The 229,142-nt window shown below is 69.6% G+C and carries 208 protein-coding genes, 1 tRNA gene and 1 riboswitch (1 of these 210 running past the window's edge); of the genes, 96 read left to right on the plus strand and 113 right to left on the minus strand.

Annotation, left to right across the window (positions count from 1 at the left end; genetic code table 11):
- Positions 1–84: 84 nt before the first annotated feature.
- From AB6V31_RS11295 to rfbA, 5 genes are all read right to left on the minus strand, one after another.
- Complete coding sequence (locus tag AB6V31_RS11295; RefSeq protein ID WP_369366237.1) at positions 85–1,281, minus strand: ABC transporter ATP-binding protein; 1,197 nt, start codon at positions 1,279–1,281, stop codon at positions 85–87.
- A gap of 8 nt (positions 1,282–1,289) precedes the next feature.
- Complete coding sequence (locus tag AB6V31_RS11300; RefSeq protein ID WP_369366238.1) at positions 1,290–2,135, minus strand: ABC transporter permease; 846 nt, start codon at positions 2,133–2,135, stop codon at positions 1,290–1,292.
- A 109-nt stretch (positions 2,136–2,244) separates the two neighbouring features.
- Complete coding sequence (locus AB6V31_RS11305; RefSeq protein ID WP_369365729.1) at positions 2,245–4,152, minus strand: rhamnan synthesis F family protein; 1,908 nt, start codon at positions 4,150–4,152, stop codon at positions 2,245–2,247.
- A gap of 1 nt (position 4,153) precedes the next feature.
- Positions 4,154–6,031: a rhamnan synthesis F family protein gene (locus tag AB6V31_RS11310; protein ID WP_369365730.1), complete on the minus strand. Its 1,878-nt coding sequence runs from the start codon at positions 6,029–6,031 to the stop codon at positions 4,154–4,156.
- Positions 6,028–6,900, minus strand: coding sequence for a glucose-1-phosphate thymidylyltransferase RfbA (gene rfbA / locus AB6V31_RS11315; RefSeq protein ID WP_369365732.1), 873 nt, complete (start codon positions 6,898–6,900; stop codon positions 6,028–6,030). The genes AB6V31_RS11310 and rfbA overlap by 4 nt, the downstream gene beginning before the upstream one ends.
- An 83-nt stretch (positions 6,901–6,983) precedes the next feature.
- On the opposite strand from rfbA, the gene rfbB reads away from it, so the two are divergent.
- Positions 6,984–7,982 (plus strand): dTDP-glucose 4,6-dehydratase, encoded by a 999-nt coding sequence (gene rfbB, locus AB6V31_RS11320; RefSeq protein ID WP_369365733.1) that lies wholly within the window; start codon positions 6,984–6,986, stop codon positions 7,980–7,982.
- A 5-nt stretch (positions 7,983–7,987) separates the two neighbouring features.
- Complete coding sequence (locus AB6V31_RS11325; RefSeq protein ID WP_369365734.1) at positions 7,988–9,406, plus strand: sugar nucleotide-binding protein; 1,419 nt, start codon at positions 7,988–7,990, stop codon at positions 9,404–9,406.
- 59 nt (positions 9,407–9,465) lie between these two features.
- Here the strand turns inward: AB6V31_RS11325 and AB6V31_RS11330 are convergent, their stop codons facing one another.
- From AB6V31_RS11330 to AB6V31_RS11375, 10 genes are all read right to left on the minus strand, one after another.
- Complete coding sequence (locus AB6V31_RS11330; RefSeq protein WP_369365735.1) at positions 9,466–11,892, minus strand: hypothetical protein; 2,427 nt, start codon at positions 11,890–11,892, stop codon at positions 9,466–9,468.
- The gene (locus AB6V31_RS11335; RefSeq protein WP_369365736.1) at positions 11,889–12,419 is read right to left on the minus strand and encodes a hypothetical protein; all 531 of its coding nucleotides are present in this window, start codon (positions 12,417–12,419) and stop codon (positions 11,889–11,891) included. Before AB6V31_RS11335 ends, AB6V31_RS11330 begins: the two co-directional genes overlap by 4 nt.
- Positions 12,420–12,481: 62 nt before the next feature.
- The gene (locus AB6V31_RS11340; RefSeq protein ID WP_369365737.1) at positions 12,482–13,423 is read right to left on the minus strand and encodes a glycosyltransferase family A protein; all 942 of its coding nucleotides are present in this window, start codon (positions 13,421–13,423) and stop codon (positions 12,482–12,484) included.
- A 38-nt stretch (positions 13,424–13,461) separates the two neighbouring features.
- Positions 13,462–15,717 (minus strand): glycosyltransferase, encoded by a 2,256-nt coding sequence (locus AB6V31_RS11345; protein WP_369365738.1) that lies wholly within the window; start codon positions 15,715–15,717, stop codon positions 13,462–13,464.
- Positions 15,718–15,745: 28 nt separating this feature from the next.
- On the minus strand, positions 15,746–16,849 hold the full coding sequence (locus tag AB6V31_RS11350) for a glycosyl transferase (protein ID WP_369365740.1): 1,104 nt from the start codon (positions 16,847–16,849) through the stop codon (positions 15,746–15,748).
- Entirely contained in the window at positions 16,846–18,309 is a 1,464-nt protein-coding gene (locus AB6V31_RS11355; protein WP_369365741.1) for an LCP family protein, read from the minus strand. Before AB6V31_RS11355 ends, AB6V31_RS11350 begins: the two co-directional genes overlap by 4 nt.
- Entirely contained in the window at positions 18,306–18,773 is a 468-nt protein-coding gene (gene purE / locus AB6V31_RS11360) for a 5-(carboxyamino)imidazole ribonucleotide mutase (protein ID WP_074694385.1), read from the minus strand. The genes AB6V31_RS11355 and purE overlap by 4 nt, the downstream gene beginning before the upstream one ends.
- Before the next feature lie 94 nt (positions 18,774–18,867).
- Positions 18,868–20,001: a 5-(carboxyamino)imidazole ribonucleotide synthase gene (locus tag AB6V31_RS11365; RefSeq protein ID WP_369365743.1), complete on the minus strand. Its 1,134-nt coding sequence runs from the start codon at positions 19,999–20,001 to the stop codon at positions 18,868–18,870.
- A 153-nt stretch (positions 20,002–20,154) separates the two neighbouring features.
- A complete protein-coding gene (locus tag AB6V31_RS11370; RefSeq protein WP_056226781.1) occupies positions 20,155–20,712 on the minus strand; it encodes a PH domain-containing protein in 558 nt (185 codons plus the stop codon).
- Positions 20,713–20,771: 59 nt separating this feature from the next.
- Entirely contained in the window at positions 20,772–21,554 is a 783-nt protein-coding gene (locus AB6V31_RS11375) for a biotin--[acetyl-CoA-carboxylase] ligase (protein ID WP_369365745.1), read from the minus strand.
- Between the two features lie 149 nt (positions 21,555–21,703).
- Between AB6V31_RS11375 and AB6V31_RS11380 the strand changes: the two genes are divergently transcribed.
- Complete coding sequence (locus AB6V31_RS11380) at positions 21,704–23,302, plus strand: acyl-CoA carboxylase subunit beta (protein ID WP_056226779.1); 1,599 nt, start codon at positions 21,704–21,706, stop codon at positions 23,300–23,302.
- Complete coding sequence (locus tag AB6V31_RS11385) at positions 23,299–23,535, plus strand: acyl-CoA carboxylase subunit epsilon (RefSeq protein WP_144782390.1); 237 nt, start codon at positions 23,299–23,301, stop codon at positions 23,533–23,535. Before AB6V31_RS11380 ends, AB6V31_RS11385 begins: the two co-directional genes overlap by 4 nt.
- A gap of 322 nt (positions 23,536–23,857) precedes the next feature.
- Here AB6V31_RS11385 and AB6V31_RS11390 read toward each other — a convergent pair whose 3' ends face one another.
- Genes AB6V31_RS11390 through AB6V31_RS11405 form a run of 4 tightly spaced genes read right to left on the minus strand, consistent with a single transcriptional unit; the run spans position 23,858 to position 28,125 of the window.
- Positions 23,858–24,892, minus strand: coding sequence for a hypothetical protein (locus AB6V31_RS11390; RefSeq protein WP_369365748.1), 1,035 nt, complete (start codon positions 24,890–24,892; stop codon positions 23,858–23,860).
- Positions 24,889–26,124: an ATP-binding protein gene (locus AB6V31_RS11395; protein ID WP_235556948.1), complete on the minus strand. Its 1,236-nt coding sequence runs from the start codon at positions 26,122–26,124 to the stop codon at positions 24,889–24,891. The genes AB6V31_RS11390 and AB6V31_RS11395 overlap by 4 nt, the downstream gene beginning before the upstream one ends.
- 13 nt (positions 26,125–26,137) lie before the next feature.
- Positions 26,138–26,806, minus strand: coding sequence for a response regulator transcription factor (locus AB6V31_RS11400; RefSeq protein ID WP_056226776.1), 669 nt, complete (start codon positions 26,804–26,806; stop codon positions 26,138–26,140).
- 59 nt (positions 26,807–26,865) lie between these two features.
- Positions 26,866–28,125: a class I SAM-dependent RNA methyltransferase gene (locus AB6V31_RS11405; protein ID WP_369365750.1), complete on the minus strand. Its 1,260-nt coding sequence runs from the start codon at positions 28,123–28,125 to the stop codon at positions 26,866–26,868.
- Positions 28,126–28,269: 144 nt separating this feature from the next.
- Between AB6V31_RS11405 and AB6V31_RS11410 the strand changes: the two genes are divergently transcribed.
- Both AB6V31_RS11410 and AB6V31_RS11415 read left to right on the plus strand, forming a co-directional pair.
- The gene (locus tag AB6V31_RS11410; protein WP_369365752.1) at positions 28,270–28,917 is read left to right on the plus strand and encodes a nucleoside triphosphate pyrophosphatase; all 648 of its coding nucleotides are present in this window, start codon (positions 28,270–28,272) and stop codon (positions 28,915–28,917) included.
- Between the two features lie 77 nt (positions 28,918–28,994).
- Positions 28,995–30,761 carry a biotin carboxylase N-terminal domain-containing protein gene (locus AB6V31_RS11415; RefSeq protein WP_056226771.1) on the plus strand — a complete coding sequence of 589 codons (1,767 nt, stop codon included), beginning with the start codon at positions 28,995–28,997 and terminating at the stop codon, positions 30,759–30,761.
- A gap of 202 nt (positions 30,762–30,963) precedes the next feature.
- On the opposite strand, the gene AB6V31_RS11420 is transcribed toward AB6V31_RS11415, so the two are convergent.
- Positions 30,964–32,424: an NAD(P)H-quinone dehydrogenase gene (locus AB6V31_RS11420; protein WP_056226769.1), complete on the minus strand. Its 1,461-nt coding sequence runs from the start codon at positions 32,422–32,424 to the stop codon at positions 30,964–30,966.
- 108 nt (positions 32,425–32,532) lie between these two features.
- Here AB6V31_RS11420 and AB6V31_RS11425 point away from each other — a divergent pair, with 108 nt between their 5' ends.
- The 3 genes from AB6V31_RS11425 (at position 32,533) to AB6V31_RS11435 (ending at position 36,225) form a co-directional block, all read left to right on the plus strand.
- Positions 32,533–33,366 (plus strand): purine-nucleoside phosphorylase, encoded by an 834-nt coding sequence (locus tag AB6V31_RS11425; RefSeq protein ID WP_056226767.1) that lies wholly within the window; start codon positions 32,533–32,535, stop codon positions 33,364–33,366.
- Positions 33,367–33,395: 29 nt separating this feature from the next.
- Positions 33,396–35,060: a phospho-sugar mutase gene (locus tag AB6V31_RS11430; protein WP_369366240.1), complete on the plus strand. Its 1,665-nt coding sequence runs from the start codon at positions 33,396–33,398 to the stop codon at positions 35,058–35,060.
- 304 nt (positions 35,061–35,364) lie between these two features.
- The gene (locus AB6V31_RS11435) at positions 35,365–36,225 is read left to right on the plus strand and encodes a hypothetical protein (protein ID WP_369365754.1); all 861 of its coding nucleotides are present in this window, start codon (positions 35,365–35,367) and stop codon (positions 36,223–36,225) included.
- A 301-nt stretch (positions 36,226–36,526) separates the two neighbouring features.
- On the opposite strand, the gene AB6V31_RS11440 is transcribed toward AB6V31_RS11435, so the two are convergent.
- Positions 36,527–38,455: a transcription antiterminator gene (locus AB6V31_RS11440; protein WP_369365756.1), complete on the minus strand. Its 1,929-nt coding sequence runs from the start codon at positions 38,453–38,455 to the stop codon at positions 36,527–36,529.
- Positions 38,456–38,644: 189 nt separating this feature from the next.
- Between AB6V31_RS11440 and AB6V31_RS11445 the strand changes: the two genes are divergently transcribed.
- From AB6V31_RS11445 to AB6V31_RS11480, 8 genes are all read left to right on the plus strand, one after another.
- Entirely contained in the window at positions 38,645–38,971 is a 327-nt protein-coding gene (locus AB6V31_RS11445; RefSeq protein WP_369365758.1) for a PTS sugar transporter subunit IIB, read from the plus strand.
- 20 nt (positions 38,972–38,991) lie between these two features.
- Positions 38,992–39,267, plus strand: a complete 276-nt coding sequence (locus tag AB6V31_RS11450; RefSeq protein WP_056226762.1) for an HPr family phosphocarrier protein — start codon at positions 38,992–38,994, stop codon at positions 39,265–39,267.
- Between the two features lie 15 nt (positions 39,268–39,282).
- Complete coding sequence (gene ptsP, locus AB6V31_RS11455; protein ID WP_369365760.1) at positions 39,283–40,968, plus strand: phosphoenolpyruvate--protein phosphotransferase; 1,686 nt, start codon at positions 39,283–39,285, stop codon at positions 40,966–40,968.
- A 94-nt stretch (positions 40,969–41,062) separates the two neighbouring features.
- Positions 41,063–42,727: a PTS mannitol transporter subunit IICB gene (locus AB6V31_RS11460; protein WP_056226760.1), complete on the plus strand. Its 1,665-nt coding sequence runs from the start codon at positions 41,063–41,065 to the stop codon at positions 42,725–42,727.
- 104 nt (positions 42,728–42,831) lie between these two features.
- Complete coding sequence (locus AB6V31_RS11465; RefSeq protein WP_056226758.1) at positions 42,832–43,269, plus strand: PTS sugar transporter subunit IIA; 438 nt, start codon at positions 42,832–42,834, stop codon at positions 43,267–43,269.
- Positions 43,266–44,417 (plus strand): mannitol-1-phosphate 5-dehydrogenase, encoded by a 1,152-nt coding sequence (locus AB6V31_RS11470; RefSeq protein ID WP_369365761.1) that lies wholly within the window; start codon positions 43,266–43,268, stop codon positions 44,415–44,417. Before AB6V31_RS11465 ends, AB6V31_RS11470 begins: the two co-directional genes overlap by 4 nt.
- Positions 44,418–44,438: 21 nt before the next feature.
- Positions 44,439–45,221, plus strand: a complete 783-nt coding sequence (locus tag AB6V31_RS11475) for an alpha/beta hydrolase (protein WP_369365763.1) — start codon at positions 44,439–44,441, stop codon at positions 45,219–45,221.
- Between the two features lie 231 nt (positions 45,222–45,452).
- Positions 45,453–46,301 (plus strand): hypothetical protein, encoded by an 849-nt coding sequence (locus tag AB6V31_RS11480; RefSeq protein WP_369365765.1) that lies wholly within the window; start codon positions 45,453–45,455, stop codon positions 46,299–46,301.
- A gap of 316 nt (positions 46,302–46,617) precedes the next feature.
- Here AB6V31_RS11480 and AB6V31_RS11485 read toward each other — a convergent pair whose 3' ends face one another.
- The 8 genes from AB6V31_RS11485 to AB6V31_RS11520 all read right to left on the minus strand — a co-directional run bounded on the left by AB6V31_RS11485 (position 46,618) and on the right by AB6V31_RS11520 (position 56,274).
- On the minus strand, positions 46,618–47,724 hold the full coding sequence (locus AB6V31_RS11485; protein WP_056226753.1) for an adenosine deaminase: 1,107 nt from the start codon (positions 47,722–47,724) through the stop codon (positions 46,618–46,620).
- Positions 47,725–47,747: 23 nt separating this feature from the next.
- Complete coding sequence (locus AB6V31_RS11490) at positions 47,748–49,037, minus strand: thymidine phosphorylase (RefSeq protein ID WP_369365767.1); 1,290 nt, start codon at positions 49,035–49,037, stop codon at positions 47,748–47,750.
- Complete coding sequence (locus AB6V31_RS11495) at positions 49,034–49,435, minus strand: cytidine deaminase (RefSeq protein ID WP_013583709.1); 402 nt, start codon at positions 49,433–49,435, stop codon at positions 49,034–49,036. The genes AB6V31_RS11490 and AB6V31_RS11495 overlap by 4 nt, the downstream gene beginning before the upstream one ends.
- Before the next feature lie 36 nt (positions 49,436–49,471).
- Positions 49,472–50,749: an ABC transporter permease gene (locus AB6V31_RS11500; RefSeq protein ID WP_056226749.1), complete on the minus strand. Its 1,278-nt coding sequence runs from the start codon at positions 50,747–50,749 to the stop codon at positions 49,472–49,474.
- Positions 50,746–52,074 carry an ABC transporter permease gene (locus AB6V31_RS11505; protein ID WP_074694074.1) on the minus strand — a complete coding sequence of 443 codons (1,329 nt, stop codon included), beginning with the start codon at positions 52,072–52,074 and terminating at the stop codon, positions 50,746–50,748. Before AB6V31_RS11505 ends, AB6V31_RS11500 begins: the two co-directional genes overlap by 4 nt.
- Positions 52,071–53,588: an ABC transporter ATP-binding protein gene (locus AB6V31_RS11510; RefSeq protein ID WP_295842185.1), complete on the minus strand. Its 1,518-nt coding sequence runs from the start codon at positions 53,586–53,588 to the stop codon at positions 52,071–52,073. The genes AB6V31_RS11505 and AB6V31_RS11510 overlap by 4 nt, the downstream gene beginning before the upstream one ends.
- A gap of 235 nt (positions 53,589–53,823) precedes the next feature.
- Positions 53,824–54,897 (minus strand): BMP family protein, encoded by a 1,074-nt coding sequence (locus AB6V31_RS11515; RefSeq protein WP_056228365.1) that lies wholly within the window; start codon positions 54,895–54,897, stop codon positions 53,824–53,826.
- Between the two features lie 258 nt (positions 54,898–55,155).
- Positions 55,156–56,274, minus strand: coding sequence for a mannose-1-phosphate guanylyltransferase (locus AB6V31_RS11520; RefSeq protein ID WP_144782427.1), 1,119 nt, complete (start codon positions 56,272–56,274; stop codon positions 55,156–55,158).
- Between the two features lie 215 nt (positions 56,275–56,489).
- Between AB6V31_RS11520 and sdhC the strand changes: the two genes are divergently transcribed.
- The 7 genes from sdhC to trpS all read left to right on the plus strand — a co-directional run bounded on the left by sdhC (position 56,490) and on the right by trpS (position 63,737).
- Positions 56,490–56,924, plus strand: a complete 435-nt coding sequence (gene sdhC, locus AB6V31_RS11525) for a succinate dehydrogenase, cytochrome b556 subunit (RefSeq protein ID WP_013583715.1) — start codon at positions 56,490–56,492, stop codon at positions 56,922–56,924.
- Positions 56,924–57,382, plus strand: coding sequence for a succinate dehydrogenase hydrophobic membrane anchor subunit (locus AB6V31_RS11530; RefSeq protein ID WP_056226744.1), 459 nt, complete (start codon positions 56,924–56,926; stop codon positions 57,380–57,382). The genes sdhC and AB6V31_RS11530 overlap by 1 nt, the downstream gene beginning before the upstream one ends.
- Before the next feature lie 46 nt (positions 57,383–57,428).
- Positions 57,429–59,258, plus strand: coding sequence for a succinate dehydrogenase flavoprotein subunit (gene sdhA, locus AB6V31_RS11535; protein ID WP_074694072.1), 1,830 nt, complete (start codon positions 57,429–57,431; stop codon positions 59,256–59,258).
- 1 nt (position 59,259) lies between these two features.
- Positions 59,260–60,045, plus strand: coding sequence for a succinate dehydrogenase iron-sulfur subunit (locus AB6V31_RS11540; protein WP_144782429.1), 786 nt, complete (start codon positions 59,260–59,262; stop codon positions 60,043–60,045).
- A gap of 234 nt (positions 60,046–60,279) precedes the next feature.
- On the plus strand, positions 60,280–61,479 hold the full coding sequence (locus tag AB6V31_RS11545) for a YihY/virulence factor BrkB family protein (protein WP_369365771.1): 1,200 nt from the start codon (positions 60,280–60,282) through the stop codon (positions 61,477–61,479).
- A gap of 175 nt (positions 61,480–61,654) precedes the next feature.
- Positions 61,655–62,503, plus strand: a complete 849-nt coding sequence (locus tag AB6V31_RS11550; protein ID WP_369365772.1) for an exodeoxyribonuclease III — start codon at positions 61,655–61,657, stop codon at positions 62,501–62,503.
- A 229-nt stretch (positions 62,504–62,732) separates the two neighbouring features.
- Complete coding sequence (gene trpS, locus AB6V31_RS11555; protein ID WP_369365775.1) at positions 62,733–63,737, plus strand: tryptophan--tRNA ligase; 1,005 nt, start codon at positions 62,733–62,735, stop codon at positions 63,735–63,737.
- 173 nt (positions 63,738–63,910) lie between these two features.
- Here the strand turns inward: trpS and AB6V31_RS11560 are convergent, their stop codons facing one another.
- Positions 63,911–64,183, minus strand: coding sequence for a DUF559 domain-containing protein (locus AB6V31_RS11560; protein WP_235556944.1), 273 nt, complete (start codon positions 64,181–64,183; stop codon positions 63,911–63,913).
- A 710-nt stretch (positions 64,184–64,893) separates the two neighbouring features.
- On the opposite strand from AB6V31_RS11560, the gene AB6V31_RS11565 reads away from it, so the two are divergent.
- The 9 genes from AB6V31_RS11565 (at position 64,894) to AB6V31_RS11605 (ending at position 74,503) form a co-directional block, all read left to right on the plus strand.
- Positions 64,894–65,457, plus strand: coding sequence for a GNAT family N-acetyltransferase (locus AB6V31_RS11565; protein ID WP_369365777.1), 564 nt, complete (start codon positions 64,894–64,896; stop codon positions 65,455–65,457).
- 46 nt (positions 65,458–65,503) lie between these two features.
- A complete protein-coding gene (locus AB6V31_RS11570) occupies positions 65,504–66,367 on the plus strand; it encodes an Fpg/Nei family DNA glycosylase (RefSeq protein WP_369365779.1) in 864 nt (287 codons plus the stop codon).
- A 331-nt stretch (positions 66,368–66,698) separates the two neighbouring features.
- Positions 66,699–67,772 (plus strand): bifunctional diaminohydroxyphosphoribosylaminopyrimidine deaminase/5-amino-6-(5-phosphoribosylamino)uracil reductase RibD, encoded by a 1,074-nt coding sequence (gene ribD / locus AB6V31_RS11575; protein ID WP_369365780.1) that lies wholly within the window; start codon positions 66,699–66,701, stop codon positions 67,770–67,772.
- Positions 67,772–68,428 carry a riboflavin synthase gene (locus AB6V31_RS11580; RefSeq protein WP_369365781.1) on the plus strand — a complete coding sequence of 219 codons (657 nt, stop codon included), beginning with the start codon at positions 67,772–67,774 and terminating at the stop codon, positions 68,426–68,428. Before ribD ends, AB6V31_RS11580 begins: the two co-directional genes overlap by 1 nt.
- Positions 68,425–69,693, plus strand: a complete 1,269-nt coding sequence (locus AB6V31_RS11585) for a bifunctional 3,4-dihydroxy-2-butanone-4-phosphate synthase/GTP cyclohydrolase II (RefSeq protein WP_074694067.1) — start codon at positions 68,425–68,427, stop codon at positions 69,691–69,693. The genes AB6V31_RS11580 and AB6V31_RS11585 overlap by 4 nt, the downstream gene beginning before the upstream one ends.
- Entirely contained in the window at positions 69,693–70,166 is a 474-nt protein-coding gene (gene ribH / locus AB6V31_RS11590) for a 6,7-dimethyl-8-ribityllumazine synthase (protein ID WP_056226723.1), read from the plus strand. Before AB6V31_RS11585 ends, ribH begins: the two co-directional genes overlap by 1 nt.
- 230 nt (positions 70,167–70,396) lie before the next feature.
- Positions 70,397–70,750 (plus strand): Fe-S protein, encoded by a 354-nt coding sequence (locus AB6V31_RS11595; protein ID WP_295844491.1) that lies wholly within the window; start codon positions 70,397–70,399, stop codon positions 70,748–70,750.
- A 179-nt stretch (positions 70,751–70,929) separates the two neighbouring features.
- On the plus strand, positions 70,930–72,381 hold the full coding sequence (locus tag AB6V31_RS11600; RefSeq protein WP_056226719.1) for an MFS transporter: 1,452 nt from the start codon (positions 70,930–70,932) through the stop codon (positions 72,379–72,381).
- Positions 72,382–72,625: 244 nt separating this feature from the next.
- A complete protein-coding gene (locus AB6V31_RS11605) occupies positions 72,626–74,503 on the plus strand; it encodes an ABC transporter ATP-binding protein (RefSeq protein WP_369365784.1) in 1,878 nt (625 codons plus the stop codon).
- A gap of 131 nt (positions 74,504–74,634) precedes the next feature.
- On the opposite strand, the gene AB6V31_RS11610 is transcribed toward AB6V31_RS11605, so the two are convergent.
- The gene (locus tag AB6V31_RS11610) at positions 74,635–76,527 is read right to left on the minus strand and encodes a phosphoenolpyruvate carboxykinase (GTP) (protein ID WP_369365786.1); all 1,893 of its coding nucleotides are present in this window, start codon (positions 76,525–76,527) and stop codon (positions 74,635–74,637) included.
- Positions 76,528–76,644: 117 nt separating this feature from the next.
- On the opposite strand from AB6V31_RS11610, the gene AB6V31_RS11615 reads away from it, so the two are divergent.
- Positions 76,645–78,084 (plus strand): XRE family transcriptional regulator, encoded by a 1,440-nt coding sequence (locus tag AB6V31_RS11615; RefSeq protein ID WP_056226709.1) that lies wholly within the window; start codon positions 76,645–76,647, stop codon positions 78,082–78,084.
- Between the two features lie 306 nt (positions 78,085–78,390).
- Here the strand turns inward: AB6V31_RS11615 and AB6V31_RS11620 are convergent, their stop codons facing one another.
- Complete coding sequence (locus tag AB6V31_RS11620) at positions 78,391–79,863, minus strand: NAD-dependent succinate-semialdehyde dehydrogenase (RefSeq protein ID WP_369365788.1); 1,473 nt, start codon at positions 79,861–79,863, stop codon at positions 78,391–78,393.
- A gap of 137 nt (positions 79,864–80,000) precedes the next feature.
- Positions 80,001–81,851 carry an FAD-dependent monooxygenase gene (locus AB6V31_RS11625; protein ID WP_369365790.1) on the minus strand — a complete coding sequence of 617 codons (1,851 nt, stop codon included), beginning with the start codon at positions 81,849–81,851 and terminating at the stop codon, positions 80,001–80,003.
- Between the two features lie 97 nt (positions 81,852–81,948).
- Between AB6V31_RS11625 and AB6V31_RS11630 the strand changes: the two genes are divergently transcribed.
- The 4 genes from AB6V31_RS11630 (at position 81,949) to AB6V31_RS11645 (ending at position 87,258) form a co-directional block, all read left to right on the plus strand.
- Positions 81,949–82,653, plus strand: a complete 705-nt coding sequence (locus AB6V31_RS11630; protein WP_369365792.1) for an IclR family transcriptional regulator — start codon at positions 81,949–81,951, stop codon at positions 82,651–82,653.
- A gap of 141 nt (positions 82,654–82,794) precedes the next feature.
- A complete protein-coding gene (locus tag AB6V31_RS11635; RefSeq protein WP_369365794.1) occupies positions 82,795–84,447 on the plus strand; it encodes a thiamine pyrophosphate-binding protein in 1,653 nt (550 codons plus the stop codon).
- A complete protein-coding gene (locus tag AB6V31_RS11640) occupies positions 84,444–85,883 on the plus strand; it encodes an FAD-binding oxidoreductase (protein ID WP_369365795.1) in 1,440 nt (479 codons plus the stop codon). Before AB6V31_RS11635 ends, AB6V31_RS11640 begins: the two co-directional genes overlap by 4 nt.
- 604 nt (positions 85,884–86,487) lie before the next feature.
- Positions 86,488–87,258, plus strand: coding sequence for an endonuclease domain-containing protein (locus AB6V31_RS11645; RefSeq protein WP_074694061.1), 771 nt, complete (start codon positions 86,488–86,490; stop codon positions 87,256–87,258).
- Between the two features lie 505 nt (positions 87,259–87,763).
- Here AB6V31_RS11645 and AB6V31_RS11650 read toward each other — a convergent pair.
- Complete coding sequence (locus AB6V31_RS11650) at positions 87,764–89,146, minus strand: MFS transporter (protein ID WP_369365797.1); 1,383 nt, start codon at positions 89,144–89,146, stop codon at positions 87,764–87,766.
- A 118-nt stretch (positions 89,147–89,264) separates the two neighbouring features.
- Here AB6V31_RS11650 and AB6V31_RS11655 point away from each other — a divergent pair, with 118 nt between their 5' ends.
- From AB6V31_RS11655 to AB6V31_RS11680, 6 genes are all read left to right on the plus strand, one after another.
- Entirely contained in the window at positions 89,265–90,728 is a 1,464-nt protein-coding gene (locus AB6V31_RS11655; protein WP_369365799.1) for a fumarylacetoacetate hydrolase family protein, read from the plus strand.
- Positions 90,725–91,411, plus strand: coding sequence for a GntR family transcriptional regulator (locus tag AB6V31_RS11660; protein ID WP_369365800.1), 687 nt, complete (start codon positions 90,725–90,727; stop codon positions 91,409–91,411). Before AB6V31_RS11655 ends, AB6V31_RS11660 begins: the two co-directional genes overlap by 4 nt.
- Before the next feature lie 104 nt (positions 91,412–91,515).
- Positions 91,516–93,036, plus strand: a complete 1,521-nt coding sequence (hpaE, locus tag AB6V31_RS11665; RefSeq protein ID WP_369365801.1) for a 5-carboxymethyl-2-hydroxymuconate semialdehyde dehydrogenase — start codon at positions 91,516–91,518, stop codon at positions 93,034–93,036.
- A gap of 47 nt (positions 93,037–93,083) precedes the next feature.
- Entirely contained in the window at positions 93,084–94,232 is a 1,149-nt protein-coding gene (hpaD, locus tag AB6V31_RS11670; RefSeq protein ID WP_369365803.1) for a 3,4-dihydroxyphenylacetate 2,3-dioxygenase, read from the plus strand.
- Between the two features lie 264 nt (positions 94,233–94,496).
- Positions 94,497–95,282, plus strand: coding sequence for a fumarylacetoacetate hydrolase family protein (locus AB6V31_RS11675; RefSeq protein ID WP_074694057.1), 786 nt, complete (start codon positions 94,497–94,499; stop codon positions 95,280–95,282).
- The gene (locus AB6V31_RS11680; RefSeq protein ID WP_369365804.1) at positions 95,267–96,067 is read left to right on the plus strand and encodes an HpcH/HpaI aldolase/citrate lyase family protein; all 801 of its coding nucleotides are present in this window, start codon (positions 95,267–95,269) and stop codon (positions 96,065–96,067) included. The genes AB6V31_RS11675 and AB6V31_RS11680 overlap by 16 nt, the downstream gene beginning before the upstream one ends.
- Here the strand turns inward: AB6V31_RS11680 and AB6V31_RS11685 are convergent.
- On the minus strand, positions 96,061–96,900 hold the full coding sequence (locus AB6V31_RS11685; RefSeq protein WP_369365806.1) for a LuxR C-terminal-related transcriptional regulator: 840 nt from the start codon (positions 96,898–96,900) through the stop codon (positions 96,061–96,063). The two genes, AB6V31_RS11680 and AB6V31_RS11685, sit on opposite strands and share 7 nt — an antisense overlap.
- Positions 96,901–97,001: 101 nt before the next feature.
- Between AB6V31_RS11685 and hxlB the strand changes: the two genes are divergently transcribed.
- From hxlB to AB6V31_RS11700, 3 genes are all read left to right on the plus strand, one after another.
- Entirely contained in the window at positions 97,002–97,574 is a 573-nt protein-coding gene (gene hxlB / locus AB6V31_RS11690) for a 6-phospho-3-hexuloisomerase (RefSeq protein ID WP_369365809.1), read from the plus strand.
- Between the two features lie 29 nt (positions 97,575–97,603).
- Complete coding sequence (gene hxlA, locus AB6V31_RS11695) at positions 97,604–98,227, plus strand: 3-hexulose-6-phosphate synthase (protein WP_056226679.1); 624 nt, start codon at positions 97,604–97,606, stop codon at positions 98,225–98,227.
- A gap of 122 nt (positions 98,228–98,349) precedes the next feature.
- A complete protein-coding gene (locus tag AB6V31_RS11700) occupies positions 98,350–99,081 on the plus strand; it encodes a DUF6882 domain-containing protein (protein ID WP_369365811.1) in 732 nt (243 codons plus the stop codon).
- Between the two features lie 48 nt (positions 99,082–99,129).
- On the opposite strand, the gene AB6V31_RS11705 is transcribed toward AB6V31_RS11700, so the two are convergent.
- From AB6V31_RS11705 to glyA, 3 genes are all read right to left on the minus strand, one after another.
- Positions 99,130–99,621: a cytochrome C5 gene (locus AB6V31_RS11705; RefSeq protein ID WP_369365813.1), complete on the minus strand. Its 492-nt coding sequence runs from the start codon at positions 99,619–99,621 to the stop codon at positions 99,130–99,132.
- 90 nt (positions 99,622–99,711) lie between these two features.
- On the minus strand, positions 99,712–100,596 hold the full coding sequence (locus AB6V31_RS11710; protein ID WP_369365814.1) for a bifunctional methylenetetrahydrofolate dehydrogenase/methenyltetrahydrofolate cyclohydrolase: 885 nt from the start codon (positions 100,594–100,596) through the stop codon (positions 99,712–99,714).
- Positions 100,597–100,863: 267 nt separating this feature from the next.
- Positions 100,864–102,138, minus strand: coding sequence for a serine hydroxymethyltransferase (glyA, locus tag AB6V31_RS11715; protein ID WP_369365816.1), 1,275 nt, complete (start codon positions 102,136–102,138; stop codon positions 100,864–100,866).
- Between the two features lie 57 nt (positions 102,139–102,195).
- A riboswitch (ZMP/ZTP riboswitch) is annotated at positions 102,196–102,281 on the minus strand.
- Positions 102,282–102,452: 171 nt separating this feature from the next.
- Between glyA and AB6V31_RS11720 the strand changes: the two genes are divergently transcribed.
- The 3 genes from AB6V31_RS11720 (at position 102,453) to AB6V31_RS11730 (ending at position 105,779) form a co-directional block, all read left to right on the plus strand.
- On the plus strand, positions 102,453–102,839 hold the full coding sequence (locus tag AB6V31_RS11720) for a YrdB family protein (protein WP_235556943.1): 387 nt from the start codon (positions 102,453–102,455) through the stop codon (positions 102,837–102,839).
- Positions 102,836–104,251: an FAD-binding oxidoreductase gene (locus AB6V31_RS11725; protein WP_369365818.1), complete on the plus strand. Its 1,416-nt coding sequence runs from the start codon at positions 102,836–102,838 to the stop codon at positions 104,249–104,251. The genes AB6V31_RS11720 and AB6V31_RS11725 overlap by 4 nt, the downstream gene beginning before the upstream one ends.
- Before the next feature lie 127 nt (positions 104,252–104,378).
- Positions 104,379–105,779 (plus strand): L,D-transpeptidase family protein, encoded by a 1,401-nt coding sequence (locus AB6V31_RS11730; protein ID WP_369365819.1) that lies wholly within the window; start codon positions 104,379–104,381, stop codon positions 105,777–105,779.
- Positions 105,780–106,322: 543 nt separating this feature from the next.
- On the opposite strand, the gene AB6V31_RS11735 is transcribed toward AB6V31_RS11730, so the two are convergent.
- Positions 106,323–108,542, minus strand: a complete 2,220-nt coding sequence (locus AB6V31_RS11735; RefSeq protein WP_369365821.1) for an NADP-dependent isocitrate dehydrogenase — start codon at positions 108,540–108,542, stop codon at positions 106,323–106,325.
- A 114-nt stretch (positions 108,543–108,656) separates the two neighbouring features.
- Entirely contained in the window at positions 108,657–109,190 is a 534-nt protein-coding gene (locus tag AB6V31_RS11740) for a hypothetical protein (RefSeq protein ID WP_369365823.1), read from the minus strand.
- Between the two features lie 87 nt (positions 109,191–109,277).
- Between AB6V31_RS11740 and AB6V31_RS11745 the strand changes: the two genes are divergently transcribed.
- Positions 109,278–109,730 carry a GNAT family N-acetyltransferase gene (locus tag AB6V31_RS11745; protein WP_074694046.1) on the plus strand — a complete coding sequence of 151 codons (453 nt, stop codon included), beginning with the start codon at positions 109,278–109,280 and terminating at the stop codon, positions 109,728–109,730.
- 183 nt (positions 109,731–109,913) lie between these two features.
- Here AB6V31_RS11745 and AB6V31_RS11750 read toward each other — a convergent pair whose 3' ends face one another.
- From AB6V31_RS11750 to AB6V31_RS11765, 4 genes are all read right to left on the minus strand, one after another.
- The gene (locus AB6V31_RS11750; RefSeq protein WP_369365825.1) at positions 109,914–111,731 is read right to left on the minus strand and encodes an ABC transporter ATP-binding protein; all 1,818 of its coding nucleotides are present in this window, start codon (positions 111,729–111,731) and stop codon (positions 109,914–109,916) included.
- Positions 111,728–113,593, minus strand: a complete 1,866-nt coding sequence (locus AB6V31_RS11755; RefSeq protein ID WP_056226659.1) for an ABC transporter ATP-binding protein — start codon at positions 113,591–113,593, stop codon at positions 111,728–111,730. Before AB6V31_RS11755 ends, AB6V31_RS11750 begins: the two co-directional genes overlap by 4 nt.
- Positions 113,594–113,888: 295 nt before the next feature.
- Positions 113,889–114,386, minus strand: a complete 498-nt coding sequence (locus AB6V31_RS11760) for a methylated-DNA--[protein]-cysteine S-methyltransferase (protein ID WP_268103394.1) — start codon at positions 114,384–114,386, stop codon at positions 113,889–113,891.
- Complete coding sequence (locus AB6V31_RS11765) at positions 114,383–115,990, minus strand: AlkA N-terminal domain-containing protein (protein WP_369365827.1); 1,608 nt, start codon at positions 115,988–115,990, stop codon at positions 114,383–114,385. Before AB6V31_RS11765 ends, AB6V31_RS11760 begins: the two co-directional genes overlap by 4 nt.
- 142 nt (positions 115,991–116,132) lie before the next feature.
- Here AB6V31_RS11765 and AB6V31_RS11770 point away from each other — a divergent pair, with 142 nt between their 5' ends.
- Both AB6V31_RS11770 and AB6V31_RS11775 read left to right on the plus strand, forming a co-directional pair.
- Entirely contained in the window at positions 116,133–117,560 is a 1,428-nt protein-coding gene (locus tag AB6V31_RS11770) for an NAD(P)/FAD-dependent oxidoreductase (protein WP_369365829.1), read from the plus strand.
- A 116-nt stretch (positions 117,561–117,676) separates the two neighbouring features.
- Positions 117,677–118,195: a DUF1697 domain-containing protein gene (locus tag AB6V31_RS11775; protein ID WP_369365831.1), complete on the plus strand. Its 519-nt coding sequence runs from the start codon at positions 117,677–117,679 to the stop codon at positions 118,193–118,195.
- On the opposite strand, the gene AB6V31_RS11780 is transcribed toward AB6V31_RS11775, so the two are convergent.
- The 15 genes from AB6V31_RS11780 to AB6V31_RS11850 all read right to left on the minus strand — a co-directional run bounded on the left by AB6V31_RS11780 (position 118,176) and on the right by AB6V31_RS11850 (position 136,774).
- The gene (locus tag AB6V31_RS11780; protein ID WP_369365833.1) at positions 118,176–119,129 is read right to left on the minus strand and encodes a DMT family transporter; all 954 of its coding nucleotides are present in this window, start codon (positions 119,127–119,129) and stop codon (positions 118,176–118,178) included. The two genes, AB6V31_RS11775 and AB6V31_RS11780, sit on opposite strands and share 20 nt — an antisense overlap.
- Positions 119,130–119,513: 384 nt before the next feature.
- Positions 119,514–121,124, minus strand: a complete 1,611-nt coding sequence (gene purH, locus AB6V31_RS11785; protein WP_056226652.1) for a bifunctional phosphoribosylaminoimidazolecarboxamide formyltransferase/IMP cyclohydrolase — start codon at positions 121,122–121,124, stop codon at positions 119,514–119,516.
- A gap of 65 nt (positions 121,125–121,189) precedes the next feature.
- The gene (gene purN, locus AB6V31_RS11790; RefSeq protein ID WP_369365835.1) at positions 121,190–121,789 is read right to left on the minus strand and encodes a phosphoribosylglycinamide formyltransferase; all 600 of its coding nucleotides are present in this window, start codon (positions 121,787–121,789) and stop codon (positions 121,190–121,192) included.
- Positions 121,790–121,929: 140 nt separating this feature from the next.
- Positions 121,930–123,555, minus strand: a complete 1,626-nt coding sequence (locus AB6V31_RS11795) for a DUF6350 family protein (RefSeq protein ID WP_256335501.1) — start codon at positions 123,553–123,555, stop codon at positions 121,930–121,932.
- A gap of 126 nt (positions 123,556–123,681) precedes the next feature.
- Complete coding sequence (locus AB6V31_RS11800) at positions 123,682–125,193, minus strand: alpha-N-arabinofuranosidase (RefSeq protein WP_369365837.1); 1,512 nt, start codon at positions 125,191–125,193, stop codon at positions 123,682–123,684.
- A gap of 53 nt (positions 125,194–125,246) precedes the next feature.
- Entirely contained in the window at positions 125,247–126,203 is a 957-nt protein-coding gene (locus AB6V31_RS11805; RefSeq protein WP_369365839.1) for a carbohydrate ABC transporter permease, read from the minus strand.
- Positions 126,203–127,123, minus strand: a complete 921-nt coding sequence (locus AB6V31_RS11810; protein ID WP_056226644.1) for a carbohydrate ABC transporter permease — start codon at positions 127,121–127,123, stop codon at positions 126,203–126,205. Before AB6V31_RS11810 ends, AB6V31_RS11805 begins: the two co-directional genes overlap by 1 nt.
- A 76-nt stretch (positions 127,124–127,199) precedes the next feature.
- Positions 127,200–128,537: an ABC transporter substrate-binding protein gene (locus tag AB6V31_RS11815; protein WP_074694037.1), complete on the minus strand. Its 1,338-nt coding sequence runs from the start codon at positions 128,535–128,537 to the stop codon at positions 127,200–127,202.
- A gap of 169 nt (positions 128,538–128,706) precedes the next feature.
- Positions 128,707–129,723, minus strand: coding sequence for a LacI family DNA-binding transcriptional regulator (locus AB6V31_RS11820; RefSeq protein ID WP_056226640.1), 1,017 nt, complete (start codon positions 129,721–129,723; stop codon positions 128,707–128,709).
- A 60-nt stretch (positions 129,724–129,783) separates the two neighbouring features.
- Positions 129,784–130,497 (minus strand): sirohydrochlorin chelatase, encoded by a 714-nt coding sequence (locus tag AB6V31_RS11825; protein WP_369365841.1) that lies wholly within the window; start codon positions 130,495–130,497, stop codon positions 129,784–129,786.
- A complete protein-coding gene (locus AB6V31_RS11830; protein WP_369365842.1) occupies positions 130,494–131,633 on the minus strand; it encodes a uroporphyrinogen-III synthase in 1,140 nt (379 codons plus the stop codon). Before AB6V31_RS11830 ends, AB6V31_RS11825 begins: the two co-directional genes overlap by 4 nt.
- A complete protein-coding gene (cobA, locus tag AB6V31_RS11835; RefSeq protein WP_369365844.1) occupies positions 131,630–132,952 on the minus strand; it encodes a uroporphyrinogen-III C-methyltransferase in 1,323 nt (440 codons plus the stop codon). Before cobA ends, AB6V31_RS11830 begins: the two co-directional genes overlap by 4 nt.
- The gene (gene nirD / locus AB6V31_RS11840; protein WP_369365845.1) at positions 132,949–133,452 is read right to left on the minus strand and encodes a nitrite reductase small subunit NirD; all 504 of its coding nucleotides are present in this window, start codon (positions 133,450–133,452) and stop codon (positions 132,949–132,951) included. The genes cobA and nirD overlap by 4 nt, the downstream gene beginning before the upstream one ends.
- Positions 133,449–136,028, minus strand: a complete 2,580-nt coding sequence (nirB, locus tag AB6V31_RS11845) for a nitrite reductase large subunit NirB (RefSeq protein WP_369366243.1) — start codon at positions 136,026–136,028, stop codon at positions 133,449–133,451. Before nirB ends, nirD begins: the two co-directional genes overlap by 4 nt.
- A gap of 308 nt (positions 136,029–136,336) precedes the next feature.
- Entirely contained in the window at positions 136,337–136,774 is a 438-nt protein-coding gene (locus AB6V31_RS11850; RefSeq protein WP_056226632.1) for a nitroreductase family deazaflavin-dependent oxidoreductase, read from the minus strand.
- 66 nt (positions 136,775–136,840) lie between these two features.
- Here AB6V31_RS11850 and AB6V31_RS11855 point away from each other — a divergent pair, with 66 nt between their 5' ends.
- Positions 136,841–138,292, plus strand: coding sequence for an NCS2 family permease (locus AB6V31_RS11855; protein WP_369365848.1), 1,452 nt, complete (start codon positions 136,841–136,843; stop codon positions 138,290–138,292).
- Positions 138,293–138,753: 461 nt separating this feature from the next.
- Here AB6V31_RS11855 and sucD read toward each other — a convergent pair whose 3' ends face one another.
- Positions 138,754–139,656 (minus strand): succinate--CoA ligase subunit alpha, encoded by a 903-nt coding sequence (sucD, locus tag AB6V31_RS11860; RefSeq protein ID WP_369365850.1) that lies wholly within the window; start codon positions 139,654–139,656, stop codon positions 138,754–138,756.
- A gap of 17 nt (positions 139,657–139,673) precedes the next feature.
- Entirely contained in the window at positions 139,674–140,837 is a 1,164-nt protein-coding gene (gene sucC / locus AB6V31_RS11865) for an ADP-forming succinate--CoA ligase subunit beta (protein ID WP_369365852.1), read from the minus strand.
- Between the two features lie 291 nt (positions 140,838–141,128).
- Between sucC and AB6V31_RS11870 the strand changes: the two genes are divergently transcribed.
- Positions 141,129–141,662, plus strand: coding sequence for a hypothetical protein (locus AB6V31_RS11870; RefSeq protein WP_369365854.1), 534 nt, complete (start codon positions 141,129–141,131; stop codon positions 141,660–141,662).
- 26 nt (positions 141,663–141,688) lie between these two features.
- A complete protein-coding gene (locus AB6V31_RS11875) occupies positions 141,689–142,096 on the plus strand; it encodes a RidA family protein (protein WP_369365855.1) in 408 nt (135 codons plus the stop codon).
- A 104-nt stretch (positions 142,097–142,200) separates the two neighbouring features.
- Here AB6V31_RS11875 and AB6V31_RS11880 read toward each other — a convergent pair whose 3' ends face one another.
- From AB6V31_RS11880 to AB6V31_RS11965, 18 genes are all read right to left on the minus strand, one after another.
- Complete coding sequence (locus AB6V31_RS11880) at positions 142,201–144,234, minus strand: N-acetyltransferase family protein (RefSeq protein WP_369365857.1); 2,034 nt, start codon at positions 144,232–144,234, stop codon at positions 142,201–142,203.
- 5 nt (positions 144,235–144,239) lie between these two features.
- A complete protein-coding gene (locus AB6V31_RS11885) occupies positions 144,240–145,118 on the minus strand; it encodes an ABC transporter permease (protein ID WP_369365859.1) in 879 nt (292 codons plus the stop codon).
- Complete coding sequence (locus AB6V31_RS11890; RefSeq protein WP_369365861.1) at positions 145,115–146,014, minus strand: ATP-binding cassette domain-containing protein; 900 nt, start codon at positions 146,012–146,014, stop codon at positions 145,115–145,117. The genes AB6V31_RS11885 and AB6V31_RS11890 overlap by 4 nt, the downstream gene beginning before the upstream one ends.
- Positions 146,005–147,450 carry a carotenoid oxygenase family protein gene (locus AB6V31_RS11895; protein WP_369365862.1) on the minus strand — a complete coding sequence of 482 codons (1,446 nt, stop codon included), beginning with the start codon at positions 147,448–147,450 and terminating at the stop codon, positions 146,005–146,007. Before AB6V31_RS11895 ends, AB6V31_RS11890 begins: the two co-directional genes overlap by 10 nt.
- A gap of 10 nt (positions 147,451–147,460) precedes the next feature.
- Positions 147,461–148,735 carry an ABC transporter permease gene (locus tag AB6V31_RS11900; RefSeq protein WP_369365865.1) on the minus strand — a complete coding sequence of 425 codons (1,275 nt, stop codon included), beginning with the start codon at positions 148,733–148,735 and terminating at the stop codon, positions 147,461–147,463.
- A complete protein-coding gene (locus tag AB6V31_RS11905; RefSeq protein ID WP_369365867.1) occupies positions 148,719–149,429 on the minus strand; it encodes a flavodoxin family protein in 711 nt (236 codons plus the stop codon). The genes AB6V31_RS11900 and AB6V31_RS11905 overlap by 17 nt, the downstream gene beginning before the upstream one ends.
- The gene (locus AB6V31_RS11910) at positions 149,426–150,121 is read right to left on the minus strand and encodes an ABC transporter ATP-binding protein (protein WP_369365869.1); all 696 of its coding nucleotides are present in this window, start codon (positions 150,119–150,121) and stop codon (positions 149,426–149,428) included. The genes AB6V31_RS11905 and AB6V31_RS11910 overlap by 4 nt, the downstream gene beginning before the upstream one ends.
- The gene (gene fabZ, locus AB6V31_RS11915; RefSeq protein ID WP_369365870.1) at positions 150,118–150,540 is read right to left on the minus strand and encodes a 3-hydroxyacyl-ACP dehydratase FabZ; all 423 of its coding nucleotides are present in this window, start codon (positions 150,538–150,540) and stop codon (positions 150,118–150,120) included. The genes AB6V31_RS11910 and fabZ overlap by 4 nt, the downstream gene beginning before the upstream one ends.
- Before the next feature lie 29 nt (positions 150,541–150,569).
- Positions 150,570–151,310, minus strand: a complete 741-nt coding sequence (gene fabG, locus AB6V31_RS11920; protein WP_369365872.1) for a 3-oxoacyl-ACP reductase FabG — start codon at positions 151,308–151,310, stop codon at positions 150,570–150,572.
- 5 nt (positions 151,311–151,315) lie between these two features.
- Positions 151,316–152,404, minus strand: a complete 1,089-nt coding sequence (locus AB6V31_RS11925; protein ID WP_369365874.1) for a beta-ketoacyl synthase N-terminal-like domain-containing protein — start codon at positions 152,402–152,404, stop codon at positions 151,316–151,318.
- On the minus strand, positions 152,401–153,843 hold the full coding sequence (locus AB6V31_RS11930) for a phytoene desaturase family protein (protein ID WP_369365875.1): 1,443 nt from the start codon (positions 153,841–153,843) through the stop codon (positions 152,401–152,403). The genes AB6V31_RS11925 and AB6V31_RS11930 overlap by 4 nt, the downstream gene beginning before the upstream one ends.
- Positions 153,830–154,246 carry an acyl-CoA thioesterase gene (locus AB6V31_RS11935; protein WP_369365877.1) on the minus strand — a complete coding sequence of 139 codons (417 nt, stop codon included), beginning with the start codon at positions 154,244–154,246 and terminating at the stop codon, positions 153,830–153,832. Before AB6V31_RS11935 ends, AB6V31_RS11930 begins: the two co-directional genes overlap by 14 nt.
- 62 nt (positions 154,247–154,308) lie before the next feature.
- A complete protein-coding gene (locus AB6V31_RS11940; protein ID WP_369365879.1) occupies positions 154,309–155,268 on the minus strand; it encodes an ABC transporter permease in 960 nt (319 codons plus the stop codon).
- A gap of 224 nt (positions 155,269–155,492) precedes the next feature.
- Complete coding sequence (locus tag AB6V31_RS11945) at positions 155,493–156,017, minus strand: 4'-phosphopantetheinyl transferase superfamily protein (RefSeq protein ID WP_369365880.1); 525 nt, start codon at positions 156,015–156,017, stop codon at positions 155,493–155,495.
- A 74-nt stretch (positions 156,018–156,091) separates the two neighbouring features.
- Positions 156,092–157,150: a DUF4872 domain-containing protein gene (locus tag AB6V31_RS11950; protein WP_369365881.1), complete on the minus strand. Its 1,059-nt coding sequence runs from the start codon at positions 157,148–157,150 to the stop codon at positions 156,092–156,094.
- Positions 157,147–157,977 (minus strand): hypothetical protein, encoded by an 831-nt coding sequence (locus AB6V31_RS11955; RefSeq protein ID WP_369365884.1) that lies wholly within the window; start codon positions 157,975–157,977, stop codon positions 157,147–157,149. The genes AB6V31_RS11950 and AB6V31_RS11955 overlap by 4 nt, the downstream gene beginning before the upstream one ends.
- Before the next feature lie 56 nt (positions 157,978–158,033).
- Positions 158,034–159,254, minus strand: a complete 1,221-nt coding sequence (locus tag AB6V31_RS11960) for a beta-ketoacyl-[acyl-carrier-protein] synthase family protein (protein WP_369365886.1) — start codon at positions 159,252–159,254, stop codon at positions 158,034–158,036.
- 41 nt (positions 159,255–159,295) lie between these two features.
- Positions 159,296–159,586 (minus strand): phosphopantetheine-binding protein, encoded by a 291-nt coding sequence (locus AB6V31_RS11965; protein WP_369365887.1) that lies wholly within the window; start codon positions 159,584–159,586, stop codon positions 159,296–159,298.
- A gap of 584 nt (positions 159,587–160,170) precedes the next feature.
- On the opposite strand from AB6V31_RS11965, the gene AB6V31_RS11970 reads away from it, so the two are divergent.
- Entirely contained in the window at positions 160,171–160,443 is a 273-nt protein-coding gene (locus tag AB6V31_RS11970) for a hypothetical protein (RefSeq protein ID WP_369365889.1), read from the plus strand.
- 10 nt (positions 160,444–160,453) lie between these two features.
- Positions 160,454–160,891, plus strand: a complete 438-nt coding sequence (locus tag AB6V31_RS11975) for an ImmA/IrrE family metallo-endopeptidase (RefSeq protein WP_369365890.1) — start codon at positions 160,454–160,456, stop codon at positions 160,889–160,891.
- A 112-nt stretch (positions 160,892–161,003) separates the two neighbouring features.
- Here AB6V31_RS11975 and AB6V31_RS11980 read toward each other — a convergent pair whose 3' ends face one another.
- The 4 genes from AB6V31_RS11980 to AB6V31_RS11995 form a co-directional block, all read right to left on the minus strand.
- Positions 161,004–161,411 (minus strand): ASCH domain-containing protein, encoded by a 408-nt coding sequence (locus tag AB6V31_RS11980; protein WP_369365892.1) that lies wholly within the window; start codon positions 161,409–161,411, stop codon positions 161,004–161,006.
- Positions 161,411–162,013 (minus strand): DNA-binding response regulator, encoded by a 603-nt coding sequence (locus tag AB6V31_RS11985; protein ID WP_369365894.1) that lies wholly within the window; start codon positions 162,011–162,013, stop codon positions 161,411–161,413. Before AB6V31_RS11985 ends, AB6V31_RS11980 begins: the two co-directional genes overlap by 1 nt.
- On the minus strand, positions 162,010–163,197 hold the full coding sequence (locus AB6V31_RS11990; RefSeq protein ID WP_369365896.1) for a sensor histidine kinase: 1,188 nt from the start codon (positions 163,195–163,197) through the stop codon (positions 162,010–162,012). Before AB6V31_RS11990 ends, AB6V31_RS11985 begins: the two co-directional genes overlap by 4 nt.
- 75 nt (positions 163,198–163,272) lie before the next feature.
- Positions 163,273–163,554 (minus strand): hypothetical protein, encoded by a 282-nt coding sequence (locus AB6V31_RS11995; protein WP_369365898.1) that lies wholly within the window; start codon positions 163,552–163,554, stop codon positions 163,273–163,275.
- A gap of 214 nt (positions 163,555–163,768) precedes the next feature.
- On the opposite strand from AB6V31_RS11995, the gene AB6V31_RS12000 reads away from it, so the two are divergent.
- Entirely contained in the window at positions 163,769–164,269 is a 501-nt protein-coding gene (locus AB6V31_RS12000) for a small multidrug efflux protein (protein ID WP_074694023.1), read from the plus strand.
- Between the two features lie 177 nt (positions 164,270–164,446).
- Here AB6V31_RS12000 and AB6V31_RS12005 read toward each other — a convergent pair whose 3' ends face one another.
- Positions 164,447–164,992, minus strand: coding sequence for a hypothetical protein (locus AB6V31_RS12005; protein ID WP_369365900.1), 546 nt, complete (start codon positions 164,990–164,992; stop codon positions 164,447–164,449).
- 679 nt (positions 164,993–165,671) lie between these two features.
- Between AB6V31_RS12005 and AB6V31_RS12010 the strand changes: the two genes are divergently transcribed.
- The 8 genes from AB6V31_RS12010 (at position 165,672) to AB6V31_RS12045 (ending at position 171,067) form a co-directional block, all read left to right on the plus strand.
- A complete protein-coding gene (locus AB6V31_RS12010) occupies positions 165,672–166,394 on the plus strand; it encodes a hypothetical protein (protein WP_369365902.1) in 723 nt (240 codons plus the stop codon).
- 274 nt (positions 166,395–166,668) lie between these two features.
- Complete coding sequence (locus AB6V31_RS12015) at positions 166,669–167,139, plus strand: hypothetical protein (RefSeq protein WP_369365904.1); 471 nt, start codon at positions 166,669–166,671, stop codon at positions 167,137–167,139.
- A gap of 176 nt (positions 167,140–167,315) precedes the next feature.
- Positions 167,316–168,410, plus strand: a complete 1,095-nt coding sequence (locus AB6V31_RS12020; protein ID WP_144782602.1) for a type I restriction enzyme HsdR N-terminal domain-containing protein — start codon at positions 167,316–167,318, stop codon at positions 168,408–168,410.
- Between the two features lie 303 nt (positions 168,411–168,713).
- Complete coding sequence (locus tag AB6V31_RS12025) at positions 168,714–169,025, plus strand: hypothetical protein (protein WP_369365905.1); 312 nt, start codon at positions 168,714–168,716, stop codon at positions 169,023–169,025.
- Positions 169,026–169,080: 55 nt separating this feature from the next.
- A complete protein-coding gene (locus AB6V31_RS12030) occupies positions 169,081–169,422 on the plus strand; it encodes a hypothetical protein (RefSeq protein ID WP_369365907.1) in 342 nt (113 codons plus the stop codon).
- Positions 169,419–169,646, plus strand: coding sequence for a DUF1653 domain-containing protein (locus AB6V31_RS12035; RefSeq protein WP_369365909.1), 228 nt, complete (start codon positions 169,419–169,421; stop codon positions 169,644–169,646). Before AB6V31_RS12030 ends, AB6V31_RS12035 begins: the two co-directional genes overlap by 4 nt.
- 453 nt (positions 169,647–170,099) lie before the next feature.
- The gene (locus AB6V31_RS12040; protein WP_369365910.1) at positions 170,100–170,549 is read left to right on the plus strand and encodes a hypothetical protein; all 450 of its coding nucleotides are present in this window, start codon (positions 170,100–170,102) and stop codon (positions 170,547–170,549) included.
- Between the two features lie 116 nt (positions 170,550–170,665).
- The gene (locus AB6V31_RS12045) at positions 170,666–171,067 is read left to right on the plus strand and encodes an aldehyde dehydrogenase (protein ID WP_369365912.1); all 402 of its coding nucleotides are present in this window, start codon (positions 170,666–170,668) and stop codon (positions 171,065–171,067) included.
- A gap of 47 nt (positions 171,068–171,114) precedes the next feature.
- On the opposite strand, the gene AB6V31_RS12050 is transcribed toward AB6V31_RS12045, so the two are convergent.
- The 4 genes from AB6V31_RS12050 to AB6V31_RS12065 all read right to left on the minus strand — a co-directional run bounded on the left by AB6V31_RS12050 (position 171,115) and on the right by AB6V31_RS12065 (position 173,871).
- The gene (locus AB6V31_RS12050) at positions 171,115–171,327 is read right to left on the minus strand and encodes a nuclease (RefSeq protein WP_369365914.1); all 213 of its coding nucleotides are present in this window, start codon (positions 171,325–171,327) and stop codon (positions 171,115–171,117) included.
- 275 nt (positions 171,328–171,602) lie between these two features.
- Positions 171,603–172,334, minus strand: a complete 732-nt coding sequence (locus tag AB6V31_RS12055) for an adenylate/guanylate cyclase domain-containing protein (protein WP_369365915.1) — start codon at positions 172,332–172,334, stop codon at positions 171,603–171,605.
- A gap of 8 nt (positions 172,335–172,342) precedes the next feature.
- Positions 172,343–172,933, minus strand: coding sequence for a Pycsar system effector family protein (locus AB6V31_RS12060; RefSeq protein WP_268103351.1), 591 nt, complete (start codon positions 172,931–172,933; stop codon positions 172,343–172,345).
- Positions 172,930–173,871, minus strand: coding sequence for a hypothetical protein (locus AB6V31_RS12065; protein WP_369365917.1), 942 nt, complete (start codon positions 173,869–173,871; stop codon positions 172,930–172,932). The genes AB6V31_RS12060 and AB6V31_RS12065 overlap by 4 nt, the downstream gene beginning before the upstream one ends.
- Before the next feature lie 452 nt (positions 173,872–174,323).
- Here AB6V31_RS12065 and AB6V31_RS12070 point away from each other — a divergent pair, with 452 nt between their 5' ends.
- The 4 genes from AB6V31_RS12070 (at position 174,324) to AB6V31_RS12085 (ending at position 180,696) form a co-directional block, all read left to right on the plus strand.
- The gene (locus AB6V31_RS12070; protein WP_369365919.1) at positions 174,324–175,703 is read left to right on the plus strand and encodes an MFS transporter; all 1,380 of its coding nucleotides are present in this window, start codon (positions 174,324–174,326) and stop codon (positions 175,701–175,703) included.
- Positions 175,704–175,707: 4 nt separating this feature from the next.
- Entirely contained in the window at positions 175,708–177,981 is a 2,274-nt protein-coding gene (locus tag AB6V31_RS12075; RefSeq protein WP_369365921.1) for a molybdopterin oxidoreductase family protein, read from the plus strand.
- On the plus strand, positions 177,974–179,539 hold the full coding sequence (locus AB6V31_RS12080) for an FAD-dependent oxidoreductase (RefSeq protein WP_369365922.1): 1,566 nt from the start codon (positions 177,974–177,976) through the stop codon (positions 179,537–179,539). Before AB6V31_RS12075 ends, AB6V31_RS12080 begins: the two co-directional genes overlap by 8 nt.
- A 524-nt stretch (positions 179,540–180,063) precedes the next feature.
- Complete coding sequence (locus AB6V31_RS12085) at positions 180,064–180,696, plus strand: LysE family translocator (RefSeq protein ID WP_369365924.1); 633 nt, start codon at positions 180,064–180,066, stop codon at positions 180,694–180,696.
- A gap of 103 nt (positions 180,697–180,799) precedes the next feature.
- Here AB6V31_RS12085 and AB6V31_RS12090 read toward each other — a convergent pair whose 3' ends face one another.
- Positions 180,800–182,281 carry an FAD-dependent oxidoreductase gene (locus AB6V31_RS12090; RefSeq protein ID WP_369365926.1) on the minus strand — a complete coding sequence of 494 codons (1,482 nt, stop codon included), beginning with the start codon at positions 182,279–182,281 and terminating at the stop codon, positions 180,800–180,802.
- A 165-nt stretch (positions 182,282–182,446) separates the two neighbouring features.
- On the opposite strand from AB6V31_RS12090, the gene AB6V31_RS12095 reads away from it, so the two are divergent.
- The 4 genes from AB6V31_RS12095 to AB6V31_RS12110 all read left to right on the plus strand — a co-directional run bounded on the left by AB6V31_RS12095 (position 182,447) and on the right by AB6V31_RS12110 (position 186,970).
- Positions 182,447–183,115 carry a TetR/AcrR family transcriptional regulator gene (locus AB6V31_RS12095; RefSeq protein ID WP_056226574.1) on the plus strand — a complete coding sequence of 223 codons (669 nt, stop codon included), beginning with the start codon at positions 182,447–182,449 and terminating at the stop codon, positions 183,113–183,115.
- A gap of 187 nt (positions 183,116–183,302) precedes the next feature.
- Positions 183,303–184,544, plus strand: coding sequence for an acyl-CoA dehydrogenase family protein (locus AB6V31_RS12100; RefSeq protein ID WP_369365928.1), 1,242 nt, complete (start codon positions 183,303–183,305; stop codon positions 184,542–184,544).
- 204 nt (positions 184,545–184,748) lie between these two features.
- Positions 184,749–185,921: an AI-2E family transporter gene (locus tag AB6V31_RS12105; RefSeq protein ID WP_056226570.1), complete on the plus strand. Its 1,173-nt coding sequence runs from the start codon at positions 184,749–184,751 to the stop codon at positions 185,919–185,921.
- A gap of 5 nt (positions 185,922–185,926) precedes the next feature.
- On the plus strand, positions 185,927–186,970 hold the full coding sequence (locus AB6V31_RS12110) for an ATP-dependent DNA ligase (RefSeq protein ID WP_369365930.1): 1,044 nt from the start codon (positions 185,927–185,929) through the stop codon (positions 186,968–186,970).
- A 171-nt stretch (positions 186,971–187,141) separates the two neighbouring features.
- On the opposite strand, the gene AB6V31_RS12115 is transcribed toward AB6V31_RS12110, so the two are convergent.
- Complete coding sequence (locus AB6V31_RS12115; RefSeq protein WP_162234495.1) at positions 187,142–188,413, minus strand: MFS transporter; 1,272 nt, start codon at positions 188,411–188,413, stop codon at positions 187,142–187,144.
- Between the two features lie 55 nt (positions 188,414–188,468).
- Between AB6V31_RS12115 and AB6V31_RS12120 the strand changes: the two genes are divergently transcribed.
- Positions 188,469–189,419 carry a DUF5937 family protein gene (locus tag AB6V31_RS12120; RefSeq protein WP_074696547.1) on the plus strand — a complete coding sequence of 317 codons (951 nt, stop codon included), beginning with the start codon at positions 188,469–188,471 and terminating at the stop codon, positions 189,417–189,419.
- Here the strand turns inward: AB6V31_RS12120 and ligD (AB6V31_RS12125) are convergent.
- Positions 189,416–190,441, minus strand: a complete 1,026-nt coding sequence (ligD, locus tag AB6V31_RS12125; protein ID WP_074696545.1) for a non-homologous end-joining DNA ligase — start codon at positions 190,439–190,441, stop codon at positions 189,416–189,418. The two genes, AB6V31_RS12120 and ligD (AB6V31_RS12125), sit on opposite strands and share 4 nt — an antisense overlap.
- A gap of 250 nt (positions 190,442–190,691) precedes the next feature.
- Between ligD (AB6V31_RS12125) and AB6V31_RS12130 the strand changes: the two genes are divergently transcribed.
- Positions 190,692–191,318: a DUF1684 domain-containing protein gene (locus AB6V31_RS12130; protein WP_369365932.1), complete on the plus strand. Its 627-nt coding sequence runs from the start codon at positions 190,692–190,694 to the stop codon at positions 191,316–191,318.
- A gap of 53 nt (positions 191,319–191,371) precedes the next feature.
- On the opposite strand, the gene AB6V31_RS12135 is transcribed toward AB6V31_RS12130, so the two are convergent.
- From AB6V31_RS12135 to AB6V31_RS12145, 3 genes are all read right to left on the minus strand, one after another.
- Positions 191,372–192,466: an SseB family protein gene (locus tag AB6V31_RS12135; protein WP_074696543.1), complete on the minus strand. Its 1,095-nt coding sequence runs from the start codon at positions 192,464–192,466 to the stop codon at positions 191,372–191,374.
- Positions 192,467–192,926: 460 nt separating this feature from the next.
- Positions 192,927–195,362, minus strand: coding sequence for an ATP-dependent helicase (locus AB6V31_RS12140; RefSeq protein ID WP_369365933.1), 2,436 nt, complete (start codon positions 195,360–195,362; stop codon positions 192,927–192,929).
- Positions 195,363–195,536: 174 nt separating this feature from the next.
- Positions 195,537–196,013 carry a general stress protein gene (locus tag AB6V31_RS12145; RefSeq protein ID WP_074696539.1) on the minus strand — a complete coding sequence of 159 codons (477 nt, stop codon included), beginning with the start codon at positions 196,011–196,013 and terminating at the stop codon, positions 195,537–195,539.
- Positions 196,014–196,153: 140 nt separating this feature from the next.
- On the opposite strand from AB6V31_RS12145, the gene AB6V31_RS12150 reads away from it, so the two are divergent.
- Positions 196,154–196,561 carry a YccF domain-containing protein gene (locus AB6V31_RS12150; RefSeq protein ID WP_056226553.1) on the plus strand — a complete coding sequence of 136 codons (408 nt, stop codon included), beginning with the start codon at positions 196,154–196,156 and terminating at the stop codon, positions 196,559–196,561.
- A gap of 3 nt (positions 196,562–196,564) precedes the next feature.
- Here the strand turns inward: AB6V31_RS12150 and AB6V31_RS12155 are convergent, their stop codons facing one another.
- The gene (locus AB6V31_RS12155) at positions 196,565–197,503 is read right to left on the minus strand and encodes a hypothetical protein (protein ID WP_369365935.1); all 939 of its coding nucleotides are present in this window, start codon (positions 197,501–197,503) and stop codon (positions 196,565–196,567) included.
- Positions 197,504–197,650: 147 nt separating this feature from the next.
- Positions 197,651–198,019 (minus strand): VOC family protein, encoded by a 369-nt coding sequence (locus AB6V31_RS12160; RefSeq protein WP_056226549.1) that lies wholly within the window; start codon positions 198,017–198,019, stop codon positions 197,651–197,653.
- Positions 198,020–198,074: 55 nt separating this feature from the next.
- Here AB6V31_RS12160 and AB6V31_RS12165 point away from each other — a divergent pair, with 55 nt between their 5' ends.
- The 9 genes from AB6V31_RS12165 (at position 198,075) to AB6V31_RS12205 (ending at position 202,567) form a co-directional block, all read left to right on the plus strand.
- The gene (locus AB6V31_RS12165) at positions 198,075–198,512 is read left to right on the plus strand and encodes a MarR family winged helix-turn-helix transcriptional regulator (protein ID WP_369365937.1); all 438 of its coding nucleotides are present in this window, start codon (positions 198,075–198,077) and stop codon (positions 198,510–198,512) included.
- A gap of 35 nt (positions 198,513–198,547) precedes the next feature.
- A complete protein-coding gene (locus AB6V31_RS12170; RefSeq protein WP_369365939.1) occupies positions 198,548–199,453 on the plus strand; it encodes a DMT family transporter in 906 nt (301 codons plus the stop codon).
- Positions 199,434–200,138: a GntR family transcriptional regulator gene (locus AB6V31_RS12175; RefSeq protein WP_369365940.1), complete on the plus strand. Its 705-nt coding sequence runs from the start codon at positions 199,434–199,436 to the stop codon at positions 200,136–200,138. Before AB6V31_RS12170 ends, AB6V31_RS12175 begins: the two co-directional genes overlap by 20 nt.
- A gap of 92 nt (positions 200,139–200,230) precedes the next feature.
- Positions 200,231–200,303: transfer RNA gene (locus tag AB6V31_RS12180), tRNA-Met, on the plus strand.
- Between the two features lie 54 nt (positions 200,304–200,357).
- Complete coding sequence (locus AB6V31_RS12185; protein WP_056226543.1) at positions 200,358–200,828, plus strand: helix-turn-helix domain-containing protein; 471 nt, start codon at positions 200,358–200,360, stop codon at positions 200,826–200,828.
- Positions 200,829–201,013: 185 nt separating this feature from the next.
- Positions 201,014–201,241: a hypothetical protein gene (locus AB6V31_RS12190; RefSeq protein WP_056226541.1), complete on the plus strand. Its 228-nt coding sequence runs from the start codon at positions 201,014–201,016 to the stop codon at positions 201,239–201,241.
- Positions 201,205–201,846, plus strand: a complete 642-nt coding sequence (locus AB6V31_RS12195) for a hypothetical protein (protein ID WP_369365943.1) — start codon at positions 201,205–201,207, stop codon at positions 201,844–201,846. The genes AB6V31_RS12190 and AB6V31_RS12195 overlap by 37 nt, the downstream gene beginning before the upstream one ends.
- A complete protein-coding gene (locus AB6V31_RS12200) occupies positions 201,843–202,067 on the plus strand; it encodes an RNA-binding S4 domain-containing protein (protein WP_279367743.1) in 225 nt (74 codons plus the stop codon). Before AB6V31_RS12195 ends, AB6V31_RS12200 begins: the two co-directional genes overlap by 4 nt.
- 107 nt (positions 202,068–202,174) lie before the next feature.
- Positions 202,175–202,567, plus strand: coding sequence for a nuclear transport factor 2 family protein (locus AB6V31_RS12205; protein WP_369365945.1), 393 nt, complete (start codon positions 202,175–202,177; stop codon positions 202,565–202,567).
- A gap of 149 nt (positions 202,568–202,716) precedes the next feature.
- Here the strand turns inward: AB6V31_RS12205 and AB6V31_RS12210 are convergent, their stop codons facing one another.
- From AB6V31_RS12210 to ykgO, 3 genes are all read right to left on the minus strand, one after another.
- Positions 202,717–203,013, minus strand: coding sequence for a hypothetical protein (locus tag AB6V31_RS12210; RefSeq protein WP_056226530.1), 297 nt, complete (start codon positions 203,011–203,013; stop codon positions 202,717–202,719).
- On the minus strand, positions 203,010–203,318 hold the full coding sequence (locus AB6V31_RS12215) for a helix-turn-helix transcriptional regulator (protein WP_056226528.1): 309 nt from the start codon (positions 203,316–203,318) through the stop codon (positions 203,010–203,012). Before AB6V31_RS12215 ends, AB6V31_RS12210 begins: the two co-directional genes overlap by 4 nt.
- Positions 203,319–203,409: 91 nt before the next feature.
- Complete coding sequence (gene ykgO, locus AB6V31_RS12220; protein WP_056226526.1) at positions 203,410–203,532, minus strand: type B 50S ribosomal protein L36; 123 nt, start codon at positions 203,530–203,532, stop codon at positions 203,410–203,412.
- A gap of 79 nt (positions 203,533–203,611) precedes the next feature.
- Between ykgO and AB6V31_RS12225 the strand changes: the two genes are divergently transcribed.
- Together AB6V31_RS12225 and AB6V31_RS12230 are read left to right on the plus strand one after the other, a co-directional pair.
- Positions 203,612–204,607 carry a GTP-binding protein gene (locus tag AB6V31_RS12225; RefSeq protein ID WP_369365947.1) on the plus strand — a complete coding sequence of 332 codons (996 nt, stop codon included), beginning with the start codon at positions 203,612–203,614 and terminating at the stop codon, positions 204,605–204,607.
- Positions 204,608–204,656: 49 nt separating this feature from the next.
- Positions 204,657–204,866 (plus strand): hypothetical protein, encoded by a 210-nt coding sequence (locus AB6V31_RS12230; RefSeq protein WP_056226521.1) that lies wholly within the window; start codon positions 204,657–204,659, stop codon positions 204,864–204,866.
- 85 nt (positions 204,867–204,951) lie between these two features.
- Here the strand turns inward: AB6V31_RS12230 and AB6V31_RS12235 are convergent, their stop codons facing one another.
- From AB6V31_RS12235 to AB6V31_RS12250, 4 genes are all read right to left on the minus strand, one after another.
- Positions 204,952–206,040 carry an ABC transporter permease gene (locus AB6V31_RS12235; RefSeq protein ID WP_369365949.1) on the minus strand — a complete coding sequence of 363 codons (1,089 nt, stop codon included), beginning with the start codon at positions 206,038–206,040 and terminating at the stop codon, positions 204,952–204,954.
- The gene (locus AB6V31_RS12240; RefSeq protein WP_369365952.1) at positions 206,037–207,101 is read right to left on the minus strand and encodes an ABC transporter ATP-binding protein; all 1,065 of its coding nucleotides are present in this window, start codon (positions 207,099–207,101) and stop codon (positions 206,037–206,039) included. The genes AB6V31_RS12235 and AB6V31_RS12240 overlap by 4 nt, the downstream gene beginning before the upstream one ends.
- Positions 207,102–207,232: 131 nt before the next feature.
- Complete coding sequence (locus tag AB6V31_RS12245) at positions 207,233–208,162, minus strand: NAD(P)/FAD-dependent oxidoreductase (RefSeq protein ID WP_369365954.1); 930 nt, start codon at positions 208,160–208,162, stop codon at positions 207,233–207,235.
- A 119-nt stretch (positions 208,163–208,281) separates the two neighbouring features.
- Entirely contained in the window at positions 208,282–209,274 is a 993-nt protein-coding gene (locus AB6V31_RS12250; protein WP_369365955.1) for a glycerophosphodiester phosphodiesterase family protein, read from the minus strand.
- A gap of 142 nt (positions 209,275–209,416) precedes the next feature.
- Between AB6V31_RS12250 and AB6V31_RS12255 the strand changes: the two genes are divergently transcribed.
- Entirely contained in the window at positions 209,417–210,286 is an 870-nt protein-coding gene (locus AB6V31_RS12255; protein ID WP_074696521.1) for a Bax inhibitor-1/YccA family protein, read from the plus strand.
- 122 nt (positions 210,287–210,408) lie between these two features.
- On the plus strand, positions 210,409–211,638 hold the full coding sequence (gene ligD, locus AB6V31_RS12260; protein ID WP_369365957.1) for a non-homologous end-joining DNA ligase: 1,230 nt from the start codon (positions 210,409–210,411) through the stop codon (positions 211,636–211,638).
- On the opposite strand, the gene AB6V31_RS12265 is transcribed toward ligD (AB6V31_RS12260), so the two are convergent.
- Positions 211,605–212,162 carry a TetR/AcrR family transcriptional regulator gene (locus AB6V31_RS12265; RefSeq protein ID WP_369365958.1) on the minus strand — a complete coding sequence of 186 codons (558 nt, stop codon included), beginning with the start codon at positions 212,160–212,162 and terminating at the stop codon, positions 211,605–211,607. The genes ligD (AB6V31_RS12260) and AB6V31_RS12265 overlap by 34 nt on opposite strands.
- A 69-nt stretch (positions 212,163–212,231) precedes the next feature.
- Between AB6V31_RS12265 and AB6V31_RS12270 the strand changes: the two genes are divergently transcribed.
- Positions 212,232–212,945, plus strand: a complete 714-nt coding sequence (locus AB6V31_RS12270) for an MBL fold metallo-hydrolase (protein ID WP_369365960.1) — start codon at positions 212,232–212,234, stop codon at positions 212,943–212,945.
- A gap of 187 nt (positions 212,946–213,132) precedes the next feature.
- On the opposite strand, the gene AB6V31_RS12275 is transcribed toward AB6V31_RS12270, so the two are convergent.
- From AB6V31_RS12275 to guaB, 8 genes are all read right to left on the minus strand, one after another.
- Positions 213,133–214,500 (minus strand): glycosyltransferase, encoded by a 1,368-nt coding sequence (locus tag AB6V31_RS12275; RefSeq protein ID WP_369365962.1) that lies wholly within the window; start codon positions 214,498–214,500, stop codon positions 213,133–213,135.
- Positions 214,501–215,044: 544 nt separating this feature from the next.
- Entirely contained in the window at positions 215,045–216,625 is a 1,581-nt protein-coding gene (gene guaA, locus AB6V31_RS12280) for a glutamine-hydrolyzing GMP synthase (RefSeq protein ID WP_056226495.1), read from the minus strand.
- The gene (locus tag AB6V31_RS12285) at positions 216,622–217,143 is read right to left on the minus strand and encodes a DUF3817 domain-containing protein (protein ID WP_056226492.1); all 522 of its coding nucleotides are present in this window, start codon (positions 217,141–217,143) and stop codon (positions 216,622–216,624) included. The genes guaA and AB6V31_RS12285 overlap by 4 nt, the downstream gene beginning before the upstream one ends.
- Before the next feature lie 10 nt (positions 217,144–217,153).
- A complete protein-coding gene (locus AB6V31_RS12290; protein WP_369365964.1) occupies positions 217,154–218,047 on the minus strand; it encodes an SURF1 family protein in 894 nt (297 codons plus the stop codon).
- A gap of 13 nt (positions 218,048–218,060) precedes the next feature.
- Entirely contained in the window at positions 218,061–219,176 is a 1,116-nt protein-coding gene (locus AB6V31_RS12295) for a GuaB3 family IMP dehydrogenase-related protein (protein WP_056226486.1), read from the minus strand.
- Between the two features lie 15 nt (positions 219,177–219,191).
- A complete protein-coding gene (locus AB6V31_RS12300; RefSeq protein ID WP_369365967.1) occupies positions 219,192–219,878 on the minus strand; it encodes a TMEM175 family protein in 687 nt (228 codons plus the stop codon).
- Positions 219,879–219,909: 31 nt separating this feature from the next.
- Positions 219,910–221,598, minus strand: a complete 1,689-nt coding sequence (locus AB6V31_RS12305) for an ABC-F family ATP-binding cassette domain-containing protein (protein WP_369365969.1) — start codon at positions 221,596–221,598, stop codon at positions 219,910–219,912.
- 217 nt (positions 221,599–221,815) lie between these two features.
- Entirely contained in the window at positions 221,816–223,318 is a 1,503-nt protein-coding gene (gene guaB / locus AB6V31_RS12310; protein ID WP_074696505.1) for an IMP dehydrogenase, read from the minus strand.
- Between the two features lie 346 nt (positions 223,319–223,664).
- Between guaB and AB6V31_RS12315 the strand changes: the two genes are divergently transcribed.
- The 4 genes from AB6V31_RS12315 to AB6V31_RS12330 are packed head-to-tail and all read left to right on the plus strand — an operon-like array spanning position 223,665 to position 227,652.
- Positions 223,665–224,954: a branched-chain amino acid ABC transporter permease gene (locus AB6V31_RS12315; RefSeq protein WP_081349859.1), complete on the plus strand. Its 1,290-nt coding sequence runs from the start codon at positions 223,665–223,667 to the stop codon at positions 224,952–224,954.
- Positions 224,955–224,961: 7 nt separating this feature from the next.
- On the plus strand, positions 224,962–225,945 hold the full coding sequence (locus AB6V31_RS12320; RefSeq protein ID WP_056226471.1) for a branched-chain amino acid ABC transporter permease: 984 nt from the start codon (positions 224,962–224,964) through the stop codon (positions 225,943–225,945).
- A 37-nt stretch (positions 225,946–225,982) separates the two neighbouring features.
- Positions 225,983–226,933 carry an ABC transporter ATP-binding protein gene (locus AB6V31_RS12325; protein WP_235556969.1) on the plus strand — a complete coding sequence of 317 codons (951 nt, stop codon included), beginning with the start codon at positions 225,983–225,985 and terminating at the stop codon, positions 226,931–226,933.
- Positions 226,930–227,652, plus strand: a complete 723-nt coding sequence (locus AB6V31_RS12330) for an ABC transporter ATP-binding protein (protein WP_141375095.1) — start codon at positions 226,930–226,932, stop codon at positions 227,650–227,652. Before AB6V31_RS12325 ends, AB6V31_RS12330 begins: the two co-directional genes overlap by 4 nt.
- 541 nt (positions 227,653–228,193) lie before the next feature.
- On the opposite strand, the gene AB6V31_RS12335 is transcribed toward AB6V31_RS12330, so the two are convergent.
- Positions 228,194–229,142, minus strand: the 3' portion of a protein-coding gene (locus AB6V31_RS12335; RefSeq protein WP_056226462.1) for an ABC transporter substrate-binding protein. 401 nt of this gene lie beyond the right edge of the window; 949 of the gene's 1,350 nt are visible here — the last part of the coding sequence; its start codon lies off the right edge, out of view — the gene reads right to left on this strand; it ends in the stop codon at positions 228,194–228,196.

A 229,142-nucleotide genomic window follows, 5' to 3' on the forward strand; every position in this document is an offset into this window, starting at 1 on the left:
TGTGACCTCGGACGTGTGACCTCGGACGTGTGACCTCGGACGTGTGACCTCGGACGTGTGACCTCGGACGTGTGACCGCCGACGTCAGTCTCGGGGTCCGCGGACCCCGACGGTGACGTCGGCGGTCGTCGATCCGAGGGTCGGTACGGCCGTCTCGACGGAGAAAGTCGCACCGTGCGCTATCCCATGCACGCCACCCTCGTCCGGCGCGACGGCGTTCGCGTGCACGTGATACGTGCCCGACCCCAGGTGCAACGCATCGACTCGGAAATCGAGCACTGTCTCTCCCTCGATCGGGGCAAGATCCGCTCGGAGGAGATCGGTGTTAGATGCGAAAACGGTGTGCCCCAACGGCGTGTTGACGCTGAACCCGGCGGCCCATTTGTCGATGCGGTGGCCGGAGAGAAGGGTCAGTCGGATGTCGATCATCTGACCCGAGGAGAAGGTGCGGCGACGCTCGCCCTCTTCGTCGAGAATGTCGATCGACGTCACGGCGATGGGCGCCGATGTGGCCGACGCCGTAGCGGTGGCTTCATCACGCCCTTCCAGAACGTCTCGCAGGACGCCGATGGCCTCATCGACGTCGCCGTCGTGCACGATCTCGCCCTTGCGCAGGACGATTCCGCGGTCGCAGAGCTCTGCGACCTGCTGAGCGGAATGGCTCACGAGGATGATGGTGCACCCCGCCGCGCGGAACTGGGCGATGCGGTCCATGCACTTGCGCTGGAATGCCTCATCTCCGACAGCGAGAACCTCGTCGACCAGGAGGACGTCGGGGTTGGTGTGGATGGCGACGGAGAACGCCAGCCGGACGTACATTCCCGAGGAGTAGAACTTCACGGCCGTATCGATGAAGTCACTGATGCCGCTGAACTCGACGATGTCGTCGAACCGGTCGTCGATCTCGGAACGCGTCAGCCCCAGGATGGACGCGTTCAGGTAGATGTTCTCACGACCGCTGAGATCCGGGTGGAACCCCGCACCGAGTTCGAGGAGGGCCGCCATGCGGCCTCTCGTCTGCACGCTGCCTGAGGACGGCGAAACGATTCCACCGATCAACTTCAACAGTGTGCTCTTGCCCGAACCGTTGGCACCCATGAGAGCCACAGTCGTGCCGGCCTCGATGTCGATGGACACGTCTTTCACGGCGACGAAATCCTCGCGATGCCGTTTGCCCTGCCGCCCGAGATGAACGATCCGGTCTTTCAGGCTGTTGTCGCGGCGGACTTTGAAGCGCTTGCGGACGTCCGTGAGTCGGACGACCACGGGGGCCTTTGTCATCGTCACGGTCACAGCTCCTGCGCGAAGTTGCCCTGAAGGCGGGTGAACACACGGTGAGCGACCACCAGGAAGATGAGACCCACGACACCCGCGATCAGCATGCGCAACTCCAGATTCGGCGGGTAGTCGGACGGGGAACCCGCCCCCCAGAATGTCTTGTGGAACCCCAGGATGGCGAGCGTCAACGGGTTCGCGAGATAGATCTCCAACATCCACGACGGCAGCGAGAATCGGGCGATCACATCGCTCACCATCCGCCAGGAGTATACGATCGGCGACGCCCACATGGCGAGCATCAAAACGACCTCAGTCAGGTACTGAACGTCGCGAAGATAGACGTTCACCGCGCTCAAGAGCAGACCGATGGCCGTGCCGTACAGCAGCACGAGACCCAGCGACGGGAAGAACCACAGCATCTGCGCGGGCTCGGGGAGGGCACCGAAGATGAGGGCGGCCACGACGAGGACGGCGAGCTGCACCAGGAACATGAACCCTGCGCCTCCCACGCTGGCGAAGGGGAAGATCTCACGGGGGAGGTAGATCTTCTTGACCAGCCCGCCGTTCATCAGGATCGATCCCGTCGCGCCCGCCACCGTGTCGTTGAAGAATTGATACAGCGTGAGGCCGGCGAAGAGGTAGATGGCGAAGTTCGGAATGCCCTCGGCCGCGCGCAGGAACTGCCCCAGCACGATGAAGTACATGAGGAATTGAATCAATGGACGGATGACAGTCCAGAGGAATCCCAGGAAGCTGTCCCGGTACCGCGCTTGAAGGTCACGCCGGATCAGCAGGAAAAGGAGGTCCCGGCGAGCGAAGAGCTCACGGATCTTCCCCCCGCGACCGGGCAGTGTCATTCCACGCGCATCGACGGTCGCGAACGGCAACGCCTCGAGGACCGCGAATCTTTGTGTTTTTTCCAAGCCTGACCATCGTCTTTCGGGAGAGCAGAATTCTATCTGCGGCTCATGTGGACGGCGTGCTGGAAACTCCCAGGAGACGCTTCACTCGATCGACGGCCCGACCGGGAGCCCCGGCGATCCGCCGGACCTTCTCGGCCTGCGGCAGCTTGTCGGGACGGTTGACGCGCAGATACATGAAGAAGAAGTCCACGGCGCGCCCGGTGCCGATCCACCCCGCGCGTTGCAGGAAGAGGGCCTTGTCACGAAGGGTTCCGGGGATGGTCGCGGCGAGTTCGTCGAGCTTGAACTCGAGCGCCGTGTGGCTCAACGCGGCGTACTCAGCGGTCAGGACTGTACGCGTGTGAAAACCGCTCTCGGCCGCCGCATAAGACGGCATCCGCTCCAGGACGTGTGCGAGCCCGCCGTCCTTGTACGCCTCTTTGCCGCCGAACTCGCTGTAGCGCCAACGCTCTTCGGCGAGCAGTCGAAGGGCGCGCGGACGCGCGACGTACATCGACCCGAAGGGCGCCAGTGGAGACACCGAATCGATTGGGACCTCGATGCCCAGCTGGTCGGCTACCTGCTCGAAGCGTGGGCGATTGCCCCACCAGGCGTGGCCGAGCGTTCCCTGCCCGATATGGATCATCGGGGGGTAGGCGAGGCCGAGACCTTCCTCTTTCTGGAACAGAGCGACGAGGTTGGCGGCGTACCCCGCGTTGGGAAGGAGGTTGTCGAGCTGCTGGGACTTGAAGTGCTGCCCGACCGTGAATCCCTGCTGCGGCGTGCGTTTCGTGTGCACCTTGACGATGAGGTCGTAGTCGTCGCCCAGGATGATGTCGCGGCACTCGATCAGGAATGCGCTCTGATCGCGTCCGTCGTTGGACGGAAGGACGCGAACCTCCGTCCGACGCCCCGCGCGCGCGCGCGCCGACAGGATCTCTTCGATGGCCTTCGCGCGATGCGCGTCGGGAGTCGTCACGACAAGGTCGTAGTCGCACGGGAGGAGATCGCCTCGATCGAGGATCTCGTCGGTCATGTCCACATAGAAGATGTGAGCGACGACCACGACCCGGAGCGGACGCGTCGGGTCGTACGACACATCGATGTCGGGGAGGATATCGGTCATCCCGAGGTCGGTCGTCAGGTCGCGCGGCGGCGACGTCCGCGCAGCCGACGACAAGACGAGCCGGCGCGGGTAACCGTACGACTCGACCTTGTCGAGGAGCCACTTTCCGATGGACGCCTCGTGGTCCATGGTGATCGGCCAGAAGAAAAACGGCTTGCGCTTGACGATCGGGTTGCCAGCGTCGAGCATCTGCGCCGCGTTGAAGATCGACGGATTCTCGGTGTCGTAGTCCTGATGCGGGAAGACGACACCGTGACGGTAACCGAGAGCGGCGAAACGGTCGGTGAAGGTGACCTCATGCCGTGTCACCGCTTCGGTCCAGTCCTGGAGAACAGGCAATCCCGCCCAGTAGTCCTTCCACTGCGCGGAGGAGAACATGCGCCGACGCACGGCGATCCAGAAGGACTGCAGGTGATAGGGGATGATCTCACCGGTCCACGACGATTCGAGCTCCACTCGCGGGTGGTCGGTGAGCCCCCAGAAGTCGACGTCTTCGGCGTCCATCCGCTCGAAGATCGGGCCGAACGGTCGCACGGGTCCGTACCAGGTGTCGTTGGTGAGAAGCACCTCGTCGTACGACTCGATCTCGTCGCCGAGAGCCTCCAGGCCCGCCTTCTGCCCCCAGATGTCCATACCGGTGTTCTCACGCTGCAGCACATCGTCGGCGACGAGCTCGAGTTCAGCACGAGCGTCGTCGATCAGACGCCCGTTCACGACGGCGACGATCCGTCGCGCGAAGGGCCGAAGCCCGCGCAGGGCGTAGAGCACGCTTTCGTCGACGCGGCCGCGCTTGTCGTAGATCACGTAGACGATGGCTCGACTCATGGTGTCGTAAGGAGTTTCCACGTCAGGCTCTCTTTCGGAGTCGTCGTCGAACGGACCGGCCGACCGCGCGCGTCGCGCGCGCCACTCGACCCAGTCGCGACAGCACGCCCCACCAGTGGGGACGTCGATATCGCACCCACATGCGCGCGAAATCCACGCCATGGCCCGCGCCGACGGGGCCGGCGCGGTGCAGGAGCGCGGTGTATCCCGCCGGATACCCGTAGGAGGTCCGTGACATGAAATCGGTCGTGTACTCGAGTGAGCCGTGGCTGAGGCCTGCGTGCTCTGCGGTGGCGACCGTGCGGGCGTGGTAGCCGAGTTCCCCCGCCGCGTACGCGTGCAACCGCGAGTGAACGAGGCTCGTCTTCTCGCCGACGGGCCACTCCTGCCCTCCCAGCAACCGCAGTGCCTCGGGGCGACCGAGCCACATCCCCCCGACGGGAGCGTGGGGACTGGCCCAGTCGAGGGGGACGTCTATCCCCAACCGCTTCATCGTTTTGGAGACGGCATCCGCCTGCCCCAACCATCCCTCGCCGAGCGTGGACATGCCGATATGAGGAGTCGGTGGGAAGACGATGCCGAGCGACGTGCGATCGCGGAAGAGCTGGATCACGTTGGCCGTGTAGCCCGGGCTGTGCAGAAGGCAGTCGTATTGCTGCTTCTCGAAATAAGAACGGGCGTTCCTCGTCACTGACGGCGCGGCCCCGGTGTGGACGGCGAGGACGAGATCGACCTCGTCGCTGAACGTGAGGTCGCGGCACTCGTCGAAGACGACGGCGGTGTCGGGGGTGTTTCTGCCCAGCGCCTCTCGAATTTCGACCGCGATCCCCTCGACGTGGCCCGTCGCCTCCCATGCCGCCTGGATAGCACCGCGATGACGCGCATCCGCCATTGTGAACACGATCCGCTCGATCCCCGGCACGAGCACGGTGCGGGCGATCAGATCAGGGAGGGGCTCGAGGTCGACGACGTGGACGATACCCAGGATGCGCAGGGGCACATGCCCCGTCGCGAGCTCGCGGTCGGGAAGCACCTCGAGCATGGCGCCGTTGGTGTGGAGGCGCTTGGGCGCCACCGTCGCGGCGAGATCGCTCCACAACAGATCGACGGGGTAGCCGTGCTCCGCCATGGCCGCGGCGATGCGTCGACCGACGATCGCGTGCTGATCGTAGAAGAGTGGGTAGCCGTTGAATATCTCGCGTTTAACGGCCGGGCAGCCGTCGGCCAGGAGCAGGTCGACATTGAACATGTCGGGGTGCTCCGCCGGATAGTTCTCGCTGGGGAATGCGGCGGCCAGACGGAAACCCGCCGCCGAGAGCTGTTCGCTGAGCGCCACCTCTGCTCCGTTCGCGTGGCGACGCTCCGACGGGGTCGCGCTGATCCCCCGCCACAGGCGCTCCCACGCGTCCGACTGCCACACCCTCTGCCGCACGGCCAGCCAGTATCCGCTGAGCTGGACGCGACCGTCGCCGCCTTCCGTCCGGGAACCCGGCACGCCCGCGCGCCGATCGGTGAGGGACCAGACGTCGAGGTAACGATCTTCCATACGCTCGACGACCGGCTGGAGGGGCCCGACGGGACCGAACCACTGATCGTTCGTGAGGACCACTTCGTCGAAGACGCTCATCCGCTCGGCCTGCGACCGGACGAAGGGCCCGTGCGCGTGCAATCCCTCTCCGGCGTCGCCTTGCGAGACGATCTCGTCGGTGATCTGCCCCAAACGGGAGCGCTCCTCCGCCGACAGGGCACCGGTCACGACGACCAGGTGATCGGCGAGCTCTCGAAGACCGGTCAGCGCGTGATGGACGGCGCCCGACAATCGCCCCTTACGGGCGGTCGCCGCGTAAACGACGGCCCGTCGGCCCCCGAGGGGGAAACGGCCGGGGTTCTCGTCGATCATTCGTGCCCCTGCGCGAGTGCCTTCAGCAGGTAGTTGCCGTACCCGCTCTTGACCAGCGGCTCGGCCCGATCCCGCAGTTCGTCGTCGGTCAAGAAGCCCATGCGCCACGCCACTTCCTCGGGGCAACCGATCGACAGGCCCTGACGCTTCTCGACCGTGCGGATGAACTCCGTCGCCTCACTGAGGGAGTCGAAAGTGCCGGTGTCGAGCCATGCCGTGCCCCGCGGGAGCAACTCGACGCGGAGGCGCCCCTGCTCGAGGTAGGTGCGGTTGACGTCCGTGATCTCCAGTTCGCCGCGGGGCGAGGGCTTCAGTTCACGTGCGATGTCGATGACGTCGTTGTCGTAGAAGTACAGGCCGGGGACGGCGTAATCGCTCTTTGGAACGGCGGGCTTCTCCTCGAGAGACACGACGCGTCCCTCTCCGTCGAACTCGACGACACCGTACGCCGTCGGGTCGGCGACGCGGTAGCCGAAGACGACGCCACCGTCGAGCTCTGTGTACTGGCGCAGGCGTGTGCCCATCCCCTGCCCGTAGAAGATGTTGTCTCCGAGGACGAGGGCGACCGAATCGGACCCGATGTGCTCTTCGCCCAGGATGAATGCCTGCGCGAGGCCGTCAGGCGATGGCTGCACCCGGTACGTCAGCGAGATGCCGAAGCGAGAACCGTCACCGAGGAGCCGTTGGAATTGCTCGGAGTCCTGGGGCGTCGTGATGATGAGAATGTCGCGGATACCGGCCAGGATGAGAGTCGACAGCGGGTAGTAGATCATCGGCTTGTCGTAGACGGGGACGAGCTGCTTGGAGATGCCCAACGTGATGGGGTGGAGTCGCGAGCCCGTGCCGCCCGCCAGAATGATTCCGCGCATGAGGTCAAGTCTGGCTCATCCCGCAAGGACCGCCAATCCGGGATCACCAGGCGAGGACGCGCCTCCCCGCTAACCTGGACGGCATGAGTCGTCTTCTCGTGACCGGTGGCGCCGGTTTCATCGGTTCCAACTTCGTGCACCACGTCGTCGCGCACACCGACCACACGGTGACTGTGCTCGACAAGCTGACCTACGCCGGCAACCGCGCGTCGCTGGAGGGGCTGCCCGCCGACCGCGTCCGATTGGTCGTCGGAGACATCGCCGACGCGGCCGTCGTCGACCCGCTCGTCGCCGACGCCGACGCCGTCGTGCACTACGCCGCGGAGTCACACAACGACAACTCCCTGCACGATCCGCGGCCGTTCCTCGATACGAACATCATCGGCACCTACACCTTGCTGGAGGCCGCACGTCGCCACGATGTGCGTTTCCACCACATCTCCACCGACGAGGTCTACGGCGACCTAGAGCTCGACGACCCGGCGCGCTTCACCGAGCAGACGCCGTACAACCCCTCCTCCCCGTACTCGTCCACGAAGGCGGGTTCCGACCTGCTCGTGCGGGCGTGGGTGCGCTCGTTCGGTGTCCGCGCCACTATCAGCAACTGCTCGAACAACTACGGGCCCTATCAGCACGTGGAGAAGTTCATCCCCCGGCAGATCACCAACGTACTGCGAGGGATTCGCCCGAAGCTTTACGGGACCGGAGAGAACGTCCGCGACTGGATTCACGCCGACGATCACTCCTCCGCCGTCCTCACCATCCTCGACAAGGGCGAGATCGGCGAGACGTACCTCATCGGCGCCGACGGCGAGAAGGACAATAAGAGCGTCGTCGAAATGATCCTGCAGATCAACGGTCAGCCGGCGGACGCGTACGACCTCGTCACCGACCGTCCCGGCCACGACCTCCGTTACGCGATCGACTCGAGCAAACTGCGGACCGAGCTCGGCTGGACCCCCGCCTATGGCGACTTCGAATCCGGACTCGCCGCGACCATTGACTGGTATCGCGACAACGAGGCCTGGTGGGCGCCCACCAAAGACGGCGTCGAGGCGTTCTACGCGAGCAAGGGTCAGTGACTGCGATGTCGATCGCCTTCGGTAAGACCCTGTCCGTGCGCGAGACACCCATCCCGGGTCTCGTCGTCCTCGACCTCCCGGTGCACGGAGATGCACGCGGATGGTTCAAGGAGAACTGGCAACGCGAGAAGATGACCGCCGCCGGCGTCGATCTGCCGGACTTCGGCCCGGTCCAGAACAACATCTCGTTCAACGACGCCGTCGGCACCACTCGCGGCATTCACGCGGAACCCTGGGACAAGTACGTCTCCGTCGCCACGGGACGTATCTTCGGTGCCTGGGTCGACCTTCGCGAGGGAGAGAGTTTCGGCGCCGTCTTCACGACCGAACTCGACCCGTCGACCGCGATCTTCGTTCCCCGCGGAGTCGGCAATTCCTATCAGACCCTCGAAGCCGACACGGCCTACACCTACCTGGTGAACGACCACTGGTCTCCCGACGCGACGTACACGTTCCTCAACCTCGCCGATGAGACAGCCGCGATCGAGTGGCCCATCCCCCTGTCCCAGGTCGAGATCAGCGCGAAAGACAAGGCGCACCCGCGACTGTCCGACGTGATCCCGATGCCGCCGCAGAAGATCCTCGTCACCGGTGCGAACGGCCAGCTCGGCCGGGCCCTCCGTGCGGAATTCGGAGAGCATCCCTGGATCGAGTACGCGACGCGCGACGACCTCGACCTCACGTCCCCCGATCTGGATGGCGCGCGCCGCTGGCGCGACTACGGCACCATCATCAACGCCGCCGCGTACACGAAGGTCGACGCGGCCGAGACCCCCGAGGGACGGGTCGCGGCCTGGGCGTCGAATGTCACGGCTGTGGCGAGCCTCGCGCGCGTCGCTGCCGCGAACGGGGTCACCCTCGTCCATGTGTCGAGCGACTACGTCTTCGATGGACGCGAAGAGGGGGGATACACCGAGGAAGCGCCGTTCTCGCCGCTGGGTGTATACGGCCAGACGAAAGCTGCGGGGGATGCGATCGTGTCGGGTGTTCCCCGCCATTACATTCTCCGGACGAGCTGGGTCATCGGAGACGGTCCCAACTTCGTCCGAACCATGGCGTCGCTCGCCGAGCGTGGGATCAGTCCGCGGGTGGTCGACGACCAGCGTGGTCGGCTGAGCTTCACAGACGAGATCGCGGCCGCCGTGCGGCATCTACTCGACACGAGGGCACCCTTCGGGACGTACAACGTGACGAGCGAAGGTGCCGATATGACCTGGGCGGATATCGCGCGACGCGTCTTCGAGTTGACCGGGCACGACCCGATGAAGGTCACGGGCGTGGCCACCGAGGAGTACTTCTCTTCCGCGAGCGCGCCGGTCGCCCCGCGACCGCTGTCCAGCACTCTCGCGCTCGATCGACTGCGCGAATCCGGCTTCGTTCCGCGGGTGGGAGACGATTCCCTCGTCCGCTATCTCGAGGGCTGACCGCCCAATACATGACGAAGGCCGCCGCCCCTCGGGGTGGCGGCCTTCGTCATGGCGCTTCAGGGGATCGTGACCGTGCGGCATCCCAGGAAGGTGTTCGGTCCCGTCACGTCGTTGATCGGATAGACGCACACCGTGTGAGCGCCGCTCGTCGATGCGATCGTGCTCGAGAAACCGTGTTGAGAGCCCACACCGGGATACACCGCTGCCACGTCCGCACGCGCCGCGTCGGCGCGGATGGCCCGACCGATACCGTCGACGTAGACGTGCACGTCGATCGGGGCGGTGGTGTCCGGATCGAACGCCCATCCGGCGACCACGATGGAACGCCCGGAGACTCCTACGTATTCGAGGTTGCCGACCGGCGGACGGGAGTGGTCCGGCACATCGATCGTCCGACATCCGATGAGCGAATTGCCACCCGCTCCGTTGTTGATCGCGTAGACGCAGACCGACGAGGTTCCGGCCGGCACGGCGACCGACTCGGTGTACCCGTGGTTCGCCCCCTGGAGCGGATAAGCAGCCCCGACGTCGGGGCGACTCTTGTTCGCGACGTACGCCGCGCTGCGGTTGTTGACGTAGATGTGGATGGACAAGGGATCGACCGTGTCGAGATCGAGTGCCCAGCCGCTGACCGTGGCCGTCATCCCGGACACCGACACCGCATCGACGACTCCGATCGGAGCGCGACCGAGATCGGGCACGGCTACGGTGACGGTCCGGCATCCGAGAGTGGTGTCGGAGCCGGAGCCCGTGTTGAGCGCCGTCAGGCAGACGTTGTAGGTTCCGCCCGAGAGCGTCAACCGGGCGGTGAATCCGTGAGCAGCCCCGTACCCGGGAAACGCCGCATCCACATCGGGGCGGAGGGCGTCTGCGACTGTCGTGCTCTGCGCACCTCCTGCATCCATCCGGACCCTGATCGGAAGCGCGGTATCGGGATCGATCGCCCATCCGCTCGCGGTGATAGTCGGCCCATCGACGGTGATCGCGTCGAGCGCCCCCATCGGAGGAAGTCCCCTGTCGACCGGTGTGGCGACGTTCACCGTGCGGCACGCCAACTGGACGTTGTCACCCAGCCCGACGTTGATCGCGTAGACGCAGACCTGACGGTTTCCCGGAGACGCGGGGATGGTCCTGCTGAAACCATGCGCATTCCCGTAAGGCGGGTATCCGTTGGCGATGTCGTCGCGGCGGAGGTTCGCGGGAACGATCGTTCCGACGCCGTCCACGTAGACGTGGACGTCGATGGACTGCGTGCTGTCGGGGTCGAGGGCCCAGCCTGCGACCGTGATTCCGCCGGCGGCGGATACCGCCGCCTCGAGATTTCCGATGGGCGAGCCCGCCATCGCCGTGACCGTCATGCACCCGAGGCGATTGTCCCCGCCCGCGCCCACGTTAATTCCCGTGACGCAGACCGTGTTGCTCCCCGTCTTCGCAACCGGCACGAGAACGGAGTAGCCGTGATTCGGGCCTTGCGCGGGATAGGCGGCACCCACATCCGGTCGGTTGGCGTCGGCACGGACGGTCTTCGATGTGCCCTCGACCGAGATCTGGATGTTGATCGGGTCGGCCGTGTCGGGGTCCGCCGTCCACCCCGAGACTTCGAAGCCCCCGGGAACCGCGGTCACCGCGTCGACGGCGCCGAAGGGTCCGCTCGGGTTCGTTCCTCGTGTGGTCCCGAACCAGTCGACGAAAGTGCGCCAGAAGTTGCGATTGCCGTAAGCGGAGCAGCCATCCCCGGTGCCGTAGAGGTTGTTCAGTGCCGCCTGGTTCGGCACGTAGGGCGTGTAGATGTAGAGCCCCGCAGTTGCCTGGTTCTCGATGTAGACACGCTGCGTCCCGCAGCCGCCGTTGGGGTTGTACAGGATATTGTTCCAACGCCCTGACTGGTAACCCCACCATGTCGGGTTGAGGCGGTAGACCTCGAACTGGCGCGCCGCGTAGTACACCTGGTAGAAGAACCCAGCGGTTGCGGCATCGCACGGCGCGGTATCAGGGCAGCCTTGGCCCGTTGCAGCCGAGTAATTCCACGACGACGGTGCCGTCGAGGTGATGAGCCCCTGTTCCTTCTGCAGAAGGACGAGCAGGGCTTTCTGGCTGATGCCGCACGAGCGAGCGACCTTATCGATGATCGTCGACGCGCTTTCGTTCGGCGCGCCGGCGTACCCGTTGCAGTACTTGTCGACCGGGCGGTTGTCGGTGTTCTGCCGATAGTCCTTGACGCAGGTGTAACCCGACTGACAATTGCGGACCTGACGCTCCATGAACGCCTGAATCTCGGGCGAACCCAGTGCGTTGCCGTCGTAGAAGACGGCGTCGTCGATGATGTTGCCGGGGTTCCAATCAGCAGCGTTGGCGGCCGCGGCGGGTTCTACCGGAGCGATGGTGGCGGGCAACGCGATCGGTGCCGCGACGAGCAGAGCGAGTCCACAGGCCCATGCCGCGACGACCGCCGCCAGACGACGGCGACCGGTGGGACGGATCACGAGGTCGGCTCGACAGTCGTCACCGCGGACTTCGCCGAGGTGGTGCGGGAGGAATACGCGACCTGAAAGGCAGGGTCAGCCGATGAGTCTCCGACGGCGATCGACATCAGACCGCAGTAGGTGACGTCCTTACCCTCATTCGCGGTGGACTCGACCTTGGCCCCTGTCGACACCAAGGTGAGGGTGCACGTGCCACCGGACTCGGATACCCCCGGGACCATTGCGGAGACCTGCAGGGCCCCGTCACGCACCTCGGAGGTGATGATGAGGATCTCACCGTTGAACGGCGCGTCAGTCGCCTCCGAGCTCCCCTCGCTCGCGGTGGGGGTCGGGGATGAGGATTCACCGGGGGTCGGCGAACCCGTCGGCGTGGCGCTGGTCTCCGCGCCGGTCGGAGTGGGCGTGGTGGAGCCCGGCGTGCTTCCGCACCCGGAGAAGGTCAGTGCGCCGACGGCGAGCAGAAGGGGCAGCACGAAGCGCGCGCGCCGGAAGGATGACGGAACGGCCGCGTCGATAGCATTCTTCACGCGATCATTATGCGTGCGACGCCCTGAACACGCTGCCGCCCACGCCGCAGGACACCAGGACGTTACCGACGACCCAGCCGGCGTCGGAGGCTGCGCAGCCGCGACCACAGCGGCTGATGCGAATCGAGTTCGTGGCGAAGATCGTCCCGGATCTGCGCGCGCAAGCGGTCGGCCCCGTCTTCTATGCGCCTGTCGACGTGCGCCTTCAGCTCCGCATGCAGACTCGCCATGTACAGCGGCAGACCCGGCCCCTCGCGACGCACCCACTCCGCGAGGGCTCTGTCGCGGACGCGCGCATCGTCGACGGCGTGCGCCTCGGTGAGAGCGAACATGCTGTTGGCGTCGAGGCCCGTGGCATCCGGTCTCTGCGTCCAGAAGGCCAGCGCCTCGCCGGGGAGGAAACCGATCTCGCCGGCGCGGAGGATGCGGAGGTACAAGTCCCAGTCCTCGACCGCGTCGAGGGATTCGTCGTACCAGCCGATCTCGTCGTGGATCGAGCGGCGGTACAGTACCGAGATCGGGACCGCCCGGTTGACGCTCATCATCTCGCCGAGCGAGATGCGCTGCATCCCCGCCCAGAAGGGGGCCCGGCCGACCTCGGTCCAGGTGCCGCCGCGCCGCTCCTCGTAGACGATCTCGGTCGGGACGGCGACGGCGGGGGCTCCGGGATGACCCTCGAGCCACGCCGTGGTGCGAGAAAGGAATTCCGGATGCCAGCGGTCGTCGTCGTCGTGGAGCACGACGAGGTCCGTCCCGGCGTCGCGCACGCCGGCGTTCGCGGCGATGCACCGGCCGCCCTCACCCTCCGCGATGTGGCGGACCTGAACGGCGTCTCGTACGTCGGAGGCAGCGACTATTGCTTCGACCTCGTCGGGGACTCCCCCGTCGTTCACGACCACGATGCGGTAGTCGTGGAAGGTCTGCGCCGCGACATCCGCCAGCGCGCGGCGGAGGAAGTCGGGGCGCCTGCGGGTTCGGACGACGATTCCCACGCGAGAAGGCATGGGTCCGAGCATAGGGGTGAGGTAGAGTCCGACCGGTGTCAGCGGCGGCGAGCGGCGATCTCGCGCGCCGCCTGGTCGAGAACGGCGGCTCGCGCGTCGAACGAGTGCTCTTCACGCACGCGCGCGGCGATCTGCCGGAGCCGCTCGGCGTCGGGGAAGAGGTCGTCGGCGGGGGCCGAGAGCATCTCGACGAGGTGCGCGGTGTCGCGATAGGTGACCACGGCTCCGTCGAACAGATCCTCGAGGCCCTCGACCGGCTCGGAAACGAGACGACCCTCGACCGCGACGACGTCGAACGGACGCAGGGTCATGAATCCTTCCCGCTGCATGTCGGGCCATTGATCGTTCAGGACGATGGATGCCGTTTCGTAGCGCTCTGCAAGACGTTCGTGCGGGATGGACTTCGCGGCGATCGATGACGCGGGCACGAAGTGCGCCCAGTCGGGCCCGTAGACGCGCACGGGAATGCCTGCCTTCACGGGCTCGACCACGCTCGGGCGGACCGCCCCGCGCGTCTTCCCGACGAAGACGATGTCCTCGTCCCGCGGTAGACCGCGCGGGTGGAACACGTCGGTGTCGGTGCACGGCAGCAGCGTCGCGATGTCGAGACCCCATCGACGGCCCGCCCGCTCGGCCCAGCCGTGCGACGCGGCGAAGACGCGGTCAAATCCCGCCACCTCTTCGCGGGTCAGGGAGTCGGGGTGGCTGATGATCCACTCGAGGTTCACTCCCGTCGACGTCGACTCGAACGCATACGGCCCGCGGATCGCGACAGAGACGTCGTCGACCGAGCTCGTCGAACGCGCCCGCGCGTCGTAGGCGTCCACGACCACGGTGTGGCCGAGTCGGCGCAGAGCGTTGGCGAGCCCGCGAGCGAAGTGCGCATCGCCCCAGACGGCGCCCTGCTTACCGGCGGGTGCGCACATCTTGATCGCCCACCGCCGAGCGTCGGGGTGCGGCCTGACCCAGGTCAGGACGGGCTCGATGCGCCCCGCTTCCGCCTCGCTCCAGCTCTCGACGCGGAACCCGGCGGTCGCAAGCACGGCCTCCGCGCCCGAGCGATCGTCCGCGCCATGCCGACGAACGCCGCGGCGGGCGGCGGGCCTCGCCGAGAAGGCGAAAGCGGGTTCGTCCAGCACCGGGTTCACGCGGGGCAGCGCTCGAAGGGGGAGTTCGTCGCGAACGGTCCGCGAGATCGCGGAGAGGGCGTCGGGTTCTCCGTCGTCGAGGGTGTCGAGCGAGCGGCGCAAAATCGCGGCGGGCATGGAGAACGTGCGGCCGGACAGGAGGGGCACATCGACCGACTCGGGCAGTCCCGCCAGGTCATCGCCGGGCAAGCCGGACAACAGGGCGTACGGCCTATCCCCACCGACATCGGCGGCTCCCACGGCGTCGATCGTGCCGTCGGGGGCGCGATGAGCCGCGCACACGGCCGCCCCCGCCGATGCCTGCGCGACCAGGGCGTCGAGCTGGGCGTCGTCGAACTCCGCTCGGGGATCGAGGACCGCCACGACGGGTGCCGACGTGCTGCGAACCGCGGCGGCGACCACCGAGAGCCACCTCGTCCCCCGCCGATGACCGCTCACGCGCAGCCCGGGCACGAGATCCGCGAGCAGAGCAGTGGACACCCATTGACTGGCATCCACGTCCACGAGGGGAACGAGCACGTCCCACCCGTCGACGCGCTGCGCCGCCTGCACGAGCTTGCGCACGTAACGTCGATCGTGGGCCTGGACGATACGGATCAGGGCGACGTCGCGAGGAGGGGCCGCCTGGCCCTTCCGGGTTCCCCGGCGCCACTGGCGAGCGGCGGAGATCGCACGGCGACGGATCTCCGCGACGGTCAGGGTCCACTCGTGGCCCGCCACGCGCACCTGCAGACCGCTTTCGCGACGCCCCCATGCCGCCTCGAGCCCGGGCCCGCCGTGCTGCGCTCCGTAGGCCACCGCATCCCACCATGGGTGGATCGAGATCGTCTCGCGCTCGTTCACGAGGTAGGCGTACAACGCGGGGACGCGCGTGACCTCGGGCAGTTCCCAGCCCGCGACGACATCGTCGAACAGGGGGTTCAAGCTCATGCCCCGCCGGAAACCGCGTATGACGTAGTGCGCGATGGCGACGGATGCCGGCAGCCGACGAAGACCCAGCTGAGCGGCGTAGTACTCCGGGTCGACGAGAGGCGAGGCCGAGATGACGCGGTACCACCACACCCGATCGGCGGCACGCACCAGCGCCCCCGCCCCACGGGCTTCGCGTAGGCGCCGGATCAGACCTCGAAGGCGCGAACGCTGCATGGCTCCATAGTAGAAGCCGGCGCCCGCCTCACAGCTCCGCGTGCAGCGCCCACACCCGGTCGGCCGAGGCTCCCCAGGCGAATCCCTTGGCGCGGTCGCCGGCCAGCACGCGCAAGCGCTCGGCGTCCTCCCCCAGGGCTCGCGAGAGCGCGGCACCGAGTTCGTCGGCCGGGGCGAAGGCGGCGGCGTCGGCGAGGACCTCGTGGAGGACGGGGCTGTCGACCGCCGCGACGGGGATGCCCACGGCGAGGGCGTCGACCGCGCGCCACGGCCAGTCCGCGCGCGCGGACGAGGCCACGAACGCCACCGCGTGCGAGAGCATGGCCGCCCGGTCCCAGCGGTCGAGCGCGCCACGGGCGTGCACGCGCCCCTCGGCCAGCCCCGCGGCGGCGGCGAGGTCGATCACGGCGGGCTCGTCGCCCTCGGGCACGTCGAGGACGACGACGTCGCCCTCCCACCCCGAGGCGACGACGGCGGCGAACGCGCTCCCGAGGGCGTCGGAGGCCGCGCTCCCCCCGGCTGCCGCGACGAAGGTCTGCGGCAGGTCGAGGGCGCGCAGGCGCCCGACGGCGTCGGAGGGCACGCGCAGTCCCGCGGCGGGAGCGCCGCCGATGACGCGCAGCTTCTTGACGAGCTTGGGCTTGGCCACCTCGGCGAGGCGCTCGGCCATCGCGTGCGTGGGCACGATCACGGCGTCCGCGTGCTTGGTCGCGCGCGAGAGCAGAGCTCGGCCGGCGAGGACCTCGGCCTTGGGCAGTTCCTCGGGGGTCTCCCACGCGCGCAGGTCCCACAGGGTCACCACGATCTGGTGCGTCTCGTTGACGCGGTCGTGGCGCACGAGCGGGGCGAGCGGGGTCGGCGAGTGGATGAGCCCCTTGCCGATTCCGGGGGCGACGCCGAGCTGCCAGGATGCCGCGAGCTCGCGGCGGCGCATCGACAGACGGGTCTCGGAGCTCAGGCCGGCGATGGCCTCGCTGTCGGGTATTCCGGGCGAGGGGACGATCGCGCCGACATCGCACCCGCGGGGGGCGGTGGCGATGAGGGCCTCGGTCAACGAGGCGGACGCTTCGGCGAGGTCGAGGGAGGTCGGGGCGACGAGCTGGTCCAGCACGACGCGCAGGGTCACGGTCACGAGGAGGGCGCCTCCGTCTCGGTCGGCGGGTGCAGTTTGTCGTGCACCATCTGCTGCACCTGGGCGTAGTCGGGATCGAACTCGTCGACCCCACCCGCCGGGGTTAGCTCGAGCGTTCCGACCGGCTGGCCCTTCGCCTCGAGGGCGAGGTTCACGAGGGTAGGGGCGATGAGCCCCTGCGGCAGGTCGGTCTCGACGATGTTGGTTCCGGCGGTGGCCACGTCCTGGAAGTGCGCGAGCACGTTCTGCGGGGTGGTCTGCGCGAGGATCGCCTCCTGCAGCTCGCGCTGGCGGCGCATGCGGTCGAAATCGCTCGTCGTGTACCGCGAGCGGGCGTACCACTGGGCGGTGTCGCCGTTCATGTGCTGCTGCCCGGGCTCGATCCAGCCGAAGGCCCAGTCGTCGACCGGCTGACCGTCGTAGGCGGGGCCGCCCTTGGGCAGGCGTTCCTTGACGTCGATGTCGACACCGCCGAGCGCGTCGACGAGGTCGGCGAAGCCTTTCATGTCGATCAGCACGTAGTACGGGATCTGGATGCCCATGATCCCCTCGGCGGCGTCCTTCGTCGCCTCGATGCCGGGCTCGGATCCCCGCGAGACCGCGTCAGGGTAGAGCTTGTTGCCGTCCTGGCACACCTCGACCTCGGTGCGGAGCTGGTTGATACCGCTGCCCCAGCCGCACGTCGCGTTGGCGTATCCGGTGTGCCCGTCGGGGTACTTGTCCTGCATCGGCCCCGGCGCGAAGGGGAAGTGCGGCATGTCGCGCGGAATGCCAGTGATCGTGGTCGCGCCCGTGTCGGCGTTGATCGAGACGACCGAGATGCTGTCGAAGCGCATGGAGTCGCGCCCCTCGCCGGAGTCGGCGCCCAGAAGGAGGATGTTGTAGTAGCCGTCGGACGGCGGGACGACGGGGGCGGACTGCGCGAACAGCTCCGAGAAGGTGTCGCGGGTCGTTCCCGCCGCCTGCGCCGCCCACGCCGCGCCCGAGCCGGACACGACGAGCAGCGCCACCGAGACGACGGCGATGGCCACGCGGGACAGAGGCCCGACCTTGACCAGTCGGACCAACCGCAGCGTGTCGATGGTCAGCACGATCCAGAGCACGGCGTACGCGATGAGCGCGATCTGCACCAGCGTCAGCGGCAGCGGCCGGAACCACGACAGGAAGTCGGGGATGAACGATCCGGTCGCCAGGGCGAACAGTCCGCTGGGCATGAGCAGGGCTCCGAGACCGGCGAGCACCAGGATCGTCCACATCGCAAGGGTGGCGCCGAGGCCGATCCGGCCGAGCCGCCTGTTGCCCGCCAGAACCTGAGCGGAACCGGGAAGGAGGAAGTTGAGCGCGACGAGCCACCACCCGCGACGGGTCATGACCGCCCGCGAGTTCGCGTCGGGGTGACGCATCGGACGCTGCTCGACGACGTGCGTCCGAGAGCGGGGCCGGGCGGCGGCGAGCGTCATAGGGAGTCCTTCAGGCGACGGTTCTTCTCTTCGACCTGCGCCTCGAGATCGCGCGCGTAGTCCTCGACGCGCTCGGCGAGCGCGGTGTCGGCGCTGCCGAGGATCCGCGCGGCGAGGAGGCCAGCGTTCTTCGCCCCGTTGATCGAGACGGTGGCCACGGGGATGCCCGCGGGCATCTGGACGATCGAGAGCAGCGAGTCGAGGCCGTCGAGCGTCGCCAGCTGCACGGGGACGCCAATGACGGGGAGGGCGGTGACGGATGCCAACATGCCCGGCAGGTGCGCGGCTCCCCCGGCCCCCGCGATGATGGCGCGCAGCCCGCGCCCACGCGCCTCGCGCCCGTAACGGACGAGTTTGTCGGGGGTGCGGTGGGCGGAGACCACCTCGACCTCATGCGGGATGCCGAACTCGGTCAACACCTCGCTGGCGGCGTTCATCACGCGCCAGTCGGAGTCGGAGCCCATGACGACGCCGACCACGGGCGTCTCGGAAGAATGCAGCGGCCGGGTCACCGGTCCAGGGTAGGGCGGCTCGCTGGAAGATCTCGGAACGGCGCGCTCAGTCGAAGAACGCGGCGGCCGCGCGACCCTCGTAGACGACGTCGTCGAGGTCCTCCCCGATGACGTTGACGTGGCCCACCTTGCGGCCCGGGCGCGGGGCCTTGCCGTAGGTGTGGATCTTCGCGGCGGGGTGCGCGGCCATGGCGGCGGCGAACCGCTCGTCGAGGCCGCCCTCGGCGGGGCCGCCCAGGACGTTGATCATGACCGTCCACGGGGCCACGGCATCCGTCGATCCGAGGGGCAGGTCGAGGACCGCGCGCAGGTGCTGCTCGAACTGGCTCGTGATCGCACCGTCCTGCGTCCAGTGACCGCTGTTGTGCGGACGCATGGCGAGCTCGTTGATCAGGATGCGCTGGTCGCTCGTCTCGAACAGCTCGACGGCGAGCATGCCGGTCACGCCCAGTCCCTCCGCGACCGCGACGCCGATCTCGGCGGCGACGCGCTGGACGCGGGCGTCGGCGCGGGGCGCCGGGGCCACGACCTCGGCGCAGACCCCGCCGCGCTGCACGGTCTCGACGACGGGGTACGCGCGCACCTCGCCGGAGGGGCGTCGGGCGACCTGCTGGGCCAGTTCTCGGGTGAAGTCGACCAGTTCTTCAGCGAGGAGGGCACCGCCGTTGCCGTCCTCGGCGAGCGCGGCGAACCAGTCGTCCGCCTCGGTGGCGGCGGAGACCACCCGGACGCCCTTGCCGTCGTACCCGCCGCGCGGCGTCTTCACGACCGCTCGCCCACCGTGCGCGTCGAGGAATTCCTGCAGGTCGGATGCCGTGGACACGGCGGCCCAGTCGGGCTGAGGAAGCCCGAGCTCGGCCATCTTCGCGCGCATGACGAGCTTGTCCTGAGCGACGCCGAGGGGTGCGGGTCCGGGGTGGACGGCGACGCCGGCGTCGACCAGGGCGGCCAGCACGTCCTGCGGCACGTGCTCGTGGTCGAAGGTGATGACGTCGACGTCACGGGCGAAGGCGAGCACCGTTGCGGCGTCGCGGTAGTCGCCGACGGCGGTCGCGGCGAGTGCCGCCGACATGCCCTCGTCCTCCGCGAGGACGCGGATCCCGACCCCCATCTCCACGGCGGGCGCGATCATCATCCGCGCCAGCTGTCCGCCACCGACCACTCCGACTCGCAGCGCCATGCCGCTCCTTCCGTCGGCATCCATTCTGTCGGGCCGCCCGCGGGGGCGCGAGCCGGGCCCGGCGGGCCGCCGCGATCAAGATGGCAGCCGATCGGCGGAGCGCCGGGCGGAGGCCACGACGCACCCCAAGGGCGGACGGTGTCCGCGGTGCGGTCAGAGACCGCCGACGGCGCCCGAGCCGAAGGTCTGCGCGTCGCGGTGGGCGAGGATCTGGTTGACCTCGACCTGGTCGACGAGCGTCTCGTGGACGAGCACCGCGTGCGGGATGTTCTTCAGGCGCAGCGGAGGCTCGACGCCGTTCGAGAGCGAGAGCGTGCCCGCGCCCCACATCCGCTGCAGGATGCCGCGCCGCATCTCGATGGCGTACCCGCGCACGTGGGAGACTTCGCGCCGGTTGGCCCCGAACGGGCCGGAGCGCTCGATCACGCGGCGCGTCGTGATGGTCCAGGTGTGCGAGAGCCATACGAGGTAGGGGACGACCACGAGCAGCAGGACGAGCACGCCCGCCGCGGTCAGCAGCATCCAGTTCTCGTAGGGCGCGGGAAGGTTGTCGTAGAAGAAGGCCGTCGCCCCCGCGACGCCGATCAGGACGAGCGCCGACCAGAACAGGCGCCGCGCGTGCGAGCGCAGTCGAGCGATGCGCAACTCGGGCGCGGCCGTCCCCGGCGCCGGCATCCGCGGGCGCCCGATCGAGTTCGACGGCTGGGTCACGGTCTCATTGTGCGACGCGCGGGCCCCGGCGGGCCGGTGCCACGCGGGGCGCCCCGCCGTCAGCGGACGTGGACCACGTCTCCGGCCGAGACGACGGTCTCGATGGTGCCGGCCTCGACGACGAGGCGCCCGTCCCGGTCGAGGCGAGTGGCCGTGCCCTGGAGGGTGGAGCCGTCGGGCATTGCGACGGTCACCTCTTTGCCGACGGTGACGCAGAGTTTCTCGATCTCGGAGTGCACGCGCTCGACGTCGTCGTGCGCGAGGCGCGAGAGCATCTTGCCGAGATCCTCGAGGTAGTCGGCGAGGAGGCGGTCGTCGTCGCACTCCGCGCCGATCGCGGCGAACGAGGTCGCGGTGGTGACCGGAAGATCGGCGCGGCTCATGCGCGTGTTGACGCCCGCCCCGACCACGACCGTGTCGGCCGCGCCGGGTACGACCTCGGCCAGGATGCCGCAGATCTTGCCCCCGTCGACGAGCACGTCGTTCGGCCACTTCAGCTCGGCCGACCCGCCGTGACCGGTGAGCTGAGCGCGCACCGCACGCGTCATGGCGGCCCCCGCGACCAGCGGGATCCACCCGCGCTGGGCGATCGGGATCATCGCCGCGTCGACGACGACCGAGACGGCGAGCGCGGTTCCCGCCGGCGCCGTCCAGCTTCGGTCGAGCCGCCCGCGCCCGGCGCGCTGGTCGCCGGTCACCAGCAGCGACAGGTGCGGCCACCCCTCGGGATCGGCGGTGACCGCCGCGATTACGTCGGCGTTCGTGGAGTCGGTCGTCTCGACGACCTGCACGCGCGGGCTGCGGGCGGCGGCGAGCGGGTATCCGGCGGCGGGGATCGGCATGAGCACACCCTAGAGAACGCACCGGTCTCGCGGCATCCTCTTGCGCTCGTCCCGGCGTCCCGACACGGGAGGACATGGGCGGATGCCACAGTGCCTCGCGCATTCGCTTGTGCGCACCCTCCAACGCGGGCGCCGACGCTGTCGCTAGGGTGGAAAGCGTGACCGACCAGCCCGATCTCTTCACCACCGCCGGCAAGATCGCGGACCTGCGCAACAGGTTCCAGGAGGCGGTCGTCGACGCCGAAGCCGCCGCCCGCGACAAGCAGCACGCGAAGGGCAAGCTCACCGCCCGCGAGCGTCTCGAGATGCTTGTCGACCCCGGCTCCTTCGTCGAGCTCGACGAGTACGTGCGCCACCGCACCTCCGCGTTCGGCATGGACAAGTCGCGCCCCTACGGCGACTCGGTCGTCACCGGCACCGGCACGATCCACGGCCGCACGGTCGCGGTGTACGCGCAGGACTTCTCGACCTTCGGCGGGTCGCTCGGCGAGGTCGCCGGCGACAAGATCATCAAGGTGATGGAGCTGGCGCTGCGTAGCGGCATCCCGATCATCGGCATCCTCGACTCGGGCGGAGCCCGCATCCAGGAGGGCGTCGTCGCCCTCGGCAAGTACGGCGAGATCTTCCGCCTGAACACCGCGGCATCCGGGGTCATCCCCCAGATCTCGATCATCATGGGACCCGCCGCCGGTGGAGCGGTGTACTCCCCCGCCCTCACCGACTTCGTCATCATGGTCGACAAGACCAGTCAGATGTTCGTCACGGGCCCCGACGTCATCAAGACCGTCACCGGCGAAGACGTGGGGATGGAAGAGCTCGGCGGAGCCCACACCCACAACACCCGCTCGGGCGTCGCGCACTACCTCGCCGACGACGAGGACGACGCGATCGACTACGCGCGCGGCCTCATCAGCTACCTGCCGGACAACAACCTCGCCGAGATCCCGGTCTACGACACGCCCTTCGAATTCGAGACGACGGATGCCGACCGCTCGCTGAACACCGTCATCCCCGACTCCCCGAACCAGCCGTACGACATCCACACCGTGATCGACGGCATCGTGGACGCGGCGGAGTTCCTCGAGGTGCAGCCGCTGTTCGCGCCCAACATCGTGATCGGCTTCGGCCGGATCGAGGGCCGCACCGTCGGCATCATCGCCAACCAGCCCTCGCAGATGGCCGGAACCCTCAACATCGACGCGGGAGAGAAGGCCAGCCGCTTCGTGCGCTTCTGCGACGCGTTCTCGGTGCCGATCGTCACCCTCGTCGACGTGCCCGGATACCTCCCCGGCACCGACCAGGAGTGGACCGGCGTCATCCGCCGCGGCGCGAAGCTGCTGTACGCCTACGCCGAGGCCACCGTGCCCCTGGTGACGGTGATCCTGCGCAAGGCCTACGGCGGCGCGTACATCGTCATGGGCTCCAAGCAGTTGGGCGCCGACATCAACCTCGCGTGGCCCACGGCCGAGATCGCCGTCATGGGCGGCCAGGGCGCGGTCAACATCCTCTACCGCGGTGAGATCAAGCGCGCCGAAGAGGCCGGCGAAGACGTCGCGGCCGTGCGCACGCGCCTGGCGAACGAGTACACGTACAACGTGGCATCCCCCTTCCTCGCCGCCGAGCGCGGTGAGCTCGACGGGATCATCGAGCCGGCGCAGACGCGTGTCTCGATCGCCAAGGCCCTGCGGGCGCTGCGCAACAAGCGCGCGAGCCTGCCCGCGAAGAAGCACGGGAACATCCCGCTGTGAGCGACACCGTCGACGCCGACGCCTCCCGACCCATCGTCGCGGAGGTCGTACGCGGCACACCCACCGAAGAGGAACTGGCCGCGGCGATCGTCGTGGTGAGCGAGTCATACGTGCGCGAGGTGGCCGACGCCACGGTTCCCGACGAGACGCCGCGCTCCCGCTGGGAGCTGTCGGCTCGCGGCCTGCGCACCCCGCTGAACCGCACCGCCGGATGGCACGGTTTCACCGGCTGACACGTGTTCGAAATGTCCCCCGAAATACCTACAGACGGGCGAGGGACACTGCCGAATACTGGAGGAGCTGGAACGCATCACGCGTTCGGTCGGACCGCTCCTTAGAGCCGGATTCGACCGCGCGGACGGTTTTCGGGTAACCGTTCGCACGGGTGAGGGGCAGGCGCATTCGCCGCTCCTCACCCCCATCCTCTTCCCCCGCGGAGGGCATGGCAGCGTCGACGGACCCCCCTCACGTCGTCGCCGCCGGCCGCGGGGGCGCGCACACGCGGGGCTCGATCACAGCCGAGATCACGGTCGCGGCACTGCTTCCGCCTGCGGGTCAGCGCGGGCGACGGATCTCGCGCCAGAGGTCGACCTGATCGTCGTCTCCCCCGGCGCTCTCACCACTCGAGCGCCCGACGATCGTGACGGCGATCTCGTGGTGCGGAGAGGTGCGGATGATCACGCGCTCCGACACGGACTCCCGCAGGATGCCCGCCAGCTCGGATCGGATGCCCTTCAGATCCGCGGCGCCGAGTCCCTCGAGACCGCCCTCGTCGAACAGACTCACCGCGGACCCCCGGCGGCGCGCGGCGTCGATCTCGGCCCGCACGTCGTCGTCGAGCAGGCGGTTGCCCCGCAGCTCATCGCGCAGGCTGGCCTCGGCACGTCGAGCGGCCTGCTTGTCGGCCGCGCGCAGGTTGCCGCCGTTCTCGATGGTGCGGGCGAGGATGGGGCCCGCCGCCTGCAGCGCGCGCTGAACGTGAAGTCGACGCTCTCGTTGCCGGCCGCTCTGCGAGGCCTGCCACGCGGATGCCGCTTGCTGGAGCTCGGCGAGACGCTCGGCGTCCCGCGCCGCGCGGTCGAGGGCGATGGTCACGAGCTGCGCCGCGGTCACCCACACGATCGAGCCGACCAGGCCCAGGCTGAGCGCCTGCAGCGGCCCCAACCAGAACGACGTCGACACGGCGAGGATCAGCATCCCGACCCATGCGACGATGGGCCGGCGCCGCACCATGACGATGGTCATGAGCGCGCCGACACCGCCGATCACCCACGTGACGAAAGGCTGCGTGCGACCGGCCTCGGTGACCGCGAGGAACGTCGCGTTCGACACCACGATCGCCACCACGAGAGCGAGCACGACCCCCCAGGCGGGCAGTCGCGCACCCGCGGTCGGCGCCGGCTGTCCCCGCCGACCGCGCGCGCCGATCGCGAAGATCCACAGCCACGTCACCGGGAGGTAGAGCACCAGGGCCGCCACGATGAGCCACCCGCGCTCGACGGTCTCGGGAGAGGTCCAGATGAGGCCGCGCGCCGCGAGGTAGGCGCTGAAGGCCAGTCCGATGACCGACAGGATGGCGCGAACGGTCACCAGCGGTCTCCGCTCTCCCACTCGAGCGTCACCGTCGTGCCACCGGCGTGCGAGTCGATCTCGCTGCGACCGCCCACGGCCGCCAGTCGCGCGTCGATCGAACCGCGGATGCCGAGTCTGTCGGCCGGGATGGCGGTGACGTCGAAGCCGGGGCCCGTGTCGCGCACCCGGACCGACACGCTTCCCGGGGAGGCGTAGCCCGTCAACTGCACCGTGAGGCCCTGCGCATCGGCGTGCTGTACGGCGTTGGCGACGGCCTGCATCGCCGCGAGGACGAGAGCGCGGGCGATTCGCCCGGGGACATGCGGTGTGCCCTCGTCGACGTGGCGGACGACGGTCAGGTCGACCCCGAGCTCGCGAGCGGCGGCCTCGATGTCGTCGGCCAGGCGCAGCGCGGGGACCGGCTCGTCGCTTCCTTCGAGGGAGTCCTTCTCGGCGTTCGCCAACCGGGTCAGCGCCTCGCGCGCCATGCTGACGGCGAGAGTGCGCTCGCGCGGGGTCGTGGCGCGGTCCGCCGCGAGCAGGGCGCCCAGGACGCTGTCGTGCATGAGAGCCGCCACCGCGACCCGCTCGTGCTCGGTCGCGGCCGTCGCGGCCGCGGCCGCGTAGCTCGACACGGCCGACGCGCGGGCCTGGTCGACGTTCGCGGCGATCGAGCGGTACATCCAGCCGAGGGTCACCAGGACGCTACCGAGGATCAGCGCGAACGAGACGTCGAGCGAGATCGGCAGGATGAACTCTCCCCGCCCGCCGGCCTGCAGCAGGCGCACCACCCCGAACAGCAGCGGTGCGGCGACGGTCCAGACGATCTGCAGCGAGAGGGGGAACGCGACCACGGTGGCGACCGTGGCGACGTTGATGAGGTAGAAGATCCAGGGGTTCTCGGTGGGGACCGGCGTGGGTCCGCCGGCCGTGGCAACGGGCCAGAACGCGAGGGCGAGCATGAAGACGACCGCGAAGACACCCGAGAACACCCGCGCGAAGCGTCCCACGGTGCAGGCGACGATCATCGCCACCAGCGGCACGAAGACGGCGAGGACGAGAGGCATGTGCCACCCGGCCGCCTCATCTCCCGGGCCGAACGCGGCGACGAAGGCCTGCAGCCCCAGCACGAGAGAGCCCGGGCCCACGATCAGGGTGATGACGCGCTCGATCCGCGTCTGCGTGAACGACCCCTGCTCCGCCTGCCCCTCGCGGGTGTGGGGGATCCGCCCCCAGGCTTCGTCGAGCACGGACCGATGGTTCTCAGCCATGGCGGGGAGCATCATCGGGTGCGTCCTGCAGGATGCCGTCCTCCATGGCGCGCCGCAGCAGGTCGACCTTCGTCGGTGCCGGGCGCCCCACCTCGACGTACTTCACGCGGACGCGGGTGATGTTCTCCTTGGCGGTGGAATAGGCGACGCCGAGGCGGTCGGCGACGGCCTTGAGCGGAAGGCCCGCGGCGTACAGGCGCAGGACCTCGCGCTCTCGAGCGGACAACTGCGCGTCGGCGAACTCCCGATCGCCTTCGACCGCGCTCGCCCACTCGACGTTGTCGAGCACCTCGCCCCGGGCGACGGTGCTGATGGCGCCGAGCACCTCGTGCGTCGGCGACGACTTGCTGACGATCCCCGCGGCGCCCGCGGCGAGTGCCTCGCGCACCGCGGCGGCGCGGTCGGCGACGCTGTGGATGATGACGCTGGAGCCGTCGCGGACGACGCGGTCGACGTTCTCGGAGACCGTCGTGCCGTCACCGAGCGTCAGGTCGAGCACCACGACGTCGGCGGGGTTCGCGGCCGCCGCTTGACGCCAGGACAGGTACGAGGCGACGTTCGCGCCCGAGAAGACGACCTCGGTGGCCTCGGTGCGCGCGAGGGCGGCCTCCAGCCCGAGTCGGACCGACTCGTGGTCATCGATGAGGGCGACGCGCGTCATCCCCACATCGTATCGGCGCGGGGGCCGCCGCGCGGGTGAAGGTCGCGCGACCCGGCGCGTCAGCGGCGCAGCACCGTGACGGCCTCGACGTGGTGCGAGTTCGGGAAGAGGTCGACACCCCGGATGCCGCGCTCGGCGCGGTACCCGAGTTCGGCGAACAGCGCCAGGTCGCGGGCGAGGGCCACGGGGTCGCACGCGACGTAGACGACGGCGGACGGGGACAGCGCGGCGATGCCCTCGACGGCGACCCGGCCCGCACCCGCCCGCGGCGGGTCCAGCAGCACGACACCGCGCTCCAGACGCTCGCGTTCCCGCTCGGAAGCGCCGGCGGCGAGGTTCTGGACGTAGCGATCGACCCGTGCCGTCTCGGCCCGCGCACCGACCCACTCGGCGAGGTTCTCACCGGCGTGCTCCGTCGCCCGGGGGTCGGATTCCACGCTCACCACGCGCGTCGACGACCCGCCCAGCTCGGCGAGCGCGGCGGCGAAGAGGCCGACGCCGCCGTAGAGGTCGAGGTGCATCGCCTCGGGGTCGAGGGCCCCGACCGAAGCGGTGAGCTCCGCCGTGACGAGAGAGGTCAGCGTGGACGCGGCGAGGCGGTGCACCTGCCAGAACCCGCCCGCATCGACGCGGAAGACGCGCTCACCGACGATCTCGTCGACGACCTCGGGGGCAGCGGTCGAGCGCTCGCCCTCGGGCCGCGGCAGGACGCGCACGCGTCCGTCGGCCGGCTGGACGAGGTCGACGCGCCCGGGGCGCGCTCCCCCGCGCGCCTCGGCGGCCGCGCGCGCGACGGCCTCGGTCGCGAGGGGGAAGTCGGGGGTCTCGACGACGTGGTGCGACCGCGCGGCGTAGGCGCCCACCCGGCCCCGGTCATCGACGTGGAGGCTCACCCGCGTCCGCCAGCCCGTTCCGTCGACGGACTCGGGGTGATCGGCGTCGCCGGCGGGGCGCACGTCGACCGGCAGCTCGAGCCGGCCCACGCGCTCCATGGCCTCGCGGATCACGCGCTCCTTGAGGGCGCGCTGGTGCGCGAGGTCGATGTGACCGAACTCGGCCCCGCCCACGCGTTCCGCGGGATCCACATCGATATCGGCCGAACGCCAGACGTGCGGACGGCGCTGGGGAGCGGCATCCATCACCTCGACGGCCTCGGCCCGCCAGAACGCCTTCTTGCGAGTGTCGGTCAACCGCGCGCGGACGCGTTCGCCCGGCAGCGTGTCCGAGACGAAGACGACCCGCCCCTCGTGCCGTCCGACAAAGACGCCGCCGTGGGCGATGCCGGTGATGTCGAGTTCGATGAGGTCGCCGTCGTGCATCCTCCGAGCCTGTCATACGCGGCCGGGAGACCGCCGGGGGCGGGCGCGGCGACGCCCGACCGCCCCGGTAGGAGGTCCCTGAGCTCGTCGAGGGGTCCGGGCGGCGCGGAGACCGCCGCCCCCGCGCGTGGGTAGCGTTGTCGCATGCGCGTGTGCTTGGCATCCACTTCTCCCGCTCGTCTCATGCTGCTGCGCCAGGCGGGCATCGAGCCCGAGGCGCGGGCACCCCAGGTCGACGAGGAAGCCGTGATCGCCGAGGTCGAGGCGGCCGAGGCCCGGCGCCTGCCCGCCCCCGAGCACGTCCTGCTGCTCGCGCGACGCAAGGCCGCCGACGTCGCGCATCGCCTGCGCGCCGAGGAGCCCGACTTCGACGGCTTCGTCATCGGGGGCGACTCGATGTTCGCCCTCGGCGACGAGATCCTCGGAAAGCCGCATACCCCGGATGCCGCGACTGCACGCTGGCACGGGATGCGAGGGCGCACCGGGGTGCTGCACTCCGGGCACAGCGTCTTCCGCCTCTCCCCCGGCTCCGAGCCGCGCGAGGCCTTCGCCGTCGCCGAAGCCTCGGTGACCTTCGCCGCCGACGTCGACGACGCCGAGATCGCCGCGTACGTGGCCACCGGCGAGCCCCTGCTGGTGGCGGGGGCGTTCACCGTCGACAGCCTCGGCGGGGCGTTCATCGAGCGGGTCGACGGGGACCCCTCGACGGTGGTGGGCATGTCGCTCTCGACGGTCCGCCGACTTGTGCGCGAACTGGGCGGTTCGTGGACCGACCTGTGGAACCGTTCGTAGACTCCCTCACACGTTTTTCGGCGTTTCTTATCGAGGGGGGTCAAAAGGCCGGGGTAACCCCTCGCTAGGCTGGGAGGATGCCGAAGATCGCCAAGGTCCTTGTCGCCAACCGCGGCGAGATCGCCGTCCGAGTCATCCGCGCCGCCCGTGATTCGGGGAAGGCCTCCGTCGCCGTCTACGCCGATCAGGATCGCGACGCCCTGCACACCCGCCTCGCCGACGAGGCCTACGCCCTCGACGGTGCGACCAGCGCCGACACCTACCTGTCGATCGAGAAGATCCTCTCGGTCGCCCGCCGCTCCGGCGCCGACGCCGTGCACCCCGGCTACGGCTTCCTCGCCGAGAACGCCGACTTCGCCCGCGCCGTGATCGGTGCCGGCCTCATCTGGATCGGCCCCTCGCCCGACGCCATCGAGGCCCTGGGCGACAAGGTCACCGCGCGCCATGTCGCCGAGAAGGTCGGCGCACCCCTGGCCCCTGGAACCCCCGGCCCCGTCTCGGGTGCCGACGAGGTCATCGCCTTCGCCAACGAGGTCGGTCTGCCGATCGCCATCAAGGCCGCGTACGGCGGCGGCGGACGCGGGCTCAAGGTCGCGCGTGAGCTCGACGAGGTCGCCGAGATGTTCGAGTCGGCCACGCGCGAGGCGGTCGCCGCCTTCGGCCGCGGCGAGTGCTTCGTCGAGAAGTACCTCGACAAGCCGCGTCACGTCGAGACGCAGTGCCTGGCCGATGCCGCCGGCAACGTCGTGGTCGTCTCCACGCGCGACTGCTCGCTGCAGCGCCGCCACCAGAAGCTCGTCGAAGAGGCCCCCGCGCCGTTCCTGACCGACGAGCAGAACGCCATCCTCTACTCGGCGTCGAAGGCCATCCTCAAGGAGGTCGGCTACGTCGGCGCCGGAACCTGCGAGTTCCTCATCGGCGCCGACGGCACGATCTCGTTCCTCGAGGTCAACACCCGCCTGCAGGTCGAGCACCCCGTCTCCGAAGAGGTCACCGGCATCGACCTCGTGCGCGAGCAGTTCCGCGTCGCCGAGGGCGAAGAGCTCGGCTACGACGACCCGGCCCCGGTCGGTCACTCGATCGAGTTCCGCATCAACGGCGAGGACCCGGGTCGTGGGTTCCTCCCCCAGCCGGGCCCGATCCACGTCTTCAAGACCTTCGGCGGCCCCGGCATCCGCCTCGACTCCGGCGTGACCGCGGGCGACAGCGTCTCGGGCGCCTTCGACTCGCTGCTCGCGAAGATCATCGTGACCGGCCGCGACCGCGCCGAGGCCCTCGAGCGCTCGCGCCGCGCCCTCGACGAGTTCGAGGTCGCCGGCATGCCGACCGTCATCCCGTTCCACCGCAAGGTCGTCCGCGACCCCGCCTTCACCGCCGAGAACGGCGCGTTCGGCGTGTTCACGCGCTGGATCGAGACGGAGTTCGTCAACGACATCCCCGCGTGGGACGGCGAGCTCGAAGCCCCCGCCGCAGCCCCCGGCCGCCACACGGTGGTCGTCGAGGTCGGCGGCAAGCGCCTCGAGGTGAGCCTGCCCGACCGCATCACGGCCGCGGCTCCCTCGGTCGGTCGTCCGGCCGCCGCTCCCCCGTCCCGCCGCGCGCACGGTGCCTCGCCCACGGCCGGCGCCACCGGCGACGCGGTGAAGTCGCCGATGCAGGCCACCGTCGTCAAGGTGGCCGTCGAAGAGGGCCAGCAGGTCGTCAAGGGCGACCTGGTCGTGGTTCTCGAGGCGATGAAGATGGAGCAGCCCATCCAGGCCCACAAGGACGGCACCGTCGCGAGCATCGACGCCTCGGCCGGCACCACGGTCGCCGCGGGGCACCAGCTGCTGCTGATCAGCTGACGCGCCCCTCCGTTCGACACGGCGCCGCGCTCCTTCGGGGGCGCGGCGCCGTCGTTCGTGCGGGGCGCATTCATGAGCGCGCGCTGCACCGGCAAACGCACGCCGAAAGCGTTTCTCCGTGCAGGCAGCGTTTATCGACGACCCCGCCCCGCCGGGGCACCGACGGGTGACGGATGCCGCGAGGCCGCGGCATCCGGAGGGCTCAGTCCTCGCCGGGGTCGTCGCGGTCGACGATGTGCATGGCGCGCGCAGCGTCGGTGATGCTCGAGGTCAGCGAGGGGTACACCGCGAACACGCGCGCGACCTGGTCGACGGTGAGGCGGCGCTCGACGGCGATCGCGATCGGGTAGATGAGCTCCGACGCCTTCGGGCCGACGATCACGCCGCCCATCACGGTGCCGCTGCCCTCGCGGGCGATCAGCTTGACGAAGCCGTCGGTGATGCCCTGCATCTTCGCGCGGGGGTTCGCCGAGAGCGGGAGCTTGCGCACCTTGCCGGCGATCCGCCCCTCGGTGATGTCCTGCTCGCTGAAGCCGACCGTGGCGATCTCGGGCGCGGTGAAGATGTTGGCCGTGATGCGGCGCGTCTCGAGCGGGATCACGATGTCGCCGAGGGCGTGGAAGATCGCCTGACGCCCCTGCATCGAGGCGACGGACGCCAGGGGGTAGAAGTTCGTGCAGTCGCCCGCCGCGTAGATGTTGGGCACCGAGGTGCGCGCGACGCGGTTGACGCGGATGTGACCGGATGCCGTCATCTGCACCCCCGCCTGCTCGAGCCCGATGCCGGCAGTGTTGGGGATCGACCCGACCGCCATCAGGCAGTGGCTGCCCTCGATGGTGCGGCCGTCGGAGAGGGTGACGGTGACGCCATCGCCGGTGTTGACGACCGAATCGGCCCGCGCCTTCGCCAACAGGGTCATGCCGCCGCGCTGGAACACGCGCTCGAGCACGGCCGCGGCATCCTGATCCTCACCCGGGAGCACCTGGTCGCGGCTCGAGACGAGCGTGACCTTGGCACCGAGGTTCATGTACGCCGAGGCGAACTCGGCGCCGGTCACGCCGGAGCCCACGACGATGAGGTGCGAGGGCACCGACTTCATGTTGTAGAGCTGCGTCCACGTGAGGATGCGCTCGCCGTCGGGCTTGGCCGAGGGGAGCTCGCGGGGAGACGCACCGACCGAGACGACGAGGGTCTCGGCCTCGACACGGTCGAAGTCGGTTCCGCCGGCCTCGGTCGAGACCACCACGGCGCCGTTGCCGTCGAGACGTCCGTGGCCCGAGATGATGCGGACACCCGCCTCGAGCAACGAGGCGCGCATGTCGTCGGACTGCTGCCGCGCGAGCGAGAGCAGGCGCTGGTTGACCGCGGCGAGGTTGATCGCCACCTCGGGGGTCAGCGGCTTGCCGCGGTCGTCCTTGGCGAACAGCTGCACGCCGAGGCTGCTGGCATTGCGGATCGCGACGGCCGCGTCGGCGGTGGCGATGAGGGTCTTCGAGGGGACCACGTCGGTGATGACGGCCGAACCGCCGACTCCCGCGCGCTCGACGAGGGTGACGTCGGCGCCGAGCTGCGCGGCGGAGAGAGCCGCCTCGTATCCGCCGGGGCCGCCGCCGACGATCGCGACGGACTGCTTGCGCTCGAAGCTCTGCACCATGGCATCCATTCTGTCAGCGCTGGGCGGATGCCGATGCGCCACACAGCTGCGCCCGACACGATGATCCGAGGTGTGTGCCGTCTGGCCCGCAGGCCCCGCAGTTTCTAGAGTGGGGGAATGTCCAACAGCACCTCACACCCGCTCGACGACCCCGCGGTCGACCCGTTCGAGATCGCCGCCGCCGCGGCTGCCGACATCGCCCGCCTCTCGGGCGTCGAGCACCACGACATCGCCGTGACCCTCGGGTCCGGCTGGGGACGCGCCGCCGAGCTCATCGGCGAGGAGACGGCGTCGTTCCCCGCGACCGAGGTCGTCGGTTTCTCCAAGCCCGCCCTCGAGGGGCACGTCGGAACGCTCCGCAGCGTCCGCACCCCCGGCGGCAAGAACGTCCTCGTCATCGGCGCCCGCACGCACTACTACGAGAACCACGGCGTGCGCCGGGTCGTGCACAGCGTGCGCACCGCGGCCGCGACGGGTGCGAAAACGATGATCCTCACGAACGGCGCCGGCGGCATCCGCGAGACGTGGAAGCCCGGCCAGCCCGTGCTCATCAGCGACCACATCAACCTCACGGCCGACTCGCCCCTCGAGGGCGCGACCTTCATCGACCTCACCGACCTGTACTCGAAGCGCCTGCGCGACATCGCCCGCTCGATCGACCCGTCGCTGGACGAGGGCGTGTACACGCAGTTCCGCGGGCCGCACTACGAGACGCCCGCCGAGGTGCAGATGGCCAAGACCATCGGCGGCCACATCGTCGGCATGTCGACCGCCCTCGAGGCCATCGCCGCGCGTCAGGCCGGCATGGAGATCTTGGGCTTCTCGCTCATCACGAACCTGGCCGCCGGCATCCAGCAGACGCCCCTCAGCCACGAAGAGGTGCTCGAAGCCGGCCGCGAGGCCGAGCCCGTGATCTCGGCGCTGCTCGCCCGCGTGATCGGCGCGTTGTGAGCGCGTACGTCGACGCGGCCCGCGCCTGGATGGCGCAGGATCCGGATGCCGTGACACGAGAAGAACTGTCGGAGCTGCTCGCGCGCGTCGAGGACGGCGATACGGAGGCTGCGGCCGACCTCGAGGATCGTTTCTCGACGCGGCTGGCCTTCGGCACCGCGGGCCTGCGCGGAACGCTCGGTGCCGGCTCCAACCGCATGAACCGCGTGCTCGTCGCCCAGGCAGCGGCCGGGTTCGCGGCGTACCTGCTCGAGCGCTCGGGCGGCGAGGCGCCGACCGTCGTGGTCGGGTACGACGGACGCCGCAACTCCGACGTGTTCGCGCGCGACTCGGTCGAGATCTTCGCCGGCGCGGGCCTGAACGCGATCCTGCTCCCCCGCCTGCTGCCCACGCCCGTGCTCGCCTTCGCCGTGCGCCACCTCGGTGCCGACGCGGGCGTCATGGTCACCGCCAGCCACAACCCGCCCGACGACAACGGCTACAAGGTCTACCTCGGCGGCGCCGACGAGGGCGCGCAGATCGTCTCGCCGGCGGATGCCGAGATCGCCGCCCACATCCAGCGGATCGCTGACGAGGGCAACATCACCACCCTCCCTCGCTCGGTCGGCTACGCCAACGCCCCCGAGTCGGTCGTCGAGGCGTACGTCTCCGCCACCGCCGCGGTGGCACCCGCACCCGCCGCAGCCGAAGGCCTCAACTGGGTCTACACCGCCATGCACGGCGTCGGGTGGGAGACCGTCTCGCGCGTGTTGACCGAAGCGGGCTACCCCCAGCCCACCGTCGTCGAGGCGCAGATCCACCCCGACGGGCGCTTCCCGACCGTCGCGTTCCCCAACCCCGAAGAGCCCGGGGCCATGGACCTCTCGTTCGAGACGGCCCGCGCCGTCGACGCCGAGCTCGTCATCGCCAACGATCCGGATGCCGACCGCCTGGCCGTCGCGATCCCCGACGCCGACTCCGAGGACGGGTGGCGACGGCTGACCGGCAACGAGATCGGGCTGCTGCTGGGGTGGCGCGCGGCGCGGCTCGCGGCGGAGGGTGCGGGTTCGGGCATCGGCGGAGACGCCGGGGCGCCGGCATCCCTCGCCTGCTCTCTGGTCTCGTCGCCCGGACTCCAGGCCGTCGCCGAGCACTACGGTCTCGAGTTCCACTCCACCCTCACCGGGTTCAAGTGGATCTCGCGGGCGCCCGGCATCGTGTTCGGCTTTGAGGAGGCCCTCGGCTACCTCGTCAACCCGATGACCGTGCGCGACAAGGACGGGATCTCGGCCGCCGTGGCTCTTCTGGGCATGGCATCCGAGGCTCGCGCTCAGGGCCGCACCGTGGCCGACCTGCTGCAGGAGTTCCGCGACACGTTCGGCGCCTTCGCGAGCGACCAGATCTCGGTGCGCGTGAGCGACGTCAGCGAGATCGCCGGGATCATGGCTGCGCTGCGCGCCCAGCCCCCCGGCGCGGTGGGCGAGATCGCCGTGTCGCGCATCGACGACCTATTGCTCGGCGTCGACGGACTGCCCCCGGGCGACGTGCTGCGCCTGTGGCTCGACGACGGCTCCCGCCTGATCGTTCGCCCCAGCGGCACCGAGCCCAAGCTGAAGCTGTACCTCGACGTGCGCGGCTCGTCGGCCAAGAAGGCGCGCCGGCGGATCGAGGCCCTGCGCGCCGGGGCCGAGGAGCTGCTGGCGTCGCTGCGCTGACGGGCGTCGGCGGCCCGCGAGGGTTTTCCCGGTTTGGGGCGCATTCTGTCGTTTGGGGCGTATCTTTGTCGCCCAGAGCGACGGGATTCGCCCCAAACCGCGTTGGGGGCTATTCGGCAGCAATTCCTCCACAAGCACGATCGTCCGACGACTGTCCCCAGAAGGGGCCGACAGACGGATGCCGTCGCCCGGCGATGCGCACACTCGGATCATGCTCGCGCTCCCTCCTCTTCTGTCATGGGAGGACCTGCGGGCTGAAGGCCTCGGACCGGTACGGACGAACCGGTTGATCAAGCAGGGCGACATGGTTCGACTCCGGCCCGGCGTCTACACCCGAATCGACCCTGCGCAGCCGCCCACTGCGGAGGAGTGGATCGTCTTACGGGCTCGAGCCCTCGCCCAGACCACCTCGGAGCCTCCGCTTTTCTCTCACCTCACCGCGGCCGCCCTACACGGGCTCCCGGTTCGGGCGCCGGCCTCGACGAAGGTCCACATCACCCTGCCGCCCGAGCGGCCCGGCGCGCAGTCGCTCGTGGTCAGGCACCGCGGCGAGGTGCCTGACGACGAGCAGGTGGAGCGCCACGGTGTCCGATTCACGAGCCTCGAGCGCACGATGGCCGACGTCGCGCGCACCGCGTCGTTCGAGACCGCGGTCTGCGCACTCGACGCTGCGTTCCGGCCGGTGACCGCCCCGGAACCCGGCGTGAACGACATCGCTGCGGCCGGCGAGCTGCGTGCGAGGGTGCTCGAGATCACGTCGCGCTCGGCCCATGGTCGCGCTCGTGCGCTCCGCGCCCTCGCCTTCGCCGATGGACGCGCCCAGCTGCCGGGAGAGAGCATCAGTCGCATCCGCCTCACGGAGCTGGGGTTCACCCGGATCGACCTCCAAGTGCCCGTCGCCGGCTCTTCCGGCCAGAACTACTACGTGGACTTCGGCCTCGACGACGCGAGGGCCTGGGGCGAGTTCGATGGTGAGAAGAAGTACCGCGACGAAGCGATGCGATCGGGTCTTTCTCTCGAAGACGTCGTGCTGCGCGAGAAGCAGCGCGAGGACTGGATCCGAGGGACCACCCAGCGGCCGTTCGCTCGGTGGAAATGGGCCCACCTCCGCTCGGCAGAGACCCTCGCCCAGCGGCTCAAGAGCTTCGGGATCCGCGCGCGCTGAGGCGGGCCCCCGTGCCCCCAGTTTGGGGCGGATCTCGCTGTTTGGGGCGAGATTTGCCCGCCCCAAAGTGCGGATCCCGCCCCACACCGAGGTTATCGGCCGTTCCCCGGCATGGCGCCGACATTCCGCACCCGGGCGTGATCACGCCGCCGGGCGTGACGGAGAAGGGTGGCGGCCGGGTTTGGGGCGAGATTTGTCAGCTGGGGCGTGAATATCACGCCCCGAGGTGCGAAATCCGCCCCAAACCGAGGAGGGCGACCCGTGCCGGGCCAGCCCCGCGTCAGCTCGGGGAGGCCGAGCGTCAGCCGTCGATCACCGCGACCAGTTCGTCCAGGAACGCGGGGAACGACACCGCGCGGCGGACGATGCGCTGCACGCTGTCGCGCTCGCTGAACACCTCGACGAACTGCTCGAACACCGTCTGGAAGGCCTCGCGGTCGGTCTCGCTGAAGGCCACGAGCGCCACGACCTGCACGCGACCCTCGCCCCATGCGATCGAGGGGTCGGCGATGCCGATGGCGATGCGGGTCTGGGTCGCCGTCATGCCCATCGCGTGAGGCACGGCGAGCGCGTCGGTGAACGCGGTGGACGAGATGGCCTCGCGCTCCACGGCCCGAGCCACGTAGGCGTCGTCGATCACGCTCTGTTCCACGAGCATCCCGCCGAGGCGTCGGATGACGCCGGCCTCGCCGTCGGCGGCATCCAGCCCCCGCACGAACGCCTCGGGCGCGAAGTACCGCTCGAGCTCGGCCCGCAGGCGCGCCAGCCGTCGACCGCGGCGGATGCGCCCGGCGGCGGCCTGGACGCGCTCGACGTCGGCGTCGGTGAGGAACGGCTGAATCCGCACGAACCGGTCGCCCGGCCGCGGCGGGTCGATGGTCGTGAGCACGAGGTCGGTCTCGATCGAATCCCACGCCGGGTCGATGCGCGTCTCGACGCCCACGACCTCGATCGCCTGGCCGAGCGAGCGGTCGACGCTCGAGCGCAGGAGCTCGTGCAGCTCGTAGTACCCGGGGCACACGATCGTCGCCGTCAGCAGTTGGTCGGCGCGGCGGCTGCGCTCGAGGCGGCCGCCGACGTGCATCGCGATGTAGGCGATCTCGTCGTCGAGGATCGGGATGCCCAGGCCGTCCTGCAGCCCCTTGGCGATGAAGACCGCGACCTCGAAGATCATCGGGTACGTCGACTTCAGCGACCGCGTCAGCGGATTGCGCGACCACGCCTGCTCACGCGAGCGGTGCAGAAGGTTCTGAACGTGCAGCGCCAGGCGCAGGATGAAGTCGTCGTGGGCGATGTCGACGAGGAACTCGGATACCGCGTTCTCGACGACCCGCCGGACGGCCACCTCGACCGCCGGGTCGAGGCGGGAGCGCACGTCGTCACCGGCCGGGGAGCCGGGTGCGACGATGCGGGTCAGCACGAGGGTCGCGAGGTGGCGCAGGTCGCCCGAGCCGAGTTGCACGCCGATGTGCTTGACCGTCAGTCGGTCGAGCAGGGCGACGACGGCGGCCGCGGCATCCGACGAATCCCCGCCCGGGGAGCCGAGGGCCCGATCGCGCGTGGTGCGGTCGGCGGCGATCGCGATGTGCATCACCACGTCGCCGATGCCGATCTCGTTGACGTAGTAGCCGAGGGCGCCGAGTTCGGCGACGAGTTCGGCTTTGAACGGGCCGAACGCGCGGGCGCCAACCGACTGCTCGCCGAGCGTGCGCCGCAGGGCGTCGAGGTCGAAGAGCCCGGCGTCCATTTCGTCGTGCGCCAGTTTCGACAGGAGCCGGCGTTGGGCGACCTCGGTTCCGCGCAGGCGGGCGGTGGATGCCGAGCGCTCGAGCGTCAGCTCCGTTCCGCCGAGCAGTCCCCGCACGCGTGAGAGATCCGCCTCGAGGGTCGCGGCGCTCACGTGCAGGGCGTCCGCCGTGTCGAAGACGTCGATGCCGTCGGCGGAATCTAGGAGTCGCCGGACGAGGGTGTGCAGGCGGTCGCGGGGGGTGCCGGCATCCGTTCCGGTCAACGCCCGAAGGGCTGCGGCGGCGTCGGACCCGGCGCGATAGCCGAGGGGCCCTGACTCGATCGCCGCTCCGCCGGGGACACGGGCGTTGATCGCCGTGACATAGGACCGGACACTGCGCGGGGTCACCCCGAGCGCGTCGGCGAGAGACGCCGCGGTCGACCATTCCCCGTCCCGCAGCAACAGGGCCAGCAGGCGGTCTTGGCGAGCCTTCGTCGTCACGATCCGTCCTCCGCACCGCCCCGGTTGGCAGCGTTCCATCCATCCTTTCACGCCCGTCCGCACCGGGCGCGGCTCGGGACGGCGCGCGCAGGAGGCGGCTGCGGCATCCGCGTTCCGGGGGGTGGGAAACGAACCTGGTTGTCCGCTGTGAGACAGGTGCGGACAATCGAGAGGAAGAAAGGCCGGTCGATGAGGATCCTCGTGGTGTGTGGAGCGGGTGCGTCGAGCACGTTCGTCGCGCAACGCGTCCGTCGTGCTGCGCACGAGAAGGGCCTGGACTACTCCGCCTCGGCGGGAACCCCGCGGTCCCTCCCGATCGACCTCGACGCCGCCGACCTCGTGCTCGTGGGTCCGCACCTCGCCCCCGAACTCGAGCGCATCCGCCTCGAGGCCGCCCCGCGCGGCGTGACCGTCGTCCTGCTGCCCGACGACGTCTTCGCCGACCAGAGCGGCACCCGAACCCTCGCCCTGGTCGAGGACGCCCTGCGTTCCGCCCAGCCCGCGGACACGATCTGAACTCGACGGAGAGGACACCCATGCCCCACCTGACACGCACCGTCCGCATCGGATCGTCGCACGGCCTGCACGCGCGCCCCGCGAAGCTCTTCGCGCAGGCGGCGAAGGACTCCGGCATCCCGGTGACCCTCGCCAAGGACGCGGGGAAGCCGATCAACGCCGCGAGCATCCTGGGGATCATCGCGCTCGGACTCGAGCAGGGCGACTACGTGACCCTCACCGCCGACGGCGACAACGCCGAGGCGACGCTGGAGCGCCTCGCGGAGCTCCTCACCACCGACCACGACGCCGAGTAAAGGAAACACAGCACCATGACGGAACTCCGTGGAGTCGGAATCGGACTGGGCGTGGCCCAGGGACCCATCGCGCGCATGGCCGAGCCCCTGCCCGCCCCGAAGGACGCCAAGAGCGAGCTGAGCGTCGACGAAGAGACGGCGCGCGTGCGCGAGGCCATCGGCGCCGTCGCCCGCGAGCTCGAAGCCCGCGGCACCCAGGCCGGCGGCGCCGCCCGCGACGTGCTCGAGGCGCAGGCGATGATCGCCGAAGACCCGACCCTCGAAGCCGAGGTCGACTCGCGCCTGGCCGCCGGCAAGACCGGCGAGTTCGCCGTGCACGACGCCTTCGCCTCGTTCCGCGAGCAGCTCGTGGCCCTCGGCGGCTACCTCGGCGAGCGCGCGGCCGACCTCGACGACGTCGCCCAGCGCGTGATCGCGCGCCTGCGCGGGGTCGCGGCCCCCGGCATCCCCGACCCCGGTCACCCCTTCGTGCTGGTCGCGAAAGATCTCGCCCCCGCCGACACCGCCCTGCTCGACCTCGACAAGGTGCTGGCCCTGGTCACGACCGAGGGCGGCCCGACCTCGCACACCGCGATCCTCGCCCGCGAGAAATCGATCGTCGCGGTCGTCGGTGCCGCCGGCGCGAAGGACCTCGTCGACGGGCAGTCGGTCATCGTCGATGCCGCCGCCGGCGTCGTGACCGTCGACCCGACCGACGACGAGAGGGCGCGGGCCGCCAACCGTGCCGAGGCGCGAGCCGCCGCGGCATCCGCCCCCCTCACCGACGGCGCCCTCGCCGACGGCACGAAGGTTCCGCTGCTGGCCAACCTCGGCAAGCCCGGTGGAGCGGACGAGGCCGTCGAGCTCGGCGCCGAGGGCGTGGGCCTCTTCCGCACCGAGTTCCTCTTCCTCAGCTCCAGCTCGGCCCCCACCGTCGAGGAGCAGCGCGCGGCATACATCGAGCTGCTCAGCGCCTTCCCCGGCAAGAAGGTCGTCGTGCGCGTACTCGACGCCGGCGCCGACAAGCCCCTGCCGTTCCTCAACGACGCGCACGAGGAGAACCCCGCGCTGGGTCTGCGAGGCCTGCGCGCCCTCCGTGCCAGCGAGGACATCCTGCGCGAGCAGCTGACGGCTCTCGCCGAAGCGGATGCCGCGACCCGGGCGTCCGAGGCCGGCCCCGCCGACCTGTGGGTCATGGCGCCCATGGTCTCGACCGTGGAGGAGACCCGGTACTTCACCGCGCTGGCGAAGGACTACGGCCTGAAGACCACCGGCGTCATGGTCGAGGTCCCCTCGTCGGCCCTCCTGGCCGACCGCATCCTCGAGATCGCCGACTTCGCCTCGATCGGCACGAACGACCTGACGCAGTACACGCTCGCCGCCGACCGCCTGCTCGGCTCGGTCGCGTCGTTCCAGGACCCGTGGCATCCGGCCGTCCTCCGCCTCATCCGCGAGGTCGGCGCCGCGGGCCGCACGCACGGCAAGCCCGTCGGCATCTGCGGCGAGGCCGCGGCCGACCCGATGCTCGCCGTCGTGCTCGTCGGGCTCGGCGCCACCACGCTGTCGATGGCCCCCACGGCTCTCGCCGACGTGCGCGCGATGCTGCTCACCCACACTCTCGACGATGCCCGCCGCATCGCCGAGGCCGCCCTGGCCGCGGATGACGCGGCCTCCGCCCGCGAGGCAGCGCAGGCCGCCTCCACCCTCGTCCACACCCCGTAAACCCCGGGGCGGTTCCGGCCGCCCCGTCGACACCGCGGCGTCAGCCGCACCCCCATACGGCCCCGGCCGTGCAGTCAGTCAAGGAGACACAGCAATGACGACGACGTCACCCACCAAGAAGCCGGGAGGGGCTCGGATCGCGGTTCAGCGATTCGGCACGTTCCTCTCCGGCATGATCATGCCGAACATCGCGGCATTCATCGCATGGGGCTTCATCACCATGCTCTTCATCCCCGCCGGATTCTTCGGTGCCAACAGCCCCTTCGGCTGGCACTGGGCCCCCGTCGCCGAGATCCTCGGCGGAGGCGGAAACGCCGCGACCATCAACTGGCCCGGGGCGATGACCGCGCTCACGGCCAATGAAGACGGCAGCACCTACCAGGGCTACGTCGGCCTGGTCAGCGTCATGATCACCTATCTGCTGCCGCTGCTGATCGCCAACACCGGTGGACGCATCGTCTACGGCGCCCGCGGTGGCGTCGTGGCGACCATCGCCGTGATGGGTGTCATCGTCGGCACCAACATCCCGATGTTCCTCGGCGCGATGATCATGGGCCCGCTCGCGGCCTGGGTCACCAAGCAGATGGACAAGCTGTGGGACGGCAAGATCCGCCCCGGCTTCGAGATGCTCGTGAACAACTTCTCCGCGGGCATCCTGGGCATGATCCTCGCGATCATCGGCTTCTTCGCCTTCGGTCCCGTGTTCCTCGGCATCAGCGCGGTCCTCGGCAGCATCGTCGCGTTCCTCGTGCAGTTCAACCTGCTGCCGGTGCTGTCGATCATCGTCGAGCCGGCCAAGGTGTTGTTCCTCAACAACGCCATCAACCACGGCGTCTTCACCCCGCTCGGCATCGAGCAGGCGGCGGAGTCGGGCAAGTCGATCCTGTTCCTCATCGAGGCGAACCCCGGCCCCGGCCTGGGTCTGCTGCTCGCCTTCACCTTCTTCGGTGTCGGTGCGGCCAAGGCCTCGGCTCCCGGCGCGATCATCATTCAGTTCCTCGGTGGCATCCACGAGATCTACTTCCCGTACGCCCTCGCGAAGCCGATGACGATCCTCGCGCTGATCGCCGGTGGCGCCTCGGGTGTCGCGACGAACATGATCTTCCAGGGCGGACTGGCCTTCCCGGCCGCACCCGGCAGCATCATCGCCGTCACCGTCGCCGCCATCGGCGCCGGTCCCGCCAACCTCCTCGTGGTCTACCTGTCGGTCGTCGTGGCCGCCGCGGTGACCTTCCTGGTGGCCGGCGTCATCCTCCGCGCCTCGCGCAAGCGCGACCAGGAGGCCGAGGGCGACAGCTTCGCCGCCGCGATCGACCAGACCGCGGCCAACAAGGGCAAGGAGTCCTCCGCCCTCGGTGCCCTCCGCACCCGTGCCGCCGGAACGACCGGCTCGGGCACGACCGAGGCGGCCGACCGCGACGTCGACGCCGCCCTCGGCGGTGCCGCCGGTGCCGTGGCGACCAAGCAGCTGAACAACATCGTGTTCGCCTGCGACGCCGGCATGGGCTCGTCTGCCATGGGCGCCAGCGTCCTGCGCAACAAGATCAAGAAGGCCGGCATCGACGGCGTCACGGTCACCAACCAGGCGATCGCGAACCTCGACGGCTCGGCCGACCTGGTCATCACCCAGAACCAGCTCACCGACCGCGCGAAGGCGCAGTCGCCTGACTCGCTCCACGTGTCGGTCGACAACTTCATGAACTCGCCGAAGTACGACGAGGTCGTGGAGATGGTGCGCGCTCAGCACGAAGCCAAGTAATCCCCTAGCACGCCAGGGGTCGGTGCGTCAGCCCGGCCCCTGGCGTCTTCCCGTCCGGCCCGCGGTTTGCGAGGCTGGACAGCACGACGAGAAAGGCGAGAACCATGTCGAACGTCCTCCGTAGCGAATCCGTCCGCATCCACCCCGGCAGCGCCACCCGCGAGGAGGCGATGAAGGAGGCCGCCGACCTGCTCCAGGCCACCGGCGCCGTCACCGCCGACTATTTCGCCGCCATGCAGCAGCGCGAAGAGACCGTGTCGACCTACATGGGCAACGAGCTCGCGATCCCGCACGGCACGAACGAGACCAAGCAGGCAATCCTCGAGTCCGGCCTGTCAGTGGTGCGGTACGACGGCGGCGTCGACTGGGGCGGGGAGCCCGTCACCTTCGTCATCGGCATCGCCGGCAAGGGTGACGAGCACCTCGAGATCCTGTCGCAGATCGCGATCCTGTTCTCCGAGGAGGACGACGTCGCGCGCTTGAAGGCCGCCTCCTCGCCCGAGGAGCTCTTCCAGGCCCTCTCGGGCTCCGTCAACGCATGAAGGCCGTCCACTTCGGCGCCGGCAACATCGGCCGGGGCTTCGTCGGTCTGCTCCTGCACGAGGGCGGGTACGACCTCGTCTTCTCCGACGTCTCGGCGGCCCTCGTCGAGGCGATCAACTCCGCGTCGTCGTACACCGTCCACGAGGTGGGCGAGGGTGGCGTCGACAAGGAGGTGACCGGCTTCCGCGCGATCGACAGCTCCGTGGATGCCGAGGCGCTCGTCGACGAGATCGCCACCGCCGACGTGGTGACCACCGCCGTCGGCCCGACGATCCTGAAGTTCGTCGCCCCGCACATCGTCGCGGGTCTCGCGCTTCGCGACCCCTCGCTCCCGCCGCTGCAGATCATGGCGTGCGAGAACGCGATCGGGGCGACCGACCAGCTGCGCGAGCACGTGGTCGAGCTCGCCGGTGAGTCCTGGGATGCCTTGGCATCCCGTTCGGTCTTCGCCAACACCGCGGTCGACCGCATCGTCCCGGCCCAGTCCGGCGGCGGCGTCGACGTCACCGTCGAGCCCTTCTACGAGTGGGCGATCGAGCGGCCGCCCTTCGGCGACAACCCCCCGCACATCCCCGGGGCGCACTTCGTCGACGACCTCGAGCCCTACATCGAGCGCAAGCTCTTCACGGTGAACACCGGGCACGCCACCACCGCGTACTTTGGTGCGCAGGCGGGCATCGAGCGCATCTCGGACGCCCTGGCGGACCCCGAGATCGCGGCGAAGGTCGAGGCCGCGCTGGAGGAGACCAGCGCCCTGCTGGTCGAGAAGCACGAGCTGGATGCCGGCGTGCAGGGCGAGTACCGCGCAACGATCCTGCGCCGCTTCCGCAACGCCGCCCTGCCCGACACCGTGTGGCGCGTGGGCCGTCAGCCGCTGCGCAAGCTCTCGCGTCACGAGCGTTTCATCGGACCCGCCGCCGAGGCCGTGGAGCGGGGGCTGCCGGTCGACGCCCTGGTCGCCGCCATGGCCGCCGCCCTCGAATTCTCGGATGCCGAGGACGCCCAGGCCGTCGACCTGCAGCGCATGCTGCGCGAGCTCGACGCCGAGGCGTTCACGGCGAAGGTCACCGACCTCGATCCGGAGCACCCGCTGTACGCGCGCATCGTCGAGATCGTCGCGGCCCGCAAGGCGGCACTGCCCGCCTGAGCCCCGCGTTACCCTCGAGAGGTGACCGACACGACCCCGTCCGACGCCGGCGGAGCGCCCCGAGCGCCCCGCCGGCGTCGTCGTCTTCTGCGCTGGATCCTCGGTGGCCTGGGCGCGATCGTGGTGCTGGTGGTGGGCGGCATCCTGATCTACAGCCAGGTGGGCGTCATGGGCGCCGAACCCGGGCCGCTGTCTGAAGCGCAGGCGAACCCCGGGCTCACCATCACCGACGACGGGTCCGGCATCGTCCTCTCCCCCACCTCGGGCGCGACCGGGCAGGGGCTCGTGTTCATCCCGGGGGCGAAGGTCGAGGCCGAGGGCTACATTGCGACCTTCGCCGACACGGTCGTCGACGACGGCGTCACCGTCGTCATCACGAAGCCCTGGCTGAACCTCGCGTTCTTCGACCCGCGTCCGCTGTCGACCTTCACGGAGCTCGCGCCCGACGTGTCGACCTGGGCGGTCGGCGGTCACTCGCTCGGCGGCGTGCGGGCCTGCCAGTTGGCATCCGACGCCGATGCCCTCGTGCTGTTCGCCTCGTACTGCGCGAACGACCTCTCGGCATCCGGTCTGCCCGTTCTGAGTCTGTCGGGTTCGGAGGACGGCCTGTCCACACCGCAGAAGATCGCGGATGCCAAGGGCGAACTCCCCGCGAACGCGACGTTCGTGGAGATCCCCGGCGCCTCGCACGCCTCGTTCGGCGCGTACGGCCCGCAGCCGGGCGACGGCACCCCGACGGCGGACCCGGCCGAGGTCGACCGCGTGATCGCCGCGCAGCTCGCCGGTTTCCTCCCCCGTCCCTGACGTGCGGGCCCGGCGGCGAGCAGTCGCGGGGCAGGCGGAGGGCGGCGCGAGCGAAACTCCTGAGAATCTCTCCGCTCAATCACCGTCGGCGGGGCAGCAGGCCCGTCTGGCGCGAACAGTCAGGAGTCTGGCACGAGCGAGGGCTGAGGCACCGGTTCCTCCCCAGCATCCGTTATCCACAGCTCGGGCCCTCGCCGCCCTGGGGCCGACCAGACCGACCAGTGTGAGCGGATGACGTCCCTTGATCCTTGGCGCGACGAGAACCGGGAGTCCGTCTGGACGACCCACGAACTTCACGCTGCCGGGTGGACGCGGCGCGCTCTCAACCGCGCCGTCGCAGACGGCGTTCTGACGCGCGTGCGGCAAGGGCGGTTCGTCGCGGCGGGCGCGCACGACGACATCGTCGCAGCGGCGCGTCTGGGTGGGCGACTGGACTGCGTCACCCTCCTGGCCCTGCGCGGGGTGTTCGTCCATCATCACTCGCACCGCCATGTGCAGCAGGACCCGCTGGCGAGCCGCCGACCTCCGGCACCCCGCGACGTCATTTACCACTGGCGTCCGTCGTCAGCGCCACGGGACCGCGCCGCGGTCGACGTCGTCGAAGCGCTCGCGCAGGCCATACGGTGCCAACCGCCACGGTCTGCGGTCGCCACGCTCGACAACGCCTGGCACCTCGGGCTCGTCGATGAAGCGGACGTCAGCGAGGTCTTCGCACGTGTCCCCCATCGATTCCACGCCCTGCGCCCACTGCTGGACTCGCGTGCCGAAGCGGGGACAGAGTCGCTGGCTCGCCTTCTTCTGCGTCAGCTCGGCTGCCGTGTCGAACTACAGGTTCAGATCGGCGGCGTGGGGCGTGTCGACCTGCTGGTCGATGGATGGCTCATCGTCGAGTGCGACAGCGAGCAGTTCCACAGCGCCTGGCTCGTTCACAAGAAGGATCGTCGCCGCGATATGGAGGCTTTGGAGCGCGGCTATGCGACGTTGCGGCTGCTCGCCGAGGACATCCTGTACCGTCCGGACCGTGTCCGCGCCGCACTCGGGCGCATCCTGGCGCACGGCGCCCCCGGGCCGAACTCCTGAGTCTTCGACCCCCACAGGACTGAGACCCGCCCGTGTGACCGCGATCACGCGCAACCGTCAGGAGTTTCGCGCGCCGCTCACTCGTGCGCCCCGCTCCTGCGTCCGACCGACGGCCACCCCGCCCGCACCGACAGCGGCGGACCCGGCGGGCAGAAACTCCTGAGAGGCGGGGCAGCCGAGGCCGACTACAGGGCCCCGGGGCCGTGTAAGAGCGCAGATCTCAGGAGTTTCGCGCGCCGTGCGCCGCTGCCACCGCGCCCTCACACGACGGCGGCGCCCACCGGACCGGTGAGCGCCGCCGAAACGAATCCGCGCGTCAGCGCTGGAAACCCTCCGAGATGATCTCGATGAGCTCCTCGCGCTCCTCCACCGGCAGGAAGGCCCCGGCGGCCGCGTTGAGCTGGAAGGCCTCGAGGTCATCGAGGTCGTACTCGAAGGCCTGAGCGAGCAGACCCAGCTCGCGCGTGAGCGTCGTCGCGCTCATCAGGCGGTTGTCGACGTTCACGGTGACCGAGAAGTCGAGCTGGTACAGCAGGTCGAACGGGTGGGCGTCCATCGTGTCGCCCCAGGCCGTGACGGCCCCGCTCTGCAAATTCGACGTCGGCGATAGCTCAAGCGTGATCTCGCGGTCGCGGACCCAGCGGGCGAGGTCGCCGAAGGTGACCTGCACCTCCTCGCCCTCGCGCGAGACGACGTCGAGATCGTTGGCGATGCGCACGCCGTGACCGAGGCGGAGCGCCCGTCCATCGAGCAGAGCGGAGCGGATGGATGCCAGTCCCGCCCCCTCCCCCGCGTGCACGGTGGTGGGGAAGAACTGCTCGGCGAGGTAGTCGAACGCCTCGCGGTGCCGCTGCGGCAGGAACCCGTCCTCGGGCCCGGCCAGATCGAAACCGACCACGCCGCGCCCCCGCCACGACACGGCCAGCTCGGCGATGTCGCGGGCGTTGTCGTTGTGCCGCAGGGCGGTGAGCAACTGCCCCACGCGAATGTCGCGACCGCGCGCGTCCGCGGCATCCTCTCCCGCTTCGATGCCCTCCTGCACGGCATCCACGACCTCGTCGAGGCTGAGCCCGCGCGTGAGGTGCTGCTCGGGCGCCCAGCGGACCTCGCCGTAGACGACGCCGTCCGCGGCGAGGTCTTCGACGAACTCCTTCGCCGTGCGCACGAGGCCCTCGCGCGTCTGCATCACGCCAACGGTGACCGAGAACTTCTCGAGGTAGTCCTCGAGAGAGCCGCCGTCGATGTGGTCCGAGAACCAGGCCTCGAGACCCTTCGCGTCGTCCGCGGGGAGGTCGAGATCGACCTCGTCGGCCAGCTCGAGGACGGTCTGCGGGCGCAGACCGCCGTCGAGGTGATCGTGCAGCGAGACCTTCGGAAGATCGCGCAGTTTCCGGCCGCCGATGCGGAGGTCGTCGGATGCCATGGTGTTCCTCTTTCCGGATGCCATCACGCGGTGATGCGCTCGCGCACAATCGGGGACGCCACGGGCGCGGTGTCACCGATCTCGAGGGCGCCCTCGACGGCGCCGAGGGCGCGTTCGAAGCGCGACTCATCGTCGGCCGACAGGGTGAACAACGGCTGACCGGCGGCGACCGTCTGACCGACGGTCACGTGCAGGTCGATACCCGCGGCGTGCACGACGGCGTCCTCGGCACGGGCGCGGCCCGCACCCAGACGCCAGGCTCCGATGCCGAAGGGCAGCGCCTCGACGCGCGTGACGACGCCCGAGCGCTCGGCCACCACCGTGTGCGTCTCGCGCGGCGTCGGGAGGGCGGCATCCGGGTCTCCGTCCTGCGCGCGGATCATGCGCTTCCAGACGTCCATCGCGCGCCCGTCCGACAGGGCCGCCTCGACGTCGGCGTCCGGCTGCCCCGCGAGGCTGAGCATCTCGCGCGCCAGAGCGACCGTGAGCTCCACGACATCGGCGGGGCCGCCACCGGCGAGCACCTCGACCGATTCGCGCACCTCGTTGGCGTTGCCGATCGCACGTCCCAACGGGGTGTTCATGTCGGTGAGCAGGGCCGTGGTGTTCACCCCCGAGTCGGTGCCGAGGGCCACCATCGTCTCGGCGAGCTCACGCGCACGGTCGATGTCCTGCATGAAGGCGCCGGAGCCGAACTTCACGTCGAGCACGAGCGAGTCGGTGCCCTCGGCGATCTTCTTCGACATGATGCTCGACGCGATCAGGGGGATCGCCTCGACGGTGCCCGTGACGTCGCGCAGCGCGTACAGCTTCTTGTCCGCGGGAGCCAGGCCCGTGCCCGCGGCGCAGATGACCGCACCCACGTCGCGCAGCTGCGCCATGATCTCGTCGTTCGACAGCGCCGCGCGCCAGCCGGGGATCGACTCGAGCTTGTCGAGCGTTCCGCCGGTGTGACCGAGACCGCGGCCCGAGAGCTGCGGGACGGCGACGCCGAACGCGGCGACGAGCGGAGCCAGCGGGAGGGTGATCTTGTCGCCCACGCCCCCGGTGGAGTGCTTGTCGACGGTGACCTTGCCGAGCGAGCCGAAGTCCATGCGCTCGCCCGAGGCGATCATCGCGTCGGTGAGCACGCGAATCTGGTCGCGGCCGAGGCCGTTCAGCAGGACCGCCATGGTGAACGCCGACATCTGCGCGTCCATGACGTACCCACGCGTGTAGGCGTCGACCAGCCAGCGGATCTCGCCCTCGGTGATGGCCCGCCCGTCGCGCTGGGCGCGGATGATGTCGACGGCGTCGTACTGCTCGGCGCTCATCGTGCCGCCTCCTCGAGGTCGCGGGGTCCGAAGGCGTCGGGGAGCACTTCGTCGATGGTCCGGATGCCGCTGACGGTCTCGAGCAGCATGCCCGGGATCGCGTGCTCGAAGAGCAGCTGACGGCAGCGACCGCACGGCATGAGCGTGCGACCTTCACCGTCGACGCAGACGAAGGCCACCAGCTGGCCGCCCCCGCTCATGTGCAGGTCGGACACCAGTCCGCACTCGGCGCACAGCGTCACGCCGTAGGAGGCGTTCTCGACGTTGCACCCCGAGACGATCCGTCCGTCGGCGACGAGCGCGGCGGCTCCCACCTTGAATCGGGAGTAGGGCGCGTAAGCGCGGTGCATGGCATCCGTGGCGGCCGAACGGAGTTCGTCCCAGTCGATGTCGGTCATCGTGGAGTGGTGGATCCTCTCGTGAAGGGAAGGGGGTCAGCCCTTGATGTAGGGCTTTCCGGCGGCCGCGGGCCCCCGGATCTGGCCGGCGAAACCCGCCACCGCGATGATCGTCACGATGTAGGGCAGCATGAGCATGAACTCGCTGGGGATCGGGGTGCGCAGCACGGTCAGCAGGTTCTGCAGGTTGGTCGCGAAGCCGAACAGCAGCGCCGCGAGCGTCGCGCGGATCGGGTCCCAGCGACCGAAGATGACGGCGGCGAGGGCGATGAAGCCCAGGCCGGCGGTCATCTCTTTGGTGAACTGCCCGACCGAGACGAGGGTGAAGTACGCCCCGCCGATGCCGGCGATGGCGCCCGCGAGCGAGACGTTCCAGAAGCGGCTCGAGTTGACCTTGATGCCGACGGTGTCGGCGGCCTGGGGGTGCTCGCCGACCGCGCGCAGACGCAGGCCCCAGCGCGTGCGGTACAGGCCCCACGCGACCACGGCGACGACGGCGTACATCAGGTAGACGATGAAGGTCTGGTTGAACAGCACCGGTCCGATGATCGGGATGTCGCCCAGCAGCGGGATCTCGATGCGGGGGAAACGCTCGGGGCGGTTCAGCACGTCTTCGTTCGGGACGAGCAGCGCACCGTAGAGGAAGCCGGTCAGACCCGTGACGAGCACGTTCAGCACGACACCGACGATCACCTGGTCGACGAGGTACTTGATCGAGAACGCCGCGAGGACGAACGCGACGAGCACGCCGCCGACCATGGCCGCGACGAGCCCGAGGAAGGGATTGCGGGTGAGGGATGCCACGAGCGCGGCGCTGAACGCTCCGAACAGGAACTGCCCCTCGATCGCGACGTTCACGACACCGACGCGCTCGCCGATCACGCCGCCCAGGGCGCCGAAGATGAGCGGGACCGAGAGCGAGAGCGCTCCGAAGAGCAGACCGGTCACGGGGACCAGTCCGTCGGCCGCGGCCCACACCAGGAACGCGAAGACGGCCAGCGCGCCGAAGGCGATCGGCAGCCAGAGCGGGGTGCGGCGGTAGCCCACGGCATCCCAGACCGACCACGCGGTGAGCAGGACCAGCAGGACGAGCACGCTCCAGCTGGTGACCGCGGTGGGAACCGCGACGCTGCCGAGGTCGATGTCGGAGGCCGGGTCGCCGAGGCGGAAGGTGCTCTGTCCGTCGCGCGGGACGAGGGCGAACAGCAGGGCGAGCAGCACGGTCACGACGGCGAGGCTCACCGCCAGCTTGATGTGGCGCACACGCACCGTGGTCAACTGGATCGCGTCATCCGCGAGATGCGTCGCGGTCATGCCGCCACCGCCTTCTTGGCCGCCTTGGCCCGGTCTTTGGCCGCGCGCTCGGCCTCGCTCTTGGGGAGGAAGAAGATCGTGCGCACCAGCGGCGGCGCCGCGATGAAGAGCACGATGAGGGCCTGCACGACGAGCACGATGTCGACCGGGATGCCCTGCGACGCCTGCATGGTGAACGAGCCCGACTTGAGGGCACCGAACAGGATGCCGGCGGCGAACACGCCCCACGGACGGCTGCGGCCGAGCAGGGCCACGGTGATGGCGTCGAAGCCGATGCCGGAGTCGATGAGACCGTCGAAGCCCGTGGTCACCGCACCCTGGATCTGGTTCATGCCGGCGAGGCCCGCGAGTCCACCGGCGAAGAGCATCGCGTAGACGTACATGCGGGGCACCGAGATGCCCGCGGCGCGCGCGGCGTGGGGGTTCTCGCCCACCGCGCGGAGGCGGAAGCCCAGGCTCGAGCGCTCCATGAGCCACCAGACGAAGACCGTCGCGGCGATCACGAAGACGAAACCGAGGTCGAGCAGCGGGAACTGGGGACCGAACAGCTCGGGGAACTGCGCGTTCGCGGGGGTGGCCGACGAGATCGGCTGGTCACCGGCCGGGCGCTGCAGCAGGCCCGGGGTGCGCACCATCCACGTCACCAGGTAGTAGGCGACGTAGTTCAGCATGATCGTGAGGATGACCTCGTGCGCGCCGGTGCGCGCCTTCAGCAGACCCACGATCCCGCCCCAGAGCGCTCCACCGGCGATACCGACGATGAGCGTCAGCGGCAGCTGGATGATCATCGGCAGGTCGAGGTTGAACGTGACGAGTCCGGCGAACGCGCACGCGATGAGGATCTGACCGCGCCCACCGATGTTGAACAGGCCGACGCGGAACGCCAGCGCGACGCCGAGACCGGCCGCGATCAGCGGAGCCGCGAACCCGAGGGTGTTCGTGAGGGGGCGGATCTGCGCACCGAAGTCGGCGACACGGGAGTTGAACACGGCACCGCGGAACAACGCCTCGTACCCGCCGTACACCGAGTTCCAGATCGCGGCCAGCATGTCGCCGGGACGCGCGAAGAAGTACGCGGACGTCGTGCGCACCTGGTCGTTGGTGGCGGCCATCAGGATGCCGCCGACGATCATCGCCGCGACGACCGCGAGCACCGTGGTGATCCACGACGAACGCAGCAGCTCGGTGAGGAACTGGTTCGTGCGGGGCGGTGCCGGCGTCTCGGCCGGGGTGTGACCGGTCAGGGGACCGGATGCGGTCGGCAGCTGCTCGGGCGGGAGACCGGGGTCCCCGTTCGCGCCCGTGCTCGGGATGTGGCCGCTCACGCTGTCTCCTCCGCGGGCTGCTCGCCCGCCATCATGAGCCCGAGGACCTCGCGCGGGGTGTTCCCCGGCACGATGCCCACGATGCCGCCGCGGTACATCACCGCGATGCGGTCGCCGAGGGCGGCGATCTCGTCGAGCTCCGTCGACACGACGATCACGGGCACGCCCGCATCGCGCGCGGCGACGATCTGCTTGTGAATGAATTCGATCGAGCCGACATCCACGCCGCGGGTGGGCTGGGCGGCGACGAACAGCTTCAGCGGACGGCTCATCTCGCGGGCGATGACGACCTTCTGCTGGTTGCCGCCCGAGAGGGTGCCGACCGGGGTGGATGCCGACTGCGTCCGGATGTCGTACTCCGCGATGCGGTCGCGGGCGAACGAGCTGAGCGCCGCGCGCTTGATCGTCCCCCCGGAAACGAAGGCCGCGTCGGAGGAGCGGTCGAGGATGAGGTTCTCGGCGACCGAGAACCCGCCGACCAGTCCGTCTTCTTTGCGGTCCTCGGGCACGAAGCCGACGCCCGCGTCGAGGATCGCGCGGACGCTCTTGCCGACGAGGTCCGTGCCGTCGAGATCGACGGTGCCGGTCACGCCGTCGGCGAGCCCGACGATGGCCTCGACGAGTTCGGTCTGGCCATTGCCCTGGACGCCCGCGATCGCGACGATCTCGCCGGGACGCACGTCGAGGTCGACGTCGTCGACGACCACGGTCCCCTCGGCGGTGACGACGCGCAGGTTCCGGATGGAAAGACCCCCGGATGCCGCCGCCTTCGGTGCGTCCTTGACCACGGTGAGCTCGACGGCACGACCGACCATGAGGGATGCCAGCTCGCCGTTGCTGGCGGTGGGCTCGGCCTCGCCGACGATCTTGCCGAGACGGACGACGGTGATGCGGTCGGCGACCTCGCGCACCTCGCGGAGCTTGTGCGTGATGAACACGATCGAGGTGCCCTCGTCGCGCAGCTGCCGCATGATGCCCATGAGCTCGTCGGTCTCCTGCGGCGTGAGGACGGCGGTGGGCTCGTCGAACACGAGCACCTTGGCATCTCGAGAGAGGGCCTTGATGATCTCGACGCGCTGCTGCACGCCCACGGGCAGGTCGCCGACGAGGGCGTCGGGGTCGACCTCGAAGCCGAAGCGCTGCGCGACGTCGCGCACGTGCTTGCGGGCCGCGTTCAGATCGAGAGCGCCGAGGGCCTTGGTGTTCTCGTGGCCGAGCATGACGTTCTCGGCCACGGTGAAGACGGGGATGAGCATGAAGTGCTGGTGCACCATGCCGATTCCCGCGGCCATGGCGTCGCCCGGGCCGCGGAAACGTTGGACGACGTCGTCCAGGAGGATCTCGCCCTCATCGGCCTGGTACAGGCCGTAGAGGACGTTCATGAGTGTGGATTTACCGGCACCGTTCTCTCCGAGGAGAGCGTGGATCTCACCAGGCTGAACGACCAGATCGATGTGGTCGTTCGCAACCAGGGACCCGAACCGCTTGGTGATGCCGCGGAGCTCGAGCTTCATGCTGTGCACCCTATTCGAAGACGTTAAGAAGACGGAAAGAAACCGCGGTCGCTCGGACTCCTGGTCCGAGCGACCGCGGTTGTGATCTCAAAGGCCCTCAGGCCCGGGGGCCGCTCGGACTCCTGGTCCGAGCGACCGCGGTTGTGATCTCAAAGGGCCTCAGGCCCGGGGGCCGCTCGGACTCCTGGTCCGAGCGACCGCGGTTGTGATCTCAAAGGGCCTCAGGCCCGGCGCCTTACGGCGAGCTGGGCGAGGTGACCTTCAGCGAACCCGAGACGATCTGCTCGCGCAGCGCCGACAGCTCGTCGGTGAGGCCGGCGGGCAGCGTGAACTTCGAGTTGAAGTCGGCCAGGCCGACGCCGTCGTTCTCGAGCGTGCCGACGTAGGGGGTCACGTCGAAGTCACCCTTGGCCGCCTGCGTGACCGAGTCGTACACGGCGGTGTCGATGCGCTTGAGGATCGAGGTCAGCACCAGGTCCGACACGTTCGGGTCGGCCTTGGCGAGGTCGGAGTCCACACCGAGCATGACGCTCTTCGAGCCGCTGTCGCGGATCGCGTCGGCGGCGCTGCTGTAGATCGGGCCACCGACGGGCAGGAGCACGTCGACACCCTGGTCGAGCAGACCCTGAGCAGCCTGCTTGGCCGCGTCGTTGGCGGCGAAGCCACCGGTGAACGAGCCGTTCTGCGCGGCGACGTCCCAGCCGAAGGTCTGGACGCTGGCGCTCTTGTCCTCGTCGTACTTCTTGACGCCGTCGACGAAGCCGTCCATGAAGATGGTGACGGGCGGGATCGGGATGCCACCGACGGTGCCGACCTTGTTCACGCCGTTCTCAGCCGAGTAGGCGGCGGCGGCGTAGCCACCGAGGTAGGCGGCCTGGACGGTGTCGAACAGCAGCGGCTTGATGTTCGGGGCGTCGGTCTTGCCGTCGTTGTCGGTGTCGGCACGGTCGTCGATGATCGCGTACTGCAGGTTCGGGTTGGCCTTGGCCGAAGCGACGGTGTCGGCACTGAGCTTGAAGCCCACCGCGACGATGAACGTGCAACCCTCGGCGACGAGGTTCTCGAGGTTCGGGGCGTAGTCGTTCGCCGAGCTGGACTCGACCTCGATCGCCTTGACGCCGAGCTCGCTCGCCGCCTTGTCGATGCCTTCCTTGGCCGACTGGTTGAACGAGCGGTCGTTCCACCCACCGTCATCCGAGATGATGCAGGGGGTGAAGCCCTCGACGATGTCTCCCCCGGCAGCAGCGGTCGAGCCGTTGCTTTCGGGCGCAGCGCCGCAACCGGCGAGCAGCACGGCGGCGCCGAGCATGGCGAGACCGCTGACGACGGCCTTCTTCGTGGTCTTCACGAATGGTCCTCCAAGACGGATGCCCCCAACGGGTTTGAGGGACGATCCCGTCACGTTACCTACTGTGTCGCCGCGCTTGTGCGCCGGGAGCCCCCGCGCGCGGCAATGGTTACAAAGACGCAATCTCGCGTCACGCCACCGCCACACACCCGGACACGCACGAGACCGGATACCACGAGGTGTGGCATCCGGTCTCAGAGGCGATCAGGGGGCGGGCGCCTAGAGGACGTCCCCGCGACCGGTCAGCTTGAGCGCGTCGACGACGCCCTTCACCCGCTGGGCGTTCTCGCTCGTGGTGACCAGCAGCGCGTCGGGGGTGTCGACAACGACGATGTCGCGCACGCCGATGAGGCTGATCACGCGCTTGGTCTGCGAGACGACGATGCCGCTGGAAGCGTCGGAGAGGACGCGGGCGTCCTCACCCAGGATCGCGAGCTCATTGCGCCCCCCGGAGGAGTTGAGCTTCGACAGGCTCGCGAAGTCGCCCACGTCGTCCCAGTCGAAGTGGCCGGGGATGACCGCGAGGCGTCCCTTCTCTGCGGCGGGCTCTGCGACGGAGTAGTCGATGGCGATCTTCTTCAGACCCGGCCAGATGCGGTCGACGGCGGGGCCGCGACGGTCGCGGTCGTCCCAGGCCTCGGCCAGTTCGAGCAGGCCCGCGTGCAGCTCGGGCTCGTTGACGGCGAGTTCGGCGAGGAGCACGTCGGCACGCGTGATGAACATGCCCGCGTTCCAGAGGTAGGCGCGGTCGGCGAAGTACTCCTTCGCGGTGTCCAGGTCGGGCTTCTCGACGAAGCGCTCCACCATGTACGCCTCGGGAGCACCGTCGACGATGAGCTCGCCCGCCTGCTTGATGTAGCCGAACCCGACCGACGCTTCGGCGGGCTGGATGCCGATCGTGCAGATGTACCCCTCGCGGGCGACCGCGACGGCCTGACGCACGGCGAACTCGAACTGCCGGGTCTGACGGATGACGTGGTCGGCTGCGAACGAACCGATGATGACGTCGGGCTCTCGGCGGACGAGGATCGCCGCGGCGAGGCCGATGGCCGCCGAAGAGTCACGGGGCTCCGACTCGAGGAACACGTTGTGGTCGGGGACCCCCGGGAGTTCCCGCTCGACGGCCGCCCGGTGCGCGCGGCCGGTGACGACCGCGATGCGCCCCTCGCCGGACAGTGGGGCGAGCCGGTCCCACGTGTCGCGCAGCAACGTCTGGCCCGAACCGGTCAGATCGTGGAGGAATTTGGGAGCGTCGGCACGGGAGAGAGGCCAGAGGCGGCTGCCGATCCCTCCGGCGGGGATCACGGCGTAGAAGTCGTCGATAGCGGGGTCTGCCATGGCTCCGACCCTAGCGGTCGCGCCTGCGAACGCACGGGAGGTCGAGGCGGCGTCCACGGAGGGGTGAACGGCATCCGATTTATCTCGATGTCGAGAGAGTGTTAGGCGACCCTCATCCCCGCCGTTCATAGCCCGGCCGTAGTATTCAAGGGCGCCCGTGTGACGCTCGGGGCCCGTGCGAGGCCCCACACCGTGTTCGATCAGGGAGGACGACCGTGTCAGCACCAGCACGTGCCACGCCGTCGGTGAAAGAGACCACTTCGAAGAGGCCCCGCGGCACTCTGTACCGGGGCCGCGAAGGAATGTGGTCGTGGGTGCTTCACCGCATCACCGGTGTCGCCATCTTCTTCTTCCTCCTGGTGCACATCCTCGACACGGCGCTCATCCGCGTCTCGCCCGAGGCCTACGACGCCGTCATCGGCACCTACAAGAACCCGATCATGGGTCTCGGCGAGGTGGCCCTGGTCGGCGCGATCGCGTACCACGCGTTCAACGGCCTGCGCATCATCCTCGTGGACTTCTGGCCCTGGGCCACGCGCCACCAGCGTCAGCTGTGGTGGGGCGTTCTGGGCCTGTGGGTCGTCACGATGCTCGGGTTCACCCCGCGCCACCTGATCAACGTCTTCAGCGCCGTCACCGGGAGCCACTGATGTCCGTCGCCCAAGAAGCCGCCACGATCCCCGCCCCCCGCACGCCCAGCGTGCGCAAGAAGGGCTCCAACCTCGAGAAGTGGGGTTGGATCTACATGCGCGCCTCCGGCGTGCTGCTGATCGTCCTGATCTTCGGCCACCTCTTCGTCAACCTGATGACGGGCGAGGGCATCCACCAGATCGACTTCGCGTTCGTCGCCGGCAAGCTCGCCTCGCCGTTCTGGCAGTGGTGGGACGTGCTGATGCTCTGGCTCGCCCTCATCCACGGCGCCAACGGCATGCGCACGATCGTCAACGACTACGTCGGCAACGCCACCGTCCGCAAGATCCTCGTCGGATCGCTGTGGGTGTCGGCCGGATTTCTCATCCTGCTCGGCACGCTCGTCGTCTTCACCTTCGACCCCTGCCTCGGTGTGACCGAGAGCAGCTCCCTGTGGGACGTGTGCCAGGCGGCGTGAGCCGGCGGCATCCCTTCTCTCCCCTGACAGCAGAGGTATTGCACACGTGAGCACTCAGACCAGTTCGGACTCGATCGTCAAGGACGGCGTCCACTACCACCAGTTCGACGTCGTCATCGTCGGCGCCGGCGGCGCGGGCATGCGCGCGGCCATCGAGGCCGGACCCGGCGCGAAGACCGCCGTCATCTCGAAGCTCTACCCCACGCGATCGCACACCGGTGCGGCGCAGGGTGGCATGGCCGCCGCGCTGGCCAACGTCGAAGAGGACTCCTGGGAGTGGCACACCTTCGACACCATCAAGGGCGGCGACTACCTCGTCGACCAGGATGCCGCGGAGATCCTCGCCAAAGAGGCCATCGACGCCGTCATCGACCTCGAGAACATGGGCCTGCCGTTCAACCGCACGCCCGAGGGCAAGATCGACCAGCGTCGCTTCGGCGGGCACACCGCCGACCACGGCAAGACGCCCGTGCGCCGCGCCTGCTACGCCGCTGACCGCACCGGCCACATGATCCTGCAGACGCTGTTCCAGAACTGCGTCAAGCTCGGCATCAACTTCTTCAACGAGTTCTACGTGCTCGACCTCATCACGGTGAAGGACGCCGCCGGCAAGACCCAGGTCGCCGGTGTCGTCGCCTACGACCTGGCCACCGGCGAACTGCACGTCTTCCAGTCCAAGGCCGTCGTCTTCGCGACCGGTGGATTCGGCAAGATCTTCAAGACCACCTCCAACGCCCACACCCTCACCGGTGACGGCGTCGGCATCGTGTGGCGCAAGGGTCTGCCTCTCGAGGACATGGAGTTCTTCCAGTTCCACCCGACCGGTCTCGCCGGTCTCGGCATCCTCCTCACCGAGGGTGCCCGCGGTGAGGGCGCGATCTTGCGCAACGCGAGCGGTGAGCGCTTCATGGAGCGCTACGCCCCCACCATCAAGGACCTCGCTCCTCGCGACATCGTCGCCCGCTGCATGGTGCAAGAGGTGGCCGAGGGCCGAGGCGCCGGTCCCCACCGCGACTACGTGCTGCTGGACTGCACGCACCTGGGCGCCGAGGTCCTCGAGACCAAGCTCCCCGACATTACCGAGTTCGCCCGCACGTACCTGGGCGTCGACCCGGTGGTCGAGCCGGTGCCGGTCATGCCGACCGCGCACTACGCGATGGGCGGCATCCCCACCAACATCAAGGCCGAGGTCCTCGCCGACAACGACACCGTCGTCCCGGGCCTGTACGCCGCCGGTGAGTGCGCGTGCGTCTCGGTGCACGGCTCGAACCGCCTCGGCACCAACTCGCTGCTCGACATCAACGTGTTCGGCAAGCGCGCCGGCCGCAACGCCGTCGAGTACGTCAAGACCGCCGACTTCGTGCCGCTTCCCGAAGACCCCGCCGCCGAGGTGCGCGGGCTCATCGAGGGTCTGCGCAACAACAGCGGCACCGAGCGCATCGCGGTGCTCCGCAAGACGCTGCAGGACGAGATGGACAAGGGCGCGCAGGTCTTCCGCACGCACGAGTCGCTGGCCCACGTCATGGACGTGATCGCCGACCTGCGCGAGCGCTACAAGAACATCCACGTCGACGACAAGGGCAAGCGCTTCAACACCGACCTGCTCGAGGCCGTGGAGCTGGGCTTCCTGCTCGACCTCGCCGAGGTCGTCGTCTACTCCGCGCAGAACCGCGAAGAGAGCCGTGGCGGTCACATGCGCGACGACTTCCCCACGCGCGACGACGAGAACTACATGCAGCACACCATGGCGTACCTGTCGGGCGACCCCCACTCGTCGCACCCCGCCGATCACATCGAACTCGGCTGGAAGCCCGTGGTGTTCACCAAGAACGAGGCCGGGGAGCTGCGCTACCCGCCGCTGGAGAGGAAGTACTGAGATGGCATCCACCGTCATCGAACAGGTCGACACCTCGGACGAGGTCGCGGAGACCCCCGAAGACACCGGGATCCAGTCGTTCCTGGTCACCTTCAACATCCGCCGCTTCGACCCCGAGGTCGACGACGAGCCGCGTTGGGTCGATTACGACGTGGAGCTCTACTCCACCGACCGCGTGCTCGACGCGCTGCACAAGATCAAGTGGGAGGTCGACGGCTCGCTGTCGTTCCGCCGCTCCTGCGCGCACGGCATCTGCGGGTCCGATGCCATGCGCATCAACGGCCGCAACCGCCTCGCCTGCAAGACGCTGATCAAGGATCTCGACATCTCGCAGCCGATCTACGTCGAGGCCATCAAGGGTCTGCCCCTCGAGAAGGACCTCATCGTCGACATGGAGCCGTTCTTCGCCTCCTACCGCGAGGTTCAGCCCTTCCTCATCTCGAACTCGAAGCCCGAGGCCGGCAAGGAGCGCGTGCAGTCGATCGTCGACCGCGAGGTGTTCGACGACACCACCAAGTGCATCCTGTGCGCCGCGTGCACCTCGTCGTGCCCCGTGTTCTGGACCGACGGTCAGTACTTCGGCCCCGCCGCGATCGTCAACGCGCACCGTTTCATCTTCGACTCGCGCGACGACGCGGGCGATGTGCGCCTCGACATCCTCAACGACAAAGAGGGCGTGTGGCGCTGCCGCACCACCTTCAACTGCACCGAGGCGTGCCCCCGCGGCATCGAGGTCACCAAGGCCATCGCCGAGGTCAAGCAGGCCGTCCTCCGCGGCGGTCGCTGACCCTCAGCCTCTCGAACGGCGGGTGCGCCCGATCCCTGAGCTCGTCTCATGGGGTCGGCGCCCCGCCGTTCGGCGTTTCCGCCCACGTTGCGCGCGCAAGTCGCCGAGATCCCGTCGCTTCGGGCATGGCCGAGGCGACATTCTCCGGCGACCCACGCGCGGGTAGAAAGGGGCCGGATGCCGTGGCTCCACGGAACGGCCGGGGCCGCGGCATCCATTCATTAGGCTTTTCCGGTGACCGATCACCGCCACGACCCGCGGCCGCTGCCCGCGGTGCGCGACGACGACACCTCGCTACGGGAACGTCTCGAGGCGGCGCAGACGGCCGTGCGCGAGCGGTTGGACGAACCCATCGCGCGTGCCGCGAAGATCGCGGAGTGGTTCCCGATCCGCGTCTGGCGGCACTTTCTACGCCACAACGGCTTCCTGCTCGCCGCCGGCATGAGCTACCAGGCGCTCTTCGCCGTGTTCTCGGCGCTGTACCTCGCGTTCGCCGGGGTCGGGATCTGGCTGGGCGGAAGCAAGACGGCGATCGACGGGCTCATCCACATCGTCAACAGCTACATCCCCGGGATCATCAGCGAGAACGGGCTGGTCAAACGCGAGCAAGTCGAAGCCGTCGCCCAGGAGAGCGGTCGACTGCTCACCATCACGGGCATCGTGGCCGTCGTCGTGGTCGTGTGGACGGCGATCGGCTTCGTCACCTTCACCCGCCGCGCCGTGCGCGACACGTTCGGACTGCCCTTCGACCTGCGCAACTACGTGCTTCTGAAAGCCCGCGACCTGGTCGCGTCGATCCTCTTCGGCATCGCCCTGCTCGTGGGCGCACTGCTCGGCTCGATCACCACCGGCGCCGTCGATCTCGTGTTCGGGCTGATCGGGTGGGATCGAGAGACCCTCGGCTGGTCGATCGGCGCACGGATCGTGTCGCTCGTCGTGGCCTTCGGCGTGAACACCGTCGCGCTCGCGTCGCTCTTCCGGTTCCTCACCGGCACGACCCTCACCTGGCGCCGCGCCTGGCCGGGGGCGCTCGTGGGGGCGACCGGGATGGTGGTGCTGCAGGTCGCCGCGGGCTTCCTCTTCGTCTACACACCCTCGAACCCGCTGCTGGCCACCTTCACCGTGCTGATCGGATTCCTGCTGTGGTTCCGCTTCATCGGCATCGTGATCCTCGTCTCGGCCGCCTGGATCGCCGTCGCCGCGGGAGACCGCGACGTGCCGCTCCGTTCTCCCGAGGACCGACTCGCGATGGAACAGGCCGCCCTCGTCATCGCCGCCCAGGTGGGGGTGCGTGAGGCGCAGAAGGAACTCGCTCTCTCGCACTGGCCGTGGCGGTGGCGGGCCCAGCGCAGGCTGAACGCGGCGGAGAAGCAGCTGGCACAGGCTCGGGCCGACGTCCCGGCACCGCGTCGGGTGTCCCTCATTCCGGACTAATCCGGCGGCAGGCGCCGTTGGTGGACGCGCTGTCTCGGCTGGCCGCCTGTCGATGGTCTCTCTCGGCGGGTGCTCCCTCGGTAGGCCCTCCCCCACCGGCCCTCTCTCGGTGGCGTTCGCTCTGCAGGCCCCTCTCGGCGGGCCCGATGTCGGAGGTCGTCGATAGGCTCGTCGGGTGGCTCGTTCCGTGCGTATCGTCTCCGTCAACGTCAATGGCATCCGTGCCGCCGTCCGCAAGGGCATGGTCGAGTGGCTCGACGCCTCGGGCGCCGACATCGTCACTCTGCAAGAGGTGCGGGCCACCGCCGACCAGCTCGCCGAGGCCCTCCCCGGGTGGGAGATCGTCAACGACGAAGCCCTCGCGAAGGGGCGGGCGGGAGTCGCCATCATCAGCCGTCTGCCCGGCGTCGAGACGCGCACGCACCTCGGCCCCGAGCCGCTCGACGCGTCGGGCCGCTGGATCGAGACCGACTTCGACATCGATGGCGAGACCATCACCATCGTCAGCGCCTACGTGCACAGCGGCGAGGTCGACACCCCCAAGCAAGACGCGAAGTGGCTCTTCCTCGACGCGATGGAGCGTCGCCTCGCCGAGCTGAAGACCGAGCGCAAGCTGGCCCTCGTGACAGGCGACCTCAACGTGGGTCACCGCGAGCTCGACATCAAGAACTGGCGCGGCAACCGCAAGAACGCCGGGTTCCTCCCGCGCGAGCGTGCGTACTTCGACCGCTTCTTCGGCCCCGCGGGCGAGCAGGTCGAGGGCGTCGACGGCTCCACCGGCACGGGCCTCGGCTGGATCGACGTCGGCCGCCGCGCCATGGGCGAGGTCGACGGTCCGTACACGTTCTGGTCGATGCGCGGAAAGGCGTACGACACCGACAGCGGCTGGCGAATCGACTACCACGTCGCCACGCCCGCCCTGGCCGAGCGCGTCACCTCGTACCGCGTCGATCGCGCCCCCTCGTACGACACCCGGTGGAGCGACCACTCCCCCGTCATCGTGGACTACACGCTCGGGCGCTGACGCCGAGGGCTTCCCCGGGGACGCGGGGCGCCCGCGGCCCGGGGCGCGGGGGTGTCCGGCCCGGGGCGTCGGGGGGTCCGGCCCGGGGCGCGTCAGGCCCGGGACACCGGCATCCGGGTCGTCCTGCGCCGAGGGCGGTGTCCCAGATCGCCTGGCGGGCCGGGTGTCGGCATCCGGGAAACCGCTTCGACGGCAGGAACGTCCCGCGCACGCCGCCTAGGATCGTACGGTGACCACCGAGCGCCTCTACTCCGGAATGCAGCCCTCCGCCGACAGCCTTCAGATCGGCAACTACATCGGGGCTCTCCTGCAGTGGCGCGACCTCCAGGACCAGTACGACGCCTTCTTCTCGGTCGTCGACCTGCACGCCCTGACGCAGCCCGGCGACCCCGCCGAGCGCCGCGAGAAGACCCGCCGCACCGCCGCCCAGTACATCGCCGCCGGCATCGAGCCCTCGCGCTCGACGCTGTACGTGCAGTCGCACGTGCCCGCGCACGCCGAGCTGCAGTGGGTGCTGTCGACCCTCACGGGCTTCGGCGAGGCCGGGCGCATGACGCAGTTCAAGGACAAGTCGGCCCGCTACGGGACGGACGCCACCAACGTCGGACTCTTCACCTACCCGGTGCTGATGGCCGCCGACATCCTGCTGTATCAGACCGACGTCGTGCCCGTCGGCGACGACCAGAAGCAGCACATCGAGCTCACCCGCGACCTCGCCGAGCGCTTCAACCAGCGCTTCGGCGAGACCTTCACGGTTCCCAAGCCCGTGATCCAGCGCGAGACCGCCCGCATCTACGACCTGCAGAACCCCACGGCCAAGATGTCGAAGTCGGCCGAGTCCGACGCGGGCGTCCTGTGGTTGCTCGACGACCCCAAGGTCAGCGCGAAGAAGATCATGCGCGCCATGACCGACTCCGAGGGGTCAGTGCGCTTCGACCGCGAGACCAAGCCCGGCGTCTCGAACCTGCTGGTCATCTACTCGGCCCTCACCGGCCGCGAGATCACCTCGATCGAAGACGAGTACGCCGGTCTCGGCTACGGCGACTTTAAGAAGGGCCTCGCCGAGGTCGTCGTGAACGAGTTCGAGCCGGTGCGCGCGCGGGCGATGGAACTGCTCGACGACCCCGCCGAGCTCGACCGCGCGCTGGCCGTGAACGCCGGCAAGGCGGCATCCGTCGCCGAGAAGACCCTCACCGACGTCTACGACCGCATCGGTCTGCTCCGCCGCGGCTGATCCTGCGTCTGTCCGACGCCCGCACGACTCTCCGAGTCGTGCGGGCGTTGCCGTTTCGGGGGGGGGCTCGACGCGCGCGGCACAACTCCTGCAGATCCCGCCTCATCCACACCCTTCGCCCGCTTGAAGCCACGATGTGCAGGAGTTGTGCGCGCGACAACGGGCTCCCCGGATCACCGCCGATGACGGGACGCGAGGCCCGCGATCGCCGCCCGCACCATGTCCGGTTGGTACAGGATCTCCTCCGCGAGGAGGCGGAGAGTCGCGTAGCCTGCCGCGGCAGCGGCTCGATCGCGCCGGCGGTCCTCACGCTGGGCGTCCCAAGAGGAGTGGTGGGCCTTGCTGTCGCATTCGATGATGAGCCACCTCTCCACGACGAAGTCGACGCGACCGACGAGGGGAATTCGGACCTGGGTCTCCCACCTCAGGCCAAGGCTGCGGAGCATGAGCCGCACGATCGTTTCAGGCCCGGATTCTGCTGTGGGGTCGACGAGCCGCTGGAGCGATCGGAATCTGCGCGGCAGCCGACTGAAGACATCCGCCACCTCGCGCTCCCCGATCAGACCGGAGCTCCACGCGCTGTCCAGCGAAGCCACAAGGCTCCGCGGCGGCTGACACTGGGCGGACTGTACGAGTGCCTCTGGGAGCGGCGCATGTACCTCTCGCGGTGCCGCGGAGCTCGATCGCCAATGCGCGCGGAGGTCCGGGCCCCGGTGTGGCAGACGACTGGCCTCCCGATCGAATTGCACGTGCAGCCGCTGAGCGTCGTGGGCGAAAACGCCTCGCTCTCGGAGGAGGGAGAGGCAGTCGAGACGACCTCCGTGCTCCACCGCGCGCAGCACGTCTCGTGAACACTCGGCCGGCAGGTAGGCGTCGCGACGCGGACGAAGAAGCCGACCGTCGTCGATCGCGCGGGCGATCTCGGCACGGGTCAGGCCTCTGGCACGGAGGTCGCGATAGGAGGCGGAGACGAGGGACATGCGTCCGAGAATTCCGTCTCGCGACGGGCCGGAACGGCCCAGGCAGACATCTGGGGATAAGTCGTACGGAGCGCGCGACACAACTCCTGCAGATCCGGTCCCCGCAGAAGCGGTATGGCCCTCAGCGGCCGATCTGCAGGAGCTATGCCATGAACACCCCCCGGTAGCGTGGCCGGATGGAACCGGAGATCCTGCGCACCGCACGCCTCGAGCTTTCGGCGCCGCGCGTGAACGACGTCGAGGCGATCCACGCGGAATGCCAGGATGCCGCGATCCAGAGGTTCACGACGGTGCCTGCGCCGTACCTCCCTGAGGACGCGGAGACGTTCGTCGAGTTGACGCGCGGGTGGTGGGCCGAGGGGTCGGAGGCGACCTGGGCGATCCGCCTTGAGGGGCGACTCGTCGGCATGGTGGGCCTGGCGAAGCTGCCCTCGGGCGGTCCCGAGATCGGCTACTGGGTGTCGCCGAGCGTGCGTGGGCGGGGGCTGGCGACCGAGGCCGCGCGCGCGGTCGTCGACTGGGGCTTCGCGCTCGAGCGTCCGGCGATAGAGCGCATCGAGTGGCGCGCGGTCGTCGGCAATGCCGGCTCGGCACGTGTCGCGCGGGCGCTGGGATTCCGCTACGAGGGGCTTCTGCGGCACGCGCACGTGAACTCCCTCGGTCGTTCCGACCTCTGGGTCGGAGGGCTGCTGCGCGACGACGACCGCGCGCCCCAGCCCTGGCGGGTGCTCGAACCCTGACGCAAGGCCCCGTGCCGATGTCGGAGGTCGGTGGCACGATGGGCGCATGCCGGAGATGCCAGAGGTCGAGGGGCTCGTCGAATACCTGCGCGGGCGGGTGCCGGGGCTGCGCGTCGACAAGGCCACCGTGTCGGCGATCAACGCGCTCAAGACGTACGACCCGCCGTTGACGGCCCTCGTCGGCGCGCGCATCACGGGCGTCGATCGCCACGGCAAGTTCGTCGACGTGGCGTCCGACGCCGGCATCCATCTCGTGTTCCATCTCGCCAAGGCGGGGTGGCTGCGCTGGTACGACGCCCTGCCCACGACGATCATCAAGCCGGGCAAGACGCCGATCGCGCTGCGCGTGGGCTTCGACGACGGCTCGGGTTTCGACCTCACCGAGGCTGGCACGAAGAAGTCGCTCGCCGTGTACGCCGTGCGCTCCCCCGCCGAGGTGCCGGGCATCGCGCGGCTGGGTCCCGATCCGCTGAGCGAGGGCTTCGACCGGGCGACGTTCGGCTCGCTGCTCGAGGGCCGTCGCACGCAGATCAAGGGCGTGCTGCGCGATCAGTCGATCGTCGCGGGGGTCGGCAACGCCTATTCCGACGAGATCCTGCACGCGGCCAAGATGTCGCCGTACGCCCTGGCCGCGAACCTGTCGGAGGCCGAGGTCGACCATCTCTACAGCGCGATGACGACGACGCTGGCCGAGGCGATCGACGCGGCACGAGGTAAGCCCCCGGCCGAGTTGAAGGACGCCAAGCGTCGCGGCATGCGCGTGCACGGACGCCGCGGCGAGGCGTGCCCGGTGTGCGGCGACGAGGTGCGCAGCGTGTTCTTCGCCGACAACTCCCTCGAGTACTGCCCCACCTGCCAGACCGGCGGCAAGCTGCTCGCCGACCGTCGACTGTCGCGACTGCTCAAGTGACCGCATCGCGAGACGCGGGGTGCGAGACGCAGCGCAGCGGGGGCCGGAGAGAACTACCACGAAACGTCGCCGTATGACCGGGAATGAAACCGCGAGAGGCACGTTGAGTAGGATCAGAAGTGCAAAAACGTGCTCCGGGGTCGGTGAGAATCCGAACCGGCGGTGACAGTCCGCGAACCCCTCCGCTCAGGCGGTGGGGCCGATCCGGTGGAATTCCGGGACCGACGGTGATGCGAGGGTGAGCCCTCGCTAGTCCGGATAGGAGGCAGCACGGACGGCGCGACGCGCCTTCCCGCTGGCCCTGCCCCGACTCCGCGGGAAGGACAAGGAAATGGCATCCGCCGTCGAGATCGACGCCATGCGGCGAGCTCTGCAGCTCGCCCGGCGCGGCCCGCGCGGGCTCAACCCCCAGGTGGGCGCCGTGATCCTGTCGCCTGCGGGTGAGGTTCTCGCCGAGGGATTCCATCGCGGCGCCGGCACCGCCCACGCCGAGGTCGACGCGCTGTCGAAGCTCTCCCCCGGTGCCGCACAAGGCGCCACCGCCGTGGTCACCCTCGAGCCGTGCAATCACACCGGTCGCACCGGCCCGTGCGCTGTCGCGCTCATCGAGGCGGGCATCGCGCGCGTTGTCTACGCGCTCGACGACCCCACCGACGCGGCGGCCGGCGGAGCCGACCGCCTGCGCGCAGCCGGGGTCGACGTCGAGGCGGGACCCGAGGCGGATGCCGCCAAGGCGCTCGTCGCCGACTGGACGCACCTGCAACGCAGCGGCCGCCCGCACGTCACCGTGAAGTGGGCGCAGAGCCTCGACGGTCGCGCCGCGGCCGATGACGGCACGAGCCAGTGGATCACCGGACCCGACGCCCGCCGCGACGTGCACGCGCGCCGCGCGCAGGCGGACGCGATCGTCGCCGGCACCGGCACGGTGCGCTCCGACGATCCGGCGCTGACCGCGCGAGCGGATGACGGGACCCTGCTCGAGGACCAGCCGATGCCGGTCATCATCGGCGAGAGCGAAACGGCTCCGGATGCCGCGGTGCGCCGCCACCCGCGCGACCCCCTGTTCTGCTCGACGCGCGACCTGCGCGCGGTGCTCGCCGATCTCGCCGAGCAGGGCGTGCAGCGCGTGTTCGTCGAGGGCGGGCCGACCCTCGCGAGCGCCTTCGTGCGCGAAGGCCTCGCCGACGAGTTGCTCGTCTACGTCGCCCCCGTGCTGCTGGGTGGTTCGCGTCTCGCACTCGGAGACGTCGGCGTGCCGAGCATCGACGCCGCGAAACGCCTGGCGGTGGCATCCGTCACCTCCCTCGGCGACGACCTGCTGATCGTCGCCCGCCCAGCCGAGACCGCACCCGGAAGCACCGAGACTGTGCCCGCGACCGCGGGCGAGAACGAAGGAGACGCCTGATGTTCACCGGAATCGTCGAAGAGATCGGGGCCGTCACGGCCGTCGAGCCCTCGGGCGACGGCGTGCGCCTGACGCTGCGCGCCCCCCTGTCGGTGTCGGACGCCGGCCACGGCGACTCGATCTCGGTGAGCGGTGTGTGCCTCACCGTCGTCGATCAGGGCGACGACTGGTTCACCGCCGACGTGATGAAGCAGACCCTCGACATGTCGACGCTCGCCGACGTCGCCCCGGGCCGCGCGGTCAACCTCGAGCGCGCGACCGCCGCGCACGGGCGCCTGGGCGGGCACATCGTGCAGGGCCACATCGACGGCACCGGTGTCGTGCGCGAGGTGCGGCCCGGAGCGCAGTGGAGCGTCGTGCGCGTCGGCATCCCGGCCCCCCTCGCCCCGCTGGTGGTCGACAAGGGATCGATCGCGATCGACGGCGTCTCGCTCACCGTGAGCGCCGTGAGCGAAGCCACCGAGCCCGAGCCGTGGCTCGAGGTCTCGCTGATCCCCGAAACCCTCGAGGCCACGACACTCGGCCGCGCCGAAGCCGGCACGCCCGTGAACCTCGAAACCGACATCCTGGCCCGTCATGTCCAGCGCATGCTCGCCTTCCGCACGACAGAGAATCCCGCGGCGACCGCCGCACAGACCGAGAGGGGCTCCCGATGAGCCTGTCCACCATCCCCGAGGCCCTGGAAGCCCTGCGTCAGGGGCGGCCGATCCTGGTCGCCGACGACGAGAACCGCGAGAACGAGGGCGACGTCATCATCTCGGCGCAGCTCGCAACCCCCGAGTGGCTCGCCTGGACCGTCCGCTGGTCCAGTGGTTACGTCTGCGCCCCCATGCCCGCCGAGTGGGCCGACCGTCTCGACCTGCCGCCCATGGTCGAGGTCAACCAGGACGCCCGCGGCACCGCGTACACGGTCAGCGTCGACGCGGCATCCGGAGTCACCACCGGGATCAGCGCCGCCGACCGCGCGCGCACCCTCAACGTGCTGTCCGACCCCGCGTCGGTTCCGACCAGCCTCATCCGTCCCGGACACGTGCTGCCGCTGCGCGCCGTCGATGGCGGCGTGCGCGAGCGCGCGGGCCACACCGAGGCCGCGGTCGACCTGATGCGCCTCGCGGGTCTCGAGCCGGTCGGTGCGATCGCCGAGGTCGTCGCCGAGGACGGCAGCATGATGCGCCTGCCCGGACTCTTCGAGCTCGGCGAGCGTGACGGCATCCCGGTCATCACGATCGAACAGCTCATCGGTCACCTCAACGAGACCGACCCGCTGCCCGCCACCGCGCCCGCCCGCCGCCGCGTGAGCCTGCGCGCCGAGTCGAACGTCCCCACCTCGCACGGCACCTTCCGCTTCCTCGCCTATAAGGACCGCATCACCGGCACCGACCACCTGGCGGTGGTCTCGGGCGACCTCACCGAGACGGCGCCCCTCGTGCGCGTGCACTCGGAGTGCCTGACGGGCGAGGCGTTCGGTTCGCTGAAGTGCGAGTGCGGACCGCAGCTCGAGGCGGCACTCGACACGATCGATCGCGACGGCGGCATCGTCATCTACATGCGTGGTCACGAGGGCCGCGGCATCGGCCTCATCAACAAGCTGCGCGCCTACAACCTGCAGGAGCGCGGCATGGACACCGTCGACGCCAACCTCGCCCTCGGCCTGCCCGCCGACGCGCGCGATTACGCCGCCGCCGCCGGCATCCTGACCGACCTCGGCGTCGAGAAGGTGCGGCTGCTGACGAACAACACCGACAAGGTCGCGCAGCTGCGCGGCTTCGGTCTCGACGTCGTCGAGCAGGTCCCCCTGCTCGTGGGCGTCGGCCCCAACAACCACCAGTACCTCGAGACGAAGCGCGACCGGATGGGTCACATCATCGCCGAGGACGACCTGCGCGATGCCCTCGCGCACATGAAGGAAGAGAGCGCCTGATGGCCGGCAGTGGAGCACCCGAGACCGGCGGCGTCGACGCGTCGGGCCTGAACGTCGTCGTGGTCGCGGGAACGTGGCACGAGGTCATCACGAACGGTCTGATCGCGGGCGCGAAGCGCGTGCTCGACGCGACCGGTGCGACCTACCGCGTCGTGCGCGTGCCCGGCTCGTTCGAGCTCCCCGTCGCCGCCAGCGCGGCATTCGAGGGCGGAGCGGATGCCGTGGTGGCCCTGGGCGTGATCATCCGGGGCGGCACGCCGCACTTCGAGTTCGTCTCGTCGGCGGCCACCGACGGTCTGACCCGCGTGGCCCTCGACGCCGGCAAGCCGGTCGGGTTCGGCGTGCTGACGCTGGACGACGAGCAGCAGGGCCTCGACCGTGCGGGGCTCGAAGGCTCCAAGGAGGACAAGGGCGAAGAGGCCGCGGATGCCGCGATCCGCACCGCCCTCGTTCTGCGGGAGCTGCGCGGCTGACGCGTCGTTCCTGACGGGCCCGGTGACCTCTGCGGTCGCCGGGCCCGTTCTTGTCCGAGGGTGCGGGTGGCTGAGCCCGTCGACGCCACCGAGGTCCGCGCGTCGGGGCGCGCCCTTCGACAGCCTCAGGGCCGCTCGCGGGTCCGGGGCCGTGCGCGCGGGCCAGGAAGCGCGCGCGGTGAGGCCCCCCTTCCTGGCGGGTGACGCACCGCGTCCCTACCCTGTCGGGTATGGAGATCCTGCGCAGCGTCGTCGTCCTCGTCCACCTCGTCGGCTTCGCCATCCTCTTCGGCGCGTGGGTCGTCGAGGCGGTCAGCCGCCGGGCGCGCGTCACCTCGTTGATGAACTACGCCCTCGTCATCTCCCTGGTCACGGGCCTGGCGCTCTCGGCGCCGTGGGGCCTCGATCACGAGCTCAACTACGCCAAGATCGGCATCAAGCTCGTTGTCCTGCTCGTCATCGGCGCACTGCTGGGCATCGGTTCGGCCCGACAGAAGCGCAACGGGTCGCTGTCGCCGGCGATCTTCTGGCCGATCGGCATCCTGGCTTTGCTCAACGCCGGTCTCGCGGTGATCTGGCACTGACGACGCCGCTCGTCGGCATCTACTCAGCAGGCGCATAGACTGGAGGGTCTAACGCCCCCCACTCGGAGACGTTTCCGGTGCTCCCTCGCGCACCCGCTCACACACACCCCCGTGATCGCGGCGCGCCACCGCTGCGCCCCACCCCGGACGCGATTGATCGACCTTCTCGTCAGGCAGTCATGACCACCTCCTCCCCCTCCACCCGATCCGCTGCGGCCCCCGCGAACCCCCGTTCGCGCGTCATCACCGCGAGCCTGATCGGCACCACGATCGAGTTCTACGACTTCTACGCGTACGCCACGGCTGCGGTCCTCGTCTTCCCGATCCTGTTCTTCCCGACCGGCAACGAGACCACCTCGCTGCTGCTGTCGTTCAGCGTCTTCGGCGCCGCCATGATCGCGCGCCCGCTGGGCGCCATCGTCTTCGGCCACTTCGGCGACCGCTTCGGCCGCAAGGCCACCCTCGTGGCATCCCTTCTCACCATGGGTGTGGCGACCTTCCTCATCGGCTGCCTGCCCACCTTCAACGAGATCGGTGTGTGGGCCGCGGTTTTGCTGCTGGTCATGCGTCTCGCGCAGGGCTTCGCACTGGGCGGCGAGTGGTCGGGCGCGGCGCTCGTCGCCACCGAGAACGCCCCGAAGGGCAAGCGCGCCCTGTTCGGCACCTTCCCGCAGCTGGGTGCCCCCATCGGCTTCATCATCGCCAACGGCGTCTTCCTGTTCATCAACTTCGCCCTCCCCCACCCCGACGGCACCGCGCAGCGCTCGGCGGAGTTCCTCGCGTGGGGCTGGCGCGTGCCGTTCCTGTTCTCGGCGGTGATGGTGATCGTCGGACTCTGGGTGCGCCTGCGACTGGTCGAGAGCGAATCGTTCGCGAAGGCCGAGAAGACCGGCGCCATCAAGAAGTTCCCGCTCGGCGAGGCCGTGCGTCGCAACTGGAAGCAGCTCATCCTCGGCACGTTCATCATGCTGGCGACGTACGTGCTCTTCTACCTCATGACGAGCTTCACGCTCTCGTACGGCATCAAGCCCACCCTCGAGGGGGCTCAGGCCGCAGCAGAGAAGGCGGGGACGGCGTTCAACGCGGCCGAGTTCGTGCCGGGCCTGGGCTACGGCTACACCGACTTCGTGATCATGCAGATCATCGGCGTGGTGTTCTTCGGCATCTTCACGATGCTGTCGGGCCCGATCGCCGACCGGATCGGCCGTAAGCGCCTGCTCATCGGCGTCACGGCCGCGATCATCGTGTTCGGTCTGACGTTCTCGTTCTTCCTGGTGCCGCACGCCGACCCGGCGTTCACGCGCATCCTGGTGCAGTCGTTCCTCATCCTCGGCTTCATGCTCATGGGCGCGACCTTCGGGCCGATGGGCGCGGTGCTGCCGGAGCTCTTCCCGACCAACGTGCGCTACACGGGGTCGGCGATCTCGTACAACGTGTCGTCGATCCTCGGCGCGGCCCTCGCCCCGATCGTCGCTGTCGCGCTGTGGGCGGCCGGTGGCGGCAACCCGTGGCTCGTGGGCGTGTACCTCTCGGCGATGGGTGTGCTGACCCTCGTCGCACTCGTGCTCTCGCCCGAGACGAAGGACGTCGACTACGACGACAACCTCGCCGCGGGAGCGACCGCGCCGTAACGGGTTCGTTCTCGACACCGGATGCCACGGGGCCCAGGCCTCGTGGCATCCGTCGTTCGTGCCGCGGGCGATCGGGCGGGCGGGCCGGACTCCGGAAGACCGGAGCGTTCGAGGCGTCGAAGCCCCGGATCGACAGGCGTGCAGCCGTTTTCGCGGGAGTTTCGCACGCCATCGAGGGGACCGACCGGCGGTGTCGGTGGGGCGGGGTACGGTCGAAGCACCCCATTCCTTTCCCGAGGTGAGCATGTCGTTTCCCGCTCCCGCGCGTAGTCGGCGCGGCCGCCGCGCGCCCGAAGGCCCGCGCGCGTCGTTCCGTCAGCTGGTCCCCTTCCTGCTCGAGCACAAGAGGACGCTCGTCGTCGTCGCCGTGCTCAGCGTGCTCGGCGCCGCCGCCACGCTCGCGCAGCCGCTGCTCGTCGGCGAGGTCATCTCGCGCGTGCAGAGCAGCGTCCCCCTCGGCGCCCTGGTGTGGCTGCTGGTGGCTTTCGTCGTGCTGTCGTCGGTCATCTCGGGCTTCCAGCACTACCTGCTGCAGCGCACCGGCACCGCCGTGGTCTTCTCGAGCCGGCGGCGACTCATCTCGCGCATCCTGCGCCTGCCGATCAGCGAGTTCGACGCGCGTCGCACGGGCGACCTCGTCTCGCGCGTGGGAACCGATACGACCCTGCTGTACGCGGTGCTCACCCAGGGCTTCGCGGATGCCGTGGGCAACGCCCTCATCCTCGTCGGCGCGGTCATCGCGATGGCTGTCATCGATCCGCTGCTGCTCGGGCTCATCATCGTGGTCGTCGGCGCCTCGCTCGCGGTGGTCGTGCTGCTGAGCACGCGGATCCGCGCGGCATCCGCCGACCAGCAGACCAAGGTCGGCGAGCTGTCATCAGGCGTCGAACGCGCGGTCGGCTCCATCCGCACGATCCGCGCGTCGGGCGCGACCGAGCGCGAGATCGCAGCGGTGACCGAGAACGCCACGGCCGCGTACGCCGCGGGCGTGCGCATCGCGCGGGTGTCGGCGCTGATCGTGCCGATCGCCTTCGTCGCCCTGCAGGTGTCGCTGCTCGTCGTTCTCGGCGTCGGCGGCTACCGCGTGGCATCCGGCGCCATCGACGTCGCCGCGCTCGTCACGTTCGTGATCTTCCTCTTCCTGCTCGTGCAGCCCCTGGCCTCGGCGATCGGCGCGATCACCTCGGTCAACCAGGCGCTGGGCGCGCTGGGGCGCATTCAAGAGGTGCTCGACCTTCCCCTTGAAGACGACGCCGACCGGCCGTCGTCGCCTGCGGCGGTTCCGGATGCCGCGGCCCTCGCGTTCCGCGACGTGCACTTCCGCTACCCCGACGACGTCGTGAAGGCGCGCGAGGCCGCCGCCGCGGAAGCCCGGTCGGTGCTCGAGCAGGCGCACCTCGAGCGGGCGGCCGACGAGACCGCCGCCGATGTCGACGACGACCGCGACGTGCTGCGCGGGGTGTCGTTCGAGGTGCCGCGCGGATCGCGCGTCGCACTCGTCGGCCCCTCGGGCGCGGGCAAGAGCACGATCCTCGCCCTCATCGAGCGCTTCTACGATCCGACGGAGGGGGCGATCCTCGTCGACGGCGTCGACGCCCGCGACCTCTCCCGCGACGACCTGCGCGCGCGCTTCGGCTACGTCGAGCAGGACGCGCCGACCTTGGCCGGCACGATCGCCGACAACCTGCGACTCGCCTCGCCCGCGGCATCCGACGCCGACTGCGAGCGGGTGCTGCGCGCGGTCAACCTCGCCGACGTGCTCGAGCGCAGTCCGCTCGGCGTCGACGCTCCCGTCGGCGAAGACGGCGTCATGCTCTCGGGCGGAGAACGCCAGCGTCTCGCGATCGCCCGCGCGCTGCTGGCCGCTCCCCCGGTGCTGTTGCTCGACGAATCGACCTCGTCGCTTGACGGCGTCAACGAGCAGCGCATGCGCGAGGCGATCGACGCCGTCGCCACCGACCGCACCCTGCTCGTCATCGCGCACCGCCTGTCGACGGTCGTCGACAGCGACCTCATCGTGGTGCTCGACAAGGGCCGGGTCGTGGGTCGGGGCACGCACAGCGAGCTCGTGGCATCCACCCCGCTCTATCGCGACCTCGCGAAGCACCAGCTGCTGGTCTGAGCCGCTGCCGGGCGCGAGCGAGGAGCGAATCGATATACGCACGACGCCCCTCCCGCGCGCCAAGAACGGGAGGGGCGTCGATTCGATGGCTCGCCCTGTCCGCACGAAACGGCGCGGAGGGCGAGCCGGTCTCAGGAGCGCTGCAGGCGGTAGCGCAGCGCGGCGAGCTCGGCGCGCAGGGCGGCCGGCAGGTGCGAACCGAAGGTGTCGTAGAACTCCTCGGTCAGGTCGGCCTCGGCGAGCCACGACGCGCGATCGATCGAGAACAACTCCTCGAGGTCGGCGGCGGGCAGGTCGAGACCCGACAGCTCGAGGTCTTCGACCTTGGGCAGGCGGCCGATCGGGCTGTCCACGGCATCCACCTGTCCGTCGACGCGGCGGATGATCCAGTCGATCACGCGGGCGTTGTCACCGAAGCCGGGCCAGAGGAACCGGCCGTCGTCACCCTTGCGGAACCAGTTGACCTGGAAGATGCGCGGAGCGCGGTCGAAGCGGAGCTTCTGGCCGACCTTCAGCCAGTGGCCGAAGTAGTCGCCCATGTTGTACCCGCAGAAGGGCAGCATCGCGAAGGGGTCGCGGCGCAGCTCTCCGACGGTGCCCTCCTGGGCGGCGGTCTTCTCGCTCGAGACGGTCGAGCCGATGAAGACGCCGTGCGACCAGTCGGTCGCCTCGACGACCAGCGGCACGTTGGTGGCGCGACGACCGCCGAACAGGATGACGTCGAGGGGGACGCCCTCGGGGGCCTCCCAGTCCTCGGCGATCTGCGGGCACTGGGCGGCACCGACGGTGAAGCGCGAGTTGGGGTGCGCGGCGGGGCGGCCCGACGCGGGCGTCCAGGCGTTGCCCTCCCAGTCGATGAGGTGCGGGGGCGCCTCGTCGGTCAGCCCCTCCCACCACACGTCGCCGTCGGGGCGGAGCGCGACGTTGGTGAAGATCGTGTTGCCCCAGAGCGTCTCGATCGCGGTGACGTTCGTCGACTCGCCGGTGCCGGGTGCGACGCCGAAGAAGCCGGCTTCGGGGTTGATGGCCCACAGGCGTCCGTCTTCACCCGGGCGGATCCACGTGATGTCGTCGCCGAGCGTCTCGACGCGCCAGCCGGGGATCGTCGGGCGGAGCATCGCGAGGTTCGTCTTGCCGCAGGCCGAGGGGAACGCGGCGGCGACGTGGTACGCCTTGCCCTTCGGGTCGATGACGCGGATGAGCAGCATGTGCTCGGCGAGCCAGCCCTCGTCACGGCCGATGACCGAGGCGATGCGCAGGGCGAAGCACTTCTTCGCGAGGATCGCGTTGCCGCCGTAGCCCGAGCCGAACGACCAGACCTCGAGGGTGTCGGGGAAGTGGACGATGTACTTCTCGTCGTTGCAGGGCCACGCGACATCCTGCTCGCCCGGGGCGAGGGGCGCACCGACCGAGTGGACCGTCTTGACCCACGGCGCACCGCCTGCGATCTGCTGCGTGACCGAGGTGCCCACGCGGGTCATCACGCCGATGGATGCCACGGCGTAGGCGCTGTCGGTGATCTGCACGCCGATGTGGCTCAGGGGCCCGCCGACCGCGCCCATCGAGAACGGCACGACGTACATGGTGCGACCGCGCATCGAGCCCTCGAAGACGCCGTTCAGCGTCTCGCGGATCTCGGCGGGGGCGATCCAGTTGTTCGTGGGACCGGCGTCTTCTTCGCGGTTCGAGGCGATGTACGTGCGCGACTCGAGGCGCGCGACGTCGCCGGGGTGCGAGCGGGCGAGGTACGAACCGGGACGCCACTCGGGGTTGAGCTTGATGAGCTTGCCCTCGTCGACCATCTCGCGCAGCAGGGCGTCGTTCTCGGCGGCCGAGCCGTCGACCCAGTGGATGCGGTCGGGCTGGGTGAGGGCGGCGACCTGGTCGACCCACGCGGTGAGGGCGGCGAGGCCGGGACCTTCGACGGCGGGGCGTTCCCCGTGGCCGGCGCGAGCCACGCGGCCCGCACGGGTGACGGCCGCGGCGGTGCGCGGGGTGGAGTTGAAGATGTCGGCGAGTGCCATGTCGTTCTCCTCGGTTGAGAGCGAAATCGGTGGTCTTCCTCCATGGTGGGCGCGCGAGCGACTTCTTTCCGATAAATTTGCCCGTAAGAATCAACGATCTTTCGATATGGTCAAGGAATGGCATCGTCGTTCGAACTCACGACCCTGGGGCACCGCATCCGGCACCACCGACTCGCGCGCGGCTACACCCTCGACGAGCTCGGTGCGATGGTCGGCGTCGCCGGCAGCCAGCTGAGCCTCATCGAAAACGGCAAACGCGAACCGAAGCTCTCCCTCCTGCAGGAGATCGCGCGGGCCACCGAGACCGAGGTCACCGAGCTCCTCTCACGGGAGCCCCCGAACCGCCGGGCGGCCCTCGAGATCGAGCTCGAGCGGGCCCAGACCAGTCCGTTCTTCCGGCAGCTCGGCATCCCTCCCGTCAAAGTGACCAAGGGAACGAGCGACGACACGATCGAGGCCGTGCTGGGACTGCACCGCGAACTGCAACGGCGCGAGCGCGAGACGATCGCGAGCCCTGAAGAAGCCCGCCGCGCCAACACGGAGCTGCGCCTGCGCATGCGGGAGATGTCGAACCACCTGCCCGAGATCGAACGTCTCGCCGAGAAACAGCTCAAGGCCGCGGGGCACTCGACCGGCGCCCTCACCCACCGCACGGTGAGCATCATGGCGGAACAGCTGGGCTTCGAACTCATCTACGTCAGCGACCTGCCGCACTCGGCGCGCTCGGTCACCGATCTCGAGAACGGGCGCATCTACCTGCCCCCCGCGTCGATCCCGGGCGGCCACGGCCTGCGGTCGATGGCTCTGCAAGCGATGGCGCACCGTCTGCTCGGACACCGCCCGCCCACCGACTACGCCGACTTCCTGCAGCAGCGCCTCGAGATCAACTACTACGCCGCCTGCTGCCTCATGCCCGAGACGAGCTCGGTCGCCTTCCTCACACAGGCGAAGAAGGACCGCAACCTCGCCGTCGAGGACTTCCGCGACGCGTTCGGGGTGACCCACGAAGCAGCCGCCATGCGCATGACGAACCTGATGACCGTGCACCTCGGCATCCGCCTACACTTCATGCGCGTCGACGGCGACGGTGCGATCTCGCGCGTCTACGAGAACGACGACCTCCCCCTGCCCACCGACGTCACCGGCTCGGTGGAAGGGCAGATCGTGTGCAAGAAGTTCTCGGCGCGGTCCGCCTTCGACGAGCACAACCGCACCACCGAGCACTACCAGTACACCGACACTCCCGCCGGAACCTACTGGTGCTCGAGCCAGACGGGAACGACCTCGAACGGCGACTTCTCGATCACCGTGGGCGTGCCGTTCGACGACGCCCGGTGGTTCCGCGGACGCGAGACCACGAAGCGGGGCGTCTCGCACTGCCCCGACGAGTCGTGCTGCCGCCGCCCCGACACCGAAGCCGCGGAGCGCTGGTCGGGCAAGGCCTGGCCGAGCGCCCGCGTGCACCAGTACATGTTCTCGCCGCTCCCCCGCGGCATGTTCCCCGGCGTCGACGACGCGGAGGTCTTCGCGTTCCTCGACCGGCACGCGGACGGCTGACGCCGGCGGAGGCGGCACAACTCCTGCAGGATCCGCCGGATCGCAGCCGAGAGAGGCGCGAACGGAAGGCATTGCAGGAGTTGTGCACGGGTGACCGCCGAGACGCCTGGATGCCGGCGCCCCGGCGAACCCGAACAACGCGGCGAACCCGCAGCACACCTCCTGCAGGGCTGACGGGGTAGAGCCGAACTGGGGCCGAACCGACGGATGTGCAGGAGTTGTGCACGGGCGACTGCGCGGATGCCACGACCCCGGGGCCCTCGCGGGGCGCCGGGGTCGTGGCATCCGGTGTCTGGTCCTGCCCGATCAGGCGTAAGGGTTGGCCGTCAGCGTGTACTTGGTCTGCAGGTACTCGTGGATGCCCTCGTCGCCGCCCTCGCGGCCGAGGCCCGACTGCTTCCACCCGCCGAAGGGGGCCGCGGCGTTCGAAACGACGCCGACGTTGAGGCCCATCATTCCGGTCTCGAGCTTGTCGATCATGCGCTGACCGCGCGCGAGCGACTCGGTGAAGACGTACGAGACGAGGCCGTACTCGGTGTCGTTGGCGAGGCGCACGGCGTCGTCCTCGTCGTCGAAGGGGATGATCGCGAGAACGGGTCCGAAGATCTCCTCGCGGAGGATGTCGCTGCCCGGCTGCACGTCGGCCACGACAGTGGGCTCGAAGAACGTTCCGGGACCCTCGACGGGCGAGCCACCGGTGGTGACGGTGGCGCCGCGTTCGACGGCATCCCCCACCAGGGTCTTCGCCTTGTCGACCGCGCGGTCGTCGATGAGGGGTCCGATCTGCACGCCCTCCTCGGTGCCGCGACCGATCTTCATGCCCTGCACGCGCTCGGTGACGCGGCGGGTGAACTCCTCGACGACGCTGCGCTGCACGATGAATCGGTTGGCGGCGGTGCAGGCCTGGCCGATGTTGCGGAACTTCGCGAGCATCGCCCCCTCGACCGCCTTGTCGAGGTCGGCGTCGTCGAACACGACGAACGGCGCGTTGCCGCCGAGCTCCATCGAGGTGCGCAGCACGCCGGGCGCGGCCTGCTGCAGCAGCTTCACGCCGACCGGGGTCGAGCCCGTGAACGAGAGCTTGCGCAGACGCGGGTCGGAGATGATGCGCTCCGAGACCGGGCCGGTGTTGGTGGTGGTCACGACGTTGACGACGCCGGCGGGGAGCCCTGCGTCCTGCAGGATCTGCGCGAAGAACAGCGTCGTGAGCGGCGTCAGGGTCGCGGGCTTGATGACGACCGTGCAGCCGGCGGCGAGCGCGGGCGCGATCTTGCGCGTCGCCATCGCGAGGGGGAAGTTCCACGGGGTGATGAGGTAGCACGGGCCCACGGGGTGCTGCGAGACGATCATGCGACCGGTGCCCTCGGGGTTGGCGCCGTAGCGCCCCTGGGTGTGCGCGGTGACCTCGCTGAACCAGCGCAGGAACTCCCCGCCGTAGCCGACCTCTCCGCGAGCCTCGGCGAGGGGCTTGCCCATCTCGAGGGTCATCAGCAGAGCGATGTCCTCCTTGCGCTCCTGCAGCAGGTCGAACGCGCGGCGGAGGATCTCGGCGCGCTCGCGCGAGGGGGTCGCGGCCCACGACGGGAAGGCGTCGGCCGCGGCATCCATCGCCGCGATGCCGTCGTCGACGGTCGCGTCGGCGATCTGGTGGATGACCTCACCGGTGGAGGGGTCGTTGACGGCGACGGTCGCGCCGCCCGTGGCGGGGCGCCACTCCCCGTTGATCAGCAGGCCGGTGGGTACGGATGCCAGCAGCTCGCTCTCGCGCGAATCGGTCATGAATCCTCCTGGATCGATGCGGGGGTGTCCCGCCCATTCTCGTCAGCACACGGGGGTGCGCCGATATACGTGGCGTACAAAGGGGGTGGCGTGCTCGCCGCCGTGGCCACCCCTCCCCGGCGCACGTCGCCGCCCCGTCAGCGCGCGGCCGCCTCCGCCGGCTGCGCGATCACCCCGGCGAAGAAGCGCTCCAGGCCGGCCGGATCGGTCAGCGGCAGGACGTGGGCGACGTACTGATCGGGGCGCACGACCACGACGGCTCCCTCGGCGGCGATCTCGCGCTCGGCGAAGATGTCGGCGCTCGTCCAGGCCGAGGGCGCGGCGGCGAAGACCTTTTCCCCGTCGGTCAGGCCGAGCGGACCCGAGCGCGGGCGGAACAGCTCCGGCACGTCGACCACGTCTTCCCAACGACCCGGGTACACCGCCTTCACGTCGAACACCGCGTCGAGGTCGGCACCCTCGGGGGTGAAGCGCTCGACGATCTCGCGCGCCGCCGCCGCCCATTCGCGTAGCGCCGAGCCCTCGGCATCCGCGAAGGCGTACACGCGCCAGCGCCCGTCGGCCGTGGCGTGGTGACCGAGGTGCACGGGGTTGCCGTCGCACACCCGCACGACCTCGACGCTCTTGAAGCGCTTGCCGACGGGGAATCCGGATGCCAACTCCTGAGCGGGCGCGTCGGCGGTGATCGCTGAGGGGCCGTAGTGCGTCATGAAGCCCGAGGGGAACTCGGCCGTGGCCAGGTAGTAGGTCGACAGCTCCGCGGGGTCGGTGATCTCGCCGGGCTTGCGCGCCATGAGCGACGACCACTCGCGGTCGAAATCGATGAGCTGCTGGGCGACGGGGCGGCGCTCGTCGTCGTAGGTGCGCAGGAGGTCGGCGGAGGCCAGGCCGGTGAGCACGTGTCCGAGCTTCCAGCCGAGGTTGAAGCCGTCCTGCATCGACACGTTCATACCCTGCCCGGCCTTGGCGCTGTGGGTGTGGCAGGCGTCGCCGGTGAGGAAGACGCGCGGGCTGTCGAGGTCGTCGACGAACTGGTCGGTCACCCGGTGGCCCACCTCGTACACGCTGTGCCAGGCGACCTGCTTCACGTCGATCGAATACGGGTGCAGGATCTCGTTCGCCCGGCGGATCACCTCGTCGATCGGGGTCTGCCGCACGCGGTGGTCGTCGTCGGCCGCGACCTCGCCGAGGTCGATGTACATGCGGCTGAGGTAGCCGCCCTCGCGCGGGATGTGCAGGATGTTGCCCGCCGCGGCGTTGATCGCGCACTTGATGCGCCAGTCGGGGAAGTCGGTCTCGACGAGCACGTCCATCACGCCCCACGCGTGCCGGGCCGCAGCGCCGACGTGGGTGCGGCCGATCGCCTGGCGCACGCCGCTGCGGGCACCGTCGCATCCAGCGACGTACTTCGCGTGGATCGTGCGCTCCCCTTCGTCCGTGCGTACGCGCACCTCAACGGGGTACTCCCCCTCACCGACCTCGAGGCCGAGGAACTCCACGCCGTAGTCGGGGCGGATGCGCGCGGGGCCGTCGGCCGCGGCCTCGGCGAAGTAGTCGAGCACGCGCGCCTGGTTCACGATGAGGTGCGGGAACTCGCTGATCTTGAAGCCGTAGTCCTCGGTGCGGGTCGTGCGCACGATCTTGGCGGGATCCTCGGGGTCGGGCGCCCAGAAATTCATCCAGCCGATGTTGTACGCCTCGGCGGTGATGCGGTCGGCGAAGCCGAACGCCTGGAACGTCTCGACGCTGCGGGGCTGGATGCCGTCGGCCTGACCCAGCGGCAGACGCCCCTCGCGCTTCTCGATGAGGCGCGTGGTGAGCTGGGGGAATTGCGACATCTGCGCGGCCAGCAGCATGCCGGCGGGTCCGGAGCCCACGATCAGCACGTCGACCTCGTCGGGCAGGCGCTCGGGCCGGTCGAGGCCGGTGCCCGCGGCGTTCTGCACGCGCGGATCGCCCGAGACGTAGCCGTGGTGGTGGAACTGCATCGTTTCTCCTGACGTCGATGTCGAGGTTGCCCCGCGAGACGGTGTGTTCTATATTCGAACTCAGCGTTCCGCTATCGAACGAGAGGTTAGCCGAGCCATGACGCCGCGGCAAGACTCCTCCCCCGCCTCGCAGACGCTGAGTCGCGGCATCCGCCTCCTCGAAACTCTCGCCGACGCCCGCACTCCGCTCACGATCGACGAGCTCGCGGGGCGCGTCGACCTGCACCGCTCCGTGGCCTACCGACTGCTGCGCACGCTCGAAGACCACGGCCTCGTCACCCGCGACGCCGCGGGAGCGGTGCGCCTCGGCACGGGCCTCGCCGCGCTCGCCGCCGGCGTGGCCGCCGACCTGCAGGCCGAGGCCCTCCCCGAGCTCACCGCAGCCGCGAACGATCTGGGCATGACGTGCTTCCTCGTCGTGCTCGACCACGACGAATGCGTCACCCTCGCGAGCGTCGAACCCCGGCACACGGTGACCGCGGTGGCGCAGCGGCCCGGGTCGCGGCATCCGGTCACCCGAGGCGCTCCCGGTCGGGCGATCCTCGCGCAGCTCCCGCCGCGTCGGTGGCCCGACGACGTCGACGCGCGGTTGGCGTCGGAGGTGGCGGATGCCGCGGAGCGCGGCTGGGCGCGTAGTCACGACGAGGTGATCCCGACGCTCCGCGCGGTGGCGGTCCCCCTGCAGGTGCAGGGCCGCGAGCCCGCGGCGGTCGCCGCCGTGCACGTGTCGACCGATCTCGACGACGCCGCGATCGCGGTGCGGCTCGAGGCGGCGGCATCCGCGATCCGGGCGGCGCTGTAGGGCGGCCGCGCGATCGTATATGATCGCTCCCGTCAGGCGCACGAGGTCGTGCGTCGCTGCTCGAAAAAGGGGCACGTAGCGCGAGACCCGCGCGAGACACATACGGCTCATTCCCGTTCCTGTTTCGCGAAAGGTTTCCGCATGCCCATCGTCTCCGCGCACGTCGCCCACACCCTCGGCCGTCACCTCGACCACGTGTTCGGCGTGATGGGCAACGGCAACGCGTACTTCCTCGACGCCCTGCACCGGCACACCGACGCCGTCTTCACCGCGATGCGGCACGAGGCCGGCGGAGTCGTCGCCGCCGATGCGCACTATCGCGCGTCGGGCCGCATCGCCGCCGCCACAGCCACCTACGGCGCCGGTTTCACCAACACGCTCACCGCCCTCGCCGAGTCGGCGCAGGCGCGCATCCCCCTGCTGCTCGTGGTCGGCGACGAGCCCACCTCGGGCCCGCGCCCGTGGGGCGTCGACCAGGTCGCGCTCGCCTCGGCCGTGGGCGTGCGCACCTATACCGTCGGCGATCGCGATGCCTCGGCCACCGTGCTCATCGCGCTCGAGCACGCGCTGACGTATCGCGTGCCCGCGGTGCTGGCGATCCCCTACGACGTGGTCACCCGCGAGGCCGGAGAGCTGACGGATGCCGGGACCGTGACGATCCCCGCTCCCCTGGCCCCGCAGGGCCCCTCGGCGAGTGCCGCGCTCGACCGCATCGCCGATGCCCTCGCCGGAGCCGAGCGGCCGTTCCTGCTCGCCGGCCGCGGAGCCTGGCTCGCCGACGCCGGCCCCGCGCTCGGGCGCCTGGCCGAGACGACCGGCGCGATCACGGCATCCACCGCCCTCGGTCGCGGGATCTTCCCCGACACCGCCCACGACCTCGGCGTCACGGGTGGCTTCGGCGCCGCAGGGGCGATGGAGCTCGTGCGCGAGGCCGACGTCGCCGTCGTCTTCGGCGCAGGGCTCAACCAGTTCACGATGCGCTTCGGCGAGCTCTTCGCCCCGGGCACGCAGGTGTTCCAGGTCGATGTCGCGTCCACGGCGACCCACGCCCAGGTGGGTGGGTTCGTGCGGGCGGATGCCGCGGTGGCGGCCGACGAGATCGCGAACCGCCTGCGCTCTCGCGGGGCGGTCTCGTCGGGCTGGCGCGACCGCGTCGACGTCGCCCCTCTTCGCGAGCAGGAGGCCGGCGAGGGACTCGCTCCGGATGGCCGTCTCGACCCCCGCTCCGCCGCCGCACGGATCGGCGAGCTGCTGCCCGAGGACCGGGTCGTGGTATCGGACGGCGGGCACTTCCTCGGCTGGTCGAACATGTACTGGCCCGTCGCCTCGCCCGACCGCGTGATGATGGTCGGCACGGCCTACCAGTCGATCGGGCTCGGCTTCCCCTCGGTCGCCGGAGCCATCGCCGCCCGCCCCGATGCCACCGTGGTGCTCACCACCGGCGACGGCGGCGGACTCATGGCGATCGCCGACCTCGAGAGCGCCGTGCGCACGGCCGGCGGTCACGGTATCGCGGTGGTGTGGAACGACGCCGCCTACGGCGCCGAGATCAACCTGTACGGCCTGAAGGGACTCGCCCGCGAGCCGATGCTCATCCCCGAGGTCGACTTCGCCGCCGTCGCCCGCGGCTTCGGCGCCGAGGGCGTGGTCGTGCGCGAGGTCGCCGACCTCGAGGCACTGCCCGAATGGACCCGCCGCGACCCCGCCGAGAGGCCCTTCCTGCTGCTCGACCTGCGCATCAGCGGCACCGTGATCGCGCCCTACCAGCGCGAGATCATCAAGGTGAACTCGTGAGCGAGCCCGCGGCGAGGGCGGGCGCGGTACGGGACGCGGTGTCATGCGCAGAAGCTGACGCGACAGAGGCCATCGCGGGCGCTGCGCCGGCAGACACCCTCGCCGAGCTCCGCTCCGCGCTCGGCGACCGCCTCCTCGACGATCCCGCGAGCCTCGCCGCCTACGCCGTCGACAGCTCGCGCGCGCAGCCCGAAGGCCTGCCGATCGCCCTGGTGCGGGCGACCTCGACCGACGACGTGTCGACGGCCCTCGCGTGGGCGCACGCCCGCGGCATCCGGGTCTCCGTCCGCGGAGCGGGAACCGGGCTCTCCGGCGGCGCCGTCGCGTACGCCGGCGGCCTGGTCGTCTCCCTCGAGGCCATGAACCGCATCATCGACATCGACGTCGACAACCGTCTCGCCGACGTCGAGGCGGGGGTGATCACTGCGGATCTCGATGCCGCCGCCCTCGCGCACGGCCTGTTCTTCCCGCCCGACCCGGCGAGCGCGCAGTGGTCGACGATCGGAGGCAACATCGCCACGAACGCCGGGGGCCTGCGCTGCGTCGCCCACGGCGTGACCACCGACGTCGTCGCGGCCCTCGAGATCGTGCTCGCCGACGGCCGCGTGATGCGCACCGGCGCGCGCACACGCAAGAACACCACCGGCTACGACCTCACCAGCCTGTTCACCGGGTCGGAGGGCACGCTCGGCGTGATCACCGCTGCGACCGTGCGCCTCAAGCCCGTGCTGCCCGGGCAGCCCCGCACCTTCCGTGCGAGCTTCGACGACATCGAAGACGCCGGCCGCGCAGTCACCGCGATCGTGGCGGGCCCGGCCGCCCCCGAGGTGCTCGAGCTGATCGATGCGCGCAGCGTCGAGATCATCGAAGCGTTCCACCCGAGCGGCCTCCCCTCGCCCGGCGCGGCCATGCTGGTCGGTCAGACCGTCGGTTTTGCAGCGCTCGACACCGCCGAGGCCATCGCCGCGCTCTGCCGTGAGCACGGCGCCGCGGAGACCGAGATCAGCGACTCCGACAGCCTGCTCGAGGCCCGTCGCCTGGCAAACCCCGCGCTCACCGCGCAGGGCCTGCGGGTGTCGTGCGACGTCGGCGTGCCGGTCGCGCAACTGGCGACGGTGTTCCGCGGCATCGGCGAGCTGGCCGCGCGCCACGGCCGCCGCATCGCCGTGGTCGCGCACGCGGGCGACGGCAACCTGCACCCGACGGTCGAGGCGGGCGAGAGCCCCGAGGAGTACGCCGCGGCCGAGCTCGTGATCGACGACATCACGCGCCTCGCCCTCTCGCTCGGCGGCACCATCTCGGGCGAGCACGGCATCGGGTCGGTCAAGCGCCACGAGCTCCCCTGGCAGCAGGATGCCGTGGCCCTCGACGTGCAGCGCGCGATCAAGGCCGCGCTGGATCCGCATGGCATCCTGACGCCCGACCGCTCGATCTGAGATCCGGCCCGCGCTGACCGGGATGCTGGGCCATCGGCGCGGGTGGTCTCCGTCGCGCACGCGGGACGGAAAGGCGACGCGCGCGACGCTGGGCCCCGGGCACTCGTTTGCCGCAAATGGTCGACCCCACGCGCACGCGGCGACCATATGAGGCAAATGACGCAGGCGACAAAATTCTCGCTTGCCGCAAATGGTCGACCCCATGCGCACGCGGCGACCATGTCAGGCAAACGACGTGGGCGAGAGATGTCGCTTGCTGCAGGTGGTCGGCATGAAGCGGACCGAACCACCATCTGAGGAAAACGACCCCCCGGGCAGACGGCGCGTTGCGCCGGAGACCCGCCCTGTTATCCACAGATCGCGGATGCCGCGCCGACGGCCATGCGCGGTGTGCGATGTTTCGGGGGTGAGAGCTGCTCCCCTTCTCGTCGAGCTACCCGAGTCCTTCTCGGTCTCTGCGGCGAGGAATCTCGGGGTGCCGCGAAGTCGGCTTCGGGCTGCCGACCTCTGCGCTCCTTTCCACGGAGTACGGACGCGCTCTGCTCGGCCGGACGATGCGTTCGAGGCATCCGTTCGACGACGGTCAGCCGCCTACGCCGCACGCATGCGGGAGTGCGAGTTCTTCTGTCTGGTCGCCGCGGCCGTGGCGTGGGGCGCGCCGCTGCCCTCATCGGTTTTCCACCTCCGCGACGGACCGGACCGGCTCGTCGAGCGTCCCCTCGATGTCGGAGTGCTCCTGCCCGCTCGCGCAGGCAGGGCGCGCGGAGTGCGCGGCATCTCGCTCACCGAGGGGATGGGCAGTGTCCGCATCGAACCCGTGAGCGGGCTGCGGGTGACGAGCCCCGCAACGACCTGGGCCATGATGGGCGCCCTGCTGCAGCGGGACGACCTGGTCGCGCTCGGCGATGCATTGGTGCGCGAGCCCATGCGCTCCGATGACCCACCAGCGCTCGCGACGATCGCCGAGCTCACGGCAGCTCTCGAGGCGGGGCGGCGGCGGGGTGCCGCTTCGCTGCGCGCAGCACTTCCCCTGGTGCGTACTCGCTCACGGTCGAGGAAAGAGACCCAGACCAGACTCCTGCTTCTGGCCGCGGGCCTGCCCGAACCGTCGCTGAATCACCCCGTGGTCGTCGAGCGCGAGGTCGTAGCCCTCGTCGACCTCGCGTTTCCGGAGCGCAAGGTGGGCTTCGAGTACGAAGGCGAGCAGCACCTCACGGACCCGCGGCAGTGGGCACGCGACATCCGGCGCTACGAGATGCTCGCCGACCTCGGATGGCGCATCATTCGCGTGACCGCGTCCGACCTCGCGCAGCACCGGGAGGAGTTCGCGATGAGGGCGCGCGCGGCGCTCTCCCGCGGACCGCGCCTCGGTTGACGCGCGCCGTCGGCCGGGCGCCCCACGCTGTTCGAGCCACGGCATCCGCTCACGTGCCTCGATGGGCCGCCGGCCCGAGCAACACCGACCGACCATCCAGGGCAAGTGAATCGACGGGCCCCGCGTTCATTTGCCTCGAATGGCCGTTGGCCCGGGCAACACCGCCCATCTCAGGCAACCAATTGACGGGCCAAGCGTTCACTTGCCCCACATGGCCAACAGCCCGGGCAACACCGACCAACCGAGGCAACCAATTGACAGGCCACACGCTCACTTGCCTCGAATGGCCGCCGGCCCGAGCAGCACCGACCATCTGAGGCAAACCAACCGACAGGCCGAGCGCTCACTTGCCTCGAACGGCCAGCCGGCCCGGGCAACACCGACCATCTCAGGCACATAAGCCCCGCCGGGGCCGCTGAGCCCGGCCGCGGCCCTGAACCGCGCGCCGCGCAACGCCGAACGGCCCCACCGCGCCGGAGCGCGACAGGACCGTTCGTCAACCGACTCAGACCTTCGACAGCCCGCGGACGGGGCTGACTTCCTGCTCGGCCTCGTGGTCGGGGCCGAGGGGGATGCCGCTGCGGTCGCGCAGCAGCAGCGTCGCGACGAGACCGAGCACGGCCATGATCGCGAGGTACACCGTGACCGACACGGTCGTTCCGGTGCTCTCGACGAGGGCGGTCGCGATGGTCGGGGCGAACGCGCCGCCGAGGATCGCGCCGAGCGCGTAGGCGATCGACACCCCCGAGAAGCGGATGGATGCCGGGAACAGCTCGGCGTACAGCGCGGCCTGGGGGCCGTAGGTCAGACCGAGGCCGACCGTGAGCAGCATGAGGCCGAGCGTCAGCAGCACGATGCTGCCGGAGTTCACGAGCGGGAACAGCGCCACGATGGCCACGAGCATCGAGAGCCATCCGATGATGTAAGTGTTGCGGCGGCCGATCTTGTCACCCAGCCATCCACCGAGCCAGGTGAAGATCAGCCAGGTGACCGCCGACAGGGTCACGGCGCCGAGCACGTCGGCGGTGGCCAGGCCCAGCGGGCCCTTCGGGTCGGTCGCGTAGCGCTGGATATACCCGCCGGTGGTCATATAGCCCACGGCATTGTTGCCGGCGAACACGAACGCGGCGATGATCACGAGCAGCGAGTGCTTGCGGAACAGCTGCACGATCGGCATCCGGGTCTGCTCCTTGCGCTCGGCGAGCTCGACGAACACCGGGCTCTCTTCGACCTTCTTGCGCACGTAGTAGCCGACGAGGATCAGCACGAACGACAGCAGGAACGGCACGCGCCAGCCCCACGCGAAGAAGGCGTCTCCCGGGGCGATGACGGCCATCAGGGCGAGCATGCCGCTGGCGAGCAGCAGGCCGAGGGGCACGCCCAGCTGCGGCGAGGCGCCGAAGAGGCTGCGCTTGGCCTTGGGGGCGTGCTCGACGGCCATGAGCACCGCGCCGCCCCACTCGCCACCCGCCGAGATGCCCTGCAGCACGCGCAACAGGATGAGCAGCACGGGGGCCGCGACGCCGATGACCTCGTAGGTCGGCAGCACACCGATGAGGGTGGTCGAGGCGCCCATCATGATGAGCGTCAGCATGAGCACGACGCGGCGGCCGTACTTGTCGCCGAGGTGTCCGGCGAGGAAAGCACCGAGCGGGCGGAACAGGAAGCTCAGACCCACCGTGAGGAACGACAGGATCTGCGCGATGCCGGGACCGGCGGGCGCGAAGAACAGCTGGCCGAACACGAGACCGGCGGCCGAGGCGTAGAGGAAGAAGTCGTACCACTCGACGGTGGTGCCGACAACGGTGGCGAAGACCACGCGGCGGCGGTCCTTCGGGGTGGAGATGGTGCCGGTGGGCGTGAAGCCCTGCGGCTGAGAGCGGGACATGGGGACTCCTTCGAGACGTCATCGTCAAACCCCGGGACGTCGTCGTCGGCGACGAGGCGTGGTGTTGCTGGGGCGTTGGTCATCGTATACGATTTCGGATACGACGCAAGGGAGCTTCATGAACGACACCACCGACCCCCGGTTCACCGTCCTCGGTGCACGCCCGGGCAAGATCGTGGCCGTCCACCTCTCGTACGGCTCGCGCGCCGACCAGCGCGGTCGTCGACCGGCCGCCCCGTCGTATTTTTTCAAGCCGTCGAGCTCGCTCGCGGCATCCGGGTCCGAGATCGTGCGCCCCGCGGGCACCGAACTCCTCGCGTTCGAGGGTGAGATCGCGCTGGTCATCGGCGAGCTGGCGCGGTGGGTGGCTCCGGATGCCGCGTGGTCGCACGTGGCATCCGTCACCGCCGCGAACGACTTCGGTCTCTACGACCTCCGCGCGAACGACAAGGGCTCGAACGTCCGCTCCAAAGGCGGCGACGGCTACACCCCGCTCGGTCCCGCGCTCATCGACGCCCGCGAGGTCGATCCCACCGCCCTGCGCCTGCGCACGTGGGTGAACGGTGACCTCGTGCAAGACGACTCCACCGCGGGCCTCATCTTCTCGCTCGCCCAGATCGTCGCCGACCTCTCGCAGCACTTCACCCTCGAAACCGGTGACGTCATCCTCACCGGCACGCCCGCCGGCTCGTCGGTGGTCGTGCCCGGAGATGTGGTGGACGTGCAGGTGGATGCCGGCGCTCACTCGACCGGCCGGCTCCGCACGACCGTGACCCAGGGCGCGCAGTCTTTCGACCCCGCGATCGGCTCGCTCCCCGCGGTCGACGACACCCAGCGCACCGAGGCATGGGGCTCGGCCGAGGCGGCCGGGCTCACTCCTCCGGCCCCCGTCCTCTCTCCCGCCCTGCGCGACAAGCTCTCGCGCGTCCCGGTCGCTGCCCTCAGCGGACAGCTGCGCAAGCGCGGCCTCAATGACGTCACCATCGACGGCGTGCACCCGCTCACCCCCGGCAGCCGCTTCGTCGGCACGGCGCGGACGCTGCGCTTCGTCCCGCACCGCGAAGACCTCTTCGCCTCGCACGGCGGCGGACAGAACGCCCAGAAGCGCGCGTTCGACGCGGTCGGCGAGGGCGAAGTCATCGTCGTCGAGGCACGCGGCGAGACCGGATCGGGCACGCTCGGCGACATCCTCGCGATCCGCGCGCACGCCCGGAAGGCCGCGGCGATCGTCACCGATGGCGGGGTCCGCGACGCCGAGGCCGTGGCCGCGGTGGGCATCCCCGTCTTCACCGCGGGCCCGCACCCGGCCGTCCTGGGTCGCCGTCACGTGCCGTGGGAGACCGACGTGGCCGTCGGCTGCGGCGGCACCACCGTCGAGCCCGGCGACATCCTCGTGGGCGACGGCGACGGCGTGATCGTCATCCCGCCCGCGATCGTCGAAGAGGTGGTCGACGCCGCCCTCGCGCAAGAGGCCGAAGACGCGTGGATCGCCGGTCAGGTGGCATCCGGTCATCCGATCGAGGGGCTGTTCCCGATGAACGCGGAATGGCGCGCCCGGTACGAGAGCGAGGTCACCCGATGAGCGACGTCACCGCCAGCAGGAGCAAGTCGCAGCAGGCGTACCACTGGATCAAGCAGCGCATCGCCTCGCAGGACTTCACCCCCGGCTACCGCCTGGTGCTCGGCTCGATCGCCGGCGAACTCGACATGAGCGTCGTGCCGGTACGCGAGGCGATCCGCCAGCTCGAGGCCGAGGGCCTGGTGATGTTCGAGCGCAACGTCGGCGCGCGCGTGTCGATGGTCGACGACACCGCCTACCGCTTCAGCATGCAGGCCCTCAGTCTGCTCGAGGGGGCCGCGACGGCCCTGTCGGCCCGCTCGCTCACCGCGGACGATGTGCGCCGCGCCCGCCAGGTCAACGAGCTGATGGTCGAGACGCTCGAGCACTTCGACCCCCGCGCCTTCACCGCGCTCAACCAGGAGTTCCACGCGATCCTGTTCGAGAAGTGCGCCAACCCGCGCATGCTCGAGCTCGTGCAGGCCGAGTGGGCGCGCCTCGGGCACCTGCGCGATTCGACGTTCAGCTTCGTGCCGGGGCGAGCTGCGGAGTCGGTGCGCGAGCACGAGAACATCCTCGTCCTCATCGAGAACGGCGCTCCCCTGGCCGAGATCGAGAAGGTCTCGCGCCGACACCGCTCGGCCACCCTCGACGCCTACATGATCCACGAGCACCCCGACGAAGTGCTCGGCCTCCCCGCTTTCTGACCTCGAAAGACCCTTCCGGATGCCATGACCCCGCGCCCCGACGACATCGCCGTCGCGGATCGCCTGCCACCCGGCATCCACCCCTCTTCACCGAAGGAGCACCCATGACCACCCCGCTCACCACCGCCCGCCGCACACCGGCCGATCTGCCCGAGCGCATCCAGCACTACATCGGCGGCCGGTTCGTCGACTCGGTCGACGGCGACACCTTCGACGTGCTCGACCCGGTGACCAACCAGACCTACCTGCGGGCCGCCGCCGGCAAGAAGGCCGACATCGACCTCGCCGTCGCGGCCGCACGCAAGGCCTTCACCGAGGGACCCTGGCCCCGGATGCTGGCGCGCGAGCGCTCGCGCGTGCTGCACCGCATCGCCGACATCGTCGAGTCCCGCGACGAGCGCCTTGCCGAGCTCGAGTCGTTCGACTCGGGCCTGCCGATCACGCAGGCGCTCGGTCAGGCCCGGCGCGCGGCCGAGAACTTCCGCTTCTTCGCCGACCTGATCGTGGCCCAGACCGACGACGCCTTCAAGGTGCCGGGCCGTCAGCTCAACTACGTCAACCGCAAGCCAATCGGTGTCGCGGGCCTCATCACGCCGTGGAACACCCCCTTCATGCTCGAGTCGTGGAAGCTCGGCCCCGCCCTCGCCACCGGCAACACCGTGGTCCTCAAGCCGGCCGAGTTCACGCCCCTGTCGGCGTCGCTGTGGGCCGGCATCTTCGAGGAGGCGGGCCTGCCCGAGGGCGTGTTCAACCTCGTCAACGGCCTCGGTGAAGACGCCGGCGACGCGCTCGTGAAGCACCCCGAGGTGCCGCTGATCTCGTTCACCGGCGAGAGCTCGACGGGTCAGCTGATCTTCTCCAACGCGGCGCCGTTCTTGAAGGGCCTCTCGATGGAGCTGGGGGGCAAGAGCCCGGCCATCGTCTTCGCCGACGCCGACCTCGACGCCGCGATCGACGCGACCATCTTCGGCGTCTTCTCGCTCAACGGCGAGCGCTGCACCGCGGGCAGCCGCATCCTCGTTCAACGCGAGGTCTACGACGAGTTCGTCGAGCGCTACGCCGCTCAGGCCGACCGCGTGAAGGTCGGCTTCCCCGACGACCCCGACACCGAGGTCGGCGCCCTCGTGCACCCCGACCACTACGCCAAGGTCATGTCGTACGTCGAGCTCGGCAAGACCGAGGGACGCCTGGTCGCCGGCGGCGGCCGCCCCGAGGGCTTCGACGAGGGCAACTTCGTGCGCCCCACGGTCTTCGCCGACGTGGCGCCCGACGCGCGCATCTTCCAGGAGGAGATCTTCGGCCCCGTCGTCGCGATCACCCCCTTTGACACCGCTGACGAGGCCCTCGCACTGGCCAACAACACGAAGTACGGCCTGGCCGCCTACGTCTGGACCAACGACCTCACGCGCGCGCACCTGTTCGCGCAGAACGTCGAGGCCGGCATGGTGTGGCTGAACTCCAACAACGTCCGCGACCTGCGCACCCCCTTCGGCGGCGTGAAGGCCTCGGGCCTGGGCCACGAGGGTGGCTACCGCTCGATCGATTTCTACACCGACCAGCAGGCCGTGCACATCACGCTCGGCGGCGCCCACAACCCCACCTTCGGCAAGGCGCAGGCGCACTGAGCCCGCCCGACCCCCGAGACGCCGACACACACGCAAGGACGCGAACCATGGCAAAACACACCGAAGAACAGAAGACCTCCTCCGGGTTCTGGGTGACCGAAGAGGCACCGATCCAGTCGGACAACCCCATCCTCACGCCCGCCTCACCCGCGCCCGACATCCTGCGCTGCGCGTACATGGAGCTCGTGGTGACCGACCTCGCGGCATCCCGTGTCTTCTACGTCGACGTCCTCGGCCTGCACATCACCGAAGAGAACGACGAGGCGATCTACCTCCGCTCGACCGAGGAGTTCATCCACCACAACCTGGTGCTGCGTCAGGGGCCGGTCGCGGCCGTCGCGACGTTCTCGTACCGCGTGCGCAGCGCCGACGACCTCGACAAGGCCGTCGCGTTCTACGAGGAGCTCGGCTGCGACGTGCGCCGCGAGCCGAACGGCTTCACGAAGGGCATCGGCGACTCGGTGCGCGTGGTCGACCCCCTCGGCTTCCCGTACGAGTTCTTCTTCGACACCGAGCACCAGGAGCGCCTGTCGTGGCGCTACGACCTGCACTCCCCCGGCGAGCTGGTGCGTCTCGACCACTTCAACCAGATCACCCCCGACGTGCCGCGCGCGGTGAACTTCATGCAGTCGCTCGGCTTTCGCGTGACCGAGGACATCCAGGACGAAGAGGGCACCGTCTACGCGGCCTGGATGCGCCGCAAGCCCACCGTGCACGACACCGCCATGACGGGCGGCGACGGCCCCCGCATGCACCACGTGTGCTTCGCGACGCACGAGAAGCACAACATCCTCGCGATCTGCGACAAGCTCGGCGCCCTTCGTCGATCGGATGCCATCGAACGCGGCCCCGGTCGCCACGGCGTCTCGAACGCGTTCTACCTGTACCTGCGCGACCCCGACGGGCACCGCGTCGAGGTCTACACGCAGGACTACTACACCGGCGACCCCGACAACCCCGTCATCACCTGGGACGTCCACGACAACCAGCGCCGCGACTGGTGGGGCAACCCCGTCGTGCCGTCGTGGTACACCGAGGGCTCGCTCGTGCTCGACCTCGACGGCAACCCGCAGCCGGTGCGCGCCCGCACCGACTCGAGCGAGATGGCCGTGACCATCGGCGCCGACGGCTTCAGCTACACCCGCGCCCCCGAAGAGGTCGGATCGGGCGAGTTCAAGCTGGGCAACCAGCTCTGACCCGCCAGCCCAGCCAGCGCCAGCGCCCCAGCCAGCGCCCCAGCCAACGCCCGCCCCCATGTCCCACTTATGGCGGTCTGAGCCCCTCTCGACCAGCCGAATTCGGGACACGCTCCACCAGAAGTGGGACGCGTGCACAGCCGCAGGCCGTCCAGCCCACCGCTGTTCCACTTTTGGCTGGTTGGGCATCCCTCAGCCAGCCAGAAGTGGGACACGCTCCACCAGAAGTGGGACGAGGTTCGTGAGACCAACCAAGGAGACCCCATGCTCACCGACGCACAGATCGACGCCATCGCGGCCGAGCTCGCCGAGGCCGATCGCGCGCACGCGGTGATCCCGCGGATCACGGCGAGGTATCCGGATGCCGTGGTCGAAGACTCCTACGCGATCCAAGGCCGCTGGCGCGATACGCAGATCGCCGCCGGTCGCACCCTCGTCGGGCGCAAGATCGGCCTGACGTCGAAGGCGATGCAGCAGGCGACGGGCATCACCGAGCCCGACTACGGCGTGATGTTCGATGACACGGTCTACCGCTCGGGAGACGAGATCCCGGTCGCCCTGTTCTCGAACGTGCGCATCGAGGTCGAACTCGCGTTCGTGCTGAAGACCCCGCTCGAGGGTCCCGACTGCACGCTCGACGACGCCCTCGCCGCGATCGACTACGCCGTGCCCGCGCTCGAGGTGCTCAACTCGCACATCGAGCTCGAGGGCCGCACGATCGTCGACACGATCAGCGACAACGCCGCCTACGGGGCGATGGTGCTCGGCGACGTGCGCAAGCGTCCCGACGAGATCGACCTGCGGTGGGTCCCGGGCGTGCTGAGCCGCAACGGCGAGATCGAAGAGACCGGCGTCGCCGCGGGCGTCCTCGGCCACCCGGCGACCGGGGTGGCGTGGCTCGCGAACAAGTTCCACCAGCACGGCGCGCGTCTGGAGGCGGGAGAGATCATCCTGGCAGGATCGTTCACGCGCCCGATGTGGGTGTCGCAGGGTGATGACGTGCTGTGCGATTACGGACCGATGGGAACGATCTCGTGCCGCTTCGTCTGACCCCGACTTTCCGGGCCGCCCTCGCGGCATCCGATCGCCCCCTCGCGGGCATGTGGGTGTGCTCGGGAAACGCCACGATCACCGAGATCGCCGCGGGCTCGGGCCTCGACTGGCTGCTGCTCGACATGGAGCACTCCGCGACCTCGCTCGAGTCGGTGCTGACTCAGCTGCAGGTGGCCGCCGCCTATCCGGTCACCCCGGTCGTGCGCGTGCCGTGGAACGACCCCGTGAGCATCAAGCGGGTGCTCGATCTGGGCGCGCAGAACCTCATCGTGCCGATGGTCTCGACCGCCGACGAAGCGCGCGCCGCGGTCGCCGCCACGCGCTACCCGCCCCAGGGCGTGCGCGGGGTCGGCAGCGCCCTCGCCCGCAGCGCGCGCTGGAACCGGGTCGACGGCTATCTCGCCGAGGCCGCCGAGCACGTCTCGCTCACGGTGCAGATCGAGACGACGGCGGGCGTCGACAACGCCGCCGCGATCGCCGCGGTCGAGGGGGTGGATGCCATCTTCGTCGGCCCCAGCGACCTCTCGGCCTCGATGGGCCTGCTCGGGCAGCAGTCGCACCCCGACGTCGTGGCCGCGGTGCATCGCGTGTTCGCCGCAGCAGCGGATGCCGGGACCCCGGTCGGCGTGAACGCCTTCGACCCCGTGGTGGCCGAGGCCTACCTCGACGCCGGCGCGGATTTCGTCGCGGTCGGCGCAGACGTGGCTCTGCTCGCCCGCGCGTCGGAGGCACTGGCGGCGCGGTTCGTCACCGCCCGCGCGGAGCAGCGCGACAGTTACTGAGCGCGCGCCGTTCCGAGGGCCGCGAGCTCGGCCCGGGTCGAGACCCCGGCTTTGCGCAGCAGATTCGACACGTGGAACTTCGCGGTGTTCTCGCTGATGCCGAGGCGTTCGGCGATCGCGCTGTTGCGTGAGCCGGCCACGACCAGGCTGAGCACCTCGCTTTCGCGGGGGCTGAGATCGACCGCTTCGTCGAGGAAGTCGGGACGCGGCGGCGGATCGAGCGGCAGGACGACCGACAGCTCCGACCCCCACCCGGGGGTCGAGGCGACGTCGAACGCCCCGTTGAGTGCGCTGACCCGCTCGACGATCGGTCCCAGCGAGTCGTCGTGAGCGGTGAGGGTGCCTGCTCCGTCGTCGCGGATGCCGATCAGCAGGTTGAGCCCGTCGCAATCCCATTGGATGCGCACGCGGTGCGGAGTGCCCCGATCGAGCAGGGCGAGGACGGCGCTGCGGACGATCGCCCGCGCCTCGTGGGCGACTTCGCCGGGGAGGGCGCGCCCGGTCGCCGGCGGTTCGACGAACTGCACGTCGAGGTCGCCGTGTCGAACGAGCGGGCGAAGGTCGGTGCGCAACCGGGCGAAGGCCCCGGTGACGGGCTCCAGCAGGGCGCTGCGCTGTTGATCGGTCGACGTCCGCAGCACGACGAGGGCGGCGGCCGCGGTCTCCACGGCCAGGGCGCGGGCCGCCCGGTCGTCGAGGCGCGTGGAGCGCAGGATCGCCAGCACCGATTCGAGCGTCACGGCGTGGCGGTCGGCCTGCTCGGCGACGATGCGTTCGTGCTCGATGACGAGGGCGCGAGACGCGGGGGACGACCACTCGGCGGACGGGTTCACTCGCCCCAACCTAGCCCACGAGGAACACCTACCCGATCGGGTAGGTCAACCTGTGCCGTCGACCGGCCACGCGCCCCGCTCCCCCGGCGAATCATGGAGCCATGACTTCCCCCGACGCCGGCATCGCGGCATCCCTCTCCCGCATCGCGGGCGAGCTGACCTCGGTCGTCGATCGCCTCGCGACCGGTGACAGCGCGGACGACGTGCTCGAGGTGATGGCCGGCGCCGACCGCGTGTTCGTCCTCGGCGCCGGCCGCTCGGGCCTCGCGCTGCAGATGACCGCGATGCGCCTCATGCACCTCGGCCTCGCCGTGCACGTCGTCGGCGAGACCACCGCCCCCGCGATTCGCGCCGGTGATGTGCTGCTCACCGCCAGCGGCTCGGGAATGACGACCGCGATCGTCCGCGCCGTCGAGACCGCCACCGAGGTCGGCGCCCGCATCGTGGCAATCACCACCGCTCCCGACTCGCCCCTCGGGCAGGCGGCGGACGCCCTCGTCGTGGTCGCCGCCGCGACGAAGCTCGACCGCTCGGGCACGGCCTCCACCCAATACGCCGGCGGCCTGTTCGAGCAGGCCGTCGTGCTCTTCGGCGACGCGATGTTCGACGCGCTCTGGCAGCGCTCGGGCCTCTCGGCCGACGACCTGTGGCCCCGCCACGCGAACCTCGAATGACCCTCCACCCCGACAGTCAGGACCCCCCAATGAAGCTGCAGTTCGCCATGGACACCCTCTCCACCGAGGCCGCCCTCGACCTCGCCGCCGCCGCGGCCCCGCACGTCGACATCCTCGAGCTCGGCACCCCGCTCATCAAGAGCGAGGGCCTGTCGGCCATCACCGCGATCAAGAAGGCCCACCCCGACAAGATCGTCTTCGCCGATCTGAAGACGATGGATGCCGGCGAGCTCGAGGCCGACATCGCCTTCGGCGCCGGCGCCGACCTCGTGACGGTGCTCGGCAGCGCCGGAGACAGCACGATCGTCGGCGCCGTCACCGCCGCCAAGAAGCACGGCAAGGGCGTCGTCGTCGACCTCATCGGGGTCGCCGACAAGCCCGCCCGCGCCAAGGAGGTCATCGCCCTCGGCGTCGAGTTCGTCGAGATGCACGCCGGGCTCGACGAGCAGGCCGAGGAGGGCTTCACCTTCGCCACGCTGTTGCGCGACGGAGAAGCCTCGGGCGTGCCGTTCTCGGTCGCCGGGGGCGTCAACGCGTCGAGCATCGCCGACGTGCAGAAGGCGGGCGCCCAGGTCGCCGTCGCCGGCAGCGCCATCTACAGCGCTCCCGATGTGGGCGCCGCCGCCGCGGAGCTGCGCGCCGCGATCGTCTGAGCGCCGACCGCATCCCGAGAACGAAGACGGGCCGGACGATCGCTCGTCCGGCCCGTCGTCGTGTCGAGGGCCGGTCCTCGTTTCGTCCGTGCGACTCCGAGCGACCGGTCTAGCGTGGAGCGGTGACGACTTATCCGATTCTCCGGGCTCTCGCCGATCGCGCCTCGTTCTTCACCGCCCTCCGCCAGGACGCACTGGGCCAGGCGGCCGAGGAGCTCGGCGACCACCGATGGGACGTCGACCTCGCGACGGGGACGTTCGCGTTCTCGTCGACCACCGACCCGACCCGCAGATTCGTCTGCGGCGCGCACCTCATCGCGTCGATCGCCCCCGATCCCCGCTCCGTCCTGTGGGGGTGGGCGCACCCCGCGGGAGGCGGCGATCAGGGAGTGGCCGCGCAGCTGCGCGCCTACGGCGAGACCCACGGGATCGCCGAGCTCACCTCACCCGAGGTTCCGTTCCCCGCGGACGCCCCGGGCGACGCCGACTGGATCGCGCAGGTGTCGCACGAGATCGCCGGAGCCGCCGTCGACATCACCGGCCGCTCGGCGTACTACTCCGCACCCTCGGGTGAATCCGGCACGCGCGCGGTGCTGCTTCTCGATGCCCCGTTGCCCGCGCTGACCGTCGCCGAAGCGATGATCCGGATGCCACGCATCCTGTCGACCACGACGCCCGCCGATCCGCGCGGAGCCGTGTGGAACCTCGCGCGCTTGGCCGGGTGGACCATGACGTGGACCGACGAGGCGTTCTCGGGCGCCGTCGTCACCGACTCGTCCGGCTCGGTCACCTTCGACTTCGACGAGCAGGCGCGAATCACGTCGATGAAGGCCTCCCTCGGCGGCACCGCCTGAGAACGCGAAAGGGCCGCGCCGATGCGGCGCGGCCCTTTCGAACGGGAGTCAGTCCTCGTCGGCGTCTTCGTCGTCGTCTTCGTCGTCGTCGCCGATGATCTCGATGTCCTCGACCTCGAGCTCGGGCGTGAGCTGCACGTGCACGAGAGCGTCGGGGAACGAGGTCTGACCGGCGAAGACCACGATGATCGCGTCGGCGAACACGCCCACGCCGATCGCTTCGAGGTCGGTGCGCAGGTCGACGTCGGCATCGAGCTCGTCGTCATCGAGGGCGTCCTCGATGTCGCTCGAGATCTCTTCGACGATGGCGCGCCAGCGCTCCTCGCCGACCGAGAGCACGTCCTTGAGGTTGCTCATGATCGCGTCGAGGTCGGGGGCTTCTTCTTCGTCGATCTCGGGGTCGAGGTCGACCTCCACCTCGACGCCGGCGGCATCCAGGTGTCCGGAACCGATGACGCTGTCTTCGTCGATCTGGGCGTCTTCGAGCAGGCCGCTCTCGGTGACGCGGCGGAGGAGGTCGTTCAGCACGGACTCAGTCATGAGAAAACCTTGCCACGTCGCACGCGCTCGCGCCTCCCCATTGCGTGCGACGCTCCGTCTGTTCAACCGGCGGCATGCCGTGGTTCACCGTCAGGGGGTGGTGGCGCGCTCCGCCGCCTCGACGACGTTGGTCATCAGCAGGGCCACGGTCATGGGTCCGACACCGCCGGGGTTCGGCGAGACGAAGCCGGCCACGTCGGCGACGTCGGGGTGCACGTCGCCGTACACGCGCGACTTCCCGGTCTCGGGGTCGGTCTCGCGCGTGACACCCACGTCGAGGACGGCCGCGCCGGGCTTGACGTCCTCCGCGCGCACGATGTGCTTCACGCCCGCGGCGGCGACGATCACGTCGGCCTCCCGCAGGTGCTTCGCCAGGTCGGCGGTGCCGGTGTGGGTAAGGGTGACGGTGGCGTTGATCTCGCGGCGGGTCAGCAGCAGCCCGATAGAGCGGCCGATGGTCACGCCGCGGCCAACGACGACGACCTCTTTGCCCTTCAGGTCGTAGTCGTTGCGAAGCAGCAGCTCGATGACCCCGCGCGGCGTGCACGGCAGGGGCGTGTGGATCGGGGCGTTGACGTTGAGCACCAGACGACCGAGGTTCGTGGGGTGCAGGCCGTCGGCATCCTTCGCCGGATCGATGCGCTCCAGGATGGCGTCGGTGTCGATGTGCTTCGGCAGCGGGAGCTGCACGATGTAGCCGTGGCACGCGGGGTCGGCGTTGAGCCGGTCGATGACGGCCTCGACCTCGTCCTGCGTGGCCTCGGCGGGCAGCTCGACCTGAATCGAGTTCATGCCGATCGCCTCGGACTGCTTGTGCTTCATACCGACGTACAGCTGCGAGGCGGGGTCGGCGCCCACGAGCACGGTGGCGATGCCCGGCACGATGCCGCGTTCGCGCAGGGCCGCGACGCGCTCGGTGAGCTCCGCCTTGATCGCCGCCGACGCGGCCTTACCGTCGAGAATCGTCGCCGTCATGGCATCCCTCGTTCTGTGTCTGTCGTTCGTGGTGTCGCGAAGTCGCCGCCCCGCAACCCCTCGGCGATAAACGCCGATCCTGTCGAGACGCGCCGCCTCACACCGTGTTTCGGAAGAAAGGGCGTTTGTCGCGGCTGGGCGCCGCGCGAATGCGACGCGCGGGCTGCGCGGCGGGAAGCGTGGGCCGGATGCCGGCATCCGGCGCCGCGCGAAGAGCGGCCGCCCACCGGGACGGGGCCGCCGCAGCAGCCCCGCCCCGGCCGGGGGTCACTGCTGCAGGTCGGGGTACAGCGGGAAGGCGTCGGCGAGGGTCGCGACGCGCGCGCGCAGGGCCTCGACATCGGCGCCGGGGATCAGCGCGAGCGCGATGATGTCGGCCACCTCGGTGAACTCCGCGTCGCCGAAGCCGCGGGTCGCGAGCGCCGGCGTGCCGATGCGCAGACCCGAGGTCACCATCGGCGGACGCGGGTCGTTCGGCACCGCGTTGCGGTTGACCGTGATGTGGATGTCGTGCAGCAGGTCTTCGGCCTGCTTGCCGTCGATCGCGGCCTCGCGCAGGTCGACGAGCACGAGGTGCACGTCGGTGCCGCCCGAGCGCACGGCGATGCCGGCGTTCTTCACGTCGTCCTGGGTGAGGCGGTCGGCGAGGATCGCCGCTCCGCGCAGGGTGCGCTCCTGGCGTTCTGTGAACTCGGGCGTCATCGCGAGCTTGAACGCCGTCGCCTTCGCGGCGATGACGTGCATGAGCGGTCCGCCCTGCTGTCCGGGGAAGACCGCGGTGTTGATCTTCTTGGCCAGGTCGGCGTCGTTGGTGAGGATGAGGCCCGAGCGGGGGCCGCCGATCGTCTTGTGCACGGTGGTCGAGACGACGTGCGCATGCGGGATCGGCGAGGGGTGCACGCCCGCGGCGACGAGACCGGCGAAGTGCGCCATGTCGACCCACAGCAGGGCGCCCACCTCGTCGGCGATCGCGCGGAAGGCGGCGAAGTCGAGCTGGCGGGGGTAGGCCGACCAGCCGGCGATGATGACCTTCGGCTTGTGCTCGAGGGCGAGGCGGCGCACCTCGTCCATGTCGATGATGCTGGTCTCGGGGTCGACGCCGTAGGCGACGATGTCGTACAGACGGCCCGAGAAGTTGATCTTCATGCCGTGGGTCAGGTGACCGCCCTGGTCGAGGGCGAGGCCCAGCAGCGTGTCACCGGGGCGGGCGATCGCGTGCAGCACCGCGGCGTTGGCCGAGGCGCCCGAGTGGGGCTGGACGTTGGCGAACTCGGCGCCGAACAGCTGCTTGGCGCGCTCGATGGCGAGCGACTCGGCGACGTCGACCTCTTCGCAGCCGCCGTAGTAGCGACGACCGGGGTAGCCCTCGGCGTACTTGTTGGTCAGCACCGAGCCCTGCGACTGCAGCACCGAGACGGGGACGAAGTTCTCGGACGCGATCATCTCGAGGTAGCCGCGCTGGCGGTTGAGTTCGCGCTCGAGGACCTCGGCGATCTCGGGGTCGACCTCGGAGAGGGGGGCGTTGAAGTACGGATCGGTCATGCGATCTCCTTGACGATGGTTCCGGACGCCGCGGGCTCGGCGAGCCCGCGTAGATACCGCATCGACCCAGGCGTGCGGTCGAATACCGTCAAGCGGTCGCTCCCCGGTGGTTCCCCACCTCAACGCCAGTCGCGACGGTGCCACTTTAGCGGGTAAACCCCTCGCGGCCCCACGCGTCGTGGCATCCACCGTTCCTCCACAGGTTCCGCCCCACCGGGGTCCGGTCCCTTCGGCCGGGCCTCGATCGCGCCGCCGTCGGCTCGACGCCGAGGGATCGCGGATGCCGCGGCCCGAGGCCCGCGTAAAATGGCGGGGTGACCGACTCCCGCAATGTCCGCGCCCAGGCGCCTCTCGCTCCCGGCATGCGCCCCCGGCCGTCGGCGTGGGAGATCGGCAGCGTCGTCTGCGGCCTGTTCGCCTTCGTGACCCTCGCGGTCTGGGGCTTCCTGGCCTGGCCGTTCCCCTGGAACATCGTGGCCGGCATCGGCGCCCCGGCCCTGGCGATCCTGGTGTGGGCGCTCTTCGTCTCGCCGCGCGCCGTTCTCGCCGTGCACCCGTTCGTGCGCGCCCTCGTCGAACTGTTCGTCTACGCCGCCGCCACGGTGGCCTGGTGGAGCATGGGTCAGGCCTGGGTCGGCCTCATCTTCGCGATCGTCGCCGTCGTCCTAGGCGCTCTGAACGGCCGCCGGCGCCTGGCATGACGCCCCACGGGACGGCGGATTCCGCGCCGTCCGCGCGCTCCCGGGCGGCGGCTGACCGCACGCTCGAGCTTCTGCGGGCCGAGCTCGGCGAGCGCGTCGACACCTCGCCCGCGGCCCTCGACGCCGCGCGGGCCGACAAGTCGGGCCACGCCGCCGAGGGACTCCCCCTCGCGGTCGTGCACGCGGGATCCATCGCCGATGTCCAAGCGGTCATGCGCGTCGCCACGGCCACCCGCACCCCGGTGGTCCCGCGCGGAGCGGGCACCGGCCTCGCCGGAGGCGCGAACACCGGCGGCGGCGAGATCAGCCTGTCGCTGCGCGGCATGCACCGCATGCTCGAGGTGCGCCCCGACGACCTGCTGGCCGTCGTCGAACCCGGCATCCTGAACGCCGATCTCAACGCACAGCTCGAACCGCACGGGGTGTGGTGGGCGCCGGACCCCGCGAGCCGGGCCATCTCGACCGTCGGCGGCAACATCGCCACCGGCGCGGGTGGCCTGCTGTGCGCGAAGTACGGCGTGGTGCGCGACGCGGTGCTCGGTGTCGACCTGGTGCTCGCCGACGGGCGCCTCCTCCACCTCGGTCACCGCAGTGTCAAGGGCGTGACCGGCCTCGACCTGACCTCCCTGGTCATCGGGTCGGAGGGCACGCTCGGTGTCGTCGTCGGCGCGACGCTCAAGCTCCGTCGCCTCGTCGAGGGCGAGCGCGTGACCCTCACGGCCCTGTTCGAGGGCGTGCGGGCCGCCGCCGTGGCGTCGGCCGCGGTCACGGCATCCGGTATCCAGCCCGCGATCATGGAGCTGATGGATGCCACGAGCCTCGCGGCCGTGCACCGCCTGCTGTCGCTGCCGGCCCCCGTCGCCGGCGCCGCCCAGCTGACCGTGCAGACCGACGGACCCGTCGCCGTCGACGAGGCGCGCGCGGTCGCCGAGGTGCTGCGCGCCGCCGGAGGCACGGTGACCGTCGCCGCCGATGCAGCGGAGGGCGAGGCGCTGCTGGCCGTCCGCCGCGCGATGCATCCCGCGATGGAGACCCTCGGCACGACCCTCATCGAAGACGTGTCGGTGCCGCGCAGCGCCCTGCCCGACATGTTCGACGAGATTGCGCGGATCGAGCGCGAGTTCGGCCTCGTCATCCCCGCGGTCGCCCACGCGGGCGACGGCAACCTGCACCCCAACTTCGTGTTCGAGGGGCCCGAGGTGCCGCCGATCGTGTGGGAGGCGGCGGAGGAACTCTTCCGCGCGGCACTGGCGCTGGGCGGCACCCTCACCGGAGAGCACGGGATCGGCGTGCTCAAGCGGCGCTGGCTCGCCGATGAGCTCGGCGACGACCAGTGGACTCTGCAGCGCGACATCGCCCGGGTCTTCGACCCGCTCGGCATCCTGAATCCGGGCAAGGTCTTCACCCCCTGAGCGGTGCGTTGCGCGGCCGTTCCGGCCGCGTCGCGCCACCGACGTGATCAGACCGTGATATTGCTCACGGTGTACGCGCAACATCCGCTCGTAGCATGGGAAGACTGACTATCGGGGGGTTTGACTTATGACCGACGGCGCACCTGGCACCGACGGCGCGACCTACGCCTGGGCACCGCCCGAGCCGACGAAGCGCAAGAACCGTTCCGGCCTCTGGATCGGCATCCCCGCCGGCGCGACGGCCGTGGCTCTCATCGCCGCCTCCCTCGTGCTGATCGCACCGGGTGCATCGGTCGCGGGCGTGCAGATCGGCGGCCTGACCGCCGGCGCCGCCGCCCAGGCGATCTCGAACCGCCTGGCCGAGACCACGATCACCGTCGACTCCCCCGCCGGCGCTGTCACCGTCACGGGAGCCGACCTCGGCGCGACCGTCGACGCCGCCGCCCTCGCCGATAAGGCCTTCGCCGACAACCCCATGTGGAAGCCCGCTTCGTGGTTCCCCGAGGGCACCGGCGTGCAGGTGCAGGTGAACGCCGACGAGGCCGCCACCGCGCTGAAGAACCGCGCCCCCGGCACCTACCGCGCGCCCGTCGACGCTTCCATCGCGTACGACGCGGGCTCGCAGGCGTACGTCGCCACCCCCGCCGAAGCCGGCGAGGGCATCGACGTCGCCGCCGTGACAGCGGCCCTCCAGTCCGCGTTCGACGCGGGCCAGAGCACCGCGACCGTCACCGCGAGCCTCGTGCCCGTCGACGCCCCCGTCTCGACCGACGAGGCCGGCGCCGCTGTCGCCACGCTCAACGGCATCCTGGATTCGGTCGGCTTCTACGTCGGCGAGGAGCGCACCGTCCCCGTCGACCGAGCGACCGCCGCTTCGTGGCTCACGGTCACCCCCGACGGCAAGGGCGACTTCGCCATCTCGGCCGATCAGGCCGCGATCCAGTCCGCCGTCGCGGGCCTCCCGGGTGCGGTCGACCGCGCCGCCGTCAACGCCGACGTGATCGTCGACACCGGCGGAGAGGTCATCAAGGCGCTCACCGAGGGGCAGTCGGGCCGCGCGCTCGGCGACACCAGTGGGGTGGCCGCAGCCTTCGCGAAGCAGCTCGCCGAGGGCAACGGTCGCTACGCCCTGCCCGTGACCGAGACGCCGTTCGACACCACCAAGACCGAGCGCCGCATCGACGTCAACCTCAGCACGCAGACCACCACGCTGTGGCAGAACGGCCAGGTGTACCGCACGTACACGATCTCGTCGGGCGCGGGCGATCACGCCACCCACACCGGTAACTTCCGCATCGGCTGGAAGACCGCGATGCAGGACATGGGCTGCGTCCCCGGCTACGACTACTGCACCAAGGACGTCCCCTGGGTCGCGTACTTCAACGGCGACGAGGGCTTCCACGGCACGTACTGGCACAACAACTTCGGCACGCCGATGAGCCACGGCTGCATCAACATGACCATCCCGCAGGCCAAGGAGCTGTACGACTGGGCCTACCGCGGTACCGAGGTCTCGGTCCACTACTGAGCCCGGATCCCTGGAGAGGGGCGGATGCTTCGGCATCCGCCCCTCTGCTTTTCTCCCTGCGCGCCTCGCGTCCCGCGTCGCCCCGCCGCGACCGAACGCAGGACTTCCGTCCTCAAGCCCGCCCCGACACCCCGCTTCCGGGGCCCCGGCGCGCACAACTCCTGCAATCCGGCCCGTCCGGGCCCTCCGAAGGGCCCGAGAACCGCTGATTGCAGGAGTTGTGCCGACAGCTCGGCGCACCTAGGGCCGACCGCCCAGCCCGGGAAGACCGGCTGAGCGGCCCGTGCCGAACCGTCGCTCGATCAACGGCCGTGGTCCCTGCATCCGGACACCACACAGGACTTCCGCCCTGAAGCCGGCCCAGACACCCCGCTTCCGGGGCCCCGGCGCGCACAACTCCTGCAATCAGGCCCGTCCGGGCCCTCCGAAGGGCCCGAGAACCGCGGGTTGCAGGAGATGTGCCGCGCCGACGATCCGAGCCGCGGCCCGGACATGCAGAAGGGGCGGATGCCGTGTGGCATCCGCCCCTTCCGGGTTTCAGGATCAGCGCAGGGCGTCGACCACGGCGTTCAGCGTGGCCGAGGGGCGCATGATCTTCTCGACGAGCTCCGTGTTCGGGCGGTAGTACCCGCCGATCTCGGCGTGGTGGCCCTGGACGGCGTTGAGCTCGGCGACGATCGTCTGCTCCTCCGCGGCCAGCTTCTCGGCGACCGGGGCGAAGACCTGGGCGAGGTCGGCATCGGTCGACTGCTTCGCCAGCTCCTGCGCCCAGTACAGGGCGAGGTAGAAGTGGCTGCCGCGGTTGTCGATGGTGCCGAGGGCACGGCCGGGCGACTTGTCGTTCTCGAGGAACGTGCCGGTCGCGGCGTCGAGGGTCTGCGCGAGCACGCGGGCACGGTCGTTGCCCGTGGTGTCGGCGAGGTGCTCGAGCGAGGCCGCGAGGGCGAAGAACTCACCCAGCGAGTCCCAGCGGAGGTAGTCCTCTTCGACGAGCTGCTGCACGTGCTTCGGGGCCGAGCCGCCGGCACCGGTCTCGAACAGGCCACCGCCCGCGAGCAGCGGGACGATCGACAGCATCTTGGCGCTCGTGCCCACCTCGAGGATCGGGAACAGGTCGGTGAGGTAGTCGCGCAGCACGTTGCCGGTGACCGAGATCGTGTCCTCACCGCGGCGGATGCGCTCAAGCGAGTACGTCGTCGCCTCGGCGGGGGCGAGGATCTCGATGGTGAGGCCCTCGGTATCGTGGTCGGCGAGGTACTCGTGCACCTTGGCGACGAGGTTGCGGTCGTGCGCGCGGGTCTCGTCGAGCCAGAACACGGCCGGGACGCCGGCGGCGCGGGCGCGCGTGACGGCGAGCTTGACCCAGTCGCGGACGGCGACGTCCTTGGTCTGGGTCGCGCGCCAGATGTCGCCCGTGCTGACCTCGTGCTCGAGCAGCACGTCGCCGTTCGACGCGACGACCTGCACGAGGCCGGGAGCGCCGATCTCGAAGGTCTTGTCGTGGCTGCCGTACTCCTCGGCGGCCTGGGCCATGAGACCGACGTTCGGCACCGAGCCGATGGTGGCCGGGTCGAGAGGTCCGTTGGCGATGACGTCCTCGATGGTCGCCTGGTAGACACCGGCGTACGAGGAGTCGGGGATCACGGCGAGCGTGTCGTCCTCTCCCCCGTCGGCGCCCCACAGCTTTCCGCCGTTGCGGATGAGCGCGGGCATCGACGCGTCGACGATCACGTCGCTCGGCACGTGCAGGTTGGTGATGCCCTTGTCGCTGTTGACGTATGACAGGCGGGGGCCGGATGCCAGAGCGTCGCGGATCTCGGAGGCGATGGCGTCGCCGCCCTCGACGTTCGACAGACCCGCGAGGATCGAGCCGAGGCCGTCGTTGGGGGTCAGGCCGGCCGCGGCGAGAGCGTCGCCGTGGCGGTCGAACACGTCGGCGAAGAACGCCTTGACGACGTGGCCGAAGATGATCGGGTCGCTGACCTTCATCATCGTGGCCTTCAGGTGCACCGAGTAGAGCACGTCGTCGGCCTTCGCCTGCGCGAGGGTGTCGGCGAGGAAGGCGTCGAGGGCCGCGGCCGAGAGGAACGTGGCATCCACGATCTCGCCCTGGAGGACCTTGAGGCCCTCCTTCAGCGTGGTGGTGGAGCCGTCGGCGGCCACGTGCTGGATGGTGAGCACGTCGTCGTCGCCGAGCACGACCGACTTCTCGTTCGAGCGGAAGTCGTCGTGACCGAGGGTCGCGACGCGGGTCTTCGAACCCTCGGCGAACGCCTTGTTGCGGTGGGGGTGCTTCTTCGCGTAGTTCTTCACCGCGAGCGGGGCGCGGCGGTCGCTGTTGCCCTCGCGCAGCACGGGGTTCACAGCGGAGCCCTTGATGCGGTCGTAACGCGCGCGCACGTCCTTGTCTTCGACGCTCGACGCCTCATCGGGGTAGTCGGGGATGTCGTAGCCCTGCGACTGGAGCTCCGCGATCGCGGCCTTCAGCTGCGGGATGGATGCCGAGATGTTCGGCAGCTTGATGATGTTCGCCTCGGGCAGCGTGGCGAGACCGCCGAGCTCGGCCAGCGCGTCGCCGACCTGCTGCTCGGGCGTGAGGCGCTGCGGGAAGGCCGCGAGGATGCGGCCGGCGAGCGAGATGTCGCGGGTTTCGACGTCGACACCCGCCTGCTTCGTGACGGCCTGCACGATGGGCAGGAACGACGCGGTGGCGAGAGCCGGCGCCTCGTCGGTGTACGTGTAAATGATGGTGGAATCGGGCACGTCAGATCTCTCCGTAGAGGCGGCCAGGGTTGCGATTCAGCCTATCGCACGTGGGCAAAGTCTCTTGATGTCGAGATAGTTCTCGGCATCCCTCCGCCGTCCCGTGCGGACTTCTCAGCCCCGGATGCCGTGCTCTCGCGCGGTCCGCGGGTGCGCCAGGCTCTCGCGGGGAACGTCGACCGCCCGCGCCCACCCCGGTCCCTCGACCACGATGCCGCGAGCGACGAGATCGTCGATGGCGGCATCCACCTCTCGAGCGATCTCGGGCGCGACCTCTCCCCCGACCACCATCGACACGATGACGCGGCTGAGATCGTTCACCGTGCGCGCCGTGAGGACGACGACCGCCTGCATCGAGAGGGGTCCGACGCGGGTGGTGAGCAGGGACAGACCGGTCCCGTTGAAGAGCGTGTCAGCGATGAAGCTGCCACGTTCGTAGACGCTGAGCGTCTCTCCCGTCGCACCCGGGTTCGCGTGGGCCGCTCGCTCCGGCGCGGCACGCAGATGTGCGCGCTGCAGAGCCTGCTCGAACGCGAGCAGAACGGCATCCTGAACGCCCTGCGGAACGTGCACCGTGCAGGACAGGGCGATCCGGTGACGCCCCGCGCTCGTCTCGGGCGCTCGCAGGGGCCGGTCAGCATCGTGCACCCGCCCAGCGTATGCACAGGTGACGAGAACCGCATGCGACGGCATGCGATCTTGGGGGCGGGGTGGGGGTGCCGCTAGCCTGGGCCCATGGCTGACCTGCGTCTCGTCGAACTGTCCGCCGCCACGATCGTGGCCGTGAACACCCTGTCGCTCAAGCCCGGGCAGGAGCAGTTCCTCGCGCCGGTCAGTTACGGCATCGCGGCGACCGTCAGCAACCCGCAGACGTCGTGGCAGCGCGTCGTGCTCGACGGCGACGAGGTCGTCGGCTTCGTCAGCGCGAACTTCGACCCGGACGCGCACGAGGAGCACTTCCGATCGGTGCTGTGGCGCATCAACGTCGACGCCGACGAGCAGGGCCGCGGTGTCGGCAGCTACGCGATCGCCGCCGTCCTCGAGGAGGCCCGGGGCCGCGGCATGGACCACGTCGACGTCATCTACGAGCCCGGCGTCGGCGGACCCGAGGCGTTCTTCCAGCGCGTGGGCTTCGAGCCCGTCGGCGAGACCGAGTACGGCGAGATCATCGCCCGCGCCAGCGTCTGACCCGTTCTCGGGCCGACCCGCTGTCCCCCGCTGACTGTTCTCGGGTAGACCCGCGGTGCCCCGGTGAGGGGCGCCGCCGCGCGAACGCGTCGCGCGCGGTCGCAGAGTGCTCCCGGCGATGTTCGGCAGAAATACGGATGCCACGCCCCCGAGGGAACGTGGCATCCGGTGTGCGCTGCCGTCTCAGACGAGGGACTCGCGCCAGGCGGCGTGCAGCTGGGCGAACTTGCCCGTCCCCGCAATCAGGGCGGCGGGAGTGTCGTCCTCGATGATGCGGCCGTGCTCCATCACCAGGACGCGGTCGGCGATTGCCACCGTGGACAGGCGGTGGGCGATGATGATGGCCGTGCGGTCGGCGAGGAGCGTCTGCAGCGCGTTCTGGATCTGGCGTTCGCTCGGGATGTCGAGAGAGGCGGTGGCCTCGTCGAGGATCAGAACGGCCGGGTCGGCCAGGAACGCGCGAGCGAACGAGATCAGCTGACGCTGCCCCGCCGAGACGCGGCCACCGCGCTTGTTCACGTCGGTGTCGTAGCCGTCGGGCAGCTTCGAGATGAACGCGTCGGCACCCACGGCGCGAGCGGCGGCGCGGATCTCGTCCATGGTCGCGTCGGGCTTTCCGAGGGCGATGTTGTCGGCCACCGTTCCGCTGAACAGGTACGCCTCCTGCGTGACCATGACGATCGCGCGCCGCAGATCCTTGGGGTGCAGGAGGCGGAGGTCGACCCCGTCCAGGGTCACCGCCCCCTTCGAGGGGTCGTAAAACCGCGAGACCAGTTTCGCCAGCGTCGACTTTCCGGCACCCGTCGTCCCGACGAGGGCGACGGTCTGCCCCGCCGGGAGGTCGAGCGAGAAGTGCGGCAGGATGACGCGGTCGTCGGAGTACCCGAAGGTCACCTCGTCGAACCGCACGTGGCCCTTCGCGGTCCACAGGTCGACGGGGTCGGTCGGGTCGGGAACCGTCGGCTCCTCTTCCAGAACCCCCGAGACCTTCTCGAGCGCCGCCGTCGCCGATTGGTAGGAATTGAGGAAGAACGCGACTTCCTGCAGCGGCGAGAAGAAGTTCCGCACGTACAGCACCGCCGCGGTGAGCACACCGATCTCGAGGGGCCCGGCGATCACACGACCGCCACCCCAGAGCAGGACGACGGCGACCGAGACCGCGGCGACCGCCATGATCCCGGGTTCGAACGTGCCGAACAGCTTGATCGAGCGCATGTTGACGTCGCGGTAGTCGGCCGCGAGCTTGCCGAACTCCTGATCGTTGCGGGGCTCCTTGCGGAACGCCTTCACCGCGCGGATGCCGGTCATCGACTCGACGAACTTCACGATGACCTGGGCACTGATCACGCGCGACTCGCGGTAGATCACCTGCGAACGCGAGTAGAACCAGCGCATCAACAGGTACATGGGGATTCCCATGACCGTCAGGATCAGCCCCGACTGCCAGTCGATCAGGAAGAGCGCCCCGAGGGTGAACAGGCCGTAGAGCACGCCGGACACGAGCTCGTTGAGGCCACCGTCCAGCAGCTCGCGGATCGTGTCGAGGTCGCTCGTCTGACGCGAGATGATGCGGCCCGAGGTGTACGACTCGTGGAACTCCAGGCTGAGCTTCTGCGTGTGCAGGAAGATCCGCTTGCGCAGATCGAGCATGACCGCCTGCGTGAGACGAGCGGCCACCACGACGTACCACCCGATGAGGACGGCACCGCCGATCCCCGCGAGCAGGTACACGCCCACGACGCCGATGGTCGGCATCCAGTCGGATCGTTCGATGACGGCCGGCAGGGCGTTGTCGATACCGAAGGCGATCAGCGCGGGACCGGCGACGCGCAGAGCGGTCGACACGACGAGGACGGCACCGGCGAGGACGAGCTGCCAGCGCAGGGGCGACACGAGCGTGCCGAGGAGGCGCAGCGAACGCTGGCGGATCGACCGGCTCTCGTCGCGCGTGTAGTCGGAGCGGTCTTCGCCGCTGGTTCCGGACACGGTGGCGGTGCTCATCGGGTCGCCTCCTTGTCGGCGAGGGCATCATCGGTCATGACGGGAATGGCCCCGGTGCGGGCTTCGCGTTCGGCCTGCTCGGCCTCTTCGAGGCTCGAGATCACGTAGCGGTAGTGGTCGCTCTCGCGCAGCAGATCGGAGTGCGTGCCGACCGCGGTGATGCGACCCTCTTCGAGAAGGGCGACCCGATCGGCGAGGGTCACCGTCGACGGGCGGTGCGCGACGACCAGGGCGGTCGTCTCGCTGAGGACCTCGCGCAGGGCGTCCTCGACGAGCGCCTCGGTGTCGACGTCGAGTGCCGACAGCGGATCGTCGAGCACGAGCACGGCCGGGCGCGCGGCGACGGCGCGCGCAAGGGCGAGACGCTGACGCTGTCCGCCCGAGAGGCTGAGCCCCTCTTCACCGATGACGGTGTCGAGTCCGTCCGGCAGGTCGTAGACGAACTGGGCCTGGGCGACCTGCAGGGCTTCGCGCAGGATGTCCTCGGCCTCGTCCGAACCAGGCGTCAGGTCTTCTCGACCCAGCAGCACGTTGTCGCGCACGGTCTGCGAGAACAGCGTCGCGTCTTCGAAGGCCATACCGACGTGACGCCGCAGCTCGGCGAGTGTGAGGTCGCGGACATCCACGCCGTCGATCAGCACGCGCCCGCCCGTGACGTCGTACAGGCGACCGGGCAGGGTCGTCAACGTCGTCTTTCCCGAACCCGTGAGGCCGACGAGGGCCATCGTCTCACCGGGGTGCAGGACCAGGTCGACGCCGTCGAGCAGGTCGCGCTCGGTGTCGGCGGCATCCTGGTACCGGAAGTGGGCGTTCTCGAACGTGAGTTCGCCGCGGGGTTCGGTGAGCGTACGGGGGTTCTCGGGGTCGACGATGGTGTTCTGCTCGTCGAACACCTCGAAGATGCGATCGGTCGCGGTGCGCGCGTCCAGGAGGAACGAGAACAGGAAGCCGATCGACTCCATCGGCCACCGCAGCACCGTGGCCATCGCGAAGAACGCGACCAGCTCGGGCACCTGCAGCTGGCCCAGCTGCGTCAGCACGATGCCCGCGCCGAGGCACACCGCGAAGGCGATGTCGGGCAGAAGAACCAGCCAGAACCAGATCCATCCGATGGCGCGGGCTTTGTCGATCTCGGTCTCGCGCAGCGACTCGGCCTGGCGGGTGAACTTCCTGAGCGCGTGCGCGCCCCGCCCGAACGCCTTGAGGACGCGGATGCCGTGGACGCTCTCTTCCACGGACGTGGCGAGGTCTCCGGCCTGGTCCTGGCTCTGGCGGGTCAGCGCGCCGTAGCGCTTCTCGAAGCGGAAGCCGACGTAGATCACGGGCGCCGAGGTGACGAGGAACAGCGCGCCGAGGAGCCAGTGCCAGCGGAAGAGCAGGACGGCGCCGATGGCGATCGTCAGCATGTTGACCACGAGGAGGATGACGCCGAAGGCCAGCCAGCGGCGGAGCATACTGATGTCCTGCATCATGCGCGAGAGCAGCTGACCGGACTGCCACCGGTCGTGGAACGCGACCGGCAGACGCTGCAGGCGCGAGTAGAACGACTGACGGAGGTCGTACTCGACCTTGGTCGCCGGCGCGAGCACGAACCATCGGCGCAGCCACACCATCGCGGCCTCGGCGAGACCGAGACCGAGCACCGCGAGCGAGCCCCACACCAGGGCTGCAGGATCGAGCGAGGCGATGGGACCGGCGACGATCTGCTCGAGCACCAGCGGGATCGCCAGCGCCAGGAGGCTCGCGATGAGGGCGGTCACGGCACCCGCGATGAGACGCGGGAGCACGGGCCGTGCGATGGGGAGAAGCCGCGCGAGCGCGCGCGGTGTCGAAAGACGGGGCGGAGGCGTAGAGGGAGTCATGATCCTCGTGGGGTCGAAGCGGGCGCCGGGATCGGGCGCGGAAAGAGGTGCCAGGGGCGCGACGAAGGTCGTCGATCGGGGCGGAGCGGGGCGCCGGAGCGCGGACGCGGAGCCCTAGGGGCGTCGGCCGGGTCGTGCAGCACGGGAGGGTGCGGCGGCAACAGGGGCGACGGGGGCGTCGGTCTGGTCCATGGCATCCTCCTTGTTCGGTGAAGCTTCCGCGGGGGGACGGCAGCCCTCCAGGATATCCCTGAGAAAACGCTGGAGGCAAGAGTGTCTTGTGACGACGGGCCGGTCAGACGGCGGATTCGCGTGCCAGCAAGCTCTCTTTCACGTGCGTGCCCCAGGCGAAGCCGCCCATCGACCCGTCGCCGCGCAGCACGCGATGACAGGGCACGAAGAGCGCGACCGCGTTCCGCGCGCAGATGGACGCCGCCGCCCGCACGGCCGACGGTGAGCCGAGCGCCGCGGCGAAGCCCGTGTAGGTGAGGGGCGTTCCCACCTCGATCGCTCGCAGCGCCTCCCACCCGGCGAGCTGGAGGGGTGTCCCCCACTGCGAGACGGCGACGGCGTCGATCGCGGCGAGGTCACCGCTGTAGTACCTGCGCACCGCCTCGGCCGCCGAGGTGTCGCCGGGGCGGATGTCGGCGGGTCGTCGCTCAGGGCGGAGGCGCGCGAGGACGGCGTCGGTGTCGTCGGTCCAGCCGGATACGAGCACCCGGTCGGCCTCATCGGCGAGGATCGCGAACGGCCCGTCGGGGGTCTCGACGAACTGGAGGGTGGCAGCGGTCATGCGAGATTCTCGCTCTCGGTCTCGGGTGCGGGTGAGGAAGGCAGGACGATGTCGGTGCGGAGGCGGGGGCTTCGCCGGCGGGTGGGCGCCGCGGCGACCGCGGCCCCGGACTCCGCCGGCGCGCGCCAGGCCTGCGTCACGGGCGCGGCGTACCAGTAGTGCGCCATCGCGTAGCTGCGCCAGGGCGCCAGCCGCTGCGACCAGCTCGTGAAACCGGCCGGATCGGAGGGGAGGCCGAGGGCCGCCGCACCGGCGCGGGCGGCCACGTCTCCGGGGAGGAGGACGTCCGGGTCGCCGAGCACGCGCATCCGCACGTAGTCGGCGGTCCACGGGCCGATCCCCCGCATCGCCAGGAGCCGCTCCCGTTGCTCGGCACCGTCGTCGCCGGCGCCGAGCTCGAGGCTGCCGTCGGCCAGCGCCGCCGCCGTCTCGACGATCGCCCGCATGCGCGCGGCGGGGCCGCGTAAGACCTCGAGCCCGCGCTCGGCGATCACCGCCGGCGAGGGGAAGAGCGTGAACGGCCGAGGACCGACGGCGGTCTGCTCGCCGAGTTCGGCGGTCAAACGCCCCTGCATCGTGCGGGCCGAGGCCACGCTGATCTGCTGCCCGATCATGGCGCGAAGCAGCATCTCGTCGGCGTCGATCGCCCCGGGCACCCGGACGCCCGGGATCGCCGCGACGGCGGGAGCGAGTTCGGGATGCCGTGCGAGGGCCTCGTCGATCGCGAGCGGATCGGCGTCGAGGTCGAACAGCCTCCGAACGCGGGCGATGAGGGTACCCAGGTCGGCCAGGGCCGAGAGCCGGGCGCGCAGGCGAAGGCGCCCGTCGTCGGCGAGACGCACCTCGAACCACGCCGGCCCCGCCGGAAGACGCGCGACCCGCGCGAACGACCGGTCGTCGCCCTCTTCGACCCCGGGGATCGCGTGGGCCCTCATCCATCCGAACAGACCGATCGTGTCGATCGGCCCGCGGACGGGGAGGGCGAGGTCGATCTCGCCCGCCGAGGCTTCGAGCCCCGAGTCGCGCGAGCGCCGCGCACGGAGATGGCGTGGCGGCATGCCGAACACCTCCCCGATGGTGTCGGTGAACTGTCGGACGCTCGAGAACCCGGCCGAGAACGCGACATCGGCCGACGACAGGTCGGTGCCGACGAGCAACGCCCGAGCCGTGTGGGCCCGGTGCGCGCGGGCGAGGGCGAGTGGACCGGCCCCCAGCTCCGCGGTGAGCAGGCGCGTGAGGTGACGCGAGGAGTAGCCCAATCGGCGGGCGAGTCCCGGAACCCCTTCGCGATCGACGACACCGTCGGCGATGAGGCGCATGGCGCGCGCCACGACGTCGCCGCGGACGTCCCACAGGGGCGAACCGGGAGCCGCCTCGGGCAGACATCTCTTGCACGCGCGGTAACCGGCCTCGTGCGCGGCCGCCGAGGTGGCGTAGAACGTGACGTTCTCTTCCTTCGGCGTGCGCGCAGGGCAGCTCGGACGGCAGTAGATGCGCGTGGACCGGACCGCGGTGACGAACTGCCCGTCGAAGCGTCGATCGCGCGACTGGATGACGCGGTAGCGCTCGGCGAAGCCCGGGAGCTCGGGGACGGTGGTGGTCATGGCATCCACCCTGCCACCGACCTCCGACATCGGCTGGCGGAAATCGGACACGGCCGTGAGACGCCCGATCTCGGACTTCTCCCTCTGCCCGCCCGGGCGCAACCCCGATGCGATGTCGGAGGTCGTCGGTACCGTGAACACCATGAGCGAACGCGAATACGACCTCATCGTCATCGGCGCCGGCCCCGTCGGCGAGAACGTGGCCGACCGAGCCGTCCAGGCCGGCCTCACGGCAGCCATCGTCGAAACCGAGCTCGTCGGCGGCGAGTGCTCGTACTGGGCCTGCATGCCGTCGAAGGCTCTGCTGCGCAGTGCCGCCGCCCTGCGGGCCGCTCGCGACGTCGACGGCGCGAAGCAGGCGGTCACCGGCGACCTCGACATCGCCGCCGTACTGCGTCGACGCGACACCATGACCAGCAACTACGACGACTCCGGCCAGGTGCAGTGGTTGCAGGGCGCGGGCATCGATCTCGTGCGGGGCCACGGCACGCTCACGGGCGAGAAGACGGTCCGCGTCACCGCCGCCGACGGCACGACCACCGACCTCGTCGCGCGCCACGCGGTCGCCGTGTGCACCGGGTCGGCTGCGCTCCTTCCCGACATCCCGGGCCTGGCCGACATCTCGCCGTGGACCAGCCGCGAGGCCACCGCGGTCGAGCAGATCCCCGCCTCGCTCGCGATCATCGGCGGCGGGGTCGTCGGCGCCGAGATGGCCACCGCGTTCCAGAGCCTCGGCAGCGACGTCACGATCATCGCCCGCTCGGGACTGCTCGGCGGCAACGAGCCGTTCGCCGGAGAACTCGTCGCCGACTCCCTGCGCGAACGCGGCGTCACGGTCAAGACGGGCGCCGACACCACCTCGGCTCGTCGCGACGACGACGGTCGTGCCACCCTGGAGCTCTCCGACGGCACCACCGTCACCGCTGACGAGGTGCTCGTCGCGATCGGGCGCACGCCCCGCACGCAAGACCTGGGGGTGGATGCCGTGGGTCTGACGCCGGGCGCCTGGCTCGACGTCGACGACACCCTCCTCGTCCGCGGCTTCGACTGGCTGTACGCCGTCGGCGACGTCAACCACCGCGCGCTGCTCACCCACCAGGGCAAGTACCAGGCTCGCGCGGCCGGTGACGTCATCGCTGCCCGAGCGAAGGGCGACGAGATCGACGACGCGCCGTGGGGCGCGCACGTGGCGACCGCCGATCACGACGCGGTGCCCCAGGTGACCTTCACCGACCCCGAAGTGGCCTCGGTGGGGCTCACCGCGAAGAAGGCCGAAGAGAAGGGCCTGAACGTGAAGGTCCTCGATTACGACCTCGCGAGCGTCGCCGGCTCGAGCGAGCAGTCAGACGCCTACGTGGGCAAGGCCCGCGCGATCGTCGACCTCGATCGGGGCGTGCTGGTCGGTGCGACCTTCGTCGGCCCCGACATCGCCGAGCTGCTGCACTCCGCGACCATCGCGATCGTCGGCGAGGTGCCGGTGAAGCGGCTCTGGCACGCCGTCCCGTCGTACCCGACGGTCAGCGAGGTGTGGCTGCGCCTGCTCGAGACCCTGGGGCGCGACTCGGCCTGAGTCGGGGCGGGCGTGAGACGCCGATCGGTGCTCGACCGGGCAGGGGCATGGCCTGTCGCGTGTCGCTCGTCCCCCCGCCCCTCTCCCGAGGGAGTCGCACGAAATAAGGTCGCTTCATGTCACGCTCCGTCGCCCTGATCCGTGGAGTCGGTGGACCCACGGCGATGAAGATGCCCGCGCTGCGCGAAGTGCTGGCATCCGCCGGTCTGGGTGAGGTCGAGACGCTGCAGGTCGCGGGCAACCTCGTACTCAACCCGGGGCGGCGCAGTTCCGCCACCATCGCGAAGACGGTGCGCGCGGCGGTGCGGGACGGATTCGGCTTCGATCTGCCCGTCATCGTCCGCACACACGCCGAGCTCGCCGACGCGTACGCGCGCAATCCGTTCGCTTCCGATCCGGAGGGGCGGTGGGTGCAGACCGTCTTCCTCGACCAGCCCGCCTCCACGACCACTCTCGAGCTCCCTGCCGACGCGCCCGAGCAGGCCGTGGTCGACGGGCGCGAGGTGTTCGTGCGCTACCCCGACGGCATCGGGCGGTCCAAGGTACAGGCGAGCTACATCGAGAAGCGGCTCGGCGCCATCGGCACTGCGCGCAACGCCAACACCGTCGCGAAGCTCATCGCGATGAGCGCGTGAGCGCAGCGGCATCCGTCGCGTCGAGCGACGGGGGCGCCGCGGACCCGGTCGAGCGCTGACGGATCGTCACGGCGACCGCCGCACACGCGATGACAGCCAGACCGCCCGCGACGGTCCCCAGCGTGAGCGGCTCTCCGAGCACAAGGGCGGCCCAGGCCAGCGACAGCACCGGCTGGGCGAGCTGCAGCTGGCTGACACGAGCCATGGGTCCGATCGCGAGTCCGCGATACCAGGCGACGAATCCGAGGAACATGCTCACGACAGCCAGGTAGGCGAACGACCCCCACGCGGCGGAATCAGCGTTGATCGGCGTGCGGATCGCCGCGAACAGAGTGAGGCCGATCATCACCGGGCTCGACAGCACGAGCGCCCATGAGATCGTCTGCCACGCGCCGAGCTCGCGCGAGAGAACCCCGCCCTCGGCGTAACCGACGGCGGCAGCCACGACCGCGCCGAGCAGAAGCAGGTCGGTGGCGTGCAGCCCGTCGCCACCCGAGCCGCCGACCGCGAAGGCCACGGCGACGACGGCCCCGATCACGGCCGCGATGCAGAACCCGCGGCCGGGCCGCTCGCGCGTGCGGAGCACCGCGGCCGCGGCGGTGGCGGCGGGAAGCACGGCGATCACGACCGCGCCGTGACTCGCGGGCGCCGAGGTCAAGGCGAACGAGGTCAGCAGCGGAAAGCCCAGCACCGCTCCCCCGCCGACGATGGCCAGACGCGCGGCCTGCTTGAGCGACGGCATCCGGGATCTCGTCACCGCGAGCGCGACCCCCGCGATCGCCGCGGCCACGACGGCGCGGCCCGCCCCGACGAAAAGCGGGTCGAGCTGAACGACGGCGACGCGGGTGAAGATCACGGTGAACGAGAAGGCGAGCACGCCGAGACCACCCCACACGAGGCCGCGGCGCGAGACGTGTTCGGATGCGGGCTGCATCCCTCCACCCTGCGAGATCGGGCGCACCGCCCGCGCGGTCCACTCACCCCCGCGTGGCCTGCGGCTCGCCCTCGACCGGTTCGGGGCGAATCCCGTCGTTTGGGGCGGACATCTCACGCCCCAAACGACAAAACGCGCCCCAAAGCGGCCTCATCCACTCCGCGCGGTCCACCCCGCCCCGCGTGGCCTGCGGTCCGCGCTTCCCCCGGGTTTGGGGCGAATCCCGTCGTTCGGGGCGGACATCTCACGCCCCAAACGACAACAAGCGCCCCAAACCGCGCCCCGCGGGCCCTCGCAATGCCCCGCCCATGCCAAGGCCCACACCCCGAAACCCCACACCGCCCCCGCGACCGAGGTCGCGAGGGCGGTGCGAAGCGCGACGGCTCAGTGGAAGAAGTGGCGCTCTCCCGTGAAGAACATCGTGACGCCGGCGGCGCGCGCGGCGTCGACGACCTCGGCATCCCGAACCGATCCGCCGGGCTGGATGATCGCCGAGATGCCGGCGTCGATCAGCACCTGCGGGCCGTCGGCGAAGGGGAAGAAGGCGTCGGATGCCGCGATGGAGCCGGCGGCGCGGTCACCGGCGCGCTCGACCGCGAGGCGGCAGGAGTCGACGCGGTTGACCTGGCCCATGCCGATGCCGACCGTGGCCGAGCCCTTCGCGAGCACGATCGCGTTCGACTTCACCGCGCGGCACGACTTCCACGCGAAGATGAGGCTCTCCATGTCTTCGTCGGCGGGACGCTCGCCCGAGACGAGCTCCCAGTTCTTCGCGACCGACTCGATGTCGTCGGGGAAGCGATCGGCGTCCTGCAGCAGCAGGCCGCCCGACACGAGGCGGACGTCCATGCGCTCCTGCTGCCAGTCGTTCGGCAGGCGCAGCACGCGGAGGTTCTTCTTGAGCTTGAACACCTCGAGCGCCTCGGGCTCGAAGTCGGGCGCGATGATCACCTCGGTGAAGATGTCGCGCAGGTTCTCGGCCATCTTGAGCGTCACGGTCCGGTTCGCGGCGATCACGCCGCCGAAGGCCGAGACGGGGTCGCACTCGTGCGCGCGCAGGTGCGCCGAGGCGATCGGGTCGAGGGCGTTGGGGGCGGCGACAGCGATACCGCAGGGGTTCGCGTGCTTGATGATCGCCACGGCCGGCTTGACCATGTCGAAGGCGGCGCGGAGGGCCGCGTCGGCGTCGACGTAGTTGTTGTACGACATCTCCTTGCCCTGCAGCTGCGTGGCCTGGGCGATGCCGTGACCGCCGACGCGCGTGTAGATCGCGGCGCGCTGGTGCGAGTTCTCGCCGTAGCGCAGGGTCGACAGACGCTCGGCCTGGATGGTGAGGTGCGCGGGCAGGTCGATGTCGTCGGCGAGGGTGCCTTCGGCGAACCAGGTTGAGACGGCGGTGTCGTAGGCGGCGGTGTGCGAGAAGGCGCGGGCGGCAAGTTCGCGGCGCTGCACGAGGTTCGTGCCGCCGTTGGCCTGCAGGGCGTCAATGATCGCGGGGTACGACTCGGGCGAGACGACGATCGCGACGTTCGCGTGGTTCTTGGCCGAGGCGCGCACCATGGCGGGGCCGCCGATGTCGATCTGCTCGACGACATCGTCGCCCTCGGCACCGGATGCCACGGTCTCGACGAACGGGTAGAGGTTCACGACGACGAGCTCGAAGGGGCGGATGTCGAGCTCTTCGAGCTGCGCCTCGTGCGAGGCCAGACGCAGGTCGGCGAGGAGGCCCGCGTGCACGCTCGGGTGCAGGGTCTTGACGCGTCCGTCGAGCGACTCGGGGAAGCCGGTCACCGACGAGACGTCCGTGACGGCGTATCCGGCGTCGCGGAGGAGGGTGGCCGAGCCGCCGGTCGAGACGATCTCGACGCCCGCGGCGGCGAGGGCCGCACCGAGTTCGAGCAGACCGGTCTTGTCGCTCACCGACACCAGTGCGCGGCGGATCGGGACGATGTCTCGGGGGCGGTAGTCGGCGGGGTCGTGGCGGGGTCCGGCCATGGCGTTCGGCTCCTGTGTCTCGAGTCGGGTTCGGATGCGCGACGGGCCGGCGCCCGTCGAGCGGGTCAGGCTGTTCGGGATGCCGCGGCGGCGAGGTCGAGCTCGCCTTCGGCGATCTGTCGGACGACGTCGATGAGCAGACGTCGTTCGACGGGCTTGATGCGGTCGTGCAGCGAGTCCTCGTCGTCGCCGGGGAGCACGGGGATGCGCTCCTGGGCGAGGATGGGCCCGGTGTCGACGCCGGAGTCGACGGCGATCACGCTCGCGCCGGTCTGGGTCACACCCGCGGCGAGGGCGTCTCGCACGCCGTGCGCTCCGGGGAACTCGGGCAGGTAGGCGGGGTGGGTGTTGATGATGCGCGGTTCCCACGCGGCGACGAGGTCGGCGGGGAGCAGACGCATCATTCCGCTGAGCACGACGAGGTCGGGGTTCCACACCGACAGCTGGGCCCCGAGCTCGGCGCCCCACTCTTCGCGTGACGCGAAGGCGCTGAAGGGAACGAGGAAGGTCGGGATGCCGAAATGCTCGGCGTGGGCGAAGCCGTCGGCCTCGCGATCGGCACCGACCGCGATCACGCGCGCCGGAAAGTCGGGGGCGGATGCCGCCTCGAGCAGGGCGCGGAGGTTCGAGCCGGTGCCGGAGATGAGGACGGCGACCGTGAGCACGCGCTCAGTCTACGCAGGTGCGCTCGAGCGCGCGGGCCCGCCCGAACGGGACGGCGAGGGCGCGGCGCGGTCCGAGCGACCGGTCCGGGCGGCCCTGTCGATACGAGCACGGGAACCTCCGCGGCGCGGAAAGGTGGTCGTCAGCCCTTGTCGCCGGGTTCTCCGCCGTGCTCCGACCAGGCCGCGCGGATCCGCGCGCGCACCTCGTCGTCGGTGAGGTCGTCCGACGCCCCCGCACTCTCCGCCGACGTCACCGGGGCGGACGGCGTCGGATCGGAAGCGGGGGGAAGGGGCACCGAGCGCGTCGACGCTCCCCCGCCGGCCCGCGAGGACGACGTCTCGAAGTCCGAGGCGCCTCCCCGTGTCCCGAGTGCGGTGTCGGTCGCGACGGCATCCGGATCGCGGTACGAGCTCGGCCACACGTCGTGGGCGATCCCCGCCCCGAGCCGGGACCCCGTCGGGGTCGGACCCGTCGCGTGTTCGTCACGGTCGAAGGGCACGTGCTCGCGAGCGGCGAAGGAGAACCCGCGGTCTTCGCGCTCCTCGAACCGGTCGTCGCCCTCGTCGGCCCCGAACCTCGGGCTCAACAGCAGGATGGCGAGGCCCACGAGCACCTCCAGACCGAGAGTCAGCGCGAGCGGTCCCGGCTGCGGGCCCGTGTCGACGAGCCGGCCGGGCCCCATCGACCCCGACGAGACGACGGCGGCGAGCGCCCCCATCCCGCCGGTGAGCGCGGCGACCGCGACGGCCAGCACCAGCCGGGGCCCGAGGGGCTCGGGGCCGGTGGAGAACGGCATCCGGGATCGGAGGATCCACCCCGTCAACGCGCCCACGGCGACGGGCAGCAGGGCGAGGAGCAGCAGCCACGACGACGTCGAGTCGGGCACCGCCCCGAGCACCGGGATGCCGGGGAGCGCGCCGACCTGCGTCGCGGCCGGGGTCACCGCGGTGTCGGTGCCGAGGGCGAACCCAGGACCGGCGGCGAACGACATCCCCCACAGGACGAGGGTCGGGAGGTAGAGCAGTTGACCGAGCGCGATGACGGTCGCGCCGATGAGGTCGGCGTTGCTCGCCTGGTAGAGGCCGATGACCTGCGAGGCGCGGGCGATGAGCCCGGCCACCACGACCACGGCGCCCACACCGACGAGCCCGAGGGTGGTGAGCGCGAGTCCGCGCAGCGCGAGTCCGGGCACGGGCGCCCAGGCGGTCGGCATCCGCTCGATCCTCTCGCGGAGGGCGTCGACCGGACCGTCGTCGCCGACGCGCCACGCGCCGACCAGGGCGCCGATGAGCGAGGGGACGAGGAAGATCAGCGAGGGCAAGAGGATCGCGAGCCAGGTCTCGGATGCCACGAGAGCTGCGCCCGAGGTGAGCGCCACTCCCGCGGAGAGGGCCGCGAAGACGAGCGATCCCGAAATCCATCCGGTCAGCCCGCCACCCGCCTCGGCCGCGCGTGCCCCCGAGCGGGCCGCGAAGAGCCCGGTGAACGCCGCGAAGGCGAGGGGCGCGAGCGAGAGCGTGAAGGTCGCGAAGGTCGGGTCGATCCCGGTGACGGCCAGGTACGCGTCGGGCAGCGTGACCGTCACGGGGACGAGGTGGCCGAGGTGCCACACCGCGGCGGCAGCGGGCCAGAGCGCTCCCCAGTCGGGGCTGCCGACTCCGAAGACCCAGAGCAGCGTGAGAGGTGCGAGCACGACCGCGATGCCACCCGCGGCCGCCAGGACGGCGTCGAGGGCGGCGAGGAGTGCGATGAGGAGGCGATGCATGGGCGAGAGGAACCCTACCCGCGACGCGCGTGACCGCCGCTCAGGCGCGGCGGCATCCGCCGCACGGAGGAGTCGTCGCTCGAGGTGCGGGCACCCGCCGGAACGGGTGCCCGCACGACCCGGGTGTCATCCGAGCGACAGGGCCGTCCACGACACCGGCGGCAGCGTCACGGTGAGGGTTCCCGCCGAAATCGTCGCCGTCTCGTTGGATGCCGGCGCGACGCGCTCGGGGTCTTCGAGCGTGTTCGCGGCGGATCGGTCGTCATCGGCGAGCGTGTGCGACTCGAGGACCGCGATCTCTCCGAGCGCCGAGACGTCGATCGTCACGTCGAGGGCCTCGGTGGTCGAGCGGTTCACGAGGAACACCGCGCTCCGGCCGGTCTCGGCGTCGTGCGTGGCCACGGCGTCGACCAACGGAACCTCGCCGTACGCCGCGGTCGTGTAGGTCGGCGCCTGCAGATCGAGGCGCAGCGCCTCCCCCTGCGCCAGACGCGAGGTGATCGAGAACGGGAAGAACGTGGTCTGCTTCCATGCGATCCCGCCCGGCTCCGTCATGATCGGCGCGATCACGTTGACCAGCTGGGCGAGAGAAGCGGATGCCACCCGGTCGGCGTGCTTGAGGAGCGAGATCATGAGGTTGCCGAAGACGACGGCATCCAGCACCGAGTACGAGTCTTCGAGCAGGCGCGGGGCGACGGGGAAGTTGTCGACTCCGGAGAGCTTGTCGACCTCGTGGTAGCGGTCGATGTACCAGACGTTCCACTCGTCGAACGAGATGTCGATGCGCTTCGCGGACTGCTTGACCGCGCCGACGTGGTCGGCCGTGGCGACGACCTTCTCGATGAACCCGTCCATGTCGACCGCCGAAGCGAGGAAGCTGTCGACGTCGCCACCGCGCTCCTCGTAATAGGCGTGGCACGAGATGAGGTCGACGTCGTCGTAGGTGTGCGTGAGCACGACCCGCTCCCACTCGCCGAAGGTCGGCATGTGAGCGCTCGACGAGCCGCAGACCACGAGCTGCAGGTCGGGGTCGAACATGCGCATCGCCTTGGCCGCCTGCGACGCGATCTTGCCGTAATCGTCGGCGGAGCGGTGGCCCAGCTGCCACGGGCCGTCCATCTCGTTGCCGAGGCACCACATGCGCACGTCGAACGGCGCCGAATGACCGTTGGCGATGCGCTGGTCGCTGAGCGCGGTGCCGCCGTGGGCGTTGGAGTACTCGAGCAGGTCGAGCGCCTCGAGTGTCCCCCGCGTGCCGAGGTTGACGGCCATCATGAGGTCGGAGCCGACCTTGTCGAGCCACGACGAGAACTCGTGCAGGCCGATCTCGTTCGTCTCGGTCGAGTGCCACGCGAGGTCGATCCGGCGCGGACGCTGCTCGACGGGACCCACGGAGTCCTCCCACCGGAAACCCGAGACGAAGTTGCCGCCGGGGTAGCGGATGGTGTCGACACCGAGCTCCTTCACGAGATCGATGACGTCCTGGCGGAAGCCCTCGGCATCCGCCGTCGGGTGACCCGGCTCGAAGATTCCGGTGTAGATGTGGCGGCCGAGGTGTTCGACGAACCCGCCGAAGATCTTGCGCCGGATCGGGCCGATGACGGATCCGGGGTCGATGGTGAGACGTGCGTCAGGCATGGGTGAGCTTTCTGTGGTCGTGCGAGAAGAAGAGGTCGGGGTGCGCAGGGGCGTCACTTCACGCTGCCGAGCGTCAGGCCGCCCTGCCAGTAGCGCTGCAGCAGGAGGAACGACAGCAGCAACGGCAGCACCGAGATGAAGGCGCCCGAGGTGATGAGGTTCCACACCTGCTCGCCGCCGGCACCCGCGTTCGACAGCGCGAGCCAGCGGTTGAGCCCCACGGTCACCGGAAGGGTCTCGGGATTGGTGAGCATCGCGAGCGGCAGGAAGAAGTTGTTCCACGTGCCCACGATCGACAGCAGCAGCACCGTGACGATCGCGGGACGCAGCAGGGGGACGACGATCGTGGTGAACGTGCGCCACTCCCCCGCGCCGTCGATGCGCGCGGCCTCGAGCAACTCATCGGGCACGGTGTCCTGCGTGTAGACGCGCATCAGGTAGACGGCGAACGGGTTCAGAAGCGAGGGCAGGATGACGGCCCATCCGGTGTTCACGAGGCCGTACTGGCTGAGCAGCATGAACTGCGGGATGACCAGTGCGGTCAGCGGCACCATGACCGACCCGAGGATCATGCCGAACACGAACCCCCGTCCGCGGAAGCGGTACTTCGCGAAGCCGTAGCCGGCGAGCACGGCCACGATCGTCGCGCCGACCCCCGACACGAACGAGTAGACGAACGAGTTGCCGAGCCAGGTCCAGTAGATGCCGCCCTGGTGCTCGAAGAGGCCCGCGATGTTGGCGAACAGCTGCATCGGATCGTCGAACCAGAACGCGGGGCTCGAGAAGAGTCCGCCCGTGCTCTTGGTCGCGGCGACGAACAGCCACCAGATGGGGATGACGAAGTACAGGGCGAGCACCAGCAGAAGCACGTGCGAACCGATGCGGCGTCCGCCCTGGGCGACGCGGGCGTTGCGACGCGCCTCGCGGCGTGCCGAGCGGTCGGGGCGACCCGCGCCGGCGGTGACGATGGTGCGCGTGCGATCGTCTCGCGCGGTGGTGGGGACGGCCATCACTTGAGTCCGTTCTGCTTGCGGGTGAGGAAGAGGAAGCCGAACGAGCCGATGAAGACCACGATCGCGAGCGAGAACGCGATCGTCGAGGCGTAGTTGAACTGGCTGTAGCTGAAGGCGAGGGCGTACGCGTACATGTTCGGCGTGTACTCCGCTGGCAAGGCCCCGGAGGCGATCGAACGCAGGACCGTCGGCTCGGTGAAGAACTGCAGCGTTCCGATCAGCGCGAAGGTGATGACCATCACCATCGACGAGGCGATCATCGGCACCTTGATACGCGTCGCGATCTGCAACCCGCTGGCGCCGTCGACGCGCGCGGCCTCGTAGATCGAGGGGTCGATCGAGCGCAGCGCGGCGTAGATGACGATCATGTAGTAGCCCGACCACTGCCAGGTCACGATGTTGACGAGGCTGCCGAAGATCGCGCTGCTGGCGAGGAAGTCGGGGGCGTCGAGACCGAACAGCCCGAAGATCGTGCCGGCCGGGCCGAAGCGGGGGCTGTAGAGGAAGCTCCACATCAGCGCACCGATGACGACGGGGATCGCGTACGGCGCGAAGATCAGCAGGCGCGACGCCTTCGCCAGCCAGGTGCCGAGCGTGTCGAGCACGAGGGCGGCGACGAGCGCGACGAGCAGCTGCGCCGGGATCATCACGACCGCGTACAGCGCGACGCGACCCAGCCCACCGAGGAAGAGCGGATCGGTGAAGGCCTTCAGATAGTTGGCTGCTCCGACGAACTTGGTGCCCGTGGCCAGCGTCGAGCTGAACAGGCTCATCCCGAAGGCGTAGATGAGAGGAAAGATCAGGAACGCGGCGAAGATCACGAGGAACGGCGTGATGAAGAGCCACCCGACGCGCTGTCGACGCGCGTGTCCGGTGGCGCGGCGCCGCGACGGCGTCGTGAGGGTGTGCGTGGCCATGGGGTCTCCCGGTGGGACGGTGGCGAGAGGGATGGGGCGGACGGTGGGCCGACCGTCAGGTCGGCCCACCGGGGACTCACTTGATCGTGAAGCCCTGCTCCGTGGCGTACTGCTCGAGGCTCGACTGGAGGTCGTCGAGCGCAGCGGAGGCATCCTTCGAGCCGTCGACCGTCACGGCCGTGACCTGCTGCTGGAGCTGGTCGTAGGCGTAGTTCTGGAACGGGCTAAAGGTGAAGCCGCTGTAGCCTGCGGCCGCGGGCAGGAAGACCTCTTTGTTGATCTGCTGGCCACCGAAGAAGGGCGATTCGAGCTCACGGAAGTAGTCCGAGTCGAGGATGGGCTTCCACAGCGGGAAGAGCGCTGCCTTCTCGATGCCGATCTTCCACGCCTCTTCGGTGCCGAAGACCTCCTTGGCGACGGTCGCCGCAGCCGCCTTGTCCTTCGCCTGGCTCGTGACCGCGAAGGTCGAGCCGCCCCAGTTGACCTGCACGGGCTTCGCGGGGTCCCACTGCGGGATGGGGGCGGCGCGCCACGTGGCGCTGTCGTCGGTACCCTCGAGTCCCTGCAGATAGCCGGGGCCCCACGCGGCGGCGACGTAAATGGCGTAGGTGCCATCGACCAGCTTGGTGTTGTAGTCGGCGGTGAACGCCTCGTCGGTGGCGACCAGGCCCTTCGACGTGAGCTTCTGCCAGTACTCGAGCACGTCCTTCGACCCCTGGTCGTTGACGTCGATGCCGATGTCGGTGGGGGCGGCGCTGTCGTAGGTGAACGGCTTCGAGCCCGCCTGGGCGAACAGGGCCTGCGTGAACGCGCGACCGTTGGGCGGGAAGTTGGCGAGGACTCCGGGGGCTCCGGCGTCCTTGAGCTTCTGCGCGGCGTCGGCGAACTCGGCCCAGGTGGTGGGAGCGGCGATGCCGTACGTGTCGAGGATGTCCTGACGGTAGAGCATGCCCATCGGACCGCCGTCGACCGGGATCGCGTAGACCGCGTCGCCGCTGGAGACGTCCTTCCAGGCGCCATCGGTGTAGTTGCCCTTGACGTCAGCGGCGCCGTAGGCCGACAGGTCGACGAGCGCGTTGCGGATCGAGAAGCTCGAGAGCACCTCGGATTCGAGCATGATCACGTCGGGGGCTCCCGAGCCCGACTCGATCGACGTCGAGAACTTCGTGTACTCGTCGTTGCCCTGCCCGGCGTTGGTCCAGCAGATCTGCACGTCGTCGTGGTTCTGGTTGAACAGGTCGACGACCTGCTCGAACGACGGGTACCACGCCCAGACGCTCACCTGCGTGGCATCCGGCTTCAGGATCTCGTTGGTGCACGAGGCAGCGGCGGACCCGGATGCCGAGCTGCATCCGGTCAGTGCGGCCGCGGCCACGGCGACAATGCCGAGACCGGCGAAGACCTTGTTCTTCATGGGCTGTGTGTTCCTCTCGCGGTGCGAAACACCGGTGTCTCTCGGAGATGGATCGGCGCAGCCCGGCGCCTGAAGAGTGCCGCTCTGCACGATTTACAACGTTGGAAGTAAACGTTGTAAAAGGATGATGCCTCTCGGGCGACGCGCTGTCAAGCGCCGCGTCTGCGACTCAGCGCAGGCCGGGCGCCGATTCGCGCTCGACCAGGCGATAGTCGGCGAGAAGCAGCTGCGGAGCCGGCGCCTCCGAGGGCCCGGCGATGCGCGCGAGAAGCGTCTCGACCGCGGTCCGCGCGATCCAGTCCTGGCCCGGATCGATGGTCGTGAGTGACGGGATCGAGTACTGCGCCTCGTCGAGGTCGTCGAAGCCCACCACCCAGACGTCGTCGGGCACGAGTCGCCCCGCCTCCTGCAGGGCCCTCATGGCACCCAGCGCAAGAGTGTCGTTGAGCCCGAGCACGGCGTCGAAGTCGACGCCTCGGCGCAGCAACTCGCGCATCGAATCGGCTCCGTTCGCGCGATGCCACATGGTCGTGTACCCGACGATGTCGTCGTCGTACGCGACCCCCGCCTCGTCGAGCGCCTCGCGATAGCCCCTCAGGCGGAGTCCGGCCGAGCCGATGACCTCGCCGTCATGGGCGCCCACGAGGGCGATGCGCCGACGCCCGCTCTTCAGCAGGAATCGCGTCGCGTCGCGCGCGGCGTCGACGTTGCGCATGGTCACGTGGTCGGTCGGCCCGTCGAAGATGCGCTCACCCAGCAGCACCATCGGGTAGGTCACCTCGAGCCGATCGACGTCGTCCTGCCCCATTCCGAGGGGACTGAAGATGAGCCCGTCGGTGAGCTTCAGCCGCGGCGAGCGCAGCAACTCGATCTCGCGCTCCCGGTCGCCGCCGGTCTGCTCGACGAGCACGACCACCCCCCGCCGTTCGGCCTCGGCGATGACGATCGCGGCGAGCTCGGCGAAGTAGCTCAACGCCAGATCGGGCACGGCCAAGGCGATGGCACCCGTGCGTCCGCTGCGCAGATTGCGCGCCGTCAGGTTGGGCGTGTAGCCCAGCTCGGCGATGGCCTGCTCGACCCGCTCGCGCGTGGCGGGGCGGATGTTCGGCCGATCGTTGATGACGTTCGAGACGGTCTTGATCGACACCGAAGCCAGCCGCGCGACGTCATGCAGGGTGGCCGTCATCGGATCTCCATGGGCTCACTGTACAACGTTGTACAGACCGCTCCGCCACCGTGCGACGGGTCAGCTCTCGCCATTGTGCGCGACCGTCTGCAACGAGAGCGGCACACGCGCATCGCGCCACCGCTCCCACACCACCGTCGCCAGGCGCGGGTCGGCGCCGATTGGGGCGGTGGTCAGGTCGGCATCCGCCTTCTCGATCACGCGCGAGAAGTGGCCCGGAGCGAGGACGTAGCTCGCCGCGACCGTGCGGCGACCGTCTGCGCGTGCGGTGGCCACGGCATCCGGAATGCGGGGATCGGATGCCGCGGCGTAGGCCGTGACGACGGGACCGGTGACCCCGGCTTCCGCCATCAGCTCCGCCATGCGTTCGACGTCGACCACCGCGCCCGGGCGGGTGGACCCCGCCGCGGCGAGCACGACAGTGTCGTCGGGACGGGCTCCGGCGGCGCGCACGCGATCGGCGAGGATCTCGGCCAGCACCGGGTGGGGTCCGAGCGCGGGGGCGACCGGCAGTCCGTCGGCGGCCTCCACCAGGTCGACCTCGGTGTGGTACCCGGTCGACAGCAGCAGCGGCACGATCACGATGTCGTCCGTGCGCTCGCGGGCTGCGGCGACCACGTCGGCGACGTACGGACCGTGCACGTCGACGTACGCCTCGTGCACCTCGACGTCGGCGGGAGCTGTCGCGCGCAGCACGTCGAGCAGCTCGCGTACGACGACGCGGCCCTCTTCGAACCTCGTGCCGTGGGCGCAGGCGATCAGTACGGCGGTCATGCGTCCTCCTCATCGATCACGTCGAGCCGATATCCGCGCTTGTAGACGGTACGGATCAGGTCAAGCCCGCCGAGCGCCTCGCGCGTGCGGGCCACCGCTACCTCGACAGCGTGGCCACTGGCCTCGGCGCTCGACAGCGCGGCGGTCAGGTCGGCGCGCGAGACGACCGCCCCGGGGTTTCTGGCGAGCGCCCGCAGGATCTCGACGCCGGTGCGCGGCAAGGGTGTGAACTCCCCGTCGAACACGATTCCCGATGAGCGGATGCCGAGACGCCCGACCGTCGTGGGGATGAGAGCCGCGTCCGCCCCGCCGTAGTGCGTCACCACAGCTCGCACGAGCGCGCCGAGGCGCCCGCGGTCGGGGATGAGCGGGGTGATGCCCGCCTCGAGGAGCGGACCCGCGGTAATGGGCCCGACAGCGGCGACGAGCGCGTGCCCGCGGGCCGCTCGCGAGGCCACTCCGTCGAGCGCGTCGGCCCGCTCGGCGGCGAGGATCCACTCGCGCGCGGCGGGGGCCGAGGTGAACAGCACCGCGTCGATCTCTCCCCGCGCGACCTGCTGGGTCGACGCGGCGACGACCTCGGGGTCGGGCGGTGGACCCCACCGGTAGATGGTGAGGCTGGTCACGCGCGCGCCGGCCGCTTCGAACGCCTCGTCGAGACCGTCGGCGCCGGAGCCGTGGTGCTGCACAGCGACGTGCAGTCCCTCGATGCCCTCGGCCACGAGGAAGTCGCGCAGTTCGGCGGCGGTCTCGCTCTCGGCGACCCAGTCGGCTTCGAACCCGGCCTGCTGAATGGCCCCGCGCGCCTTGGGGCCGCGCGCGACGATGCGTGCGCCGTCGAGCACGGGCGCGAGCGCGTCGTGCAGACCCGCCTCGTCGGCGGTCTCCATCCACGCGCGGAACCCCACGCCGGTGGTGGCCACGACGACGTCGGGAGGGTCGGCGACCAGCGATCGCGTCTGCGCGATCAGTTCGTCGTCGTCGACGTGCGGCACGATCGTGAGGGCCGGAGCGACGCGCACGCGCGCGCCGTGGCGCTCGAGCGCGGCCGACAGCTCCCCCGACCGTCGATCGACGGGAAGCAGCACGGTGCACCCCTGGAGCACCGTGCTGATCGTCCGCGCGGGTGTGGTCACCCGATGCCCTCGCTCTGGCCGACCGCGACCGCGCTCGACGTCGCGGGCGCCTGAGCCGCAGCGGGCGCCGCGACCGCCGCGGAAGCAGGCTGGAGCGACGCCGCAGCGGGCGCCGCGACCGGCAGCAGCAGGTCGGCCCGGGCGACCTCACCGAACACGAGCACCGCGGGGTTCGCGAGGCGGTGGGTCTCGGCATCCGCCATCGCCGTTCCGAGCGTGGTGCGGATCGTGCGCTGAGCGGGCGTGTGGCCGTTCTCGACGAAGGCGACGGGCCGCGTCTCGGGAGCACCGGCGGCGCGGGCCGCGGCGACGAAGCGCGGCAGGGCGCTGACGCCCATGAGCGCGACGACCGTGGCGCTGTCGTCGCGCAGGGCGGCGAGGGTCGCTTCGCTCGGGGTGTCCTGACCGTTCACGACATGCAGGGTACCGGCGACGCCCCGGTGCGTCACGGGAATGCCCGCGGATGAGGGAACGGCGATCGCGCTGGAGATACCGGGCACGACCTCGACCGCGATGCCTGCCTCGCGGCACGCGATGACCTCCTCGCCGCCGCGGCCGTAGACGAACGGGTCGCCGCCCTTGAGTCGGACGACGCGCAGCCCGCGAGCCGCGCGGTCGACGAGGATCGCGTTGATCTCGTGCTGCGGCACCGGGTGGTGCTGCGGCCGCTTGCCCACGTCGATCAGCTCGACGTCGTCACCGAGTTCGGCGAGCACGCCGGTGGGTCCGAGCCGGTCGTGCACGACGACGTCGGCCTCGGCCAGCAGCGCGCGGGCGCGCACCGTCAGCAGGTCGACCGGGCCGGGACCGCCGCCGACGAGCGCCACGCTCCCCACTAGCGGGCGACGTCGGCGGCGGAGCGGAAGGGCGCCTTCGGCGAGGCGCTGGGCGATGGCGTCACGCACGGCGACGCTGCGGCGGGGGTCGGCTCCCGCGGTGGAGACGACGCCGACCATGACGTCGCCACTCGTGGTCTCGGCGGCCAGGCGCGCGGTGCCCTTGCCGCCGTGGCCCGCGTTGACGCACCACACGCGGCGCGCTTCGGCTGCGGCGACGACGGCTGCGTCGACGGATGCCGCGCCCGTGGCCGTGTGGCAGAACCAGGCGTCGTCGAGGTCGGTGTCGGCGAATCCCCTGGCGAGCCACTCGATGTCACCCGCGGCGGCGAGCGCGGCGAGACCCGGCGTCATCACGGGTGCGACCACCCGCACCCGGGCGCCGGCGGCCCGCAGCCGTGCAATGCGCTTCTCGGCGACGGAGCCGCCGCCCACGCACACGACGAGCTTGTCGGTGAGGTCGAGTCCTGCGAGAGCGATCATCGGGCGTCTCCTTCTGCGGGGTCGGCGTGCGCGGGGTCGGCGTGCGCGGGGTCGGCGTGCGCGCTGCTCGCCGACGCCGAGGCGGTCACGAGCTTCACGAACACGTCACCTTCGGCGACCGCCACCGGGTGCACGGCCACGGTCAGCTGTTCCTTGCCCTGCGTATCGAGGCACGCGCCGGTCCGCAGGTCGAACACCTGCTTGTACATGGGCGAGGCGACGGTCGGCACTCCCCCGCGGTCGCCGACGATCCCGCGCGAGAGCACGGCCGCCCCACTGAACGGGTCGATCTGGTCGGTCGCGAAGATGCGGCCGTCGAAGCTCCGGAACAGCGCGATCTGCCGGTCGCCGAGCAGGGCCGCCGCCCCGCGCTCGACGAGCAGGTCGTCGACGCGGCAGACGCGGGTCCAGCCCTGCGCCGCCGGCCCGTCGGGAGCGCCGGCCGAACCCGACGTCATGGCCGGGGCCCCGGCATCCGGAGTCGTCTCCATCAGGGTCATGACCGCACCGCCAGCGTCGTGCCACCGATGAGCACCGTGCCCGACGCGCGTTCCTCAGCCGTGGCGGGTCGGGCCTGGCCGCGCTCGGCGACGTAGGCGAGCGAGGGGTCGGCGACCTCGGGCGCGTTCACGAAGCTCTGGAAGCGCTTGAGCTTCTCGGGATCGGCGAGGGTCGCGGCCCACTCGTCTTCGTAGGCGTCGATGTGGGATGCCATGGCCCGGTCGAGATCGTCGGCGATGCCGAGCGTGTCGTCGAACACGACGCCCTTGAGTGCTTCGAGTCCGCCCTCGTATTCCTCGACCCAGGGCGCGGTGCGCTGCAGCCGGTCGGCGGTGCGGATGTAGAACATGAGGAACCGGTCGATCGCCCGCAGCAGCCCCTCGTCGTCGAGGCCCTCGGCGAACAGCACCGCGTGGCGCGGGGTGAAGCCGCCGTTGCCGCCGACGTAGAGGTTCCACCCGGCCTCGGTCGCGATCACCCCGATGTCCTTGCCGCGGGCCTCGGCGCATTCGCGCGCGCAGCCCGAGACGCCGAACTTGAGCTTGTGCGGCGAGCGCAGGCCCCGATAGCGCAGCTCGAGCTGCACGGCCATGCCGACCGAGTCCTGCACGCCGTAGCGGCACCAGGTCGAGCCGACGCACGACTTCACCGTGCGCAGCGACTTGCCGTAGGCGTGTCCGGATTCGAAGCCGGCGTCGACGAGGCGCTTCCAGATGTCGGGCAGCTGGTCGAGGCGAGCGCCGAACAGGTCGATCCGCTGTCCGCCGGTGATCTTCGTGTAGAGCCCGAAGTCGCGCGCGACCTCGCCGATCACGACGAGCCCCTCGGGCGTGATCTCGCCACCCGGGATGCGCGGGACGACGCTGTAGCTGCCGTCGCGCTGGATGTTGGCCATCACGTGGTCGTTCGTGTCCTGCATCGTCGCGAGCTCGCCGTCGAGCACGTGCCCCGAGTAGAGGCTGGCGAGGATGCTCGCGAGGGCCGGCTTGCAGATGTCGCAGCCGCGGCCGGTGCCGAAGCGCTCGACGATCGAGGTGAAGGTGCGCAGCCCCGAGACCCGGACGGCGTCGAACAGCTGCGCCCGGGTGAACGAGAAGTGTTCGCACAGTCCGTTCGAGACTTCTTTTCCGGATGCCGCGAGCTCGGTCGCCACGAGCTTCTTCACGAGCGTGAAGCACGAGCCGCACGCAGCCCCGGCCTTGGTGCAGGCCTTGACCTCGGCGGCATCCGCGCACTGGTGTTCGATGACGGCCTCGCGCACGGTTCCGGCGGTGACGCCGTTGCACGAGCACACGATCGCATCGGCGGGCAGGTCGCCCTGCGGCGCCGGAGCGAGGTCGGAGGGCATGAGGTAGGCCGCGGGGTCGCCGCCGAGGGCACGACCGACGAGCGGACGCAGCGAGGTGTACGCCGAGGCGTCGCCGACCAGGATGCCGCCGAGAAGCGTCTGCGCGTCGTCGCTCAGCACGAGCTTCTTGTAGACGCCCGACACCGGGTCGGCGTAGGTCACGTCGAGGGCGTTCGGCGTCTCAGCGAACGCGTCACCGAAGCTCGCGACCTCGACGCCCGAGAGCTTGAGCTTGGCCGAGGTGTCGAAACCGGGGAAGGCGGCCTCGCTACCGAGCAGGCGGGTCGCGGCGACCTCGGCCATCGCGTAGCCGGGGGCGACGAGGCCGATGCACTGCCCGTCGAAGCTCGCGACCTCGCCGATCGCCATGATCGAGGGGTCCGAGGTGTCGCAGCCCTCGTCGATCACGACACCGCCGCGGGCATCGACCCGCAGCTCCGCCGCCCGGGCGAGTTCGTCGCGCGGCCGCACGCCGACCGTGAAGACCACGATGTCGACGGCCTCCCACGTGCCGTCGCGCAGCTCGAGGCCGCACACGGCGCCGGACTTGTCGGCATCCACCCGGGTCGTCACCGAGCTCGTGCGCACCTCGATGCCGCGCGCTTCGATGAGCCGCTGCAGGGTGCGCGCCCCGCCGAGGTCGAGCTGGGCCGACATCAGGCGCTCGTTCGACTGCAGAACGAAGGGCGAGACGCCCTCGGCCTGCAGCGCCCCCGCGGCTTCGAGTCCGAGCAGACCGCCGCCGACGACCGCGCCGCGCAGGGGCCGGCCGAGCTGCGCCGAGCGCTTCGCGACCCAGGCGCGCATGCCGGCGACGTCGTCGAGCGTGCGGTAGACGAAACACCCCTGGTGGTCGAAGCCGTCGAGGGCCAGACGCGCGGCGAACGACCCGGTCGCCAGCACGAGGCGGTCGTACGCGTGGGTCGAGCCCCCCGCCGTGGTGACGGTGCGCGCCGCGCGGTCGATCTTCGTGACGCGGGCGTCGGTCTTCACCCGCACCCGCTCGTGGGCGAGTACCGCGGGATCGAGGGCGAGGTCGTCGGGGGTCTTGCCGCTGAAGATGCCGGTCAGGCCCACGCGGTCGTACGGCCCGCGGGCTTCGTCGCCCAACACCGTGACCGACCAGCGGCCCTCGGTGTCGCGGCTTGTGAGGCTCTCGACGAAGCGGTGGGCCACCATTCCCGCACCCACGACCACGACGGATCCGGATGGAGCGGGGTGGAGCATGCCGTCACCGTACGCGGCGGACTTTGCCGACGCGTCAGCGGCGTGTTTCGTTCCGATTGCGGGGTTCGAGCGGGCCATGCCCCGACGCTAGGCAGCCGAGGTTTCCCCCGCCCTCGCGCCCGCGTTACCCCGGGCGAACGTTTCTCTCACGCGGCCGAGGGCTCGGTGTGAGGTTTGGATGACGGCATCCGGACCTCTGATCCCCGTTGCGCGTCGACCCCACACCGTCGGGTGTCCGCAACACCCGGACGAATTCTCGATCCGTCCGGGTGTCGTGGACACTCACGCGGATGAGCGGCCGAGGGGATTTACTCGACCGGCTCCAGCACGAACAGCTCGATGCGGCGGTCGGTCTTCTTCTGGTACTCGTCGTAGTCGGGCCAGACCTCGGTCGCGTAGCCCCACCACTCCTCGCGCTCCGCTCCCTCGGCCTGGTGCGCGTCGTACTCCTTCTTCACGTCGCCGTCCTGCAGGGCGACGCGGGGGTTCTTGACGAGGTTGTAGAACCAGGCGGGGTGCTCAGGGGCTCCGCCCTTCGAGGCGACGACCGCGTACTTTCCGTCGTGCTCGACGCGCATCAGCGCTGTCTTGCGCAGGCCGCCCGTTTTGGCACCGACGGTGGTGAGGACGATGATGGGTACGCCCCGCATGTCGGCGGACTCTTTGCCCCCCGTGGCTTCGAAAGTCTCCGCCTGCTGGCGGGCCCATTCGCTGGTGCTGGGTAGATACTCTCCTGAGAGTGACATAGCTCACACGATACGTCGGCGTCTTCCCCTCCGGTCTAGTCCCTCCCTCTTTTTCCTGGAGCCTTCATGAGCGCTTCCGCTCCCGAGACCACGGCCGTCCCCGAACCGAAGAACGCTTTCGACAGGTTCTTCGAGATCACCGCCCGCGGTTCGACCGTCGGCGGAGAGATCCGCGGCGGCGTCGTCACCTTCGTCACGATGGCGTACATCGTCATCCTGAACCCGATCATCCTGTCGGGCACCCCCGACGTCGCGGGCGATGCGCTCGGCTTCTCGCAGGTCGCCGCGGTCACCGCACTCACCGCGGGTGTCATGACGATGCTCTTCGGACTAGTCACGCGTCTGCCGTTCGCGTTCGCCGCGGGCCTCGGCATCAACTCGTTCCTCGCGGTCGGCATCGTGGGTCAGGTCACCTGGCCCGAGGCGATGGGCCTCGTGGTCATCAACGGCCTCATCATCGTCCTGCTCGCGGTCACCGGCCTGCGCCGGATGATCTTCGAGGCCGTGCCCCTCGCGCTCAAGACGGCGATCACGGTCGGCATCGGCCTGTTCATCGCGTTCATCGGTTTCGTCGACAGCGGCCTGGTCACCTCGACCGGCCTCAGCTCTCCCCCGGTCGGTCTCGGCGTCGGCGGCTCGATCACCACGATCCCCACCGCCCTGTTCGTGCTGACCCTCGTCATCACCGCCGTGCTCCTCGTCCGCAAGGTCAAGGCCGCCCTGCTGATCGGTCTGCTCTCGGGCACCGTCATCGCCGTGATCGTCCAGGCCGTCACCGGTCTCGGGGCCAAGGCCGACGGCAACCCCGGCGGTTGGGGCCTGAGCGTCCCGACCCTCCCCGCGCAGTGGGTGAGCCTCCCCGACCTGTCGCTCGTCGGTCAGGTCGACCTGGTCGGATCCTTCGGGCGCATCGGCGTACTCGCCGCGCTCATGCTCGTCTTCACGCTCGTGTTCACGAACTTCTTCGACGCCATGGGCACGATGACCGGCCTCTCGCGCGAGGCGGGCCTCGCGGCTCCTGACGGCACCTTCCCGCGCCTGCGTTCGGCGCTGGTGATCGAGGGCATCGGCGCCGTCGCGGGTGGAGCGACGTCGTCGTCGTCGAACACCGTGTTCATCGAGTCGGGCTCCGGCATCGGCGAGGGTGCCCGCACGGGTCTCGCGAACGTCGTCACCGGCGGCCTGTTCCTCCTCGCGATGTTCTTCACACCGCTGACGAGCATCGTCCCCACCGAGATCGCCGCCGCGGCCCTGGTGATCGTCGGGGCGCTGATGATGGCGCAGATCCGCCACGTCGACCTGAGCGACATGTCGGTGCTGATCCCGGTGTTCCTCACCGTCACCGTGATGCCCCTCACCTACTCGATCGCCAACGGCATAGGCGCGGGCTTCGTCAGCTGGGTGCTGATCCAGGCGCTGTCGGGTCGCGCGCGCCGCATCAGCCCGCTGCTGTGGATCGTCGCCGCCGGCTTCGTGGTCTTCTTCGCCCGCGGTCCGGTCGAGGCCCTGCTCGGCTGAGCCCGGTGCTCTGAAGGGGCTCGGATGCCACGGCATCCGGGCCCCTTTTCATCGCCGCCGCGGGCCGGGTGCGCGTCGCGGCCCCACGCGTCGCCCGCAAAGCGCCCGGCCGCCGTCGCGCGCCGCGCGGCGGAGCGACCGACCCGTAGCCCGAAGACGCACCCGTTCGCCGAGACCGCACCCGTTTCCCACCCATCCGATGCGTCCTCGACGATCGCGTACGTCCTCACGCGGTCCACCCCGCCCCGCCCCGCGCCGCCGCCCCCGACCCGCCGCCCCGAAGACGCACCCGTTCGCCGAGACCGCACCCGTTTGCCGCCCATCCGATACGTCCTCGTCGAATCAGTGCGTCCTCGCGCGGCCCACCCCGCCGCCCGAGGCGCAACCGCCCGGCCCGCGACCCGCCGGGCACGAGAAGGGGCCCGGATGCCATGGCATCCGGGCCCCGCAGAGAGTGCTGCTTACAGGCTCTCGATGATCTCGCGCATCAGGGCGGCAGCCTCGGACGGCGTCTTGCCGACCTTGACGCCGGCGGCCTCGAGGGCCTCCCTCTTCGCCTGAGCGGTTCCGGCCGAGCCCGAGACGATGGCGCCGGCGTGGCCCATGGTCTTGCCCTCGGGGGCGGTGAAGCCGGCGACGTAGCCGACGACCGGCTTGGTGACGTTGGCCTTGATGAAGTCGGCGGCGCGCTCTTCGGCGTCTCCACCGATCTCACCGATCATGACGATGGCCTTGGTCTCGGGGTCGGCCTCGAACGCCGCGAGGGCGTCGATGTGCGTCGTGCCGATGACCGGGTCGCCGCCGATGCCGATGGCGGTCGAGAAGCCGAGGTCGCGCAGCTCGAACATCATCTGGTAGGTCAGGGTGCCCGACTTCGACACGAGGCCGATGGGTCCCTTGCCGGTGATGTTCGCGGGGGTGATGCCCACGAGCGCCTCGCCGGGCGTGATGATGCCGGGGCAGTTCGGGCCGATGATGCGGGTCTTCTCGCCCTTGGCCTTCGAGTACGCCCACGCCTCGGCGGTGTCGCCGACGGGAACGCCCTCGGTGATCACGACGAGCAGGGGGATCTCGGCGTCGATGGCCTCGACCATCGCGTCCTTCGTGAAGGCCGGGGGCACGAACGCGATCGACACGTCGGCGCCGGTCTCGCGGATGGCCTCTTCGACCGAGGCGAAGACGGGCAGCTCGACGTCGTTGCCCGACGCGTCCTTGTGCGCGACCGTGGTGCCGGCCTTGCGGGCGTTCACGCCACCGACGACCTGGGTGCCGGCCTTGAGCATGAGGGCGGTGTGCTTGGTGCCCTCACCGCCGGTGATGCCCTGGACGATGACCTTGGAGTCCTTGTTGAGGTAGATCGACATGTTTCTGTCCCTATCCCTTACGCGTTGGCCAGTTCGGCGGCCTTGTCGGCGCCCTCGTCCATACCGGCGGCGAGGGTGACGAGCGGGTGGTTGGCGGCGGCGAGGATCGCGCGACCCTCTTCGACCTGGTTGCCGTCGAGGCGCACGACGAGCGGCTTGGTGGCGGTGTCACCGAGGATCTCGAGGGCCTTGACGATACCCTCGGCCACGGCGACGCACGAGGTGATGCCGCCGAAGACGTTGACGAAGACGCTCTTGACCTGCTCGTCGCCGAGGATGACGTCGAGGCCGGCGGCCATGACGGTCGCCGAGGCGCCGCCGCCGATGTCGAGGAAGTTGGCGGGCTTGACGCCGTTGTGCTTCTCGCCGGCGTACGCGACGACGTCGAGGGTCGACATGACCAGGCCCGCGCCGTTGCCGATGATGCCGACCTGACCGTCGAGCTTGACGTAGTTGAGGTCGTGCTGCTTGGCCTTGGCCTCGAGCGGGTCGGCGGCGTCCTTGTCTTCGAGCGCCTCGTGGTCGGGGTGACGGAAGCCGGCGTTCTCGTCGAGCGAGACCTTGCCGTCGAGGGCGATGATGTCGCCGTCTTCGCTCTGGATGAGGGGGTTCACCTCGACGAGCGTGGCGTCCTCGCCCTTGTAGACGTTGAAGAGCTTGACGAAGACGTCGGCCACCTTGGGGGCCAGCTCGTCGTCGAACTTCGCGGCCTTGGCGATCTCGAGGGCCTTCTCGGGCGTGATGCCCTGGATCGGGTCGACCTCGATGCGCGCGAGCGCCTCGGGACGCTCGACGGCGAGCTCTTCGATCTCCATGCCGCCCTCGACGCTCGAGAGCGAGAGGTAGGAGCGGTTGGCGCGGTCGAGCAGCACCGAGAAGTAGAACTCCTTGGCGATGCGGGCGCCGGCGGCGACCATGACGCGCTTGACGACGTGACCCTTGATGTCGAGGCCGAGGATGGCCTGGGCCGCCTCGAACGCCTCGTCGGGGGTCTTCGCGACCTTCACGCCGCCGGCCTTGCCGCGGCCTCCGGTCTTGACCTGAGCCTTGACGACGACGACACCGCCGAGCTTCTCCGCGGCCGCCTTCGCCTCCTCAGGGGTGTCGGCGATGATGCCGGCGAGTACCGGCACCTCGTACTTTTCGAACAGATCACGTGCCTGGTACTCGTAGAGATCCACGGACAATCCTTCGCTGGGCGATCGGTGGTGGGAGGAGGCGAACTCTCTCGATATCAAGAGATCTTCGCCAGTCGACAACCCTACTAGACGGGGCTGGAGACCCCCGACCCTTGCCCCCTCGATGGGAGGGGGTGCCGAGCGCAGCGGACGGCCGAGGACCTCGCCGCAGAGAACGACACCGGTCGCACCGGCCCGGTGTGGATGAACGGCGAGCAGGTCACGGGGCCTCGAACCGGTCGCCAGAACACCCGCTCCACGCGCCGCTGAACCATCTGTGCCAGGTTGGGGGGCATGCCCCTTCGCCCGGACCTGCGCACGACGCTCGTCGTGCTGGCATCCTGCGCTGCTCTCGGCCTCGCCGGCTGCACCGCGACGATCCCGGATGCCGCTCCCTCACCGACCGCGACGCAGGCGGTGCCCGCGGCGATCGACACCGTGGAGATCACCTTCGTCGCGGACGGCGAGAGGCGCACGGTATCGGCGGGCGTCGGCGACGGACTGCGCGCGTGCGATGACGCGCGTACGCGGGTGACGGCTGATTCGCCGAGCCCGAATGCCGGCGTGATGGTGCCTCAGCTCGAGGATGCCGAGGAGGCGACCGCCGTCTCGGCCTGGGCGATCGACGGATACGCCGTGCAGTTCCTGGGCGAGGGAGAGGTCACGGTCACGGATGACGCCTTCCGCGGCACCGAGATCCACGGCACGGCGAACGCCCTCCCCGTCGAATCCGACGCCGCGCTGAAGATCGGCGACGTGGATCTGCGAAAGGCTCCCCCCGTCGACGCGACACTGACGTTCGCCGTCGACTGCGGCCCGACCCGCTGACCGCATCCGTCGTGAAAGGACCCGAGATGCCCTCCGCCGTCACCCTCATCCGCGCGACCGCACTGTCCGACGCGGCGGAGTACGCGTACGCCGCCACCGCTCCGGCGAACGCGCGGCTGATCTTCCTCGCGGGATCGTGTCCCCTGAACGACGACGGCTCGACCGCCGGCATCGGCGACTATGCGGCGCAGGCGGCGAAGTGCATCGAGACGATGACCGGCGCCCTGCGAGCGGCGGGCGCGGAGATCACCGACGTGATCAGCACGCGCGTGCTCGTGGCATCCACCCGTCAGGATGATCTCGTCACGGCCTGGGAGGTCGTGCGCGACGCCTTCGGCGACCACGACGTACCGAGCACGCTGGTGGGTGTCACCGTCCTCGGCTACGACGACCAGCTGGTCGAGATCGAGGCGGTCGCTGCGGTCGTCAGCTGATCCAGCTTCGGCATGCGCGCTCGTCGGACGCCGACTCGCCGGTCCCGCGCCGGCACCGGCCCCGCGCGGCATGTCAGCCGCCGCCCAACGCAGGGCACACGATTTCACGGGACGAAGCGCATCTGCCACGCCACCGCCTCGCCGGCGACATCTGCGCGCGCGAACATCGCGACGGTGATGCCGGTCGACTCTCGCCGCACCAGAATCTCCGGGAAGCGACCCGACAGAGGATCGATCTCGATCACTCCGTTGCTCGTGCGCACGCGAAGCCGAGACGTCCACGCTCTCCACCGACACCCTGCTGTCTCATCCGGCAGCCACCCCTCGGAAGGATCCCAGAGTTCTGCCTGGACGGCCGTAATCGTGAGATATGCCACCACCTCGTTCGCTGCGAGCCGCGCCCCGCGAGCATTCGCGCGAAGAATGAGGCGAGAGTCCGGCAACGGCTCGACCGACCAGCCGTCGACTCCGCGGCGGTACATCAGACGCGCGTCGGGAGATGCCGAGACAGCTCCGGCATCCGGATCGAATCGGTCGGGCTGCAATGCGAACCAGATGGCGACACGCCGGACGCCGATCGACGCCACGCCCCCGTGCGAAGCCGCGGACGTGATGACATCCACGTCTCCGACCCGCCAGCTCACGATCCCCTCGCGTGGGTCGACGTCGACGGAGTACCGATCGGTCGCTCCGAGGACAACACGCGATCCGTCTGAGATGGGCTCGTCTTCGATCTGGTTCATCGACTCGTATGGGCGTGGAATCCCGCCCCCGGTGCGGGTGCCGAGGTCGGCTGATCGACGGTTGCAAGGAACGTATCGATAGTGCAGCGAACCGTCGGCGGAAACCCGCGCAAGGTGAGGACCCTCGATCCGCCACTGCCCGGGCGACGAGACCGCGACGCTCAACTCGAGCCCCGTCGTGAGGTCGGCCCAGACCGCCTGCGCGCTTTCCGCCTCGATCGTGTCGTCCGCGGCCGCCTCGAAGTCCGCGTGATCGCGTGGCCAGACACCGCGGATGTATCGTCCCGATCTGCCGAGTTCTGCCGACGCCGACGAAACGGTCAAGCTCGCCGCCCGAAAGCCCGACCAGGGAAAGATCGTGACGCCATCTCCGACGCCGTTCACCACCCTGACGCTCACTGACCCCCGGCCGAACTCGACCGTTCTCGTGATCTCTCCGTCCGTGGAAACCCACCGCGTATCCGTGATGGAGGTGGTCACCGCCCTCACCGCAGGGCGACGCACACCGGCCGGGGTTTCCCCCCTCACCGGAAACGGATCCACGGCCAGCGGGCCGAGATGGATCGGATGCTCGATGCGAATCGAGCCGTCCCCCGTCTGGACGGCGATGAGGAACCCGTCTGCCAATGGGCGGACCACCTCGGAGCGGACGTCGCGAACTCGCTCCCCCATGGCATCCGCTCGCCGATCGATGTCGGCGCCGTCGACTGTTGCGGAGAGAATCTCGCCGGTGTCGGCGTGGGCTACCGCCCGGACCGGTACTCCATCGATCTCGAGATCGTACGAGATCGTCGGCGCCCCCGTTCGGTCGCGCCCGACGCCCGTCGTCATGGTCTGCCTGCGCGCTTCCCTGATCGTCCGGGCGTCATAGGGGAGTCCGCCCGCGACCGACGACCGCTCCCCGTGGAGCGCGGCCGCGACGCCCGGCAGGTGGCTGACGAGTTCGAGATATCCCTCTTCATCGGGGCGCCCGTCCCCCACCAGGCGGAACCCGATGCGGACGTACAGGGGAAGAGCCCGACGATTCGTGGGATCGACTTCCACACGGAGCGACCGCGCGCCCAGGGTGGTGAAACGCTCGAAGGAGTCGCTGAACAACCGGCCGACGAGAAAGCCCGCACGCAAAGAGGGGGCGACGAGGAACATCACCGCGAAAAGTTGTCCGTCGGGAGCGACACGGCGCCCGGACATCCTCGCGTAACCCAGCGTCCCAACGATTCTGCCGCGCTGCTCCGCTACGACGAAGAGCTTCACCGCGCGTTCCGCAAGAACGTCGAGGATGATTCTCGCGGTCGCCGCGCGACCGGAGGCGATGGGACCGTAGCCCTCTTCGTTGTAGAAGTCAGCGACGCGCTGCGCGTCACGCGCCGGGTCGAACAGCCGGATGTCGACCACGGCGGCTACCGGATCGTCCGAGACAAGCGCCAGGCGCCGAGCCCGACGAAGAGAACCGTGACGACCACGAGGGTGCTGACCGCGACGCCGGCTGTGACGGCGAAGTCGCCGACCGACCCCGACATCCCATAGAACGCGCGGACGGCTCGTGCGGCGTCATCTTGCCCGCCGACGAGCGCGGCGAGTGCCTGCTCGGTGTAGGGCTCTCTGATGAGCATGGCCGCTTGCGCGAACGGCAAGACGTTGATGCCGTCCACCACGGATGAGGGAAGAGTGCCCGCGGGAACGTAGGCGCCGGAGAAGAACCCGATCAACGACCCGACGACGGTCGACAAGGCGGTGAATGCTCCCGTGGACCTCAGGAACGTCACGGCGAACGTGGACAGCGCTGAGAAAGCGGCACTCGACAGGATCACCGATCCCCCCGTCTCCGCTAGATTCGCCGGGCTCAACGGGGTGTCGCCCTGGGTCAGGAGGTACAGCTGGCCGATCGCGATGATGATCGCGGTCATCACCAGAGAGACGGTGAAGCCCGCGATCATGTAACCGAGGACGAGGTGGCTCCGACGAATCGGCGAGACGGTGAAGTCGCGAAAGCGACCCGAGACATTGTCGTCCACGAACACGCCGAGCGCCGCTATCGACGTGGTCAGGGTGGTGATCATCGTGATGCCCGCGAACACCCACGAGTCGACGAACCACCGCACGTCCGCATCGGACGCCGTCGGAAACCACGTCTGCAGGCTGTCGACCTGGATGCCGCCGAGGAACAATGCGTACAACGCGATAAGGATCAGAGCCGACAGCAAGGAGAAGAACACTCCAGAGCGGTCTCGGAAGAAGACGCGGAGGTTCCGGCTCGTCAGGAGTGCGATGCTCCTCATGCGGTCTCTCCTCTGACGAGCGCGAGAAACACGTCGTCCATCGTTCCGTGGCGAAACTCGAAGTCATCGATCGGCAGGACCGAGAGGAGCTCCGTGGCAGCCCGCGATGACGCCAGGGGGATGACGATGTCACTACCGACCACACGGGCATCGATTCCCCGAGCCCGGCACCCGGCCACCACCCCGGTCTGATCGTCGGACCGCACGGTGAGGATGCTGGAGCTGTACTGAGAGCGAAGCTGCGCGGGCGTGCCTTCCGCGATGATCCGACCCTTGTCGATGATGGACACCCGGTCGGCGTTCTCGGTCTCCTCCATGTAGTGCGTCGTGAGGAAGATCGTCGTCCCGCGAGAGGCACGCAGTTCGTGAATCGCCGCCCAGATCTTCTCTCGGGACTGCGGGTCCAAGCCGGCCGTGGGCTCGTCGAGAAAGAGCACGCGAGGCTCGTGCACGAGCGCACGAGCGATGTCCGCCCGCCGCTTCTGTCCGCCGGACAGCGGCCCGTATCGCCGCTCGAGGAAGGAACCGAGGCCGACGAGGTCGGACAGCGTCTCGATGCGCCGACGCGCCTCCCGAGGGCCGAGTCCGTAGAAGCCCGCGCGAACCGCGAGGTTCTCACGAACCGAGAGGAGAGGGTCGAGAAGGGAGGACTGGAAGACGGCACCGATGCTCGCGCGAACGTTATGCGGTTCGTGCTCCACGTCGTAACCGTTGACCGTTATCGAGCCCGACGTCGGTGTGAGAGTCGTCGTGATGCAGCCGATCGTCGTGGACTTGCCCGCGCCGTTCTCTCCGAGAAATGCGAAGACCGAGCCCGCGGGCACGGAGAGGGAGAGGTCGTGGACGGCGCGCCGAGCTCCGTAGTCCCTGCAGAGATCGACGACTTCTATCGACATGAGTGCTCCTTCGTCTCGTGGGCCTCAGATGTGTCCTGCGTGGGGATCCAACTGCCATGCAGACCCAGTGGTACACGCGAGGGCAGATGAACCCGCGCGAGTTCGTCACCCTCGAAGTCCTCCGCGGCCAAGATCACCAAATCGCTGGCTCCCCTCTCAGGCGCGTGCACGTAACTGAGCAGGTACCCGTCGTCCTCTGCGTCTGTGCCGCCGCGTCGGGGCACGAAGATCGCCTCTCCCACGGCCGCGTCACGAGCGAAGCACCGACGCTGGGTCCGACCGCCCGCGAGGTCGTGCTTGTAGAGGACGTTGTCGAACTCGCCGTCCGCCATCGTGTCGAGCTCTCGCGGACGCCAGGTGTCGACGAAAGCGGCAGCACTCGCCGTGTACGCGAAGCGGTGGACGCGACCGAGCACGCGATCATCGACACGCGGGAACTCCTGCGGCCGATCGTCGAGAACACGTCGCGAAACGCGGCCCGTGCGGGCGTCGATCGTAAAGCGTTCGAGCGACGGGATCCCCTGACCACTGATATCGCTTGCGCGCCCTCGGAACATGGACGGGTGCGTCACGACGTCGACGACGGCTCCGCTCGACGTGTCGTGCGCATTGACGGTGTGGTAGATCCACACGGGTTCGATCTCGAACCACCTCGGCTGCTCGTGGGCGCCGACGCGTCGCAGGAGTCCCAGCCGCGCGACCGCCCCCGGGTCCCAGCGGAAAGGGAACGGGTCGCCCGCGACGGCCGCCAGGACGTCGAAGGTGACCGGCAGATCCATCAGCACCAGATAGCGGGGGGTCAGCGCGAAATCGTGCATCATCGGTGCGTGCGGGAGGTCGATGCGCTCACTGCGAATCAGCCTCCCCGCGGCCGAGACCACGGTGTAGTCCACCATCGGCGACCCCGCGAAGTATCCGATGCTGTGGAGGTCACCGGTCATCGGGTCGATCTTGGGATGAGCAGACATCGCTCCGCGGAGCCCGCCGCCGAAGTCGCACGGTCCGATCGTGTCCAGTTCGCCGCTGAGTTCGAACGGGAGAGTCCCACCCTCCGCCAGCGACAGGATCTTCCCCGCGTGCCCGATCACGTTGATGTTCGATGCGGCATCCATACCTCCGAGGACTCCGTAGGAGCGCCGGGGCTCCCTCAGTGCGCGCAAGACCGGGGCCTGCCGAACCCAGCGATTGCGATACCACTCGGCGCGGCCTCCGGCGAGGCGGACTCCGTGGATCATCCCGGCGCCCAGGTAGTAATGGAAACGCGGATGCTCGATACCAAGCGGGTTGGGACCGTTACGCAAGTACCGTCCGTCGAGATCCTCGGGAATCGCGCCGGTGACGGGGAGGTCGAAGGCGGTCACCTCCTCCCGAACGGGAGCGAAATGGCCACGACGGTAGGGAGACGGGCGAGCAATGGACGTCTTCTCTCGGTTCACAGGCGACAGGTCAGGCGGCGCGCATCATCGCGACCGGCGACAGGCGCAACAGCTTGCGGGTGGAGAGCAGATTCCCGACAAGGAGGGCGATCAGCATGACGGCGGCGGTGAGGATGACATCCCCGATACCGAGCCACGGGCGCAAGGTGCTCTCCCCGAAGAGTTGCACCCCGCCGCCGATCGGGATCCCGACTGTCGCGCAGATCACGACGCTCACGAGCGAGGCGATCGTGCCGACGGCGATCATGAGCGCTGCGACGATCACGGTGTGCGTCGCGTGCACCGCGCGCACCGCGTTCGCGCCGAAGCCCATCGCCCGCAGGGTGGCGATCTGTCCCCGCTGACGTCGCAACGCGAACGCGACGACGTGTCCCACGAGCACCGCGCAGATCAATGCCAGGACGACCACGAGGACCCACATGACCGCCCGCTGGGCCGTTTGAATCGCGAAGATGAGCCCCGCGGTGTCCTGGGCGGTGGAGAAGGTCACCCCGGCGAACCGGGTCGACAGGGCGGCAGACTCCGCCGCTGCGTCGGCGCCCGGCCTCAGGGTGAGGAGCACCTGCGTCAGCGCGTGGGGACGGCCCAGGAGTTCCTGCACTCCCGCGACGTCCATCACGATGAAGCTCGAGCGGAAGAGACCGAACCGGCTGCTGTCGTACACGCACGCCAGCGTCACCGTGGTCGTCGCCGTAGCGGCGGGAGCGCCCGCGAGAGACAGCGTCACGGTGTCGCCGACCGACACGCCGAGGTCGTCGCGTTGCCCCTGATTGACACAGATCTCATCAGCTCCGCTGGGGGGAGAGCCCGCGAGGATGATGTAGCCCTCGGCCGCGACGTCCGATCCGATCACGACGACACCGGCATCCGTACCGCTTGTCGAGAGCTGCGCGCCGGCCGTGATCCTCGTCCGAACCGCGGAGACGCCCGGCGACTCCTCCAGCTTCGAGACCAGCTGCCCGCCGTCGTCGTCGAGGTAGGAGACCACGTCGGTCTGCGGATTGAGCATCGAGTACTCGTAGCCCTGGGCGAAACCGGACACATCACCGCTGACGATGTCTTTCGCGGACTGCGTCATCATCGTGCCCATGCCGTTGATAGCGGCAAACGAGAGCAGAAGACCCCACGTGGCGACGGCCACGCTCGAGAACGTGCGGACTGTTCGCCTGTCGGTGCGGATCATCGCCAACGCCATGAAGACGATGTAGCGCGGCGTCAACCCGTCCCGGCGCTCCCCCACATCGGCGGATCCACGACGCGGGGCCGCGTCACTGGTGCGTGCCATGAGCGGTCGTCCCCCGTCGTTCAGCCTCAGCGAAGTAGGTGGCGTCGCTGCGGAAAAGCCGCCGCGCGAACTCCGGGTTGTCGCGCAGCTGCTGCCGCACGTCGATGCCGAAGCTCTCGTCGGGAAGGTGCCGGCGCGGATCGGCCACCGCATCGATGAAGTCGTCGACGTGACGGCGCATCATCCGGCCGTGCTCCGAGTCGCCATAGTCGAAGACGATCATCGGGCTCCCGACGTTGCACGCGTCGACCACGCTCGCACCGTAGCTGCCGAGCACCCGTCGGAGGTAGTCGGCGGCATGGGTGGACTCGAACGGACTCGCCGATGTCGACAGCGCCAGCGCCCCCTTGCCCGTCAGAAGTCGGCGGTGACTCAGGCGTGTCGTCCTCTCGACGAAGGTCATCATGGTGGAGTTCACGTTCGCGCAGTAGTTCGGACTCGCCAGGATCACCCCGTCTGCGTCGAGCATCTGCTCGATGATCTGTTCTGCGTCGTCGTCGAAGACGCAGCCGTCCGTGCGGAAGCAGCGGCCGTTGCCATCACACACCGAGACCCTTCGCCCCCAGAGGGCGATGGCCTCGAATTCCCAGTCGGGTCGACGACTGTGCAAGTAATCCCGAACGGCCGAGAGCAGCACTCGCGTGTGACTCAGGTTGTTCGGCCGCGGACTCGAGTGGACGGCGACGATCTTCACGCGCTCCCTCCCCCGGCAGCTTCCGAGTCGGAGACGATCGCGCCGTCCGCGAGGTGGATGACGCGTCGCGCCGCCTCGATGACCCGGTCGTCGTGAGACGAGACGAGGATCGTCACGCCGCCCTCTTCGTTCAGCCGACGCATGAGCTGGAGAATCCCGTCGGCATTCGTCGAGTCGAGACTCGCCGTCGGCTCATCTGCCACGACGAGAGTGGTCTCGCTGGTGACCGCTCGGACGATCGCGGCGCGCTGCTGCTGGCCACCCGACAGCTGCGCGGGGAGCGCCCCGAGCTTGCTTCCGAGTCCGACCTCGTCCAGGAGCGCGCGGGTGCGATCACGCGCCGCCCGGGTCAACCTCTTCTGCAGTCGTAGCTGCAGCACCGCGTTCTCGTAGACCGACAGGGAGGCGACCAGATTCGACCTTTGGAACACGTACCCGACGCGGTCGCGGCGAAACTCGGCGAGCGCACGGGGCGAGAGGGCGGTCAGTTCGACGTCGTCGACGAGGACTGACCCTGACGACGCGGAGTCGAGACCGCCGATGACGTTCAGGAGCGTGGTCTTGCCCGATCCCGATGGTCCCGCGAGGACGACGAACTCTCCCGTGGAGACCTGAAACGAGACGTCGCGATTCGCGTGCAGAAGATCCGGCCCGTCGCCGTACGTGCGGTAGAGATGTTCGACGGCGATCATGCGGACCCTCCCTCGACGAAGCTGTAGCTGATATCGGCGCTGGCGACGGCGCGTTCGTCCACAGTGGCCGTCGCGCGCACTTTGCCCATCGACGCCAGTTGACCGAGGGACTCAGCGGTCAACGTAAGCCGGTCTCCTGGACGGACGACTCCCCGGAACCGCACCATGTCGATCCGCGCGAGCACGCAGAGACGATCTCCGATGTCGAAGAGCAGGCCACCCGCCTGTGCGAGCGCTTCGAGGATCATGACGCCGGGCATGACCGGGTCGCCCGGGAAGTGTCCGGTGAAGTACGGCTCGTTGACGGTCACGTTCTTGATGGCGACGATGAAAGAGCCGGGGACCAGTTCGTCGACACGGTCGACCATGAGAAACGGATACCGGTGCGGGAGCCGGCTCATGATGCCGGCGGCGGTCATGGGCGCGACCGGCGCGACGATCGATCCGCTCATGCGGTCAGCCCTCCGTCCACGACGAGACAATGACCGGTGATGTACGACGCCCCGGGACTCGCGAGAAAGTGCACGGCGTTCGCGATGTCTTCCGCACGCCCAAAGCGCCGGCCGGGAATGAGCGCCGAGTAGTCCTCCCTCATCGCCGCTGGCAACCCGTCGAGCATCTCCGTCTCGATGAATCCGGGAGCGACCGCGTTGACGCGGATGTTCATGCGTGCGAGTTCTTTCGCGAGCGTCTTTGAGAAGGCGAGCACCCCGGCTTTGGCCGCCGCATAGTTCGCCTGGCCTGCGGGACTCGTGATGGCGCTCACCGAGGAGATGTTCACGATGGCGCCCGACTTCTGCGCAGCCATGAGCCATGCGGCCTGCTTGCTGCAAGCGAACGTGCCCGAGAGATCCGTGTCGATCACCGACCGCCAGGCATCCTCGCTCATCATGAGCGCGTACGAGTCGTCTGCGTAACCGGCATTGTTCACCTGGACGTCGAGGCCGCCCCACGCGGCTTTGATCTCCTGGAACATGCGCTTCACGTCGTCGAACGATGAGATGTCGGCCCTCACGGGAAGTACCCGGCCAGGATGCTCACGCTCGAGACGGTGGAGAACGGCGAGGGTCCCCCGGCGATCGCTGCGGTAGTTCACGGCAACGGAAGCTCCGTCCACGAGGAATCGCTCGGCAATGGCGAGACCGATCCCCCTCGTCGCCCCCGTCACGCACACGCGTCGTGTGTCCATCACCGTCACGCCTTTCTCACGACGGCGGAGGTGACGCCGCCGTTCACCGTCGATACCGTCACCAGCAGGGTCTGACCGGGTTCGGCTGCAGACAGGGCGAGCACATGGGCCAGTGCCTCGTTCCCGCCGTAGCACTCGCCGGTCGCCAGTCGGGGCAATGCGAGCGGACCTCGGTATCCGATCCCACGGATCGCGGCGAACTCGTTCCGCGTGATCGCACCGAGTCCGTTCGCGGTACCGACGACGATGTCCACATCGCCGACGGCGACGCCCGCGTCGTCGAGAGCGGCTCGCATCGCGTAGGCGATCGTGTCGTCTTCCTCCGCCCAATCGAGGTAGCTGACGCCGGCGCCGGTCGCCGAGGCGAGGGAGAGGCCCAGCACATGCGCGATGGGCTCGGCACCGCGCTGCCCGGCTGATCCCGCGGATTCGAGGACGACGACGGCGGCGGCTTCACCCGTCGCGAACGGGAGCTCGCGGTCGAGCTCCGGCGCGGCGGCGTCGAAGTAGTCCGTCATGATCTCGTTGGTCTCATCGAGCGACATCGCGAAGATCGCATCGGCCTTGCCCGTCTCGATCAGCTGCACGCCGTAGGCGACCGCGGAGCCGCCGACCAGGGTGGAGTTGGCCCCCTTCAGCCCGAGCGCGAGGCTGGCCTGGCCGTTGGCCACGTTGTAGACGGTCTGCGTGAACAATCCGGGGCTCGCGTTCACGAGTCCGCCGCCGACGAGGCCATCGAGATAAGCGCTCACGACGCGCTGCGGTCCGTACTCGGTGTTCGCCACGATCCCGATCCGCTCGAGGTCGGCGGGACGCTCCGCGAGCTGGGCCGCAGCGAAGGCGTCCACTGCCGCCGCCGTCGCGAGGTGACTGAATCGTTGCTTGCGCCGCAGCCCCACCGACGTCACATAGTCCTGGATCCTGAACCCCGCGGACACTTCGCGAAGCGAATGCCCGGTGGGTCCGGGCGAGGTCGCCTCCGCAGTCTCCACATTCGGGAAGACCCATCCTTCGTCGGCGTTCGTGTGGTCTGTCGCCGACAGACCCAGCGTCGAAACAGCGCCGACGCCGGTGATGAGCAGGGGCTCGTTCATGCTCTCTCTCGCTTTCTCAGCAGCTGTTCCGCGAGGGACACGGACCGGTCGGCGGAAGCGATCAGCTGTGGGAGACCAGACCCGTATTCACCCCATTGGCCCGTGATGAAGATGTTCTCGAGGCTCGTCCTCTGACTGATTCGCCGCACCATGTAGTTGTCGACGTCGTGGGCCCAGCCGGTTGCCGATCCGCCCGTGTGCCCGAAACGATCGGAGTAGTCGATCGGTGTGACGGTGCGCCGGTAGACGCTGCTCGTTCGCAGCTCGGGCAGGAAGCTCTCGGAGACCATCGCCTCGACACGGACGGCGTAATCCGCGTAGAAGGCGGCATCGTGGACATCGGGGTCGTGGTACATGTCGACCTCGATTCGCACCAGGTCACGGCCGGGGGCAGCGATACTCGCATCGATATTGGTCATGAGGTGCACCTTGATGACGGGGTGTTCGGGCAACGCGCCCGTCTCGAGAACCCGGTAGGTCTCGAAGACGTCCGTCGACCGGGTCAGGTAGTGGCGGGCGGCCCGACCGAAACGCGTCAGATCGGCTCCGACCAGGGTGTGGAACAGGCTCAGCGACGAGTGCCCCCGCCGGCGCCCGCCGGCGTCGATACCGCCGAGGCCGTGGCGTTCGAGCATTGCGTCGAGAGTCGGGGCGTCTCCGTTGAAGAAGACCACGTCTGCCCGTCGAACCGCGCCGTCCGCGAGAACGACTCCGCTCGCGCGTCCGCCTTCGACGACCACGTCGCTCATCAACGCCCCGTACACGAACTCGCAGCCCGCGGAGCGGAGGCGGTCCACGATCGTCCCGACGAGACGCCGCACCCCACCCCGCGGGTAGACCATTCCCTTGCCGTAACACTCGGTGAGGAAGCCGGCCATGATCAGCAGCGACGAGTGGTCGCACTGGATCCTCATCGCCAATGCTGTTCGCAACTCGGGATCGGAAATCGTCTCCCGACAGAACTCCTCGAAGCCGCGACGGTGATGGCGCATCATGAAGCGCCCACGATCCCGCGGATCGGCTGAGCCGTCACCGAGAAAGGAACGCAGGAAGCCGAAGAAGCGAGCCAGGTCGTCGACGGACGCCGGAAACTCCCGCCCGAGTCTCTCTTCGAGACGGTTCAGTCCCGTCGGCATCTCAATACGTCGATCGCCGATCGTCAGCACGTCTGCGATCTCCGCCGGCTCCCACTCCACGGTCGCGCTCAGGTCGAGCGAGGCGAGCAGGCGTGCGAGAGACTCGCCTTCACCACCACCGAGAAGGTGCGACACAGCCAGGTCGAACCGATCCCCCGCCTCGTTCTCGAAACCTCCGAAGTACCCACCCGCCTGATCGGTGCGTTCCAACACGACGACCCGATGACCGCGTTCGAGCATCCGCGCCGCCGCGACGAGGCCCGCCATCCCGGCACCGACGACCACGACGTCAGAGCTTCTCATCGAAACCTCTGCCGTCGGTCACCACGACGGGGTTCTCCGAGAAGAACGTCCTCATCTTCTCTGCGACCTCCTCAGGCCAGCGGAAGAGAAACCTCCCGCCCTCGGCGAGAGTGACGTGTTCGGTCATCCCGAGGGCCACGGCGGCTCCGTCGACCGCTTTCGTCAGGCGGTAGTAGAAGGCGAGCTTCGTGGTCTCCTGCGGTTTGATGAAGGTCTCGAGCCGCAGCTCGTCTCCGAACCTCCCGAAGCCGGTGAACGAGACACGAGTCCTCGTGACGGGGGCGAAGATGGGTGCGCCCGCGACCTCGATCATCGGCTGCCCGCCGATCATTCGCTCGATGAGGGCGAATCGGCCGGCCTCGAACCACACGAAGGTGTTGCTGTGGTGGTACACGCCAGCCATGTCCGTTTCGGCGAAGCGGACCGAGAATCTGATCTCGTTCGGCGGCGAAATCGGTGTTGTCGTCATCGGATCTCCAGAAGGTCGAGCACGGGCTGTGCGCACAGCGAACGGATGGGAAACCACAGCACGGCGACGGTCACGACGAAACCGATTCCGAGCGGACCGAGAAACACCCACCACGTCGGCGCCAAGACGAGCGTCGTGGTCCCGACCGCGAACGTGAACGCCTGGTCGGTCGAGGTGAGCCCGACGGCATTCACACCAGCCATCAGAGCCCCTGCCAGGATTGCGCCGACGACATAGCCGACCAGATACTGCGCAACGACCTCCATCACGTACATCCGCCGTAGTGAGCCCGGCGGCGCTCCCGATGTCTTCAGCACAGCGATGTCTGCGACCCGGGCGAGCATCGCTGAGTACACGAGCGAGCTCAGACCGATGCAGATGATCAGGAAGGTGAAGGTCGAGGCCGCGACAAGGACGATCCCCCAGATCGTCGGCCCGAGCATGAGCGATGACCAACTCGTTTCCGACCAAAGGAAGATCGTGGTCGAGCACGGAAGGCGTGAGGTCGCGGCGGCTAGTTCGGTGCGCAGGGCGCTGGTCTGTGGCGCATCGATCAGCAAGGCGTTGGTCCTGTCCGCATCGCCGTAGAGTTTTCGGGCCAACGCCTGTCGATCGACGATCACCCAGCTTTCGAGGATGAAGTTGGGCGTGGATGCCGTGACCACCGCGTCGACGATGTAGTCGAGTCGCGACGCGCCGATCGAGACGACCACAGCGTCGCCCGTCGTGACATCGAGTTGCCGGGCGACCTTGTCGGCCAGCACGATGCGATCTCCGCCGAGCCGTTCCGGGGGGAGTCCGAGGTTCTCGCCGAGCGCGTGTTCGACAGCCAGATCCGCTCCGACGAGGGTCACGGACCCGCTCGCAGGCCGGTCGGCGGATGCCGATGGATTCTCCACGTTGGCGCTCAGGTTGAGGCGCGAGCGGATAAAGTCCGACCCGACAGCATCCGACATCTCGGACAACTTCGAAGCGTCGACCGTGAGAACGTCCTTGCTGGTCGTCGGTTGTACGAGCCAGGGTGCGCCGACGGTGCCGAAGAGCAGACGATCCGCGTTCTGCCCGATCGCGGCGACGAACGAGAGCGCGACGATGAAGAGCGCGAGGCCCACGGCCACCTGCGCAACGACACCGACGGCTTCTCTCCGGTAATGGGCCACGTCTCGCAGAGCGATTCCGATCATCGCGACCTCTCCGATCGATCGATGGCGGCGCCCGCTTCGAGCTGCTGCGGACTCAGCGACCGCCGGCTCACGACGAGGTCCTCCCCCGCCTGGTGGCACGCGGTGCATATCGCCCCGTCGATGAACACGCGGGTGAACTCGACTCCCGGATCCTCGGCGACGACGCTGGCCTCGTCGAAGCTGCCGAACCCGAGCGATAGGCCGAGGCCGCGATACTTCGCCCACGCCTCTTTGGCGGTGAACACGGGAAGCAGCCGAGAGGGATCGCGAGCGATCATCTTCTGCTCCTCCGCGGTGAAGAAGCCGGTCGGCACAGCGCCCGCCAGGCGGCCCTCGCGTGGTTCGTTCTTCTGCTCGACGTCGATCGCCACATTGCTGGTCGCCACGGCGCACACCGTGAGGTCGCCGGTATGCGACATCGAGAACCAGATGCCGGGAGTCTCGACCTCGGGCCGACGGCCGGGGCGGCGCAGGACCCGCAGGCTGGCGACCCCCAGGGCGGCAGCCGTTTCGGAGAGCAATGCCCGACCCGCCGCGCGGCGCAGCTGCCATCCGCCCCTGCCGCGGTCAGCGCGATCAATCCAGTGCACGACGATCACGTAGTCGCCCCCAGCGCGACGGCACTGACACGCAGCAACTCGGTGGCGGCGGCGACCTCACGGCGGCGGACCTCGCGAACGGCGGTGACCAGACCCGCCCAGCCGTCTCGCGGATCTCGCTGCGCAGCGTGTGCGCGCAAATCGCGTGCCAGGGCGCGCCATCGTCCGCCGAGGGCCGCGTACTCCGACGCCAGGACGCTCAGAGAAACGTCGTCAAGATGCGTCGAGGCGGCGCGGAGCCCGCGCGCGAAAAGGTGCCGCCCGGCACCACCCCCTGAGCCGATCTTCTCGAGCATCGTCGACATCGACATCAGCTCGACGCGCGTCACCTCGGGATCCACCACATCGGGCATCGAGGCAAGTTCCCGTTCGAAAGTTTTCAAAGCCCGCTCCCCCTGTGTGTTGTTCACGGGGTGGAGGAAGAGCTCCGCGCTCTCGACGAGTGACAGGGCGAGGACCTCGCGAATATCGGGCACGTGCTCGGGCGGGATGATCCGACCGACCGCGAAGCGACGTGCGGGGCAGGCCATCGAGATCGCGCCGTCGCTCGGCATAGCCGTCGCCGTCGCGACCTCCTCGGCGCTCACCTCTATCGGGCGCGCCCACAGGTAGTCGTTCACGACCACCGAACCGTCCGCCGAAACGGAGCGCACCGGCAGGGCGTGCTCGCCGAACGGGTGAACCTCATCCCAGGGGAGCACGCCGCGGAACGATGACAGCTCCCGGGCCTCGCAGTAGAGGTAGGGAAGGTGACCCGCGTCCGCCCATTCACGCGTACGGGCGAGCATTGCATCGGCCGTCGTGTGCGAGACGAAGTCGATGCGCGAACCCGTGCGCCGAGCGAAGAAGTGCTCGAGGTCGTGAATACGACTATTGACGTAATAGGTATCGCCGTCGCGGCAGAAAAGGAACCCGAGCCCACCCCCGATGACGTACGACGCTTCTTCGTCGAGGTCGAACCCCGTCTCGGCGAACGCGTTCCTGATCATGGTGGAGAAGCAGTGCGATCCCCGGAGGTACCTGCCCGGCCATTGCCGGCGTGGCGTGAGCCTCATGAGGTGGCCCCTCTCGCACCGGAGGGAATGCGCGCGTCGAGTGCGGCGCGCTCGACGCGCGCGATCTCATCGAGCGCTGTGTCCGCACCCGCGAGGAATTCGACATGCAGAGCGCCTGAGCGAGCGAAGCCAGCGCGTGTCTCGTCGGGTATCGTCTCGGCACCGTACTTGTCGATCGCCGTCACGAGCACGGAGCGGTGAAAGGTGTCGTCGCGAGCGCTCAGCGCCGCCATGCCACGCCGGTACGTGTGAAGGCTCTCGCGCGAAGGACGACTCGAGACGAACGACTCGAGTCGTGGTAGGCCGTCCCGCGCCGTCGCCAACCGCATGAACAGAAGTCGCAGGGAACGGCGCGCCCGCGCAGCGAAGTCGTAACGTGTCGGTGCCAGGATCGCTTGGAGAGAGGGGACGGGCGCTGCGTATCCCCATGGCGACGGGTCAACGCACATCAGATCTTCGTGGGACACGGTCCGGTCGGCGAAAGTCGACGTGATCCGCACCGTGCTGTCACCGAACTCGCTCAGTGCGACAGGCCGCACAGTCGTCACCCCCGTTACCGGGTCACGCTCCGGGTGGAGCGAGTAGAAGGGCGTCGCTTTCCACCGCCGCTCGGCAAGGGCGTGTTCGCGACGAGCGGCATCGAGAAACGGCCCGGCTTCAGCGCTCCGGAACTGCTCGCAGTTGAATCCGGCTGCCTCGAAAAGGTCGAACGCTGCGTCGAACCCACCGAAGTCGTCGAACCCGTTCGGATCGGCGTACCGGACCCCGGATGCCATCACGACGACCGCGCTCGGCTCGACGGTGATGCCCAGGACGTCGAAGATCATTCCGGCGGGCGCGAGAACGGGGTGGGACTGTGGCCCGAACGGCGTCGACGCGTCCATCATTCACCCCGCCCGACACGCCGGAGTGCGATGCAGGTGTTGTTTCCGCCGAACCCGAAAGAATTCGAGATGGCGACGGTCATCCCCGCGGCCTCGAAAGACGCGATCGGAAGATTGAGTCCCGGAAACTCGTGCATCGGCTCCCTGGTGCCGGCGTTGCCGGGAACGAAGCCGCCCCCGAGTGCGGCCAGGCAGACCAGCATCTCCAAACTGCCTGCGCAGCTGAGGGTGTGGCCATGCAGCGGTTTCGTCGAACTGATGGGGATACGGGTCAGATCGGGACCGAAGACGCGGCTGAGCGCGGTCAGCTCCATGGCGTCGTTGTAGCGCGTCCCCGTCCCGTGCGCGTTGATGTAGTCCACGTCCTCGGGTCGGAGACCGGCATCGGCGAGACACTGCGTGATCGCGAGGACGGCCCCGGCGCCACTCGGGTCGGGGGCCGTCGCATGATAGGCGTCATCCGAGAGGCCGTACCCGCACACTTCGCCGTAGACCGTTGCGCCGCGCGCGATCGCGGACTCCGCGCTCTCCAGCACGAACATGCACGCCGCTTCGCCCAGCCCCGTTCCGTCGCGACCCTCGTCGAACGGCCGAACGGTGGTGCGAGTCAGCGATTTGAGCAGGGTGAACCCCGAATAGGAAAGCATCGAGAACGGCTCCGCACCGCCCGCGATGGCGACATCGGCGCGCCCGGCTCTGATGAAGTCATAGGCCATACCGACGGAGTTGCTGCCGGCTGCGCAGGCGGTCGACACCGCAGCTTGGGGCCCCCGCACACCCAACGTTCGGCGAATCGCCGCGGTCACGGTTGCCGGCGTACGAACAACGGTCGATCCCCGGGTGGCCTGACCGCTCAGCTTCTTCTCCGCGTGCGCGTGATTCGTTTCGACACCCGCGTTCGACGACGCCACGACAACGGCCGTCCGGAACGGGTCGAGCGCGTCGACGGACATCCCGGCATCTGCGAGGGCGACCGACGCACAATGCACGCCGTAGTGTTCGGCGGTTTCCCACTCCGGATGATCCGCAGCAAGTGTCAGGAAGTCGGCGGGGAACTCGGGGATGATCGCCCCCTGCTGGAACGGGAACGCCGCGGTGTCGAAGTACGGGATCGTGCGGAATCCGTTCGATCCCGCGCGGAGCGACTCGCTGAACTCCTCCCAGGTGTTACCGATCGGAGTGAGCAGTCCGATCCCGGTGACGTACACACGCGTGCTCATGCTGTCGACGACAACTCTCTGCGATGCCCTGCTGGCACCGATCAAGCGGCGTCGGCGCGGTGCGCGCGCACGTAATCCGCGATGGTGCGAACGGAGGTGAAGACCTCGGGTTGGTCGTCGGGCAGTTCGACGTCGAAGGCCGCGTTGAGCGCGAGCACGACCTCCAGAATGTCTATGGAGTCGAGATTGAGTGACGACTGCTCGTGTTCTGTTCCCTCCGCCAGGGAAGCGAAGATGGGCGCGTCCGCGTCGACGTCGGTGGGCTCGATTTCCAGCCCGAGTCGCTCGACGATGGCTGCGGCGATCTCTTGCTCGATGGACTGTTCGGTCATGCCATTTCCTTTGTCTCTTGCTGTGGGTGATACGTGGTGTCTGGGGTGTTGAGCGTCATCTCACCGCAGGCTCGCGGGAGCGGATCGGCTGCGAATGCACCGCGCGTCGGGCCGAGACCGGAGAGGGTTACGCCGCTCATGCATCGAGCGGAGCGCCCATGACGCACGGGGTCGAAGGCCTTCGACGCTCATCCCGGGAACATCTGGGCGATCGTGTCGCCCCGCTTCGCTCCCTCTGCCAGGAACTCGCGAACCGGCAGGTCGCGTTCCGGACACGTCCGATGATCGGTGTGAGGACGCTGCTTCGCGTTCTCCCCGGCACCGTTATCTCCGCATGTGCGAGTGCTCATGTTTGAACGCTAGCGGGTCATGTTAGACCCGTTCAAGCTTTTTCACCCGCTCAGTTTGCGGTTCACCTCTTCTACGCTGAGGACATGGCCCGGCAGAAGAAGACGCCCCACCCGTTCGACAAGCACTTGGGTTCGGCGATCTGGGCCGCGCGTCGGCGGCGGGATGTCACCCGAGAGGTCCTCTCCATGAGGACGGGCATACCTCTGTCGAACTTGAAGCGACGCGAAGACGGGGTGAACGAGACCACGGTCTCGGAGCTCGAGCGCATCGCGGCCGTCCTGCGCATGCCGGCGCGCGAGATCGTCGACATGGCCCTCACCGACTACAGCGCCGAGACCAGCGGGGCGAGCGGCTCCGCACAGGACGGCCTGGTGAAGCTGCTCGCCTCGATGTCGGAGGCCCCCCGTACCGTCGACGATGCGGACAACGTCACCTACCTCGGCCACATCGCGCCCGCAACGCGCGATGCCGCGAACACCGATGAGCGCAAGCCGGCATCAGACTGAAGGGAGAATCGTGAAGGAGCTGCTTTCTCTGGCGGCACGCCTCGATGTCACCGTTCACGTCGCACACCTTCCAGAGCCGTTCAGAGGCTTCTACGACCACGAAGGCCGACGAGTGGTCTTTGACATCTCTCTCACCCCCATCGAACGGGTGTGCGTGCTGGCGCACGAACTTGGGCACGCGTTCTACGGCCACCAAGGGCGTGACGACCCCGATGCCGAAGCCGCGGCCGACGCGTTCGCCGCCGCTGCTCTCGTCGACCCGGTCCGCTACGCGCACCTCGAGTCCATCGGGCTCGATGCCGAAGCCATTGCCGAAGAGCTCGGCGTGACGGTGAAACTGCTCCGTGCGTTCGTGGCGAACCATCTCACCCGCGTGACGGGCATCACCTATACGCGTCCACGTCTGGGACGAGGTCACTACCAGCACGCCTCACAGTGGGCATCGTGACGCTCGAGCCAGACCCTCGTCGATCGCCCCAAAAGACGACCGCGACGGCAAGGTCAGCTCGTCGATCCGCCCGGGCGTCCGAGGCCGGCTCTCCGTCGGCTGACCGCCCGCGTCAATCCACCACTGCGAACCGCTCCAACACCACCCGCGTGTCGTCGTCGACGGCGAATCCAGCGCCCAGCTCCTCGCGCATGGCGTCAGAGGTCCAGAATCGCACGTGGCCCGCGCGCCACTGCGCGACCGAGGCGTAGCCCTCCCCCTCGGCGAGCGCGTGGGCGAGGGGAACATCCCGCAGTGCCACGACCTCGATCGCGGTCGTCTCGATGACGCACACCGGCTCACCTCGCGAATCGATCACCATGCCCCGCTCGCCGACGGCGGGCAGAGGGTCACCGGCGACGGTGTACTCCTGTTCCAGCGAGCTCGTCGCCGTCTTCTCCCGCGCGCGGATTGCCGCGACGATCCGGTCGCGACCGGGCCCGGGGAACATGAACTCGATCGGCTCCAGCTGCTCCGCCATCAGATCCACCCCCGCTCGCGCGCATGAATCGTCGCCTGCTGCCGACTCGCGAGCCCGAGCTTGCCCAGCACCGACGACACGTGGTTGCGCACCGTCCCGGCCGACAGGTGCAACGTCGCCGCGATCTCGGCCACCGTCTGCCCTCTCGCCCCCGCGCGCAGCACGTCGAGCTCGCGGTCGGTGAGGGGACTCCGCTCGTCGCTCAGCGCGTCGGCCGCGACCTCGGGGTCGACGTACCTCCGCCCGGCCGCGACTTCACGGATCACGGCCGCCACGTCATCCGCGGGCCGCGACTTGGGGAGGAACCCGCTGACCCCGGCGCCGAGCGCGCGCCGCAGCACTCCGGGTCGCGCGTGGCGCGTGACGATCACGCAGCGCGAGGGCACGCTCCGCAGGATCTTCGCCGCGGTGTCGACGCCGTCGAGCCCGGGCATCTCGAGGTCGAGCAGGCACACGTCGGGCTTGAGCCGCTGCGCCTCGACCACGGCGCTCTCGCCGTCGCGGCATTCGGCGACGACCTCGAGGTCGTCCTCCAGCCGCAGCAGCGCGGCGAGCGCGGTGCGGATCATGTCCTCGTCGTCGGCGATGAGCACGCGAATCATGCGGAAACCTCCTCGGGCACGCGAACCGTCACGCGGAAGCGGTCGCCGAGGCGGGTGGCATCCACCGTTCCTCCCACAGAACCCACGCGTTCGGCGATGCCCGACAGTCCCGCCCCGTCGCCGACGGGAGACGCGGCACTCCGCGAGTCGTTCTCGACGGTCAGCACCCAGGCTCCGTCGTGGCGGGCGAGGGAGAGGGATGCCGACACCCCACCACCGTGTTTCAACACATTCGTCGTGGACTCGCGGACGACGGGTCCGAGCACGTCGGCGGGCGCGCGTTCGGCTTCGGTATCCACGAGCAGATCGACGGTCAGCCCCGCCGCGCGCAACAGGTCGGCGGCGTTGGCGAGTTCGTCGGGAAGGGGCACTCCGCGGAACCGTGCGGCGAGGTCGCGCGTGCCGCGACGGGCTTCGTCGACGCTCGCGCGAGCCGCGCGCACCTGTTCGACGGCGGCATCCGGGTCCCTCCCCATCATCTTCTCGGCGAGCTCGAGCTGCAGCGCGATCACCTGCAGGTGGTGGCCCTGCAGGTCGTGCAGGTCGCCGGCGAGGCGCAGGCGCTCTTGTGCGGCGGCGAGACGTCCCTCGGCGCGGCGGGCGCGGTCGAGTTCGCGCACGATGTCCCACCACCACAGCGAGGTGGCGGTGAGCGGGGCGAGCATGGTGGCGAACAGCGGCAGGGCGAACGTCAGCGAGATGTAGCCGTCGGGGCTGAGCCGCGTCGCCTCGATCACCCACACCGCGATGACGATGACGAGCATCAGCGCGACGAGCCGCACCCGGATGCCGCCCCGCCACCGCACCGTGCACAGCGCCTGCGCCGCGAGGGCTGCGGCGAGAAGCACCGACCCGGCGCCGATGCCGAGCACGACGGCCGAGGCGACCCCGAGCAGCACGAGGGGCCACACCGGCCTGCGCGCGGAGTCGTCACCGTCGTCGAGGGGTTCGCGCCGGTAGTGGATGAGGAGGAGGACTCCGGATGCCACCGACCCGGCCGCCCCGACAAGCACGAGGACGATGTCGAGCGTCGTCCCCCGCAGCACGACCACCAGCGCCCACATGAAGACCGCGAAGACGTGGAGGAACAGGATCGACGACGCCGTGTACCACCAGGTGACGCGGACGTCACGGGCGTACGTCGCCGCGGGCGTGCGGACGGGTGCGGGTGCGGGGGCGCTCACACCCGCCACTGTACGGGCGTGACATTCGTCACGGGTGGCGCGGCGAATCGTCCCGCGGAGCGGCGAGCGCGGCGGTCAGCGGTAGCTGTCGGGGAGCTCCGGCGGTACCCGATCGCGGTCCTGCGCGGTCTCGACCGACGTGGGCTCCGCCCTCAGCTGCAGCGAGGTCGACGGCGTCCAGCCGTAGAAGGCCGACTCGACGGCGCCCGCGTCGATGACGGGGCGAATCGCTTGTCGCACGGCGTCCTTCCGGCGGCCCGCGCGGCGGCGTCCGAGCACCATCCCGAGACGCACGAGCACCCCGACCGCGGTGGCCGCCCAGAAGAGGTATTCGATCCACACGAGGAAGCTCGGCATCGTTGCTCCTTCGGATCGGCCGCGGTCTCTTGCGGGGGTTGCGACGATACGCCACGCGCGCGGCGCCCGAAAGGGCGACCCTGACATTCGTCACGGGTGCGCCCTCGCATCCTCCCGCTCGCTCGTGACACCACGACACTGCCGCCGCGAGCCGCTCGCCGGTGGGATGGAATCACCGCGGAACACGCCGCGAACTCATCCCCCAGGAGTCCTCATGTCGAACCCCGTATCCGACCTCATCCTCGGCTTCCAGGGCCTCGTCGCCGACGTGCCCGACCTCGTCCAGCCGCTCATCGTCGCCCTCGCCGGGGCCGTGCCGTTCATCGAGGGCGAGGGTGCGGCGGCGATCGGCATCCTGGGCGGCATCCCTCCCGTCGTCGCCGCTCTCGCCGGCGCGATCGGCAACCTCCTCTGCGTGGCCGTGGTCGTCTTCGCGTCGTCGCGCGTGCGCACCGCCGTCACCACCCGCCGCGGAGTCGCCGAGAAGCCCACGTCGGCCCGCCGAGAGAAGTTCGAGAAGGCGTACCACCGCTACGGGACCCCGGGCGTGAGCCTGCTCGGCCCGCTGCTGCTGCCGACGCAGTTCACCGCCGCGGCCCTCACGTCCACCGGCGTTCCGCCGATGCGCGTCATCGCCTGGCAGGCCGCCGCGATCGTGCTGTGGACGACGGTGATCACGCTGATCATCACGGGCGTGATCCGCGCCGTGGCGTGACTCGTCGTACCGCGCGCGGATGTCGTGTCTCGATGTCGCGACCGCCTCCCCCTGCTGCCGCGTAGCGGCTAGGGCACGCGCCGGAAGAAGCCGTAGTTCATCAGCGCACGCTCGGCGTCCAGGTGCCGAGACGTGAGATTTGTGTGAAGACGGCGCGTGACCGTCGCGCGCAAGATTTCAAGAGTCGCTCTCCTGCGCGACGACAGCGCCGCTTTCGTCGGTGACGGTGAAGCTGTTGTGCGTGCCCTGCACCACGTACGGGACCGTCGATCCCTCGACTGCGAACGTGACGCACGTGCCCGGGGAGTCCAGGAGCAGCTTCCCCTGCTCAGCGGTGGCGTAGGTGGCCTTCACGGCGTAGCAGGTTTCCACGAACGCATCAGCGGCGGTGTTCGTGATGACACGGGTGAGAGTGGGAGTGAGGGCGACCTCGGTCACCCGCGGGCGTTCATCGCGCACCAGCGTTGTGCCGACGGGAACGAACAGCCCACCGGAGGATCCCCTCGCCCAAGCGTTCGCGTACGCCTCACGCCACTGCTCGCCGATGAGGGGCGTGGTCCGGATCCACTCCGTGTGCGCCTGTGCCGACCGGTCCGCGGTGGCGCCGTCCAGGTGCTCCTCCACCACCCACTTGGCGGCCTGCCGCTGCGCGGATTCGATCACCGCGGGCTCCACGGCGGGCTTGTCCGGGTTCGGTGAGATGGCGCCGGAACTGTCCACCACGGACGCGGACTCACCTGGTCGTGCGGGGTCACCTCGACGGCGGCTTCGTCGACGGTGACGTGGCAGTAGGTGCCCGCGTCATCGGTGACGAGCGCAGCCGGTACAGCCACCCCGAGGTCCACTTCGCTGGTGTCGCACGCCGGCGTGGGTGCGTCCGCGGAGGGAGGAGCATCAGCGGTCGACGAGCAGCCTGCCGTCAATAGGACAGCCAACACGGACGCGGCACATCGCGTGCATGACCTCCGGGGTCGCCCGCATGGCACCCGGTACGGTCCCTGTCACCCTCACACCCGAGCCGTCCCCAGTCGCAAGAGCCCTTCGACTTCGCCGGCACCGACCCGACGCTCTGTGTGATCTGTCGCGCAATCACGGCGGACGGTGGCACATAGAGCGCGGCGGCGGGCGGTAGACGCTCGACGACGAGATGTCTCGGCGGTCGACCCGGAGACGGCGACCTGCCAGGGCAGCGACGTACCAGCGGCGGAGAGCGTCTGATGGCGCGGGGCCTGGGCTGCATCGTCGCCGCGACGGGTCTCGGCTGGTCCGCGCACACCGGTTGCGTTCCGAACGATAGGGCTCTGCCCACGGCGGCCCGGTCGAGCGGAAGGCTCCGCGAACGATAGACATGTCCCTTGGGCGCTCGCGGACGGCGCAGGCATAAGGGGGCCAAGGGGGAATCATGGATGTATTCACTACTCGGATGAGGTGGCGGCTTCGAATCGGAGCACTGCTATTCATCGTGGTCGCGACGTCGGCCTCAAGCCTGCTGTTCGCCCAGCAGAACGAGTTCGGCAAGTTCTTCGTTGCGGGCGCGGTGGCCGGCGCTCTCATCATCGGAGCGCTGGGCGCGATTCTGGCGCACGGCGAGGGTACGCCCCGGGCGGACCGCACAGATTTCATCGGGAAGGTGTTCACCTTCGCAGGCGCAGCTCCCGGAATCTTCCTCGCTGTCCTCAGCCTCGCTCCGGCATCCAATTTCACCCCCAAGTTTTCAGTCCCTGAGGCGCCTGCCGCTAGCGGTGGGGCCACCCCAGACCCGTCCCCTACGCCGCTGTCGGCAATATTCGTCGAGCTCAAGGCGCAGTCGGTAGTGCAGGACGCTTTCACGCAGGCACACCAGTCCCCGATGTCCATTACATGCAATGCGTTGGCGATAGGTGCAGGCGTAGCGGCTGCGTTCCTCCTTTTGATCCTCGTCTCAGCGGTGATGTGGGGATGCGTTCGATACGCACAGCGGAAGGGCACGGGGAAGCTAAGAGAACCTAGGGTTCCGTGGGCAACCGTGACTCAGGTTCACGCTGTGACTGCACGTGGCCGCTACGCACAGCTCGGTGCGCTCGGGGGTATTGCAGCGCTCATCGTGTCCATGATCCTCACCACGTTCAGTGTGCGGCGCCGCTAGATCGTCGTGCGGCGCTCGGCCATTCACTGCTCGAGGGCGGTGATGATGACTGCACTCCCGCCGGGGGCCGCTCAGCGGTGGAATGCGACGCGAAGAACGCGCCTGCAAAGGGCACCTCAGGTGCCTGACGGGCATCTCCGGACGGATGCCGCGAACCCCGGGCGATCGACTCAGCGAGGTCATAGCTAAGACCTGACTCCACGCAGCCGGGATCCGAGGCCCGTATGCCTGGATGGGAGGAAGCCCACCCGGATTCGAGAGGACCCCCACCCCGATGCCGCAGCAGACCGTGACCCTGAGCCTCAGAGAGCCGATCTACACGCAGGCCCTCTATTACACGGCGATGTTCTCGCAAAAGCCGTTCCGCGAGGCGCTGCTGGTCTACCGCCGGGGCGGGACGTACACGATCCTCTCCCCCGGTGAGGATCACCACGGGTGCTGGGTCTCGGCCACGGCCCCTCTCGATCCCCCACGGCACGTCTCGTTCATGTCGTGGCCGTCCGCCGACTGGGACCACGACATCGCCGCCCACACCCTCACGTTCGCGCCCGACACCGGCGCGTTCACGCAGGAGCTGCGCCTGCCCGGCGAGCCCGTTCCGCGCGCGCAGCACGGCTACGCCGTCGCCGTGCCGTCGCCCGCCGAGGTCGATCCGAGCCTCGGGTGGGAGGTTCTGCGGGAGCGGTACGCGGCGACCTTCGCGGCGCTACACGACCTCGTCGGGGTGCGGGGGGCGGGCGGCTGAAGGTAGGTCAGACGCCGCGACAGATAATCGCACACCGCGCTTGATAACCGGATGCAAACATTCTCTTCCAGAATGGAACTGCCGGGCCGAAATACGAAAGAAGCGTTCAATGACCGACGCGTTGCGGCGAGCCCGCATGTCACGATCGGTGAAGCATTCTTCAGCATGGGGGACCGATGGAATTTCAAGACCGCCTCGCCGCGCTCGCAACCAAGGTAAGCAATCAGGCATCAGCGATCGGCACGGAGGAGGCGACGAAGAACGCCTTCGTCATGCCCTTCATCTCGAGCATCCTGGGCTACGACGTGTTCGACCCGCTCGAGGTCGTTCCCGAATTCACCGCCGACGTGGGAATCAAGAAGGGCGAGAAGGTCGATTACGCGATCATGCGTGACGCTGAGGTCCAGATCCTCATCGAATGCAAGGCATCGACCGGCGCCCCCAAGATCGAACACGCTTCTCAGCTGTTCCGGTACTTCGCCACGACGAACGCTCGCATCGCCGCACTCACCAACGGCGTGATCTGGCAGTTCTTCACCGATCTCGATGCCCCGAACAAGATGGACGCCAAGCCGTTCCTCGTTCTGGACCTGCTCGACATCGACGACACGCTCATTCCCGAGGTCCAGAAGCTCAGCAAGGACAACTTCGACCTGGACTCGATCATCAGCGCGGCTGAGGAACTGAAGTACGTCGGTGCGCTCAAACGCGAGATCGCGGGGCAGTTCCGCGAGCCGAGTGACGAATGGATCAAGTTCTTCACGCAGCGTGTCTACGAAGGTGCGTACACCGCGAAGGTCCGCGAGCAGTTCACTTCGCTCGTGACCAAGGCGTCGCGCCAGTTCCTCACCGAAAGCGTCAACGACCGTCTGAAGACGGCGCTGGGAGCCGGCGCTGGGGTCGCCGTCCCGCTGTCAAGCGACGCGCCCGCCGCCGTTTCGAGCGAGCCCGCGGCGCAGGCGGACCTCGAGCGCGACACCGAGATCGAGACGACTCTCGAAGAGCTCGAGGGCTATCAGATCGTCAAGGCCATCGCATGCGGAGAGACCAAGCCGCACCGTGTCACGCACCGCGATGCCAAGAGCTACTTCGCCGTGCTGCTCGACGACAACAACCGAAAGCCGATCGCCCGCCTGCATTTCAATGGACGACAGAAGTATCTGGGCCTCCTGGACGAGCAGAAGGTCGAGACTCGTCACGCCATCGACGAGCTCGATGAGATCTACGAGCACGCCGACGCTATCCGCGAGGCTGTCGTCCGTTATCGGTGATGTGACAACCCTTCGCGTTGCGCGCTGCTCCTATGGGCAATTCTGCACGGAGCAGTGCGCGGCGTGGAGATCTCGTTGACGAACAGAAGCATTCACTCTGAAAGAGCCCTCATGTCACGCGCCCACTTCTCTGTCGCTGCCGCAGCCGTTGTTGCGACCCTTTCCCTCGCAGGGTGCTCATCCCCGCAGCCGGGAGAGGCTGCGCCTGCCACGACGGCGACCGTCGTGGCGACTCCAACTGTCACCCCTTCGCCCACGCCGGACGTGGCAAGCACAGCGCCCATCTCGGACATCCAAGCAGAGGTGGACACTTTCGTCGGGGCGCTCGATCAGCTGGGCATTGAGCACTCCGGGCCGGTCCGAGCGGAGGTTGGCGCCTCGGGCGCGAAGGCAAGCTTCGACATCACCGTGAACGGATTCGACGCCGGCATCAACGTCTTCCCTGTCACTGACACGCTCGCCGCGTGGGGGAAACTTAGCGACGCCTACGGCGGCATCTTTGTCTCGTCGGGAAATGCAGTTCTCTCTCTCAACTCGAGCGAGGGCGTCGGAAACTCCGCCGAGATCGCCCCCACCATCGCCGACGCGGTTGGTGGGGAGGCACGCGGCGTCTGAGCCTCCAATCGACCATAAGTAAGCCGCTGCACGTCCCCGTGGCTAGGCTCGACCCATGACCTGCACCGCTCGCCCCACCTTCACCGAGATCCACGAGTGGGTGACCGAGTATGAGAAGCACGACAGTGTCGCGCACGCCACGGTTCACGTGCTCCGCCAGGACGACCCCGAGCACCTCGAGTCCGGCATGGTGGCGATCCACCTCAACCACGGACCCGCATCGATCTCGTTGAACGTCGACTGCGAGCGCACGTGGACGGCCGCTCTCTCGGAGCGCTCCGGCGAGTTCCCCCTGTCGGGCGGAAACCTCGTCGCCCTCGGCGAGGAGCTGTACACGACGGGCAAGCTCTGCGAATTCCTGCAGGCGCGCACCGACGAAGCCGCCGCCGCTTCGTGACGCACGGCGAGCTGCCGCACATCGAGCCCGGCATCTACGAGCACTTCAAGGGCCAGCGCTACGAGGTCTTCGGCATCGCGCGGCATTCCGAGACCGAAGAGGTCTTCGTCTCGTACCGCACGCTCTACGGCGACCACTCCCTCTGGGTGCGCCCGATCGCGATGTTCACCGAGCACGTCGAACGCGACGGGTACTCGGGTCCGCGGTTCCGTCGCGTGGAGTAGCGGCAGCACCCACCGATCCAGGATGCCGTTCGCCCGACGTGTGGGCCCGTTATCGGCGACGCATCTCGCGCACGAAGATCCAGATGAGCCAGAGGCCACCGGTGATGAGCGTCGCCCGTTGCGTTGCTGGACAACAAATGCGCCGCATAACGCTGGGCCCACCTCGAGGCCATTTGCGGCGACAGTCCTCCGTCCGCTAGAACATCTCCCGAGAACCCTGACCCCCGGGAGACGTCCATGCCGTCGCGGATTCTTCGCCGCTTTTGCTTTTCCCTCGGCCTCGCCGCGGTCGCCGCTCTGATGGCCGGTTGCATTCCCCTTCCGGCATCCTCACCCGGGGACGCATCCGCACAGGGAACGGATGCCGGAACGACAGACGGGGCGGCGGCCTTGCCCTCGGACGCGGCCCAGCCCTCCCCCAGACAAGGGGTGCTTTACCCGAGCTGCGACGAGGTGAAGACGGCCCTCGGGCCCGAAGCTGCGGAACTGGTCATCGCTGCGGACGCGGACAACGGCGAGGTCACCGGTTCGAATGGCCGTGAGCTCAGCTGTACGTGGATGACACCCCAAGCAGCGAGCCAGAACCTCGATGTGCAGAACTACGGCGGCATCAGCATCGGCATCCATCAGGACCCGAGCTATACCGAAGAGGCGTACGCTCCGCTCGGCTGGAACATCGACGACCCACGGCTGGGCGCCAATGACGCATGGGGGCTCACCGCCGGCGGCAACTACTCCCCCGACGAGCCGGTCGATGCCGCGAGCGTGCAGGTGGTCCGGAATGGCACGGTGGTGACCATCGCGGCCGCGGGGCCGATGCTCAACAAAGTCCCGGAACTCGCGAGCCTCACGCAGAGCTGGGCTGTCGGCGCCGGCCTCGCTGTCCTCGATCTCACGCGCTGAGCAACCCGCTGAAAGTTCTGTCGCACCCGCGCCTCTCGCGCGTAGCATCGCCGGTACGCCGGAGTCCCTCCACGGCATCCGGTCCCTCCGAACCGACGAGAACACGGGAGATCCAGATGGACACGATGGCGATGATGAAGTCGATGGACATGGGCGAGATGACCATGGACATGGATGCCATGCAGGAATGCATGCAGTCCCTCAACGCGTGCGCGATGGCCGCGGCCATGTGCGCCGGCAGCGACATGATGCACGGCGCCGAGATGGCCACGTGCTGCGCTATGTGCTCGAACATGGTCGAGATGGCGCAGGCGACGATGCACATGGTGATGCGTCCGGCCGGCATGAACATGGATGTGATGAGCGCCATGATGACCGCCTGCATGACCATGGGCAAGGCGTGCGCTGCCGAGTGCCGCGCGCACGGCGACATGGACGAGATGTGCCGATACTGCGCCATGGCCTGCGACGACATGGTCATGAAGTGCGAGGCCATGATGTCCTCGATGACCGCCTGAGTTCTCTTTTTCGCGCGGCCGCTGACGTTTCGTCGGCGGCCGCGCGGCTATGCGGCGCGCGCGGTCGTGATGATCGCGGACGCGCTGAGCAGCTCGGCGACCGGGTGGTACGCCACCGGCTCCCCCACCGCAATGTCGACGGCCGGGCCGACGATCCGCAGCTGCACCGTGCTGCCGTTCAGCAGCGCGACCGTCGCGGTCGCGCCGCCGGCCTCGATGACGAGGCCGTCCCACCACGCAGACGGGTTCGAGGCTGCCATGCAGCGCTGGATCGGGTGGACTGTCGAAGAGATCGTGCGGGACATGGCTTCACCTGCCTTCGGAGTGGTTGGTGTGATGAAGCTACGGGATGCCGCGGGGGCGGGCGATGTGGGGCGTAGTGGGGCGTAACACCGCCGATTGACTCGGGAGGACGAACCCACATCTTCCGCCTTCCGACTGAAGCGAACGGCCTCAAGCGCACGTCAGACGACCTTCCGAGCAGTGCCAAGACCAGATGTTCACCAGTCTCACTTGAGGTGGCTGTGGAATTCTCTCACGGCAGGTCATCAATCCAATTGCTCATGTCCCCACGCACCACGTCTCCACGGTAAACCGTCCCAATACCCGACACTTGAGCCGAAGAGAGAAGGCTCTTATTGACTTCATTGAGATTCTGCTGAAAATCGGCTCCCACGTATATCGCAGGGCGCCCCCATCCGCGACCCCCCTCATGCGCGAGATGAGCCGCACTGTTGACGACATCTCCCATGTAGATCACATCATTTATCCCACTACCATTAAACCCAGCTTTAATCATCAGCACGCGACCATAATCTACACCAATGCCGACTCGAAGTGGCGACAGTTGCCTTTTCTTGAGGTGGTAGTTTAATAGCTGAAGAGCGGTGTTCGCGGTGAAGGCTATTGAGAACACATCGTCAATATGGTTCACATGCGTCGTCTTGTAGGTAGCCCAAACGCAGTCGCCAACGATATTCACCTCGCGCACAAATGGATCAGAATTCAGCACAGCTACCATCTCGGAGATGAATGCCCGGTATATTTTGGCTAGTGTGGGCCGTTGATAGGTTCGCGGCAAGCCCGAAGAATCTCGGACGTCAATGAATATCGCCGAGCACATGCCGTAAAAACCGTTCGAGAACGTGAGCCTCTCGCGGTCCGGCAGACCCTCCATCTCTTCGAAGTTCCCGATTGGCTGATCTGAAATCTCTCCAATTCGATCTGAGCTGCTTACAAAGCTGTACGATCTAAAATTGCCGTCCATTGTGACTCTTAAAGAACCGTCAGAAGTGCAGTACTCGCCACGCCGAGACCTGCCAAGAAAGCAGACCGTATGGCCCACCTCGCGAGAGAAACCTTTGTCGTCGCTATCTTGGCATTTGCGTGGATCTGGTGCGCAATGTGCCGGACAAGTTCGCGCTCGTCTGCGGTCAGAGTGCCAAGAACATCCGAAAAGCCAACACGATTACGCTTGAAATTACGGGAAATGCTCGCGTAGAAGAGGAGGTTGACCGCGTCGGGAACTGCGTCGCGGTCGACCGAACGGGGACTCAGCGTCAGACCACAAAGAACCGCGGCTGTAACCAGCAATAACGCAGAACCGGCCGCAACCGGGAAGATAATTTCACAGTCGGCCTGAGTGTTCCGAGTCAGATTGAACAGCATGGCCCCAAGCGCCCCGACGAAAGCCAAAGTAACCCCAGCTTTCGCGTCAGAATGACGAATCCAGTCGTTGACGAGGGCCAGTGCCTTCCACGCATGGTCCGCGTTAGGCTCGACGCGGAGTTCCGCATGCGAACCTCCTCCCAAATCCGTCGACGTACCCCGAGATCGAACGAATAACCGGCGGGTCCAGTTGCTCATCTCAAGCCCGCCCGCCGGTTACGCAAATCCGCTCGCTGTTGGCTCGCTTTTTTCGCTATGGCATTCGCGAACAGCTTTTTAGTCAACGCTGTGCGCGCCTCTGCTGCCTCCGATCGCACTTTCAGGCCGCCAAGGATGGCCGAGACGTATTCGTCGCCGTGAACCTCGCACCACGTGGCGGATAGAACGCGACCTTGCCTCTCAGCATTGCTGTCCGGAATCTTCTCGATAGTTACGTCCGCCCACAAGCTTGAGCTTGGTCCGCCGCTACACGGGCAGGTGAGTGCAAGATAGTCATCTTTCTCGATGTGATCCCACACTGAACCCGTCACGATGAGCTCGTGACGATCGGCCTGCTGGGCCGATTTAGCGGCGAAGTTGACAGGTACCCCAGCCCACACCGGCTCCTGCTCGGACAGGTTACGTGGGGTCCCGACGCGTTTGACAAGGGCCCTGCCGGAAGAGATCCCGACTTTGAACCCAGTCGGGTGGTCGCTTGCATGTACGGGCCACTTGGCTTCCAGCCTTGGAATGAGATGGCGCTGACTGAAGGTCTTCACAGTTATTCCGGCACAGAGCGCTCGTTCGTACCGCTGGTCGCCCCAGAAGAGAGCAAACGCTCCATCGCCCTGAATAGCAATGAAGTCTGCGCCGAAACTGTTGTAGACGGCTACTGTTCCGCCGGTTGCCGCCTCGTAGATACTGGCAGTCGAGGCCGCATGCTTGCCAGTTCCAAGATGCGTGGAATTTTTGAGGTCCGCAACGACTGCAACCACATCTGGGACTTGAATCCACTTGCGCGCTTCGATGGGTAGGTCGGAAACCTCGAAGTCGTCCGCCCATTTCTCAACCGCGGGTTTCGAAGCAAATTCCTCTTTAGTTGTGTCATCGAGCTCCCCCAGCACGTCACTAAGTTCAACATCATCCATTTTCGGCATCGCTGACCCCCTTGGATTGACTGTAGCTGTCACCTCCGACATCGCCCGCTAGAGCCCCTTCCCGTCCGGCCTGTGACACCAACCCGCTTGTCACACGCTCAGGCCAGCGGCGACTCAACGGAGTAAGAGCACTGTTTGTACGCGGGGCCAGCGGCCCTGCGCAGCACTGGTGGCCTCGCGCGCGCGACGCTTACATGCATCCAGAGAGCCGCGCCTACACTCAGGCTCACTTACGACCGGGGTACGCCGAGAAACTACGCAACATCGCCTCACTCGCGCCATGTAACGCCCAAGTAAACTCCCCCTCTCCCCCACCCCCACCCCCGGTGAGCCACTCGTTACCTCCCCGCCCCCGCCAACGCGGTCCCGGGAAACCCCTCCTCCCTACGCTGGCGGCACGTCCCGCCCATGCGGGGCGCTGCACCTCCCCGCATCGCCCACCGGAGGACTCCGTGACCGTCACCGACCCGCGCCCCGAAACCGCCCTTGCGCCCGCAGCGGACAGCACCCTGAAGCACCGCCCCGGCCGCTGGATCGACAACTGGAATCCCGAAGACAACGCGCAGTGGAACGCCGAGGGCAAGGCCATCGCCGCCCGGAACCTGCGGTGGTCGATCTTCGCCGAGTTCCTCGGCTTCGTCGTCTGGCAGCTGTGGTCGGTCGTCGTCGTCTCGCTGCCGGCGGCGGGCTTCCAGCTCTCGACGGGTGAGATCTTCTGGCTCATCTCCATGCCGAGCCTCGTCGGCGCGACGCTGCGCATCCCCTACACGTTCATGGTTCCGCGCTTCGGCGGCCGCAACTGGACGATCGTCTCGGCCGGCCTCCTGCTCATCCCGAGCATCGGACTCGCGATCGCGGTCAGCAACCCCGCGACCCCCTTCGGCGTCCTGCTGCTCATCGCAGCCCTCGCCGGCTTCGGCGGCGGCAACTTCGCCAGCTCGATGTCGAACATCACCTTCTTCTACCCGGCCGCGCAGAAGGGCTGGGCGCTCGGACTCAACGCCGCCGGCGGCAATCTCGGCGCCTCGGTCGCCCAGTTCGTCGTGCCCATCGTCATCACGGTCGGCGCTGCCGCGACCCTCAACCTGCCCCTCGCGGGTCTCATCTGGGTGCCGCTGATCCTCGTCGCGATGGTCGGCGCGTATTTCCGCATGGACAACCTCTCCGCAGCCAAGGCCGACATCGCGGCATCCCTCGCCGCTCTGAAAGAGCCGCACCTGTGGATCCTCGCCGTCCTCTACATCGGCACCTTCGGCTCGTTCATCGGCTTCGCGGGCGTCTTCCCGAAGCTGCTCGCCGACACCTTCCCCGACTTCACCGGCTTCACGATCGGCACGGCGACCGTCACCCTCGCCTTCCTCGGCGCCCTCGTCGGCTCGCTCGCCCGCCCCTACGGCGGCAAGCTCGCCGACCGCTTCGGCGGCACGGTCATCACGATCGGCGCGTTCACGGTGATGGGTCTCGGCATCCTGAGCGTGATCCTCACCCTGCCGCTGCAGAACTTCGCGATCTTCTTGCTCTGCTTCCTGGTGCTGTTCGCGGCGGCGGGCATCGGTAACGGCTCGACCTACCGCATGATCCCGACGATCTTCGCCCTCCGTTCCAACGGCGGCATCGGCGCGCAGCGCAAGGCGGCGGCGGCCCTCGGCCTCATCTCGGCGATCGGCGCGTACGGCGGTTTCTTCATCCCGCAGGTGCTCGGCTTCTCGAAGACCACGTTCGGCTCGTACGTGCCCGCCCTCGGCAGCTTCGTCGCGGCGTACGTGATCTTCCTCGCCCTCACCGCGGGCGTGTACCTGCGGATGTCCAAGAAGACCGGCACCCGGATCTGACGCCATGAGCTCCGCCGACACCCACTGCCCCTACTGCGCGCTGCAGTGCGCGATGACCGTCACCCACCAGGGTGAAACGACGGTCACCGGCCGCGACTTCCCCACCAACCGGGGAGGACTCTGCGCGAAGGGCTGGACGTCGGCGGAGCTCCTCGCGTCTCCCCAGAGACTCCGTATGCCGCTGCTCCGCCAAGCCGACGGCACCCTCGCCGAGACCACCTGGGAGGAGGCACTGGATGCCGTGGCCCGAGCCTTCCGCGAGACGAAGGCCACGCACGGTCCCGACGCGAACGCGATCTTCGGCGGCGGCGGACTCACCAACGAGAAGGCCTACCAACTCGGCAAGTTCGCCCGCGTCGCCCTCGGCACCTCGCGCATCGACTACAACGGCCGCTTCTGCATGTCGTCGGCGGCAGCGGCATCCAACCGCGCTTTCGGAATGGACCGCGGCCTGCCGTTCCCGGTCACCGACCTCGACGACGCCTCGACGATCCTGCTGCTCGGCTCGAACGTCGCCGCGACCATGCCGCCCTTCCTCGCCCACCTCGCCGGGGCACGAGCCGCGGGCGGGCTCATCGTCGTCGACCCGCGCCGCTCCGCCACCGCGCGCCTCACCGAAGACGGCGCCGGCACGCACCTGCAGGCGGCTCCCGGAAGCGACCTCCCGCTCCTGCTCGGCCTCACGCACATCGCGATCGCCGAGGGACTCGCCGACCGCGTCTATATAGACGAGCGCACGAGCGGGTTCGATGCCCTGCGCCGCAGCGTCGCGCCCTGGTGGCCCGAGCGGACGGCATCCACCACCGGAGTTCCCGTCGCCGACCTCCGCGCCGCCGCGCGTCGCCTCGCCGCGGGACGCGCGTTCATCCTCACCGGACGCGGAGTCGAACAACACGTCGACGGCACCGCCACCGCGACCGCCGCGATCAACCTCGCCCTCGTGCTCGGCCTCGTCGGCCGCGAGGGCTCGGGCTACGGCACGCTCACCGGCCAAGGCAACGGACAGGGCGGACGCGAGCACGGCCAGAAGGCCGACCAGCTCCCCGGATACCGCTCCATCCGCGACCCCGACGCCCGCCGGCACGTCGCCGGGGTGTGGGGCGTCGATCCCGACGAGATCCCGGATGCCGGCATCCCGGCCACCGCCCTGCTCGGCGAACTCGGCGGGCCGGTCAAGACGCTGCTGGTCGCGGGCTCGAACGTCGTCGTCTCGGCACCCGACGTCGACGCCGTGCGCGCGCGGCTCAACAGCCTCGACACTCTGGTCGTCTGCGACTTCTTCCTCTCCGAGACCGCCGAGCTCGCCGACATCGTGCTGCCGGTGCTGCAGTGGGCCGAAGAGGAGGGCACGATGACCTCGCTCGAAGGCCGAGTGATCCGCCGCCGCCGCGCGCTGCCCGGCCCCCAGGGCGCCCGGAGCGAGCTGTGGATCATGGCCGAGATCGCGCGGCGTCTGGGCGCGGCATCCACGTGGTCGATCGATCCGGCCGAGGTCTTCGACGAGCTCGCCCGCGCATCCGAGGGCGGCGTCGCCGATTACTCCGGCCTCTCGCACGCGCTGCTCGACACCGGCGTCGAGGCGTACTGGCCCTACCGCTCGTCGGGCACACCGCGTCCGTTCGCGGAGCGTTTCGCCCACGCCGACGGCCGCGCGCGGCTCGTCCCCGTCGAGGCGACTCCCCCGAGCCCGACCGACCGCGGCGCCGACCTCACCCTCACCACCGGCCGCTACCTGCAGCAGTACCAGTCGGGAACCCAGACCCGCCGCGTGACCGAGCTCCACAACGCCCGCCCCGAGGCGCGGCTCGAGATCCATCCGGCGACGGCGTCGCGGCTCGGCATCCGCGACGGAATCCTCGTCGCCGTCTCGAACGACCGTGGCACTGTGCGCGCGCGGGCGAGCGTGACCACCGACATCCGCCTAGACACGGTGTTCCTGCCCTTCCACTACCCGGACGACGAGTGCGCCAACCGCCTGACCGAGGCCATCGTCGACCCGACCTCGGCCATGCCCGAGTTCAAGCGCACGCGGGTTCGGGTGGAGGCAATTCCGGATGCCGTGACCCCGGCGACTCCTCCCGTTGCGGCCGCGCCGGTCGTCGTGGCGGAGCACCCGGGGGTCGCGCCCGCGCTCGTCGAGGTTACGGGTGGTGCGGCGCCGGGCGCGTCGTTGGCGAGCGCGGCGTCGCCGAGCGGACCGTCGACGAGCACCGCGTCGTCGAGCGCTGCGTCGTCGAGCACTGCGTCGTCGCGTACCGAGGAGGAGACCCATGTCTGAGCGTGTGGTGCTGGTGGGCTACGGCCCCGTCGGGGCGCGGCTGGTCGAGGGGCTCCTGCCCGCGGTGCGCGAGGGGCGGATCGAGCTCGCCGTCGTCGGCGCCGAACCGCACGACGTCTACAACCGCGTGCTGCTCGCCGAGTACGCCGTCGGCCGCACCGATCGCGACGGGCTCGACATGAGCGACCGCCGCGTCGCCGAAGACGCGGGCGTGCGATTCGCGCTCGGGACGACGGTGGTCGGCGTCGACCGCGACCTGCGGGTGGTGCGCCTGCACGGTGGCATCCGGATTCCCTACGACCGACTCGTGCTCGCCACCGGTGCGCGGGCGAACGTGCCCACGCTCGCCGGACTCGAGCGGGCGCAGCGGCACCGCTCCGCGCGGCCGGCCGACCCCTCCGCACTGGATCAGGGAACCGCGCCGCTCCCCCGCGGCGTCGTGGCGTTGCGCGATCTCGCCGACGCCGAGCACGTGCGCGCGGCGGTCTCGGCGGGTCAGCGCATCGTCGTGCTCGGCGCGGGGGTGCTCGGCATGGAACTCGCCCTCGCCGCCGCCGAAGCGGGCGCCGAGGTGGTCGTCGCGTACCACTCCGCCGCCCCCATGAACCGAACGCTCGATGAGAACGGCGGACGCGTGCTCGCCGCCGCGGCGAGCGCCGTGGGCGTCGAGATGATGCACCACGCGCGCGCCGAGAGCATCGTGCAGCGCTACGACGACCACGGGCAGGCCTGGTTCGACGGACTCGTCTGCGCTGACGGCAAGGTGCTCGCGGGCGACCTGCTGGTGCTGTCGTGCGGCGTCGGAGCGCGGACCGAGCTCGCGTCGCTCTCCGGCCTCGCCACCTCGGCCGGCGTGCTGGTCGACGGGGCCTCGCGCTCGTGGACCGACCCGAACGTCTTCGCCATCGGCGACTGCGCGCACGTCGCCGATCCCGCCGATGCCGAGCCCGACGGCCGTGTGCCCGGCGGCCCGAGCGGACTCGTCGGTCCCGGCTGGCGGCAGGCCGACCGCCTCGCGGCTCTGCTGTCGTCGGGGATCGAGGGACCCGCCGCCGTCGAACGCCCCGGCGTGGTGATGCTCAAGGCCGAGGGCATCGACGTGGTCGCCGGAGGCGCGGTCGACGCCGATCCGTTCTCACACGCTCCCGGATGCCACGGCCCCCAGGTCACGCTCTGGGCCGACCCCGCGCGCGGCGCCTACGTGAAACTCGTCACCGTCGAGGGCGTGCTGACCGGCTTCGTCGCGGTCGGCATGCCGCGGACCGGAGCCGAGCTCACGGTGCTCTTCGAGCGGGGGTCGGAGCTGCCCGCCGACCGCTCGTCGCTGCTGCGCCTCGACGCCGCGGACGCTGGAATGCCCGCCGTCGGCGATCCCTTCGCCGCCGATGCCACCGTGTGCTGGTGCAACGGGGTGAGCGCGGGGGCGATCCGCGAGGCGGTGACCGCGGGCGAGCCGACGGTCGCGTGCGTGAAGTCCGCGACCCGCGCCGGTACCGGCTGCGGCGGCTGCGTGGGGCGCATCACCGAGCTGCTCGCGCGCGAGGCCGTTCCGGCGTGAGGACGCAGCTCATCCGCCGCAGCCCGCCCGTTATCCGCCTCACGTGCCCCACATGGCTGCCCGCGCACCCCACACCCACCATTCGCGGCAAGCCAACCGCCGCAGCCCGCCCAACGGTCGCCTCACTTGCCCCACGTGGCTACCTGCGCACCCCACACCCACCATTCGCGGCAACTCAATCGCCGCAGCCCGCTCAACGCCCGCCTCACGTGCCCCATGCTGCTGCCCGCGCACCCCACACCCACAAGTCGCGGCAACTCAACCACCGCGGTCCGCCCAACGGTCGCCTCACTTGCCCCACGTGGCTACCTGCGCACCCCACACCCACCATTCGCGGCAACTCAACCGCCGCAGCCCGCCCGTTGTCCGCCTCACGTGCCCCACATGGCTGCCCGCGCACCCCACACCGACCATTCGCGGCAACTCAACCGCCGCAGCAGCGGGGTCGCGGCATCCGGAACCTCCTCATGACCGCCCGCCACGCGCGATACCGCCCCGAAACGCGACGGCAGTACAGTTCACGCATGCCTCCGATCGAGAACCTGCTGGCGTTCGTCGCGGCGTCGTTCGTGCTCATCGTCATCCCGGGTCCCGGCGTGCTGTTCGTGATCGGGCGCTCCATCGCACTCGGCCGCCGCGCGGGACTCCTCAGCGTGCTCGGCAACGCGATCGGCAACATCCCCGCGATCCTCGCGACGGCGTTCGGCATCGGGGCGATCGTGGCCTCGTCGATCGTGGCGTTCACCGTGCTCAAGATCGTCGGGGCGGCGTACCTGGTGTGGCTCGGCATCCAGGCGATCCGTCACCGCCGCGATCACGTCGCCGGCCCCGCGCCGAGCCCGAAGTCGCGCTGGACCCTCCTGCGTCAGGGCTTCGTCGTCGGGGTCACCAACCCCAAGACGATCGCGTTCTTCGTCGCCGTGCTGCCGCAGTTCGTCGACCCGCACGCGGGAGCCGTGTGGCTGCAGCTGCTCGCGCTGGGCCTGATCTTCCAGGTGCTGGCGGTGGTCTGCGATTCCACCTGGGCCCTCGCCGCCGGCACCGCGCGCATGTGGTTCGCGGGGTCGCCGAAGCGCCTGTCGGCCCTCTCGGGCACGGGCGGGTTCATGATGATCGGCCTGGGCGGGGCGCTGGCGCTGACCGGCGCGAAGAGCTGACGCCAGGCCCTCGAAACTGCACTTCGCTGACAACTCAGCATCATCCTGCAGCGAATGTGTCAGCGAGATGCAGTCTCAGCGCCGCGTCGCGACCGCCGCGTCCTCAGCGCCCGCGCACACCCAGATCGGCGGATGCCGCGCCCTCGAGCCGCGTGCCGTCCGGCGCGTAGCGCGAGCCGTCGACGGGGCTGTCCCAGGAGCGTTCCGCGTCGTTCCAGGTGAGCGGGGCCGGGGCGACCACCGCGCGCGTGTGGCCCTCGATCGTCGAGACCGCCGCAGTCCGGAGCCCCTGCCGCGACACCAGACCGGCGCCCTCGGCCGGCCGCTTCACCGGCGCCGGAGCCGCCGCAGCGAACGCCCCCGCGGCCACGCCGACGCGCCGGCCCGCCTCGCCGATCCCCCGGCCGAGGTCGGCGGGCACGGTCATGCGGGTGCCGATCGTGCGCATCCACTGCGGGCGGTCGCTGCGAGAGACCCCGCGGATCTCGTCGGTCAACCGCATCGCGGCGGCGGGGCCGTTGGTCAGCCCCCACCCCGCGTATCCGGTGGCGAAGCGGAGGCGCCCGAGGCCCCTCGGCATCCCTCCGACGAAGGGTACGAGGTTGTGCGACTGGTAGTCCTGGCCCGACCAGCGGGCGATCTCGGCGCCGACCGGCAGCGTGCGACGGGCCCAGGCGGCGAGGCCTTCGGCGAGAGCGACTTCCGAGGGGGCGGAGCCGACCGGATGCCGTGCCCCGGTCACCAGCAGAACCCCGCGTCCGAACGAGGACGGTGCCGCGACGACGCTGCGGCCGTCGGCGCCGACCTCGCTCCACATGCCGCCGGGGGCCTCGGCATCCCCCTCCATCTCGAACGCGATCGCCCACGAACGCAGCGCGCGCGTCTTGAGATCGTAGAGGCCGCGGCGCGCGATGGGTGTGCCGGTGGCGAGAACGATGGTGTCGCCGAAGATCGTGCCGTGATCGGTGTCGACGCGACCGGTGGGGAGGGCGTGCACGTCGGTCACGCGGACGCCCGTGTGCAGCGTCGACCCGGCCGCGAGGGCCGCTTCGGCGAGCGTGCGCGAGAGCGCCGCGGGGTCGAGGGCGAGCTGATCGTCGAGGGCGAGGGCCCGCACGGGCGTGCGACCGCCGAGATCGGAGGGCGCGTCTTCGCGGACGGAAAGCCCCGCCTCGCGCGCGGCGTCGCGCACCGCGTCGATCGCCGAATCGGTCGCGATGCCCCGCCCGAACGTGAAGGCGGTGCGCCGGTCGGCGGCGGCACCGGCGCGCTCGGAGAGCCACTCCTGCCCCGCGCGATTCGCGTCGACGTAGGCCTTCACGAGTCCGGCCGGGTGATGCGCGCGAAGCGCCGCGAGGGTCGTCCCCTGCAGAAGGGATGCCATCCCCACCGACGCCCCGGTCGCCCCCTGGCCCACCTCGCCGGCGTCGACCAGGGCGACGTCGACTCCCGCTTCGGCGAGCATCACCGCGGTCGAGAGGCCGGTGATCCCCGCCCCGACGACGACCACGTCGTGCCGCGCATCGGGTTCGAACGGCGTCCCGTCGAGGGACGTCTGGTCGCGGTGCCACAGGGAGGAGGTCATGCGTTCATCCCATCGCGGGCGCGGGGGTCTCGGCATCCGGTTGCCTCCATCGCCCGGATCGTCTACTCCCGCATGAGGGGTCGACCACGGTCGCCTGGAAATGCTCTCGGCGACACTTCTCGACCTCTCACGCGCGCGAAGGCGGGCCGCGGATAGGCTCGGGGCGTGACCGACAGCGCCGCCCCCTCGAGCCGGACGGCCGTCGTGTCCGCCGCGATCGACCTGTTCGTCGAGCACGGCTACGACCAGACCTCCGTCGAGCAGATCGCGCAAGCGGCGGGAGTGTCGCGGTCGACGTTCTTCCGGCAGTTCGGCGGGAAAGAAGACGTCGTCTTCGCCGACCACGAGGTGCTGCTCACCGAGACGCGCGCGTACCTCGCGCAGCCGCACGACGACCCGTGGGCGGCGGTGTGTGAGGCATCGGTGCGGGTGTTCCGGCACTTCGCCGCCGACCCCGAGGTGGCCCGGCGCCGCTACGCGATCGTGCGGCAGATCCCGGGCCTGCGCGACCGCGAGATCGTCACGGTGTTCCGCTACGAACGCCTCTTCGACGAGTACCTGCGCGAGGCGCTCCCCGGACTCGACCCCCTGGATGCCGTCGGCTTCGCGGCCTCGGTCACGGCGGTGCACAACCACGTGCTGCGGCGGCTGATGCGGGGTGCGCGGGTGCCGGCATCCATTCTTCGTCGCGCCCTCGACGACGTGCTGCGCCGCTACGGCGTGCACCCCGACGGGGACGATGCGGCCGGAGACGACCTGATCGTCGCCGCGTTCCCGCGGCGCATGCCCGCGGCGGAGGTCACGCGGCGGCTGCGCGGGGCGCTCGGGGACTGAGCTCGGGGCGCGGCGCTCGGGGACTGAGCGCGGGGGTGCGGCCGCCCGCTCGGCCGCCCCGCCTGACCGTTGAGTGTCCAAGACGCCCGGACACTTCCGAAAATCGTCCGCGTGTTCTGGATACTCATCGTGCGATGAGCTACCAGAACCGTGACACCGAGTACCAACATGCGCGATACTGGAACCCATGACCATCGACGCCGATGCCCGCACGCTCCCCGGTGAGCGCGTCGCCCACTACGACCTGCTCGGTCGCCGCGACACCGACTACTACGCGGTGTTCGCCGACATCCCCGACGCCGACCGCGCCGTGTGGGACACCGCCAAGGCCTTCGCCGACGAGGTCGGCACGCGCATGCAGGGCGAATGGGATGCCGCGAGCTACCCGATCGACCTCGTGAAGCGCATGGGCGAGCTCGAGCTGTTCACCGATGGCATCGAGCACGACGAGCTGCCGTACACCTCACCCCTGGCCGCGGGCCTGGTCAACATGGAGATCTCGCGCCACGACGGCTCCCTCGCCACCGCCCTCGCCGTGCAGGGCGGACTCGCGCTGCGGACGCTCGCGTTCTACGGCTCGGCCGAGCAGCAGCAGCGCTGGCTGAAGCCCCTCGCCGACGGAACCGTGCTGGGCGCCTTCGCGCTGACCGAGCCCGACCACGGCTCCGACTCCGTCTCGCTCGAGACCACCGCGACGCGCACTGACGACGGCTGGTCGCTCAGCGGCACGAAGAAGTGGATCGGCAACGGCGCCTCGGGCGGCATCACCTTCGTGTGGGCCCGCGTCGAGAACGAAGGAGGCGACGACCACGGCAACGTGCGGTGCTTCCTCGTCGAGCAGGACACCCCCGGCTACACGGGCACCGTCATCACCGGAAAGGTGTCGCTGCGCGGCATCCACCAGGCTCACATCGCGATGGACGGCGTGCGTCTTCGCGCGGATGCCGTGCTGCCCGGCACCCACACCTTCAAGGACGCGTCGGTCGTACTCTTCGCCACGCGCTCGGGTGTGGCCTGGTCGGCGCTCGGCCACGCGACCGCCTGCTACGAGATCGCGCGGACATATGCCACCGAGCGCATGCAGTTCGGGAAGCCCCTCGCGAAGTTCCAGATGGTGCAGGAACGCCTCGCGCAGATGCTCGACGAGCTCACCGCGATGCAGCTGTACTGCCGTCGTCTCGCCGACCTCGAGTCGTCGGGCGGCCTGCGCCCCACTCAGGCGTCGCTGGCGAAGTACCACAACACCCGCGCCGCGCGCCGGGTCGCCGCGATCGCCCGCGACCTTCTGGGCGGTAACGGCATCCTGCTCGAGAACGGCGTGATGCAGCACATGGCCGACATCGAGGCGATCCACACCTACGAGGGCACCGAGAGCGTCCAGGCGCTGCTGCTCGGCCGCGACATCACGGGCATGAGCGCGTTCGTCTGATCCCGGATGCCGGGTGACCGGCGGCCGACTCCACTCAATGACGTCGCGCGCGTTCGGTCCCGGATGCCGTGGCCGGACTGAGCGGGCCCGCGCGGGCCTGCGGCCCGCGGAACGCCGGGGATCCCGGCATTCGTCGCCCTATCCGCCCCCGGGATGGCGCGCAACCTCCGCACCCATGTCGGAGGCCCCCGCTACCTTGTGAGCATGGGCCTGTTCTCTCGTCACCCCGCGCCGCGCGACGCCGTCAACTCCGTCGCGCAGGCCGTCCAGACTCCGCCGAAGAGCCTCTGGGCCGACGGGTTCGGCCGGCTCGCGGTGCGGGCCGTGCAGATCATCGTCGTCGTGGTGCTCGTCGCGGGGATCATCTGGGGCATCCAGCAGGTGACGCTCGTCATCATCCCGCTGGTACTCGCGCTCATCTTCGCCTCCGCCTTCGGCCCGGTCACGATGTGGATGCGCCGCAAGGGCGTGCCCTCGGTCATCGCGACGCTGCTCACTCTGCTCGCCGTTGTCGTCGTGCTCGCCGCGCTCGGTTGGCTGGTCGCCAACGCCGTCATCAACCAGTGGGACTACCTCAGCTCGCAGGCTGTTCAGGGCTTCGAGCAGGCCCAGGACTGGTACCACACGCTGCCCTTCGCGATCTCTCAAGACCAGGTCAACCAGGCGATCCAGGGCATTCAGGGCTTCGTCACGAGCTCGTCCTTCGGCACCGGTGCACTCGCCGGCGTGAGTGCGATCGCCTCGTTCGTGACGGGCTTCGTGCTGATGGTCGTCATCCTCTTCTTCTTCCTCAAAGACGGCCCCCGCATGTGGGAGTTCGTCCTGCGTCCGTTCCACGGCAGCGACTACGAGCGGGCCCGTCGCATCGGCGACAAGACGGTTACCGTCCTCGGCTCGTACGTGCGCGGCACGGCGTCCGTCGCCGCCGTCGATGCGATCGGCATCGGCATCGGCCTCGCGATCCTGCAGGTGCCGCTCGCGCTGCCGCTGGCCGTGCTCGTCTTCCTGCTCGCGTTCATCCCGATCGTGGGTGCGGTCACCGCCGGCATCCTGGCCGCGCTCGTCGCGCTGGTCACCAACGGTCCGATCGTGGCCCTCATCGTCGTCGGAATCGTCGTGCTCGTGAACCAGCTCGAGGGCAACTTCCTCCAGCCGGTGCTCATGGGTCGCTCGATGAAGCTGCACTCGTTCGTCGTGCTCGTCGTGTTGGCCGGTGGTACCGCGATCGGCGGCATCCTCGGCACACTGCTGGCCGTGCCGCTGACCGCCGTGGTGTGGGGCATCATCACCGTCTGGAACGGCCCCGACAAGCCGGCCGAGTGGGCGCGCCGCAAGAAGCGTAAAGATCCCGTCCCCCTGTCGGGTAACGAGAGCTGACGCGCGTGCCATACGACATCCCGGCGCCGATGCTGGCGAAGTCCGTTCCCGAGGTGCCCGAGCACGCGAAGGTCGAGGGCGGCTTCAGCTACGAGCCCAAGTGGGACGGCTTTCGCGCCCTCATCTCGTGGGACGGCACCGACGTCGAGATCGGCAGCCGCGGTGCCAAGCCGCTGACCCGGTACTTCCCCGAGCTCGTCGCGGCGTTCGCCGAGATGCTGCCTGAGCCGTGCCTGATCGACGGCGAGGTCGTCGTGGCCCGTGGCGCCGAGGGCGAGCAGCGCCTCGACTGGGAGGCCCTGTCGCAGCGTATCCACCCCGCGGCCTCGCGAGTGAACATGCTCGCCGAAGAGACCCCCGCCATGTTCATCGCGTTCGACCTGCTCGCCCGCGGCGACCGCGACCTGCAGGACGAGCCGTTCTCCGAGCGGCGGGCGCAGCTCGAAGACCTGTTGGGTGCCGTGCCGCATCCCGTGCACGTCACGCGAACCACCGACGACCCCGACCTTGCCCGCCGCTGGCTCGCGGAGTTCGAGGGCGCGGGTCTCGACGGCGTGATCGCCAAGCCCCTCGCCCAGCCGTACGCGCCAAACAAGCGAACGATGTTCAAGATCAAGCACGCCCGCACCGCCGACGTGGTCGCCCTCGGGTACCGCATCCACAAGTCGGGCGAGGGCGTGGGTTCACTACTCGTCGGCCTCTACGACGACGAAGGCCGTCTGCACGGCGTCGGCGGCGTCTCGGCGTGGACCGACAAGCGGCGCAAAGAACTGATCGACGAACTCGCGCCTCTGGTCGAGCGCGACGCCGACGGCGAGGCGGTGGTCGGCGAGACCGACCGCTCGCGCTTCTCGGCGTCGAAGGACGTGTCGTTCGTGCGGCTGCGCCCCGAGCTCGTGCTCGAGGTGCGTTACGACCAGCTCGAGGGCATGCGCTTCCGGCACACCGTGCAGTTCGACCGCTGGCGCCCCGACCGTGACGCGCGCTCCTGCACCTTCGCGCAGCTCGAGACCGTCACCTCGTACGACCTGGGCGACGTGCTCGACTGAGACCGGCTGCTCGTCGAGCTGGCGGTGCGGTCGGGGTACGGCATCCCTCGGCTGTGGTCTGTCCGCGCGGGTCACGAGAACAGGGGATGCCACCGGAACAGGCCGAAACCGGCGGCGCAACCGTCCTGCTCTCACGGCAGTGTCCTGTTCCGGTGACAGCGACCGCAGGCGCTACCCCGCGGCATCCGCCTCCCGTGCCGCCCGGCGGGCGATCACCACGACGCCCGCCGACGCCCCGGCGAACATGGCGGCGAGGATCGCCCATCCGCCCGTCCCGAGGTCGATCGCCGTTAGCGTCACGACGGCGGGCGCGATCATCGCGCCAACCGCGTACCCCGTGCCGTAGACGCCCTGGTAGCTGCCCATACGCTCCTGCGGGGCGAGGTCGAAGCTGAGGCTCCAGCCCGCGGCACTCGACATGATCTCGGCGAGCGAGTGCACGACGGCAGCCGCCAGGAGCACCACGATCACCAGCGTTGCGGGCCCCCAGCCTTCTCCCCCGACCCATCCGGCGCCCGCCCACAGCGCGCAGGCCGCGACCATGAGCCATCCGGCTCGCGTCATCGCGCGTCCCGCGCCGGCGAAGGTTCCGGTGCCGCGGCTCATCCGCACCTGCAGCAGCACGACGACGATCGTGTTGACCAACAGGAGCGGGCTCACCACCACGTCGGCGGCGATCGTGTGCGACACGACCCACAACGGCACACCGATTTCGAAGACCCCGAACTGGATGCCGAAGACCCCCATCAGAGCGGTCAGCCACAGGAAACGCGGGTCGCGGTAGGGACTCCGGCCCGCCGCGGCGGGGGCCGTCGAGTCAGGTGCCGTGACCACGACGTCGACGCGCGCCGGGTCCAGGCCGGCGACGAGCACCGCGGAGGCCAGGAAGAGCGACCCGGCGAGAGTCATCGTCAGGTGGAAGGCGAAAGGCGTCCCGAGGGCCAGGGGAATGGCCGCGACCGCCGTACCCACACCGATGCCGACGTTGGTGACGGTCCGCATCGTGGCGCGGATCCGCACGCGATCCTCGCCGCGGAACGCGCGGCCGACCACGGCGGAGCGCACGCTTCCGCCGCCCTGCTGGGCCAGCAACACGAGCGACGCGACGACAACGAGCGTGGGCAGATCGCGCACGAAGAGGTAGCCGATGAGGGCGCTCCCCTGCACGACGTGCAGCACGACGAGCATCGTCCGCGCGCTGAAGCGATCGGACAGGTGCCCGAAGACGAGCGAGCTCACGACACCGACCGCGCCGGCGATCGTGAGGCCAATTCCGACCGTGACCGGCTCGAGGCCGACGATGAGCGTGAGGTAGAGCGTGGTGAGGGTGAAGAACGCGCCGCGACCGAGGGTGTCGACCAGGGTGATCGTCAGCAGACGTCGGAGCGTCTTGTCCGTCTGAACGAGGGTTCTCAGGGGGACGGTGGGGATCGTGCTGGTCACGTCTCCATTGATCCAGGCACGGCCGAGTCGTTCAATCGATGTAGCGTGGGGCTACATGATCCGATACGAGTTGGACGCCGCCGACATCTCGGCGATCCGCTTCGGCATCTCGCCGTTGTCCGAACTCGGGCTCAGTCTGCGCGCGCTCTCACAGCCCGACGGCTTTCCGCTGCAGCGCCCGTGGCTCGAGCGGATCGCGTCGGTGCGTCCCCTGCTCGATCTCGAGGTGCTGCTCGCGCTCGTCAACGACCGCAAGTGGACCGCCGACTTCGTGAACCCTCGGCCGGCTTCTCCGCTGACCTCTCTCGATGACGAGCTGACCGCGCTCGGACGGATCACCCGCGCCCACTTCACGACCGACCTCGAGCGCGTGCACGGAGAGGTGCCCACGGTGTTCCGGGGCCGACACGACCTGGTCATCGCCCGCCTGCAACGCGCCCTCGCCACCACGTGGGACCTGTGCTTCGCCCCGCACTGGGCGCGCATGAGCACCGTGCTGCGCGCCGACATCGCCTACCGCGGCCGCATCGCCGCCCAGGCCGGGATGGGCACCGTCCTCAACGGACTCTCGGATGCCGCCCGCTACGACGGCCGCCACCTCGACGTGCGGCTGTGGAACCCCGAGATCCGCCGTCGACCGGTGCGCGGCGACGGGCTCACTCTCGTCCCCTCGATCTTCACGGTCCGCGTCTCGACGCCCATCGACGACGACCTGCCGCCGACGGTGATGTACCCCGCGCGCGGCCAGGGGGCGATGTGGTCGACGAGCGGGCAGCCCGCGCCGGACGCCGTGTCCGACCTGCTCGGGCGGACGCGCGCCACCTTGCTCGCGGCCCTGGGCGAGCCGGCATCCTCCACCGATCTCGCCCTGCAACTGGGCGTCTCGACCTCCGCGATCAATCAGCACCTGCGCGTGATGGAACGGGCCGGGCTCCTGAACCGGGCGCGCTACGGCCGCGCGGTGCTGTACTACCGCAGCGCCGCGGGCGATGCGTTGACGCCCTAGGCCTCCGGGTTCTTCGCCCGAGACGGCTGCACGCGCGGGGGCTCCCCCGGCATCTTCGGGAACTCGGGCGGGAACGGCAGCTCCCCCAGACCGTTATCGAGGTCACGCTGCCACCACTCCAGCAGGGTGTCGATGCGTCCGGGCTTGTCAGCGAACCCCTTCCAGGGATCACCGACGGATGCCAGTCGCTCGGGGATCGAGCGCACGGTGAACGCGAGCGGGTCGAGGTCGTCGAGCTCATCCCAGGCCACCGGCGTCGACACCGTCGCGGTCGAAAGCGCCCGCGGTGAATACGCCCCGGCCATGGTGCGGTCGCGGTTCGCCTGGTTGAAGTCGACGAAGATCCGCTCGCCGCGCTCTTCCTTCCACCAGTTGGTGGTCACGGCATCCGGCATCCGTCGCTCCAGCTCGCGTGCCGCGGCGATGACCGCGTGCCGCACGTCGAGGAACTCGTGCGTCGGCTCGATCGGGCAGAACACGTGCAGGCCGCGGTTGCCACTGGTCTTGATCCAGGGCTCGAGCCCCGCCTCGCGCAGCACAGCGCGCAGCTCGTGAGCGGCGGTGACGGCCTCGGCGATGCCCGTTCCCGGCTGCGGGTCGAGATCGATACGCAGCTCGATCGGGTGGTCGGGATCGGTCGCGAGTGAGGCCCACGGGTGGAACACGATGGTGTTCATCTGCGCCGCCCACACCGCCGACGCGATCTCGCCGAGGAAGAGCTGCGGATGCCGGCGCCCGCTGTTGTACGTCACGGTCACGGCCTCGACGAAAGCGGGCGCACCCTTCGGCGGGTTCTTGGAGAAGAAGGCCTCGCCGCCGACACCCTCGGGAAAGCGCTCGAGCGACACCGGCCGGTGCCCGTTCGCGGCGATGAAGGGGTCGGCGACGGCGATGAGGTACTCGGCGAGCTCGCGCTTGGTGATCCCGACCTCGGGCCACAGCACGCGGTCGGGGTTCGAGATGCCCACCTCGCGCTCGCCCTCGGGTCCCGGAACGGTCAGCGTGATGCGGGGGGATGCCATGACCCGACGCTAGTGCGCGGGCCGGGGCCGTGTCTGCCCCGTTGCGGGCATTCGGGCGGGGCTCCGCTTCTGCGGGGTGTCACTGCCGTGGGGAACCCCTGCCGTGGGGCGCCGCGGCCGTTCCGGGGCACGTTTCGTGGCCCCGGGGCGCGAGAAGTGGCCCCGGGGCCACGTACGCACAGCACCGACGCCCCGCGGCGGGCGTGTCCAGCCCGAGCCGCGGCATCCGCCCCGGTCCTACGCTCGATACATGACTTCCGCCGCCGCCCGCTCCGCCCTCGACATCGCCGACTGGCGCCGCCGCGTGTTCGCGCTGTACGACGCCGTGCGCGAAGCCGACGATCCCGAAGACGCTCACGAGCTCTGGCGGATCGAGCGCGACGCGCTGTTCGCCGATCACCCGGCCACTCCCCTGCTTCCGGAACAGCGCGAGGGCTTCGTCGGGCTGCCGCTGGCGCCGTACGACGCCGCGTGGCGGTTCGAGGTCCCGCTGCTCGACGCCGACGAGGCGTCGTTCGTCGCCACGACCGGCACCGACGGCGAGGTCGGGTTCGAACGCATCGGTCGCGTCGAGCTCCCCGACACCGGCTCGCTCGATGTCTGGCGGCTCACCTCGTACGGCGGAGGGTTGTTCGTCCCGGTACGGGATGCCGCGGCCGGACGCCCCGGCGGCACGTACGGCGGCGGGCGCTACCTGCTCGACACGATCAAGGGCGCCGACCTCGGCCGCGGCTCCGCCCCTGACACCCTGGTCATCGACTTCAACTTCGCGTACAACCCGTCGTGCGCCTACGACCCGATGTGGGCGTGCCCGCTCGCCCCGGCGGGCAACGTCCTCCCCGTCGCGGTGCCGGTCGGCGAGTTGTACGGGGTCTGACACGGACGACGGCGGGCCGCCCCGAGAGGGAGCGGCCCGCCGTCGTCCGTGTCTTACGCGGTGGGTTCGGCGCCCTCTTGCGCGAGGGCGATCACGGGTGCGAGCTCGTCGCGGTCGATGCGCATCCACGGTCCCGCCGGGTCGATCAGGATACCGGTGAGCCCGGTGTCCCCGGCCAGCGCCTTCGCGAGCTGGTCGCGCTTGATGGGCAGCGGCTGGTCGCCGCGACCGAGGGCGAGCAGTTCGAGCGGGTGCGTGAACACCTCGAGGAAACGCTCGCCTGTCGCCGAGCGCGACTCGGCGACGCCGATCGGGCCGCCCTCTTCGGAGCGGTTCACGCCGATCCACAGCGGAGCCTCGGCGACGATCGCGTCGACGATGGTGGATGCCGTCGAGTCGTCGCGGGTCTCGCACAGGGCCGTCTTGATGCGGAGTTCGGGGTCGACTTCGGCGACCATGCGCTCGAGCAGCGCCTTGGGGAGCACCGCGCGGTTCGCGCCCGACGCGGGGTCGAGGATGATGCCCGCGTAGGGACCGGCGAGCACGTGACGCAGCAGGGCCATGACCGGCTGCCCCATCGCCGAGGTGTCGCGGTCGCCATCGGCGTCGACGCTGGCGCGCAGCGCCAGTCCACCGCTGTAGGCGAGCACGAGCTGCTCGTCGCCGTTGTTGGCCACCGCGAGCGGCAGGTCTTTGCCCTCGGCCAGCAGCGCGCGGGCGTCGCCCTTCACCCGCAGGAAGACGTGCCCCTGCAGCAGCTGACGCGCGATGTTGAGCAGCTGAGCGGGCTCGGGCTGCCCCTCGATCTCAGCGAGAGCGTTGCCGAGCAGCACGTTGTCGCGCAGCCCCGGCACCGTCTCGGGTGCCTCGGGGGCTTCCATCGCGCCGGGCTGACGCGCCGAAGGGCGAGCAGCGACGGGCGGGGTCGACGACGGTTCGGGGGTGTCGGGGCCGGCACCCACACCACGGAACGACGACATCGAGATGCCGACGGTGGGGGCGGCCTCGGCCGAAACCTCCGGGGCCGGAGCGGCGTCGCTCGGGCCTGCGGGATCGACGGGCTGTTCGCCCGGCTCGATCGTGGTGTCGGGCCGGTCGACCGATGCGTCGTCGGAGTCGGACTTCTTGCGGCGCGAGAAGAGAGCCATTGTTTCAGCCTAGCCGGGGCGCTCCCCCGCCCGGTCCGCCGGGCGCGCATCGTGGGGTCGGCAGATGCGGCCCGTGGAACTGACGGGGCGCCCGTGACGCGGGCTCGGCGGGCTCCGATTCACGTTTGGGGCGGGATCCGTAGCTTGGGGCAGCATTTTCACGCCCCAATCGACAGGACACGCCCCAAACCGAGAATCTCATCGCCCGCGGCCCTGTCCCACCTGCGTCGCGACCACCCCACACGAGCGAACCGCGGCTATGGGGCGCCGCACGTGCAACGGGGTGCACCGCGCACGCCCCGGTGCACGGAACGCGCCCCGAACCGCCCCGCGCGCTCGGAAAACCGCTCGCACACGGGAGACCCCGGCGCCCGCCGCCCAACCCAGCGCCCGGCGCCCAGCCAGCGCCCGGGGCTCAGCCGAGCGCCCAGCGCCCGGCGCCCAGCCCAGCGCCCGCCGCCTACAGCTTGGTGATCGGCGCGATCTTGACGAGCAGCTTCTTCGGGCCGACGGTGTCGAAGCGCACGTGCGCGACGCGCTTCGCGCCCTCGCCGGTCACGGCATCCACTCGGCCCTCACCGAAGTCGTCGTGCCGGATGCGGTCACCCGACGCCAGCTGCATGTCGCCGTTGTCGCGGACCTTGGCCGGGATGCGGTTGGGGAACTTGCTCGGATCCGCAGGCGCCCGCTTGGGCAGCGGCACCAGGTCGTCCCCGTACCGGCTTCCGCCCCCGGGCTGGCCGGGGCGGCGTCCGCCGCGGGCGTTGAGCGCGCGCGACTGCGAGCCGCCACGGCCGTTGACGTCGCCCGGCGACTGCCGCCAGTCGATGAGGTCGGCGGGGATCTCCTGCAGGAACCGGCTGGGCATGGCCACCGTGACCTCGCCGAACTGCGCGCGAGTCATCGCGAGCGAGAGGTGCAGGCGCTTGCGGGCGCGCGTGATGCCGACGTAGAACAGCCGCCGCTCCTCTTGCGGACCGCCCGGCTCGTTCGCCGAGATGCGGTGCGGCAGCAGATCTTCTTCGACGCCGGTGAGGAACACCGCGTCGTACTCGAGGCCCTTCGCCGTGTGCAGCGTCATGAGCGACACCGAGCCCGACGCGTCGTCGAGATCGTCGGCGTCGGCGACGAGGGTGACCTCGGTCAAGAAGTCGATGATCGTGCCCTCGGGGTTGTTGCGCGCGAACTCGCGGGTCACGGCGACGAGCTCGTCGAGGTTCTCGAGGCGAGCCTCGTCTTGCGGGTCTTTGCTGGCGCGCAGGGCGTCGAAGTATCCGCTCTTGTTCAGCAGCAGCGTGAGGCCTTCGGTGACCGAGGTGGAGGGGGCGAGCTCTCCGGATGCCGGAAGCATGATCGCCGTGGCCTCGGTCAGCACCGCGTCGAGCTGATCGATGGCCTTCTGCAGCTTCGGGCCGACGCCGATCTGGGCCGAGTTGGCGAGGGCATCGCGGAAGGTGATTCCGTGCTCGGCGGCGTATCGCGCGATGGCCGTCTCGGTGACGTCGCCGATGCCGCGGCGCGGGCGGTTGAGGATGCGGCGCAGCGCCATCGAGTCGGCGGGGTTCGCGACGGCGATGAGGTACGCGAGCGCGTCTTTGATCTCGGCGCGCTCGTAGAACTTGGTGCCGCCCATGATCTTGTAGGGCACCGCGGAACGGATGAAGATCTCTTCGAGCGCACGGGACTGCGAGTTGGTGCGGTAGAACACCGCGACCCCCGAGTACGGCAGCCCCTTCTTGTGCAGCGCCTCGATCTCGTCGGCGACGAACTGCGCCTCGTCGTGCTGCGAGTACCCGGTGAACCCGATGATCGGGTCGCCCGCGCCGACGTCGGTCCAGAGCTTCTTGTCTTTACGGTCGAAGTTGTTCGAGATGACCGCGTTGGCCGCCGAGAGGATGTTCTGCGTCGAACGGTAGTTCTGCTCGAGCAGCACGACCTTGGCGCCCGGGTAATCGCGCTCGAACTCGCTGATGTTGCGGATGTCGGCACCGCGGAACGCGTAGATCGACTGGTCGGAGTCGCCGACGACGGTCAGCGAAGCGGCGTCTTCGCCGGCGGGCTCGGCGTCGAAGATCATCATGCCGCCGGACGAGAACGGCTCGGCATCCGATCCCGGAGGCCGCGTGAGCTCGTGGATGAGCGCGTACTGCGCGTGGTTGGTGTCCTGGTACTCGTCGACGAGGATGTGGCGGAACCGCTTGCGGTAGCGGTCGGCGACCTGCGGGAACGCCCGGAACAGGTAGACCGTCTGCGCGATGAGGTCGTCGAAGTCGAACGCGTTGGCCCGCTGCAGCTCGCGCTGGTACGAGCCGAAGATCTCTACGAACACACGCTCGGCGGGGTCGCTCATGTTCGCGGACCGCGCGTAGGACTCGGCATCCGCCAGCTCGTTCTTCAGCTTCGAGATACGGCTCTGCGTGCCGGCGGGGGTGAGCCCGAACGAGTCGCCCTCGTGCTCCTTGACGAGGCGCTTGATGAGCGCGCGGGAATCGCCGGAGTCGTAGATCGTGAACGACTTGGTGAAACCGAACTGCTCGGCCTCTCGCCGCAGGATGCGCACGCACGCCGAGTGGAACGTCGAGATCCACATGCCGTCGGCCTTCTGCCCGATCAGATGGTGCACGCGCTCGCGCATCTCGCCGGCGGCCTTGTTGGTGAAGGTGATCGCGAGGATCTGGCTGGGATACGCCTCGCGCGTGCGCAGCAGCGACGCGATGCGACGCGTGAGCACGCTCGTCTTGCCGGAGCCGGCGCCCGCGACGATGAGCAGGGCCTGGCCGCGATAGGTCACGGCCTCGCGCTGCGGACCGTTCAGCCCCTCGAGGAGGTCGGCGTCGGGTCGGGATGCCGACGGTCCGGGACCGTCGACGATGAGGGGCATGGAGGCGTCGGTCATGGCGTGGTCAAGTCTAGGCGGGGCCTCCGACATCGGCCCCGTCGGCGCCACGCCCGCGGGCTCACGCCGTGCAACCGTGGACCCGGGGCCGCGGATCGCGCCCCGGGGCCACGAACGACGCCCCGGGACCGGCCACCGGCCCCCGCACCCCAGCTCTTCGGCCCCGCGGACGCCTCAGCTGCGCGCTTCGCCCGCCGCACCCGACGACAGCAGCGACTGGGCGCGCGAGAAGTGCTCGGCATCCACCGTCACGTCCCAGCGCTCGGCTTCGAAGCCCTGCACCGACGAGAAGTCGCGGCGCCCGCCCGTGAACGAGTGCCCGACGAAGCCGAAGACCGCGCCCCACACCGCTCCGAGCACGAGGCCCAGGAGCACGAACCCGAGGAACCCTCCGACGCTCAGCAAACCGATCAGCACCCCGATCATCAGGCCGAACCACGCCCCCGAGGCGGCGCCGAGACCCGCGGCGCGGCCGCGCGTGAGGCGTCCGGTCACCTGCTCGACGATGCGCACACCCGTTCCCACGATCGCGGTGTGCTCGACCGGGAAGCCGGCATCGGACAGGCGGTCGACGGCGGCCTGCGCCCCGGTGTAGTCGCTGAAGCTCGAGAGGACGCGGCGCTCGGGCGTGGCACGGGTGATGTCGGACATGGCGGGTTCCTTCCCTCGGTGACCCCACGCTAACGACGCCGCCCGCACCGCGCGGGGCGGTTGCGCGCGGGCCGGGCCCCGGTTAGCGCCGCTGAGTCACACCCCGGATGCCGTTCAGCCGACACCGCGATGATGGATGCATGCGGCTGATCCTCAACGTCCTCTGGCTCGTGCTCTCGGGCTTCTGGCTCTTCCTCGGCTATCTCGCCGCGGGGATCGTCCTGTGCGTCCTCATCCTCACGATCCCGTGGGGGATCGCGTCCTTCCGCATCGGGCTGTACGCCCTGTGGCCGTTCGGCCGCGAGATCGTCGCGAAGCGGTCGGCCGGCGTCGGCTCGTTCCTCGGGAACGTGGTCTGGGTGATCCTGGCGGGCTGGTGGCTCGCCCTGGGGCACATCTTCACCGGGCTGCTGCTGTGCGTCACAATCATCGGCATCCCGCTCGGCATCGCGAACTTCAAGCTCGTTCCCGTGTCGCTCATGCCGCTCGGCAAAGAGGTGCGCGAGATCGGTCGCGGCGGACCGTTCGACCAGACGCTCGGCCGGTAGGGCTCAGCGCGCGGAGCGCACGTACACCCGGCGGGGCAGGGCGAGCAGGATGCCGACCACCGTCGCGATCCCCCCGATCACGGCCGTGACGGTCATGAGCTCGACGGGGAACATCCCGTCGCGCACCCCGGTGAAACGGGCCAGATCCCAGGGCAGGATGCCGATCTGCTCGTTCCACGAGCGCAGCGCGTCCCTCGCGCCCACCACGGCGATGGTCACCGCGGGCAGGGCGTACCCGACGCCCATACCGGCGAGCGCGACGCCGGCCGCGCGGCGGCGACCCAGCTGCGCCGACAGCGACCAGCCGGCCACGACGAACACCCACGCGACGAGGGCGACGGCGATCGCGAGGTAGAGGATGCGCACCCACGGTTGCGCCCAGAGCGCCTCCCAGATCCCCTCGGGACCCGACAGCGATACGGCCAGCAACGCCACCACGCAGCGCAGCACGAGCGCGCCGCCGACGGCCGCGATGATCGGCCACGGCGAGCGTCGCCCGAGAAGCAGACGCACCGCGGCGGCGAACAGGAGCCAGCCGGCCACGGCGATGGCCATTCCCCACAGCCCGTCGCGCGGAGTCTGCACCACGCGCGTGAGCACGAGCAGTCCGCCCGGCACGAGGATCATCAGCCAGCGGTCGAGCGGCAGCAGGCCGAGGCTCGATTCGCGCGCCCGCCAGGGTCGGGTCGACGCGATCCACGACGCGCGCGCGGCGGCGGCCCCGGGGCGGCGGACCAGACGGGTGCGGGCGGCGACCGCTCCGATCAGCAGCCAGACCACGCCGAGGGCCAGGAGCACGCGGGCGATCCATTCCGTCGCCGGGTCGACCGTCATCTGCTCTCGCGCGAACGGGTCGACCATCACGGCGAGAACCGTGCCGATCGCCAGGAGGATCGCGGCGACGCTGAGGGCCAGGATGCCTCGCCCCGCCGTCGTCGCCATGTCCCTACGTTACCCGTCGGATTCAGGGCTCCCGACCGGTCAGCGGTGAGCAGCGGCACGGGTGAGTTCGCGCGAGCGCCGGGGTGCCGGCATCCCTCTCCGAACGGCGATCCAGGATGCCGACACCACGCGCGCCCGCGACGGGACTCAGGCCTTGTCGTGCAAGGTCACGTGGTACCCGTCGGGGTCGGCGAAGGTGAAGGTGCGTCCGAAGGGGCCGTCGATCGGCTCCATCACGATGCGGTGCCCGTCGGCGACGAGTGCGTCGTGCATCTGCTGCACCTCGGTGCCGTGGAGCCACAGAGCGACGCCGACACCGGGCTGGGCGACCCCGGTGAGGTCGGTGCCGGGGGCGAGGTCGCGCAGCGCGAAGGCGATCGGCGCGGTGTCGAAGACGACCGCGTGGGGCGGGCCGGCGGGTGAACGGCGCAGGCCGAGGTACTTCTCGTAGAAGGCGTGCGAGGCGGCGAGATCGCGCACCTGCAGTGAGATGAAGTCGGGTCCGGTGACGGGCATGAGAGTCTCCTCGCGTGTCAGTTATCTGACATCCAGTGTATGTCAGAATACTGACATGACGCAAGAGGCGATCGACCTGGACACCTCCCTGGGGTACCTCCTGAAAGAGGCGGCGAGCGCGCTGCGCGCGGCGATGGAGGACGTGCTGCGCCCCCTCGGAATGACGATCACGCACTACTCCTGCCTCGAACTCCTCGCCCAGCGGCCGGGCCTGTCGAACTCCGACCTCGCGCGAGGGGCCTTCGTCACCCGGCAGTCGATGAACGTCCTCCTGCAGAGCCTCGAACGCGAGGGCGTCGTCGAGCGCCCCGATGCCGCCCCCGTCGGCAAAGCCCTCCCCACGCGGCTCACCGCGAAGGGGCAGCGCTCCCTCGATGCGGCGAGCGCGGCCGTCCGCTCGGTGGAGAAGCGCATGCTGAGCGGAATGACGGATGCCGAGCAGGCGGCCGCCCTGCACGCCCTGCGGTCGATGGTGGCGTCGCTGCGCAGCTGACTCCGCCGAGGGCAGGATTGTGTAACAATCCATCCATGCTTCCCGCCCTCGCGATCCTCGCCGCGGCGCTGTGCTTCTCGACCACCGGCACGGCGCAGGCCCTCGCGGGCGTCGACGCCTCCCCCCTCGCGGTCGGAGCGGCGCGGATCGTGGTGGGAGGCGGCATCCTGGGCCTTCTCGCTCTCGCCCAGCGTTCGCCCGGCCGCGCGCGCAGCGGATCCCGCGCGTCCACCGCGGCGCTGATCGCCGTCGGAGCCCTGGGCGTCCTCGCGTACCAACCGCTGTTCTTCCTGGGCACGCGCGAGAACGGCGTCGCCATCGGCACGGTGGTCGCCCTCGGCTCGGCGCCCATCGCGACCGGGATCGTCGATGCCGTCCGCCTGCGCCGCGCTCCCACGCCGCGCTGGATGCTCGCGACCGCCGTCGCGCTGATCGGCGTGGTCCTCGTGTCGGGCGTGACGGGCGGCGCGACCGCTCTCGCGCCCGGCGGCCTGCTCGCTTCGGCCGGCGCGGGAATGTCGTACGCCCTCTATACGGTGTGCGGCAAAGCACTGATCGAGAGGGGGTGGAACTCCACACGGGTCATGGGAGCGGTGTTCGGCATCGCCGCCGTGGCGAGCCTTCCCGTCCTCGTCCTCGCCGGGACGTCGTGGCTGCTCACCCCGAACGGCCTGGCCCTCGCCCTCTGGCTCGGGGTCGTGACCACGGCGATCGCGTACCTGCTGTTCGGATGGGGGCTCGTCCGCCTGAGCGCCGTCACGGTATCGACCCTGACCCTCGCCGAGCCCCTCGCCGCCACGCTTCTGGGCCTGTTCGTCTTGCGCGAGCACCTCACTCTCGTGAGCGGCATCGGCCTGGCCCTCATCGCGGTGGGCCTCGCCGTGGTGTCGGCTCCGTCTCGCAGGCGTGAGGAGGTTCCGGATGCCACGGCCCGCGCGTGACACCAGTGACGGCGCCGCGGCGGGCACGGGCGAGACGCACTCGCGCCGCCGGGGAGCGCCCCTGCCCGGCCCCCGCACCGCGGACGCCGTCGCCGACACGCTGCGCGCCGCGATCCTGTCGGGCGAACTCGCCCCCGGCACGCCCCTGCGCGAGGAGGAGCTCAGCGCGACCCACGGCATCTCGCGGCACACCGCCCGCACGGCGCTCGCGACCCTCACGGCCGAGCGGCTCGCCACGGCCGAGCCCTACCGCGGCGTCCGGGTGTCCCAGCTCGACGACGACGCCCTGATCGCCCTTCAGCAGTTGCGCTGCGCTCTCGAGACCGAGGCGCTGCGGATCGTGCGGGATCGCGGCATCCACCTCTCCGAGGTCGACGACGCCCTCGACGCTCTCGCCGACGCCGAGTCCGAAGGCGACTGGACAGGAACCCTCGACGCGCACGCCCGCGTGCACCTGGCGTTGGTCGCCGCGGCGGGGTCTCCGCGCATCACCGAGGAGTACCGCCGCCTCGACGGCGAGATGCGCCTGCTTCTCACGCACGTGCGGCCCGCCTACGCTCCCGGGGCGCTGACGGCGGAACACCGCGCCTATGTCGAAGCGGCGCTCCGCGATCCCGAGCGGGTCGTGCGCGCGCACCTCGAGCACTCCACGAGGGCGATCATCGACGGGCGATCCGGGCGCTGATCGAGGCCCCACCGCCACACGGCGACACATCCCGTCACCTCGCGCAACGCCCCTTCGTCGCTCGCGCGCCCCGGGTTAGCGTGGGGGCACATCGCGGCGATCCGGGCGGTCCCGGGCCTCGGCTCATAACCGAAGGCGTGGCGGGTTCGACTCCCGCCGTCGCGTCGACACCCCTCAGCAGATCGACGGATCGCTAGGGTATATCACGGAGGTATAGCCGTGACCCGAAGCTTCGACCGCAGCCGCGCGTCGCACCTCGTGCGAGCTGCGCGCCTCGACCGCAAGATGTCTCAGGCAGATCTCGCGCGAGCGGCCGGGATGAGCCAGCCCAATGTGGCGGCCATCGAGAACGGGACGAGAAACCCCAGCGACGACGCCTTCGAGCGCCTGCTGCGGGCCGCCGACTACCGACCCAGCCTGGCCGTCGAAGAGAACGCCGAAGCGATCGTCGAGGCAGGGCGGCGGCACGGACTCCGCGACATCCGCGTCTTCGGTTCGGTGGCGACCGGCGCCGATCACTTCACGTCGGATATCGACCTTCTCGCTCGCGTCGACGCAGGACGCGGCTATTTCGACATCGCGGCCTTCACTCACACCGTGGAAGAGCTCACGGGCTTCGCCGTCGACGTGATCGTCGATGACGAGCACCGGCCTTCCTTCCTCGACTCGACGGCGTGGGCCGCCCTGTGACGGAATCCGAGTCGCAACCGGCCGCGCGCTTTCGACGCGCTCCGAGGGCGGAGCAGCCCCCTGCACCGCATGCCCAGGCGAACTTCCTCGAGAGCGTCGACGCGATCGAGTCTTTCCTCGGCCACGCGACAAGCGAAGGAAGAAGCGCGTTCCGGCGCACCTCGCCGTCGTACGCGTCCGGCTCGATGGCGATCATCCGAGCCGCAGCGCTCTTCGAGACCGACGAGTTCGCGTCATTCGTCACCGACACCCCCGCCGAGGTCGCCACCGCCCTCCGGACGATGCGCAACATCGCGTCCCATGCGGGATACCGCGCAATGAACGACGATCTCTTCTGGGTCACGTTGACGGTCGAGCTCCCCCCGCACATCGCCTCGTGGCGACGCGCGGCCGAGGACTCCCCGTCACACTGACCCGCGGCGCTCCTACGCCTCCGCCGGCAGCGTTCCACCTCTGGTTCGCTCCGGCGATCGGTCACCGCAGCCGCAACGCCGCTCACCGCATCGCGGTCGAGGGGGACACTGCCGAGGGCCCGCAGACCGGCGTCTACATCCCCCGTCGCCACAGTTCATCGCTTCTCGCACGACTGGTCGGCGGACGTGTCTTCCCCGGAACGCACGCCGCCGCCCGCGTCGATTTCCGCTCCACCGCCGACGACCTCGAGGTCCGGGTCGAGGCCGACGATCTGCGCGTCCGCGTCGCCGCGCGCCGGGGTCCCGGCATCTCGTTCCGCAGCACCCTCTTCGAGACCCTCGAGCAGTCCTCGACCTTCTTCCGGAAGGATGCCGTGGGCTGGTCGCCGACCCGCTCGGGTGCGCTCGAGGGGCTCCGGCTCGACACCGACGCGTGGAGTCGAGCCGATCGACGTCACCGCCCTCTCGTCGACCTTCTTCGACGCCCTGCCCGACGGCGCCGCGCAGTTCGACCACGCCCTCCTCATGCACGACGTGCCGACGCGGTGGAGCAGCGTTTCGACACCCGCGACGATCTCGTGACTGCTGTCAGACTGGACGCATGACCTCCTCCGCGCCCCAGGATGTGCCCGTCGGCAGCGAGGGCATCCGCCTCGGCCCGTTCATGAAGTTCGCCAGCATCCTCGACTCGGGCGGAGACGTCAAAGAGGCCATCATCGACGGCTACGTCGAGGTCAACGGCGAGGTCGACCGCCGCCGCGGCCGCCAGCTGCAGGTGGGCGACGTCGTGACGTTCGAGGGACGCTCCTTCCGCGTGCAGGCCTGACGCGACCCGACATCGGCGCGATGAGCCGTCCCTCGTCACGTGACGCGGCCGCAGCTCCGCCGCAACAGCGCTTGCGCACTGCCCTCCGCTCCGGAAGCGTGACCCGCATGGACAATCGCGAGAACGCCGCCGCCGCCGCTGAAAACTGGATCGCTCGTTACGTCCGCGCGTGGTCGACGAACGACCCGGACGAGATCCGCTCCCTTTTCACGGAGCAGGCCGAGTACCGCGACGGGCCGTCGACCCCTCCCTGGGTGGGTCGCGACGCGATCGTCGACGCGTGGCTCGCTCAGAAGGACGAACCGGGAACGTGGTCGTTCACGCACGAGCTCGTCGCGGTCGACGGCGATGTCGCCGTGATCCGCGGGTGGACGGACTATCCCAACGCCACCGCGAAGGCGAGACACTACGACAACATGATGGTCATCCGGCTCGCCGAAGACGGTCGTGCCGCGCTCTTCACCGACTGGTGGGTGGCGTCGACACCATCCGATTCGTGAACGGATCCGTTCTGCACCACCATGTCGACGTATTGACCCCCTCCTTCCGCGTGCAGGCCTGACCGGGGGTACGCGAAAGGCCCGCCACCCCGACGGGGGAAGCGGGCCTCGATGCACCCCGCGCTCGTGACACGGGAGGCCGCTCGAGCTCAGTGCTCGTCGTAGTGATCCGTGTGCAGCGCGTGACGGTGACCGTCGTGCACGTAGTCGGCGTGGTCGTCGTGCGTCACCTTCTCGTGGCCGCAGTCGTCGCCGTGACGGTGCTCGTCGACGCCGTGCTCGGCCTTCGACTCGTGCTCGTCGTAGTGATCGCCGTGCAGCGCGTGGTGGTGCGTGCCGTGCACGTAATCGATGTGATCCCCGTGCTCGATCTTCTGGTGGCCGCAGTCGTCGCCGTGCGCGTGCTCGTCGACGGAATGCTCGGCGTGGGTGTCGGCAGTGCTCATTGTTCGTTCCCCTGATCGGTCGGTTCGGTGACGTGGGCGATCGCATCGAGCACGACGTGAGCGACGTGCTGGTCGGCGAGGGCGTAACGGATCTCTTTGCCCTCGCGTTCCGAGCTCACGAGTCCCGACTGCCGCAGGGTCCGCAGGTGCTGCGATACCAGCGGCTGCGAGAGTCCGGTGCGCTCGGCGAGCGCCCCGACTGTGAGTCGTTCGCGGCTCAGCAGCCAGACGAGCGCGAGACGCGACTCATTGCCGAGGACCTTGAACAGCTCGGCGGCATCGTCGAGCCCGGCGATCGTGTCCACATCAGGTAGACCACCACACACATGCACGAATTGCAATGTGTTTACGCTTTCGGGAACGGTTCTCGTTTCCGTTATCGCCACCCCGGGGCGATCACCCCTGCCGCCCCTTGAAGCGGGGGTTGAGCTTGTTGATCACGAACACCTTGCCGCGTCGGCGCACGACCTGCGCACCGGGCTGCTTCTTCAGGGACTTGATCGACGCGCGGACCTTCATGGCATCCTCCTTGTTGATAACTGTTATCAATAACAAGCTAAAGTGTCCCCACGCCCCTGACAAATGAGAGGTGGATGCCATGCCCCGCACGATCGCCATCATGGGCGTGTGCGCCCCCGAGCGCCGCACCTACGCGGAACGGACCGCCGTCGCGCTCTCACGACCCCTTCACCTGCTGCGCTACGCCGACCTGCGCGTGTCCCACGCGCTCCCCCTCCCCCGCCCGCGGGCGAACGACGCGCAGACCGTGGTCGACCTCGGCACCGACGTCGACCTGATCCACGCGATCGCGGCGCGCGGCGGGTCGGAGGTCGAGGCCGTGTGCGTGGTCGACGCCCGCCACATGATCGGCGATCTTCTCGACGACGCCGCGCTGTCGGCATCCGCGAAACCCGGCGACACCCGCGGTGACATCGGCGCCCGGGCGCGCCAGGCGGCGCTGGCATTGGAACTCGCGACGCGCATCGTCTGGGTCAACTGGGAGCAGGTGCCCACGCCGGCGCTCGCCGTGCAGATGGCGCTGGCGTCGCACCTGAACCCCGCCGCCGTCGTGCGCCTGTCGCGCGACCCGCTCAGCGACCTGCGCTCGGCCGCGACGCACGAGGGCGAGATCCTCGAGCGGGCGGGGTGGGTGCGTGCGTTGAACGGCGAACACGACCCGTACATGCGCGACAACCGCGTGATGACGCTCACGTACGAGCAGGTGCGGCCGTTCCACCCCGCGCGCCTCTCGGCGACCCTCGATCGCCTCGACGCCGGCGCGGCCGGCCGGCTGGTGCGCTCGGCCGGGTTCTGCCGCCTGGCATCGCGCCCCGGCATCCTGGCCCGCTGGGAACACGTCGGATCCGCGATGTGGATCGAACCGCTCGGCGCCGACGACGGCCGCATGGGCCTGGGGCAGGAGATCGTCTTCACCGGTCTCGACCTCTCGGCGCCGAAACTCGCGCACCTCCTCGACCACGCCGTCCTGACCGACGAGGAGTTCGCCGGCGGCCCCGCGACCTGGCTCGCCTTCGACGACCCGCTGCCAGCATGGCCGGCGGTGGAGTCATCGATCCCGGATGCCACCGACTGACCGTGTCAAGCCGGTCGCCCGCACCGCCCGGGGAGAGGAACGTGAACGCATGAGCACTCCTGACATCCCCTCCCGCCACTCCGACGACGCCCGCGCCGACTCGGCCGCCCCCACCGACGCTGTCACCGACGAGGTCCGCGAAGACGCCGCCGAGGCCGAGGAGCACGTGAACCTCGACGACCACACCGGCGACGCCCTCGACGGCGACGCCGCTCCCGCCGACGACCCCGGCTTCCCCGCCGCCGAAGGCCACGCCTGACCTCCCCCGCACACGAGAGGGGCGCCCGTCCTGCTGCGGCAGGGGGCGCCCCTTCGTTCGCTCGGCCTCGATGACCGGCGGGTCGCTAGGCGATGCGCGTCCCCGGAGGCAGCCGCTTCGCGGGCGTCCGCGTGCGGGAGATGCCCCACGCGAGCAGTCCACCGGCCAGCAGCAGCTGGAAGAACAGGCCCACGAACCAGCTCGGGGTCGTCCCCGCGATGCGCTCCTCGATGCTCGGGTAGTCGTCGACGTTGAGACCGCGCGACAGCGTGCACCCGTCGTAGGACGTGGTCTCCTCGGGCGACAGCTGCGCGGAGCGGACCCCGGCGGCGATCTGAGAGAACAGATCGGTCGGGTTGCCGTTCTCGTACGTCGGCGGGGTCGCATCGGCGAGGATGACGAAGGGGTTGGCCGCGAGAATCCACCAGACGCGATCGAACCGGGGCTGCTCGGAGACATAGCTCGACTCCACGCACGGCAGCTCGTCATAGCTCGGGCAATTCGGCGAGGTCGAGGGCGAACTCAGGTCGCACCCCAGGGGCACCGCGTTCCAATCGACGTCGCGACTGATCGTCGTCGTCTGCGTGCGCAGAGCAGCACCCCCGAGCCCGAACGCGATGAGCGTGCCGACCGTCAACGCCGCCACCAAGAGATACGTCGACGCGACCGAGAAGATCGGCCGGGCGATCACCGCGCTCAGCCCCACCCCGATCGCGGCCACGACGCCGACCTCGATGATCAGGATCAGCAGCGACGTGACGATCGCTCCGGGGTTGAGCTCGCCGGCGAGGGTGGCCACGACGAGGAACGGCAGCGCTACGACGAGGAACGCCAGTCCCGAGATCCACGCTGCGAGGAACTTGCCGATCACGATCTCGCTCGTGGTGACCAGGGTGACCTGCACGGGCGCGAGGGTCGCGGCATCCCGATCGCCGTTCACCGCGCTCCCGCTCAAGGTGGGCGAGACCAACAGCGTGAGCAGCAGGACGAGCATGATGACGAGCGAGAAGAACCACTCGCTGCCGCCCGTGGTCAGCGAGAACGCGGCGAACGAAAGGCTCAGCAGGGCCACCAGGATGACGGCGAAGATGCCGAGGAGCACGTACCACCCGACGGAGCGCACGCGCTGGCGCAGCTCGATGCCGATGATCGTGCGCAGACGATGCAGGTTCACGAGGTGCTCCCGTCGTCGGTGCGATCGGCATCCGTCACCGGATGTGCGGTGGGCGGCGCCCAGGAGCCGGGCGGAGAGGCATCTCGCGGCCCCGCCGGGCCATCGGGGAGGTCGGGTGTCGGAGGCGAGGCCTCGGCCCTCAGGTCGAGGAACGCGTGCTCGAGGTCGCCCACCGCCGGGGCGAACTCGACGATCGGGAGCCCCGCGCTCACGAGCGAGCGCAGCCCCGCGACCGCCGCCGCCTCGTCGGAGAAGGGCACGAGGACGTCGCGCCGGTCGACCCGCACCTCTTCGGCCGTCCGCCCGAGGGCGGCCGCGATGTCGCCGCGCACGGACTCGGTCGACCGAGCGAGGTCTGCGGCGACACGCACACGCCACACCCGCACGCGGGTCGCCGCGGCGGCGACGCGATCGGTGCCGACGGTCCGCCCGTCGACCATGAACACGGCGTCGTCCACGACCTCTTCGAGTTCGGACAGCACGTGGCTCGAGATGAGGATCGTGCGCCCCTCGCCCGCCAGCCGCCGCAGCAGCACGCGCAACGCGATGCGCGCCTGGGGGTCGAGGCCCGACGCCGGCTCATCGAGCAGCAGCACCCGGGGGTCGTGCACCAGAGCACGCGCGAGCGCCAGTCTCTGCTTCTGCCCGCGAGACAGCACGCGAGCGGGCGAGGCGGCGAGCGCACCGAGGTCGACGAGTTCCAGCAGGTGGTCGGCCCGTGCACGCGCATCCTCGCGCGACAGGTCGTAGAGCTGCGCCGTGGCCACCAGCACCTCGCGCGAGGTGAGGCTCGGCCATGCGCCCAGGGAGTCCGGCATCCATCCGAGAAGGCGACGCGCGCCGGCCGGGTCGGAGACGGGGTCGATGCCGCCGATGCGCATCTCGCCCTCATCGGGTCGCAGCAGGGACGCGAGCATGAGCATGAGGGTCGTCTTGCCCGACCCGTTGGGCCCGACGAGCCCGGTGACCCGGCCGGGGAGGGCCGTGAACGTCACCTGCTGCACGGCGTGCACCGCGCCGAAGGACCGTTTGACTCCTGCGACGTCGATACCGGCATCCATAGCCTCACCATAGAGGGAGCCCTCGACACCCCCGAGGGCCACCGACGTCGATCCCCCGTCCGTCCTCGGCGATTCCGCGGCGCGCCCGGGATTCGCGCGCGCTCACTGCCCGCGCGTGTCCTCGACGTGATTCAGGATGCCGCGAGCGCCCGCCCCAGGGCATCGCCCGACGCCCACGCGGTGCGGACGGCGGCGCTGTCGCCCCACGCGTCCCCGCACGCGGAGAGCCCCGGCGAGCGGAAGAACGGCTGCCCGGTCGTTCCGGCGGGCCGGGCGAAGGTCCAGCGATGCGCGTGCGTCGACACCGGCTGGACGTCGATGCGCAGCAGCCGCCGGGTCGCCGCGAGCACCGGCGCGATCGCCGACTCGGGGTGGTCGAGGTGCTGTCGGGCGCGGTCCGCCGTGGTGTGGACGACGAGCACGGGGGCGCCGTCGCCGCGGCGATCGCCGTCGTCGGCGACAAAGGACACATCCGCGTCGCCGTCGGCGAAGGCGCCGTGCAGGTCGGCATCCCACTGCCGTCGGTCCCACCGCAGGACGACGGCGATCACCGGTTCCCACTCCTGCGCACCGCCGGGCGCCCCGCCGGTCAGCCGCGCCGCCTGCGGGGCCGGCATCGCCAGGACGACCTCGCCCGCCTCCTCGCCGTCGACGCGGAACGGCGCCGCGCTCTCGACGACGCGCTCCGACGAGACGTCGAGGCCCTCTGCCAGGTCGAGGGCGAGCGAACGCAACCCGGCGGGAGCGGCCCACCGCATCGGCCCGGGCTTGGGCGTCCACCCGCCGTCGGCGTCGACCACTTGGAACGTGTCGGTCCACGGCCGTGCGAGCTCGCGCTCCTCCCAATCGGCGACGACGTGCGCGAAGCCCTCGGCCTCGCCGACCACGAAGTACGAGGCCCCGAGGTCCACGGGTCGACCGTCGATCGTGCGGCTCGACAGACGCCCGCCCACCCGGCGCCCGCGATCGAGCACGCGGATCGAGCGACCCGCGTCCTGAACCGCCCGCGCGCACGCGAGGCCCGAGATCCCGCCGCCGACCACCGTCACATCCATCGTCATGGGGCCATCCTGTCGGCTGCGCGCACGCCGGGGGGTCGGGGTTGCGCGGGCCGGAACTCCTGAGAATTGTCGCCTCGACGCGGTCCAGGAGCTGCAACGCCCGGCACGTGGGTCGGGACTCAGGAGTTTCGCGCCGTCCCGAAGAACCCGACGCCCAGATCGGGATGATCCACGAACACCCCGTCGAGCCCGGCATCGCGTAACACGGCCCACTCGCCTCGCCAGTCGCCGAACGACTCCTCACCGCCCGGGCCGCGGAAGGCGGGCAGCAGGAAGGCGTTCTCGGGCCGACACGTCCAGGTGAACACCCGCAGGCCCCGCTCCTGCGCCTCGCGCACGAACCGCGCCGGCCCCCGCGCGACGCCGCGCTCGTCGGGCGCGAGCACCGAGCGCTTGTCCGGGCTGATGCCCTGCACCTCGCCGGCGAGGACATCGAGACCCGCCGCGGTCCGCATCGAGGCGTACGAGGCGGCGTCCGCCCCGTCCCGCTCCCGCAGATCCCACGGCGTCCCCTTCGCCTCGATCAGCTGCACGAGCGGAACCCGGATGCCGCGCTCTCGCAGCCGCGCCAGGACCAGGGGCTCGAACGACTCGATGACGAGCGCGTCCTCGGCATCCCGCCATCCCGCGGCGCGCAGCTCGGCGTCGACGAGCTCGGCCAGGTCGAACCCGAGGCGGGCGAACGACGCCGCGTGCTTGATCTCGAGCACCACAGCCACCCCGCCCTGCCAGGCGAGGTCGAGGACGTCGCGGAGGCGCAGCACGGGTTCGGAGTCGTCGTGCGCCGCGCTGTCGGGGCGGAGGGCGGGGATCCGCTCTCGGCACTGCAGCGTCCGCAGCTCATCCCACGTGAAATCCTCGACGAACCAGCCGGTCAGGTGCTCGCCGTCGACGACCTTCGAGGTTCGTCGCCCAGCGAACTCCGGTCGCGTCGACACGTCCGTGGTGCCCGAGATCTCGTTCTCGTGCCGCACGACCAGCACGCCGTCCTTCGAGGGGACGACGTCGGGCTCGACGGCATCCACCCCCTCCGCGATCGCCCGCAGATACGAGCTGCGGGAGTGCTCGGGCAGGTACCCGGGCGCACCGCGATGACCGATGACGAGAGGCACCTCGACACGCTAACGGCACCGGGTGAACAGCGAGTGCGCTCAGAGCAGAATCCCAGTCAGCACAAGGAATCCACCGCCCCGCTCGGCTAGTGTTGTCTGACAGCACGGTGCTGTGATCACCATCTTTGGAGTGTGAGTTCCCGTGGCCCTCAACAACCCGGCATTCAACAACCCGGCGTTCCAGGACCCTCGAGCCGGTGGCGCTAACACGCGCTACAGCCCGCCCCCGGCCGTCGATCCCGCCGCCGCCGCCTCGATCGAAGGCGCGTACGCCGCCCCGTCGGCGAGCGCCGTCGAGACCGGTCGCATGACGGTCGAAGACACCGTCATGAAGACCCTGGCGCTGTTCGGCATCCTCGTCGTCACCGCCGTCGTTGGCTGGATCTGGTCGATGGCCGGCGTCAGCGTCGCCAACCCGAACCCGAGCTTCGCCCCCACGCTCGTCGGAGGACTCGTCGGCTTCGTCCTGGCGATGGTCGCGACCTTCAAGAAGAAGCCCTCCGTCCCCGTCTTCATCGCCTACGCGGCGTTCGAGGGCCTGTTCGTCGGTGGCATCTCGGCTTACTTCGAGTTCATCTTCCCGGGCATCGTCCTCCAGGCCACTCTCGCCACGCTCTCCGTGGTCGGCGTGACCCTCGCCCTGTTCGCGAGCGGCAAGATCCGCGCCTCGGCCCGCGCCACCAAGATCTTCATGATCGCAATGGTCGGCTATCTGGTGTTCGCCCTCCTCAACGTGGGACTGATGCTCTTCAACGCCCCGATCGCTGGCGGCGCCTTCGGCCTTTACAGCATGAAGGTTGCGGGCATCCCGCTCGGCCTGATCATCGGCGTCTTCGTGGTCATCATGGCCGCGTACTCGCTGGTGCTCGACTTCGACCAGATCCAGCGCGGCGTCCGCAACGGCGCTGCCCGGGTCTACGGCTGGGTCGGCGCCTTCGGCATCATGGTCACCGTCGTGTGGCTGTACGTCGAGATCCTGCGCATGATCGCGATCCTGCGCGGCAACAACTGACGCACTCGCCGTACACGAAGGGCCGTCCCGTTTCGGGGCGGCCCTTCGTCGTGCAGGCCACACCCCCGCACTCCGCCCGCAAGGGGTGCGAATCCCGGATGCCGCGGCGCTAGCCTCGCGCCATGAGTCCCGCGAAGACGCCGCCCGAGATCCTCGATGTCGACGGCCACGAGGTACGCGTCACGAGCTCCGATCGCGTCGTCTTCGCCGAGCCGGGTCTGACCAAGCTCGACCTCGTGCGGTACTACCTCTCCGTCGCCGAGGGCGCCCTGCGCGGAGCGGGCGGGCGACCGATGGTGCTCAAGCGCTTCTCGAAGGGTCTCGACCAGGAGCCGTTTTTCCAGAAGCGCGTCCCCGAGAACCACCCCGACTTCATCGACACCGCGACCCTGCGCTACGCCTCGGGCACCTCCGCCGAAGAGACGGTGATCCGGGATGCCGCGGGCCTGGCCTGGGTCGTCAACCTCGGCTGCCTCGACCTGAACCCGCATCCCGTCCGCGCCGAAGACCTCGACCACCCCGACGAGCTGCGGGTCGACCTCGACCCGATGCCCGGCGTGGATTGGTCGCAGATCGTCGATGTCGCGTTCATCGCCCGCGATGTGCTCGAAGACCACGGTCTCGTCGGTTGGCCCAAGACCTCGGGCTCGCGCGGCCTCCACATCCTCGTGCGCATCCGCCCCGAGTGGGACTACACCGACGTCCGTCTCGCCGCCGAAACGCTCGCGCGCGAGGTCGAGAACCGCGCGCCGGGACTCGCGACCGCCCGCTGGTGGAAGGAGGAGCGCGGCGAGAGCGTGTTCGTGGACTTCAACCAGAACGCCAAGGACCGCACGGTCGCCTCGGCGTACTCGATCCGCGCGCTGCCCGATGCCCGCGTCTCGACTCCCCTCACATGGGACGAGGTCCGCGACCGTCGCCCCGAGGAGTTCACCGTGCTCACGGTGCCCGACCGGTTCCGCAGCATCGGAGACCCGCACGCGGGCATCGACGACGCCGCGGGGTCTCTTGACGCCCTTTTGTCCCTGGCGAAACAGCTCGGCCCCGCCGAGAAGCCTCCGCGGGAATCCGACGGTTCCGGACGCCGCGCCTCGACGATGCCGCTCGTCGAGGTCGCGCGCACCAAGACCAAGCCCGAGGCCCTCGACGCTCTCGAGACGTGGAAGCAGCGGCATCCGGAAGCGACATCGCAGCTTCACCCCGCCGATGTCCTCGTCGACGGCATGCGCGGGTCGAGCTCGCTCTGGTACCGGGTCCGCGTGAACCTCCAGCACGTTCCGGATGCCGAGCGCCCGGCGCAAGAAGATCTGATCGCCGACTACGACCCCTGGGCCGGCCGCTCCGCCCCCTGATCCAGCGTGAGCGAGGCGACCAGGTGGCGCCGGCCGTAGCGGTACGCCTCGTCGAGGTCACCGCCCAGGCGGAAGGCCCCCGCGAGCTCCATCGTCACGAACCCGGTCGCCCACGCGGTGAGCAGCCTCGCCGCTTCGAGCGCATGAGCCTCGCCCACGGCGATGGTCGTCGCGCGCAGCACCGGGGCGCTCGTGGCAGCGAGCCGGTCGGCATCGACCACCGTCGTGAACAGCAGGCGGAACGCCTCGGGTCGGCCGCGCCCGAACGCGCGGAAGGCGACCAGTAGGTCGTCTAGGCCTCTGGATGCCGCCTCGAGCCGTGCCGTCAGGTCGTCGGCCGCGGCCGCCCCGACGAGCCCGAGCAGGGCCTCGCGGTCGCGCACCCTCTTATACAGCGAGGGAGCCTTGACCCCGACCGCCTGAGCGACGGCCTGCATCGTCACGGCGCCGGGTCCGCCCTCTTCGAGCAGTCGCGCGGCCGCCTCGACGATCTCCTCGAGCGACGTTCTCTCCGGTGTGGGCACGAACCCTCCTCATGGCTACGGATATAAGCTATCATGGCTAATCATCATAGCCATCCAGAAAGGCACCCCGTGAGACTCGCGCCATCGCTCCACCGCATCGGCAACGACATCGTCGCCTCGTACCTCATCGTCGCCCCCGAGGGCATCACCCTCGTCGACGCCGGCCTCCCCGGCATGTACGCCGACCTTCGCGCGGAGGTGGACGCGATCGGCCGGTCGCTCGACGACATCCGCGGCGTCATCCTCACCCACGGCGACAGCGACCACGTGGGCTTCGCCGAGCGCCTCCGCCGCGAGCGCGGCGTGCCCGTCTTCGTGCACGCGGCCGACGCCGATCGCGCCCGCGGCGGCGACAAGCCCAAGAGTGCGATGGGCCCGTTCCGCCTCGGCCCGCTGCTGCGCTTCGCCGCCTTCGGCATCCGCAAGGGCATGCGCCCGCAGTGGCTGACCGAGGTGCGAGAGGTCGCCGACGGCGAGACCCTCGACCTGCCCGGGAGCCCCCGCATCGTCGGCATGCCCGGCCACTCCCCCGGCAGCGTCGCGGTCTTCTCCCCCGCGGTGCGCGCCGTGTTCGTCGGCGACGCCCTTACGACGCGCCACGTCCTTACCGGTCGCACCGGACCCGGACCCGCGCCCTTCACCGACGACCCGACCGAGGCGCTCGCCTCGCTCGATCACATCGCGGGACTGGATGCCGACTGGGTCCTGCCCGGCCACGGTCCGGCGTTCCGCGGTTCTCCGGCGGATGCGGCCAACGCGGTGCGGAAGCTCGCGCGCGGCTGAGCCGGCGCGGACCATGTCGGTCGGAGCGGACGCGCCGCCCTCCATCGACGGCCCGGTGGAGGCACTTTCCCCATCGATCGTGTCGGGGGCGTGGGCGCCGAGTGGGTGCTGCCCGGCGTACCGCGGCTCTCCGGCCGATGCGGCAACGCGGTGCGCAAGGTCGCGCGGCTGTCGCGGGCGCCCGGCGTTAGCGCCGGCGCGGCCTCCCCAGCACCTCGCGTGCGACCGCGGCGAGCGTGCGCATCGCGCGCGCCGGGCCCACGGCCTCCGCCGCGTGCCGCGCCTCGGCCGCGAGACTCTCGCGCAGCCCGTCGTCCGTGAGCATCCTCCGCAGCGCGTCGACCAGAGCGTCGTCATCACCGTCCGGAACCAGGATGCCCCCACCCGACGCGAGCATGTCGCGCGGGCCGTACCGGATGTCCCACGCCACCACCGGCGTGCCGTGCGCGAGCGCTTCGGCGAGGGCGAGCCCCTGCCCCTCGAAGGCGGACGTCGTGAGGTACACCGCCGCACGGTCGAGCACGGCGCCCGGGTCGGTGGTCAGCCCGGGCAGCGAGACGGCGTGCTCGCGTCCGCGCTCGGCGACGAGGGCCTCGAGCGCCCCGCGCTGCGCCCCCTCGCCCCAGAGCTCGAGTCGGGCGTCCGGCACGTCGGCGAGAACGCGCGCGAAGGCCTCGATCGCCCGGTCGAGCCGTTTGCCGGGGGCGAGCCGCCCCAGCACCACGACAAGGCCACTCTCGCGCTGCGACGCCGGCACCACGGCATCCGAAGCCTCCACCCCGTGCGGTGCGACCACGTCGTTCGCGGCAGTGCCGAAGCGCGCCCGCACGTCGTCGCGTTGGTACGCGGTCGGCCACAGCACGGCGTCGAATCGCGGTGAGATCTCGAACCATCGCGTCCACAGAGGGTTCAGCTCGGAGTCGGCCTGGAACGGCGGCTCGAGATGGATCGTGTGCACGGTGTGCACGATCCGCACGGCGTCGTCGCCCCAGCCCGCGATGAGCTCGCCGAGCTGCCTGGACTCGCAGATGACGACAATGGGTCGGTCGTTCTCGGCGCGGAGCCGATCGGCCAGGTCGGTCAGCCACGCGCGGTACAGCGCCCCGAATCCGTCGATCACGCCGACGGCTTCGCCCGCGGCATCCCGGATCACGATCGGCGCGGTCGTGAGGTGCCAGTCGGGGTCGATGACCACGGGCAGCTCGACCGCTCCCCCGGCCACGCTCCGGTACTCGAGCGCCGGATCGGCGTCGCCCGCGTGCGCCACTTCGCGCAGCCATCCCGCGGCTCCCCCGTCGGCGTCGACGGCCTCGTCGAACAGGTTGCGGAAGATCCCGGATGCCGAGGCCGCCCCCCGCTCGACGAAGGTCGCGCGCTGCGCGGAGTGGGCGTCGGCGTCACCGGGGTCGACGGTCAGCAGCAGCGGTTCCGCACCGGCATCCGCCATCTGTCGCGCACGCGCGAGGGTCGCGATCGTGTATCCGCCGTCGAGGTCGGGGATCAGCCGGCTCGACAGGATGAGGTACCACGCGTCGGGGAAGTCGCCGGAAGTCACGCCCCCATCCTCCCCCACCCGCTGCGCGCCCCGCGGCGTGCCGGAGCCGCGGTCGCCCCGACGTGCGCATCGGGTCGCGGGCGGTGGCCCCGCGGCGCCGCCCGTGCAGTTGCCGACATCGCCGGGGCGCCGAGCGTGGCCCCGGGGCCACCTGTGAACGTGGTTTGGGGCGCATCCCGTCATTCGGGGCGCATTTCTTTCGCCCCGAACGAGAAATCCCGTCCCAATCCCCACAGCCCGGTCAGGCGGAGCGCGCACCTCGCCCCGCGCGCGAGGCGAAGTGGCACGCCCTCCTGAGTCGATCGGGGTCGGGGCCCTCCCCCTACCTCCGCGTCCAGACAGAGCGCCGCCGGCGCCGGACGGCGAAGGGGCACGGACTCATACCCGCAGCCTGGGCGGGCCGAGCGCGCACCTCGCCGCGAACGCCAGGCGAAGTGACACGCCCTCCTGAGCCGATCGGGGTCGGGGCCCCGCTCTCGACTCAGGAGGGCGTGTCACGTAGCCGGGAGTCAGCAGCGACGTTCGTCGCGACCGACACCCCGGCTCACTCCCACTCGATCGTCCCCGGCGGCTTCGACGTCACGTCGAGAACCACGCGGTTGACGTCGCGTACCTCGTTGGTGATGCGGTTCGAGATCTTCGACAGCACGTCGTAGGGCAGGCGCGTCCAGTCGGCGGTCATCGCGTCTTCGCTCGAGACGGGGCGCAGCACGATGGGGTGGCCGTAGGTGCGGCCGTCGCCCTGCACGCCGACCGAGCGCACGTCGGCGAGCAGCACGACGGGGCACTGCCAGATCTCGTTGTCGAGGCCTGCCTTGGTCAGCTCGGCGCGCGCGATGGCGTCGGCCTCACGCAGGATCTCGAGACGGTCAGCGGTGACCTCACCCACGATGCGGATGCCAAGGCCGGGCCCCGGAAAGGGCTGGCGGCCGACGATCGCTTCGGGCAGTCCGAGTTCGCGCCCGATGGCGCGCACCTCGTCCTTGAAGAGGGTGCGCAACGGCTCGACGAGCTCGAACTGCAGGTCTTCGGGCAGGCCACCGACGTTGTGGTGGCTCTTGATGTTGGCGGTACCGGCTCCGCCGCCCGATTCGACGACGTCGGGGTAGAGGGTTCCCTGCACGAGGAAGCGCACCTGCTCGCCCTCGGCCTTCGCCTCGGCGACGAGGTCGGCCTGCACCTTCTCGAACGCGCGGATGAACTCGCGGCCGATGATCTTGCGCTTCTGCTCGGGGTCGCTGACACCGGCGAGGGCGTTCAGGAACGTCTCGCGCGCGTCGACGGTGATGAGCTTCACGCCGGTCGAGGCGACGTAGTCGTTCTCGACCTGTTCGCGCTCGCCCTGGCGGAGCAGCCCGTGGTCGACAAACACGGCGATGAGCTGGTCGCCGACGGCCTCGTGGACGAGAGCGGTCGACACGGCGGAGTCGACGCCGCCGGACAGCGCCGAGATGACGCGGCTGCTGCCGACCTGCTGGCGGATGCGCTCCACCTGCTCGGCGATGACGTTTCCGCTGTTCCAGTCGGCCGGGAGTCCTGCAGCCTTGTGAAGGAAGTTCTCGAGCACGTGCTGACCGTGGTCGGAGTGCTTGACCTCGGGGTGCCACTGCACGCCGTACATGCGGCGCGCGTCGTTCGCGAACGCGGCGACGGGGGTGTGCGCCGTGCGGGCGAGAACCTCGAAGCCTTCGGGGGCGCGCGAGACCTGGTCGCCGTGGCTCATCCACACGTTCTGCTCGGCGGGCTGACCCTCGAGCAGCGTGCCCTCGGTGACGACCGTGGCATCCGTCGCTCCGTACTCGCGGAGGCCCGTGTTCGCCACCTCTCCGCCGAGTGCTTTCGCCATGACCTGGAAGCCGTAGCAGATGCCGAGGGTCGGGACGTCGAGGTCGAAGACGCCGGAGTCGAGGCTCGGGGCTCCCTCTTCGTACACCGACGAGGGGCCACCCGACAGGATGATGCCCACGGGGTTCTTCGCCGCGATCTCTTCCGCCGATGCGGTGTGCGGGACGATCTCGCTGTACACGCCGGCCTCGCGCACGCGGCGCGCGATCAGCTGAGCGTACTGGGCGCCGAAGTCGACGACGAGGACGGGGCGCTGGGACGTTTCGGTCTGTTCGGTCACCGGTTGCCTTCCGGGGCGGGAACGGGAGCGGAGGCCTTCGCGGCCTCACGCTCGGCGAGGTAGGCGCGCACGCGACGGGCGGTGCGCACCTCGAGGATGAAGGAGAGGAACGGCACCACGCCACCGAGGGCGAGGAAGACGAACCGACGGAACGGCCACCGCATGAGGCTCCACACGCGGAAGCACGAGATGAGGTAGACGACGTAGAACCAGCCGTGGACCACCAGGATCGCCAGCGAGATGTTCACACCGTCGCCGGTCGACAGGATCGAACACCCGTTGCCGCCCGGAACGAAGAGCGAGAACCACTGGCAGTCGGGGCCGGGCACGGCATCCGCGAACCACAGGAAGCCACCGGATCCGCCGAGGAACAGCTCCACGTGAATGGGCGTGTACTTCAGGATCATCTCGGCGACCAGCAGAAGCAGGCCGACACCCGTGATGATCGAGCAGATCTGGTAGAACTTCAGGGCTCCGCGGATCGCCGGGAACGAGGCGAGCTTGGGGGCGCGGGGCATGGAGGCCAGTCTAGTCGCGGGATTCCGCGGCTCCCGCCGGACTGCTCGACGCGGAGCTTTCCGCGACGGCCTCGGCCTGTTCGTCCTCGAGATCCTCGACTTCTTTCTCCCACGCGTCGCGCGCGAGGCGGTACCAGAGGTACAGCGCGAAGCCGGCGAAGATGGCCCACTCGGCGGCGTAGAAGATGTTCAGCCAGTTGACCCGCGAGCGTTCGTCGGGCGCCGGGGAGGCGATGGCGTCGAGGGGGCCGATCGCCGTCTGCGAGGCGATGTACTGGCGGTAGACGTCGAGGTTCTGGGTGTCGTGCCACCGGCCCAGCAGCATGGCGGGCGACATCTTCACGAGGGTGAGGGGGTCGGCATTCGCCGGCGGTATCGACGCCCCTTCGTCGGAGATGAGTCGTCCCGTCACGTCCACGACCGCTGTCGGGTCCGCTTCGGCCTGGGCGCGCAGCTCGTCGGCGGCGGCGTTGGCCTCATCGAGGCTGCTCGTCCATCCGGTCGCGACGGCGATCGACGTCGGTGTGGTCGTCCCCGAAACGCGCAGCTGACCGGTCACCCAGTAGCCCTGCACGTCGTTGTTGAAGCGGGACGAGACGACGATGAAATCGGATGCCACCCACGTGCCGCTCGTCTCGACCCGCTGACCGACGAGAGGTTCCGGCAGGTAGTCGCCCGGCTTCACGACGTCGGCGAGAGGTTGCACGACCTCGGTCAGCCCCGGCTCGGGAGGAGAGGTGTCGACCGCGCGACCGAGCTGCCACTGCCCGAGCCAGGCGAGCACGCCCGCGACGACGAGCGAGAACGCGAGAAGCGCGATCCAGCGTGGCCGCAGCATGACCTCCCGCAGCGTCGGCGGGAAGATCTGCGGCGGTGCCGGCTCGGTCGTGGGGGGGGAGGTCATGGGGCTTTCGTGATCAGTGCCCGTAGGGGGCGACGACGACCTCGACGCGCTGGAACTCCTTGAGGTCGGAGTATCCCGTGGTGGCCATCGACTTCTTGAGCGCACCGATGAGGTTGGCGGTGCCGTCGGCGACGGGGGCGGGGCCGTAAAGGACCTGCTCGAGAGGACCCACGCGGTCGACCTCGACCCGGCGTCCGCGGGGAAGCTCGGGGTGGTGGGCCTCGGGACCCCAGTGGTACCCGCGCCCGGGGGCGTCGGTGGCGCGGGCCAGCGCGACACCGAGCATGACGGCGTCGGCACCCATGGCGAGGGCCTTCACGATGTCACCCGAGGTGCCCACGCCGCCGTCGGCGATGACGTGCACGTAGCGTCCGCCCGACTCGTCGAGGTAGTCGCGTCGGGCCCCGGCCACGTCGGCCACGGCCGTGGCCATGGGCGCGTGCAGCCCGAGCGTTGCGCGCGTCGTCGAAGCGGCGCCGCCGCCGAAGCCGACCAGCACGCCCGCGGCACCGGTGCGCATGAGGTGCAGGGCCGCCGTGTAGGTGGCGGCCCCGCCCACGATGACGGGGACGTCGAGGTCGTAGATGAACTTCTTGAGGTTGAGGGGCTCGGCCACCTTCGACACGTGCTCCGCCGACACGGTGGTCCCGCGGATGACGAAGAGGTCGACGCCCGCGGCGACGACGGTCTCGTACAGGTCGTTCGTGCGCTGCGGGGTGAGGGCACCGGCGACGGTGACGCCCGCGGCGCGCACCTCGGCGAGGCGGTCGCGCACGAGCTCGGGCTTGATCGGCTCGGAGTACAGCTGCTGCATGCGGCGCGTGGCGTCGGCCTCGGGCAGCGTCGCGATCTCGGCCAGCAGCGGCTCGGGGTCGTCGTAGCGCGTCCACAGGCCCTCGAGGTCGAGGACGCCGAGCCCACCCAGGCGCCCGAGCTCGATCGCGGTGCGAGGGCTGACCACGGAGTCCATGGGCGCACCGAGCACCGGGATCTCGAACGGGAACGCGTCGATGGTCCACGCGGTCGAGACGTCTTCGGGGTTGCGCGTGCGCCGCGACGGCACGACGGCGATGTCGTCGAAGGTGTACGCGCGGCGGGCGCGCTTGGCGCGGCCGAGATCGATCTCCATGGTCACCCGACCAGCCTACCCGCGCCCTCCGACATCGCCGTCGGCCGCGTCGGACTCCCCCGCAGACGCAGAGGGAGGCGACAACGGGTCGTCCGATCCCCGCAGGAGTCGCGTGAGAAGGCCGTCGAAGGCGAACAGCAGGAAGCCGATCGAGCCGAGTACCGGGCTCAGCACCATCGCCGCGGCGCTCAGGATGACCGCGCTGAGGCTCGCGCGGCCCAGTCGTCGCGCATCGTCCCGGGTCAGATCGGCGATCGCGCCCGAGCGCACGGCCCAGGCCCACTGCAGCCACCCCATCACGATCGCGAGGAAGAAGTTGACCGGCAGCAGCACGCGCCCGAGCAGCAGATCCGAGTGCGAGGTGTCCAACGACGACGTGAAGGGCACGAACACCACCAGCAGCAGCCGGATGTTGTTGATCCACATGCCGGTGTCGTCGATGCGCACGATCCACTCGAACTGCCGCACGTGGGTCATCCACATCACGCACAGGATGAGGAAGCTGATGACGAACGAGAACAGCGGGTGCGCGAGATCGAGAAGCCCGCGGGCGAGTTCGTCGTCGGTGGTGGGCGAGCCCAGCGACTGGTCGGTGAGCCCCAGCACGAGCAGGGTCGCCGCGATGGCGAAGACGCCGTCGGTGAACGCCTCGGTCCGCCGCGCCGACATCGACGCCGCCGGGTGACTGCGCCGTCGGATCATGCGCACAGCGTAGCCGCGCCCATCCGGCGCGTCACCGCGCCCGCACGACCCGTTTCTCGTCCCACACGGGCTCCGCCGCCTCGTACACCTCCCCGTCCGAGCCGAACACGACGAACCGGTCGAACGACCGCGCGAACCACCGATCGTGCGTGACGGCGAGGACGGTGCCCTCGAACCGCGACAGCGCATCCTCCAGCGCCTCGGCCGAGGCGAGGTCGAGGTTGTCCGTCGGCTCGTCGAGCAGCAGGAGTGTCGTGCCCGAGAGCTCCAGCAGCAGCACCTGGAACCGCGCCTGCTGCCCGCCGCTCAACGTGTCGAACGCCTGCTGGGCCTGCGCGATGAGGCCGTAGCGATCGAGCGCCGAGCTCGCGGCATCCCTCGGCATTCCCGCCCGGTTGTCGTCACCGCGATGAAGCAGGTCCAAGAGGGTTCTCCCGACGAACTCCGGATGCCGATGCGTCTGGGCGAACCACCCGGGGACGACCCGGGCGCCCAGGATGGCGCGACCGGAGTGGGCGACCCGATCGAGCCCGGCGCCCACGGTGGTGACGTGCCCGAGACGCGCGTCGGGGTCGGTGCCTCCGCCGGCGAGAAGACGCAGGAAGTGAGATTTGCCCGACCCGTTCGAGCCGAGCACGGCGACGCGATCGCCGAACCACACCTCGAGGTCGAACGGCTTCATGAGCCCGGACAGCTCGAGCCGCTCCGTCACCACCGCGCGCTTACCCGTGCGCGCTCCGCGGAGGCGCAGCTGCAGATCCTGCTCGGGCGGGCGCTCCTCGGGCGGTCCGCCCTGCTCGAACTTCGACAGGCGCGTCACCGCCGCCTGGTAGCGCGAGGCGAAGCCGTCGTTGGCGGCCGCGGCCACCTTCATGCGGGCGACCAGCGCGCGCAGCTTCTCGTGCTCATCGTCCCAGCGGCGACGCAGTTCCTCCAGGCGGGCCATGCGGTCCTCCCGCGCGGCGCCATACGTGCCGAATCCCCCGCCGTGCACCCACGCGGTGCTGCCCGCGGCTCCCCTCTCGAGGGTGACGATGCGGTCGGCGGCGCGGGCGAGCAGTTCGCGGTCGTGCGAGACGAGCAGCACGGTCTTGGCCGTGGCTCGCAACTGCTCCTCGAGCCAGCGCTTGCCGGGCACGTCGAGGTAGTTGTCGGGCTCGTCGAGCAGGAGCACGTCGTCGGGTCCGCGCAGCAGGGCCTCCAGGGCGAGCCTCTTCTGCTCGCCGCCCGACAGCGTCGACAGGTCGCGGAACCGCGCCCGCTCGTACGGCAGCCCGAGGGCGGCCGTCGTGCAGGTGTCCCAGACCGTCTCGTGCTCGTAGCCGCCCGCGTCGGCGTAGTCGGCGAGCGCCGAGGCATACCGCAGCTGGGTGTCGAGGTCGTCGTGCTCGATGAGGGCGTCCTCGGACGCCTCGAGCTCGATCGCCGCACGTCGGATGCGGGTCGGCGAGACGGACACGAGGAGGTCGTGGACGCTCTCTTCGTCGCGCCCGTGCCCGACGAACTGGTCCATCGCTCCGAGCGAGCCACCCATCGACACGACACCGCCGTGCGCCTTCTCGTCACCGCGGATGATGCGCAGCAGCGTCGTCTTCCCCGCGCCGTTGGGACCGACCAGAGCGGTCGTCACCCCCTCGCCGACGCGGAACGTCACCTCGTCGAGCAGGGGCCTGCCGTCGGGCAGCGTGAACGAGAGGGCGGCGAGGTCGAGGTATCCCATGGCGAATTCCGGGTCGGCCGCTCGTGGCGGCGGAGGCGACTGCGGATGCCCACGGCAGTCCCCCGTCGGCCCGCGGCTGGCGAGCCGGCCAGCTTATCGGCATCCGGATGCCGTGTCCCCAGCGACCACCCGGGCTTCGGGCGGCTACCGACGAGGAGCCGCGGCGAAACGACGACGGGCCGGGCAGTCGCCTGCCCGGCCCGTTCGTGGGGAACGCCTACTTCTTGTAGTTCGGCGCTTCGACGACGATCTGCACGTCGTGCGGGTGCGACTCCTTGAGTCCCGCCGAGGTGATGCGGACGAACTTGCCCTTGGTCTTGAGCTCCTCGACCGTGCGAGCGCCGACGTAGAACATCGACTGACGCAGCCCGCCGATGAGCTGGTAGGCCACGGCCGCCACGGGGCCGCGGTAGGGCACCTGGCCCTCGATGCCCTCGGGGATCAGCTTGTCGTCGCTGGGGACGTCGGCCTGGAAGTAGCGGTCCTTCGAGTACGAGGTCTTCTTGCCGCGCGTCTGCAGCGCACCGAGCGAGCCCATCCCGCGGTACTGCTTGAACTGCTTGCCGCCCTGGAAGACGATCTCGCCCGGCGACTCGTCGGTTCCGGCGAGGAGCGAGCCCAGCATGACGGTGTCGGCGCCCGCCACGAGGGCCTTGGCGATGTCGCCCGAGTACTGCAGGCCGCCGTCGGCGATCACGGGCACGCCCGCGGGGATCGCCGCCTTCGCCGCCTCGTAGATCGCGGTGACCTGCGGCACGCCGACGCCGGCGACGACGCGGGTGGTGCAGATGGAGCCCGGTCCGACGCCGACCTTCACGGCATCCACCCCCGCGTCGATGAGCGCCTGGGCGCCCTCGCGCGTCGCGACGTTGCCGCCGATGACGTCGACGTGGTCGAAGGTGGAGTCGGCCTTCAGGCGACGCACGATGTCGATCACGCCGGCCGACTGCCCGTTCGCGGTGTCGACCACGAGCACGTCGACGCCCGCGTCGCGCAGGGCCTCGGCGCGCTGCCACGCGTCGCCGAAGAAGCCGATCGCCGCGCCCACGCGCAGGCGCCCCTGCTCGTCCTTGGTGGCGAGCGGGTACTTCTCGCTCTTGTCGAAGTCCTTGATGGTGATGAGGCCGGCGAGCTTGCCGTCGTCGTCGACGAGCGGGAGCTTCTCGACGCGGTGCTTGGCGAAGGTCGCGATGACGTCGTTGGCGTGGATGCCGACGTGCCCGGTGATCAGACCGTCCTTGGTCATGACGTCCTTGACCTTGGTGGTCTGACGCTCGAAGCCCGAGACGAAGCGCATGTCGCGGTTGGTGATGATGCCGACCAGCACGCCGTCGGGGTCGACCACCGGCAGACCCGAGATGCGGTACTGCGCGCACATCGCGTCGACCTCGGCCACCGTGGCATCCGGGTTCGTGGTGATGGGGTTCGAGACCATGCCCGACTCGCTGCGCTTGACCTGGTCGACGATGCCGGCCTGGTCCTCGATCGAGAGGTTGCGGTGCACGATGCCGATACCGCCCTGGCGCGCGATCGCGATCGCCATGCGCGCTTCGGTGACGGTGTCCATCGCGCTCGAGAGCAGGGGCGTCGCCACCGTGATGCGGCGGCTCAGACGCGACGACGTGTCGGCCTCGCTCGGGATGACGTCGGTGTGGCCAGGAAGCAGCAACACGTCGTCGTAAGTCAGTCCGATGAATCCGAACGGGTCGTGCTGCTCCATGAATCCTCCTGCGCGCGCGGCGCCTGCTCGAAAAGGGACGTCGTCGGCTGGGGCGCGTGCGAGGCGCTCCGCCTGAAAGTGTAAGCGCCGGAGGGGCGTCTTTTCTTCCCCGCCCGCGCGGTATACCCCACCCTGCGCTCTTCCCTCTACCCCCGTTCCGCATTCTCGACGGCGCCGGAAATGCGCAACGCACAGCGAATCCATCGCATCCAGGTATCGTTCTCGCATCGACTGCTGCGATGGAAACAACGCGGCAATATTCCCGGACTACGGTGTCCGGGCGGCGACGGTCCACGTCGTCGAACGACCAGGAGGTTTCGTGACCACTCGGCAAGCATCCCCACGGATGCCTCGCCGTCGACGCTCGATCTTGACGCTGTTGTCAGGACTCTTCGCTGCCGCCCTGGTGCTCGGGTTCGCCCCGGCATCGACGGCAGCCGTCAACGATGAGGATCTTCCCTATTCGATCACGGTGAACGTGCGCTCCGAAGGTGAGCCCGTCGCTCAAGCGAAGGTGACCGCCACAGACGGTTCCTTCACCGGCGAGGCCACAACGGACGAGCGCGGTCGCGCGACGATCAAGGTCCCCACGAAAGAGGGGGCGTGGACGGTCGACCTCGACCGCAACTCGCTCCCCTCGGGAGTCACCGTCCCCGACGGGCAGGAGTTCGAGCGGCAGGTGCAGTTCGGCAGCTCCAGCACCGTCTCGAGCAACTTCACCCTCGGCGCCGCAGAGCGTCAGACGGTCGGCTTCATGGACCAGCTGCTCTCTCGCACGGTGAACGGCCTGAACTTCGGTCTCATGCTCGCCCTCGCCGCGATCGGCCTCTCCCTCGTGTTCGGCACGACGGGCCTGTCGAACTTCGCGCACGGCGAGATGGTGACCTTCGGTGCCATCGCCGCCCTCTTCTTGAGCGCCGGCACCGGGTGGTCGATCTGGATCGCCATCCCGCTCGCGGTGATCCTCTCGGGGGTCTTCGGACTCGCGATGGATGCCGGGATCTGGCGGCCCCTCCGGCGCAAGGGCCTCGGCATCGTCCAGCTCATGATCGTCTCGATCGGTCTCTCGCTCGCGCTGCGCTACATCTTCCAGATCTTCATCGGTGGTGGCACGCAGCAGCTCCCGGGGGCGTCGAGCGACATCATCCCGGGCCTCGGGTCGATCCGCATCAGTGTCACCGACCTGACCAGCATGGGCATCTCGATCGTCGTCATCGCGGCGTTCGCGTGGTTCCTCACGCGCACGCGACTGGGTCGCGCCACGCGCGCGGTGTCGGACAACCCGTCGCTGGCCGCTGCGAGCGGCATCGACGTCGACAACGTCGTGCGCATGGTCTGGATCCTGTCATCGGCGCTGGCCGGTCTCGCGGGCGTCCTGTGGGCCTACTTCCGCCCCGGCATCCGCTGGGACATGGGTTCCGGCATCCTGCTTCTCATGTTCGCCGCCGTCGTGCTCGGCGGACTCGGTACCGCGTTCGGAGCCCTCATCGGCTCGATCGTGGTCGGCCTCCTCGTCGAGGTGTCCACCCTGTGGATCCCCTCCGACATGAAGTATGTGGGCGCCCTCGTCGTGCTCATCGTCATCCTCCTCTTCCGGCCGCAGGGCATCCTCGGCCGCCGAGAGCGAATCGGGTAGGTAAACCATGGACTTCCTGCAGATCCTCTCGAACACGGCCTCGCAGATCCTCGCGCCGGCCACGTTCGGTTACGCCCTCGCCGCCATCGGCCTGTCGATGCACTTCGGCTTCGCCGGCCTCCTCAACATGGGCGTCGCCGGCTTCATGGCCATCGGCGCGTACGGCTTCGCGATCTCCATCCTGACGTTCGGACTCGCGTGGCCGATCGCGGCCCTGATCGGTTTCGCCGCCGCCGTCGTGTTCGCGCTCATCATGGGCATCCCGACGCTGCGACTGCGAGGCGACTACCTCGCCATCGTCACGATCGCGGCCGCCGAGATCCTCCGTCTGGTGTTCCTGACCTCGACCTTCCGCGGCGTCACGGGCTCGGCCGACGGTCTGTTCAACTTCCAGTCCGGCTGGCGCGGCGAGAACAACCCGCTCCCCGCGGGCGACTACGGCTTCGGCCCGTGGACCTACAACGCCAACCGGTGGTACGTCATCATTCTCGGCCTGCTCGCCGTCGTGGTCGCCGTGCTCCTGGTCTGGATGCTCATGCGCAGCCCCTGGGGTCGCGTCATCCGCGGCATCCGAGAAGACGAGGACGCCGTGCGCGCGCTCGGCAAGAACGTCTTCGCCTTCAAGATGCAGGCGCTCGTCATCGGCGGCGTGATCATCGCGGCGGGCGGCATCATCACCGCGATGGACACGAACGTGAACCCGAACGTGTACGTCACGTCGCAGACGTTCTTCGTCTACACGGCGTTGCTCCTCGGTGGGGCCGCGACGATCTTCGGCCCGGTGCTCGGCGCGGTGCTGTTCTGGGTCGTGCGCGCGTTCCTGTCGAACCTGCTGCCGGCGCTGTCCTCGATCGGACTGCTGCCGTTCCTCACCGCCGACCAGTCCCAGATGCTCGTCTTCGTCATCGTCGGCGTCGCGCTCATGCTGCTCGTGATCTTCCGCCCCCAGGGAATCCTGGGCAGCAAGAAGGAGATGACCTTTGTCCGATGAGTCCACGCCGGTCGTGCCCAGCGCTCCCGCGCAACGGGTGAAGGCGACCGGACTGCACAAGGGCGAGATCGCCCCCGGCGTCGCCAAAGTCGATCCGATCATCGTCGCCGACAACGTCCGTCGCGACTTCGGCGGCAACACCGCCGTCGACGTGAAGCACCTCGAGATCCCGCGCAACGCCATCACGGCGCTGATCGGGCCCAACGGTGCGGGCAAGACGACGCTGTTCAACCTGCTCACCGGTTTCGACAAGCCCAACAGCGGCCAGTGGTCGTTCGACGGTCGCAACCTCGCCGGTATCCCCGCGTTCAAGGCGGCCCGGATGGGCCAGGTCCGTACGTTCCAGCTCACCAAGGCGCTGGGCCTTCTGACCGTGCTCGAGAACATGAAGCTGGGCGCCACGAAGCAGAAGGGCGAGAGCCTGCTCTCGAGCATCCTCCCCTTCGTCTGGCGCAAGCAGGAGACCGCCAACGACGAGAAGGCGCGCGATCTGCTGAAGCGGTTCAAGCTCGACTCCAAGGAGACGGACTTCGCCGCGTCACTCTCGGGCGGTCAGCGCAAGCTCCTCGAGATGGCGCGAGCGCTCATGAGCGACCCGACGCTGGTCATGCTCGACGAGCCGATGGCCGGTGTCAACCCGGCGCTGACGCAGTCGCTGCTCGACCACATCCTCGACCTGAAGGATCTCGGGATGACCGTGCTCTTCGTCGAGCACGACATGCACATGGTCCGCCACATCGCCGACTGGGTCGTGGTGATGGCCGAGGGCAAGATCGTCGCCGAGGGACCGCCCGACACCGTCATGAAGGACCAGGCCGTGATCGACGCCTACCTCGGAGCCCATCAGGACGTCGACCTCGGCGTCGTCACGGGTCGCCACGAGGGGACGGTCGATTCGGCCGCCGCCGCCGAGCTGCTCGAGACCGCTCAGCAGGTCGACGCCGCGATCGACAACGAGTCGTCGCACGAGAAGGAGGACGGTCGATGACCGCCAACGTTGTCGAGCTCCGCGACGTTCACGCCGGCTACCTGCCGGGCGTGAACATCCTCAACGGCGCCAACCTCACCGCCGCTCCCGGCGAGCTGATCGGCATCATCGGCCCCAACGGCGCCGGCAAGTCCACGATGCTCAAGGCGATCTTCGGTCAGGTGAAGGTGCGCTCGGGCTCGGTCCTGCTGCAGGGCGAGGAGATCACGGGGCTGCGGGCGAACAAGCTCGTCGCGAAGGGCGTCGGGTTCGTCCCCCAGACGAACAACGTCTTCCCGAGCCTCACGATCGCCGAGAACCTGCAGATGGGTCTCTACCAGCGGCCGAAGGGGTTCACCGAGCGCGTCGACTTCGTCACGAGCATCTTCCCCGACCTCGCCAAGCGCCTGAAGCAGCGGGCGGGATCGCTGTCGGGCGGTGAGCGCCAGATGGTCGCCATGGGCCGCGCGCTCATGATGGACCCGAAGGTGCTGCTGCTCGACGAGCCGTCGGCCGGTCTCTCTCCCGTCCGTCAGGACGAGGCGTTCATCCGCGTCTCCGAGATCAACAAGGCCGGCGTGACCTGCATCATGGTGGAGCAGAACGCCCGCCGCTGCCTGCAGATCTGCGACCGCGGCTACGTGCTCGACCAGGGCCGTGACGCCTACACGGGCACGGGTCGCGAGCTCATGGACGACCCGGCCGTGATCGGTCTGTACCTGGGCACGCTCGGCACCTGAGCCGCGCTCCCGCCGGAAGGCCCGAGTCCCCCTGGGGCTCGGGCCTTCTTCGTTCGGTGAGGCTGCGCTCCCCCGCCCCTGCCGACGAGCAGCGCACCCGTGCACCCGGTGCGGCCGCGGGCTCCGCCATCCGCTTCCGTCGACGAGCCGACTCGCGCATCCGCCCGTCGCGCGGTGAACCCGGCCACCCGCCCCGCCGAAGAGCGGCGCGCTCGTCCGTCCGTCGCGGCCTCGGGCTCCGGCATCCCTCCCGCGCCCGTCCGACTCGACACCGGCGACGAGCCCGCGGAACCCGGATCGCGCCGCCCGCGTCCTACGGCCCCCGTCGGTGACCGATCCAGGATGCCGCGACGCCCCGCCGACGGGCGCGTCCCTCGTCCGCGGGTCCTTTCCGGATGCCGCGACGTCCCGCCCCCGCTCCGCCCCTCGCCCGCGGGTCCGCTCCAGACCCCACCGACGCCCGGGAACCGCCCTCGGCGCCGCTGCGCGCACGACAAGAGGCCCCGGGACCGAAGTCCCGGGGCCTCTCAGAGGGAACCGATCAACCGGCGCGGAGCCAGCTGTAGTTGTTGTCGTCGCCGTACTCGAAGACACCGATGGTGGCCTGCGTCGGGTCGCCCACGTCGTTGAACGTGATCGGGCCCGAGACGCCGTCGTAGTCGGCTTCGCCGCCGCCGACGATGATGTCGGCGCACTGGGCGTAGCTGGTGCACTTCGTGCCGTTGCCCGAACCGCCCGAGACCGCCTGCATGTTCGCGGCCACGTCGGGACCGGCCGCCGAGCCCGCCTTCAGCGCCGCGAGGGCGAGGAGGACGACCGAGTCGTACGACTCGGGGGCGTAGGTGTAGTCCTCGAGCTTGGCGTTGCCCTTACCCGTCCAGAACGAATCCAGCGTGCTGCGGAAGGTCGCCGTCGAGTCGGGGTCGACGCTGGGGTACGTGCCCTTGGCACCGGTGAGGGTGCCGTTGGGGAACTGCGTGCCGAAGTTCTTCAGGTTGCCGTCGACGAAGAACAGCTTGTCCTTCGCGAAGCTGGCCGTCAGGTCGGGGATGATCGTCGAGACCTCGTCGAACGTGATCAGGGCGATCGCGTCGGGCTTCTGGGCCAGGACGTCCTCGATCTGCGCCGAGAAGTTCGTGTCACCGGTGTTGTAGAGGCTGGTGGCCACGACGGATCCGCCCGCGCCCTCGAACGCCTTCTTGGTGAAGCACGCGAGGCCGGTGCCGTACGAGTCGTTCAGCACGATCATGCCGAGGGTCTCGTTGCCCTCGGAGGCGATCAGGTTGCCGAGAACCTCGCCCTGGAGCACGTCCGAGGGAGCAGTCCGCCAGTACAGGCCCTTGTCGTTGTAGCCCGTGAAGGCCGCCGAGGTGTTGGCCGGCGAGATCTGAACGGCGTTGGCCGCGATGACCTGGTCGATGAACTGCAGCGAGGTACCCGACGACGCCGCACCCACGATGGCCGTTGCACCGGCGCCGAGCAGGCGCGGG

Source organism: Microbacterium sp. 16-032, assembly GCF_041079455.1.
Lineage (GTDB): Bacteria > Actinomycetota > Actinomycetes > Actinomycetales > Microbacteriaceae > Microbacterium > Microbacterium testaceum_A.

Excerpts from the sequence above, each read along its gene's own strand:
- AB6V31_RS11295 (WP_369366237.1), bottom strand. The coding sequence starts at position 1,281 with ATGACAAAGGCCCCCGTGGTCGTCCGACTCACGGACGTCCGCAAGCGC.
- AB6V31_RS11300 (WP_369366238.1), bottom strand. The coding sequence starts at position 2,135 with ATGACACTGCCCGGTCGCGGGGGGAAGATCCGTGAGCTCTTCGCTCGC.
- AB6V31_RS11310 (WP_369365730.1), bottom strand. The coding sequence starts at position 6,031 with ATGATCGACGAGAACCCCGGCCGTTTCCCCCTCGGGGGCCGACGGGCC.
- rfbA (WP_369365732.1), bottom strand. The coding sequence starts at position 6,900 with ATGCGCGGAATCATTCTGGCGGGCGGCACGGGCTCGCGACTCCACCCC.
- rfbB (WP_369365733.1), top strand. The coding sequence starts at position 6,984 with ATGAGTCGTCTTCTCGTGACCGGTGGCGCCGGTTTCATCGGTTCCAAC.
- AB6V31_RS11325 (WP_369365734.1), top strand. The coding sequence starts at position 7,988 with ATGTCGATCGCCTTCGGTAAGACCCTGTCCGTGCGCGAGACACCCATC.
- AB6V31_RS11340 (WP_369365737.1), bottom strand. The coding sequence starts at position 13,423 with ATGCCTTCTCGCGTGGGAATCGTCGTCCGAACCCGCAGGCGCCCCGAC.
- AB6V31_RS11345 (WP_369365738.1), bottom strand. The coding sequence starts at position 15,717 with ATGCAGCGTTCGCGCCTTCGAGGTCTGATCCGGCGCCTACGCGAAGCC.
- AB6V31_RS11355 (WP_369365741.1), bottom strand. The coding sequence starts at position 18,309 with ATGACGCTCGCCGCCGCCCGGCCCCGCTCTCGGACGCACGTCGTCGAG.
- purE (WP_074694385.1), bottom strand. The coding sequence starts at position 18,773 with ATGGGCTCCGACTCCGACTGGCGCGTGATGAACGCCGCCAGCGAGGTG.
- AB6V31_RS11365 (WP_369365743.1), bottom strand. The coding sequence starts at position 20,001 with ATGGCGCTGCGAGTCGGAGTGGTCGGTGGCGGACAGCTGGCGCGGATG.
- AB6V31_RS11375 (WP_369365745.1), bottom strand. The coding sequence starts at position 21,554 with ATGCCGATCCCCGCCGCCGGATACCCGCTCGCCGCCGCCCGCAGCCCG.
- AB6V31_RS11400 (WP_056226776.1), bottom strand. The coding sequence starts at position 26,806 with ATGACGCGCGTCGCCCTCATCGATGACCACGAGTCGGTCCGACTCGGG.
- AB6V31_RS11405 (WP_369365750.1), bottom strand. The coding sequence starts at position 28,125 with ATGCACGACGGCGACCTCATCGAACTCGACATCACCGGCATCGCCCAC.
- AB6V31_RS11410 (WP_369365752.1), top strand. The coding sequence starts at position 28,270 with ATGCGCGTGTGCTTGGCATCCACTTCTCCCGCTCGTCTCATGCTGCTG.
- AB6V31_RS11415 (WP_056226771.1), top strand. The coding sequence starts at position 28,995 with ATGCCGAAGATCGCCAAGGTCCTTGTCGCCAACCGCGGCGAGATCGCC.
- AB6V31_RS11420 (WP_056226769.1), bottom strand. The coding sequence starts at position 32,424 with ATGGATGCCATGGTGCAGAGCTTCGAGCGCAAGCAGTCCGTCGCGATC.
- AB6V31_RS11425 (WP_056226767.1), top strand. The coding sequence starts at position 32,533 with ATGTCCAACAGCACCTCACACCCGCTCGACGACCCCGCGGTCGACCCG.
- AB6V31_RS11430 (WP_369366240.1), top strand. The coding sequence starts at position 33,396 with ATGGCGCAGGATCCGGATGCCGTGACACGAGAAGAACTGTCGGAGCTG.
- AB6V31_RS11435 (WP_369365754.1), top strand. The coding sequence starts at position 35,365 with ATGGTTCGACTCCGGCCCGGCGTCTACACCCGAATCGACCCTGCGCAG.
- AB6V31_RS11445 (WP_369365758.1), top strand. The coding sequence starts at position 38,645 with ATGAGGATCCTCGTGGTGTGTGGAGCGGGTGCGTCGAGCACGTTCGTC.
- AB6V31_RS11450 (WP_056226762.1), top strand. The coding sequence starts at position 38,992 with ATGCCCCACCTGACACGCACCGTCCGCATCGGATCGTCGCACGGCCTG.
- ptsP (WP_369365760.1), top strand. The coding sequence starts at position 39,283 with ATGACGGAACTCCGTGGAGTCGGAATCGGACTGGGCGTGGCCCAGGGA.
- AB6V31_RS11460 (WP_056226760.1), top strand. The coding sequence starts at position 41,063 with ATGACGACGACGTCACCCACCAAGAAGCCGGGAGGGGCTCGGATCGCG.
- AB6V31_RS11465 (WP_056226758.1), top strand. The coding sequence starts at position 42,832 with ATGTCGAACGTCCTCCGTAGCGAATCCGTCCGCATCCACCCCGGCAGC.
- AB6V31_RS11470 (WP_369365761.1), top strand. The coding sequence starts at position 43,266 with ATGAAGGCCGTCCACTTCGGCGCCGGCAACATCGGCCGGGGCTTCGTC.
- AB6V31_RS11480 (WP_369365765.1), top strand. The coding sequence starts at position 45,453 with ATGACGTCCCTTGATCCTTGGCGCGACGAGAACCGGGAGTCCGTCTGG.
- AB6V31_RS11485 (WP_056226753.1), bottom strand. The coding sequence starts at position 47,724 with ATGGCATCCGACGACCTCCGCATCGGCGGCCGGAAACTGCGCGATCTT.
- AB6V31_RS11490 (WP_369365767.1), bottom strand. The coding sequence starts at position 49,037 with ATGAGCGCCGAGCAGTACGACGCCGTCGACATCATCCGCGCCCAGCGC.
- AB6V31_RS11495 (WP_013583709.1), bottom strand. The coding sequence starts at position 49,435 with ATGACCGACATCGACTGGGACGAACTCCGTTCGGCCGCCACGGATGCC.
- AB6V31_RS11500 (WP_056226749.1), bottom strand. The coding sequence starts at position 50,749 with ATGACCGCGACGCATCTCGCGGATGACGCGATCCAGTTGACCACGGTG.
- AB6V31_RS11510 (WP_295842185.1), bottom strand. The coding sequence starts at position 53,588 with ATGAAGCTCGAGCTCCGCGGCATCACCAAGCGGTTCGGGTCCCTGGTT.
- AB6V31_RS11515 (WP_056228365.1), bottom strand. The coding sequence starts at position 54,897 with ATGCTCGGCGCCGCCGTGCTGCTCGCCGGTTGCGGCGCTGCGCCCGAA.
- AB6V31_RS11520 (WP_144782427.1), bottom strand. The coding sequence starts at position 56,274 with ATGGCAGACCCCGCTATCGACGACTTCTACGCCGTGATCCCCGCCGGA.
- AB6V31_RS11530 (WP_056226744.1), top strand. The coding sequence starts at position 56,924 with ATGTCCGTCGCCCAAGAAGCCGCCACGATCCCCGCCCCCCGCACGCCC.
- AB6V31_RS11540 (WP_144782429.1), top strand. The coding sequence starts at position 59,260 with ATGGCATCCACCGTCATCGAACAGGTCGACACCTCGGACGAGGTCGCG.
- AB6V31_RS11560 (WP_235556944.1), bottom strand. The coding sequence starts at position 64,183 with ATGCTCCGCAGCCTTGGCCTGAGGTGGGAGACCCAGGTCCGAATTCCC.
- AB6V31_RS11565 (WP_369365777.1), top strand. The coding sequence starts at position 64,894 with ATGGAACCGGAGATCCTGCGCACCGCACGCCTCGAGCTTTCGGCGCCG.
- AB6V31_RS11570 (WP_369365779.1), top strand. The coding sequence starts at position 65,504 with ATGCCGGAGATGCCAGAGGTCGAGGGGCTCGTCGAATACCTGCGCGGG.
- ribD (WP_369365780.1), top strand. The coding sequence starts at position 66,699 with ATGGCATCCGCCGTCGAGATCGACGCCATGCGGCGAGCTCTGCAGCTC.
- AB6V31_RS11580 (WP_369365781.1), top strand. The coding sequence starts at position 67,772 with ATGTTCACCGGAATCGTCGAAGAGATCGGGGCCGTCACGGCCGTCGAG.
- AB6V31_RS11585 (WP_074694067.1), top strand. The coding sequence starts at position 68,425 with ATGAGCCTGTCCACCATCCCCGAGGCCCTGGAAGCCCTGCGTCAGGGG.
- ribH (WP_056226723.1), top strand. The coding sequence starts at position 69,693 with ATGGCCGGCAGTGGAGCACCCGAGACCGGCGGCGTCGACGCGTCGGGC.
- AB6V31_RS11595 (WP_295844491.1), top strand. The coding sequence starts at position 70,397 with ATGGAGATCCTGCGCAGCGTCGTCGTCCTCGTCCACCTCGTCGGCTTC.
- AB6V31_RS11600 (WP_056226719.1), top strand. The coding sequence starts at position 70,930 with ATGACCACCTCCTCCCCCTCCACCCGATCCGCTGCGGCCCCCGCGAAC.
- AB6V31_RS11605 (WP_369365784.1), top strand. The coding sequence starts at position 72,626 with ATGTCGTTTCCCGCTCCCGCGCGTAGTCGGCGCGGCCGCCGCGCGCCC.
- AB6V31_RS11610 (WP_369365786.1), bottom strand. The coding sequence starts at position 76,527 with ATGGCACTCGCCGACATCTTCAACTCCACCCCGCGCACCGCCGCGGCC.
- AB6V31_RS11615 (WP_056226709.1), top strand. The coding sequence starts at position 76,645 with ATGGCATCGTCGTTCGAACTCACGACCCTGGGGCACCGCATCCGGCAC.
- AB6V31_RS11620 (WP_369365788.1), bottom strand. The coding sequence starts at position 79,863 with ATGACCGATTCGCGCGAGAGCGAGCTGCTGGCATCCGTACCCACCGGC.
- AB6V31_RS11625 (WP_369365790.1), bottom strand. The coding sequence starts at position 81,851 with ATGCAGTTCCACCACCACGGCTACGTCTCGGGCGATCCGCGCGTGCAG.
- AB6V31_RS11630 (WP_369365792.1), top strand. The coding sequence starts at position 81,949 with ATGACGCCGCGGCAAGACTCCTCCCCCGCCTCGCAGACGCTGAGTCGC.
- AB6V31_RS11635 (WP_369365794.1), top strand. The coding sequence starts at position 82,795 with ATGCCCATCGTCTCCGCGCACGTCGCCCACACCCTCGGCCGTCACCTC.
- AB6V31_RS11645 (WP_074694061.1), top strand. The coding sequence starts at position 86,488 with ATGCGGGAGTGCGAGTTCTTCTGTCTGGTCGCCGCGGCCGTGGCGTGG.
- AB6V31_RS11650 (WP_369365797.1), bottom strand. The coding sequence starts at position 89,146 with ATGTCCCGCTCTCAGCCGCAGGGCTTCACGCCCACCGGCACCATCTCC.
- AB6V31_RS11655 (WP_369365799.1), top strand. The coding sequence starts at position 89,265 with ATGAACGACACCACCGACCCCCGGTTCACCGTCCTCGGTGCACGCCCG.
- AB6V31_RS11660 (WP_369365800.1), top strand. The coding sequence starts at position 90,725 with ATGAGCGACGTCACCGCCAGCAGGAGCAAGTCGCAGCAGGCGTACCAC.
- hpaE (WP_369365801.1), top strand. The coding sequence starts at position 91,516 with ATGACCACCCCGCTCACCACCGCCCGCCGCACACCGGCCGATCTGCCC.
- hpaD (WP_369365803.1), top strand. The coding sequence starts at position 93,084 with ATGGCAAAACACACCGAAGAACAGAAGACCTCCTCCGGGTTCTGGGTG.
- AB6V31_RS11675 (WP_074694057.1), top strand. The coding sequence starts at position 94,497 with ATGCTCACCGACGCACAGATCGACGCCATCGCGGCCGAGCTCGCCGAG.
- hxlB (WP_369365809.1), top strand. The coding sequence starts at position 97,002 with ATGACTTCCCCCGACGCCGGCATCGCGGCATCCCTCTCCCGCATCGCG.
- hxlA (WP_056226679.1), top strand. The coding sequence starts at position 97,604 with ATGAAGCTGCAGTTCGCCATGGACACCCTCTCCACCGAGGCCGCCCTC.
- AB6V31_RS11705 (WP_369365813.1), bottom strand. The coding sequence starts at position 99,621 with ATGACTGAGTCCGTGCTGAACGACCTCCTCCGCCGCGTCACCGAGAGC.
- AB6V31_RS11710 (WP_369365814.1), bottom strand. The coding sequence starts at position 100,596 with ATGACGGCGACGATTCTCGACGGTAAGGCCGCGTCGGCGGCGATCAAG.
- glyA (WP_369365816.1), bottom strand. The coding sequence starts at position 102,138 with ATGACCGATCCGTACTTCAACGCCCCCCTCTCCGAGGTCGACCCCGAG.
- AB6V31_RS11725 (WP_369365818.1), top strand. The coding sequence starts at position 102,836 with ATGACGCCCCACGGGACGGCGGATTCCGCGCCGTCCGCGCGCTCCCGG.
- AB6V31_RS11730 (WP_369365819.1), top strand. The coding sequence starts at position 104,379 with ATGACCGACGGCGCACCTGGCACCGACGGCGCGACCTACGCCTGGGCA.
- AB6V31_RS11745 (WP_074694046.1), top strand. The coding sequence starts at position 109,278 with ATGGCTGACCTGCGTCTCGTCGAACTGTCCGCCGCCACGATCGTGGCC.
- AB6V31_RS11750 (WP_369365825.1), bottom strand. The coding sequence starts at position 111,731 with ATGAGCACCGCCACCGTGTCCGGAACCAGCGGCGAAGACCGCTCCGAC.
- AB6V31_RS11755 (WP_056226659.1), bottom strand. The coding sequence starts at position 113,593 with ATGACTCCCTCTACGCCTCCGCCCCGTCTTTCGACACCGCGCGCGCTC.
- AB6V31_RS11760 (WP_268103394.1), bottom strand. The coding sequence starts at position 114,386 with ATGACCGCTGCCACCCTCCAGTTCGTCGAGACCCCCGACGGGCCGTTC.
- AB6V31_RS11765 (WP_369365827.1), bottom strand. The coding sequence starts at position 115,990 with ATGACCACCACCGTCCCCGAGCTCCCGGGCTTCGCCGAGCGCTACCGC.
- AB6V31_RS11770 (WP_369365829.1), top strand. The coding sequence starts at position 116,133 with ATGAGCGAACGCGAATACGACCTCATCGTCATCGGCGCCGGCCCCGTC.
- AB6V31_RS11775 (WP_369365831.1), top strand. The coding sequence starts at position 117,677 with ATGTCACGCTCCGTCGCCCTGATCCGTGGAGTCGGTGGACCCACGGCG.
- AB6V31_RS11780 (WP_369365833.1), bottom strand. The coding sequence starts at position 119,129 with ATGCAGCCCGCATCCGAACACGTCTCGCGCCGCGGCCTCGTGTGGGGT.
- purH (WP_056226652.1), bottom strand. The coding sequence starts at position 121,124 with ATGGCCGGACCCCGCCACGACCCCGCCGACTACCGCCCCCGAGACATC.
- AB6V31_RS11795 (WP_256335501.1), bottom strand. The coding sequence starts at position 123,555 with ATGCATCGCCTCCTCATCGCACTCCTCGCCGCCCTCGACGCCGTCCTG.
- AB6V31_RS11800 (WP_369365837.1), bottom strand. The coding sequence starts at position 125,193 with ATGCCTGACGCACGTCTCACCATCGACCCCGGATCCGTCATCGGCCCG.
- AB6V31_RS11805 (WP_369365839.1), bottom strand. The coding sequence starts at position 126,203 with ATGGCCGTCCCCACCACCGCGCGAGACGATCGCACGCGCACCATCGTC.
- AB6V31_RS11810 (WP_056226644.1), bottom strand. The coding sequence starts at position 127,123 with ATGGCCACGCACACCCTCACGACGCCGTCGCGGCGCCGCGCCACCGGA.
- AB6V31_RS11815 (WP_074694037.1), bottom strand. The coding sequence starts at position 128,537 with ATGAAGAACAAGGTCTTCGCCGGTCTCGGCATTGTCGCCGTGGCCGCG.
- AB6V31_RS11820 (WP_056226640.1), bottom strand. The coding sequence starts at position 129,723 with ATGACGGCCACCCTGCATGACGTCGCGCGGCTGGCTTCGGTGTCGATC.
- AB6V31_RS11825 (WP_369365841.1), bottom strand. The coding sequence starts at position 130,497 with ATGACCGCCGTACTGATCGCCTGCGCCCACGGCACGAGGTTCGAAGAG.
- cobA (WP_369365844.1), bottom strand. The coding sequence starts at position 132,952 with ATGATCGCTCTCGCAGGACTCGACCTCACCGACAAGCTCGTCGTGTGC.
- nirD (WP_369365845.1), bottom strand. The coding sequence starts at position 133,452 with ATGACCCTGATGGAGACGACTCCGGATGCCGGGGCCCCGGCCATGACG.
- nirB (WP_369366243.1), bottom strand. The coding sequence starts at position 136,028 with ATGCTCCACCCCGCTCCATCCGGATCCGTCGTGGTCGTGGGTGCGGGA.
- AB6V31_RS11850 (WP_056226632.1), bottom strand. The coding sequence starts at position 136,774 with ATGTCACTCTCAGGAGAGTATCTACCCAGCACCAGCGAATGGGCCCGC.
- AB6V31_RS11855 (WP_369365848.1), top strand. The coding sequence starts at position 136,841 with ATGAGCGCTTCCGCTCCCGAGACCACGGCCGTCCCCGAACCGAAGAAC.
- sucD (WP_369365850.1), bottom strand. The coding sequence starts at position 139,656 with ATGTCGATCTACCTCAACAAGGACTCCAAGGTCATCGTCCAGGGCATC.
- AB6V31_RS11870 (WP_369365854.1), top strand. The coding sequence starts at position 141,129 with ATGCCCCTTCGCCCGGACCTGCGCACGACGCTCGTCGTGCTGGCATCC.
- AB6V31_RS11875 (WP_369365855.1), top strand. The coding sequence starts at position 141,689 with ATGCCCTCCGCCGTCACCCTCATCCGCGCGACCGCACTGTCCGACGCG.
- AB6V31_RS11885 (WP_369365859.1), bottom strand. The coding sequence starts at position 145,118 with ATGAGGAGCATCGCACTCCTGACGAGCCGGAACCTCCGCGTCTTCTTC.
- AB6V31_RS11890 (WP_369365861.1), bottom strand. The coding sequence starts at position 146,014 with ATGTCGATAGAAGTCGTCGATCTCTGCAGGGACTACGGAGCTCGGCGC.
- AB6V31_RS11900 (WP_369365865.1), bottom strand. The coding sequence starts at position 148,735 with ATGGCACGCACCAGTGACGCGGCCCCGCGTCGTGGATCCGCCGATGTG.
- AB6V31_RS11910 (WP_369365869.1), bottom strand. The coding sequence starts at position 150,121 with ATGATCGCCGTCGAACATCTCTACCGCACGTACGGCGACGGGCCGGAT.
- fabZ (WP_369365870.1), bottom strand. The coding sequence starts at position 150,540 with ATGACCGCCGCCGGCATCATGAGCCGGCTCCCGCACCGGTATCCGTTT.
- fabG (WP_369365872.1), bottom strand. The coding sequence starts at position 151,310 with ATGGACACACGACGCGTGTGCGTGACGGGGGCGACGAGGGGGATCGGT.
- AB6V31_RS11925 (WP_369365874.1), bottom strand. The coding sequence starts at position 152,404 with ATGAACGAGCCCCTGCTCATCACCGGCGTCGGCGCTGTTTCGACGCTG.
- AB6V31_RS11930 (WP_369365875.1), bottom strand. The coding sequence starts at position 153,843 with ATGAGAAGCTCTGACGTCGTGGTCGTCGGTGCCGGGATGGCGGGCCTC.
- AB6V31_RS11935 (WP_369365877.1), bottom strand. The coding sequence starts at position 154,246 with ATGGCTGGCGTGTACCACCACAGCAACACCTTCGTGTGGTTCGAGGCC.
- AB6V31_RS11940 (WP_369365879.1), bottom strand. The coding sequence starts at position 155,268 with ATGTCGGATGCTGTCGGGTCGGACTTTATCCGCTCGCGCCTCAACCTG.
- AB6V31_RS11950 (WP_369365881.1), bottom strand. The coding sequence starts at position 157,150 with ATGAGGCTCACGCCACGCCGGCAATGGCCGGGCAGGTACCTCCGGGGA.
- AB6V31_RS11955 (WP_369365884.1), bottom strand. The coding sequence starts at position 157,977 with ATGATCTTCGACGTCCTGGGCATCACCGTCGAGCCGAGCGCGGTCGTC.
- AB6V31_RS11960 (WP_369365886.1), bottom strand. The coding sequence starts at position 159,254 with ATGAGCACGCGTGTGTACGTCACCGGGATCGGACTGCTCACTCCGATC.
- AB6V31_RS11965 (WP_369365887.1), bottom strand. The coding sequence starts at position 159,586 with ATGACCGAACAGTCCATCGAGCAAGAGATCGCCGCAGCCATCGTCGAG.
- AB6V31_RS11980 (WP_369365892.1), bottom strand. The coding sequence starts at position 161,411 with ATGGCGGAGCAGCTGGAGCCGATCGAGTTCATGTTCCCCGGGCCCGGT.
- AB6V31_RS11985 (WP_369365894.1), bottom strand. The coding sequence starts at position 162,013 with ATGATTCGCGTGCTCATCGCCGACGACGAGGACATGATCCGCACCGCG.
- AB6V31_RS11995 (WP_369365898.1), bottom strand. The coding sequence starts at position 163,554 with ATGCCGAGCTTCCTCGTGTGGATCGAATACCTCTTCTGGGCGGCCACC.
- AB6V31_RS12000 (WP_074694023.1), top strand. The coding sequence starts at position 163,769 with ATGTCGAACCCCGTATCCGACCTCATCCTCGGCTTCCAGGGCCTCGTC.
- AB6V31_RS12010 (WP_369365902.1), top strand. The coding sequence starts at position 165,672 with ATGGATGTATTCACTACTCGGATGAGGTGGCGGCTTCGAATCGGAGCA.
- AB6V31_RS12015 (WP_369365904.1), top strand. The coding sequence starts at position 166,669 with ATGCCGCAGCAGACCGTGACCCTGAGCCTCAGAGAGCCGATCTACACG.
- AB6V31_RS12020 (WP_144782602.1), top strand. The coding sequence starts at position 167,316 with ATGGAATTTCAAGACCGCCTCGCCGCGCTCGCAACCAAGGTAAGCAAT.
- AB6V31_RS12030 (WP_369365907.1), top strand. The coding sequence starts at position 169,081 with ATGACCTGCACCGCTCGCCCCACCTTCACCGAGATCCACGAGTGGGTG.
- AB6V31_RS12045 (WP_369365912.1), top strand. The coding sequence starts at position 170,666 with ATGGACACGATGGCGATGATGAAGTCGATGGACATGGGCGAGATGACC.
- AB6V31_RS12050 (WP_369365914.1), bottom strand. The coding sequence starts at position 171,327 with ATGGCAGCCTCGAACCCGTCTGCGTGGTGGGACGGCCTCGTCATCGAG.
- AB6V31_RS12055 (WP_369365915.1), bottom strand. The coding sequence starts at position 172,334 with ATGGACGGCAATTTTAGATCGTACAGCTTTGTAAGCAGCTCAGATCGA.
- AB6V31_RS12060 (WP_268103351.1), bottom strand. The coding sequence starts at position 172,933 with ATGAGCAACTGGACCCGCCGGTTATTCGTTCGATCTCGGGGTACGTCG.
- AB6V31_RS12065 (WP_369365917.1), bottom strand. The coding sequence starts at position 173,871 with ATGCCGAAAATGGATGATGTTGAACTTAGTGACGTGCTGGGGGAGCTC.
- AB6V31_RS12075 (WP_369365921.1), top strand. The coding sequence starts at position 175,708 with ATGAGCTCCGCCGACACCCACTGCCCCTACTGCGCGCTGCAGTGCGCG.
- AB6V31_RS12080 (WP_369365922.1), top strand. The coding sequence starts at position 177,974 with ATGTCTGAGCGTGTGGTGCTGGTGGGCTACGGCCCCGTCGGGGCGCGG.
- AB6V31_RS12085 (WP_369365924.1), top strand. The coding sequence starts at position 180,064 with ATGCCTCCGATCGAGAACCTGCTGGCGTTCGTCGCGGCGTCGTTCGTG.
- AB6V31_RS12090 (WP_369365926.1), bottom strand. The coding sequence starts at position 182,281 with ATGACCTCCTCCCTGTGGCACCGCGACCAGACGTCCCTCGACGGGACG.
- AB6V31_RS12100 (WP_369365928.1), top strand. The coding sequence starts at position 183,303 with ATGACCATCGACGCCGATGCCCGCACGCTCCCCGGTGAGCGCGTCGCC.
- AB6V31_RS12105 (WP_056226570.1), top strand. The coding sequence starts at position 184,749 with ATGGGCCTGTTCTCTCGTCACCCCGCGCCGCGCGACGCCGTCAACTCC.
- AB6V31_RS12120 (WP_074696547.1), top strand. The coding sequence starts at position 188,469 with ATGATCCGATACGAGTTGGACGCCGCCGACATCTCGGCGATCCGCTTC.
- ligD (WP_074696545.1), bottom strand. The coding sequence starts at position 190,441 with ATGGCATCCCCCCGCATCACGCTGACCGTTCCGGGACCCGAGGGCGAG.
- AB6V31_RS12130 (WP_369365932.1), top strand. The coding sequence starts at position 190,692 with ATGACTTCCGCCGCCGCCCGCTCCGCCCTCGACATCGCCGACTGGCGC.
- AB6V31_RS12135 (WP_074696543.1), bottom strand. The coding sequence starts at position 192,466 with ATGGCTCTCTTCTCGCGCCGCAAGAAGTCCGACTCCGACGACGCATCG.
- AB6V31_RS12140 (WP_369365933.1), bottom strand. The coding sequence starts at position 195,362 with ATGACCGACGCCTCCATGCCCCTCATCGTCGACGGTCCCGGACCGTCG.
- AB6V31_RS12145 (WP_074696539.1), bottom strand. The coding sequence starts at position 196,013 with ATGTCCGACATCACCCGTGCCACGCCCGAGCGCCGCGTCCTCTCGAGC.
- AB6V31_RS12150 (WP_056226553.1), top strand. The coding sequence starts at position 196,154 with ATGCGGCTGATCCTCAACGTCCTCTGGCTCGTGCTCTCGGGCTTCTGG.
- AB6V31_RS12155 (WP_369365935.1), bottom strand. The coding sequence starts at position 197,503 with ATGGCGACGACGGCGGGGCGAGGCATCCTGGCCCTCAGCGTCGCCGCG.
- AB6V31_RS12160 (WP_056226549.1), bottom strand. The coding sequence starts at position 198,019 with ATGCCCGTCACCGGACCCGACTTCATCTCACTGCAGGTGCGCGATCTC.
- AB6V31_RS12165 (WP_369365937.1), top strand. The coding sequence starts at position 198,075 with ATGACGCAAGAGGCGATCGACCTGGACACCTCCCTGGGGTACCTCCTG.
- AB6V31_RS12170 (WP_369365939.1), top strand. The coding sequence starts at position 198,548 with ATGCTTCCCGCCCTCGCGATCCTCGCCGCGGCGCTGTGCTTCTCGACC.
- AB6V31_RS12175 (WP_369365940.1), top strand. The coding sequence starts at position 199,434 with ATGCCACGGCCCGCGCGTGACACCAGTGACGGCGCCGCGGCGGGCACG.
- AB6V31_RS12190 (WP_056226541.1), top strand. The coding sequence starts at position 201,014 with ATGGCGATCATCCGAGCCGCAGCGCTCTTCGAGACCGACGAGTTCGCG.
- AB6V31_RS12200 (WP_279367743.1), top strand. The coding sequence starts at position 201,843 with ATGACCTCCTCCGCGCCCCAGGATGTGCCCGTCGGCAGCGAGGGCATC.
- AB6V31_RS12205 (WP_369365945.1), top strand. The coding sequence starts at position 202,175 with ATGGACAATCGCGAGAACGCCGCCGCCGCCGCTGAAAACTGGATCGCT.
- AB6V31_RS12210 (WP_056226530.1), bottom strand. The coding sequence starts at position 203,013 with ATGAGCACTGCCGACACCCACGCCGAGCATTCCGTCGACGAGCACGCG.
- ykgO (WP_056226526.1), bottom strand. The coding sequence starts at position 203,532 with ATGAAGGTCCGCGCGTCGATCAAGTCCCTGAAGAAGCAGCCCGGTGCG.
- AB6V31_RS12225 (WP_369365947.1), top strand. The coding sequence starts at position 203,612 with ATGCCCCGCACGATCGCCATCATGGGCGTGTGCGCCCCCGAGCGCCGC.
- AB6V31_RS12230 (WP_056226521.1), top strand. The coding sequence starts at position 204,657 with ATGAGCACTCCTGACATCCCCTCCCGCCACTCCGACGACGCCCGCGCC.
- AB6V31_RS12240 (WP_369365952.1), bottom strand. The coding sequence starts at position 207,101 with ATGGATGCCGGTATCGACGTCGCAGGAGTCAAACGGTCCTTCGGCGCG.
- AB6V31_RS12245 (WP_369365954.1), bottom strand. The coding sequence starts at position 208,162 with ATGACGATGGATGTGACGGTGGTCGGCGGCGGGATCTCGGGCCTCGCG.
- ligD (WP_369365957.1), top strand. The coding sequence starts at position 210,409 with ATGAGTCCCGCGAAGACGCCGCCCGAGATCCTCGATGTCGACGGCCAC.
- AB6V31_RS12285 (WP_056226492.1), bottom strand. The coding sequence starts at position 217,143 with ATGCCCCGCGCCCCCAAGCTCGCCTCGTTCCCGGCGATCCGCGGAGCC.
- AB6V31_RS12290 (WP_369365964.1), bottom strand. The coding sequence starts at position 218,047 with ATGACCTCCCCCCCCACGACCGAGCCGGCACCGCCGCAGATCTTCCCG.
- AB6V31_RS12295 (WP_056226486.1), bottom strand. The coding sequence starts at position 219,176 with ATGGAGATCGATCTCGGCCGCGCCAAGCGCGCCCGCCGCGCGTACACC.
- AB6V31_RS12300 (WP_369365967.1), bottom strand. The coding sequence starts at position 219,878 with ATGATCCGACGGCGCAGTCACCCGGCGGCGTCGATGTCGGCGCGGCGG.
- AB6V31_RS12305 (WP_369365969.1), bottom strand. The coding sequence starts at position 221,598 with ATGGGATACCTCGACCTCGCCGCCCTCTCGTTCACGCTGCCCGACGGC.
- guaB (WP_074696505.1), bottom strand. The coding sequence starts at position 223,318 with ATGGAGCAGCACGACCCGTTCGGATTCATCGGACTGACTTACGACGAC.
- AB6V31_RS12315 (WP_081349859.1), top strand. The coding sequence starts at position 223,665 with ATGCCTCGCCGTCGACGCTCGATCTTGACGCTGTTGTCAGGACTCTTC.
- AB6V31_RS12320 (WP_056226471.1), top strand. The coding sequence starts at position 224,962 with ATGGACTTCCTGCAGATCCTCTCGAACACGGCCTCGCAGATCCTCGCG.
- AB6V31_RS12330 (WP_141375095.1), top strand. The coding sequence starts at position 226,930 with ATGACCGCCAACGTTGTCGAGCTCCGCGACGTTCACGCCGGCTACCTG.